This window comes from Pseudomonas allii (genome assembly GCF_055380095.1).
The window spans coordinates 4614415-4845100 of sequence record NZ_AP039450.1 but is presented as its reverse complement, the minus strand read 5'-3'; the positions used below and the strand labels follow the sequence as shown (position 1 = coordinate 4845100).

At 61.6% G+C, this 230686-nt stretch carries 200 protein-coding genes, 1 pseudogene and 1 riboswitch (2 of these 202 running past the window's edge); of the genes and pseudogenes, 128 read left to right on the top strand and 73 right to left on the bottom strand.

Annotated elements, in window-relative coordinates; genetic code table 11:
- The 7 genes from ACZ445_RS22065 to ACZ445_RS22035 form a co-directional block, all read left to right on the top strand.
- Positions 1-424 carry the 3' portion of a tRNA-uridine aminocarboxypropyltransferase gene (locus tag ACZ445_RS22065; RefSeq protein ID WP_464704293.1) on the top strand. Its footprint begins 167 nt before the window's first position, so only the last 424 of its 591 coding nucleotides appear in the window; the start codon falls outside the window, past its left edge; it ends in the stop codon at positions 422-424.
- Positions 425-495: 71 nt separating this feature from the next.
- Positions 496-6408 carry an NEL-type E3 ubiquitin ligase domain-containing protein gene (locus ACZ445_RS22060; RefSeq protein WP_464707561.1) on the top strand — a complete coding sequence of 1971 codons (5913 nt, stop codon included), beginning with the start codon at positions 496-498 and terminating at the stop codon, positions 6406-6408.
- A gap of 108 nt (positions 6409-6516) precedes the next feature.
- Positions 6517-7419 (top strand): cysteine synthase CysM, encoded by a 903-nt coding sequence (cysM, locus tag ACZ445_RS22055; protein ID WP_058425337.1) that lies wholly within the window; start codon positions 6517-6519, stop codon positions 7417-7419.
- A complete protein-coding gene (rlmD, locus tag ACZ445_RS22050) occupies positions 7419-8771 on the top strand; it encodes a 23S rRNA (uracil(1939)-C(5))-methyltransferase RlmD (RefSeq protein WP_464707560.1) in 1353 nt (450 codons plus the stop codon). Before cysM ends, rlmD begins: the two co-directional genes overlap by 1 nt.
- Positions 8772-8892: 121 nt before the next feature.
- Complete coding sequence (gene relA, locus ACZ445_RS22045) at positions 8893-11136, top strand: GTP diphosphokinase (RefSeq protein WP_058425335.1); 2244 nt, start codon at positions 8893-8895, stop codon at positions 11134-11136.
- A gap of 138 nt (positions 11137-11274) precedes the next feature.
- Complete coding sequence (gene mazG / locus ACZ445_RS22040) at positions 11275-12108, top strand: nucleoside triphosphate pyrophosphohydrolase (RefSeq protein ID WP_464707558.1); 834 nt, start codon at positions 11275-11277, stop codon at positions 12106-12108.
- A 25-nt stretch (positions 12109-12133) separates the two neighbouring features.
- Positions 12134-12679 (top strand): DUF2058 domain-containing protein, encoded by a 546-nt coding sequence (locus tag ACZ445_RS22035; protein WP_010208656.1) that lies wholly within the window; start codon positions 12134-12136, stop codon positions 12677-12679.
- A gap of 260 nt (positions 12680-12939) precedes the next feature.
- Here ACZ445_RS22035 and ACZ445_RS22030 read toward each other — a convergent pair whose 3' ends face one another.
- The 4 genes from ACZ445_RS22030 to purM all read right to left on the bottom strand — a co-directional run bounded on the left by ACZ445_RS22030 (position 12940) and on the right by purM (position 15937).
- Positions 12940-13128, bottom strand: coding sequence for a hypothetical protein (locus tag ACZ445_RS22030; protein WP_058424960.1), 189 nt, complete (start codon positions 13126-13128; stop codon positions 12940-12942).
- Positions 13129-13506: 378 nt separating this feature from the next.
- Positions 13507-14220, bottom strand: a complete 714-nt coding sequence (locus ACZ445_RS22025; protein WP_310864094.1) for a DUF3108 domain-containing protein — start codon at positions 14218-14220, stop codon at positions 13507-13509.
- A gap of 8 nt (positions 14221-14228) precedes the next feature.
- The gene (gene purN, locus ACZ445_RS22020; protein ID WP_464707556.1) at positions 14229-14879 is read right to left on the bottom strand and encodes a phosphoribosylglycinamide formyltransferase; all 651 of its coding nucleotides are present in this window, start codon (positions 14877-14879) and stop codon (positions 14229-14231) included.
- Positions 14879-15937 (bottom strand): phosphoribosylformylglycinamidine cyclo-ligase, encoded by a 1059-nt coding sequence (gene purM / locus ACZ445_RS22015; RefSeq protein ID WP_464704290.1) that lies wholly within the window; start codon positions 15935-15937, stop codon positions 14879-14881. The genes purN and purM overlap by 1 nt, the downstream gene beginning before the upstream one ends.
- A 355-nt stretch (positions 15938-16292) precedes the next feature.
- On the opposite strand from purM, the gene ACZ445_RS22010 reads away from it, so the two are divergent.
- From ACZ445_RS22010 to ACZ445_RS21925, 18 genes are all read left to right on the top strand, one after another.
- Positions 16293-17333, top strand: a complete 1041-nt coding sequence (locus tag ACZ445_RS22010; RefSeq protein WP_179029597.1) for a DUF2066 domain-containing protein — start codon at positions 16293-16295, stop codon at positions 17331-17333.
- A 32-nt stretch (positions 17334-17365) separates the two neighbouring features.
- Positions 17366-18439, top strand: a complete 1074-nt coding sequence (locus tag ACZ445_RS22005) for an AI-2E family transporter (protein ID WP_058424955.1) — start codon at positions 17366-17368, stop codon at positions 18437-18439.
- Positions 18440-18642: 203 nt separating this feature from the next.
- Positions 18643-19347: a DnaA regulatory inactivator Hda gene (hda, locus tag ACZ445_RS22000; RefSeq protein ID WP_058424954.1), complete on the top strand. Its 705-nt coding sequence runs from the start codon at positions 18643-18645 to the stop codon at positions 19345-19347.
- A 209-nt stretch (positions 19348-19556) separates the two neighbouring features.
- On the top strand, positions 19557-20186 hold the full coding sequence (locus ACZ445_RS21995; RefSeq protein ID WP_464707554.1) for a C40 family peptidase: 630 nt from the start codon (positions 19557-19559) through the stop codon (positions 20184-20186).
- Positions 20187-20330: 144 nt separating this feature from the next.
- Entirely contained in the window at positions 20331-20870 is a 540-nt protein-coding gene (locus ACZ445_RS21990) for a C40 family peptidase (RefSeq protein WP_025855819.1), read from the top strand.
- A gap of 177 nt (positions 20871-21047) precedes the next feature.
- A riboswitch (cobalamin riboswitch) is annotated at positions 21048-21294 on the top strand.
- 80 nt (positions 21295-21374) lie between these two features.
- Entirely contained in the window at positions 21375-21986 is a 612-nt protein-coding gene (cobO, locus tag ACZ445_RS21985; protein ID WP_010208674.1) for a cob(I)yrinic acid a,c-diamide adenosyltransferase, read from the top strand.
- Positions 21983-23290: a cobyrinate a,c-diamide synthase gene (locus tag ACZ445_RS21980; RefSeq protein WP_464693821.1), complete on the top strand. Its 1308-nt coding sequence runs from the start codon at positions 21983-21985 to the stop codon at positions 23288-23290. The genes cobO and ACZ445_RS21980 overlap by 4 nt, the downstream gene beginning before the upstream one ends.
- The gene (bluB, locus tag ACZ445_RS21975; protein WP_058424951.1) at positions 23287-23937 is read left to right on the top strand and encodes a 5,6-dimethylbenzimidazole synthase; all 651 of its coding nucleotides are present in this window, start codon (positions 23287-23289) and stop codon (positions 23935-23937) included. Before ACZ445_RS21980 ends, bluB begins: the two co-directional genes overlap by 4 nt.
- Positions 23934-24842: an adenosylcobinamide-phosphate synthase CbiB gene (cbiB, locus tag ACZ445_RS21970; protein WP_464707553.1), complete on the top strand. Its 909-nt coding sequence runs from the start codon at positions 23934-23936 to the stop codon at positions 24840-24842. The genes bluB and cbiB overlap by 4 nt, the downstream gene beginning before the upstream one ends.
- On the top strand, positions 24835-25824 hold the full coding sequence (cobD, locus tag ACZ445_RS21965; protein ID WP_058424949.1) for a threonine-phosphate decarboxylase CobD: 990 nt from the start codon (positions 24835-24837) through the stop codon (positions 25822-25824). Before cbiB ends, cobD begins: the two co-directional genes overlap by 8 nt.
- Positions 25821-27272: a cobyric acid synthase gene (locus ACZ445_RS21960; RefSeq protein ID WP_058424948.1), complete on the top strand. Its 1452-nt coding sequence runs from the start codon at positions 25821-25823 to the stop codon at positions 27270-27272. Before cobD ends, ACZ445_RS21960 begins: the two co-directional genes overlap by 4 nt.
- Positions 27273-27459: 187 nt before the next feature.
- Positions 27460-27981, top strand: coding sequence for a bifunctional adenosylcobinamide kinase/adenosylcobinamide-phosphate guanylyltransferase (cobU, locus tag ACZ445_RS21955; protein ID WP_058424947.1), 522 nt, complete (start codon positions 27460-27462; stop codon positions 27979-27981).
- Positions 27978-29033 (top strand): nicotinate-nucleotide--dimethylbenzimidazole phosphoribosyltransferase, encoded by a 1056-nt coding sequence (gene cobT / locus ACZ445_RS21950; protein WP_179028806.1) that lies wholly within the window; start codon positions 27978-27980, stop codon positions 29031-29033. Before cobU ends, cobT begins: the two co-directional genes overlap by 4 nt.
- A complete protein-coding gene (cobC, locus tag ACZ445_RS21945; protein WP_058424945.1) occupies positions 29030-29605 on the top strand; it encodes an alpha-ribazole phosphatase family protein in 576 nt (191 codons plus the stop codon). Before cobT ends, cobC begins: the two co-directional genes overlap by 4 nt.
- Before the next feature lie 2 nt (positions 29606-29607).
- Positions 29608-30336 carry an adenosylcobinamide-GDP ribazoletransferase gene (locus ACZ445_RS21940; protein ID WP_058424944.1) on the top strand — a complete coding sequence of 243 codons (729 nt, stop codon included), beginning with the start codon at positions 29608-29610 and terminating at the stop codon, positions 30334-30336.
- Between the two features lie 42 nt (positions 30337-30378).
- The gene (locus tag ACZ445_RS21935; protein WP_058424943.1) at positions 30379-30783 is read left to right on the top strand and encodes a MarR family winged helix-turn-helix transcriptional regulator; all 405 of its coding nucleotides are present in this window, start codon (positions 30379-30381) and stop codon (positions 30781-30783) included.
- A gap of 63 nt (positions 30784-30846) precedes the next feature.
- Entirely contained in the window at positions 30847-32046 is a 1200-nt protein-coding gene (locus tag ACZ445_RS21930; protein ID WP_179028815.1) for an MFS transporter, read from the top strand.
- 150 nt (positions 32047-32196) lie between these two features.
- Positions 32197-32748, top strand: coding sequence for a glutathione peroxidase (locus ACZ445_RS21925; RefSeq protein ID WP_464704285.1), 552 nt, complete (start codon positions 32197-32199; stop codon positions 32746-32748).
- A 65-nt stretch (positions 32749-32813) separates the two neighbouring features.
- Here the strand turns inward: ACZ445_RS21925 and ACZ445_RS21920 are convergent, their stop codons facing one another.
- The 4 genes from ACZ445_RS21920 to ACZ445_RS21905 form a co-directional block, all read right to left on the bottom strand.
- Positions 32814-34103, bottom strand: a complete 1290-nt coding sequence (locus ACZ445_RS21920; RefSeq protein WP_179028808.1) for an OmpP1/FadL family transporter — start codon at positions 34101-34103, stop codon at positions 32814-32816.
- Positions 34104-34249: 146 nt separating this feature from the next.
- Entirely contained in the window at positions 34250-34732 is a 483-nt protein-coding gene (locus tag ACZ445_RS21915) for a hypothetical protein (RefSeq protein WP_058424939.1), read from the bottom strand.
- 280 nt (positions 34733-35012) lie between these two features.
- Entirely contained in the window at positions 35013-35237 is a 225-nt protein-coding gene (locus ACZ445_RS21910; protein WP_005790139.1) for a hypothetical protein, read from the bottom strand.
- Between the two features lie 444 nt (positions 35238-35681).
- A complete protein-coding gene (locus ACZ445_RS21905; protein WP_058424938.1) occupies positions 35682-35987 on the bottom strand; it encodes a hypothetical protein in 306 nt (101 codons plus the stop codon).
- 457 nt (positions 35988-36444) lie between these two features.
- Here ACZ445_RS21905 and ACZ445_RS21900 point away from each other — a divergent pair, with 457 nt between their 5' ends.
- Together ACZ445_RS21900 and ACZ445_RS21895 are read left to right on the top strand one after the other, a co-directional pair.
- Positions 36445-36768 carry a sel1 repeat family protein gene (locus ACZ445_RS21900; protein ID WP_464707551.1) on the top strand — a complete coding sequence of 108 codons (324 nt, stop codon included), beginning with the start codon at positions 36445-36447 and terminating at the stop codon, positions 36766-36768.
- 175 nt (positions 36769-36943) lie between these two features.
- Positions 36944-38308 (top strand): DNA recombination protein RmuC, encoded by a 1365-nt coding sequence (locus ACZ445_RS21895; RefSeq protein WP_170856059.1) that lies wholly within the window; start codon positions 36944-36946, stop codon positions 38306-38308.
- A 24-nt stretch (positions 38309-38332) separates the two neighbouring features.
- Here ACZ445_RS21895 and ACZ445_RS21890 read toward each other — a convergent pair whose 3' ends face one another.
- The 3 genes from ACZ445_RS21890 to ACZ445_RS21880 all read right to left on the bottom strand — a co-directional run bounded on the left by ACZ445_RS21890 (position 38333) and on the right by ACZ445_RS21880 (position 42912).
- Entirely contained in the window at positions 38333-41803 is a 3471-nt protein-coding gene (locus ACZ445_RS21890; protein ID WP_464707549.1) for a hybrid sensor histidine kinase/response regulator, read from the bottom strand.
- Positions 41804-41920: 117 nt separating this feature from the next.
- Positions 41921-42304, bottom strand: a complete 384-nt coding sequence (locus ACZ445_RS21885) for a YbaN family protein (RefSeq protein WP_058424935.1) — start codon at positions 42302-42304, stop codon at positions 41921-41923.
- A 20-nt stretch (positions 42305-42324) separates the two neighbouring features.
- Positions 42325-42912 (bottom strand): UPF0149 family protein, encoded by a 588-nt coding sequence (locus tag ACZ445_RS21880; protein ID WP_058424934.1) that lies wholly within the window; start codon positions 42910-42912, stop codon positions 42325-42327.
- Positions 42913-43241: 329 nt separating this feature from the next.
- On the opposite strand from ACZ445_RS21880, the gene recQ reads away from it, so the two are divergent.
- On the top strand, positions 43242-45368 hold the full coding sequence (gene recQ, locus ACZ445_RS21875; protein WP_179028809.1) for a DNA helicase RecQ: 2127 nt from the start codon (positions 43242-43244) through the stop codon (positions 45366-45368).
- 121 nt (positions 45369-45489) lie between these two features.
- Positions 45490-45924, top strand: a complete 435-nt coding sequence (locus ACZ445_RS21870) for a MarR family transcriptional regulator (RefSeq protein WP_058424932.1) — start codon at positions 45490-45492, stop codon at positions 45922-45924.
- Positions 45925-46155: 231 nt separating this feature from the next.
- Here the strand turns inward: ACZ445_RS21870 and ACZ445_RS21865 are convergent, their stop codons facing one another.
- Entirely contained in the window at positions 46156-48345 is a 2190-nt protein-coding gene (locus ACZ445_RS21865; RefSeq protein ID WP_464704284.1) for a patatin-like phospholipase family protein, read from the bottom strand.
- An 84-nt stretch (positions 48346-48429) separates the two neighbouring features.
- Between ACZ445_RS21865 and ACZ445_RS21860 the strand changes: the two genes are divergently transcribed.
- On the top strand, positions 48430-48717 hold the full coding sequence (locus tag ACZ445_RS21860; protein WP_179028811.1) for an Rdx family protein: 288 nt from the start codon (positions 48430-48432) through the stop codon (positions 48715-48717).
- A gap of 41 nt (positions 48718-48758) precedes the next feature.
- On the opposite strand, the gene ACZ445_RS21855 is transcribed toward ACZ445_RS21860, so the two are convergent.
- The 3 genes from ACZ445_RS21855 to ACZ445_RS21845 form a co-directional block, all read right to left on the bottom strand.
- Complete coding sequence (locus ACZ445_RS21855; protein ID WP_179028812.1) at positions 48759-49040, bottom strand: hypothetical protein; 282 nt, start codon at positions 49038-49040, stop codon at positions 48759-48761.
- Between the two features lie 128 nt (positions 49041-49168).
- The gene (locus ACZ445_RS21850; protein ID WP_179028813.1) at positions 49169-50053 is read right to left on the bottom strand and encodes a DMT family transporter; all 885 of its coding nucleotides are present in this window, start codon (positions 50051-50053) and stop codon (positions 49169-49171) included.
- A gap of 99 nt (positions 50054-50152) precedes the next feature.
- Positions 50153-50902 carry an AraC family transcriptional regulator gene (locus ACZ445_RS21845; RefSeq protein WP_179028814.1) on the bottom strand — a complete coding sequence of 250 codons (750 nt, stop codon included), beginning with the start codon at positions 50900-50902 and terminating at the stop codon, positions 50153-50155.
- A 137-nt stretch (positions 50903-51039) separates the two neighbouring features.
- Here ACZ445_RS21845 and ACZ445_RS21840 point away from each other — a divergent pair, with 137 nt between their 5' ends.
- Complete coding sequence (locus tag ACZ445_RS21840) at positions 51040-51849, top strand: UDP-2,3-diacylglucosamine diphosphatase (RefSeq protein ID WP_058424926.1); 810 nt, start codon at positions 51040-51042, stop codon at positions 51847-51849.
- Positions 51850-51972: 123 nt separating this feature from the next.
- Here the strand turns inward: ACZ445_RS21840 and ACZ445_RS21835 are convergent, their stop codons facing one another.
- From ACZ445_RS21835 to phhA, 3 genes are all read right to left on the bottom strand, one after another.
- On the bottom strand, positions 51973-53166 hold the full coding sequence (locus ACZ445_RS21835) for an amino acid aminotransferase (RefSeq protein WP_310864089.1): 1194 nt from the start codon (positions 53164-53166) through the stop codon (positions 51973-51975).
- Complete coding sequence (locus ACZ445_RS21830) at positions 53166-53522, bottom strand: 4a-hydroxytetrahydrobiopterin dehydratase (protein ID WP_010208721.1); 357 nt, start codon at positions 53520-53522, stop codon at positions 53166-53168. Before ACZ445_RS21830 ends, ACZ445_RS21835 begins: the two co-directional genes overlap by 1 nt.
- A 97-nt stretch (positions 53523-53619) precedes the next feature.
- Positions 53620-54411: a phenylalanine 4-monooxygenase gene (gene phhA / locus ACZ445_RS21825; RefSeq protein WP_179030430.1), complete on the bottom strand. Its 792-nt coding sequence runs from the start codon at positions 54409-54411 to the stop codon at positions 53620-53622.
- 257 nt (positions 54412-54668) lie between these two features.
- On the opposite strand from phhA, the gene ACZ445_RS21820 reads away from it, so the two are divergent.
- From ACZ445_RS21820 to ACZ445_RS21570, 51 genes are all read left to right on the top strand, one after another.
- On the top strand, positions 54669-56231 hold the full coding sequence (locus ACZ445_RS21820; RefSeq protein WP_058424923.1) for a sigma-54-dependent transcriptional regulator: 1563 nt from the start codon (positions 54669-54671) through the stop codon (positions 56229-56231).
- A 247-nt stretch (positions 56232-56478) separates the two neighbouring features.
- Positions 56479-57219, top strand: a complete 741-nt coding sequence (locus tag ACZ445_RS21815) for a flagellar basal body rod protein FlgF (RefSeq protein WP_058424922.1) — start codon at positions 56479-56481, stop codon at positions 57217-57219.
- Between the two features lie 58 nt (positions 57220-57277).
- Entirely contained in the window at positions 57278-58063 is a 786-nt protein-coding gene (flgG, locus tag ACZ445_RS21810) for a flagellar basal-body rod protein FlgG (protein WP_025855853.1), read from the top strand.
- 53 nt (positions 58064-58116) lie between these two features.
- On the top strand, positions 58117-58812 hold the full coding sequence (gene flgH, locus ACZ445_RS21805; protein ID WP_016976553.1) for a flagellar basal body L-ring protein FlgH: 696 nt from the start codon (positions 58117-58119) through the stop codon (positions 58810-58812).
- Positions 58813-58839: 27 nt separating this feature from the next.
- Positions 58840-59928 carry a flagellar basal body P-ring protein FlgI gene (locus tag ACZ445_RS21800; protein WP_033901075.1) on the top strand — a complete coding sequence of 363 codons (1089 nt, stop codon included), beginning with the start codon at positions 58840-58842 and terminating at the stop codon, positions 59926-59928.
- Between the two features lie 4 nt (positions 59929-59932).
- Positions 59933-61204, top strand: coding sequence for a flagellar assembly peptidoglycan hydrolase FlgJ (gene flgJ, locus ACZ445_RS21795; RefSeq protein ID WP_058424921.1), 1272 nt, complete (start codon positions 59933-59935; stop codon positions 61202-61204).
- A 10-nt stretch (positions 61205-61214) separates the two neighbouring features.
- Positions 61215-63269 carry a flagellar hook-associated protein FlgK gene (gene flgK, locus ACZ445_RS21790; RefSeq protein ID WP_058424920.1) on the top strand — a complete coding sequence of 685 codons (2055 nt, stop codon included), beginning with the start codon at positions 61215-61217 and terminating at the stop codon, positions 63267-63269.
- A 14-nt stretch (positions 63270-63283) separates the two neighbouring features.
- Complete coding sequence (locus ACZ445_RS21785) at positions 63284-64885, top strand: flagellar hook-associated protein 3 (protein ID WP_464707548.1); 1602 nt, start codon at positions 63284-63286, stop codon at positions 64883-64885.
- A 276-nt stretch (positions 64886-65161) separates the two neighbouring features.
- Positions 65162-66091: a ketoacyl-ACP synthase III gene (locus ACZ445_RS21780; protein ID WP_058424918.1), complete on the top strand. Its 930-nt coding sequence runs from the start codon at positions 65162-65164 to the stop codon at positions 66089-66091.
- Between the two features lie 266 nt (positions 66092-66357).
- On the top strand, positions 66358-67773 hold the full coding sequence (locus ACZ445_RS21775; protein WP_058424962.1) for a flagellin N-terminal helical domain-containing protein: 1416 nt from the start codon (positions 66358-66360) through the stop codon (positions 67771-67773).
- A gap of 74 nt (positions 67774-67847) precedes the next feature.
- On the top strand, positions 67848-68198 hold the full coding sequence (locus ACZ445_RS21770) for a flagellar protein FlaG (RefSeq protein WP_058424917.1): 351 nt from the start codon (positions 67848-67850) through the stop codon (positions 68196-68198).
- Positions 68199-68279: 81 nt separating this feature from the next.
- A complete protein-coding gene (gene fliD / locus ACZ445_RS21765; RefSeq protein WP_464704282.1) occupies positions 68280-69680 on the top strand; it encodes a flagellar filament capping protein FliD in 1401 nt (466 codons plus the stop codon).
- 140 nt (positions 69681-69820) lie between these two features.
- Positions 69821-70225, top strand: coding sequence for a flagellar export chaperone FliS (gene fliS, locus ACZ445_RS21760; RefSeq protein WP_058424915.1), 405 nt, complete (start codon positions 69821-69823; stop codon positions 70223-70225).
- A gap of 26 nt (positions 70226-70251) precedes the next feature.
- On the top strand, positions 70252-70548 hold the full coding sequence (gene fliT / locus ACZ445_RS21755) for a flagellar protein FliT (RefSeq protein WP_058424914.1): 297 nt from the start codon (positions 70252-70254) through the stop codon (positions 70546-70548).
- 170 nt (positions 70549-70718) lie between these two features.
- On the top strand, positions 70719-72194 hold the full coding sequence (locus tag ACZ445_RS21750) for a sigma-54 dependent transcriptional regulator (RefSeq protein ID WP_058424913.1): 1476 nt from the start codon (positions 70719-70721) through the stop codon (positions 72192-72194).
- 110 nt (positions 72195-72304) lie between these two features.
- The gene (locus tag ACZ445_RS21745; RefSeq protein ID WP_310864086.1) at positions 72305-73516 is read left to right on the top strand and encodes a sensor histidine kinase; all 1212 of its coding nucleotides are present in this window, start codon (positions 72305-72307) and stop codon (positions 73514-73516) included.
- Positions 73517-73522: 6 nt separating this feature from the next.
- Positions 73523-74899 (top strand): sigma-54-dependent transcriptional regulator, encoded by a 1377-nt coding sequence (locus ACZ445_RS21740; protein ID WP_058424912.1) that lies wholly within the window; start codon positions 73523-73525, stop codon positions 74897-74899.
- Positions 74900-75031: 132 nt separating this feature from the next.
- A complete protein-coding gene (fliE, locus tag ACZ445_RS21735) occupies positions 75032-75361 on the top strand; it encodes a flagellar hook-basal body complex protein FliE (RefSeq protein WP_015885194.1) in 330 nt (109 codons plus the stop codon).
- Between the two features lie 16 nt (positions 75362-75377).
- Entirely contained in the window at positions 75378-77159 is a 1782-nt protein-coding gene (gene fliF, locus ACZ445_RS21730; protein ID WP_310864085.1) for a flagellar basal-body MS-ring/collar protein FliF, read from the top strand.
- Positions 77152-78171, top strand: a complete 1020-nt coding sequence (fliG, locus tag ACZ445_RS21725) for a flagellar motor switch protein FliG (RefSeq protein ID WP_010208743.1) — start codon at positions 77152-77154, stop codon at positions 78169-78171. The genes fliF and fliG overlap by 8 nt, the downstream gene beginning before the upstream one ends.
- Positions 78172-78181: 10 nt before the next feature.
- On the top strand, positions 78182-78946 hold the full coding sequence (gene fliH, locus ACZ445_RS21720; RefSeq protein WP_058424910.1) for a flagellar assembly protein FliH: 765 nt from the start codon (positions 78182-78184) through the stop codon (positions 78944-78946).
- On the top strand, positions 78936-80294 hold the full coding sequence (gene fliI / locus ACZ445_RS21715) for a flagellar protein export ATPase FliI (protein ID WP_122304794.1): 1359 nt from the start codon (positions 78936-78938) through the stop codon (positions 80292-80294). The genes fliH and fliI overlap by 11 nt, the downstream gene beginning before the upstream one ends.
- A 3-nt stretch (positions 80295-80297) precedes the next feature.
- Positions 80298-80747: a flagellar export protein FliJ gene (gene fliJ / locus ACZ445_RS21710; RefSeq protein ID WP_016975640.1), complete on the top strand. Its 450-nt coding sequence runs from the start codon at positions 80298-80300 to the stop codon at positions 80745-80747.
- 65 nt (positions 80748-80812) lie between these two features.
- A complete protein-coding gene (locus tag ACZ445_RS21705) occupies positions 80813-81115 on the top strand; it encodes an STAS domain-containing protein (RefSeq protein WP_058424909.1) in 303 nt (100 codons plus the stop codon).
- Entirely contained in the window at positions 81112-82830 is a 1719-nt protein-coding gene (locus ACZ445_RS21700) for an ATP-binding SpoIIE family protein phosphatase (protein ID WP_058424908.1), read from the top strand. The genes ACZ445_RS21705 and ACZ445_RS21700 overlap by 4 nt, the downstream gene beginning before the upstream one ends.
- 30 nt (positions 82831-82860) lie before the next feature.
- On the top strand, positions 82861-83205 hold the full coding sequence (locus ACZ445_RS21695; RefSeq protein ID WP_058424907.1) for an Hpt domain-containing protein: 345 nt from the start codon (positions 82861-82863) through the stop codon (positions 83203-83205).
- Positions 83206-84047: 842 nt separating this feature from the next.
- Entirely contained in the window at positions 84048-85388 is a 1341-nt protein-coding gene (locus tag ACZ445_RS21690) for a flagellar hook-length control protein FliK (protein ID WP_464707547.1), read from the top strand.
- A gap of 209 nt (positions 85389-85597) precedes the next feature.
- Positions 85598-86098: a flagellar basal body-associated protein FliL gene (gene fliL / locus ACZ445_RS21685; RefSeq protein WP_058427233.1), complete on the top strand. Its 501-nt coding sequence runs from the start codon at positions 85598-85600 to the stop codon at positions 86096-86098.
- Positions 86099-86107: 9 nt separating this feature from the next.
- Positions 86108-87076 (top strand): flagellar motor switch protein FliM, encoded by a 969-nt coding sequence (fliM, locus tag ACZ445_RS21680; RefSeq protein ID WP_027603859.1) that lies wholly within the window; start codon positions 86108-86110, stop codon positions 87074-87076.
- Positions 87077-87119: 43 nt separating this feature from the next.
- Entirely contained in the window at positions 87120-87587 is a 468-nt protein-coding gene (fliN, locus tag ACZ445_RS21675; RefSeq protein ID WP_179028671.1) for a flagellar motor switch protein FliN, read from the top strand.
- 1 nt (position 87588) lies between these two features.
- Positions 87589-88032 carry a flagellar biosynthetic protein FliO gene (fliO, locus tag ACZ445_RS21670; RefSeq protein WP_464707545.1) on the top strand — a complete coding sequence of 148 codons (444 nt, stop codon included), beginning with the start codon at positions 87589-87591 and terminating at the stop codon, positions 88030-88032.
- Complete coding sequence (gene fliP, locus ACZ445_RS21665) at positions 88032-88775, top strand: flagellar type III secretion system pore protein FliP (protein WP_016976565.1); 744 nt, start codon at positions 88032-88034, stop codon at positions 88773-88775. Before fliO ends, fliP begins: the two co-directional genes overlap by 1 nt.
- Before the next feature lie 4 nt (positions 88776-88779).
- Positions 88780-89049 (top strand): flagellar biosynthesis protein FliQ, encoded by a 270-nt coding sequence (gene fliQ / locus ACZ445_RS21660; protein ID WP_003175300.1) that lies wholly within the window; start codon positions 88780-88782, stop codon positions 89047-89049.
- A 4-nt stretch (positions 89050-89053) separates the two neighbouring features.
- The gene (fliR, locus tag ACZ445_RS21655) at positions 89054-89839 is read left to right on the top strand and encodes a flagellar biosynthetic protein FliR (RefSeq protein ID WP_058427230.1); all 786 of its coding nucleotides are present in this window, start codon (positions 89054-89056) and stop codon (positions 89837-89839) included.
- Positions 89840-89842: 3 nt separating this feature from the next.
- Positions 89843-90979 carry a flagellar biosynthesis protein FlhB gene (gene flhB / locus ACZ445_RS21650; RefSeq protein WP_058427229.1) on the top strand — a complete coding sequence of 379 codons (1137 nt, stop codon included), beginning with the start codon at positions 89843-89845 and terminating at the stop codon, positions 90977-90979.
- Between the two features lie 139 nt (positions 90980-91118).
- On the top strand, positions 91119-91331 hold the full coding sequence (locus ACZ445_RS21645; RefSeq protein WP_464704278.1) for a cold-shock protein: 213 nt from the start codon (positions 91119-91121) through the stop codon (positions 91329-91331).
- 18 nt (positions 91332-91349) lie between these two features.
- Entirely contained in the window at positions 91350-91556 is a 207-nt protein-coding gene (locus ACZ445_RS21640; protein WP_179028673.1) for a cold-shock protein, read from the top strand.
- 463 nt (positions 91557-92019) lie between these two features.
- Entirely contained in the window at positions 92020-94134 is a 2115-nt protein-coding gene (gene flhA / locus ACZ445_RS21635) for a flagellar biosynthesis protein FlhA (RefSeq protein WP_205347727.1), read from the top strand.
- Positions 94135-94146: 12 nt separating this feature from the next.
- Positions 94147-95463: a flagellar biosynthesis protein FlhF gene (flhF, locus tag ACZ445_RS21630; RefSeq protein ID WP_058427226.1), complete on the top strand. Its 1317-nt coding sequence runs from the start codon at positions 94147-94149 to the stop codon at positions 95461-95463.
- 106 nt (positions 95464-95569) lie between these two features.
- Positions 95570-96403: a flagellar synthesis regulator FleN gene (gene fleN / locus ACZ445_RS21625; RefSeq protein WP_003192912.1), complete on the top strand. Its 834-nt coding sequence runs from the start codon at positions 95570-95572 to the stop codon at positions 96401-96403.
- Complete coding sequence (fliA, locus tag ACZ445_RS21620; protein ID WP_016976604.1) at positions 96400-97140, top strand: RNA polymerase sigma factor FliA; 741 nt, start codon at positions 96400-96402, stop codon at positions 97138-97140. The genes fleN and fliA overlap by 4 nt, the downstream gene beginning before the upstream one ends.
- Positions 97141-97309: 169 nt before the next feature.
- Positions 97310-97684, top strand: a complete 375-nt coding sequence (locus ACZ445_RS21615) for a chemotaxis response regulator CheY (protein ID WP_015885173.1) — start codon at positions 97310-97312, stop codon at positions 97682-97684.
- An 18-nt stretch (positions 97685-97702) separates the two neighbouring features.
- The gene (locus ACZ445_RS21610; protein WP_058427225.1) at positions 97703-98491 is read left to right on the top strand and encodes a protein phosphatase CheZ; all 789 of its coding nucleotides are present in this window, start codon (positions 97703-97705) and stop codon (positions 98489-98491) included.
- A gap of 11 nt (positions 98492-98502) precedes the next feature.
- Positions 98503-100722 (top strand): chemotaxis protein CheA, encoded by a 2220-nt coding sequence (locus tag ACZ445_RS21605; RefSeq protein WP_058427224.1) that lies wholly within the window; start codon positions 98503-98505, stop codon positions 100720-100722.
- Positions 100723-100770: 48 nt separating this feature from the next.
- Positions 100771-101901, top strand: coding sequence for a protein-glutamate methylesterase/protein-glutamine glutaminase (locus tag ACZ445_RS21600; RefSeq protein ID WP_058427223.1), 1131 nt, complete (start codon positions 100771-100773; stop codon positions 101899-101901).
- Complete coding sequence (locus ACZ445_RS21595; protein ID WP_033900785.1) at positions 101901-102641, top strand: flagellar motor protein; 741 nt, start codon at positions 101901-101903, stop codon at positions 102639-102641. The genes ACZ445_RS21600 and ACZ445_RS21595 overlap by 1 nt, the downstream gene beginning before the upstream one ends.
- 196 nt (positions 102642-102837) lie before the next feature.
- A complete protein-coding gene (gene motD, locus ACZ445_RS21590) occupies positions 102838-103725 on the top strand; it encodes a flagellar motor protein MotD (protein WP_058427221.1) in 888 nt (295 codons plus the stop codon).
- Between the two features lie 51 nt (positions 103726-103776).
- The gene (locus ACZ445_RS21585; protein ID WP_058427220.1) at positions 103777-104565 is read left to right on the top strand and encodes a ParA family protein; all 789 of its coding nucleotides are present in this window, start codon (positions 103777-103779) and stop codon (positions 104563-104565) included.
- Positions 104565-105353, top strand: coding sequence for a CheW domain-containing protein (locus ACZ445_RS21580; protein WP_058427219.1), 789 nt, complete (start codon positions 104565-104567; stop codon positions 105351-105353). The genes ACZ445_RS21585 and ACZ445_RS21580 overlap by 1 nt, the downstream gene beginning before the upstream one ends.
- Before the next feature lie 53 nt (positions 105354-105406).
- Complete coding sequence (locus ACZ445_RS21575; protein ID WP_010564003.1) at positions 105407-105889, top strand: chemotaxis protein CheW; 483 nt, start codon at positions 105407-105409, stop codon at positions 105887-105889.
- Positions 105890-106282 carry a DUF2802 domain-containing protein gene (locus tag ACZ445_RS21570; RefSeq protein WP_058427218.1) on the top strand — a complete coding sequence of 131 codons (393 nt, stop codon included), beginning with the start codon at positions 105890-105892 and terminating at the stop codon, positions 106280-106282. It begins immediately after the preceding gene.
- Positions 106283-106647: 365 nt separating this feature from the next.
- Here ACZ445_RS21570 and ACZ445_RS21565 read toward each other — a convergent pair whose 3' ends face one another.
- On the bottom strand, positions 106648-107748 hold the full coding sequence (locus ACZ445_RS21565) for an IS5 family transposase (protein WP_464707263.1): 1101 nt from the start codon (positions 107746-107748) through the stop codon (positions 106648-106650).
- Positions 107749-108061: 313 nt separating this feature from the next.
- On the opposite strand from ACZ445_RS21565, the pseudogene ACZ445_RS21560 reads away from it, so the two are divergent.
- A pseudogene (locus ACZ445_RS21560) lies at positions 108062-109564 on the top strand (IS3 family transposase).
- Between the two features lie 183 nt (positions 109565-109747).
- A complete protein-coding gene (gene yegS / locus ACZ445_RS21555; protein ID WP_058424676.1) occupies positions 109748-110668 on the top strand; it encodes a lipid kinase YegS in 921 nt (306 codons plus the stop codon).
- On the opposite strand, the gene ACZ445_RS21550 is transcribed toward yegS, so the two are convergent.
- The 3 genes from ACZ445_RS21550 to ACZ445_RS21540 all read right to left on the bottom strand — a co-directional run bounded on the left by ACZ445_RS21550 (position 110627) and on the right by ACZ445_RS21540 (position 112995).
- Positions 110627-111286: a response regulator transcription factor gene (locus ACZ445_RS21550; protein ID WP_058424675.1), complete on the bottom strand. Its 660-nt coding sequence runs from the start codon at positions 111284-111286 to the stop codon at positions 110627-110629. The two genes, yegS and ACZ445_RS21550, sit on opposite strands and share 42 nt — an antisense overlap.
- Positions 111283-112176 carry a sensor histidine kinase gene (locus tag ACZ445_RS21545; protein WP_058424674.1) on the bottom strand — a complete coding sequence of 298 codons (894 nt, stop codon included), beginning with the start codon at positions 112174-112176 and terminating at the stop codon, positions 111283-111285. Before ACZ445_RS21545 ends, ACZ445_RS21550 begins: the two co-directional genes overlap by 4 nt.
- A gap of 369 nt (positions 112177-112545) precedes the next feature.
- Positions 112546-112995 (bottom strand): hypothetical protein, encoded by a 450-nt coding sequence (locus ACZ445_RS21540; protein WP_179029427.1) that lies wholly within the window; start codon positions 112993-112995, stop codon positions 112546-112548.
- A gap of 541 nt (positions 112996-113536) precedes the next feature.
- Between ACZ445_RS21540 and ACZ445_RS21535 the strand changes: the two genes are divergently transcribed.
- Together ACZ445_RS21535 and ACZ445_RS21530 are read left to right on the top strand one after the other, a co-directional pair.
- Positions 113537-114472 carry a chemotaxis protein CheV gene (locus ACZ445_RS21535; RefSeq protein ID WP_058424673.1) on the top strand — a complete coding sequence of 312 codons (936 nt, stop codon included), beginning with the start codon at positions 113537-113539 and terminating at the stop codon, positions 114470-114472.
- A gap of 39 nt (positions 114473-114511) precedes the next feature.
- Positions 114512-115318: an MOSC domain-containing protein gene (locus tag ACZ445_RS21530; protein ID WP_058424672.1), complete on the top strand. Its 807-nt coding sequence runs from the start codon at positions 114512-114514 to the stop codon at positions 115316-115318.
- A gap of 66 nt (positions 115319-115384) precedes the next feature.
- Here the strand turns inward: ACZ445_RS21530 and ppnP are convergent, their stop codons facing one another.
- The 8 genes from ppnP to ACZ445_RS21490 form a co-directional block, all read right to left on the bottom strand.
- Positions 115385-115669 (bottom strand): pyrimidine/purine nucleoside phosphorylase, encoded by a 285-nt coding sequence (gene ppnP, locus ACZ445_RS21525; RefSeq protein WP_058424671.1) that lies wholly within the window; start codon positions 115667-115669, stop codon positions 115385-115387.
- A 63-nt stretch (positions 115670-115732) separates the two neighbouring features.
- Positions 115733-116275, bottom strand: coding sequence for a 3'-5' exonuclease (locus ACZ445_RS21520; protein WP_058424670.1), 543 nt, complete (start codon positions 116273-116275; stop codon positions 115733-115735).
- A gap of 74 nt (positions 116276-116349) precedes the next feature.
- Positions 116350-118233 (bottom strand): acetyl-CoA carboxylase biotin carboxylase subunit, encoded by a 1884-nt coding sequence (locus tag ACZ445_RS21515; protein WP_058424669.1) that lies wholly within the window; start codon positions 118231-118233, stop codon positions 116350-116352.
- A gap of 93 nt (positions 118234-118326) precedes the next feature.
- Positions 118327-119088, bottom strand: coding sequence for an enoyl-CoA hydratase/isomerase family protein (locus tag ACZ445_RS21510; RefSeq protein WP_464707544.1), 762 nt, complete (start codon positions 119086-119088; stop codon positions 118327-118329).
- Positions 119085-120242, bottom strand: a complete 1158-nt coding sequence (gene atuD, locus ACZ445_RS21505; protein ID WP_058424667.1) for a citronellyl-CoA dehydrogenase — start codon at positions 120240-120242, stop codon at positions 119085-119087. Before atuD ends, ACZ445_RS21510 begins: the two co-directional genes overlap by 4 nt.
- 17 nt (positions 120243-120259) lie before the next feature.
- On the bottom strand, positions 120260-121876 hold the full coding sequence (gene atuC, locus ACZ445_RS21500; protein WP_058424666.1) for a geranyl-CoA carboxylase subunit beta: 1617 nt from the start codon (positions 121874-121876) through the stop codon (positions 120260-120262).
- Positions 121877-121879: 3 nt separating this feature from the next.
- The gene (locus tag ACZ445_RS21495) at positions 121880-122752 is read right to left on the bottom strand and encodes an SDR family oxidoreductase (protein WP_058424665.1); all 873 of its coding nucleotides are present in this window, start codon (positions 122750-122752) and stop codon (positions 121880-121882) included.
- A 13-nt stretch (positions 122753-122765) separates the two neighbouring features.
- Positions 122766-124544 carry an acyclic terpene utilization AtuA family protein gene (locus ACZ445_RS21490; protein WP_058424664.1) on the bottom strand — a complete coding sequence of 593 codons (1779 nt, stop codon included), beginning with the start codon at positions 124542-124544 and terminating at the stop codon, positions 122766-122768.
- A gap of 153 nt (positions 124545-124697) precedes the next feature.
- Here ACZ445_RS21490 and ACZ445_RS21485 point away from each other — a divergent pair, with 153 nt between their 5' ends.
- Together ACZ445_RS21485 and ACZ445_RS21480 are read left to right on the top strand one after the other, a co-directional pair.
- Positions 124698-125321: a TetR/AcrR family transcriptional regulator gene (locus tag ACZ445_RS21485; protein WP_058424663.1), complete on the top strand. Its 624-nt coding sequence runs from the start codon at positions 124698-124700 to the stop codon at positions 125319-125321.
- Between the two features lie 94 nt (positions 125322-125415).
- The gene (locus ACZ445_RS21480; RefSeq protein WP_464707543.1) at positions 125416-126204 is read left to right on the top strand and encodes a substrate-binding periplasmic protein; all 789 of its coding nucleotides are present in this window, start codon (positions 125416-125418) and stop codon (positions 126202-126204) included.
- Positions 126205-126330: 126 nt separating this feature from the next.
- Here the strand turns inward: ACZ445_RS21480 and ACZ445_RS21475 are convergent, their stop codons facing one another.
- The gene (locus tag ACZ445_RS21475) at positions 126331-126882 is read right to left on the bottom strand and encodes an RNA polymerase factor sigma-70 (protein WP_005789991.1); all 552 of its coding nucleotides are present in this window, start codon (positions 126880-126882) and stop codon (positions 126331-126333) included.
- A gap of 302 nt (positions 126883-127184) precedes the next feature.
- On the opposite strand from ACZ445_RS21475, the gene ACZ445_RS21470 reads away from it, so the two are divergent.
- A complete protein-coding gene (locus ACZ445_RS21470; RefSeq protein ID WP_058424661.1) occupies positions 127185-127937 on the top strand; it encodes a thioesterase II family protein in 753 nt (250 codons plus the stop codon).
- 53 nt (positions 127938-127990) lie between these two features.
- Positions 127991-140869 (top strand): non-ribosomal peptide synthetase, encoded by a 12879-nt coding sequence (locus ACZ445_RS21465; RefSeq protein WP_464707542.1) that lies wholly within the window; start codon positions 127991-127993, stop codon positions 140867-140869.
- Positions 140870-140993: 124 nt separating this feature from the next.
- On the opposite strand, the gene dsbG is transcribed toward ACZ445_RS21465, so the two are convergent.
- The 3 genes from dsbG to dsbD are packed head-to-tail and all read right to left on the bottom strand — an operon-like array spanning position 140994 to position 144303.
- Positions 140994-141755 (bottom strand): thiol:disulfide interchange protein DsbG, encoded by a 762-nt coding sequence (gene dsbG / locus ACZ445_RS21460; protein WP_179029220.1) that lies wholly within the window; start codon positions 141753-141755, stop codon positions 140994-140996.
- Positions 141731-142576, bottom strand: a complete 846-nt coding sequence (locus ACZ445_RS21455; protein ID WP_058424658.1) for a TlpA disulfide reductase family protein — start codon at positions 142574-142576, stop codon at positions 141731-141733. The genes dsbG and ACZ445_RS21455 overlap by 25 nt, the downstream gene beginning before the upstream one ends.
- Positions 142576-144303 carry a protein-disulfide reductase DsbD gene (gene dsbD / locus ACZ445_RS21450; protein WP_464707540.1) on the bottom strand — a complete coding sequence of 576 codons (1728 nt, stop codon included), beginning with the start codon at positions 144301-144303 and terminating at the stop codon, positions 142576-142578. Before dsbD ends, ACZ445_RS21455 begins: the two co-directional genes overlap by 1 nt.
- A gap of 161 nt (positions 144304-144464) precedes the next feature.
- Between dsbD and ACZ445_RS21445 the strand changes: the two genes are divergently transcribed.
- The 5 genes from ACZ445_RS21445 to ACZ445_RS21425 all read left to right on the top strand — a co-directional run bounded on the left by ACZ445_RS21445 (position 144465) and on the right by ACZ445_RS21425 (position 149318).
- Complete coding sequence (locus ACZ445_RS21445; protein WP_028617287.1) at positions 144465-145145, top strand: response regulator; 681 nt, start codon at positions 144465-144467, stop codon at positions 145143-145145.
- Positions 145142-146464, top strand: coding sequence for an ATP-binding protein (locus ACZ445_RS21440; RefSeq protein ID WP_464707539.1), 1323 nt, complete (start codon positions 145142-145144; stop codon positions 146462-146464). Before ACZ445_RS21445 ends, ACZ445_RS21440 begins: the two co-directional genes overlap by 4 nt.
- A gap of 124 nt (positions 146465-146588) precedes the next feature.
- Positions 146589-147356 carry an N-acetylmuramoyl-L-alanine amidase gene (locus ACZ445_RS21435; RefSeq protein ID WP_464707538.1) on the top strand — a complete coding sequence of 256 codons (768 nt, stop codon included), beginning with the start codon at positions 146589-146591 and terminating at the stop codon, positions 147354-147356.
- A gap of 263 nt (positions 147357-147619) precedes the next feature.
- A complete protein-coding gene (locus tag ACZ445_RS21430; RefSeq protein WP_464704266.1) occupies positions 147620-149014 on the top strand; it encodes a diaminobutyrate--2-oxoglutarate transaminase in 1395 nt (464 codons plus the stop codon).
- Positions 149015-149096: 82 nt separating this feature from the next.
- Positions 149097-149318: an MbtH family protein gene (locus ACZ445_RS21425; RefSeq protein ID WP_058424653.1), complete on the top strand. Its 222-nt coding sequence runs from the start codon at positions 149097-149099 to the stop codon at positions 149316-149318.
- 124 nt (positions 149319-149442) lie between these two features.
- Here ACZ445_RS21425 and ACZ445_RS21420 read toward each other — a convergent pair whose 3' ends face one another.
- The 8 genes from ACZ445_RS21420 to minC all read right to left on the bottom strand — a co-directional run bounded on the left by ACZ445_RS21420 (position 149443) and on the right by minC (position 157502).
- The gene (locus ACZ445_RS21420; protein WP_058424652.1) at positions 149443-151611 is read right to left on the bottom strand and encodes a mechanosensitive ion channel family protein; all 2169 of its coding nucleotides are present in this window, start codon (positions 151609-151611) and stop codon (positions 149443-149445) included.
- A gap of 52 nt (positions 151612-151663) precedes the next feature.
- A complete protein-coding gene (locus tag ACZ445_RS21415; protein WP_183133332.1) occupies positions 151664-151831 on the bottom strand; it encodes a hypothetical protein in 168 nt (55 codons plus the stop codon).
- A 221-nt stretch (positions 151832-152052) separates the two neighbouring features.
- Positions 152053-153201, bottom strand: a complete 1149-nt coding sequence (locus tag ACZ445_RS21410) for an integrase core domain-containing protein (protein WP_464707537.1) — start codon at positions 153199-153201, stop codon at positions 152053-152055.
- A gap of 109 nt (positions 153202-153310) precedes the next feature.
- Positions 153311-154600, bottom strand: a complete 1290-nt coding sequence (locus tag ACZ445_RS21405; protein WP_058424651.1) for a M18 family aminopeptidase — start codon at positions 154598-154600, stop codon at positions 153311-153313.
- Between the two features lie 195 nt (positions 154601-154795).
- Complete coding sequence (locus ACZ445_RS21400; protein WP_464707536.1) at positions 154796-155431, bottom strand: RluA family pseudouridine synthase; 636 nt, start codon at positions 155429-155431, stop codon at positions 154796-154798.
- Between the two features lie 96 nt (positions 155432-155527).
- Positions 155528-155782: a cell division topological specificity factor MinE gene (gene minE / locus ACZ445_RS21395; RefSeq protein WP_003175252.1), complete on the bottom strand. Its 255-nt coding sequence runs from the start codon at positions 155780-155782 to the stop codon at positions 155528-155530.
- Positions 155783-155785: 3 nt separating this feature from the next.
- Positions 155786-156598, bottom strand: coding sequence for a septum site-determining protein MinD (gene minD, locus ACZ445_RS21390; protein ID WP_003209098.1), 813 nt, complete (start codon positions 156596-156598; stop codon positions 155786-155788).
- 166 nt (positions 156599-156764) lie between these two features.
- A complete protein-coding gene (gene minC, locus ACZ445_RS21385; protein WP_058424650.1) occupies positions 156765-157502 on the bottom strand; it encodes a septum site-determining protein MinC in 738 nt (245 codons plus the stop codon).
- Between the two features lie 119 nt (positions 157503-157621).
- Here minC and ACZ445_RS21380 point away from each other — a divergent pair, with 119 nt between their 5' ends.
- Positions 157622-158557, top strand: a complete 936-nt coding sequence (locus tag ACZ445_RS21380) for a lipid A biosynthesis lauroyl acyltransferase (RefSeq protein ID WP_179029222.1) — start codon at positions 157622-157624, stop codon at positions 158555-158557.
- 149 nt (positions 158558-158706) lie between these two features.
- The gene (locus tag ACZ445_RS21375; protein WP_464707534.1) at positions 158707-159831 is read left to right on the top strand and encodes a patatin-like phospholipase family protein; all 1125 of its coding nucleotides are present in this window, start codon (positions 158707-158709) and stop codon (positions 159829-159831) included.
- Between the two features lie 114 nt (positions 159832-159945).
- Here ACZ445_RS21375 and ACZ445_RS21370 read toward each other — a convergent pair whose 3' ends face one another.
- The 8 genes from ACZ445_RS21370 to puuE form a co-directional block, all read right to left on the bottom strand.
- Positions 159946-160731: an outer membrane protein OmpK gene (locus ACZ445_RS21370; protein ID WP_464707533.1), complete on the bottom strand. Its 786-nt coding sequence runs from the start codon at positions 160729-160731 to the stop codon at positions 159946-159948.
- A gap of 23 nt (positions 160732-160754) precedes the next feature.
- Positions 160755-160922 carry a hypothetical protein gene (locus tag ACZ445_RS21365; RefSeq protein WP_156790787.1) on the bottom strand — a complete coding sequence of 56 codons (168 nt, stop codon included), beginning with the start codon at positions 160920-160922 and terminating at the stop codon, positions 160755-160757.
- Between the two features lie 245 nt (positions 160923-161167).
- Entirely contained in the window at positions 161168-162514 is a 1347-nt protein-coding gene (locus ACZ445_RS21360) for a nucleobase:cation symporter-2 family protein (RefSeq protein WP_179029224.1), read from the bottom strand.
- Positions 162515-162708: 194 nt separating this feature from the next.
- A complete protein-coding gene (locus ACZ445_RS21355) occupies positions 162709-163992 on the bottom strand; it encodes a urate hydroxylase PuuD (protein WP_179029874.1) in 1284 nt (427 codons plus the stop codon).
- A gap of 51 nt (positions 163993-164043) precedes the next feature.
- Positions 164044-164547, bottom strand: coding sequence for an ureidoglycolate lyase (locus ACZ445_RS21350; RefSeq protein ID WP_058424644.1), 504 nt, complete (start codon positions 164545-164547; stop codon positions 164044-164046).
- A 127-nt stretch (positions 164548-164674) separates the two neighbouring features.
- On the bottom strand, positions 164675-165670 hold the full coding sequence (alc, locus tag ACZ445_RS21345) for an allantoicase (protein ID WP_010208835.1): 996 nt from the start codon (positions 165668-165670) through the stop codon (positions 164675-164677).
- Between the two features lie 41 nt (positions 165671-165711).
- Positions 165712-166227: a 2-oxo-4-hydroxy-4-carboxy-5-ureidoimidazoline decarboxylase gene (gene uraD / locus ACZ445_RS21340; protein WP_058424642.1), complete on the bottom strand. Its 516-nt coding sequence runs from the start codon at positions 166225-166227 to the stop codon at positions 165712-165714.
- Positions 166224-167150: an allantoinase PuuE gene (gene puuE, locus ACZ445_RS21335; RefSeq protein ID WP_058424641.1), complete on the bottom strand. Its 927-nt coding sequence runs from the start codon at positions 167148-167150 to the stop codon at positions 166224-166226. Before puuE ends, uraD begins: the two co-directional genes overlap by 4 nt.
- Positions 167151-167495: 345 nt before the next feature.
- On the opposite strand from puuE, the gene uraH reads away from it, so the two are divergent.
- Together uraH and ACZ445_RS21325 are read left to right on the top strand one after the other, a co-directional pair.
- Positions 167496-167849 (top strand): hydroxyisourate hydrolase, encoded by a 354-nt coding sequence (uraH, locus tag ACZ445_RS21330; RefSeq protein ID WP_015885122.1) that lies wholly within the window; start codon positions 167496-167498, stop codon positions 167847-167849.
- Between the two features lie 165 nt (positions 167850-168014).
- Positions 168015-173234, top strand: a complete 5220-nt coding sequence (locus ACZ445_RS21325; RefSeq protein WP_464707532.1) for a dermonecrotic toxin domain-containing protein — start codon at positions 168015-168017, stop codon at positions 173232-173234.
- Here ACZ445_RS21325 and ACZ445_RS21320 read toward each other — a convergent pair.
- The 3 genes from ACZ445_RS21320 to ACZ445_RS21310 form a co-directional block, all read right to left on the bottom strand.
- Positions 173224-173850, bottom strand: coding sequence for a LysE family translocator (locus ACZ445_RS21320; RefSeq protein WP_058424639.1), 627 nt, complete (start codon positions 173848-173850; stop codon positions 173224-173226). The two genes, ACZ445_RS21325 and ACZ445_RS21320, sit on opposite strands and share 11 nt — an antisense overlap.
- A gap of 12 nt (positions 173851-173862) precedes the next feature.
- Entirely contained in the window at positions 173863-175209 is a 1347-nt protein-coding gene (locus tag ACZ445_RS21315; RefSeq protein ID WP_179030314.1) for a solute carrier family 23 protein, read from the bottom strand.
- Between the two features lie 244 nt (positions 175210-175453).
- Positions 175454-175888 carry a MarR family winged helix-turn-helix transcriptional regulator gene (locus ACZ445_RS21310; protein ID WP_179030406.1) on the bottom strand — a complete coding sequence of 145 codons (435 nt, stop codon included), beginning with the start codon at positions 175886-175888 and terminating at the stop codon, positions 175454-175456.
- Between the two features lie 81 nt (positions 175889-175969).
- On the opposite strand from ACZ445_RS21310, the gene ACZ445_RS21305 reads away from it, so the two are divergent.
- Both ACZ445_RS21305 and ACZ445_RS21300 read left to right on the top strand, forming a co-directional pair.
- Positions 175970-177136: an aminotransferase-like domain-containing protein gene (locus tag ACZ445_RS21305; RefSeq protein WP_464707531.1), complete on the top strand. Its 1167-nt coding sequence runs from the start codon at positions 175970-175972 to the stop codon at positions 177134-177136.
- A 10-nt stretch (positions 177137-177146) separates the two neighbouring features.
- Positions 177147-177749, top strand: coding sequence for a glutathione S-transferase family protein (locus ACZ445_RS21300; RefSeq protein ID WP_071492753.1), 603 nt, complete (start codon positions 177147-177149; stop codon positions 177747-177749).
- Positions 177750-177789: 40 nt separating this feature from the next.
- Here ACZ445_RS21300 and ACZ445_RS21295 read toward each other — a convergent pair whose 3' ends face one another.
- Positions 177790-178719 carry a LysR family transcriptional regulator gene (locus tag ACZ445_RS21295; RefSeq protein ID WP_464704261.1) on the bottom strand — a complete coding sequence of 310 codons (930 nt, stop codon included), beginning with the start codon at positions 178717-178719 and terminating at the stop codon, positions 177790-177792.
- 111 nt (positions 178720-178830) lie between these two features.
- On the opposite strand from ACZ445_RS21295, the gene ACZ445_RS21290 reads away from it, so the two are divergent.
- The 3 genes from ACZ445_RS21290 to ACZ445_RS21280 are packed head-to-tail and all read left to right on the top strand — an operon-like array spanning position 178831 to position 181755.
- Positions 178831-180123, top strand: coding sequence for a CitMHS family transporter (locus tag ACZ445_RS21290; protein ID WP_464707530.1), 1293 nt, complete (start codon positions 178831-178833; stop codon positions 180121-180123).
- A 1-nt stretch (position 180124) separates the two neighbouring features.
- Entirely contained in the window at positions 180125-181450 is a 1326-nt protein-coding gene (locus ACZ445_RS21285; RefSeq protein WP_058424632.1) for an acyclic terpene utilization AtuA family protein, read from the top strand.
- Positions 181447-181755, top strand: a complete 309-nt coding sequence (locus ACZ445_RS21280) for an AtuA-related protein (protein ID WP_058424631.1) — start codon at positions 181447-181449, stop codon at positions 181753-181755. Before ACZ445_RS21285 ends, ACZ445_RS21280 begins: the two co-directional genes overlap by 4 nt.
- Positions 181756-181872: 117 nt before the next feature.
- On the opposite strand, the gene ACZ445_RS21275 is transcribed toward ACZ445_RS21280, so the two are convergent.
- The 5 genes from ACZ445_RS21275 to ACZ445_RS21255 all read right to left on the bottom strand — a co-directional run bounded on the left by ACZ445_RS21275 (position 181873) and on the right by ACZ445_RS21255 (position 184656).
- Positions 181873-182244: a glutathione S-transferase N-terminal domain-containing protein gene (locus tag ACZ445_RS21275; RefSeq protein ID WP_058424630.1), complete on the bottom strand. Its 372-nt coding sequence runs from the start codon at positions 182242-182244 to the stop codon at positions 181873-181875.
- Between the two features lie 101 nt (positions 182245-182345).
- Positions 182346-182891, bottom strand: a complete 546-nt coding sequence (folE, locus tag ACZ445_RS21270; RefSeq protein ID WP_003442011.1) for a GTP cyclohydrolase I FolE — start codon at positions 182889-182891, stop codon at positions 182346-182348.
- Positions 182892-182969: 78 nt separating this feature from the next.
- A complete protein-coding gene (locus ACZ445_RS21265) occupies positions 182970-183527 on the bottom strand; it encodes a Smr/MutS family protein (RefSeq protein ID WP_058424628.1) in 558 nt (185 codons plus the stop codon).
- Between the two features lie 75 nt (positions 183528-183602).
- A complete protein-coding gene (locus ACZ445_RS21260) occupies positions 183603-183923 on the bottom strand; it encodes a hypothetical protein (protein WP_058424627.1) in 321 nt (106 codons plus the stop codon).
- A gap of 142 nt (positions 183924-184065) precedes the next feature.
- Positions 184066-184656, bottom strand: coding sequence for a cysteine hydrolase family protein (locus ACZ445_RS21255; RefSeq protein ID WP_025855010.1), 591 nt, complete (start codon positions 184654-184656; stop codon positions 184066-184068).
- A gap of 239 nt (positions 184657-184895) precedes the next feature.
- Between ACZ445_RS21255 and prmB the strand changes: the two genes are divergently transcribed.
- Positions 184896-185804, top strand: a complete 909-nt coding sequence (prmB, locus tag ACZ445_RS21250; protein WP_071490767.1) for a 50S ribosomal protein L3 N(5)-glutamine methyltransferase — start codon at positions 184896-184898, stop codon at positions 185802-185804.
- Between the two features lie 86 nt (positions 185805-185890).
- Here prmB and ACZ445_RS21245 read toward each other — a convergent pair whose 3' ends face one another.
- Together ACZ445_RS21245 and ACZ445_RS21240 are read right to left on the bottom strand one after the other, a co-directional pair.
- Positions 185891-186697 carry a hypothetical protein gene (locus ACZ445_RS21245; protein WP_058424625.1) on the bottom strand — a complete coding sequence of 269 codons (807 nt, stop codon included), beginning with the start codon at positions 186695-186697 and terminating at the stop codon, positions 185891-185893.
- Positions 186698-186796: 99 nt separating this feature from the next.
- The gene (locus ACZ445_RS21240) at positions 186797-187759 is read right to left on the bottom strand and encodes an alpha/beta hydrolase (RefSeq protein ID WP_310863991.1); all 963 of its coding nucleotides are present in this window, start codon (positions 187757-187759) and stop codon (positions 186797-186799) included.
- 143 nt (positions 187760-187902) lie between these two features.
- Between ACZ445_RS21240 and aroC the strand changes: the two genes are divergently transcribed.
- From aroC to ACZ445_RS21220, 4 genes are all read left to right on the top strand, one after another.
- Positions 187903-188994, top strand: coding sequence for a chorismate synthase (gene aroC / locus ACZ445_RS21235; RefSeq protein ID WP_179040850.1), 1092 nt, complete (start codon positions 187903-187905; stop codon positions 188992-188994).
- Between the two features lie 49 nt (positions 188995-189043).
- Positions 189044-190207, top strand: coding sequence for an MFS transporter (locus tag ACZ445_RS21230; RefSeq protein ID WP_058424622.1), 1164 nt, complete (start codon positions 189044-189046; stop codon positions 190205-190207).
- Positions 190204-190734, top strand: a complete 531-nt coding sequence (locus tag ACZ445_RS21225) for an acireductone dioxygenase (protein WP_464707528.1) — start codon at positions 190204-190206, stop codon at positions 190732-190734. The genes ACZ445_RS21230 and ACZ445_RS21225 overlap by 4 nt, the downstream gene beginning before the upstream one ends.
- Before the next feature lie 209 nt (positions 190735-190943).
- Complete coding sequence (locus ACZ445_RS21220) at positions 190944-191213, top strand: response regulator transcription factor (protein ID WP_058424620.1); 270 nt, start codon at positions 190944-190946, stop codon at positions 191211-191213.
- A gap of 57 nt (positions 191214-191270) precedes the next feature.
- On the opposite strand, the gene ACZ445_RS21215 is transcribed toward ACZ445_RS21220, so the two are convergent.
- Positions 191271-191549 (bottom strand): DUF3509 domain-containing protein, encoded by a 279-nt coding sequence (locus ACZ445_RS21215; protein ID WP_003172952.1) that lies wholly within the window; start codon positions 191547-191549, stop codon positions 191271-191273.
- Between the two features lie 352 nt (positions 191550-191901).
- On the opposite strand from ACZ445_RS21215, the gene ACZ445_RS21210 reads away from it, so the two are divergent.
- From ACZ445_RS21210 to ACZ445_RS21190, 5 genes are all read left to right on the top strand, one after another.
- Positions 191902-193728, top strand: a complete 1827-nt coding sequence (locus ACZ445_RS21210; protein WP_179028426.1) for a long-chain-acyl-CoA synthetase — start codon at positions 191902-191904, stop codon at positions 193726-193728.
- A 348-nt stretch (positions 193729-194076) separates the two neighbouring features.
- A complete protein-coding gene (locus ACZ445_RS21205; RefSeq protein WP_464707527.1) occupies positions 194077-194592 on the top strand; it encodes an ankyrin repeat domain-containing protein in 516 nt (171 codons plus the stop codon).
- A gap of 42 nt (positions 194593-194634) precedes the next feature.
- Complete coding sequence (locus ACZ445_RS21200) at positions 194635-195165, top strand: hypothetical protein (protein WP_071492765.1); 531 nt, start codon at positions 194635-194637, stop codon at positions 195163-195165.
- Positions 195166-195232: 67 nt separating this feature from the next.
- On the top strand, positions 195233-195424 hold the full coding sequence (locus tag ACZ445_RS21195) for a PLDc N-terminal domain-containing protein (protein ID WP_003172956.1): 192 nt from the start codon (positions 195233-195235) through the stop codon (positions 195422-195424).
- A gap of 289 nt (positions 195425-195713) precedes the next feature.
- Entirely contained in the window at positions 195714-197801 is a 2088-nt protein-coding gene (locus ACZ445_RS21190) for an LTA synthase family protein (protein ID WP_058424616.1), read from the top strand.
- 56 nt (positions 197802-197857) lie between these two features.
- Here the strand turns inward: ACZ445_RS21190 and ACZ445_RS21185 are convergent, their stop codons facing one another.
- Positions 197858-198010 carry a DUF3309 family protein gene (locus ACZ445_RS21185; protein WP_015885095.1) on the bottom strand — a complete coding sequence of 51 codons (153 nt, stop codon included), beginning with the start codon at positions 198008-198010 and terminating at the stop codon, positions 197858-197860.
- A gap of 328 nt (positions 198011-198338) precedes the next feature.
- On the opposite strand from ACZ445_RS21185, the gene ACZ445_RS21180 reads away from it, so the two are divergent.
- Both ACZ445_RS21180 and csrA read left to right on the top strand, forming a co-directional pair.
- Entirely contained in the window at positions 198339-199154 is an 816-nt protein-coding gene (locus ACZ445_RS21180; protein ID WP_058424615.1) for an SDR family oxidoreductase, read from the top strand.
- 129 nt (positions 199155-199283) lie between these two features.
- Entirely contained in the window at positions 199284-199487 is a 204-nt protein-coding gene (csrA, locus tag ACZ445_RS21175; protein WP_058424614.1) for a carbon storage regulator CsrA, read from the top strand.
- A 2-nt stretch (positions 199488-199489) separates the two neighbouring features.
- Here the strand turns inward: csrA and ACZ445_RS21170 are convergent, their stop codons facing one another.
- The 4 genes from ACZ445_RS21170 to ACZ445_RS21155 are packed head-to-tail and all read right to left on the bottom strand — an operon-like array spanning position 199490 to position 204494.
- A complete protein-coding gene (locus ACZ445_RS21170) occupies positions 199490-199717 on the bottom strand; it encodes a YheU family protein (RefSeq protein ID WP_003192759.1) in 228 nt (75 codons plus the stop codon).
- 59 nt (positions 199718-199776) lie between these two features.
- On the bottom strand, positions 199777-200961 hold the full coding sequence (locus tag ACZ445_RS21165) for an osmoprotectant NAGGN system M42 family peptidase (RefSeq protein ID WP_058424613.1): 1185 nt from the start codon (positions 200959-200961) through the stop codon (positions 199777-199779).
- A gap of 23 nt (positions 200962-200984) precedes the next feature.
- A complete protein-coding gene (ngg, locus tag ACZ445_RS21160; protein ID WP_464707526.1) occupies positions 200985-202718 on the bottom strand; it encodes an N-acetylglutaminylglutamine synthetase in 1734 nt (577 codons plus the stop codon).
- A 3-nt stretch (positions 202719-202721) separates the two neighbouring features.
- The gene (locus ACZ445_RS21155) at positions 202722-204494 is read right to left on the bottom strand and encodes an N-acetylglutaminylglutamine amidotransferase (RefSeq protein WP_464704257.1); all 1773 of its coding nucleotides are present in this window, start codon (positions 204492-204494) and stop codon (positions 202722-202724) included.
- A gap of 215 nt (positions 204495-204709) precedes the next feature.
- Between ACZ445_RS21155 and ACZ445_RS21150 the strand changes: the two genes are divergently transcribed.
- Positions 204710-209548, top strand: coding sequence for an NEL-type E3 ubiquitin ligase domain-containing protein (locus ACZ445_RS21150; protein ID WP_464707525.1), 4839 nt, complete (start codon positions 204710-204712; stop codon positions 209546-209548).
- Here the strand turns inward: ACZ445_RS21150 and mnmC are convergent, their stop codons facing one another.
- Entirely contained in the window at positions 209549-211531 is a 1983-nt protein-coding gene (mnmC, locus tag ACZ445_RS21145; RefSeq protein ID WP_464707524.1) for a bifunctional tRNA (5-methylaminomethyl-2-thiouridine)(34)-methyltransferase MnmC2/FAD-dependent 5-carboxymethylaminomethyl-2-thiouridine(34) oxidoreductase MnmC1, read from the bottom strand.
- 141 nt (positions 211532-211672) lie between these two features.
- Between mnmC and pap the strand changes: the two genes are divergently transcribed.
- The 3 genes from pap to ACZ445_RS21130 all read left to right on the top strand — a co-directional run bounded on the left by pap (position 211673) and on the right by ACZ445_RS21130 (position 215755).
- Positions 211673-213187 carry a polyphosphate:AMP phosphotransferase gene (pap, locus tag ACZ445_RS21140; RefSeq protein WP_179028369.1) on the top strand — a complete coding sequence of 505 codons (1515 nt, stop codon included), beginning with the start codon at positions 211673-211675 and terminating at the stop codon, positions 213185-213187.
- 343 nt (positions 213188-213530) lie between these two features.
- Complete coding sequence (locus ACZ445_RS21135; RefSeq protein ID WP_058424995.1) at positions 213531-214715, top strand: thiolase family protein; 1185 nt, start codon at positions 213531-213533, stop codon at positions 214713-214715.
- Between the two features lie 83 nt (positions 214716-214798).
- Entirely contained in the window at positions 214799-215755 is a 957-nt protein-coding gene (locus tag ACZ445_RS21130) for a DMT family transporter (RefSeq protein ID WP_464704254.1), read from the top strand.
- 1 nt (position 215756) lies between these two features.
- On the opposite strand, the gene ACZ445_RS21125 is transcribed toward ACZ445_RS21130, so the two are convergent.
- Entirely contained in the window at positions 215757-217139 is a 1383-nt protein-coding gene (locus ACZ445_RS21125) for a class II fumarate hydratase (protein WP_058424993.1), read from the bottom strand.
- Between the two features lie 182 nt (positions 217140-217321).
- On the opposite strand from ACZ445_RS21125, the gene ACZ445_RS21120 reads away from it, so the two are divergent.
- From ACZ445_RS21120 to ACZ445_RS21090, 7 genes are all read left to right on the top strand, one after another.
- A complete protein-coding gene (locus ACZ445_RS21120; protein ID WP_058424992.1) occupies positions 217322-217840 on the top strand; it encodes a DUF2059 domain-containing protein in 519 nt (172 codons plus the stop codon).
- A 6-nt stretch (positions 217841-217846) separates the two neighbouring features.
- Entirely contained in the window at positions 217847-218143 is a 297-nt protein-coding gene (locus ACZ445_RS21115; RefSeq protein WP_038847405.1) for a BolA family protein, read from the top strand.
- 118 nt (positions 218144-218261) lie between these two features.
- Entirely contained in the window at positions 218262-219203 is a 942-nt protein-coding gene (gene trhO / locus ACZ445_RS21110; RefSeq protein WP_033900937.1) for an oxygen-dependent tRNA uridine(34) hydroxylase TrhO, read from the top strand.
- Between the two features lie 36 nt (positions 219204-219239).
- Positions 219240-219842 carry a DsbA family protein gene (locus tag ACZ445_RS21105; RefSeq protein ID WP_310864019.1) on the top strand — a complete coding sequence of 201 codons (603 nt, stop codon included), beginning with the start codon at positions 219240-219242 and terminating at the stop codon, positions 219840-219842.
- Positions 219835-221637: an ABC transporter ATP-binding protein gene (locus tag ACZ445_RS21100; protein WP_058424989.1), complete on the top strand. Its 1803-nt coding sequence runs from the start codon at positions 219835-219837 to the stop codon at positions 221635-221637. Before ACZ445_RS21105 ends, ACZ445_RS21100 begins: the two co-directional genes overlap by 8 nt.
- A 71-nt stretch (positions 221638-221708) precedes the next feature.
- Complete coding sequence (locus ACZ445_RS21095; RefSeq protein ID WP_464707523.1) at positions 221709-224171, top strand: EAL domain-containing protein; 2463 nt, start codon at positions 221709-221711, stop codon at positions 224169-224171.
- A gap of 78 nt (positions 224172-224249) precedes the next feature.
- A complete protein-coding gene (locus ACZ445_RS21090; protein ID WP_205347492.1) occupies positions 224250-225017 on the top strand; it encodes a TenA family transcriptional regulator in 768 nt (255 codons plus the stop codon).
- Positions 225018-225232: 215 nt separating this feature from the next.
- Here the strand turns inward: ACZ445_RS21090 and ACZ445_RS21085 are convergent, their stop codons facing one another.
- The 4 genes from ACZ445_RS21085 to ACZ445_RS21070 all read right to left on the bottom strand — a co-directional run bounded on the left by ACZ445_RS21085 (position 225233) and on the right by ACZ445_RS21070 (position 229881).
- A complete protein-coding gene (locus ACZ445_RS21085; protein WP_058424986.1) occupies positions 225233-226159 on the bottom strand; it encodes a GGDEF domain-containing protein in 927 nt (308 codons plus the stop codon).
- A gap of 307 nt (positions 226160-226466) precedes the next feature.
- The gene (locus ACZ445_RS21080; protein ID WP_310864003.1) at positions 226467-227741 is read right to left on the bottom strand and encodes an MFS transporter; all 1275 of its coding nucleotides are present in this window, start codon (positions 227739-227741) and stop codon (positions 226467-226469) included.
- Between the two features lie 46 nt (positions 227742-227787).
- Positions 227788-228942: an acyl-CoA dehydrogenase family protein gene (locus tag ACZ445_RS21075; protein WP_058424984.1), complete on the bottom strand. Its 1155-nt coding sequence runs from the start codon at positions 228940-228942 to the stop codon at positions 227788-227790.
- Between the two features lie 69 nt (positions 228943-229011).
- Positions 229012-229881, bottom strand: a complete 870-nt coding sequence (locus tag ACZ445_RS21070; RefSeq protein WP_058424983.1) for an IclR family transcriptional regulator — start codon at positions 229879-229881, stop codon at positions 229012-229014.
- Positions 229882-230130: 249 nt separating this feature from the next.
- On the opposite strand from ACZ445_RS21070, the gene ACZ445_RS21065 reads away from it, so the two are divergent.
- Positions 230131-230686, top strand: the 5' portion of a protein-coding gene (locus ACZ445_RS21065) for an enoyl-CoA hydratase (RefSeq protein WP_464704251.1). Its footprint extends 230 nt past the window's final position; the window shows 556 of its 786 coding nt (coding positions 1-556); the start codon lies at positions 230131-230133; its stop codon lies off the right edge, out of view.

Sequence of the window (230686 nt, the reverse complement as noted above, 5' to 3'; positions counted from 1 at the left end):
GCAGTTGGTGGTGGGGGAGGTGTTCGAGGATCTGCCGACGTTGTTGAACCCACCCGGTTATCAGGCGCGGCTGTTGTTTCCGTCGGACGATGCACAACCCCTCCAAAGCTATGTGCCAGGCGAACAGCCGGTGTTGCTGGTAGTCCCCGACGGCACCTGGCGCAAGGCGCGCAAATTGTTGCATCTCAACCCATTGCTGGCAGCGCTGCCACGGGTGATTTTGGTGGGCGACGCCGTGTCACGCTATCGACTGCGCAAGGCTCCCGGGCCAGGTGCGTTGTCCACTGTCGAGGCGATTGCGCAGGCCCTACAGGTGTTGGAGGCCCCCACCTCCTTCGAGCCATTGCTGCGGCCGTTCGACGTGTTGATCGAGGGGCAGATCGCGGCGATGGGCGCAGCGGTATTCGAAAAGAATCATGGTTGAGTCAATGCGCTACATAGCTACCGGAGCCATCGACGGGTAGTGGATAGGCTGATCATTTCAAGGAGCGTGAAATGATTGAGCCGGTAGCGACACAGCAGCAGGCAGACCCATTGGCGGCGTTCATGATGGAGCAGCGAGCGGGGCTGCCCTTGGTCGCAGGCGACGAGTGGGCGACCCTGCAAACCGTGGACGCCCTGCAGGAAAAGTTCGCCGCGTTCATGCCCGGGCTGGATGACGATGGCCAGCGCGAATATGTGCGCCTGCAACGGGCGTTGATCGAGGCCCAGGTGGAGGTCGAACGAAACATTCGTCAATTCGTTACACAGTTTGAACGCCAAAGCCTGGAGCGTTTGCGAACGGGCCTCAACGACCTCACCGGTCAAGTCGTTGATCCCAAAACCCAGCACATCACCACCACCTACTCGTACGGCCCTCGCCGCCATCGGCGCGACCTGGCAGACCGTATCAATGAGCCCAGGGTCGTCCGGCTTTCGCTGTGGGACGCCGCCTGCATGAACTATGACGGCCTGACCGGGTGGGATTACCCCGGCCATGACGGCGTGGCAACGTCCAGCAGGCTCAGTATCGACCTCAGCCCCGAGGACTTCATCGCGTTGGTGCGCGCGCTCAATCTCGGTGGCCAACTCAGAACCCTGCTCGACGACAATCTGGACAAGACCAAGCCTTTGGGCCATGCGATTGTGAACCTGGGGCGCCTTGAGCTTGAGTTCGCCCTGATTGAAGCCCTGAAAGACTCGAACATCACTCGAATCGACCGGGAAAAATACCGGCATATCAAGCAAGCACTGGAGCACGACGAGGGGTGGGGGCACTGCGAGGAAATGCAGCTGTTCATCCCCGACGGCAAGGACAATATCGGTTGGGTGCCTCAATTTATCGGCAACACCGGGCAAACACTCAGCAGGCCCCCGGGGGACAGCCTGAACATCCCCCACCTGATATTTTCCGTTACCGGTTGCAAAGGCGCTTTCAGTTACTTTCCCCGTCGGCCGGGCGGGGGTGACCTGCGTCATTTCGACAGCCACCGGGAAGCCTGCCAGGAGTTTTATGTGGCCTTCAGTGCTTTCTACCGGCAGGGCAGGGTGGCGTGGTTATACGCGGTCATGTCACAGCCCGACAGCGAACGCTTGACCCGACTCAGGCAAGGCGCCGTCCGCGAAACCGGGCTCAGTCCTTTTGCCGAGGCATTGCAGGACCTGTTTCTCGAAGTGTTCGAGCCTCGTCTGGAGGACCGGACCGGCTATACCCGCAAGGTCGTGACCAAAGCACCGCCGGTCAGTTTGGGTGATCTCCATCTGGCGCGCATTCGCGCCAACCTGAAGGGCCTGGCCAACGAGACGCCTGGATTTCTGGCGACTCTTGCCGGTATCGCTCGCACCGTCATCGGTGAGGTGCTGGAGCTATTGCTGATGCCGGTACCCGGCCCGCTCAAGGGGTTGGCGCGTGTGCGGGTGATCGCGTTGTACGCTGCGCTCGGTGAAGGGTTGCTCAACGGACTTTCCAGTGTGCTCGAGGGGCATGCAGGTGAACTGGTGCTGGCTTTTTCCGATTTGGCCGACCTGCTGATCAGCGGGCGGCTGCATAGCCGCCTGGCGTTCAGTGTACGGCGGCGCCATCAAGCCTTGTATCAACGCCTCTCGCAAATGCCCGCCGCGAACATCAAGGACAGTAGGGGCCTGAGCAGCCCCCAGTTGCTTGAGCGCATGTTGCTGCCCTCCCAGGCGCCTGCGCATGAGCTGCAGGCTGTGCTGGAGACCAGCGGTACTTCAAGGGAACAGCTGGAACGTGTCTGGGCCGGTGAGCGGCCATCGGCCTCGTTGGTGGAGGCGGTGCATCGGTTCAACGTCGATCGGCTGATTGACTGGGTGGTCGGCTTGGCCGATTCCAACCGGCCAGTGCCCATGGGAGCTTTCGACGTCCTGGGCCCGTTGCTGACCCAGCTGCCGGCGTGGCCGGTGGATACGACATTGAGAATCGTGAATGCGCAGGGCCGGGAGTTACGTCGCTACAGTCAGGAATCGACCCGTCCTACGATGGTCGTGATCACGGTGATTGCCCTGGAAAACTATCAGTTTGGCTACTCGACACCGCAGCGCATCACCGCGCATCTGTCCCACGCGGTGGTGCAGCTTCTGCCGTCGAATTTTTCCGCCGGTGAGCAGGCGGTACGTCGGCAATTGGCGGCTCAGGCCCAGGCGTCGCGGTTCGATCTGTTCGAAGCCTTGACCCGGTTTGCCGACACCCATCGCGCGGCCGCTACCCGCGCGTCGGTGTCCGTGCGCAAGTGGTTGCCCGACAGCATTGGCCACGACTACCCGGTGCCCGAGGTGATCGAGGTGCTGCGCGCATTGCACCCCGACGTCAGCCTGCCGAGGTTGCTCGAGGTGCTGGATCAGCACCCGTTGTCGCTTGATCAGCAAACCCGCTTGATCGAGGGGCGGCAGCAACCCGAGCCGCTCTACGATGCATTCAAGGTTGCCGCGCAGATGGCGCGCGCCGAGGCCCTCATTGACCGGGTCTACCACCGACGCAGGTTTGACCAGCAGACTCAGGCGTGGGTCCAGGCGTTCGCCCGCAGTGTGTTGAGGGCTATCGGCAAACACCTGATCGTTGGCCCTCCAACCTACGTTCCCCAGGACTGCGACAGGCATGCCGTGTTGATCCTCGACCATGGAGACGGGGAGTTTTCGCCCTATGATCCGGGCAGCCAGAGTGCCGGCGTGCAGCAGGGCGGAGCCGATGCGTTTTTCCGAGTGCTGCTGAGCCAACTCTCCGATCACGATCGTGCCCGGTTCGGCGCCGATATGCCGGCGGCCATCAGCGGGTTTCGTCATCAAGTGGCCCAGGCGATGCTGCGCAATCGTGCACCGCAAGGCAGATTTTACCCGGTACTGCGCGAGATCACGCAGTACGCGAGTGATGTCGACACCAGGCGTATTGCATCCGAGCCCGATGCCTTGGGGTTGTACCTTCTGGAGTCGGACCGCTACCTGTACCTCGACAGTCAATATTTCAAAGTGACCCAGGCGGATCATGCACAACCTTGGCGTATCCGCCATCCCTCCCTGGACGACGCGTATGCGCCGGTATTGAGCCATAACGGTGCGGGCGCCTGGCGCCACGAATGGGAGAACCCGCTGACCTGGGACGGGCAGAAACCCTTTTACCGCCTGGGCCCCAGGTTTCGCGGATTGACCCCCGATGCCATCGACAAGGTCCAGCAGATCAGCGGCGTGACGCCGGACATACTGCGCAAGGTGCATGTGCGCAACGAACCGCCGCCGGTGCTTTTGGTGGAGACGTTCGAGCGCTTGAATATCTTTGATCGGGTCAAGCAAGGGCTGGAGACGGGGGCGGAGTTTATCGTCCAACTGCTCGATGAAGTAACGCCTGACAATGCCGATGCGTTGGTCGGTAAGGCGGGTCTTGCACGTGAAGATCAGGTTGCGGCCCTGGAGAGCAAGGTGCACATGGACAAACTGCAGATGCACGCGCAGTTTTTCGATGTGCTGCGCCGCAAGAACCAGCAGTCCGATGACCCTTTGGTACAGGTGATAGTGCGCCAGTTCCCTGGATTGACGACGGGGATTGCGCAGGACTGGGTGCAACATGCCTCTGCGTCGGAGCTGGAGCACCTCCGGGAGGGGCGTGTACCGCACACCCTGGCGCAAGAGGCGCGGTGGTGGGCTCGTTGGTTGCGGGTCTGTGGCGCCCTGGAAGGTGTACACATGTCGCCGTTGGCGAACGACGACAGCTCACGGTTGATGCTCCACGAACTGGCGGGTCTCAAGGGCTGGCCGATATCGCTGCGGGTTGAGCTCTGGGACGCCCACCGCGTAATCGACAGCGTCGGCCCCGATGATGCTGACCTTCGGCGGGTCTTGAAACCTAGCGTCGGACAGTACCTGGCCTATGGCCAACGGGCGGACGGTAGCTTGCAGGTGGTGGGGGTACGCGCGCCCTTCCTGGAGGCCTTGCTCAATGCACTGCCCCCGGCCAAACGCCAGGCGCTGGGTTACACCCATGCCGGCGCGCTGGAGGAATTGCGCGCGGAAATGGGAGCCCGGCTGGGGCAGGATTGGCCGGGGATCCAAGCGACACTCAACATACGGCCAATATCATGGAGGCTCGCGCCACCACGCCTGATCAATGGTCGCAAAGGCTATCCACTCAGTGGTGGAACCGAATTCGGGCCGACAGAGCGTGACCAGATCTCGCGCATGCGCGAGTTGTACCCCTCTAAAACGGATGCCGAGGTGTGGGCGATGCTCGCGGAGGCGGGTGACACAGTCGTTATGCGTGAAGAGATGATCACCTATCAAGTCAAAGAGCGTGATCAGCTGTACAGGGACCTGCAAGCGTGGCGGGATCAGGCGTCGAAAATCCAGCCGGATAGCTCCTCGGCCTACTCACGGGCCTTGGCGGTTGAGCGCATTCAGCGCTGCTGGGCCAAGGAAGGTTTCACTCAGGGAGTTGAAGAGGAACTGAATCTGGACAATCTGGATTTGGCAAGTTTACCCGCCCTGGGCGCGCATTTTTCTCATGTGACAGTGCTGAGTGCGAAGAACAATCGATTGACGGCGTTGCCGGAGCGCTTTCTTTTCAGCTTTCCGGCCCTGCGTATTCTCTATCTCGATGGTAACCGACTCACGCATCTGCCCAATCTGGACGTCCACTCTCACCTGGCGGTACTCAATCTGTCGAACAACCACTTGCGGTTCGACTATGTAGACGAAGAAGGACTGGCTGAGCTGACCCAGCTCAGAAGCCTCGATTTGTCGGGAAACCCGCTCGGCCGAGGGCGTAGGCTGAATCTGTATAGGTTGACGAGTCTACGAGTTCTGCAACTGCGTGGCTGCGAGTTGCGCCAGCCACCAAAGGGAGCCGTGACTCTGCGCACATTGCGAAGTTTTGACCTGAGCGACAACCAAATAATAGATTTGGATGACATGGACTTGTTCATTTATCCCGAAGTCCATCAGGCGATAAACCTGAGAGGCAATCCGCTTTCCCCGCACACACGACGGTTTTTACGCCAGGCGCATGAACGCTGGCGCCACTCCGAAGCACATTTTGGGCTATGGGAGTCGACTTCTATTGATCGGCAATCTATCAGGTGGTTGGCGCTGCTACCTGCAGAAGACGTCGCCACACACCAAGGCTATTGGTCCACGTTGCAAGAGCGACCTATGGCGGATAGTTTTTTTGAACTGCTGGCACGCATCTCCGAGTTCCCGGGGTTCAACGAACTCAAACACCGCGATATGAGAGAGACCATTACGAAACGAGTGTGGGGGTTGATTGAACACGCGCAGGATCTGGAGGGAAGGCAGATCATTTCCCTTGAGTCGTCTTATGCATCGCTGAACGGTGGGATTGATGGTTGGCTGTTGTGCCTGCATCGAGTTGAGTTGGAGATGCTTCCGTTACAGATACTCTATGAAGACACACAAACTGCCGGGGCTCGCTTGATACGCTACTACCGCGCGATGCACCGTCTTGACTTCATGGATCACCAGATTGCGTTGCGCTTTGAATCCCAGGGCATGATGGAGATTTACAAGCAGAATCTTCTTCATCGCATCGCGCTGGCACCGAGTCTTGACTTGCCACAAACGCTCCCTAGGGGTTTTGACACGGTTGTGGCGGATGCCAATTCGGTCAATGCCCTGCGTGCGGCAGTTTATCGTTCAGAGGCTTCAACTGACTGGCCTGAAGTGTTGTTGAGGGAGGCGCATTGGGTGCAATTCATTGAACGCAAATACGCCGCACAGCTTGCATTCAAGCTTCGCCGTTTCAGTGCACTCTCAGACTCGGCAGTCGAACAACTGGAGAGTGGCGTGATAATCGAAGGCCAATACGAGAAGCGTTATAAAGAACTGTCTCAAGCAATGGCATCGGCGAGAAACAATCGGATTCGGGCATTTACTTATGAGGAATGGACGGCGTTCGAGAACGGATAACTATCTGTGCTTATACCTTTAAGCAATAAGCACCACACTTTGCGTGATATGGCCCGCCAGCCTTTCCCGGTATGATGTGCGCCCCGCAGTCTGGATTGCGAATACGCCATGACCTTGCAGTACCCTACAATCGCCGATTGCGTCGGCAACACGCCCCTGGTCCGCTTGCAACGCATGGCGGGTGAAACCAGCAATACCCTGCTGCTCAAGCTCGAAGGGAACAACCCGGCCGGTTCCGTGAAGGACCGCCCGGCGCTGTCGATGATCACCCGCGCCGAGTTGCGCGGGCAGATCAAGCCCGGCGACACGCTGATCGAGGCCACCTCGGGTAACACCGGGATCGCCCTGGCCATGGCCGCCGCGATCAAGGGCTACAAGATGATCCTGATCATGCCCGACAACGGCAGCGCCGAGCGCAAGGCGGCGATGACCGCCTATGGCGCGCAGTTGGTGCTGGTCACCCAGGAAGAAGGTATGGAGGGCGCACGCGACCTGGCCGAGCGCATGGCTGCCGAAGGCCGTGGCCTGGTGCTGGACCAGTTCGCCAACGGGGACAACCCCGAGGCGCACTACACCAGCACCGGCCCGGAAATCTGGCGCCAGACCCAGGGCACCATTACCCACTTTGTCAGTTCCATGGGCACCACCGGCACCATCATGGGCAACTCGCGCTACCTCAAGGAGCAGAACCCGGCGATCCAGATCGTCGGCCTGCAACCGATGGAAGGCGCGGCCATCCCGGGTATCCGCCGTTGGCCCGAGGAGTATCTGCCGAAGATCTACAACGCCACGCGTGTGGACCGCATCATCGACATGGCCCAGCGTGAAGCCGAAGACACCACGCGCCGCCTGGCCCGTGAAGAAGGAATCTTCTGCGGCGTGTCTTCCGGTGGCGCGGTGGCGGGCATGTTGCGCCTGTCCAAAGAAGTGGAAAACGCGGTGATCGTCGCGATCATCTGTGACCGAGGCGACCGCTACCTGTCGACCGGCATCTTCGACGAACCCAACTGATGGCCAAGCACGAGAGAGGCCTGCGCTTCCAACCGACGGGCGGCAGCCGGGCCCCGCAGATTCCGGTGGGCAAGAAACAACGCCTGACCATCGAGCGCCTGGCCAATGATGGCCGTGGCATCGTGTTCTTCGAGGGCCGCACCTGGTTTGTGAACGGCGCGCTGGCCGGCGAAGAAGTCGAAGCGCGAGTGCTGGGTGCCCACGGCAAAATCGTCGAGGCGCGCACCGAGCGCGTCTTCAAGGCCAGCGAGCTGCGCCGCCCGGCGCCGTGTGCGCACGTTGGCCGTTGTGGCGGTTGCAGCGTGCAGCACTTGCCCCACGCCGAACAGCTTGCCCTGAAACAGCGCATGCTCGCCGAGCAACTGTCCCGCGTGGCCGGTGTCGAACCGCAAGAGTGGGCCGCGCCGTTGAGCGGGCCGGAATTCGGCTACCGTCGCCGCGCCCGCGTGGCGGTGCGTTGGGATGCCAAGGCGAAACACTTGGACGTCGGTTTTCGCGCCGTGGCCAGCCAGGACATCGTCGCCATCGATGGTTGCCCGGTGCTGGTACAGGCCTTGCAACCGATCATGCAGCGCCTGCCGAACATGCTGCGCCGCCTGAGCAAACCCCAGGCCCTGGGGCATGTGGAATTGTTCAGCGGTACATCCGTTGCGGTGTTGCTGCGGCATATGGCGCCGTTGTCCGAAGCGGACCTGCAGGTGTTGAACGAATTTTGCGCCTTCCATGAGGCCCAATTGTGGCTGCATGGCGAGGGCCAGCCGGAGCCGGTCGACACCGGTGCTGTGTTGGGTTTTCGACTGGAACAGTGGAATCTGGAGCTGGCTTACCGGCCGGGAGACTTTGTGCAGGTCAACGCCGGCGTCAATGCGGCGATGGTTGCCCAGGCCCTGGAATGGCTGGCGCCACAACCCGACGAACGGGTGCTGGACCTGTTTTGCGGCCTGGGCAATTTCGCCCTGCCACTGGCGCGCCAGGTGCGTGAAGTGGTGGCGGTGGAAGGTGTGCAGACCATGGTGGACCGGGCGGCCGTGAATGCCGTCAGCAACAATTTGCATAATGCGCAGTTTTTTCAGGCCGATTTGTCCCAGCCTTTGATTGACGCAGAATGGGCCAAACAGGGCTTTTCTGCGGTACTCTTGGACCCACCTCGTGACGGTGCCCTGGAGGTTGTGCGCAAGCTTGCGACCTTGGGCGCCAAGCGTCTGGTGTATGTGTCCTGCAACCCGGCCACGCTGGCGCGGGACACGGTTGAGTTGGTCAAGCAAGGCTACCGGCTAAAACGTGCCGGGATCCTCGACATGTTTCCGCAAACCGCGCATGTCGAGGCCATGGCGTTATTTGAAGCGGGCTAGGATGCCCGTTTAATCCGACTGGCCTGCGTTCTCCAGGGCCTGTGATCTGCCAGGGAGTCCGCAGTAAACGTCGGCGATGATTTTGGCGCATCGAAGGTGCGTCGTAGGGAAGGTAAGCAAGATGGTACAGGTGAGAGCACACCAGCCGATCAACACCGACGGCAGTATCAATCTCGAGGCATGGCTGGACCATGCCATCAGTGTCGACCCGGCACTGGACCGTGAAGCCTTGAAAGCAGCCTGCGAGTTCGCTCGTGAGTCCGAGCAGCAAGACAATGCGGCCAAGAACCTGTGGGCCGAAGGCACTTCCAGCTTTCGCACCGGGTTGGAGATCGCCGAGATCCTCGCCGATCTCAAGCTGGACCAGGATTCGTTGATCGCCGCCGTGCTCTATCGCGGCGTGCGTGAAGGGCATATCCCGTTGCCCACCGTCAACCAGCGTTTCGGCACGGTGGTGGCCAAGTTGATCGACGGCGTGCTGCGCATGGCCGCGATCAGCGCCAGCCTCAGCCCGCGCCAGTCCATGGTGCTGGGCACCCAGGGCCAGGTCGAGAACCTGCGCAAGATGCTGGTGGCGATGGTCGACGACGTGCGCGTCGCCCTGATCAAGCTGGCCGAGCGTACCTGCGCGATTCGTGCGGTGAAGACCGCCGACGACGAAAAACGCAACCGCGTCGCCCGTGAGGTCTTCGACATCTATGCGCCACTGGCGCACCGACTGGGCATCGGCCATATCAAGTGGGAGCTGGAGGACTTGTCCTTCCGCTACCTCGAACCCGATCAATACAAACAGATCGCCACGTTGCTGCATGAGCGGCGGCTCGACCGCGAGCGCTTTATCGCCGACGTGATGAACCAGCTCCGCTCGGAGCTGCAGGCCACCGGCGTCGAAGCCGACATCAGCGGCCGGGCCAAACACATCTATTCCATCTGGCGCAAAATGCAGCGCAAGGGCCTGGCCTTCAGCCAGATCTACGACGTGCGTGCGGTGCGCGTGCTGGTGCCGGAAATGCGCGACTGCTACACCGCGCTGGGCATCGTCCATACCCTGTGGCGGCACATTCCCAAGGAGTTCGACGACTACATCGCCAACCCCAAGGAAAACGGCTATCGCTCGTTGCACACGGCGGTGATCGGCCCCGAGGGCAAGGTGCTGGAAGTGCAGATCCGCACCCACGCCATGCACGAAGAGGCCGAGCTGGGCGTGTGCGCGCACTGGCGCTACAAGGGCACCGACGTCAAGGCCGGGTCCAACCAGTACGAAGAGAAAATCTCCTGGCTGCGCCAAGTGCTGGAATGGCACGAAGAGCTCGGCGACATCGGCGGCCTGGCCGAACAGCTGCGCGTGGATATCGAGCCGGACCGGGTCTATATCTTCACTCCGGACGGGCACGCCATCGACTTGCCCAAGGGCGCCACGCCGCTGGACTTCGCCTACCGCGTGCACACCGAGATCGGCCACAACTGCCGTGGCGCCAAGATCAACGGGCGCATCGTGCCGCTCAACTACAGCCTGCAGACCGGTGAGCAGGTCGAGATCATCACCAGCAAGCACGGCACGCCGAGCCGCGACTGGCTGAACCCGAACCTGGGCTACATCACCACGTCGCGGGCGCGGGCGAAGATCGTCCACTGGTTCAAATTGCAGGCGCGCGACCAGAACGTCGCTGCCGGTAAAACCTTGCTCGAGCGCGAATTGGCGCGCCTGGGCCTGCCCCAGGTGGACTTCGACAAGCTGGCCGAAAAGGCCAACATGAAGATTGCCGAAGACATGTTCGCCGCCCTCGGTGCCGGCGATTTGCGCCTGGCCCAACTGGTCAACCTGGCCCAGCAACTGGTCGAGCCGGAACGCGGCAGCGAACAGCTGGAACTGATCCCGCGCAAGGCCACCGGCTACAAGCCAGGCAAGCGTGGCGATATCCAGATCCAGGGCGTGGGCAACCTGATGACCCAAATTGCCGGCTGCTGCCAGCCGCTGCCGGGGGACGCCATCGTCGGCTATATCACCCAGGGCCGCGGCGTAAGCATTCACCGCCAGGATTGCGCCTCGGTGCTGCAACTGGGCGGGCGTGAGCCGGAGCGGATCATCCAGGTCAGTTGGGGTCCGGTGCCGGTGCTCACCTACCCGGTGGACATCGTCATCCGTGCCTACGACCGTTCCGGGTTGCTGCGTGACGTGTCGCAGGTGTTGCTCAATGAGCGGATCAACGTGCTGGCGGTCAATACCCGCTCGAACAAAGAGGACAACACCGCGCTGATGTCCCTGACCATCGAGATTCCGGGGTTGGACGCACTGGGACGGTTGCTGGGGCGGATTTCCCAGTTGCCGAATATCATCGAGACGCGGCGTAACCGTACCCCATGAGTATGTGGATGAATGCAGGCTAAATGTGGGAGGGGGCTTGCCCCCGATAGCAGAGTGTCAGGTACCAGGCTGTTGGTTGACCCACCCCAATCGGGGTGTAGCCCCCTCCCACATTTGATCTTCAGCGGAAAGAGACAAATGTATTTACTTGAAGACCTGCTGCACCTGATGAATCGCCTGCGGGACCCGCAATACGGGTGCCCGTGGGACATCAAGCAAACCTACGCCACCATCGTCCCGCACACATTGGAAGAGGCCTACGAAGTCGCCGACGCCATCGAGCGCGGCGATTTCGATCACCTGCAGGGTGAGCTGGGCGACCTGTTGTTCCAGGTGGTGTATTACAGCCAGTTGGCGCGGGAAGAAGGGCGCTTCGAATTCGCCGGGGTGATCGACAGCATCACGCGCAAGCTGATCCGTCGCCATCCCCATGTGTTCCCCACCGGCGACCTGTATGCACCGCTGGATATCCCGCAGTTGAGCGAAGAACAGGTCAAGGAGCGCTGGGAGCAGATCAAGGCCGAGGAGCGCGCGCAGAAGTCCGACGCGCCGGAGCAGCTTTCCCTGCTGGACGATGTACCCACCGCCTTGCCGTCCCTTTCCCGTGCCGCCAAGTTGCAAAAGCGCGCCAGCCAGGTCGGGTTCGACTGGCCGTCCGCGTTGCCGGTGGTGGATAACGTGCGCGAAGAGCTGGATGAAGTGCTCGAAGCCATGGCCGATAACGACCCGGCGGCCATTGCCGATGAGGTCGGGGACCTTCTGTTTGCAGCGGTCAACCTGGCCCGTCACCTCAAGGTCGACCCGGAAACCGCGTTGCGTGGCGCCAATGCCAAGTTCGAACGACGCTTCCGATTTATCGAACAGGCATTGCGCGATACCCGTCGTCCCATAGAAGATTGCACCCTCGAAGAGTTGGACGCCCTGTGGGGCGAAGCCAAACGTCAGGAAAAGAATGTGTCCAGCTGCGGTTGAGCAGTTGCCTAAGTGAGTAAGCACCATGAGCCTTTCCCTTCGCGACCAGTTGCTCAAAGCAGGTCTGGTCAACCAAAAGCAGGCCAAACAGGTCGGCAAAGAGAAACAGAAACAGCAGCGCCTGGTGCATAAAGGCCAGATCGAGGCAGACGATACCCAGGCCCGCCTGGCGGCCGAGGCGCAGGCCGAGAAGGTCAAGCGCGACCAGGAGCTGAACCGCCAGCAGCAGGAAAAAGCCGAGGCCAAGGCCCGCACGGCCCAGGTCAAGCAATTGATCGAGACCTCGCGCCTGCCCAAGCTGACCACCGAGGACTACTACAACTTCGTGGACGACAAGAAGGTCAAGCGCCTGTCGGTCAACACGCTGATGCGCAACAAGCTGAGCAACGGCTCCCTGGCGATCGTGCACCACGGTGGCGGTTATGAGGTGATCCCGCGTGAAGCGGCGCTGAAGATCCAGGAGCGCGCACCGGAGCGTATCGTGCAGCTCAACATCCTGACGGAAAGCCAGGTGCCGGATGAGGATGATCCGTACGCCGCCTACCAGATCCCGGATGACCTGATGTGGTAAGGCAGCAGCCTTAATTGTGGTGAGCAGGCCTGTTGTGGCGAGCGGGCTTGCCCCGCGTTGGGCTGCGTAGCGGCCCCAAAAAACGGGAGCGCTGCGCACTCCAACGCGGGGCAAGCCCGCTCGCCACAGGGTACTCATCGCCTGTTCTACCTAAAGACCCTGAAAACCAAACGCCGCATTCTCCCAGAAAGAATGCGGCGTTTTTAGTGGGGCGGCTTCGCCACCCAGCGCGGGGCAAGCCCGCTCACTACAAGGTAGCTTCAGGAGCTTTCTGACTGGCGTCTCATCTCAAGGGCTTCGAGCTCGCTCTTATAATTATGAGCGTCGCTCTCGTTGTGAAACATGCCGACCAGCAGGTCTTGCTGGTGTACATCCCAGATGTGAATCCCATGGCCCAGTGCTTCGTGGGACATATGTTCGTCGTCGCGTTCAGTTACTTTTACAGTCATCTGCTTGCTCCAATCTCTGGTGAATCTGCGGCAAGTCGTCGCAGGCCTTTGTTATATGATTTGTTAGCTTGCTAAGTAAACCGACTTTTCGCGCAACAAATCATTGCAGCAAACGCAACAGTGCTGCAGGCCGCGTAAACCGCGACATCGCGCCGCAGGGTCCTGAGTTTTATGACGAAAGTTTCATGTTCAAGTCAGGCATTGAACCCTTGTTGGCCCGGCTATCACCATCGGGGCAAGCCTCCTCCCACATTTTGATCGGTGAACACAACCCAGTGTGGGAGGGGGCTTGCCCCCGATAACGGTAGAGGTTTCAACACTGAATCCATGGGCGAAAAAAAGCCCCGCATTCGCGAGGCTCTCTGTTCCAGCTACCGATCAGCTACCTTTGACAGCCTTACCGTCAACGGTGCCGTCCTGCAGCATGATGTTGTATTCCTTGCCGTCGGTTTCCACCTGGCGCAGGGCAACCAGAATGCCGCCCTGGTCCTTGGCAAACCACATCTGGGTGATGCGCTTGCTCTGCGTCGGGTCACGCACGCGCTCGACCTTGATCGCGTCGATGGAGCCGACCTTGGTCTGGACTTTTTCCGGGCCGATTACGCGGAAGTCGTAGGTGTCGACGTCAGTGCCTTCAACCACGTTGTAGCTCATGCTCTTCTTGCCGGCAGCCACGTCGCGCTGCAGGGCCAACTGGTAGGTCGACTTGTCGAGCATGCCGCTTTGCAGCGGTACGTTGACCGGGTCTTTGTTTTCAAAGCCGGTGACTTTCTTGGCGGTCTGGTCGAAGTCCAGATTGATCTTCTTCGCCTTGCCCAGGCCACCGCGTTCGAAGGTGTAGCTCTTCGGTTGCAGGGTGTCCTTGTCAAACAGGATCACGCTGGTTTCGGTGAGGCTGGCAATCATCATGGAAGCCTTGAAATTCAAGGTCCAGGAGCCGTCGCCGTTCTTGGACAGGCTGCGTTCGGCCGAACCACTCATGGGCAACTGTTTCCAGTCGGCGGTGTAGCTGACGGAGAAAGGGTGAAGGTCTGCTGCTTGCACGGCTGGCAAGGCGAACAGCGCAAAAGCGAAGAGCAAGGCGCGACGCATAAAATCTCCTAGGTTCGAATCAAGTGGCCGCTGGCCGCGAGTAACTGACCGTCCAATAATGCACCCTGGTCACCAAGAATCAACCGCCCCTCGGCAAACCAGCGAACGGCCAGCGGGTAAATCCTGTGTTCCTGGGTGTGAACCCGTTGCGCAAGCGTCTGCGCCGAGTCGTCAGACTCTACCGGAACCACTGCCTGTACGACCAGAGGCCCGCCATCGAGTTCCTCGGTGACAAAATGCACGCTGCAGCCATGCTCGCTGTCGCCGGCCTCGAGCGCACGCTGGTGCGTGTGCATGCCTTTGTACTTGGGCAGCAGCGAAGGGTGGATATTCAACAGGCGCCCGGCGTAATGCCGCACGAAGTCAGCGCTGAGGATGCGCATGAAGCCGGCGAGTACCACGAGCTTGGGGTTGAAGGCGTCGATCAGTTCGATCAAGGCGCGGTCGAAGGCCTCGCGGCCCTCGAACGCCTTGTGATCCAGGGAACGGGTGTTGATACCCGCGTCCCTGGCGCGTTGCAGGCCGTAGGCGTCGCTGCGGTTGGAGATCACCGCAGCAATGCGCACCGGGTTGTCGCCGGTGCGCGTGCTGTCGATCAGGGCCTGCAAGTTACTGCCGGTGCCGGAGAGCAGCACCACGACATCACAGGTCTGAGACATTAATGAGCCTTGAGGTTCTTCAGCTCAACCTGAGCCGCGCCTTCGGCAGCGGTGGCGATCTGGCCGATGACCCAAGGCTGCTCGCCGGCTTCGCGCAGTACGTTCAGTGCGGTTTCAACATGCTCTTGAGCCACGCAGATGACCATGCCGACGCCGCAGTTCAGCACGCGGTGCATTTCGGTTTCGTCGACGTTGCCTTGCTCTTGCAGCCAGTCGAATACCGCAGGACGCTGCCAGCTGGCGACGTCAACGATGGCCTGGGCGCCTTTTGGCAGAACGCGCGGGATGTTGTCCAGCAGGCCGCCGCCAGTGATGTGGGCCATGGCCTTGACTGCGCCGGTGTCCTTGATCAGCTTGAGCAGTGGCTTGACGTAGATGCGGGTCGGGGCCATCAGCAGGTCGGTCAGCGGCTTGCCGTCGAGCTGGGTGTTCTCGATATCAGCGCCGGACACTTCGATGATCTTGCGGATCAGCGAGTAACCGTTGGAGTGCGGGCCGGAGGACGGCAGGGCCAGCAGGGCGTCACCGGCAGCGACTTTGGAGCCGTCGATGATCTCGGCTTTTTCCACGACGCCGACGCAGAAGCCGGCCAGGTCGTAGTCTTCACCTTCATACATGCCTGGCATTTCAGCGGTTTCACCGCCGACCAGGGAGCAACCCGACAGTTCGCAACCGGCGCCGATACCGGTGACCACTTGTGCCGCGGTGTCCACGTTCAGCTTGCCGGTGGCGTAGTAGTCAAGGAAGAACAACGGCTCGGCGCCGCACACCACCAGGTCGTTGACGCACATGGCAACCAGGTCGATGCCGATGGTGTCGTGCTTGTTCAGGTTCAGTGCCAGGCGCAGCTTGGTGCCCACGCCATCGGTGCCGGATACCAGGACAGGCTGCTTGTAGCCGGCCGGGATTTCGCAGAGGGCGCCAAAACCGCCCAGGCCGCCCATGACTTCGGGGCGCGCAGTGCGCTTGGCGACGCTCTTGATGCGTTCGACCAATGCTTCACCGGCGTCGATGTCTACACCGGCGTCCTTGTAGCTCAGGGAGGGTTGCTTGCTCATGATCCAGGCCTTTAGGGGGGATTTCTGGGTAACGACCGAGCGGGCAGGCGCTTTTGGTAAAGGGCCCTGCCGTTGACGGTCTGCGAAGGCGCGCGATTTTATCAGGCTTGAGGGGCAGCGGCCATCCTCGGGCCGACGGGCAGGGCCATATAGGTAAAAAAAGCCGGTTAAAAAAATGCTGATCGGCCCTGCCATGGCGCGTATTAAGGTATAGCCTTTAAACCGCTATCGTTATGACAGTACAAAAACTGCCAGGACCCTGTGAATGTTTTACCGGTCGCTGTGGTCACAGCCTTGCCAAGCCGAGTTCACGCGGTCTGTTCCAGCCGCTAAATTTGTCGTTCGGGAATCTTTCATGCGTTTGTTCAAGTGCTTCTTTGTAGGCTGTTTGTCGTTGGTCAGCCTGGCGAGTCATGCCGAAACCCTCAATGGCCTTTATCAAGTACTCGAGCCTGTCAGCAGCCAATCGCCGCAAGAGCGCGACCAGGCCACCCAGCGTGCCGTGCAGACCCTGGTGATCCGCTTGACCGGCGACGCCAAGGCCGCTGATGGCCCGGGCCTGGCGGCCGTTCGCAAGGATCCGCAACAAATCATCAGCCAGTACGGCTATGACGCCGGCCCGCCGGAAAGCCTGCAAGTGGATTTCGACCCGGTGAGCACCGATCGCGTGCTGCGTGAAGCGGGCTTGTCGATCTGGGGCAGCAATCGGCCGTCGATCCTTGGCTGGTGGCTGAACGACTCCACCGAAGGCAGCAGCCTGGTCGGCGATGGCCAGACCGTTGCCCAGGCGCTGCGCCGTGCGGCGCAACATCGTGGCCTGCCGCTGCGCCTGCCGCTGGGTGACCTGGATGAACAGGTGGTCGCCACCGCGCCGAACCTGGAAAGCGCCGACGCCACACCGTTGCGCGCTGCCTCCGAGCGTTACGGCGCCGACGCCTTGCTGGCGGTGCATGCGCGTCAGGAAGGCAGCCAATGGCAGGCCAAATGGCGTCTGTGGCTGGGCGACAAAAGTGAGCAAGGCACGGCCCAAGGGGCTGACACCGGCGCCGTGGCCGATGCGGTGATGCTGGCGGTCAGCCAGAAGCTGGCGCCGCGCTTTGCGGTCAAGCCCGGTGTGAGCACCGAACAATTGCTGGAAGTGCAGGGCATGACCCTTGAACGTTATGCGGCGCTGGGTCATCTGCTGGAGCCTTTCGGCGGTCAGCCGCAGTTAGTGGACGGCAACCGCATCGTGTACCGCGTCAATGGCAGCGCCGATCAGTTGCGTACTCAGTTGAGCCTGGCCAAGTTGCAGGAGGTTCCTGCGGGTGAGGCGCCGGTCCAGCAACCCGTGGCGGAGGGTGCGCAGCCGGTTGCTGCACCAGAACCTCAGGCGCAACTGCGTTTTCGTTGGTAGCAGTTTTCTTCTTTATATAGATGGAGTGGTTTATGGCGGATACGCGTCGTTGGGTGTGGCTTGGCGGGTTTGTCCTGCTGTGCGTTTTTGTGTTCCTGCTGCATTCGATCCTGACGCCGTTCCTGGTCGCGTTGCTGCTGGCTTACCTGTTCGATCCGGTGGTGGATCGCTTGGAGAAGGCCGGGTTGTCGCGGACCTGGGGCGTGGTGGCGGTGTTCGCCCTGTTTACCCTGATCATCACGGCGTTGGTGCTGGTCCTGGTGCCGATGCTGGCCAAGCAGTTGTTCCGCTTGTATGAGCTGGCGCCGCAGATGCTCGACTGGCTGCAGCACACGGCGATGCCATGGGCCCAGGCCAAGCTGGGGCTGGCGGATGGTTTCTGGAAGTTCGACAAGGTCAAGGCGGCCATCAGCGAGCATATGGGCCAGACCACTGACATCGTCGGGGTCATCCTCAGCCAGGCGACTGCGTCCAGCCTGGCGTTGATCGGCTGGCTGACCAACCTGGTGCTGATTCCGGTGGTGGCGTTCTACCTGCTGCGTGATTGGGACATCATGATGGCCAAGATCCGCAGCCTGCTGCCACGCAACCGTGAGGAGCGCATCGTCTCGCTGGCCGAAGAGTGCCATGAGGTGCTTGGCGCCTTCGTACGCGGGCAGTTGCTGGTGATGCTGGCCCTGGGGATCATCTACGCGGCCGGCCTGATGGCTATAGGCCTGGAGCTGGGCCTGTTGATCGGCCTGATTGCCGGCCTTGCCGCGATCGTGCCTTATATGGGCTTTGTGATTGGGATCGGCGCGGCGCTGGTCGCGGGCTTGTTCCAGTTTGGCGGTGACCTTTACCCGATGCTGGGGATCGTGGCCGTATTCATGGTCGGCCAGGCGTTGGAAGGCATGGTGCTTACACCGTTGTTGGTCGGGGATCGGATTGGCCTGCACCCGGTGGCGGTGATCTTTGCGATCCTGGCGGGCGGTGAGCTGTTTGGCTTCACTGGCATCCTGCTGGCGTTGCCAGTGGCGGCGGTGATCATGGTACTGGTGCGCCATGTGCACGATCTGTACAAGGATTCGGATGCGTATACGGGGGTTGAAGACCCCGATCTGTAACCGATTCTTCACAAACCCGGCTCAGGCCGGGTTTGTCATTTCTGGAGGCGGGCCGTCAAACAATCTGCACAAATCCAACAAGTTAACGCAAACCTTTGATTTTGCTTGGGGTCTGTTGCATTGTGCGCCCGGCGTCACGGGTATAAACTTTGCAAACTTTACACAGAGGCCACTAACGGTTCGTTTGGAGCCGTTCAGTCAGCATGAAACCGATTCAGCTGCCCTTGGGTGTGCGTCTGCGTGACGACGCCACCTTCATCAACTACTACCCAGGCGCCAATGCCGCTGCACTCGGCTATGTCGAGCGGCTCTGCGAAGCCGACGCCGGGTGGACCGAAAGCCTGATCTACCTGTGGGGCAAGCACGGCGTAGGGCGTACCCACCTGTTGCAGGCTGCGTGCCTGCGGTTCGAGCAGATGGGCGAACCGGCGGTGTACCTGCCGTTGGCTGAGTTGATGGACCGCGGTATCGGCATCTTCGACCATCTTGAGCAATACGAGTTGGTGTGCCTCGACGATCTGCAAGCGATCGCCGGCAAGGCGGATTGGGAAGAAGCGCTGTTTCACCTGTTTAACCGCTTGCGTGACAGCGGTCGGCGCCTGCTGATTGCCGCGTCGACTTCGCCCCGCGAGTTGCCGATCAAGCTGGCCGACCTCAAGTCGCGCATGACCCTGGCGCTGATCTTCCAGATGCGTCCGCTGTCCGACGAAGACAAATTGCGTGCCCTGCAACTGCGCGCATCCCGTCGCGGCCTTCACCTCACCGATGAAGTCGGGCACTTTATCCTTACTCGAGGTACCCGCAGCATGAGCGCATTGTTCGATTTGCTCGAACAGCTTGACCAGGCGTCCTTGCAGGCTCAACGAAAATTGACGATCCCATTTCTCAAAGAGACGCTAGGCTGGTAACTCGTTGAATTTACGCGGTTCGTCATTTTACGGGCGCCAGAAAACCTGCGCTTCAGCCCGTTTGGCTTCGCCTTCGAATCGATAAATGGAATTACGGCTTAGATGTCATAGTCCAATTGCGAAGTCACATAGATCACGATTGAATTTGCAAATCGATGTGATAGAAGGCATAGTCTCGACTTCTTTACATATCAGCCACGGTCGTGCCCATGCTAAATCGCTTCGCACCCCTCGTGCCCCTCGCACTCGTTACCCTGTTGTTTGGTTGCGCCTCCCACCCTCAGCAGGTGGCAGATCAGCAGAAACCACAGGTTCAAAATCAGGCAAAATTCGTTGCTGCACAATCTTCCTCTGTTTATGAGGAAGAAGTCGCAACGGAAAAGGAACTGGCCGACTTCGCCGGCAACAAGCCTTACCAGCTTCCAGTCCTGGCCGACAGCATCCTCGAACGCGGCATGTCCCTGATCGGTACCCGTTACCGTTTCGGTGGCACCTCTGAAGCCGGTTTCGACTGCAGCGGTTTCATCGGCTATCTGTTTCGCGAAGAAGCCGGCATGAACCTGCCGCGCTCCACCCGTGAAATGATCAACGTGAATGCACCGTTAGTCGCACGCAACAACCTCAAGCCTGGTGATCTGCTTTTCTTCAGTACGGCAGGCCGTGGTCGTGTCAGCCACGCCGGTATCTACCTGGGCGATAACCAGTTTATCCACTCCAGCAGCCGTCGCAGTGGCGGTGTCCGGGTCGATAACCTGGGTGACAGCTACTGGAGCAAAACCTTCATCGAAGCCAAGCGCGCACTCGCCATGGCCCCGACGACGGTTACCGCTAGCAAGTAAACTTAAAGTGATACTTGAAGTTTGACGTGTAAGCGCTAGAATCCCTGGACATTGTTGTAATCCGTTCGCGCGAGCTTTGCTTGCGCGTTCTGGTTTTCAGCGTTCGGCAGCGAAAGCCGCATCCAGACCAGGATTGTTCTGCACATGTCGACCTCGGCCCGCCTTATTCTCATTGTTTGCGCCGCGCTCCTCAGCGCCTGCGCAAGCCGCCCGCCGCCGCCCGCTCCCGTAGCGGTGAAGCCCAAGCCGGTGTTCAACTATTCCACCCAGAATTTCTCGCCCGCAGCCGAAGACGTACTCTTCCGTGCGCTGGGCCTGGTCGGCACGCCTTACCGTTGGGGCGGCAACACGCCGGACTCCGGGTTTGATTGCAGTGGCCTGATCGGGTTTGTCTTCCGCGATGCCGCTGGTATCTCCCTGCCGCGTACCACCCGTGAACTGATCGTGATGCGCGCCCAGGATGTCAGCGAGCAGAACCTGCAGACCGGCGACTTGCTGTTCTTCGCCACCGGTGGCGGTTCCCAGGTCAGCCACGCCGGGATCTACGTGGGTGAAGGCCGCTTTGTGCATGCGCCGCAAACCGGCGGCACCGTGAAGCTGGATACGTTGTCCAAGGCCTATTGGCAGAATGCCTACCTGAGCGCCAAGCGCGTGTTGCCGGGTAACCTGGCACGCAATCCTTAGCGCCAGACTCGAATCAAAATGTGGGAGGGAGCTTGCCCCCGATAGCAGTGTGTCAGCTAACGATCAATGGGCTGATCCACCGCCATCGGGGCAGCCCCCTCCCACAGTTGTTTTGTGGCAGCTTCAAGTACAGGTGAGGCAGTTGCTTTAATTGACGCTCCACCCCCAACCTACTACCCTTCGCCGCTTGTTCCAGGTGCTCTGTGACCCACGGGTCGATGGAGTGAAACAGGGAAGCCGGTGAGTGAGCGCACTTCTACACAGTGCCGCCGCGATTCCGGCGCTGCCCCCGCAACGGTAAATGAGTCAAGACGCTGCCTTTTGCCACTGTATCGCCTGCGATATGGGAAGGCGCAGCGTTGGCCTGCCTTCAAGCAGCACGCCACTCATGAGCCCGGAGACCGGCCTGCAACATCCAACAGCATCACGGTGGGCGATGCTTGGCTGTCTGTTTTTTCTTTTTCCCTGCCCGCCGTTTTTGTCCAGCCCCAACGGAGAGCTGCCATGACCGATTCCCCCGACCGCGACGAACGCCACCTGGCGCGCATGCTGCGCAAAAAAGCCGTGATCGACGAGCGCATCGCCAACTCCCCCAACGAATGCGGTCTGTTGCTGGTGCTGACCGGCAACGGCAAAGGCAAAAGCAGCTCCGCGTTCGGCATGTTGGCCCGAGCGATGGGCCACGGCATGCAGTGCGGCGTGGTGCAATTCATCAAGGGGCGTAACAGCACCGGTGAAGAATTGTTCTTCCGCCGCTTCCCCGAGCAGGTGCGTTTCCATGTGATGGGCGAAGGTTTCACCTGGGAAACCCAGGACCGCCAGCGTGACATCGCCGCCGCCGAAGCCGCCTGGGCGGTCTCCCGCGAATTGCTGCAAGACCCCTCTATCGGCCTGGTGGTGCTGGACGAGCTGAACATCGCGCTCAAGCACGGCTACCTTGACCTGGACCAGGTCCTCAGCGACCTGCAAGCCCGTCCGCCGATGCAACACGTGGTGGTCACCGGCCGTGGCGCCAAACCCGAGTTGATCGAAATGGGCGACACCGTCACCGAAATGGGCATGCTCAAGCACGCGTTCCAGGCCGGCATCAAGGCACAGAAGGGCGTCGAACTTTGAATCAGCCCCGTCATTGCCCAGCCGTGTTGATCGCCGCTCCGGCGTCCGGCCAGGGCAAAACCACCGTCACCGCCGCGCTTGCCCGTTTGCATCGCAACCTGGGGCGCAAGGTGCGCGTGTTCAAATGCGGCCCGGACTTCCTCGACCCCATGATTCACGAGCGCGCCAGCGGTGCGCCGGTGTATCAGTTGGATATGTGGATGGTGGGCGAGCAGGAAAGTCGTCGTTTGCTGTGGGAAGCGGCGGGGGAGGCGGACCTGATCCTGATCGAAGGCGTGATGGGCCTGTTCGACGGCACACCGTCCAGCGCCGACCTGGCACGACACTTCGGCGTGCCGGTGCTGGGGGTGATCGATGGCACAGCCATGGCGCAGACATTCGGTGCGTTGGCATTGGGCCTGGCGCGCTATCAGCCGGATCTGCCATTCGCCGGCGTACTGGCCAACCGGGTCGGCACCCTGCGTCATGCGCAACTGCTCGAAGGCAGCCTCACCGAGGGCCTGCGCTGGTATGGCGCGTTGTCACGCGAGACCGGTATCGAACTGCCTAGTCGCCACCTCGGCCTGGTGCAGGCCAGCGAGCTGAATGATCTCGACGTCCGCCTGGACGCCGCCGCCCAAGCCCTGGGCAGCAGTTGCGAAGTCGCCTTGCCGCCACCAGTGACGTTCGCTGCGCCGCAAGTGATCGAGGCTGAGCCCTTGCTCAAGGGCGTTCGCATTGCCGTGGCCCGCGATGAGGCCTTCGCTTTTACCTACGGCGCGAGTCTCGACCTGCTGCGCGCAATGGGCGCTGAGCTGGCGTTCTTCTCGCCGATTCACGATAGCCAGTTGCCCGATGCCGACAGCCTCTACCTGCCCGGCGGTTACCCGGAATTGCACCACCAGGCGCTGTCGGAAAACATCCCGATGCTCGAAGCCATTCGCGCTCACCACGCGGCCGGCAAACCCTTGCTCGCCGAATGTGGCGGCATGCTCTATCTGCTGGACTCGCTGACCGATGTCGACGGCACCCGCGCCGGACTGCTCGGCCTGTTGCAGGGCGACGCGGTGATGCAAAAGAAACTGGCGGCCCTGGCCCTGCAAAGCGTCGAATTGCCGGAAGGCACCCTGCGTGGCCATACCTATCACCATTCCCTGACCACCACTGAATGGCAGCCGATTGCCCGTGGCCTGAGCCCCAACGGCGGGCGCGGTGCCGAGGCGGTATACCGGCAGGGGCGGATGACGGCGTCCTACGTACATTTCTATTTCCCATCCAATCCCAAGGCGGTGGCCGCATTGTTTGCGCCCGATCCAGCTCTATGACTGACAACGCCTTTCCCGAGGCCGACCGCCAGGCTGTCTACCGTGCCATCGCCGAACGCCGCGACATGCGCCACTTCAGCGGCGGTACTGTCGCCCCCGAATTGCTCCACCGCCTGCTCCAGGCCGCACACCAGGCGCCCAGTGTCGGCCTGATGCAGCCCTGGCGCTTTATCCGCATCAGCGACCGTGCATTGCGTGGGCAGATTCAGCAACTGGTGGAAGAAGAACGCGTGCGCACCGCCGAAGCCCTGGGCGAGCGCTCCGATGAGTTCATGAAGCTCAAGGTCGAAGGCATTCACGACTGCGCCGAAGTGCTGGTGGCGGCGTTGATGGATGATCGCGAGCGGCACATCTTCGGGCGTCGCACCCTGCCGGAAATGGACATGGCGTCATTGTCCTGTGCTATCCAGAATTTGTGGCTGGCGGCGCGGGTCGAAGGCCTGGGCATGGGCTGGGTCTCGTTGTTCGAGCCCCAGGCGCTGGCCGATCTGCTGGGCTTGCCGCCCGGCGCGAAACCCCTGGCCGTGTTGTGCCTGGGGCCGGTGGCCGAGTTCTATCCGGCACCGATGTTGCAGCTCGAAGGCTGGACCGAACCACGGCCGTTGAGTGACATGTTGTATGAAAATGCCTGGGGAGTGAGTCAATGAGTGTGGCCTTGCTGTGTGTCGCTGCAGTCGCGCTGGATGCGCTGCTGGGCGAACCCAGGCGCTGGCATCCGCTGGTGGCGTTCGGCAATTTCGCCGGGCGCATCGAGCAGCGTTTCAATACCGGTGGCCGTGGCTGGCGCAGCCATGGCGTGACCGCGTGGTTTATCGCCGTGGTGCCGCTGACGCTGCTGGCCACGGCCTTATCGTGGGCGCCGTACATCGGCTGGGTGCTGGAGACCCTGGCGCTGTACTGTGCCCTCGGCATGCGCAGCCTTGGCGAGCATGTGATTCCGGTAGCCCAGGCCCTGCGCAGTGATGACCTGGAGGAAGCGCGCAAGCGTGTGAGCTATCTGGTCAGCCGTCAGACCAGCGAGCTGGACCGCACCGAAGTTGCCCGTGCCGCCACCGAATCGGTGCTGGAGAACGGCAGCGATGCGGTGTTCGCTGCGATTTTCTGGTTTATGGTGGCCGGCGTGCCGGGCGTGGTGCTTTACCGCCTGAGCAACACCCTCGACGCCATGTGGGGGTATCGCAACGAGCGCTTTGAGCGTTTCGGTTGGGCGGCGGCAAAAATCGACGACGTGCTGAATTACATTCCCGCACGCCTGGTGGCGTTGACCTACGCCGTGCTGGGCAAGACGCGCCTGGCGCTCAAATGCTGGCGCACCCAAGGCCCGACCTGGGACAGTCCCAATGCCGGTCCGGTGATGGCTGCCGGTGCTGGTGCCCTGGGTGTTGAGCTGGGCGGTGCGGCGATCTATCACGGTGAAGTGCACCATCGCCCGCAACTGGGCGAAGGCCCGGCGGCGGATGCCGATTCCATCGAACGGGGCTGGCAACTGGTGCAGCGCGGCGTATGGTTGTGGCTGCTGATCCTATGCGCGGGGGCGCAATTCTATGCTTGAGCACGGTGGCCGGCTGCGCAAGGCAGCGATTCAATACGGGATAGCCGAAGCCGACTGGCTCGACCTGTCCAGCGGTCTCGCGCCCTGGCCCTGGCCGATCCCCGAGATCCCCTTGCGCGCCTGGGCGCGCCTGCCGGAAACCGACGACGGCCTGGAGCAGGCCGCCAGCGAATACTACGGTGCTGCGCATCTGTTGCCAGTGCCGGGTTCCCAGGCGGCGATCCAGTTGCTGCCGCGGCTGCGTCGCGCGGGCAAGGTCGGCGTGCTGTCGCCGTGCTATGCCGAACACGCCGAAGCCTGGCGCCGCGCCGGTTATGTTGTGCGCGAAGTGCAGGAGCAGGAAGTCGACTTCTTCCTGGATGGCCTCGACGTGCTGGTGGTGGTCAACCCCAATAATCCGACCGGCCTGAGCCTGACCCCGCAACGACTGCTGGATTGGCACTCGCGGCTGGCCCAGCGCGGCGGCTGGTTAGTGGTGGACGAAGCCTTCATGGATGTGACCCCGCAACTGAGCCTGGCGGGCCAGGCGCATCAGGTCGGTTTGATCGTGCTGCGCTCGTTCGGCAAGTTCTTCGGCCTGGCCGGCGTGCGACTGGGCTTCGTGTTGGCCGAGCGCAAGTTACTCAAGTTACTCGCCGAGCAGCTCGGCCCCTGGGCGGTCAGCGGGCCGACGCGGGTGCTGGGCCAAGTGTGCCTGCGCGACACGGCCGGGCATGCACTGCAACGTGCGCGTTGCATCGAGGCGGGCCAGCGCTTGTTCGCGTTGCTGGAGCGCCACGGCTTTCCACCCCACGGCGGCTGCGCGCTGTTCCAATGGCTGATCACGCCCCATGCCGAACGCATGCACGAATTCATGGCCCAGCGCGGCATTCTGCTGCGCCTGTTCGTGCACGACGGCAGCCTGCGTTTCGGCCTGCCCGACACCGAGGCCGATTGGCAGCGCCTGGACGAAGCCCTGGTCGCCTATAAGGACGCAACATGAGTACGCTGATGGTGCAGGGCACCACCTCCGATGCCGGCAAGAGCACGCTGGTGACCGCATTGTGCCGCTGGCTGGTACGCCAGGGCGTGGCCGTGGTGCCGTTCAAGCCGCAGAACATGGCGCTCAACAGCGCCGTGACCGCCGAAGGTGGTGAGATCGGCCGCGCCCAGGCAGTGCAGGCCCAGGCCGCCAACCTGGCGCCCCATACCGACATGAACCCGGTGCTGCTCAAGCCCAACAGCGACACCGGCTCCCAAGTGATCATCCACGGCCGCGCCGTGACCACCATGAACGCAGTGGCCTATCACGACTACAAAGCCATCGCGATGCAAGCGGTGCTGGCCTCCCACGCGCGGTTGAGTCAGGCCTATCCCGTGGTCATGGTGGAAGGCGCTGGCTCACCGGCGGAAATCAACCTGCGCGCCAACGACATCGCCAACATGGGCTTCGCCGAGGCGGTGGATTGCCCGGTGTTGCTGATCGCCGATATCAATCGCGGCGGGGTATTCGCCCACCTGGTCGGCACCCTGGAGCTGCTGTCACCCACGGAACAGGCGCGGGTCAAAGGCTTCATCATCAACCGTTTTCGCGGCGACATCGCGCTGTTGCAGCCGGGCCTGGACTGGTTGGAAGCGCGCACCGGCAAACCGGTGGTGGGCGTGTTGCCCTACGTGATGGACCTGCACCTGGAAGCCGAGGACGGCATCGACCAACGCCAGATCGACAAGGCGGCCCAGGTGCTCAAGGTGGTGGTGCCGGTGTTGCCGCGCATCAGCAACCACACGGATTTCGACCCGCTGCGCCTGCACCCCCAGGTGGATTTGCAATTCATTGGTCCGGGCCAGCCGATCCCGGCCGCCGACCTGATTATCCTGCCCGGCTCAAAAAGTGTGCGCAGCGACCTGGCGTATCTGCGTGCCAACGGTTGGGGCACCGCCGTGGCGCGTCACTTGCGTTACGGCGGCAAAGTGCTCGGCATTTGCGGCGGCTTGCAGATGCTCGGCGAGCAAGTGCACGACCCGTTGGGACTGGAAGGGCCTGCCGGTTCCAGCGATGGCCTGGGGCTGCTTGCCTTCAGTACCACGCTGGAAGAAGAGAAGCAGCTGCGCAATGTGCGGGGACGCTTGTTGTTGGAGAATGCCGAGGTCAGCGGTTATGAGATCCATGCGGGCGTGACGTCTGGCGACGCTTTGTCGAACGCTGCCGTGTTGCTGGATGATGGCCGCAGCGATGGCGCGCAAAGTGCCGACGGGCAAATCCTAGGCACCTACTTGCATGGCTTGTTCGAAAGCCCGGCCGCGTGCAGCGCCTTGTTGCGCTGGGCCGGTTTGCAGGATGTGCAGGAAGTGGATTACCACGCCCTGCGCGAGCGCGATATCGAGCGCCTGGCGGACTTGGTGGAGAACCACTTGGATACTGAGTTGTTACGCAAACTATGTGGGATTTGACAGTGAGCGAATGCGCTGAGTATTCAACTGCTGCACTGCAACCCAAAGGTGGGAGGGGGCTTGCCCCCGATGGCGGTGTGTCAGTAGCCAATGGGATGACTGGCGCCACGCCATCGGGAGCAAGCTCCCTCCCACAGGGAGCCGTGCCAGCTTCGAGGGTCCCACTGGCCAAGCGAGGTGTTATGTCATGCTCCAACTGATCCTCGGCGGCGCCCGTTCCGGCAAAAGCCGCCTTGCCGAAAAGCTCGCCAGCGACAGCGGCTTGCCGGTCACGTACATCGCCACCAGCCAACCTTTGGATGGCGAGATGAACGCGCGCGTTGCCCTGCATCGCCAGCGTCGCCCCGACCATTGGGGCCTTATTGAAGAACCTGTCGAACTGGCGCGTGTACTGCGTGAAAACGCCGCAACCGAGCGCTGCCTGCTGGTGGATTGCCTGACCCTGTGGCTGACCAACTTGCTGATGCTTGAGGATGCGGATCGTCTGGCCGCCGAGCGCGATCAACTGCTGGAAACCCTGGCCGTGCTGCCGGGTGAAATCATTTTTGTCAGCAACGAGACCGGTCTGGGTGTCGTGCCGCTGGGCGAATTGACTCGCCGCTATGTGGATGAAGCCGGTTGGCTGCATCAAGCTTTGGCCGAGCGGTGTCAGCGTGTGGTCCTGACCGTCGCCGGCCTGCCCCTGACTTTGAAAGGTACTGCGTTATGACTGACACCTGGTGGCTCAACCCGTGTAAGGCGATCGACACTCAAGCGTACGAACACGCCCTGGCACGCCAACAGCAACTGACCAAACCGGCCGGCTCCCTCGGCCAGTTGGAAGCGCTGGCGGTGCAATTGGCCGGCTTGCAGGGCCAGGTCAAGCCGTCGGTGGACGCGCTGTGGATCGCCATTTTCGCCGGTGATCATGGCGTGGTTGCCGAAGGCGTTTCGGCGTTTCCCCAGGAAGTCACCGGGCAGATGCTGCACAATTTTGTCAGCGGTGGCGCGGCCATCAGCGTATTGGCGCGACAGTTGGACGCTCAGTTGGAAGTGGTCGACCTCGGCACGGTGAACCCGTCCCTGGACCTGCCCGGTGTGCGTCACCTGAACATCGGCGCGGGCACCGCCAATTTCGTCAACGGCCCGGCCATGACCCAGGCCCAGGGGCAACGTGCCCTGCAAGCCGGTCGCGACAGTGCGCGGCGTGCGTTGGCTGGCGGTGCACAGCTGTTTATCGGCGGCGAGATGGGCATCGGCAACACCACCGCCGCCAGTGCGCTGGCGTGTGCCTTGCTCGACTGCCAGGTCAGTGACCTGACGGGGCCGGGCACCGGCTTGAATGCCCAGGGCGTGAGCCACAAAGTGGCGGTGATCGAACGCGCACTGGCGGTGCATGCCGCTCAGCGCGGCGATGCCTTGCAGACCCTGTTCAATCTCGGCGGCTTTGAGATTGCCGCGCTGGTCGGTGCGTACCTGGCCTGTGCCCAGGAAGGCATCGTGGTGTTGGTGGATGGGTTCATCTGCACCGTTGCGGCACTGGTCGCCACGCGCCTGAACCCGGCATGCCGTGAGTGGCTGGTGTTCGGCCATCGCGGCGCCGAGCCTGGCCATCGTCATGTGCTGCAACACCTCGACGCGCAGCCACTGCTGGAACTGGGCCTGCGCCTGGGCGAAGGCAGTGGCGCGGCGCTGGCAGTGCCGTTGTTGCGCCTGGCGTGTGCGCTGCACGGGCAGATGGCAACCTTCGCCGAAGCCGCCGTGGCAGACCGTCCGGCATGACCTTGCACCTGGACCTGCTGCGCCATGGCGAAACCGAACTGGGCGGTGGCCTGCGCGGCAGCCTGGACGATGCACTCACTGCCAACGGCTGGGCGCAGATGCGCGAGGCCGTGGTGGCGCAGGGGCCGTGGGACCGCTTGATCAGCTCGCCGCTGCAACGCTGCGCGCGATTCGCCGAAGAATTGGGCGCCAGGCTCAAGTTGCCGGTGACGCTGGAGAAGGACCTGCAAGAGCTGCACTTCGGTGCCTGGGAAGGGCAGAGTGCAGCGGCCTTGATGGAGACCGACGCCCAAGGGCTGGGGTTGTTCTGGGCCGATCCCTACAGCTTCACACCGCCGGACGGGGAGCCAGTCAGCGCCTTTTCCGACCGGGTACTGGGTGCTGTCGCCCGTTTGCATCAGGCGTACACCGGTGAGCGGGTCTTGTTGATCAGTCACGGCGGCGTGATGCGCCTGTTACTGGCGCAGGCGCGTGGTTTGCCCCGGGAGCAGTTGTTGAATGTCGAAGTCGGTCATGGTGGGCTGTTCAGCCTCCAAGTCGCAGCTGACGGCTCGCTGAAGGAAGGGGTTTAGGCATGCTGCCGTTCTGGATCGCCCTGCAATTTCTCAGCAGCCTGCCGATTCGCCTGCCGGGCATGCCGCAGCCTCAGGAGCTGGGGCGTTCGCTGCTGTTTTATCCGGTCGTCGGCCTGTTGTTCGGCGTGCTGTTGTGGGCGCTGAACAGCGTATTGATGGGCGCGCCATTGCTGCTGCATGCCGCACTGTTGCTGACGGCTTGGGTATTGCTCAGTGGCGGCCTGCACCTGGACGGCCTGGCGGACAGCGCCGATGCCTGGCTGGGCGGCTTCGGTGACCGCGAGCGCACGCTCACCATCATGAAGGACCCGCGCAGCGGGCCGATTGCCGTGGTGACGCTTGGCTTGGTGCTGCTGCTCAAATTCACCGCGTTGGTGGCGTTGATCGAACAACACAACGGCGCCGCGCTGATCCTGGCCCCGCTGATCGGCCGCGCATCGATGCTGGCGTTGTTTCTCACCACGCGCTATGTGCGTGCCGGTGGACTGGGCCAGGCATTGTCGGATCATTTGCCGAGGATCGTCGGTCAGCAGGTACTGATCCTCAGTGGACTTGCCTGCATCCTGATCGGCGGCTTCAGCGGCGGGGTTGCGGTATTGCTCGCGGCGATCGGCTTTGTGGGGCTGCGCCAACTGATGGTCAATCGCCTGGGTGGCACCACGGGCGACACCGCTGGGGCACTGTTGGAGCTGCTGGAAGTCTTGGTGTTGGTCGGCCTGGCTCTGTAACACTTTCTTGCATTTCCTTAATCGCGGGTATATACACGTTCCATGCTTGCCTCCCAATGTTTGTGTACCAACCTGCGACGTGCCGCCCGTGGCGTCAGCAGGCATTACGACGGCGCTCTCGACGGCTTCGGGATCAACGTCGCCCAGTATTCTTTGCTGTGCAACCTGCAACGACTCGATCAGCCGAGCATTTCCAGCCTGGCGGAAGCCATGGGCCTGGATCGCAGCACTTTGGGCCGCAACCTGCGGGTGCTGGAAGGCGAAGGCCTGGTGCAACTGGTGGAAGGCGACGACCTGCGCAATCGCCTGGTGATGTTGACCCGGGAGGGTGAAGCGCGACTTGCCGCTGCATTACCCGCCTGGGAGGCGGCGCAACAGAAATTGATCGATCAACTGGGTGCGGAAAAACGCGAAACCTTGTTGGCCTTGCTGGATGAGCTCGCCTGAAAGGCAGTTTGTTCGAATACAAGCGGGTATATACCCGCGAGCGGAGAATAAGAAATGACCTCGATGTGGCGCACCAGTGGCTGGATTCTTGTGGGGAGTGCGCTGATCCTGGCGTTGTCGTTGGGCGTGCGTCACGGTTTCGGCCTGTTCCTGGCGCCGATGAGCAGCGAGTTTGGCTGGGGCCGTGAGACCTTCGCCTTTGCCATTGCCTTGCAGAACCTGATCTGGGGCCTGGCGCAGCCGTTCACCGGCGCCCTGGCCGACCGGTTTGGCGCGACGAAAGCGGTGTTTGTTGGCGGCATCCTGTACGCGGCAGGCCTGGTGTTGATGGGTATGTCGGATTCGGCGTGGTCGTTGTCCCTCAGTGCGGGCTTGCTGATCGGTATCGGCCTGTCCGGCACCTCGTTCTCGGTGATTCTGGGTGTAGTCGGGCGGGCCGTGGCGCCGGAAAAACGCAGCATGGCCATGGGCATCGCGAGTGCTGCCGGTTCGTTCGGTCAGTTCGCCATGGTGCCTGGCACTTTGGGGTTGATCAGCTGGCTGGGCTGGTCCGCGGCACTGCTGGCGCTCGGCCTGATGGTGGCGTTGATTCTGCCGCTGGTCGCCATGCTCAAGGACCGACCATTACCGGCGGTGGCGGGCCAGCAGACCTTGCGTGAAGCCTTGAAGGAAGCTTGTTCCCATTCCGGTTTCTGGTTGTTGGCGTTCGGCTTTTTTGTCTGCGGTTTCCAGGTGGTGTTTATCGGCGTGCACCTGCCGGCCTACCTGGTGGACCAGCACTTGCCGGCCACCGTCGGCACCACGGTGCTGGCACTGATTGGCCTGTTCAATATCTTCGGGACCTACACCGCCGGCTGGCTCGGCGGGCGCATGTCCAAGCCACGCCTGCTGACGGGCTTGTACCTGCTGCGTGCGGTGGTGATCGTGCTGTTCCTGTGGGCGCCGGTCACTGAGATCACGGCCTACCTGTTCGGTATGGCGATGGGCTTCCTGTGGCTGTCCACCGTGCCGCTGACCAACGGTACGGTGGCGACGTTGTTTGGTGTGCGAAACCTCTCCATGCTGGGTGGGATCGTGTTCCTGTTCCACCAGCTCGGTTCGTTCCTGGGCGGCTGGTTGGGCGGGGTGGTCTATGATCGAACCGGCAACTACGATTTGATCTGGCAGGTGGCGATTCTGTTGAGCCTGCTCGCCGCCGCCCTGAACTGGCCGGTGCGTGAGCGGCCGGTGGCGCGCTTGCAGGCGCAGATGGAGGCGGCATGAGTGTAGCGTTACGCGGTGTGATCCTCGTTGCGGGGCTGATCCTGGTGCTGCTGGCCTGGTGGGGTTGGCAACATGGCGGGCTGGCGTTGATGCAACTGGGTATGTCGATCTGTTAAGTTCGTGGTTTGAATACCTTCAAGGACACACGACATGCAGATGCGTTGGCTCGCTGTACCCGTCCTGATGGCCATTGGCAGTGCTGCCCTGGCCGCCAGTTGCCCGCCGCTGCTGGAAGGCCAGGTGCCCAAGCTGCGCGCCAAGGAATCCATCGACCTGTGCCAGCGCTTTGCCGGCAAGCCCCTGGTCATCGTCAACACCGCCAGCTTCTGCGGGTTCGCCCCACAGTTCAAAGGCCTTGAAGCGTTGTATCAACGCTACAAGGGCCAGGGGCTGGAAGTGATCGGCGTGCCGTCCGATGACTTCAAGCAGGAAGCCAAGACCGGCGAAGAAACCGCCAAGGTCTGCTACGTGAATTACGGCGTGACCTTCACCATGACCGAGCCACAGAAGGTCAAGGGGCCGGATGCGGTGCACCTGTTCAAGGTCCTGGCACAGCAGACCGATACGCCGCCGAAGTGGAATTTCTACAAGTACGTGGTGGATCGGCAGGGCAAGGTGATCGCCAATTTTTCCAGTTTGACCAAGCCGGACAATCCGGATTTGATCAAGGCGGTGGAACAGGCGATCGCCTCCAAACCTTGAGGGCCCGCCATTAAAAAGCCCCGCTTCCTTTGCAGGAGAGCGGGGCTTTTTTATACGGTGTCAGATCAGAACTTGTACGTTACGCCCAGGCCAAAACCGTTGGCGCTGTTTTCGTACTTAGCATTGTAGGACTGGCCCAATGCGTTGGCGCGAGCGACCTTGACTGGTTCTTCCTTGAGGTAGGAGTAAGCCACATCAACGGTCATGTTCGGCATTACATCGTAACCAAGGCCGAGACTGAAGATAGTCCGGTCACCGGTTGGGATGCGCGGCGAACGGTCCTTGTTGTTGGTCGGCGACTGGTCGAAGGTCAGGCCGGTACGCAGCACCACTTGCTTGGTGACGCGATACGAGGTACCCAAGGCATAGGCCCAAGTGTCGTGCCAGTTCTGGTCTTCTTTGATGGTGCCGACAATTTGCGGAGCCAAAGCACCGCTACCGGCTGCGGCCGATACACCTTCGTTGTTGACGGTAATGTCTTTCAGTCGGCTCCAACGGGTCCATGTAGCGCCTGCGTAGAGTTTCCACGCGTCGCTCATGTCTTGAGTAACCGAGAGGTCCCAGGATTCAGGCGTGTCGATCTTCAGCGACGCGTCGTAGCGGCCATTGTTCAGCAGCGCAGCCGGAACGTTGGTGCCTTTGGTCACTTCAGTATGGCCTTCGAGCTTGTATTTCACTTTCGAGTGGTAGGTCAGGCCCACGCGAGTTGTATCAGTGGCTTGAACCAGCAGGCCGGCATTGAAGCCGACGGCGGTGTCATCTCCCTTGATCTTGATGTTGTTGGAGCCGGTACCAGGGACTGGCAGGTTGATATCGGACTCGAGCGTACCAGCGATACGGTTGATAGTCGGGCCAAAACCAATGGAAACCCGATCGTTGAAGGCGTAGCTCACCGTAGGCTGGAAGGTGATGACCGTCACTTCGCTTTTGCTGCCAAAAGCTTTGCCTTGGAAGCCATTTTCGTAGTCTGTCACGAGGCCAAACGGAGCATAGACGCCGAAACCGACAGCCCATTGTTCGTTGAGTTTATTGGTGTAGAACCCAAAAGGAACGGCAGTGAAAGGCACCATATCGCCTTTGTTCGTGCCTGTGGAGCGGCCGCTGACATCCTTGATGTTGCTTGAGGCATCAATCGCTGCAACACCGCCAGTGACTTGCTGACCTTCAAGGCGAGCCATACCGGCAGGGTTACCATAAACGGTACTTGCATTTTCGGCAGAAGAAGAGCGGCCTGCGAAACCCGTTCCCATTCCTGCGACGTCTTGTTCGTTAAGGGCAAAGCCACTTGCGAACACGTGGGAAGAGGCCATGGCAACGGCGAGGCTAAGTGTGGTCTTGAGCATTACTTTTTTCATTATTAGAACTCCGTGGTGATCACCGCTGCGGAAAGTAACAATAAATTTAACATCGCGCTATAGGCTGTAATGCAGGAGATAGAGCGGTTTTGTAGGACAATCCGACCAAAATTCCGGTTTTTTGGCGAATCTTGCAAATTGCCCGGTCAGCAAACCACCTGATTCATGGGTGAAACACAGGTTTGCCAGGCTTGAGTGAAATCGCGCAGCCTTCCTTGTGGATGAAAAATTTCTTTCCAGATACGTGCCATGGCCAGCACATCACCGGGCGGGGGCAGTGCAGGGGTGTGTTGTTCCACCAAAAGCCAGGCGATGGCCGTGGCATAACGCAGGTTGACCGTCAGCTCAAGTTGCGGTGCGCTGAGGAACGCGTGCTGGCTGGCGAGGCCGCGTACCAGGCTGGCGCGCTCGGGGTCCAGCGCCAGGTAGCTGTCCCACAAGGCGCGGTGGCGCGGTTCGGTGATGCTGTACAGGCCATGCCCCCGCCGGTCGTGCAAGGCGGAACCGAGTTCCGACTGGCTGGCGGCAATGCCCAGCAGCAGGGACTCGGCCGTCGGGTTATGTCGGCCGAGGTACATCAACGTCGGCCTGATCACATAACGACACAATTCGCTGGCAGCGATACCCATACACGCCTCAATCCGTGAAAGTGGTCGACGAAGCCTGAGAAGGTGGGGGCTTGGCAGCAGTGGATCGGATCTCAGGCTCGCCGGAAGCGGATCATGCCGCTTGAGTTGAAGTGTAGTGTCATATTTACGATGTAAAGGACTGTTTTTAAAACATCTTCTTCATTTAGTTATAACGTTTATATCTATTTGAACTTAGTGCAATCGCTCAACCAGTAAATTCCGGGCAATAAAAAACCCTGCTGTTCAAGCAGGGTTTTTGTGTTTCAGCGACTCGGGTCGGTCAGGCGGTCAATGCCTGACGGGTACGCTCGATCACGGCCTGCAGCGGTTCTGCGCTGGAGTATTGATCGGGGTACAGGCGTTCGCTGTGACGAGCGATGCCGTGTTCGTTGACCAGGGTGAAGCTGAAGCAGCCTTTGCGCGCCGCCATGATCAGGCAGTTCATTGGTGCAAAAGCGTTGGTGAGGGTGCGAATGGCATCCTGAGTGTGGATTTGAGCGTTCATATTATGGGTGTTCCTACAAATGACACGGAATAAGATCCGTGCCGTATTAAAACGTTCCAGTGACGTTGATCACCATTGATCGAACGAAGAACCCGACTGGAACAAAGCAGCCAGTTTGAAGCGCTATTAAGTTAGGCGCGCTTGGGCTGGCAGGTAGGTACTTAGGAGGGCAGGCATCACAACAGGGGCAAAGGTTCTGGGCCCGGGGTGAAGATCCTGATCAATTTGCAGGTTGGTTCGGTCAGAGTATGGAAACTTCGCGGCACCCTTTGCTTGTTCAAAGGCAGTGTCGTCGCAAGTGATACCTGGAAACCATCGAGGTGGTCGATCCCGTGTTGTGCAGGGGAGTTGTTCGACCAGAATTGACTTTCAGCTTGGTACTAACGCCGCGGATAGTAACGGATTGAAACAGGTAAGGGAAGTGTGTTAGCTAAAAAACTTCGATCAACCGCCCAGCAGGCCCCGATAAACCAGTACCGTGGCTGCTGCTGCCAGCGAGCAACCCAGGCCATAGGCGGCGAGGGTCAAGCGCAAGGACTGGCCGGTCTCGACCACTTTCATCACATCACCCATATCGTTGATCCGGCCTTCGCCGAGCTCAATGCACAAGCTCACAGCCGTGAACGCCGCCGACAGCAGGATGGCGATGGCGAACAGTGCCCCATCCGGAGAGGGCAGCGCCGCATTGATTCCCAATGAAATGGCACAGATGGCCAGGAGCAACACTGCGAACAACAGAATTCCTTTCATCAACCCCTCCATCGTTGCGCTGTAGGTCGGGGAGTGTGGCGAGCCCGGCAAGATTTGAAAAGTCCCTGTTTTGCCCCGGCGGTAACATCTTTGCAGCAAGTTGCTTCAAAAAACGCCGGGGATATAACCGTCCGATGGGTACTTGTGCACATTAGTTGCGGGAGGTGTAACCGTGCTGTCAACTGCTCCACCGGGCCGCCATTTGCCTGCAATGGAAATTTAAGTCAATGAAAAATCGGGCTTTTTTTTATTGGTGAAAAAATCGTCAGTTTGACTGCGACCCCCACTCCATGGGGCTTTGCGCGAGTTAAAGGGAGGTTGTCCACTGAGTTATCCACAGCTTCTGTGGATTGTCCCGAGCGCTTGCTCTAGAACGGGCGTGCAGAGTTTTTTCAGCTTTACCTGTACGAAAAAAAGAGTAGAGTGGCGCGCCTTCCGATCTGTCCCACAGTGCTTTATGAAGTTTCGCTCAGTATCACCTTCTGTTACCTATACCCCTCAAACTGTTACCGCCCCAAAGCGTTTCTCGTTGAAAGTTGCCTTGTGGCTGCTCGACAGTCCGCGCCTGGGTCATAACACCAACGTCAAACACTTCGCCGGGCGCTTGCTCAAGCAGCCTGCCCGTGAAGGTGTAGTCGCCGCCCAAAGCCGCCTGGGCCAACTGATGTGCCGTGAATGCGGGAATGCCCGCGACCGTCGCATCGGCCACGATCTGTTGCGCCTGGCGGCTCGCGCCGGTGACCGTCGCGCCCAGCGTGAACTGGGCCAGGTCGAAGACTGAGCTGTCCTCAGGCCTTGGGCTCCGCTAACCTTGCTTTTTTTCGGTGATGGCAGACATGTCTATGGTTTTTGACTGGACCAGTATTGCCCTGGGCCTCGCAGGCGCTGCCGTGCCTTTATTGGCGGTGTGCTGGCAGCTTCAGCGGCGACTGACCGCCCGCATGACCGGCTGGGAACTGCTCGAAGAGCGCCTGGCCACTGCGCAACTGGCCCAGGAGGGCCTCGCCGCACAGTTGGATGCCAGCCGTGACGAGATCAGCGATCTGAGCCAGGCCAACGCCGCCAAGCAGGCTGACCTGGCCGCCCTGCGCCGCGAAGTCGAACTGCTGCAGATCGACCGTGACAATGCCCGCGACGCCGCCCACGCCTGGAACCTCGACCGCAGCGCCAAGGAGACCGAGCTGCGCCGCCTCGACGCCCTGTCAGCGGCCTTGCGCGCTGAACTGCGCGAACAACAGGACAGCCATCAACAGCGCCTAACCGACCTGCAAGGCTCGCGGGATGAGCTGCGCGCGCAGTTCGCCGAGCTGGCCGGCAAGATCTTCGATGAGCGCGAACAGCGCTTTGCCGAAACCAGCCAGGAGCGCCTGGGCCAATTGCTCGACCCGCTGAAGGAGCGCATTCAGTCTTTCGAAAAGCGCGTTGAAGAAAGCTATCAGAACGAGGCGCGCGAGCGTTTTTCCCTGGCTAAAGAGCTGGAGCGCCTACAGCAACTGAACCTGCGTCTGTCGGATGAAGCCACCAACCTGACCCGTGCGTTGAAGGGCCAGAAAACCCAAGGCAACTGGGGCGAGCTGATTCTTGAGCGGGTGCTGGAGCATGCGGGCCTGGAAAAAGGCCGTGAGTACCAGACCCAGGTCAGCCTCAAAGGCCCGGATGGCGAGCGCTTCCAGCCGGACGTGCTGATCATGTTGCCCGGTGACAAGCAGGTGGTGGTGGACTCCAAGGTCAGCCTCACCGCGTACCAACAATACGTGGCGGCGGATGATGAGGTCATCGGCCAGGCGGCCCTGAAACAGCACGTACTGTCGCTGCGCAATCACGTCAAAGGTCTGGCGAGCAAGGATTACAAACGTCTGGAAGGCCTGCATAGCCTGGATTTCGTGTTGCTGTTCGTGCCTATTGAAGCAGCGTTTTCCGCTGCGTTGCAGGCCGAGCCGAACCTGTTCCAGGAAGCCTTCGACCGGCATATCGTGATCGTCAGCCCAACCACGTTGCTGGCCACCCTGCGTGTGATCGACAGCCTGTGGAAGCAGGAGCGCCAGAGCCAGAACGCCCGGGAAATTGCCGAGCGCGCCGGTTGGCTCTACGACAAGTTTGTGTTGTTTATCCAGGACCTGGATGAAGTGGGTAACCGTTTACAGCAGTTGGATAAGGCTTACAGCGCAGCGCGTAACAAGCTGACAGATGGACGCGGGAATCTGGTCAGCCGGACTGAGCAACTGAGGTTGCTCGGTGCGCGGGCGAGTAAGAGTCTTCCTGCTGATTTGCTGGAACGGGCAATGACCGACTCAGATGGCGTGGCCCATCTGCCCGAGTAATTGTAGGCGCCGGCTTGCCGTCTCCTACAAAGGCAGGTGCCGGCTCAGCAACGCCCTCAAGGCGGCCGGTTTCACCGGCTTGGCCAGGTAATCCAACCCCGCCGCATGCACCTCGGCCACCATCTCCGGGCGACCGTCAGCACTGATCACCACGCCGGGAATCGGCTCCGCCAATTGCGCGCGCAGCCAACCCATCAGTTCAGTCCCGGTTTCGCCATGGTCCAGATGGTAGTCCACCAGCGCCAGTTGCGGACGCACGCCATCGGCCAGCAATGCCGCGCATTGCGCCTGGTCGGTGGCGGTCCAGACTTCGCAGCCCCAGCGCGTCAACAAGCTGCGCATGCCGATCAGGATGCTTTCTTCGTTATCCACGCACAGCACCTGCGCACCGCTCAGCGGCAGGCCGGTTTCCTGCGGCGTCTTGACCTGCGGGGTGGCCTGGTTGCGAGCCAGTGGCACACGCACGCTGAACACGCTGCCCTTGCCGGGCCATGAACGCACACTCAGGCGGTGGCCCAGCACGCGGCACAGGCCGTCGGCGATCGCCAGGCCCAGCCCCAGGCCTTTCTCGGCACGGGTCTGGTGGCTGTCCAGGCGCTTGAATTCCTCGAAGATCACCTTTTGTTTATCCAGCGGGATCCCCGGGCCACGGTCCCACACTTCCAGGCACAGCTCGCCTTTGCGTCGGCGTACGCCGAGCAGCACCGGGCCGTCGGCATAACGGAAAGCGTTGGTAAGAAAGTTCTGCAGAATCCGGCGGAGCAACTTGATGTCGCTGTCCACGCGCAAACGACTGCCGCGCAGGCGAAAGCGCAGACCTTGCTCCTGGGCCAGCGCCTTGAACTCGGCGCCCAAGGTGTCGAACAGTTCGTTAAGCACAAAAGGCTGGCGCTGCGGATTGATCTTGCCGTTTTCCAGGCGCGAAATATCCAGCAGGTCGCTGATCAGGTCTTCGGCGGAACGCAGTGAGCTGTCCAGATGCTGCACCAATTGCCGGGCTTCGCTGGAGAGGCCGTCCTGCTGGTGGGAGAGGGCCGCGGAGAACAGGCGTGCGGCATTCAGCGGTTGCATCAGATCATGGCTGACCGCCGCCAGGAACCGGGTCTTCGACTGGCTGGCGGATTCGGCCACGCCCTTGGCGTCGGTGAGCGCCACGTTCAACTGCGACAGTTCGTGGGTGCGCTCGGTCACCCGTTGTTCCAGGCCTTCGTTGGCCTCGGTGAGGGCCTGCTCGGCTTCACGGAACGCGGTGATGTCGGTGAAACTCATCACGAAGCCGCCGCCGGGCATCGGGTTGCCGATTAGCTCGATCACGCGACCATTGGGAAATAAACGTTCAGAGGTATGCGCACGACCCTGGCGCATCCAGTGCAGGCGGCGTGCCACATGCACTTCGGCCTCACCTGGCCCGCACAAGCCACGTTCGGCGTTGTAGCGGATGATGTCGGCAATCGGCCGGCCGACGCTGATCAGTCCGTCCGGGTAGTTGAACAGCTCCAGATAACGCCGGTTCCAGGCCACCAACTTGAGGGACTGGTCGACCACGCTGATGCCCTGGGTGATGTTCTCGATAGCGCCTTGCAGCAAGGCACGGTTGAACTGCAGCACTTCCGAGGCTTCGTCGGCGATGCGTACGACGTCCTCCAGCTGCATTTCCCGCCCTTCGATGGCGGCTTTCACCACTGCGCGGGTCGAGGACGCCCCGAGTACGCCGGCGAGCAAGCGCTCGGTGTGAGCTATCCAGTCGTTGTCGGCGTTCTGGTTGGGGTTGAAGCCTTTGCCCTGGCGATAGGCGAAGCGGATAAAACTCTGCTGGGCGCGCTCATCACCTACAAAGCGCGCCGCCAGGCTAAGCAAATCGCTGATCTGCACCGACAGCATCGAGCGGGCGCTGGCGCGTTGGCTGATTTCCTGGCCAATAAAACGTCCGGCTTGCCAGTGTTCGGAAACCCGCGTGCGCGACAGCATCGACACCCACACGAACAGCGTGAAGTTGCCCGCCAGCGAGAAAACGGTGCCCAGGGTCAATGACGTCACGGACAGACCCAGTGGGTGGGAATGCATCCACGTCAGTCCTGGGAAAATGCTGAGGGACCAGCCCAGGCTTTTCGCCGTTACCGGTAGGACCAGGGTGTAGAACCATAGGAAAGTGCCCGCTGCCAGCCCGGCGAATACGCCGCGTCGGTTGGCCTGTTTCCAATACAGCGCACCGAGCATCGCCGGTGCCAGTTGAGTCACGGCGGCAAAGGCGATCTGGCCGATGGTCGCCAGGCTCGCGGTGGAGCCCAGCAGGCGGTAGCTGACGTAGGCCAGCAACAGGATGATGACGATGCTGACTCGGCGTACCGACAGCATCCAGTGGCGGAACACTTCGAACGGGCGCTCGGCACTGGAGCGGCGTAGCAGCCACGGCAGTAGCATGTCGTTGGAGACCATGGTCGACAAGGCGATGCTCGCCACAATCACCATGCCGGTGGCCGCCGAGGCGCCGCCGATAAAGGCCAGCACCGCCAGCGCCGGGTGGGCTTCGGCCATGGGCAGGCTGATCACGTAGGAGTCTGGCAGCACCGAGCCCGGCAGCATCATCTTGCCGCCCAGGGCGATCGGTACTACAAACAGAGCGGCCAGGATCAGGTAGGCGGGGAACACCCATTTGGCCAGACGCAGGTCCTGAGGGTCGATATTTTCCACCACCGTGACATGAAACTGCCGCGGCAGGCAGATGATCGCCATCATTGCCACGCCGGTCTGCACCACCATCGACGGCCAGTTGACGGTCTCTTTCCAGTATTCCTCCAGCCTTGGCGCCAACATGGCCTGGCTGAACAGGTCGCCGAAACCGTCGTACAGGCCGTAGGTCACAAACGCGCCGACCGCCAGAAAGGCGAACAGCTTGACCAGGGATTCAAACGCGATCGCCAGCACCATGCCCCGGTGGTGCTCCGTCGCGTCGAGGTTGCGCGTACCAAACACGATGGTGAACAGTGCCAGTACCAGCGACACGATCAGCGCGGTGTCCTGGGCGCGGGTGCCGGTGGTGTCGGCCCCAGCGCCAATCAACAGGTTCACCCCGAGCACGATGCCTTTGAGCTGCAGGGCGATATAGGGCAATACGCCGACCAGGCAGATGAGTGCGACCACCACCGCCAGGGATTGGGATTTGCCGTAGCGCGCGGCAATGAAGTCGGCGATGGAGGTGATGTTTTCCTGCTTGCTGATCAGAATCATCTTCTGCAGCACCCAGGGTGCCAGCACCAGCAGCAGCACCGGTCCCAGGTAGATCGGTAAAAACGCCCACAGCTGTTCGGCGGCCTGGCCTACTGCGCCAAAGAAGGTCCAACTGGTGCAATAAACCGCCAGCGACAGGCTGTACACCCAGGCACGCATACGCGGCGGCAGTGGCGCACGGCGGCGGTCTCCGTAGAAGGCGATGGCAAACATAATGGCCATATAGGCCAGGGCAACGGCGGCGATCAGCCCGCTGGACAGCGACATGGTAACTCCGAGCGTAGGAACACCCGGGCATTCCAGGCCCGGTTGGACAGTCTCGCATGATGCTTGGGGTTAGTCAGTGTCGACCAAGGTCGTGTGGGATCGAATGTCGCAGGTCATTCAGCGCGGTGGCAGGGTTTTCTGGCGCAGGATGTAGATTGTCACCAGCACGGCGCTGGTCAGCATGAAGCCGCGCGCCCACGGCAGTGGCACTAAATAGCAGGACACGCTGATGCTCAGCCACATCAGGCCGATGGCGTAGACCTTGCCTTTGAGCGGGATGCCGTTGCCATCCAGGTAATCACGGATCCACGGGCCAAGGCGCGGGTGCTGCACCAACCAGTGATAGAAACGCGGGGAGCTTCGAGCGAAGCAGGCGGCTGCGAGCAGCAGGAAGGGCGTGGTCGGCAATACCGGTAGGAAAATGCCGATCACCCCCAGCGCTACGCTCAACCAACCAATGGCCAGCAGCAGGTAGCGCAGGAGCAGCGGACGGTTGCCCATGGGTGTCACGGGCAAGCGACTCAGTGGTGACGTGGCTTGAGGATCGCCGGCTTTTCGTCAGGGGCGTTGCACAGCAGGTACAGCGCGGTGAGGGCTTCCGGGATCTGCACGATCATGTCGTCCATCAGGTTGGCGTCGGCGGCAATGTCGGAGAACTCCGGCTGGTCGTCGAACAGACCCGAACCGACCATGATCGGCAGCAGCATTTCGCTGACTTCTTCCTCGGCGGTTTCGAACCAGGCGGCTTCACGCAGGAACACGCCTTCCATGAAACCAATGCACCAGCCGCGCAGGTCGGAGTCATCCGGCTCTTCGCCAAGGTCCAGTTCGCACGGCAGCTCGAACTCTTCGTCGGAGGCCAGTTGGCGACCGATGTGGGCCTTGAGGGCCAGCAGGGTGGCTTCGATTTCTTCGCGTTGGGCGGCGTCGGTGTAGTGCGGCTCTTCGGCGAACAGCGCGTCGATCCATTCACGGTCAGGCACGACCTCGGAGCAGATCGACAAGGCGGTCAGGTAGCCGTGGGCGGCCACGTAGTCCAGCGCCTCGTCATGCAGCTCATCGGCGTCGAGGAAGGCTTGCAGGCGGGTTAGTTGCTCAGCGAAGGACATTGAAGAGTTACCTTGGGAATAAACGATGCTGAATTCTAGGCTTTCTTGAGCGCCCAGGCCAGCGTGGGAGCGGGCTTGCTCGCGAAGAGGGCGATTTGGTGTGGCTGGCGGAATGAATTTCTCAGCGTTTCTGGAGGGTTGCCCGGTTTTTACTATTCGTCAGTGATGCCCTTTGCCAGGGATCGCTCGGGTATACTGCCGCGTTTTGTGATGCCCTTGCAGGCCAAGCGCCAGCCCGCGAAAACTTCGCTTACGGATTATTTCCCGTGAAAGCGTGTTTTTTCGGCCAGCCTGTACAGAGGGATTTCGGCACCATTTTGGAGTTTTACATGCTCGAGCAGGCTCAACGCGTCCTCAAGGACATCTTCGGCTACGACAGTTTTCGTGGCCGCCAGGGTGCGATCATTGAGCGCGTGGCCAGTGGCGGTGACGCACTGGTCCTGATGCCTACCGGTGGCGGCAAGTCATTGTGCTTCCAGGTGCCTGCGCTGTTGCGCAATGGCCTGGCGGTGGTGGTATCGCCGCTGATCGCGTTGATGGACGATCAGGTCGCCACCCTCGAAGAACTCGGGGTTGCAGCAGCGTCATTGAATTCCACCCTCAGTGCCGAGCAGCAGCGCGACCTGGCGGCGCGGATCAAGCGCGGTGAAGTGAAGATGCTCTACCTGGCGCCCGAGCGCCTGGTGCAGCCACGCATGCTGGCCTTTTTGCAGAGCCTGGAAATTGCCCTGTTCGCCATCGACGAAGCCCACTGCGTATCGCAATGGGGCCATGACTTCCGGCGTGAATACCTGCAGCTCGGCCAGTTGGCGGAGCTGTTTCCCGATGTGCCGCGCATTGCGTTGACCGCGACCGCCGACAAGCGCACCCGCGAAGAAATCGTCGAGCGCCTGCATCTGCAGAACGCCGAGCGCTTCCTCTCAAGCTTCGACCGACCGAATATCTTCTATCGCATCGTGCCCAAGGAACAGCCGCGCAAGCAGTTGCTGGCGTTCCTCTCCGAGCGGCGCAGCGATGCGGGCATCGTTTATTGCCTGTCGCGCAAGAAGGTCGATGAAGTCGCCGCGTTCCTTTGCGAGCAAGGCTACCCGGCGTTGCCGTACCACGCCGGCCTGCCCAACGAAACGCGTTCGGCGCACCAGAAGCGCTTCCTCAACGAGGAAGGCCTGATCATGGTGGCCACCATTGCGTTCGGCATGGGCATCGACAAATCCAACGTGCGCTTCGTGGCGCACATGGACTTACCCAAATCCCTCGAGGCGTACTACCAGGAAACCGGTCGCGCCGGCCGTGATGGCCTGCCGGCGGATGCCTGGATGGTCTACGGCCTGCAGGACGTGGTGATGCTCAAGCAGATGCTGCAGAACTCCGAAGGCGACGAGCGTCACAAGCGCCTGGAGCAGCACAAGCTCGACGCGATGCTCTCGCTGTGCGAGGAGACCCGCTGCCGCCGCCAGACCCTGCTGGCGTACTTCGATGAAGACATGCCTGAACCCTGCGGTCATTGCGATAACTGCGTCGACGGCGTGCAGACCTGGGATGCCACCGAGCCGGCACGCCAGGGCTTGTCCGCCATCTACCGCACCGGTCAGCGTTATGGCGTGGGCCATCTGGTGGATGTACTGCTGGGCAAGGACAACGAGAAAGTACGCAGCTTCGGCCATGAGAAACTTTCGGTCTATGGCGTCGGCAAGGCCCGCGCCGAAGGCGAGTGGCGCTCGCTGTTCCGGCAGATGGTTGCGCGCGGCCTGGTGGACATCGACATCGAAGGTTTTGGCGGCCTGCGCTTGAATGACAGTTGCCGGCCGTTGCTCAAGGGCGAGGTCAGCCTGGAGTTGCGCCGCGACCTCAAGCCGCAGACCACCGCCAAGACCAGCACCAGCCAGGCCAGCCAGTTGGTGCGCTTTGAGGAGCGCGAGCAGTGGGAAGCCTTGCGCACCTTGCGGCGCAAACTGGCACAGGAACACAGCGTGCCGCCGTACGTCATTTTCCCCGACTCGACGCTGTTGGAAATGTTACGCGAACAACCCACCACCATGGCCGAGATGGCGCGCGTCAGCGGCGTGGGTGCGCGCAAGTTGGAGCGTTACGGCCAGGCGTTCCTCGAAGTGCTCGGCGGCCAGGCCGAAGTGCCGAAGGAGGTCGCCGATATCCGCCACGAACTGATCAGCCTGGCACGCGCTGGCATGACCCCGATCCAGATCGCCGGTCAGCTGCAATGTTCGGAAAAAAACGTCTACACCTTGCTTGCCGAATCCATCGGCAAGCAGCAATTGTCGTTGGAGCAAGCCCTTGATTTGCCGGAGGATCTGCTCGGCGAAATCCAGGATGCGTTTCTCGACGGAGAAGGCGAATTGCCACCGGTCGCGGAGATAGCGCCGCTGTTCACCGGGCGTGTTCCAGAGGGGGTTTTGTACTGCGTGCGCGCGGCTTTGCAGTCCGAATTCGAAATTTAATGTGCCAATTACGACAATGTAACGAATCAGTACATAGCACCTCTTGCCTAGTGACATGGCTCATGCTTAGCTGACTAATAATTAGCCATACTTTATTTTCAGTCTAAATAATGAGTTTTTTATGTCGTTAACCGATCAACATCGTTTTGGCATGCAGCTGGCGCAAATGTCCCGGGGGTGGCGCGCCGAGCTGGACCGCCGTTTGGCGGGGCTTGGTTTATCCCAGGCGCGCTGGCTGGTTCTGCTGCACTTGGCTCGTTTTGAAGAAGCACCCACCCAGCGTGAGCTGGCGCAAAGCGTTGGTGTCGAAGGGCCGACACTGGCTCGCCTGCTGGACAGCCTCGAAGGCCAAGGCTTGGTGCAACGCCAGGCCGTGGTGGAGGACCGGCGTGCCAAGCGCATCGTGCTGTGTGATACCGCCCGGCCCTTGATCGAACAAATCGAAACCATCGCCACCGCCCTGCGCCACGAGCTGTTTGTGGGGGTGGACGAGGCCGACTTGAGCGTGTGCATGCGCGTGCATGGGCACATCCTGGCGAATCTGGAGAAATCCTGAGGAAATACCCGGCGCGCTGCTTGCTGTGGCATGCGGGCTTCGTCTGGTGAGCGGGCTGTTGTGGTGAGCGGGCTTGCCCCGCGCTGGGGCGCGAAGCGCCCCCAAAAACAGGCGACTAATTTCTCACGGAAAAAACGCGGTGACCGCAATGGGGCTGCTTCGCAGCCCAGCGCGGGGCAAGCCCGCTCACCACATCAAGCGCGTTTAGCCATCGGGTTCAGCGTAAGACGTTTAGAACGTCTGCCCCAGGTTCAGATACACCGCCTTCTGGTTGTCATCGTTGAACCCATAGCTGAAATTCAGCGGCCCCAACGGCGTATCGAACCCCAGGAAAATACTCGCCGCGTTGATATAGCCGCTGTCGAATTCATTGTCGTTGTTCCATGCCCGGCCGCGTTCCAGTGACGCACCCAGGTATAACGGGAAATCCAGCGGCAAGTATGAGCGAGGCGTGAGCCTGCGGTAATACACCGCCCGCATCAGGCTGATGTTCTGCCCCGAGATCGCATCCTGGCGGAAGCCCGATAGCTGTCGCGCCCCGCCCAGCAGGAAGCTGGAAATCACCACATCCGAATCATCCAGGGTGCGCCCGTAGCGTCCACCCAGCACCAGGGTGTCCGGGCCGTGGCTCATGGCTTTGTCGAGCTTGAACTCCCACTGGCGGTAGCGCTGGTCCGAGCCCAGGCCGGGTTCGAACTCGCGGTAGGCCAGGCCGATGTCTTCGCCGGTGTGGGGGAAGTACACGTTGTCCAGGGAATCGAAGGAGTACTTCAGTTCATAGAAGCCTTCGCTGAAACTCACACCGGGCAAATCCCGGTCGCCGATGCGCACATCCGCCTTGCCCCAGGCTTCGCCGACGCCGAAGCGGATCTCGCCGCTGTTGCCGATCTGCCGCCCGACGTTCAAGCCGAAACCGTAGCGCTCCAGGCGGTATTCGGAGATCGGGTCGTTGTCCAGGGTCAGCTCCACGTTCTGCGCCTGGGCCCTGATGTACGGTGCGACAAAGTAGCGCGAGCCGGTGTCCATCGGCTGGTAGAACTCGCTGTACAGCTCCTGGCGATCCCCGATCTGCACCCGCGTGAGCCATTCCGCACCGAGCCGGTTGATGCCATTCATGCGGTAGCTGGCGCCGAGGTTGAAGGCGCTGTCGCCGCGCATGTCATCCGACAGGTTCAGGCCCAGGCGCAGGTAGTCGGTGCCGCTGCGCTTGCCCCGCGCGCTGATCACCAGGGTGTTGTCCTGGCCTTTCTTGACCACGCGGTATTGCACCTGCTCGAAATAATCCAGGCCGTACAGGGTGCCCATGTCGGTTTGCAGGCGCCCCAGGTTGAGCGGTTCGCCCAGGGGCTGGCGGATGTAGTAGCGGATCACATCGTCGCTGACTTTCGAATCGTTCTCTACGCTGATCGCGGTGATCACCGGAGTGCGTTCGCCCGGTGTACGGGCGGCCACCAATTGCGGGTCGACCGGCTCGGCGGGGCGCAGGTGGGCCAGGCGTAGGTCAAGGGCACGTGTGGCGCGGTAGCCGGCGTCGATCATGTCCTTGGCACGGCCGAAGTCGGTCACACCATAGGCGGCGAGGGGGGGCTGGATCAGTACGTCCTTGGAGTGCAGGTCCTTGAGTTGTTCCTCGGAATTGCGCCGGGTCATCAGGGTGATGGACTGGTTGAGCACGTCCACCACCGTGGCCAGTTGCTTGCGCGAGCGCAGCGGGGTGCCGATGTCCACGACAATGGCGATGTCCACGCCCATCTCCCGCGCCACGTCCAACGGGATATTGTCGGTCATGCCGCCGTCCACCAGCAGCCGGCCGTCCAATTCCACCGGGGCGAATACCGCCGGGATCGACATACTGGCGCGGATCACCTGGGGCAGGTGGCCCTTGCGGAACACCACTTTCTCGCCGGTGGTGATATCGGTCGCCACCGCCCGAAAGGGGATGGGCAACTTGTCGAAGTTACGCGTGTTGCTGGTATGGGCAAACATGCTTTCCAGCAGCAGCGCCAGGTTCTGGCCCTGGATCACGCCCAGTGGCAGACCGAGGCTGCCGTCGTCGCGGAAGCTGAGTTTCTGCTTGACCAGGAAGTCCCGGTCATCCTGCTTGCGCCGGAACGGTACGTCTTCCCGGGGTGGTGCGTCGGACAAGGCCTGTTGCCAATCGATACTCAGCGCCAGCTTTTCCAGTTCATCGATCTTGTAGCCAGAGGCATACAACCCACCGATCACCGCGCCCATGCTGGTGCCGGCAATCGCGTCGATCTGGATGCCTTGTTCTTCCAGCGCCTTGAGCACGCCGATATGGGCCAGGCCTCGGGCGGCGCCGCCGGACAGCACCAGGCCGATTTTCGGACGGGGCGGTTCAACGGCGTCGGCAAGCAGAGGGAACAGGCACAGCAACAGGCAGGACAGCAGGCGGCGCATCAGGAATCTCGGGGCTGGGCGATAAAGGCCGGTATTATAGCCACTCGATCCGTCGAGCCCGTCATGCCAGGAGCCTTTCAAATTATGTCCACAAGCAAACCCGAGATCGTCATCACCTATTGCACCCAGTGCCAGTGGCTGCTGCGTGCCGCGTGGCTGGCGCAGGAACTGTTGAGTACGTTTGCCGATGACCTGGGCAAGGTCTCACTGGAGCCGGCCACCGGCGGCGCGTTTCGCATCACCTGTGATGGCGTGCAGATCTGGGAGCGCAAGGCGGACGGGGGCTTTCCCGAAGCCAAGGTGCTCAAGCAGCGCGTACGCGACCGGATCGACCCGCAGCGTGACCTGGGGCATAACGACCGTACACCGTGAAAGTCACCGCCATTGAAAGGCGGTGACCGGGGGATGCGGCACTACTTGGCAGCCATCTTGCTCTTGATAAAGCCCACGACCCACGTCAGCACCAGGCCCCCGACGCCCCCGCCAACGATATTGCTGCTGACCGCCGCCACGTCCAATGCTTCACCACCGGCCGTGCCGGTGAACAGTGCCAGGAGCTGGCCAAAGATCAGCCCGCCGACACCGCCCATAAAAGTATTGAGACCTGTACCCAGGCTTTGTTTGGTCATGCCGGCCAAATTGCCGCCGACGGCACCGCTGATGATCTGAACCAGCAAGCTAATGAGCATTTCCATTCTGAAACCCCTGCATAGCGTTAATGGAGTGACCACTCGCTAGCAGCAACTTCAACGGGCATGGCTGTCGTCGAGGAGTCTTTATCCGTTGAACGACGACGAACTGTTGCGGATGTTTAAAGTATAGATCAGGCCGTTGCAGCGGGCTGTTTGGCCTGGCTGGCGCTGCCCATCAACCCCGACAGCACAATGGCGACGATGATCAGCGCGCCACCCAGCAGCATGCGCAGCGTCGGCGTTTCGGCAAACAGCAGCCAGGCGGCGGTGATGCCGTAGACCGGCTCCATGGCGAACACCACCGAGGCGGTGCGTGCCTTGATCACCGCGAGGCTGGCGACAAACAGGCTGTGGGCCAGGCCTGTGCAGAACACGCCGAGCAAGCCGATCCACAGCCAGTCGATTGCCCGTACCTCGGTCAGCCCTGGTGCCGCCACCGGCAACAGGCAAACAGCGACCACCACGTTCTGGCACAACGCCGCCTGCACCGCCGGGATGCGGCCGGAGCTGGCGCGATTGTTCAGCGAAAGCAGCGAAAACAGCAGCCCCGAGGCGATCCCCCATAGCAACCCGCCGGTGGCTTCGCTGGCGAGGTTGAAATCTGGAGTGACCAGCACCAGCCCGACGCTGACCAGCGCCACCAGCACGATTTCGTTGGCACGGATCCGCTCGCGGAAAATCAACCCTTCGAGGATCACGGTAAACGCCGGGAACGCGGTGAAGCCCAGGGTCGCGACGGCCACACCGGCCACCTTGACGGCGATAAAGAAGGTCACCCAGTGCGCTGCCAGCAACACGCCGCTCACCAGCAGCCGGCGCCAGTCGCGCAGTTCCAGTGTCTTCCACGCCGTGTTGCTGGCGAACCGGGCAAATACCGCAAGAGCCACCACGGCAAACACCGCGCGACCAAACACGATGATGGCCGGCGAGGCGGCCGCGAGTTTGCCGAATACGCCGGTTAGGCCAAACATCAATGCGCCGATATGCAGGGCGCCGAGGGCTGAGCGGGGAGTCATTGCGATCCTTGAGACAAGCGGGTGGCAAGTGCGCAGTCTAGTGGGTCATCCGTGTGGACGTCTGTCGTGCGGCTCGCGTTTTTTATCGCAGGGCTCTTCCTACGCGTTGCGGCGCAATGCCCCCGGCGACGCGCCAAACTCACGCAGCATCGCGGCAGCAAAGGCGCTTTGCGAGGTGTAGCCGACGCGATCGGCGATTTCACCGATGGGTAGCGGCGTTTTGCGCAGCAGGTCCAAAGCCATCTGCAGGCGGCGGCTGCGGATGTAGTCCATCGGTGTTTGCCCGCATTCGGCGATAAAGCGTGCATGCAAGCGTGCCACCGACAGGTCGGCGATGCGCGCCAGGTCCGCCACCTGCAGCGGGTGCGCAAGGTGGCGCTCGATGTGCGCATTGAACGCCGCGTACGGCAGGCGCCGTCCCGGCAGGGGTTGGGCCTGGGGATGATTGAGGCTGGCCAATAACAGCACGGCGCCTTGCTGGACGATCAGCGGGTCATCCACCGGGCTGTGCGCCAGCCATTGCACCAACTGGCTCTGCCGCGTATCCAGCGCCAGCCGCGCCGGTTGGTCGAGCAGGCGGCGGCTGGCGTCGGCATGTTCGCCCAGCGATTGCAGCACCCAATGCTCGGTGGGCACATCCAGCACCAGGCAGCGGCTGCCATCACGGCTGCCGCACGCATGGTGGGCGGAGAAGGGCAGCACCATCACGCTGCTTTCGCGGACCTGGCTGCCACGCCCATCGACCTCCAGGTCCAGGTGCCCGGACAGGCCGAACACCAACTGTGCATGGTCATGGCTGTGGGCGAGGGGCGCTTCGAGGTAGTGGCGCAGGGTGAGGGCGGGTCCCATAGTGATCTCCGGGGCGGCAAGCCGGCAGTCTACAACGCTTTGCGCCCGGCAGGCGCTGTCATCAGACTGACGCACAGTTGTCATGGGCTATTAATCGCCAGGGCGCAAGCTCGCGAAAACACCGTCGAGGGATGCCCATGACCAGTGCCGAGTTCACCAAGCCCAGCCGCAAGCAACGGGTGCGTACCCTGTGGATTTCCGATGTGCACCTGGGCACGCGGGATTGCCAGGCTGAGCATCTGTCGCAATTTCTCAAGGGCTATCACGCCGACAAGGTCTACCTGGTCGGCGACATCATCGACGGCTGGAAACTGCGCGGCGGCATGTATTGGCCCCAGGCCCACACCAACGTGATCCGTCGCCTGCTGACTATGGCCAAGCGCGGTACCGAGGTCATCTATGTCACCGGTAACCACGACGAATTCCTGCGCCGTTATTCCAAACTGATCCTGGGCAATATCCAACTGGTGGACGAAGCCATTCACGTGACTGCCGATGGCCGCCATCTGTTGGTGATCCACGGCGACCAGTTCGACGTGATTACCCGCTATCACCGCTGGCTGGCGTTCCTCGGCGATTCGGCCTACGAATTCACCCTCACGCTCAACCGCTGGCTCAATCACTGGCGGGCGCGCTATGGCTATGGTTATTGGTCGCTGTCGGCGTACCTCAAGCACAAGGTCAAGACGGCGGTGAATTTCATCAGCGACTTCGAAGAAGCCATCGCCCACGAAGTGACCAAGCGCGAGTTGCATGGGGTGGTATGCGGGCATATTCACCATGCGGAGATCCGCAAGGTGGGCGAGGTGGATTACCTCAATTGCGGGGATTGGGTGGAGTCGTGCACGGCGTTGATCGAGCACTGGGATGGGAGTATCGAGTTGTATCGGTTGGCGGATGCGCAGGCAAAAGAGGCGCAGCTCAAGGCCGAGTTGGTCGCCGGCTGAAGTTGCACACAAGCCAAATGTGGGAGGGGGCTTGCCCCCGATAACAAAGTGTCAGACACCGCTGGGTTGACTGATGCACTGCTATCGGGGGCAAGCCCCCTCCCACATTTATTCCGGGTTTCGTCAGTGGGAAACGTCGGCGATGGCTTCGGCCAGCAGCGTCAACCGCGTGGCATCAATCCCTGCCACATTCGCCCGGCCAGAACTCACCATATACACACTGTGCTTCTCGCGCAGTTGTTTCACCTGCTCGGCACTCAAGCCGGTATAGGAAAACATCCCACGCTGCGCGCCGATATGCGCAAAACGCTCCGATAGACCGTGTGGCGCCAACGCCTCCACCAAGCCGGAGCGCAGGTGTGCGATCCGCGAACGCATGGCTTCAACCTCGTCGCTCCACTGCTTTTTCAGCTCGGCATCACCGAGGATCGTTGCCACCACCGCCGCACCATGGTCCGGCGGCGTCGACCACAGGTTGCGCGCTGTGTTCGCCAGTTGGCTGCGCACGTCCGTCAACTTCTCGGCATCCGCCGCGCAGACAATCAGCGCTCCGACACGGTCGCTGTACAAGCCGAAGTTTTTCGAGCAGGAGCTGGTGACCAGCACTTCCGGCAACTCGGCCGCAAATAGCCGCACCGCCCAGGCGTCCTGTTCCAGGCCATCGCCAAAGCCCTGGTAGGCGAAATCGATCAGCGGCAGCAACTGGCGCTCCCGCACGATCTGCAGCACCTGGCGCCAGTCATCCTGGGACAGGTCGAAACCGGTCGGGTTGTGGCAGCAGGCGTGCAGCAGCACGACATCGCCCTGGGGCACGTTGGATAAAGTGGCGAGCATTGCCGCCACGTCCAGGCGGTTGTCGGCACCCACGTAAGGGTAATGGCTGACCGGGATCCCGGCCTTGGCGAAGATGGTTTCGTGGATCGGCCAGGTCGGGTTGCTCAGCCATACGCCACGGCCCGGTAGGTTTTGCGCGATAAAATCGGCGCTCAAACGCAGGGCACCGGTGCCGCCTGGGGTCTGGGTGGCGCCGGCACGGCGGTCGCGCAGCAGCGGGGAGTCGGCGCCGAGCACCAGCTCGCTGATCAGCTTGCCAAATGCGGCATTGCCGTGGCCGCCGATGTAGGTCTTGGTGGTCTGTGTGTCCACCAGGCGCTGCTCGGCCAACTTCACCGAGTGCGGGATCGGCGTCAGCCCCTGGTCATCCTTGTAAACGCCCACGCCCAAGTCGAATTTGTTCGGGTTGGTGTCCTGGGCGTACAGGTCCATCAGCCCGAGGATCGGGTCGCCGGGCACGCGGCCAATGGCATCGAAGTGCATTACTTGCGGCCCTCGGCGTCCTTGGCCACTTCGTCGGTGCGTGCGGCCATGATGAAGTCGTTGCGATGCAGGCCCTTGATGGAGTGGCTCCACCAGGTCACGGTGACCTTGCCCCACTCGGTGAGCAGGCCAGGGTGATGGCCTTCGGCTTCGGAGATTTCACCCATGGCGTTGGTGAAGGCCAGGGCGAACTTGAAGTTCTTGAACAGGAAAACCTTTTCCAGTTGCATCACGCCGTCGCGGACTTCGATGTTCCAGTCGGGAATCTGCTTGAGCAGCACCGGCAACTCTTCATCGCTGACTTGTGGGGCATCGGCGCGGCAGGCTTCGCAGTGGGCTTGGTTCAAGGTGGTCATGGAGGTGTCCTGAATTCGAATGTTTGAAGGTCAGTGGCGTTACCCTAAAGCAACGCGGGGCCAGGGAACAGACTCACCTGGCCTCAATATGCAAGGCTCAAGCAGCTTTTGGCTTCGGTGGAAACTTCGGCGCGTGGAGACCCAACTGCATGCCGCGCTCGACCATGCCCATGATGTCTTCCTGTGCCACTTCAAACAGGCGCTTCAGATTGGGCAGCACGAAGTACAGCGGTTGCAGGATGTCGATGCGGTACGGCGTGCGCATGGCTTCCAGCGGGTCGAACACCTGGTGTTCGGGCTCGGACGACAGGCTGTACACCGTCTCTTTGGGCGACGACAGAATGCCGCCACCGTAGATGCGTCGACCTTCGGGGGTGTCCACCAGGCCGAATTCGATGGTCATCCAGTACAGGCGCGCCAGGTACACCCGTTGCTCCTTGGTGGCCGCCAGGCCGAGCTTGCCGTAGGTGTGGGTGAATTCGGCGAACCAGGGGTTGGTCAGCAGCGGGCAGTGGCCGAAGATCTCGTGGAAAATATCCGGCTCTTGCAGGTAGTCCAGTTCTTCGCGGGTGCGGATAAAGGTCGCCACTGGAAACTGCTTGCTGGCGAGCAATTCGAAAAAGGTCTGGAAGGGGATCAGCGCCGGCACGCGGGCGACTTGCCAGCCGGTAGTCTCGGCCAGCACCTGGTTGATTTCGCCCAGTTGCGGGATGCGATCGTGGGGCAGGCCGAGCTTGTCGATGCCGTCCAGGTATTCCTGGCAGGCGCGACCCTCGATCACTTTCAACTGGCGAGTGATCAGGGTGTTCCACACCGCGTGTTCTTCCGGCGGGTAGTGGATAAAACCTTGCGCGTCGGGCTCGCGGGCCACGTACTGCGTCTGCTTCATACGGCTCTCCTGCTAGGCATTCGTTCTTGTTATGTCCTGCGATGAGCCTATTGATAACCCGTGAGAGGCCAGATTCCATCTGTTTAAAACCGGCGGATGTAGGAAAACTTACCATTTTTCGTAAAGTATTCGTTACGCTTGTTAGGTTGACCGCTGCATTGGGCTGGGAAAGTCGCTGTCGCTGTCACATAATCTTGACGACTATCTGCGCCCAGCGACAAAAAGACGCGGCGCCTCCCCACTTTTCGGGCCTCTTCATGCGTATCAAAGTGCACTGCCAGAACCGCATCGGCATCCTGCGGGACATCCTCAACCTGCTGGTGGAATACGGCGTCAACGTCGCCAAGGGCGAGGTCGGCGGTGAGCATGGCAACGCCATTTACCTGTACTGCCCGAACCTGGTGAACATGCAGTTCCAGGCGCTGCGCCCGCAGTTCGAGGCAATTGCCGGGGTGTTCGGGGTGAAAAGGGTAGGGCTGATGCCCAGCGAGCGCCGGCATATGGAGCTCAATGCACTGCTGGGTGCCCTCGAGTTTCCGGTGTTGTCGATTGATATGGGCGGCTCCATCGTCGCCGCCAACCGCGCCGCGGCGCAGTTGCTCGGCGTGCGGGTGGATGAGGTGCCGGGCATTCCGTTGTCGCGCTACGCCGAGGACTTTGACTTGCCGGAGCTGGTGCGCGCGAGCAAGTCGCGGATCAACGGCCTGCGGGTCAAGGTCAAGGGCGACGTGTTCCTGGCGGACATCGCGCCGCTGCAATCCTCGGAGCATGACGACAGCGAAGCCATGGCCGGCGCTGTGCTGACCCTGCACCGCGCCGACCGCGTCGGTGAGCGCATCTACAACGTGCGCAAGCAGGAACTGCGTGGCTTTGACAGCATCTTCCAAAGCTCCAAAGTCATGGCCGCCGTGGTGCGCGAAGCCCGACGCATGGCACCGCTGGATGCGCCGCTATTAATAGAAGGCGAAACCGGCACTGGCAAGGAGCTGCTGGCGCGGGCCTGTCACCTGGCAAGCCCGCGTGGGCAATCACCGTTGATGGCGCTCAACTGCGCCGGCCTGCCTGAGTCGATGGCCGAGACCGAGTTGTTCGGCTACGGCCCTGGCGCTTTCGAGGGTGCGCGGGCCGAAGGCAAGCTGGGCCTGCTGGAACTGACGGCGGGCGGTACGTTGTTTCTCGACGGTGTAGGGGAAATGAGCGCGCGCTTGCAGGTGAAACTGCTGCGCTTTTTGCAGGACGGCTGCTTCCGTCGCGTCGGCAGCGATGAAGAGGTGTACCTGGATGTGCGGGTCATCTGTGCCACCCAAGTGGACTTGTCCGAGCTGTGCGCCCGTGGCGAATTCCGCCAGGACCTCTACCACCGCCTCAATGTGCTGTCCCTGCATATCCCACCATTGCGCGAATGCCTCGATGGCCTGGCACCCTTGGTCGAGCACTTTCTTGACCAGGCCAGCCGGCAGATCGGTTGCTCGCTGCCCAGGTTGGCGCCCGCCGCGATGGAGCGCCTGAGTCACTACCGCTGGCCAGGCAACGTGCGGCAGTTGGAAAACGTGCTGTTCCAGGCGGTGTCGTTGTGCGACGGCGGGACGGTCAAGGCTGAGCATATCCGGTTGCCGGATTATGGGGTGCGTCAGCCGCTTGGCGATTTTTCGCTGGAGGGTGGCCTGGAAGACATTGTCGGGCGGTTCGAGAAGGCGGTGCTGGAAGCCCTGTATGCCGAGCATCCCAGCAGTCGGCAGATGGGCAAGCGTTTGGGGGTGTCACACACCACCATCGCGAATAAGCTGCGCGACTACGAAATCCTCAAGACCGACAAATAACCCCATGTGGGAGGGGGCAAGCCCCCTCCCACATTTGATCTTTGTCGTTTTCAAGGACGGGGCTTGCCGCAGGCGGCAGTAGTCCGCCGTTTTTTCGACTCACGCTCAACCCTGAAATCACCCCACCTCACGGCAAACCCCCGCCCAGCCTGCACTTCTCCCTCTTTTCAAAAGTTGGTTCGCAAATTGCTTAAGCCTCATCAGTACAGCGGTGGGCGGCAAGCGTCCGTCAGAAAGAGGAAGAAGCGTGGACAAGTACCTTTATGTGGCAATGACCGGCGCCAGCCAGAATGCTCTGGCGCAGAAGGCCCATGCCAACAACCTGGCGAACATCTCCACCAATGGTTTCCAACGTGACCTGGAGCAGGCGCGTTCGATGCCGGTGTTCGGCGACAGCTTTCCGGCGCGGGCGTTTGCCATGACCGAGCGTCCGGCCACCGACTTCACCCCTGGCGCCATGATCGAGACCGGCCGCGACCTGGACGTGGCCGTCAACGGCGATGGCTGGATGGCCGTGCAGACCCCTGATGGCAGCGAAGCCTACGTGCGCAGCGCCAGCATGAACGTCGATGCGTTGGGCGTGCTGCGCGCCGGCAACGGCATGCCGATCATGGGCAACGGTGGCCCGATCGCCGTGCCGCCCCAGCAGAAAATCGAAGTGGGTGCCGACGGCACCATCAGCATCCGCGCCATGGGCGAAGGCCCGCGGGTGATGGCCGAAGTGGACCGCATCAAGCTGGTCCAGCCGGACCTGAAGAACATGAATAAAGGCCTCGACGGCACCATCCACACCAAGGATGGCCAGCCGGCCCAGGCCGACGCGAACGTCAAGCTGACCTCGGGCTTCCTGCAGGCGAGCAACGTCAATGCCGTGGAAGAGATGACTGCGGTGCTGGCGCTTTCCAAGCAGTTCGAGCTGCACATCAAGATGATGAACAGCGCTAAAGAAGACGATCAGGCCATGACGCGCGTCATGCAGATGAGCTGATCCAACACACTAATTTTGCGGCGCAGCGCCAACAAACAGGCGCACGAAGGAGAACAGCATGCTTCCGGCTCTATGGGTTGCCAAAACAGGTCTGTCCGCCCAGGACACCAACCTGACCACCATTTCCAACAACCTGGCCAACGTGTCGACCACGGGTTTCAAACGTGACCGTGCCGAGTTCCAGGACTTGCTCTATCAGATCAAGAAGCAGCCGGGCGCCCAGTCGACCCAGGACAGCGAACTGCCGTCGGGCCTGCAATTGGGTACCGGTGTGCAGATCGTCGGCACCCAGAAGAACTTCAGCGCCGGTAACCTGCAACAGACCGGCCAGCCGCTGGACATGGCCATCAACGGCCGCGGTTTCTTCCAGATCCTGCAACCGGACGGCACAACTTCCTACACCCGTGACGGTACTTTCCACCTGGACTCCAACGGCCAGATCGTGACCGCCAACGGTTTCGCCCTGGAGCCGGCCGTGATCGTTCCAGCCGACGCCAAGACCTTCACCGTCGGCAACGACGGCACCGTGTCGATCACCGTGGCCGGCAACCCCGCGTCGCAAGTGATCGGCAACCTGCAGACCGCTGACTTCATCAACCCGGCCGGCCTGCAAGCCATGGGTAACAACCTGTTCCTGGAAACCGCCTCCAGCGGCGCGCCGCAAATCGGCACCCCTGGCCTGAACGGTTTCGGCACCACGCTGCAAAGCACCCTGGAAACCTCCAACGTGAGCACGGTTGAGGAGATGGTCAACATGATCACCACCCAGCGCGCCTACGAGATGAACTCCAAGGTGATCTCCACCGCCGACCAGATGCTTTCGTTCGTAACGCAGAATCTGTAATCAAGTCTATAGGGCGCTCTTGAGGGCGCCTGCAACACCGTGAGGTAAGGGTCATGAATCGCTATGTTTCTGTTCTGGCATTGAGTGGGATTGCCGTGCTCGCGGGCTGTGTCGCCCCGACGCCAAAACCCAATGACCCGTACTACGCGCCGGTGTTGCCACGCACGCCGTTGCCGGCGGCCGCCAACAATGGCTCGATCTACCAGGCCGGTTTTGAACAGAACCTGTACAGCGACCGCAAGGCGTTCCGGGTCGGTGACATCATCACCATCACCCTGAACGAGAAGACTCAGGCCAGCAAGAACGCTAACTCCCAGGTGGGCAAGACCAGCAAGACCGGTATCGGCCTGACCTCGTTGTTTGGCGCAGTGCCTAACACCAACAACCCGTTGGGCAGTGGTGACTTGAGCCTGAGCGCCGGCTACAGCGGCGACCGTGCCACCAACGGCAAGAGCGCGGCGGGGCAGGGCAACAGCCTGACCGGTTCGATTACTGTGACGGTGGCCGACGTGTTGCCCAACGGCATCATCGCCATTCGCGGTGAAAAGTGGATGACCCTCAACACCGGCGACGAACTGGTACGCATTGCCGGCATGGTCCGCGCCGATGATATCTCCACCGACAACACCGTGCCGTCGACGCGGATTGCCGATGCGCGCATTACCTACTCGGGTACGGGTTCGTTTGCTGATGCGAGTCAGCCGGGCTGGTTCGACCGTTTCTTCCTTAGCCCGCTGTTCCCTTTCTAGGTGGCCACTTTGAACTTCAAACAGCTGATGGCGGCCGCACTCCTGCTTTCCTTGAGCGCTGTCGCCCAGGCCGAACGCCTGAAGGACATCGCCAGCATCTCCGGCGTGCGTTCCAACCAGTTGATCGGCTATGGCCTGGTGGTGGGGCTCAACGGTACGGGTGACCAGACCACCCAGACCCCGTTCACCCTGCAGACCTTCAACAACATGCTCTCGCAGTTCGGCATCAAAGTGCCGGCGGGCTCGGGCAACGTGCAGTTGAAGAACGTCGCGGCGGTGTCGATCAGCGCCGACCTGCCAGCGTTCTCCAAACCTGGCCAGGTGGTGGACATCACCGTGTCGTCCATCGGTAACTCGAAAAGCCTGCGCGGCGGCACCTTGCTGATGACGCCACTGAAAGGTATCGACGGCAACGTCTACGCCATCGCCCAGGGCAACCTGGTGGTGGGCGGGTTTGACGCCGAAGGTCGCGACGGTTCGAAGATTACCGTCAACGTGCCGTCGGCCGGGCGTATCCCGGGCGGCGCCACGGTTGAACGTACGGTGCCAAGTGGTTTCAACCAGGGCAACAGCCTGACCCTGAACCTCAACCGCTCCGACTTCACCACCGCCAAGCGCGTGGTCGACAAGATCAACGACATGCTCGGCCCAGGCGTGGCCCAGGCCATCGACGGCGGCTCGATCCGCGTGACGGCGCCGCTGGATCCGAGCCAGCGTGTCGACTATCTGTCGATCCTGGAAAACCTTGAAGTCGACCCGGGCCAGGCCGTGGCCAAAGTCATCATCAACTCGCGTACCGGTACGATCGTGATTGGTCAGAACGTCAAGGTCTCGCCGGCCGCCGTGACCCACGGCAGCCTGACCGTGACCATCACCGAAGACCCGATCGTCAGTCAGCCTGGCCCGTTGTCCAACGGTCAGACGGCGGTGGTGCCGCGTTCGCGGGTGAATGCCCAGCAAGAAGCCAAGCCGATGTTCAAGTTCGGCCCCGGTACCACCCTGGATGAGATTGTCCGTGCGGTGAACCAGGTGGGCGCAGCGCCCGGCGACTTGATGGCGATCCTCGAAGCATTGAAACAGGCCGGCGCCTTGCAAGCCGACCTGATCGTGATCTGAGGCCATGGCCATGGATATGCGCAAGAGCGGGATCAGCAGTACGGCGGACTCGGGGTCCTACTCCGACCTGAACCGGCTTAATCAGCTCAAGGTCGGTGCCGACAAGAACAGCGAAGGCAACATGCGCAAGGTCGCGCAGGAGTTCGAATCGCTGTTCCTGAGCGAGATGCTCAAGTCCATGCGTTCGGCCACCGAGGCGCTGGGTAAAGACAACCCGATGAACACGCCGGCGGCCAAGCAGTACCAGGAAATGTACGACCAGCAGCTGGCCGTCTCCATGTCCCGTGAAGGCGGGGGTATCGGCCTGGCCGACGTGCTGATGCGCCAGATGCAGAAAAACAAGCCGGTGGAGGCCCAGGCCGCTACCTTGCAAGGCCCGGCAGGCGCCGAGCCTGGGAAGAAGGTCGACGTGCCGACTGAAATCGCCGCCGGCACCCAGGCTGAAGGGCCGCTGGGCCGCTCCAATGGCCAGCGTCCGCTGTGGGCTTACCGTGTTGCTGAGCCTCAGGCCGGCGGCGCGGCGTCCCACAGCAATGACATGGAGTTGATGAATCAGCGCCGCATCGCCTTGCCGAGCAAGCTGACCGATCGCCTGCTGGCCGGCATCGTGCCGAACGCGCCCGTTGCTATCGATGCCAAAAGCGCGCCGCTGCGTAACAGCGTGGCCGACGACAATGTGGTCAACAGCACTGCGCGCACCTTCGCCGTGCCGAGCGGGCGCATGCAGGTCTACGGTCGCGCCGTGGCCCAGCCACCCTTGGCGCCGGCGAAGAAAGCCTTCAGTTCGCAGGATGAATTTGTCGCCACCATGTTGCCGATGGCCAAGGCGGCCGCCGCGCGCATCGGTGTCGATCCGAAGTACCTGGTGGCCCAGGCCGCCCTGGAAACCGGTTGGGGTAAATCGGTGATGCGCGCCGAAGACGGCAGCAGCAGCCACAACCTGTTCGGCATCAAGGCCGGCCAGAGTTGGCAGGGCGGCCAGGCCCGTGCGATCACCAGTGAGTTCCGCGATGGGGCGATGGTCAAGGAAACGGCGCAGTTCCGGTCCTACAACTCCTACCAGGACAGCTTCCATGACCTGGTGACATTGCTGCAAAGCAATGATCGCTATAAAGAAGTCATCAAATCGGCCGACAACCCGGAACAGTTTGTCCGCGAGTTGCAAAAAGCCGGTTACGCCACCGACCCGGCCTATGCCAGCAAGATTTCGCAGATCGCCAAAACGATGGACAGTTACCAGAATTACGCTGCCGCTGGCGCAACCACACATTTATAAGGTCTGAACCATGAGTTTGCTCAGTATCGGGATGTCAGGGCTCAACGCCTCTCAAGGATCGCTGTCGGTCTTGAGTAACAACATTGCCAACGCCAACACTCCGGGTTACTCGCGTCAGCAGACCACCCAGAATGCCAGCGCGGCGAACCAGTACGGCGGTGTGTACATCGGTAGCGGTACCACCCTGGCCGATGTGCGCCGGGTGTATAACGAGTTCCTCGACGCGGCGTACCAGAACAGCACCTCGCTCAACAGCGATGCCAAGGCGTACCTGGATCAGGTCAGCGCCGTCGACAAGACCCTGTCGGACAAGACCACCGGTATGTCGGCTGTGCTCAGTGAGTTCTTCTCGGCCGTGCAGACGGCCTCGGCCAACCCGAGCGATGTCTCGGCCCGCCAGGTGTTGATCACCAAGGCGCAGACGCTGAGCAATCGCTTCAACTCGATCTCTACGCAGTTGGGCCAGCAGAAAGAAACCATCAACAGCCAGTTGAGCTCGATGAGTGACCAGGTCAACAAGCTGACGTCGTCCATTGCCTCGCTCAACAAGCAGATCGCCCAGGTGCAGGGCTCGTCGAACACGGCCCCGGCCAACCTGCTGGACGCGCGTGCCGAAGCCGTGCGTTCGCTGAACGAATTGGTCGGCGTGACCGCCACCGAGAAGAATGGCATCTTCAGCGTCAGCACCGGTTCCGGCCAGTCGCTGGTACTGGGTGACCAGTCCAACACGATTTCCGCCGTGCCGAGCAAGAACGACACCAGCCAGTTCACCATCCAGCTCAACGTTGGCGGCGGTGAGTCGCTCGACCTGGGCAACGTGCTCAGCGGCGGTAGCATTGGCGGTCTGTTGCGCTATCGCACCGATGCCCTGATGCCTGCCATCAATGACCTGGGGCGCATTGCCATTGCCACCGCAGACACCATCAACAACCAGTTGGGCCAGGGCCTGGACCTCAATAGCCAGTTCGGCAGCTCGCTGTTCAAGGACATCAACAGCGCCGCCGCCATTGCTCAGCGCAGCCAGGCTTCGGGTGACAACAGCGCGGGTTCCGGCAACCTGAACGTGACGATCAAGGACAGCAGCAAGCTGACCAATTTCGATTACAAGGTCACCTTCAGCGACAGCGCCAACCCGAACAACGTCACCGTAGTGCGTTCCGATGGCAAGGCCATGGGGACCTTTGACGTCACCGCCACGCCACCGGCCGTGATCGATGGTTTCACCTTGGCGCTCGATGGCAAGGGACCGATGGCCACCGGAGACAGCTTCAAGGTCAGTCCGACCGCCAATGGTGCCAAGGACATTGGCACAGTGTTGACGGATCCGAACAAGATCGCCTTTGCTGCGCCGCTATCCGGGCAAGCCAGTAAAACCAACGAGGGCACCGGCACCTTCACGCCGCCGACCCTGACGGTGCCTCTGGACATCCAGGGCGGCGCCGCCACTGCCCAATTGCGCACCGGTATTGAACATTCGATGCCGGTGAAGATGGTGTTCGGCAAGCCGGCAGCCGATGGCACCCAGCCGTACACGCTCAATGATGCCCAGGGCAACCCGATCGGCACCGGCAGCATTGTTCCGGGGCAGGGCAACAAGGTCACGGTCAACGTGCCGATGCGCGATGCCAACGGTGCCTTGGTGGTGCCGGCCAAGAGTTTCAGTTTCGACACCACGGTGGGCGGTTCGCCGGCCAACGGCGACAGCACGACGTTCTCGTTCAATGCCTCCGGCAAGTCCGACAACCGCAACGCTCTTGACCTGCTCAGCTTGCAGACCAAGGCGACCATCGGCACGGCCGCCGATGGCACTGGCGGCACCAGTCTGGTGGGGGCCAACAGCAAGTTGGTGTCTACCGTCGGGGCCAAGGCTGCGGCTGCCGGTACCGACAGCACCGCGACGAACGCATTGCTGACCGCCAACAAAAACGCGCGCAACTCGGTGTCCCAGGTCAACCTGGACGAAGAGGCGGGCGACATGATCAAGTTCCAGCAGTACTACACGGCGTCGTCGCAGATCATCAAGGCTGCGCAAGAAACCTTCAGCACATTGATCAATAGTCTTTAAGGGAGCCTGGGACGATGCGTATTTCTACACAGCAGTATTTCGAGACCAGCTCCGCCAAGTATTCGGATAACTATTCGGGTGTGGTGAAGGCCCAGGACCAGGCCAGCTCCGGCGTGCGTGTACAGACCGCCGCGGATGATCCTGTGGCGGCGGCGCGGTTGTTGATGCTGCAGCAGCAGAAAGACATGGTGGCCCAGTCCACGGGCAACATCACCAGCCTGAAAAACTCGCTGACCAACGAAGAGAGTGTTTTAGGTGCGATCAGTGAAGCCATGCAGCGGGCCACGGAGCTGGCACTCAAGGCCGGTGGTGTCGGCAGTGATGCTGATCGTCGCTCGATTGCCAGTGAGGTCGGTGCGATTGAAGATCAGGTCCTGGGCCTGCTCAACAGCAAGGACTCGGCCGGCAACTACTTGTTTTCCGGCTCCAAGACCCAGACGCCGCCGTATGCGCGCAACAACGATGGCACCTACAGCTACCAGGGGGATGAAACCCCGCTGAGCCTGCAGATTTCCAATACGCTGAATGTCAGCGCGGGTGATACCGGCAAGACCATCCTTGAAGGCGCGGCCAACGCCGGTCGCACCCAGGCCCCCTGGGTTGCGCCCAACCCGCAGACCGTGCCGCCTACGGTCAATGACCACAAGGTGGCGCTTTCGGCCGGGCTGGTGACATCGAGCGGCGACTACACCAACAAATTCGCCGACGGCCAGCCTTACAAGCTGACCTTTACCAGCAGCACGCAATACAAGGTGTCCGACAAGAACGGCAACGACGTGACTTCCGAGATACCGGGCAATGGCACGTTCGACGCCACCAAGGACGGCAGCACCAGCGTTGCACTGCGGGGGGTGAAATTCGATATCACCATGAACCTCGGTGACGTGGCGCCGGGCGCCAACTCCGATGCGTTGGTCAAGGACCGTACCTTCAGCCTGGAGGCCAAGCCGGACACGTTCAGTGTTTCGCGTACGCCGAGCAATGCATCGAGCGCACAGCTGACCGGTGCGCAGGTCACCAACCAGGCGGACTATGCCAGCACGTTCCCGTCCAACAGTGGGGCGATCATCAAGTTCACCAGCGCGACGGCCTATGAGGTGTATGCCCAGCCCTATTCGAGCGCCAGCAAGGCGATCGCCACTGGCGATACCGGTGGCGGGACCACGGTGACGGCGGCCGGCGTGACGTTTGACGTGAGCAGCGGCCCGCCGCAGCCAGGCGACCAGTTCTCGGTGGGTGCCAATACCCAGAAGACCCAGAATGCGCTGGATACCCTGGGCCAGTTGCGCAAGGCGCTGGAGGCGCCGGCCGACGGCAACCCGGCAGCGACGGTCAAGCTCAAGGATGCCATGAATTCGAGCATCGCCAACCTGGCCAATTCGATGTCCCAGATCGTCAATGTGCGGGGTTCCGTCGGGGCGCGGCAGAATGCCTTGGAGATCCAGGCCAGTGAGAACTCAAGCATCAGCATCGCCACGACCAGCACGATGAGTGATCTGGCCAACATCGACATGGGTGAAGCGGCCATCAACCTGGCGCTGCAGCAAACCATGCTGCAAGCCTCCCAGCTGGCCTTCGTGAAAATCTCGCAGTTGAGCCTGTTCAACAAGATGTAAGTGGCTTCACGTCAAGCGGCCCGCCCTGGAAACACGGCGGGCCGTTGTCGTTTCTGGGGTTTAATTGTTTGAAGGTTTTGCATAAAGCACACACAATTGAGTGACCTGTGAGTCATAAAGCGCATCTTCACTGTATCGTGTGAAAAGGATAAGTCGTCACAGGGTCCTTGCGTGGCGGCTTTCAGCGAGATTTTTATGGGGTTATCCCCTTTATTGTCAGCACTCCGGGCGTAGTCTCAGGGGTGTTCTCCAGCTATTTAGTATTGGGAAGCCACAATGATTGGCATAAAAAGCATCGCCAGTTACGTGCCGGCAGACGGGATCGATAACTACGCCCAGGGTGCCAAATTCGCCAAGGATGAAGAATTCATCATTGGCAAGATCGGGTCGGCGTTCCTGCCGCGCAAGGAAGCCGCGCAGGAAACCTCCGATCTGTGTGTCGAGGCGGTCAACGCTTTGTTTGCCAACAACCCGGATTTGAAGCGCGAGTCGATCGACGCGCTGATCGTAGTCACCCAGAACGGCGATGAAGAAGGCCTGCCGCACACGGCTGCCATCGTCCAGGACAAGCTCGGCCTGCCGACCCACGTCGCCGCCTTCGATATTTCCCTGGGCTGCTCCGGCTACGTCTACGGCATCTACGCGATGAAAGGCTTCATGGAAGCCGCCGGCCTGAAGAATGGCCTGCTGGTCACCGCCGACCCGTATTCGAAGATCGTCGACCCGGAAGACCGCAACACCACCATGCTGTTCGGCGATGCCGCCACCGCCACCTGGATGGGCGAAGACGCGCCGTGGTTGCTCGGCAAGTCCAAGTTCGGCACTGACGGCTCCGGCGCCCCGCATCTGAAGGTCAGCGACGGTGTGTTCTTCATGAACGGTCGCCAGGTGTTCAACTTCGCCTTGCTCAAGGTGCCGGCGCATTTGCACGAGCTGCTCGATGAGTCAGACCTCAAGGCTGACGACATTGATGCGTTCTGCATCCACCAGGGCAGTGCGGCGATTGTCGACGCCGTGGCGCGTCGTTTTGAAGATGCGCCGGTGGACAAGTTCATCAAGGACATGGTCGAGACCGGCAACACCGTGTCGTCGAGCATCCCGCTGCTGCTGGAAAAGCATGTGATGGACGCCACCTGGAAACGCGTGGCCATCAGCGGGTTTGGTGTAGGCCTGTCGTGGGGCTCGGCGATTCTCTATCGCCCGTGACACCTTGAACCGGTAGCACAAAAAAACGCCGATACTCGAAAGAGCATCGGCGTTTTTTATTTGGCGCCAGAAAACCCAATGAAATCGGGCTTTTTTGCCTGCGTAAGCCCTTGAATTGCAAGGAGTGGCACGACGCCAGCAAAAAAATCGAAAAAAATCCTCAAGCAACCGGCTACCACGACGATAACTATTACGTAGGTTCTCAGGCCACACCCGGCGGTTGCCAGGGCCGGAAGCCGCAGTATCCATCCAACGAGGATTTCGTCATGGCTTTAACAGTAAACACCAACATTGCTTCGATCACTACTCAGGGCAACCTGAACAAAGCTGGCGGCGCCCTGGCCACTTCCATGCAGCGCCTGTCTTCCGGCCTGCGTATCAACAGCGCTAAAGACGACGCCGCCGGCCTGGGTATCGCCAGCCGTATGACCAGCCAGATCAACGGCCTGGGTCAAGCTGTAAAGAACGCCAACGATGGTATCTCCATCGCGCAGACCGCTGAAGGCGCAATGCAGGCTTCGACCGACATTCTGCAAAAAATGCGTACCCTGGCTCTGTCCTCGGCTACCGGCTCCCTGAGCTCCGACGACCGTAAGTCGAACAACGACGAATACCAGGCCCTGACTTCGGAACTGACCCGTATCGCCCAGACCACTACTTTCGGTGGCCAGAAGCTGCTGGACGGTTCGTACGGTACCAAGTCGATCCAGGTTGGCGCCAACGCTAACGAAACCATCAACCTGTCCTTGGATAACGTTGCTGCCAACAATATCGGTTCGCAGCAGGTGAAGAGCATCGGCATCACTCCAGGTGCTGGTGTAGCTGGCGGCGCAATCGCAGTGACCGGTAACGGCCAGACTAGCAGCGTCACTGTTGCTGCTGCTGCTTCCGCTAAAACCATCGCTGCCCAGCTGAACGGCGCCGTCGGTGGCCTGAGCGCTACCGCCAGCACTGAAGCTCAGTTCGTAGTCGGCGCCGGTGCTGCTACCGCTCCAGCTTCGTTCACCATGACCGTTGGCGGCCAAGCCACCACGTTCGTTGGCGTAAAAGACACTGCCAGCCTGGCTGACCAACTGAAGTCGAACTCCGCCAAACTGGGTATCAGCGTTAACTACGACGAGTCCAAAGGCACTCTGTCGGTTAAATCCGACACCGGTGAAAACCTGGCCTTCAGCGCTTCGACCGCTGCCGGCACCATCACTGTTGCCACCAAAGACGGTTCGGGCACCTACGGTACTGCTACCGCCCTGGCTGACGGCATCATCGCTACCGGTGCAGTGAACCTGGACTCCGCCAAGGGTTACTCCCTGGAAGGCGCTGGTGTGACCGGTGTCTTCGGTGCCGCTACTTCGGCTGCTTCGACCAAGACCTCCGTATCGCAAACCGACGTGACTGACGCCACCAAGGCCCAGAACGCTGTGTCCGTGATCGACCAGGCTATCGCTACCATCTCCAGCTCCCGTTCGGGCCTGGGTGCGGTACAGAACCGTCTGACCAGCACTGTGGACAACCTGTCCAACATCCAGAAAAACAGCACCGCTGCTCGTTCCACCATCCAGGACGTCGACTTCGCTTCCGAAGCCGCTGAACTGACCAAGCAGCAAACCCTGCAGTCGGCTTCCACTGCGATCCTGTCGCAGGCTAACCAACTGCCATCCGCTGTACTGAAGCTGCTTCAGTAATAGCGACGCGTGGTGAATGACGGAAGGGCGCGTTTACGTGCCCTTTCGTCTTTTCCAATCAGAGGAGATTGGGCATGGACATGAGTGTAAAACTGAACTTGTCTTATCCGCCGCTGGCCCCTCAAGGCACTCCGGCACCTGTGGTTGCGGATAAAGACAAGACTAAGGTTGAAGCGGCCGCGCCAACCGCGGGTACGTCCCAAAAGGACAGCCTGGAAAAAGCGGTCACTGATATTAAAGAATTCGTACAAGCGGCCCAGCGCAATCTGGACTTTTCCATTGACGATTCCACCCATAGGGTTGTGGTCAAGGTCATTGCCACCGACACCGGTGAAGTGATCCGACAGATTCCTTCGGAAACGGCCTTGAAACTGGCACAGAGTCTGGCCAGCGCCAGTCATGTGTTGTTTGACGACAAGGCGTGAACTGGCATGAAACTTGTTGCTGTCACAGCTTGAAGCGATAGTCGTCAAGATAACGGCAGCCACCGGAACAGGAGAAAGATGATGGCGGGTACAACGATTACCGGCGTGGGGTCGGGTTTCGACACTCAGGCGATTGTGAAATCCCTGGTGGATGCCGAGCGAGCGCCTAAACAGGGTCAGATCAACCTCCAGTCGCAAAAGGCAACCACCCAGCTGTCGTCCATCGGCAAGATCCAGGCAGCCCTGGACGCCTTCCGCGGTGCGCTGACCAGCATGGGCACCGATAACAGCTTCAGTGGCTTGACCGGTACGTCTTCGGACGAGAAGGTCGCCACCATGACGGCCAACCAGGGTGCGGCGAGCGGTAGCTTCTCGCTGGTCGTCAACCAGTTGGCGACGCCGTCGAAGCTGTCGACCAAGAGCTTCACTGGCGGCCAGTCGACGGTCGTGAACAGTGGCACCACCCCAACGACGCTGACGATCAGCCAGTCGGGCAAGAACTTCGACCTGAAGGTGCCGGCCGGCGCGACCCTGCAACAGGTGCGTGACTCGATCAACTCGCAGTTCGGCACCGCAGGCCTGAGTGCCAACATCCTCACCGACTCCAACGGTTCGCGTCTTATCCTGACCTCCACCAATGCTGGTGTTGGTTCCGATCTGACGATGTCGGGCAACTCGGGGATTGATACCGGTTACACAGTGGTCAGCGAGCCGAAGAACGCCAAGTACACCATTGACGGTATTGCTGCAGAGTCCAAGACCAACAGCATCACGGATGCAGTGAGTGGTGTAAGTATCAAGTTGCTCTCTGTGTCGCCCTTGACCACGCCTTCGGATACCGCGTCTACGGCTCGCAATGCTTTGACCATTTCCGTCAGCACCAGCACCACCGCCCTCAAGTCCGGGGTCAAGGGCTTCGTCGACACCTACAACGCCCTGCTCAAGGCGATGAACGCCGAGACCAAGGTGACCAAGGATGCCGCCGGTAACTCCGTCGCCGCCACCTTGACCGGCGACTCGACCATGCGCACCTTGCAGGCGGCGATCCGCAACGAGTTCAACGCCCTGTCCGGCAACGGCACCTTGAAGTCCCTGGCGCAATTCGGTGTGACGACTGACCGCGACACCGGTGCGCTGAGCATTGACGCCAAGCAGTGGGACAAGGCTGTGCTGACCAACGCCGCCGACATCAACAGTATCTTCAGCGGCAAGACCGGCCTGCTCGCGCGCCTGACGGCGGCGACCGATGGCTATGCCAAGGCCACCACCGGGATCCTGGCGACGCGTTCAACGTCGTTGTCCGACAGCCTTAAAGACCTCAACAAGCAGCAAGTTGCGTTGGATGAACGCCTCACCACCATGCAAGACTCCTTGACCCGCAAGTACACCGCCATGGATACGCTGGTGGCGCAACTGCGCCAGCAGAGCAGCAGTATCCTGGGTACGCTCAGCGCGCTGAGTAACGCCCAGAAAAGCAGCTGATTGATGGCTGATGAAAAAGCCCAGGTCCATTGACCTGGGCTTTGTTCTTCATGGTGCCGTCGGGTTAAAGTTTTTTGCGACCCAGTCGACATAATGATTATTGCAACCCTTCTCGCTGTTGCCTGTCACGAGGTAGAAACATGAATCCCATGAGAGCCCTTCGCCAATACCAGAAGGTCAATTCCCATGCCCAGATCTCCGAAGCCAGCCCGCACCGCCTGGTGCAAATGCTGATGGAGGGCGGGCTCGACCGCATGGCGCAGGCCAAAGGTGCGTTGGCGCGTGGTGATATCGCCGCGAAGGGCCTGATGTTGGGCAAGGCCGCCGACATCCTCATCGGGCTTCGTGATGGCCTGAGCGCGGAAAAAAGCGACAACAAGGAATACGTTCAGCAACTGGAAGGTCTGTACGTGTACATGACCAACCGTTTGATGGAAGCCAATCTGCACAACGACGCCGACATGATCGACGAAGTCGCCCGTTTGCTGATTACCGTGAAAGAAGGCTGGGATGCCATCGGCGCGCCACAAGGCGCTGCGCAATAAGGCCAAGCGGCCTTGAGGAACATGTCATGAGCCAAGCATTGCAACGCATTGATGAAACCCGTGAGGCGCTGATGGGCGCGCTGGCGGAGCGCAACTGGGACGCCATCGGCGAACTGGACCTGGGCTGTCGTCATGTCATCGACGAGGTGCTCAGCGAAGCGCCGGTAGACGAGGATGCGTTGCGTGAAAAGCTTGAGAGTCTGCTGGCGGTTTACCAGCAATTGCTCGAGGTGACGACGGGTGAGCGGCAGGCGATTTTCGAAGAGATGTCGCAGATCAACCAAGCGAAAAATGCGTCAAAGGTTTACCATCTGTTCGGTTGAATAGCCTCAGTTGGTCCGATGGGTGCGTCATATATTTGACTGTGCCAGCATTTTTGACTTAACTAGTGCTGTTTTCAGATTTCAGACGTCTAGTAGGGTACAAAGTCGTACAGGCGTCTCGATTGCCCTCACTCCGGGGCAGGAAGTTTTACTAGGGAAGTTGCTATTGCATGTGGCGTGAAACCAAAATTCTGCTGATTGATGACGATAGCGTCCGCCGCCGCGATTTAGCGGTGATTTTGAATTTTCTTGGCGAAGAAAATCTGCCCTGCGGTAGCCATGATTGGCAGCAGGCGGTCAGCTCATTGTCATCGAGCCGTGAAGTCATTTGTGTGCTGATCGGGACGGTAAACGCTCCTGGCGCTGTTTTGGGCTTGTTAAAGACACTGTCTACTTGGGATGAGTTCCTTCCCGTGTTGCTGATGGGCGATATTTCTTCTGTCGACCTGCCGGAAGACCAGCGCCGCCGCGTGCTTTCCACCCTGGAAATGCCGCCCAGCTACAGCAAATTGCTCGACTCCCTGCACCGTGCCCAGGTCTATCGCGAGATGTACGACCAGGCCCGCGAGCGCGGTCGCCATCGCGAACCCAACCTGTTCCGCAGCCTGGTTGGCACCAGCCGTGCCATCCAGCACGTGCGCCAGATGATGCAGCAGGTTGCCGATACCGACGCCAGCGTGTTGATCCTCGGCGAGTCGGGTACCGGCAAGGAAGTGGTCGCGCGCAACTTGCACTATCACTCCAAGCGCCGCGACGGGCCATTTGTGCCGGTCAACTGCGGTGCGATCCCGGCAGAGCTACTCGAAAGTGAATTGTTCGGCCACGAGAAGGGCGCCTTTACCGGGGCAATCACCAGCCGTGCCGGGCGTTTCGAGCTGGCCAACGGCGGCACCCTGTTCCTCGACGAAATTGGCGACATGCCGCTGCCGATGCAGGTCAAGCTGCTGCGCGTGTTGCAGGAGCGCACCTTCGAGCGTGTGGGCAGCAACAAGACCCAGAGCGTCGACGTGCGCATCATCGCGGCCACCCACAAGAACCTCGAGAGCATGATCGAGGTCGGCAGCTTCCGCGAAGACCTGTACTACCGCCTCAACGTATTCCCGATCGAGATGGCCCCGCTGCGCGAGCGCGTGGAAGACATCCCGCTGCTGATGAATGAACTGATCTCGCGCATGGAGCACGAAAAGCGCGGTTCGATCCGTTTCAATTCCGCCGCGATCATGTCCCTGTGCCGCCACGGCTGGCCGGGCAACGTCCGCGAGCTGGCCAACCTGGTGGAGCGCATGGCGATCATGCACCCCTACGGTGTGATCGGCGTGGTCGAGCTGCCGAAGAAATTCCGCTACGTCGACGACGAAGACGAGCAATTGGTCGACAGCCTGCGCAGCGATCTGGAAGAACGGGTGGCCATCAACGGCCATACCCCGGACTTCGGCTCCACTGCGATGCTGCCGCCCGAAGGCCTGGACTTGAAGGACTACCTCGGCAACCTGGAACAAGGCCTGATCCAGCAGGCCCTGGACGACGCCAACGGCATCGTCGCTCGTGCCGCCGAGCGCCTGCGCATCCGTCGAACCACCCTGGTGGAGAAGATGCGCAAGTACGGTATGAGCCGCAAAGAAGGTGACGAACAGGCGGATGATTGACGCCTAAAATACAAACCGCTGATTAATCAGCGGTTTTTTTTCGGCACGGGTATTGCTACAGCCCTCGCAACGTTCCGTTTAACTGACGGTCAGCCAAGCGAGAGAGCATGATGCCCCACGCCGCCCAACATTCTTCCAGCCCCGCCATCCCGGGGCTCGTTCCCTCTGTAGAACAGCAAAGCCGCCAGGGCCTGGAGCAGGCGTTTTCGCTGTTCAACCAGATGTCCAGCCAATTGACCGATTCCTACAGCCTGCTCGAGGCCCGTGTTTCGGAGCTCAAGGGCGAGTTGGCGGTGGTCAGTGCCCAGCGCATGGAAGAATTGGCCGAGAAGGAGCGCCTGGCCAACCGTCTGCAAAACCTGCTGTCGCTGTTGCCCGGGGGCGTGATCGTCATCGACGAAGAAGGCCGCGTGCGCGAAGCCAACCCGGCGGCCTGCGACATGCTTGGCCTGCCCCTGGAAGGCGAGCTGTGGCGTCACGTGATCACCCGCTGCTTTGCGCCGCGTGAAGACGACGGCCATGAAATCTCCCTCAAGGACGGCCGCCGTTTGTCCATTGCCACGCGCGCCCTGGACGCGGAGCCGGGCCAGCTTGTGCTACTCAACGACCTGACTGAAACCCGTCACCTGCAAGACCAGTTGGCGCGCCACGAGCGTTTGTCCTCGCTGGGGCGCATGGTCGCTTCTCTGGCGCATCAGATCCGCACGCCGTTGTCGGCGGCGTTGATCTACGCCAGTCATTTGACTGATGAACAACTGCCTGCGGCCACCCATCAGCGTTTTGCCGGGCGCCTCAAGGAGCGCCTGCACGAGTTGGAGCATCAGGTGCGCGACATGCTGGTGTTTGCCCGTGGTGAATTGCCGCTGACCGACCGCATCACGCCTACCGAGTTGATGCAGGCGCTGCAAGCGGCGGCTGCCACCCACATTCAAGACGTGCAAGTGCGTTGGCAGTGCGACAGCCATCTTGGCGAACTGCTGTGCAACCGTGACACCCTTGTCGGTTCGCTGCTCAACCTGATCGAAAACGCCACCCAGGCCAGCGGCCCTGGTGCGCGGCTCAAGGTGCACCTGTACAGCCGCGAGCAAACCCTGCGCCTGTGCATCAGCGACAGCGGCAGCGGTATCGAGCCTGCCGTATTGCAGCGCCTGGGCGAACCTTTTTTCACCACCAAGACGAACGGTACCGGGCTGGGCCTGACCGTGGTCAAGGCGGTGGCGCGTGCCCATCAGGGAGAATTGCAGCTGCATTCCCGTGTCGGGCGTGGCACCTGTGCATTGATGACCTTGCCGCTGTTTTCATGCGCGGCAAGCACGGAGTAAACGGTTATGGCTATCAAGGTTCTGTTGGTGGAAGACGATCGCGCGCTGCGTGAAGCATTGGCCGACACGCTGCTGTTGGCGGGCCATGACTACCGGGCGGTCGGTTCTGCCGAGGACGCCTTGGAGGCAGTGGAGCAAGAGTCCTTCAGCCTGGTGGTGAGCGACGTGAACATGCCGGGCATGGACGGCCACCAGTTGCTCGGTGTGCTGCGCGCGCGTCAGCCACAGTTGCCGGTGTTGCTGATGACCGCCCACGGCGCTGTGGAACGTGCGGTCGACGCGATGCGCCAGGGTGCGGCGGATTACCTGGTCAAACCGTTCGAACCCAAGGCCTTGATCGAACTGGTCGCGCGGCATGCCCTGGGCGTGATTCCGGCCAGCGACGGCGAAGGTCCGATTGCCTTCGAACCGGCCAGCGCACAATTGCTGGAGCTGGCTGCCCGCGTGGCGCGCAGTGATTCCACTGTGCTGATTTCCGGCGAGTCCGGCACCGGCAAGGAGGTGCTGGCCCGCTACATCCACCAGCAATCGACCCGCGCCAAGCAGCCGTTTATCGCCATCAACTGCGCCGCGATCCCCGACAACATGCTCGAAGCCACGCTGTTCGGCCACGAAAAAGGCTCGTTCACCGGCGCCATCGCGGCCCAGGCGGGCAAGTTCGAGCAGGCGGATGGCGGCACGATTTTGCTCGATGAAATTTCGGAAATGCCCCTGGGTCTGCAAGCCAAGTTGCTGCGGGTGCTGCAAGAGCGCGAAGTAGAGCGCGTCGGCGCACGCAAGCCGATCCAGCTGGATATCCGCGTGGTCGCCACTACCAACCGTGACCTGGCGGGCGAAGTGGCGGCGGGGCGCTTCCGTGAAGACCTGTTCTACCGTCTCTCGGTCTTTCCCCTGGCCTGGCGCCCGTTGCGCGAGCGCCCGGCGGACATCATTCCACTGGCCGAGCGCCTGCTGGGTAACCACGTCAAAAAAATGAAGCATGCCCAGGCGCGCCTGTCGGCCGAGGCCCAGGCCTGCCTGGTCGCCTATCCATGGCCGGGCAATGTGCGGGAGTTGGACAACGCCATCCAGCGTGCGTTGATCCTACAACAGGGCGGCCTGATCCAGCCCCAGGATTTCTGCCTGGCCATGGGCAGCGGGATTGCGCCGCTGCCGACCCTGGCGCCTGCGCCCGTGGTGGTCGAAGCCGAAACCGCCGGTGCCTTGGGCGACGACCTGCGTCGCCGCGAATTCCAGATGATCATCGACACCCTGCGCGCCGAGCGCGGCCGCCGCAAAGAGGCCGCCGAACGCCTGGGGATCAGCCCGCGCACCTTGCGCTACAAGCTGGCGCAGATGCGTGACGCCGGCATGGACGTCGAGGCATATCTGTTCGCCACATAATCGGTAACAAGGCGGACAAGGTTTGTCGCCTTTTCTTACGAGTTGAACCAGAGCTGGCACCCTTGTTGCTACTTCACCTAGTAATTGCGGCGTAGCGTCAAAAAATATGCGGGTTGTCGGAGAGAGAAGTTCATGAGCCAGGGTATTGAGTTCAATCGGTTGATGTTGGATATGCGCTCCATGCAAATGGATGCCATGGCTCAACCGAAATCCGTCGCGCCTGCGCCGGAATTGGGCCAAAGCAGCTTCGCCGACATGCTCGGCCAGGCCATCAACAAAGTCAGTGATACCCAGCAAGCCTCCAGCCAATTGGCCAACGCGTTCGAGATCGGCAAAAGCGGCGTGGACCTCACCGATGTGATGGTTGCCTCGCAAAAGGCCAGCGTGTCGTTCCAGGCGTTGACCCAGGTGCGTAACAAGCTGGTTCAGGCTTACCAAGACATCATGCAGATGCCGGTTTAAGGACGAGATTTAAGTCATGGCAGAAGCAGTCGTGGACAACGCACCCGCCAAGGCAGACGGCAAGCCGCCGCTGTTTGGCCTGTCGTTCCTGGAAAACCTTTCCGAAATGACCATGTTGCGTCAGGTGGGCCTGATGGTCGGCCTGGCCGCGAGCGTGGCGATTGGTTTTGCCGTGGTGCTGTGGTCGCAGCAACCAGATTACCGGCCGCTGTACGGCAGCCTGGCGGGCATGGATTCCAAGCAGATCATGGAAACCCTGGCCGCCGCCGACATCGCCTATACCGTGGAGCCCAACTCCGGGGCGCTGCTGGTCAAGGCCGACGATGTGGCCCGTGCGCGCATGAAACTCGCGGCGGCCGGCGTCACCCCGTCCGACGCCAATATCGGATTTGAAATCCTCGACAAGGACCAGGGCCTCGGCACCAGCCAGTTCATGGAAGCCACCCGCTACCGTCGTGGCCTGGAAGGCGAACTGGCACGCACCATCTCCAGCCTGAACAACGTCAAGGGCGCCCGCGTGCACCTGGCCATTCCGAAAAGCTCGGTGTTTGTGCGCGATGAGCGCAAGCCCAGCGCTTCGGTATTGGTGGAGCTGTTCTCTGGTCGCTCCCTGGAGCCAGGCCAGGTGCTGGCCATCGTCAACCTGGTCGCCACCAGCGTGCCTGAACTGAGCAAGTCGCAGATCACTGTGGTCGACCAGAAGGGCAACCTGCTGTCCGACCAGGCGGAAAACTCCGCGCTGACCCAGGCCGGCAAGCAGTTCGACTACAGTCGCCGCGTTGAAAGCATGCTGACACAGCGGGTACACAACATCCTGCAACCGGTGTTGGGCAACGACCGCTACAAGGCTGAAGTGTCCGCCGACGTGGACTTCAGCGCCGTCGAGTCGACCTCCGAGCAGTTCAACCCGGACCAGCCGGCGCTGCGCAGCGAGCAGTCCACCAGCGAACAACGCACCGCTGCCAATGGCCCGCCGCAAGGCGTACCGGGTGCCCTGAGCAACCAGCCACCGGCCCCGGCCTCGGCCCCGCAAACCACCGGCGGCGCGACGGCCAGCGCTGGCGCCATCCAGCCAGGCCAGCCACTGCTGGACGCCAATGGCCAGCAGATCATGGACCCGGCCACCGGCCAGCCGATGCTCGCGCCGTACCCGGCGGACAAGCGTAACCAGTCGACCAAGAACTTCGAACTCGACCGTTCCATCAGCCACACCAAGCAGCAACAAGGCCGCGTCAATCGCCTGTCGGTGTCGGTGGTGGTGGATGACCAGGTCAAGGTCAATGCCGCCGACGGCGCCGTTACCCGTGCCCCGTGGAGCGCCGATGAATTGGCACGCTTCACGCGCCTGGTGCAGGACGCTGTCGGTTTTGACGCCAGCCGCGGTGACAGCGTCAGCGTGATCAACATGCCGTTCTCCGCCGAGCGTGGCGAAGTGATCGCTGACCCTGCGTTCTACACGCAGCCGTGGTTCTGGGACATCGTCAAGCAAGTGCTGGGTGTGTTGTTCATCCTGGTGCTGGTGTTCGGCGTGCTGCGCCCGGTGCTCAACAACATCACCGGCAACGGCAAGAAACAACTGGCCGCCTTCGGTGGCAGCGACGTCGAGTTGGGTGGCATGGGCGGCCTGGACGGCGAACTGCCCAACGACCGCGTCAGTCTCGGCGGCCCGCAAAGTATCCTGTTGCCAAGCCCGAGCGAAGGCTATGACGCTCAGCTGAATGCAATCAAGAGTCTGGTGGCAGAAGACCCGGGCCGTGTGGCCCAGGTCGTGAAAGAGTGGATCAACGCAGATGAGTGATAATCGAGCCGCTGTTGCCAAGCTCACCAAGGTCGACAAAGCCGCAGTCCTGCTGCTGTCCCTCGGTGAAACCGACGCCGCCCAAGTGCTGCGCCACATGGGGCCCAAAGAGGTCCAGCGAGTGGGCGTGGCCATGGCGCAGATGCGCAACGTGCACCGCGAGCAAGTCGAGCAGGTGATGAGCGAGTTCGTCGAGATCGTCGGCGACCAGACCAGCCTGGGCGTCGGCTCCGACAGCTACATCCGCAAGATGCTCACCTCGGCCCTGGGCGAAGACAAGGCCAACGGCCTGATCGACCGCATCCTGCTGGGTGGCAATACCAGCGGCCTCGACAGCCTGAAATGGATGGAGCCGCGTGCCGTCGCCGACGTGATCCGCTACGAACACCCGCAGATCCAGGCGATCGTGGTGGCGTATCTCGACCCCGACCAGGCCGGTGAAGTGCTCGGTCACTTCGACCACAAAGTGCGCCTGGACATCATCCTGCGCGTGTCGTCGCTGAACACCGTGCAGCCGGCGGCGCTGAAAGAACTCAACACGATTCTGGAGAAGCAGTTCTCCGGCAACTCGAATGCCTCGCGCACCACCCTGGGGGGTATCAAGCGTGCGGCGGACATCATGAACTTCCTCGACAGCTCGGTCGAAGGCCAGTTGATGGACTCGATCCGCGAGATCGACGACACCCTGTCCGGCCAGATCGAAGACCTCATGTTCGTGTTCAACAACCTCTCCGATGTCGACGACCGTGGCATCCAGGCGTTGCTGCGCGAAGTGTCCTCGGACGTGCTGGTGCTGGCCCTCAAGGGCTCGGACGAGAACGTCAAAGAGAAGATCTTCAAGAACATGTCCAAGCGCGCCTCGGAACTGTTGCGCGACGACCTGGAAGCCAAGGGCCCGGTACGCGTCAGCGATGTGGAAACCGCGCAGAAAGAAATCCTCACCATTGCCCGCCGTATGGCCGAAGCCGGAGAAATCGTTCTCGGCGGGAAGGGCGGCGAAGAAATGATCTAAGGCGCTTCCCATGTCGAACAAAGATGAGGCGCCCAGCGATCTGATTCGCGCACGGGACGTCGGTGGGTTCGACATCTGGTCGTTGCCCAGCTTCGACCCGCATGTGCCGGAGCCCGAGCCGGAGCCGGTCGAAGAACCTCCGGTGGAGATGGAAGAAGTGCCGCTGGATGAAGTCCAGCCACTGACCCTGGAAGAACTGGAAGCCATTCGCCAGGAGGCCTACAACGAAGGCTTCGCGGCGGGTGAAAAAGACGGTTTTCGCAGCACCACCCTCAAGGTGCGCCAGGAGGCCGAAGAGGCGCTGAGCGTCAAGCTGGCCAGTCTGGAGCGTTTGATGGGCACGCTGTTCGACCCCATCGCCGAGCAGGATTCGCAGATCGAAAAAGCCATGGTCGGCCTGGTGCAGCACATCGCCCGCCAGGTGATCCAGCGCGAATTGGTGCTGGATTCCAGCCATATCGAAAGTGTGATGCGCGAAGCCCTCAAGCTGCTGCCCCTGGGCGTCGGTAACGTGCGGCTGTACATCAACCCGCAGGATTTCGAACAGGTCAAGGCCCTGCGCGAGCGCCATGAAGAAACCTGGCGAATCGTCGAAGACGCGGCGTTGCAGCCCGGCGGTTGCCGGGTCGAAACCGAACACAGCCGCATCGATGCCACGGTGGAGACCCGCATCAGCCAGATCATGGCCAAGCTCTTTGATCAGCTCCACGAACAGGCCCTGCACCCGGCCGAGCCTGATCTGAGCGTGGACCTGGACGCCGTCGATGCGCCTTGACCGCACCAGCTTCGCCAAGCGCCTGGGCGGTTACGCCGAGGCCACGGAGTTACCCGGCCAGCCGATCCTCGAAGGGCGCCTGCTGCGCATGGTCGGCCTGACCCTCGAAGCTGAAGGCCTGCGGGCTGCCATGGGCAGCCGCTGCATGGTGATCAACGACGACAGCTACCACCCGGTGCAGGTCGAAGCCGAAGTGATGGGCTTTTCCGGCAGCAAGATTTTCCTGATGCCCGTGGGCAGCCTGGCAGGCATTGCCCCCGGCGCCCGCGTGGTGCCCTTGGCCGACACCGGCCGTCTGCCGATGGGCATGGGCATGCTCGGCCGCGTACTCGATGGCGCCGGGCGCGCGCTGGACGGCAAGGGCGGCATGAAGGCCGAAGACTGGGTGCCGATGGACGGCCCCACCATCAACCCGCTCAATCGCAACCCCATCAGCGTGCCGCTGGACGTGGGCATTCGCAGCATCAACGGATTATTGACGGTCGGCCGTGGCCAACGTCTGGGCCTGTTCGCCGGTACCGGCGTGGGTAAGTCGGTGTTGCTGGGCATGATGACGCGCTTTACCGAGGCCGACATCATCGTGGTCGGGCTGATCGGCGAGCGGGGCCGCGAGGTGAAGGAATTCATCGAGCACAGCCTCGGTGAAGAAGGCCTCAAGCGCTCGGTGGTGGTTGCCTCTCCAGCCGACGATGCGCCGCTGATGCGGTTGCGCGCCGCCATGTACTGCACGCGCATCGCCGAATACTTCCGTGACAAGGGCAAGAACGTCCTGTTGCTGATGGATTCGCTCACGCGTTTCGCCCAGGCCCAGCGGGAAATCGCCCTGGCCATCGGCGAACCGCCGGCGACCAAGGGTTACCCGCCGTCGGTATTCGCCAAACTGCCCAAGTTGGTGGAGCGTGCCGGTAACGCCGAGGCCGGTGGTGGCTCGATCACCGCGTTCTACACCGTATTGTCCGAAGGCGATGACCAGCAGGACCCGATTGCCGACTCGGCGCGGGGCGTGCTCGACGGCCACATCGTGCTGTCACGGCGCCTGGCCGAAGAAGGGCACTACCCGGCCATCGACATCGAAGCGTCCATCAGTCGGGTGATGCCGGCGGTGGTCACGCCGGAACACATGGCCCGTGCGCAACAGTTCAAGCAGCTGTGGTCGCGCTACCAGCAGAGCCGCGATCTGATCAGCGTCGGCGCCTACGTGGCGGGCGGTGATCGCGACACCGACTTGGCGATTGCCCTGCAACCGCAATTGGTCACCTACTTGCGCCAGGGTCTCAACGACAAGATCAGCATGGGCGAAAGCGAAGCGCATCTGCAGTCGATCTTCGCCCCGGCGCCAGGCGGCTAAGCCATGGCCAACAGCCGCGCCGCGCGCCTGGCTCCGGTGGTGGACATGGCCGAAAAGGCCGAGAAAACCGCCGTGCAGCGCCTGGGTTACTTCCAGGGGCAAGTGCGCTTGGCGGAAAGCAAGCTGGGTGACCTGGAGCGCTTTCGCGGCGAGTACCAGCAGCAATGGATCGAACGCGGCAGCAAGGGCGTGTCCGGCCAATGGCTGATGGGTTACCAGGGCTTTCTCAACCAGTTGGAAACCGCCGTCGGTCAGCAGCGCCAAAGCCTGGCCTGGCACCAGAACAACCTCGATAAGGCGCGTGAGAGTTGGCAGGCTGCGTTTGCCCGGGTCGAAGGTTTGCGCAAGCTGGTGCAACGCTATATCGATGAAGCGCGGGCGCTTGAAGACAAGCGCGAGCAGAAGTTGCTGGATGAGCTTTCGCAGCGCATGCCGCGCAAAGACGTGTATTGAAAGTTGCCCACATCCCCGGCACCTGCTAAACCTTGTGTCATTGCCAATGACAAGGAAGCAGTCACATGTCAGTCGAGTCAGAAGTATCCCTGGATGGGAATAAGTTGACGATCGCGGTCAAGGGCCGGTTTGATTTCGGCAGCCATCAAGCGTTTCGTGACGCCTACGAGCGTTTCTACAAGGTGCCCACTACCTACGTCGTGGATTTGAAAGAGACGACCTACCTCGACAGCTCCGCCCTCGGCATGCTGTTGCTGCTGCGCGATCATGCCGGCGATGACGCCGATATCCGGGTGATCAACAGCAATTCGGATGTGCGCAAGATCCTCGGTATCTCCAACTTCGACAAACTGTTCGACATCAGTTGAGCGTCCTGGCCCCGGTCCTTGAGCCGCTGACAATCCTGATCGCCGAAGACAGCGCCGCCGACCTGCTGTTGCTGTCGACCATCATCCGGCGCCAGGGCCACCAGGTGCTCACGGCCACCAACGGTGCTGAAGCGGTCGCGGTGTTTACCCGTGAGCGCCCGCAGCTGGTGTTGATGGATGCGCTGATGCCGGTGATGGACGGCTTTGAGGCGGCGCGCCGGATCAAGCAATTGGCGGGTGAGGAGCTGGTGCCGCTGATTTTCCTCACGTCCCTGCGCGAGAGCGAGGCGCTGGCCCAGTGCCTGGATGCTGGCGGCGATGACTTCCTGCCCAAGCCCTATAACCAGCTGATTCTCGCGGCGAAGATCAATGCCATGGACCGCCTGCGTCGGTTGCAGGCGACGGTTTTGCAGCAGCGCGACCTGATTGCCAAGCATCACGACTACCTTCTGCACGAGCAACGGGTGGCCAAGGCAGTGTTCGACAAGGTTGCCCATTCCGGCTGTATCAACGCCGCGCCGAATATCCGCTACCTGCAATCGCCCTATGCGTTGTTCAACGGTGATTTGCTGTTGGCCGCCTACACCCCGTCCGGCGATATGCATGTGCTGCTCGGCGACTTCACCGGGCATGGCCTGCCGGCGGCGGTGGGGGCCATGCCCCTGGCAGAAGTGTTCTACGGCATGACCGCCAAGGGCTACGGCCTGGCACAGACCCTGCGCGAGATGAACGCCAAGCTCAAGCGTATTCTGCCGGTGGACATGTTCTGCTGCGCCACCCTGTTGTGCCTGAGCACCCAGCGACGGGTGGTGGAGGTGTGGAACGGCGGCATGCCCGAAGGCTATGTGCATGAAATCGCCACGGGTAAACGCACGCCACTGGAATCGCGGCATTTGCCGTTAGGGGTGCTGTCGGCTGAGGTCTTTGATGATCGCACTGAAGTCTGGCCCATGGCCCTGGGTGATCGGGTGTTCCTGTTGTCCGATGGGGTGCTGGATACCGCAGATGCCAACGACCAACTGTTCGGCGCCGAACGTTTACAGCAGGTGTTTGCCGCCAATCGCGAGCCTGATCGTTTATTTGAAGATATAGAACAGGCACTGGCGGCGTTTCGCGGTGAAGTGCGCGATGACGTGAGCATGGTGGAAATCACCTTGCAGCCTGGCCAGCAACTGCGTGCCTCCGGGCCGTTGTATGCGGACAGCGGGCAGTCGTGTCCGTTGGATTGGTCGGTGAGTTTCGAATTCCGTGCCGAAACGTTGAAGCGTTACAACCCATTGCCCTACCTGCTGCAACTGCTGCTGGAGATCCACGGCCTGCGCGAGCAGAGCGGGGCGCTGTACAGCGTGATGGCGGAGCTGTATTCCAATGCGCTGGAGCATGGCGTGCTGGGCCTGGATTCACGCCTCAAGCATGACGCCCGGGGGTTTGCCGAGTATTACCGTCTGCGTAATGAGCGCCTGGCACAACTCAACAGCGGCTATATACGGGTGCATGTGCAGGTGGTACCGGCGGAGGCGGGTGGCAGGATGACCCTGCGCGTCGAGGACAGCGGCCCCGGTTTCGATGTGGAACAGGTGCTGGCTCGGCCGTTGGATATCGACCGTCTGTCTGGCCGGGGCTTGAGCCTGGTGCGCCAATTGAGCAGCGATGTACGCTGGTCGGACGGCGGGCGCAGTGTCTGCGTGGAGTTTTCCTGGGAGGCTCTGGCATAATCCGCCGATTCTTGATCAAGGAGCGAGCAAGTGGTTGATCTACATCTGGATCCGGAGGTGTTGTCGGGTTTGCAGGAAGTCATGGAAGGCGAGTATCCCAAGCTGCTTGATACCTTTCTCGATGACTCCCAGAAACGCGTCGAAGCGCTGCGCAAGGCCAGGGATGATGCGAAGGCGTTGGGGCGGATCGCGCATAGTTTCAAGGGGAGCAGTGGAAACCTGGGGGCGGTGCGGTTGGCGCAGTTGTGTCAACGGTTGGAGGTTGAGTCGGTTGAGTCCAATGCGGATCTTGGCTCGTTGGTGGATCAGATTGATCATGAGTTTGCGTTGGTGAGGCCGCTGTATGAGTCGGAGCGGCAGCGGTTTCAGGTTTGATTGAGTACATATCCGTTTTTTATGTAACGGCGGCTTATGGTTCCGCCCTTACGGCGGGTCACTTTTGGAAAGGCCCAAAAGTAACCAAAAGGCCTTCGCCCCAACACTCGGCACCTCGCCTAGGCTCGGTGTTCCCTCACTCCGGCTTGAATCCGTGGGCCGCCGCAATGGGCCATCCATGGCCCAGTGCGGCTAACCCGGCGTCCTGCCGGGTTGCCCACGGATTCAAGCCTGCGTTCGGCCAGCGTGTTTGACGGGGCGATCCCAGATCAAAAGCAAGAGCGCGGCGGCCTTAGAGCCGACCGGATTGTATGGCCGGTACTCGGTCAAAGTGTGGGAGGGGGCTTGCCCCCGATGGCAGTGGGTCAGTCACTGATGAGTTGGCTGACACACCGCCATCGGGGGCAAGCCCCCTCCCACAGTTTGATCTTCATGTATCAGTTGAAGGGTGGTTTGCTCTGGCTCTGGCTCTTGATCTGCTTTTGATTTTGATCTTAGGCGCCCCGTCAAACACGCTGGCCGGAATTCGGCTGGGATTTGGGGGGTAAATCGGCAGGGATGCCGGTTTAGCCGCCCCGCGCCATGGATGGCGCGTGGCGGCGGCCCCCCAAATCACTGTCGAATTACGGGCACACCGAGCCTAAGCGAGGTGCCGAGTGTTGGGGCAAGAGCCTTTTGGTTACTTTTGGGCTCTTTTCAAAAGTGACCCGCCGTAAGGGCGGAACCATAAGCCGCCGTTACCCAAATAATGGATATACACACAAAACCCAAAACCTGGCCCAACTCTTGCTCTACCTCCAGATACTGCATCCTCGACCCCCATGCAGTGGAGACCTTTACCTATGCCAGTCGCCCCCAATTCGCTCCTTCAGGCTGCCCCCGCGGCCAAGCCTCAAGCGCCCTCTGCCAACCCACCGGCAGCGGCTGCGGACCCACGGGACAAGGGCCCTGGCTTCGCTCAAGTGTTTGCCAGCCAGGCGTCCAAACCTTCGGTCAAAACCGACGACAGCTCGGCAAAACCCACCGCAGGCAAGTCGTCCGATGCCAGCGCCAAGCCTGCAGCGGGCAGCGACAAGCCTGCCGCCAGCACGCCAGCCGTTGCCGATAGCGGCAATACCTTGCCTGCCACGCCGCCGGCCAAAACCGACGACAGCGCCAGCAAGGATGACGACGCGTCAGCCGACCCGACCCTGGTGCAGCAACCTCCGGCTGACCCGGTGGTCGACCCGGCATTGATTGCCACCGTCACCCAGGTCGCCGTGCCGGTGCCGGTTGAAACACCCGCACCCGTTACCACCGCCAAGGATGACAAGGCCCAGCCAGTGGTTGCGGCGCCGGTCGCCACGACCGAGGAGGCCAAGCCGGCCTTCGATCCTGAAGCAGACCCCCTGGATGCCATGCCAGCCGTACGCCTGGCGATGGAGCAGGGCGGTCACGTATCGGCCAGCAGCCAGGCGCAGGTAAAAACCGCTCCGGCACCGACTCAGGATCAACCCACCGCCGCACAGAATTTCGCCGCCGGCCTGGCCAATATGGTCGACCAGCAAGCCACCAAGGACAGCACCGACCAGGGCGGCGACAAGGCCTTCAGCGGGTTGATCGAAGACGGTCTCAAAGACCTGAAGAACGCCAGCAGCGACACCCGTGTCGATGACTTCGCCAACCGCCTCGCCGCGTTGACCCAGGCGGCCACGCCGAAAACCGCCAACGCCTTGCCACCGGTGACCAATGCGCCATTGGCCATGCACCAGAGTGGCTGGACCGACGAAATCGTCAACCGGGTGATGTACCTGTCCAGCGCCAACCTGAAGTCGGCGGAGATCCAGTTGCAACCCGCTGAGCTCGGTCGCCTGGATATCAAGGTCAACATGACCGCCGACCAACAGGCCCAGGTCAACTTCATGAGCGCCCACCCGGTGGTACGTGAAGCGCTGGAAAGCCAGTCCGGCCGCTTGCGGGAGATGTTTGCCCAGCAGGGCATGGGCCAGGTGGACGTCAACGTGTCGGACCAGTCCCGTGGCCAGGAACAGCAGCAACAACAGGCCCAGACCCGCGGCGTGGGCGGTAGCGGCGGGCGCGGTGGCGATAACGGCGACAGCGGCAACTCCATTGATGTGGCTGAAGCCGTGACGCCGGTAACATCTACCGTGATCGGCTCCAGTGCCGTCGACTACTACGCCTGATCCGGACGAAATGTGGGAGGGGGCTTGCCCCCGATGAGGGGGTGTCAGCTGAAACATGGGTGACTGATACACCGCTATCGGGGGCGAGCCCCCTCCCACATTTGATTTTTGGTGTCCTCTCTTCCCAAATGACCAGACAACTCTGGCATAACACTTGCTCTTGCCTTTCCGTAGATCTATGAATTCCCGAATAGTGACGGATTATTGGCATGGCGAAGAGCGACGACGCAGCAAAAGCACCCGCAGGCAAAGGCAAGCTCAAGCTTATCCTGTTGATAGTCCTGGGCTTGCTCCTGGCTATCGGCGCCTCGGTGGGTGGCACCTGGTACATCATGCACAGCAGTGCCAGCAAGCCGGCACCCGCCGCCGAAACCGCCACTAACGTCAAGCAACCGGCAATCTTCGAGCCGATGCTTCCGGCCTTTGTCGCCAACTTCAATCAGAACGGTCGTCAACGCTACCTGCAGGTGAGCATCACCTTGCTGGCGCGTAACGCTGCGGACCTGGACGCCCTCAAGGTGCACATGCCCGTGATCCGCAACAACCTCGTCATGCTGTTCTCCAGCCAGAGCTTCGACACACTCGCCACCCCGGTGGGCCAGGAAATGCTGCGCCAGAAGGTCACGGCCAGCGTGCAGGAAGTGGCCCAGAAGGAGCTCGGCAAAGTCGTGGTCGAGCAGGCGCTCTTCACTAACTTCGTATTGCAGTAGGATCACGACATGGCCGTGCAAGACCTGCTGTCCCAGGATGAAATCGATGCGCTGTTGCATGGCGTCGACGATGGTCTGGTACAGACCGAAATGGCTGCCGAGCCCGGCAGCGTCAAAAGTTATGACCTTACCAGCCAGGATCGTATCGTCCGCGGACGCATGCCGACCCTGGAGATGATCAACGAACGTTTCGCCCGTTACACCCGCATCAGCATGTTCAACATGCTGCGTCGTTCGGCGGACGTGGCGGTGGGCGGCGTGCAGGTGATGAAGTTCGGCGAATACGTGCACTCGCTGTACGTGCCCACCAGCCTCAACCTGGTCAAGATCAAGCCACTGCGCGGCACCGCGCTGTTCATCCTCGACGCCAAGCTGGTGTTCAAGCTGGTGGACAACTTCTTCGGCGGTGACGGCCGCCACGCCAAGATCGAAGGCCGGGAGTTCACCCCCACCGAGTTGCGGGTGGTGCGCATGGTGCTGGAGCAAGCCTTCATTGACTTGAAGGAAGCCTGGCAGGCGATCATGGAAGTCAACTTCGAATACATCAACTCCGAAGTGAACCCGGCCATGGCCAACATCGTCGGCCCCAGCGAAGCCATTGTGGTGTCGACCTTCCACATCGAACTCGATGGCGGTGGCGGCGACCTGCACGTGACCATGCCGTACTCGATGATCGAGCCGGTGCGCGAAATGCTCGACGCCGGTTTCCAATCCGACCTGGACGACCAGGACGAACGCTGGGTCAAGGCCCTGCGCGAAGATTTGCTGGATGTCGACGTGCCGCTGAGTGCCACCGTGGCCCGTCGCCAATTGCGCCTGCGCGATATTTTGCATATGCAGCCGGGGGACATTATCCCGGTCGAACTGCCGGATGAAATGATCATGCGCGCCAACGGCGTGCCGTCATTCAAGGTCAAGCTCGGTTCCCACAAGGGCAACCTGGCGCTGCAGGTGGTCGAGCCGATCAACCGCCGCTGATTCACCCCCTATTTATGAATGTTTGCTCCGCCGAGGACATGTAATGGCTACCGAACACGAAAACACTTCCGCCGAAGACCAGGCCCTGGCTGACGAATGGGCGGCAGCCCTGGAAGAGACCGGCGATGCTGGCCAGGACGATATCGATGCGCTGCTGGCCGCTGACGCCGCCACCGCACCGGCCGGCAACCGCCTGCCCATGGAAGAGTTCGGCAGCGTGCCGAAAAACAACGAGCCGGTGTCCCTCGATGGCCCGAACCTGGATGTGATCCTCGATATTCCGGTGTCGATTTCCATGGAAGTCGGCAGCACCGAAATCAACATCCGCAACCTGCTGCAACTCAACCAGGGTTCGGTGATCGAGCTTGACCGCCTGGCCGGCGAGCCGCTGGATGTGCTGGTCAACGGCACCCTGATCGCCCACGGCGAAGTGGTGGTGGTCAACGAAAAGTTCGGCATCCGCCTGACCGACGTGATCAGCCCGAGCGAACGCATCAAGAAGTTGCGCTGATATGAAGTATTCGATGGCGGGACTGTTTCTGGCGCTGCCATTGAGCGCCCTCGCGGCTGAGCCGGCCGCGCAAGCGACGGCGGTAGCCGCACCGGTGGTGAGCAGCGGCATCGGCGGGCAATTGACCCAGTTGGTGCTGGGCCTGTTGCTGGTGGTCGGGCTGATTTTCGTGCTGGCCTGGCTGATGCGCCGCGTGCAGCGCGTAGGTCCGGGCAACGGCCAGGTGATCGAGATGATCGGTTCGCGCGCCCTCGGCCCGCGGGATCGGCTGGTGCTGGTGCAGGTGGGTGAAGAGCAGATCCTGCTGGGTATCACCCCTGGCCGCATCGCCCCGTTGCACGTGCTCAAGACCCCGGTGAACGTGGATCAGAGCCAGTCCGCCACGCCAGAATTCGCCCAGCGCCTGATGGAGTTGCTGGGCAAGGATCAGAAGGATAAGAAGTAATGCGCGTTTTATTGACGCTCATGCTGTTGCTGGCCGCGCCATTGGCGTTCGGCGCCGATCCGTTGTCGATCCCGGCCATTACGCTGGGGACCAACGCGGCGGGCGCGCAGGAGTATTCGGTCAGCCTGCAGATCCTGCTGATCATGACCGCGCTGAGCTTTATCCCGGCGTTCGTCATGCTGATGACCAGCTTCACGCGGATCATCATCGTGTTCTCGATCCTGCGCCAGGCCCTGGGCCTGCAGCAGACGCCGTCGAACCAGATCCTCACCGGCATGGCCTTGTTCCTGACGCTGTTCATCATGGCGCCGGTGTTCGACAAGGTGAACCAGCAAGCCCTGCAGCCTTACCTGGCGGAGAAAATGACCGCCCAGGACGCGATCGACAAGGCCCAAGGCCCGATCAAGGATTTCATGCTGTCGCAGACCCGCTCCAGCGACCTTGAGCTGTTCATGCGCTTGTCCAAGCGCACCGACATCGCCACCCCGGACCAGGCGCCGTTGACCATCCTGGTGCCGGCGTTCGTCACGTCCGAGTTGAAGACCGCGTTCCAGATCGGCTTCATGATCTTTATCCCGTTCCTGATCATCGACCTGGTGGTGGCGAGCGTGCTGATGGCCATGGGGATGATGATGCTGTCGCCACTGATCATCTCGCTGCCGTTCAAGATCATGCTGTTTGTGCTGGTGGACGGCTGGGCGCTGATTATCGGCACCCTGGCCGGCAGTTTCGGCGGGGTATAGCGCGATGACGCCAGAAGTAGCCGTCGACCTGTTCCGTGAAGCGCTGTGGCTGACCACCATGATGGTCGCCGTGCTGGTGGTGCCGAGCCTGTTGGTGGGCCTGCTGGTGGCGATGTTCCAGGCGGCGACCCAGATCAACGAACAGACCTTGAGCTTCCTGCCGCGCCTGCTGGTGATGCTGGTCACCCTGATCGTCGCCGGCCCGTGGCTGGTGCAGACCTTCATGGAATACATCCTGCAGTTGTACGGCAGTATTCCGCAGTTGATCGGCTGACCCGATGCAGTCCTTGCTGGCGTTGACCGACACCCAGATCAGCACTTGGGTGGCGTCCTTCATCCTGCCGTTGTTCCGAGTGACGGCCATGCTCATGGCCATGCCGGTGTTCGGCACCACACTCGTACCGCGCCGCGTACGCCTGTACTTTGCGGTGGCGATTACCGTGGTGATCGTGCCCGGGTTGCCGCCGATGCCGCCAGTCAACGCCATCGACCTCAGTGCGCTGCTGTTGATTGCCGAGCAGATCCTGATCGGCGCGCTGATGGGATTTTCCCTCACGCTGTTTTTCCAGGCCTTTGTGATCGCCGGGCAAATCATCTCGATCCAGATGGGCATGGGCTTCGCCTCCATGGTCGACCCTACCAACGGTGTGTCGGCGGCGGTGATCGGGCAATTCCTGACCATGCTGGTGACCTTGCTGTTCCTGGCCATGAACGGCCATCTGGTGGCGTTCGAGGTGATGACCGAAAGCTTCACCACCTTGCCGGTGGGTTCGGGGCTGGTGGTCAATCACTTCTGGGAGATCGTCGGGCGGCTCGGCTGGGTGTTGGGCGCTTCGCTGTTGCTGGTGCTGCCGGCGATCACCGCGTTGCTGGTGGTGAACATCGCGTTTGGCGTGATGACCCGTGCGGCGCCGCAGCTGAACATTTTCTCGATTGGTTTCCCGTTGACCCTGGTGTTGGGCATGGGGATTTTCTGGATCGGCCTGGCCGACATTCTCAATCAGTATCAACCGCTGGCGACCGACGCCCTGCAGTTCTTACGTGATCTGGCACGGGCGCGCTGAGTCATGGCCGAGAGCGAGAGTGGTCAGGACAAAACAGAAGACCCCACGGAGAAACGTAAAAAGGACTCCAGGGAAAAGGGCGAGATTGCCCGCTCCAAGGAGCTCAATACCGTCGCCACCATGATGGCCGGCGCCGGCGCGTTGCTGATCTACGGCGGCGGCCTGGCGCTGGACCTGATGGAGTTGATGAAACACAACTTCGCTTTGCCTCGCGAGGTGCTGCTCAATCCTGATGCCATGGGCCAGTACCTGCTGCACTCGGGCAAGATCGCGATCCTGGCGGTGCAGCCGATCCTGATCACCTTGCTGCTTGCCGCACTGATCGGCCCGGTCGCCCTCGGCGGCTGGCTGTTCGCCGCCAGTAGCATGGCGCCCAAGTTCAGCCGCATGAACCCTGGCGCCGGGCTCAAGCGCATGTTCTCCACCAAGGCCCTGGTGGAGCTGCTCAAGGCGTTGGCCAAGTTCATCCTGATCCTGTTCGTGGCGTTGATGGTGTTGTCGTCCGACATCGACGACCTGCTGCGCATCGCCCATGAACCGCTGGAGTCGGCGATCATCCACAGCGTGCAGGTGGTGGGCTGGAGCGCACTGTGGATGGCGGCCGGGTTGATCATCATCGCGGCAGTGGATGCGCCGATCCAGCTGTGGGAAAGCCACAAGAAATTGCTGATGACCAAGCAGGAAGTGCGCGACGAGCACAAGGACCAAGAGGGGCGCCCCGAGGTCAAGCAGCGTATTCGCCAACTGCAGCGCGAGATGTCCCAGCGCAAGATGATGGCCTCGGTGCCCGACGCCGATGTGGTTATCACCAACCCGACCCACTACGCCGTGGCCCTCAAGTACGACCCGGAGAAAGGCGGCGCGCCGATGCTGCTGGCCAAGGGCAGCGACTTTACCGCCTTGAAGATCCGCGAAATTGCGGTGGCCAACGACATCCTGCTGCTGGAATCGCCGGAGCTGGCGCGGTCGATCTTCTATTCCACCGACCTCGACCAGGAAATCCCCGCCGGGCTGTACCTGGCCGTGGCCCAGGTGCTGGCGTATGTCTATCAGATTCGCCAGTACCGCGCGGGCAAGGGCAAGCGGCCCGATCCGCTCAAGGATCTGCCGATTCCGCCGGACCTGCGCCGCGATTCCTGACACCGGGTCGCCCTCCCTACCACTCGTCGATAACTGGCGTCTACCTGTCAAACTTCACAGTAGCCAGGCAGCGTTGCTCGCGGTTCTATTGCCCTAAGTACTGCGCGCAGGCTGTAAACGAGATGCAGGGAGAGTGGTTTTGAATCGGGTTATCAGAGGCATCGTCACATCCTATGACCAGGCAACTGGAAAGGGTTTGATTGTCGTGGGCGGCGAGGCCGTTCCGGTGGATCTCATTGGTTCGTGGGGCGTCCGGCTTGCAGTGGGTGTGCAGGTGGCGTTTCAGAAGATCCATCGACCTGACGGTGTCTTTGCGTGTGATGTCAGAGTCATCCAGCAAGTCCTCAAGTGAGATGTCAGGAGAACGGTCATGGCAACAGGCACGGTGAAGTGGTTTAACGCGGAAAAGGGGTTTGGGTTTATCAAGCCGGACGATGGCAGCCCCGACGTATTCGTTCATTATTCGAAAATTCAGAGCGACGGATACAAGACCCTTGGAGAAGAAAACAAGGTGGCGTTCGATGTGGAGCAGGGGGAAAAAGGCCCACAGGCGGTGAACGTACGAGTGGTGGTGTGAACGCTTCTGTCATTTTTCAAAAAAACATCGTAAACCTGTCAATTATGACAGTAGATCTTCTGGTTGTTCGTACGCTTAGATAAAGGGGTGTTGCTGCACAAGGGGTGCGGTGACGTGAATGATTAAAGGAGAGCCATCATGGCATCAGGAACCGTTAGTGTATCTGACACAAATCAACTCTATGCCGTTATCACCCCCGATGAAGGAGGGGGCGATCTGACTGTATATAAACAAACACTCATAGATGCTGGGCTGACGGATCTAAGACCGGGGGAGAGAGTGTACTTTGACGTTCATGACGGCCAAGTTACGCGTATCAGACGCGCTTAGGTAATAGAAATCTTCACCGGTATTCCTCTTAAGCAAAAGTTGGAAGGCTTCTTGCAATACCGCCTTCAGGACGCCCAACTGCGTCAAAACTTTGCTTCAAAGGACACGAGGAATACTGGTGGATCGCTCTCAAATGCTCGGCACGGCGCGCAGCACCCTGACTGACCTCTCGCGGGGCAATCTGGGTGTGCCGTTGTTGTTGCTGGTGATGCTGGCAATGATGATGTTGCCGATGCCGCCGTTCCTGCTCGACGTGTTCTTTACCTTCAACATTGCCCTGTCCGTCGTGGTGCTGCTGGTCTGCGTGTATGCCCTGCGGCCGCTGGATTTTGCGGTATTCCCGACCATCCTGCTGGTGGCCACCTTGCTGCGCCTGGCGCTGAACGTGGCGTCCACCCGCGTGGTGATGCTCCACGGTCAGGACGGCCATGCCGCCGCCGGTAAGGTGATCCAGGCCTTCGGCGAGGTGGTGATTGGCGGTAACTACGTGGTCGGTATCGTGGTGTTCGCGATCCTGATGATCATCAACTTCGTGGTGGTGACCAAGGGCGCCGGGCGGATTTCCGAGGTGAGCGCACGGTTTACCCTTGACGCCATGCCCGGCAAACAAATGGCCATCGACGCCGACCTCAACGCCGGCCTGATCGACCAGAACCAGGCCAAGACTCGCCGCTTGGAAGTGGCCCAGGAAGCCGAGTTCTACGGTTCCATGGACGGTGCCAGCAAATTCGTGCGCGGTGACGCCATTGCCGGCCTGCTGATCCTGTTCATCAACCTCATCGGCGGCATGGCCGTCGGTATCTTCCAGCACGGCATGACCTTCGGCGATGCGGGCAAGGTGTACGCCTTGCTGACCATCGGTGACGGTTTAGTGGCGCAATTGCCATCACTGTTGTTATCCACAGCAGCGGCGATCATGGTGACTCGTGCGTCGGGCTCCGAGGACATGGGCAAGCAGATCAGCCGGCAGATGTTTGCCTCGCCCAAGGCCCTGGCCGTGGCGGCGGGCATCATGGCGATCATGGGCATCGTGCCGGGCATGCCCCACGTATCGTTCCTGAGCATGGCGGCCATGGCGGCGGGTGCTGCCTACCTGTTCTGGAAAAAGCAGAATGCGGTCAAGGTCCAGGCCCAGCAGGAGATTGCACGCCAGCAGGAACTGCTGCCATCCCCGGCCCGCGCCCAGGAAACCAAGGAGCTGGGCTGGGATGACGTGACCCCGATCGACATGATCGGCCTGGAAGTGGGCTACCGCCTCATCCCGCTGGTGGACCGCAACCAGGGCGGCCAGCTGCTCGCGCGGATCAAGGGCGTGCGCAAGAAGCTGTCCCAGGACCTGGGCTTCCTGATGCCCACCGTGCATATCCGCGACAACCTGGACCTGGCGCCCAGCGCCTACCGCCTGACCCTGATGGGCGTGATCCTGGCCGAAGCCGAGATCTACCCGGACCGCGAACTCGCGATCAACCCGGGGCAGGTGTTCGGCAGTCTCAACGGCATTACCGCCAAAGATCCGGCTTTTGGCCTGGACGCGGTGTGGATCGAAATCAGCCAGCGCAGCCAGGCGCAGTCCCTGGGTTACACGGTGGTGGACGCCAGCACCGTGGTCGCCACCCACCTCAACCAGATCCTCTACAAGCACTCCCATGAGCTGATCGGCCACGAAGAAGTCCAGCAATTGATGGGGTTGCTTGGCAAAGCCTCGCCAAAACTCGCCGAAGAGCTGGTGCCGGGCATCCTGTCGCTGTCGCAGCTGCTCAAGGTGTTGCAGGCGCTGCTGGCCGAACAGGTGCCGGTACGCGACATTCGCAGCATTGCCGAGGCTATCGCCAACAATGCCGCCAAGAGTCAAGATACTGCCGCCCTGGTGGCCGCGGTGCGCGTCGGATTGTCGCGCGCAATCGTGCAAAGCATTGTAGGGCTTGACTCCGAGCTGCCTGTGATCACCTTGGAACCCAGGTTGGAACAAATATTGCTCAATAGTATTCAGAAGGCAGGACAAGGCCAGGAAGAGGGCGTTCTGCTGGAGCCAAGCATGGCTGAGAAGCTGCAGCGTTCGTTGATCGACGCCGCGCAGCGCCAGGAAATGCAAGGCCAACCGGTGATCCTGCTGGTGGCAGGCCCGGTCCGAGCGATGTTGTCGCGGTTTGGACGCCTGGCAGTACCGAATTTGCACGTTTTGGCTTATCAGGAAATTCCTGACAACAAGCAAGTGACTATCGTCGCGACAGTAGGGCCCAACGGCTGAGGGTAGTGGGTTATGCAAGTGAAGCGTTTTTTCGCCGCCGATATGCGTCAGGCCATGAAACTGGTTCGTGATGAGCTGGGCGCCGACGCCGCGATTATCGGAAACCGTCGTATTGCCGGCGGTGTCGAGCTGACGGCTGCCCTGGATTACACACCTTCGGCCCTGGCGCCGCGCGTACCGAACATGGAGCTCGAAGACGAGCTGCGCAAGACCGCTTCGCGCATTGTTTCGGCCCAGGCCGAACTGAGCATGCGTGGCGACAGCGATGCCAGCACCAATCGCCAGTTGTTCGCCGGCCTGCCGTTGACCGCTGCCGAGCCGCTGGTGGAGCCGACCTTCAAAGAGCCGCCGCGTCCTGCTGCGCCAGCCCCGGCAGCGGCGGTTGACCAGCGGGTGTTCGATTCAATGCGCTTTGAACTCAACGGTTTGCGTGAGCTGCTCGAAGTGCAGTTGGGCTCGCTGGCCTGGAACCAGTTGCAAGGCAGCAAGCCGCAACAGGCCAATCTGTGGCGACGCCTGCAACGCATCGGCCTGTCCGGCCCGTTGTCCCGCGACCTGCTGGCCCTGACCACCGAAATCGAAGAGCCTCGCCAGGCCTGGCGCATGTTGCTGGCCCATCTGGCGCGGATGATCGTCACCCCGGAGATCGAACCCCTGGAAGAGGGCGGTGTGATCGCCATGGTCGGCCCCGCCGGCATGGGCAAAACCACCACCCTGGCCAAGCTGGCGGCGCGTTACGTGCTCAAGTACGGCGCGCAGAATATCGCGCTGGTGAGCATGGACAGCTACCGTATCGGTGCCCAGGAACAGCTCAAGACCCTGGGCCGCATTCTCAATGTGTCGGTGACCCATGTCGACCCGGGCCAGTCCCTGGCCAATGCCCTCGACCCGCTGCTGCGCAAGCGCGTGGTGCTGATCGACACCGCCGGCCTGCAAGCCAGCGACCCGGCCTTGCGCATGCAGTTGGAAAGCCTGGCCGGGCGTGGCATCAAATCGAAAAATTACCTGGTGCTTGCAACCACCAGCCAGAAACAGGTTCTTACCGCTGCGTATCATAGTTACAAGCGCTGCGGCCTGGCCGGTTGCATCCTCACCAAGCTCGACGAAACCGCGAGCCTGGGCGAGGTGTTGAGCCTGGCCATCAGTCATGAGTTGCCGGTCGCCTACCTGACCGACGGGCCGCGGATTCCGGATGATCTGCATCTGCCGCGCCGTCATCAGTTGGTCAGCCGTGCAGTCAGCGTGCAAATGCAAGACGAGCCTAGCGAGGAAGCGATGGCCGATATGTTCGCCGACCTCTACCACAACCCGGCGAAGCGGGTAGGTTGAGGACGGTATGAACACCGTGAAATGTATCTACATCGATGGTCTGCAAGCGATTCACGCGGCCAAGCCATGTAGCCTGCGTCTAAGCAAGACAAGGTAAAGAAATAAAATGGGCAGCATGCATCCCGTACAGGTGATCGCGGTGACCGGCGGCAAAGGTGGCGTCGGGAAAACTAACGTGTCAGTGAATTTGTCCCTGGCCCTGGCAGAGCTTGGCCGTCGCGTCATGCTGCTGGATGCTGACCTGGGGTTGGCGAACGTCGACGTTCTGCTGGGGCTGACGCCCAAACATACCCTTGCCGATGTGATCGAGGGCCGCTGTGAGCTGCGCGATGTGCTGCTGCAGGGGCCTGGTGGCATCCGCATCGTCCCGGCCGCCTCCGGCACCCAGAGCATGGTGCACCTGAGTCCGGCGCAGCATGCCGGGCTGATCCAGGCGTTCAGTGACATCGGCGACAACCTCGACGTGCTGGTGATCGACACCGCCGCCGGGATCGGCGAGTCCGTGGTCAGCTTTGTGCGCGCTGCGCAGGAAGTGTTGCTGGTGGTCTGCGATGAACCCACCTCGATCACCGACGCCTACGCCCTGATCAAACTGCTTAACCGTGACTACGGCATGAACCGCTTCCGCGTGCTGGCCAACATGGCCCAGAGCCCGCAGGAAGGGCGCAACCTGTTCGCCAAGTTGACCAAGGTCACGGATCGTTTCCTCGATGTCGCCTTACAATACGTCGGCGCAGTTCCCTACGACGAGTGTGTGCGCAAGGCTGTGCAAAAGCAGCGTGCAGTCTACGAAGCATTCCCTCGTTCCAAGTGTGCACTGGCGTTCAAGGCTATTGCCCAGAAGGTCGATACCTGGCCGTTGCCCGCCAACCCCCGGGGGCATCTGGAGTTTTTCGTCGAGCGATTGGTGCACCAGACGAGCGCAGGACCCGTGCTATGACAGCGACCGGCTACAACGCGTATAAGAAATCTGCCCGTGACAGCCAGGGTGAATTGATCGAGCGCTACGCGCCCCTGGTCAAGCGCATTGCCTATCACCTGCTGGCACGCCTGCCCGCCAGCGTGCAGGTCGAAGACCTGATCCAGGCGGGTATGATCGGTCTGCTCGAAGTGTCGACCAAATACGACGCGAGCAAGGGGGCGAGTTTCGAGACGTATGCGGGCATCCGCATCCGTGGCGCGATGCTCGATGAAGTGCGCAAAGGTGACTGGGCGCCGCGTTCGGTACACCGCAACACACGCATGGTCAGTGACGCAATTCGCGCAATTGAAGCAAAAACCGGTCGCGACGCTAAAGATCACGAAGTTGCGGCCGAACTCCAATTGAGTCTCGACGATTACTACGGGATTTTGAACGATACCTTGGGCAGCCGCCTGTTCAGTTTCGACGACCTGTTGCAGGACGGCGAACATGAAGGGCTGCACGAGGACGGCGCGAGTGCTCATATGGAGCCATCGCGTGACCTGGAAGATGAGCGTTTCCAGGGAGCGTTGGCGGACGCGATTGCCAATTTGCCGGAGCGTGAGCGGCTGGTGTTGGCGCTGTACTACGACGAAGAGCTGAACCTCAAGGAAATCGGTGAGGTCCTGGGTGTCAGCGAATCGCGGGTCAGCCAGTTGCACAGCCAGTGCGCAGCCCGCTTGCGGGGGCGTTTGGGAGAGTGGCGAGCGCGCTGAACAGGCAGTGTGGGGACACTGCAGACGATACCGCGAGGGCAACCGGCCTTCGCGGGTTCGACCCGTGGTGCCCCCGGCAGTCCTTTTTGTGTAATGCCTGTTGATTGAAATGGCGCGTCCAGGTGCTGGGCGCGTTTAAGACTGCTTGGAGGTCGAATTGGACAAGAACATGAAAATCCTCATCGTTGATGACTTCTCAACGATGCGGCGGATCATAAAAAACCTGTTGCGTGACCTTGGGTTCACAAACACGGTCGAGGCGGATGACGGCATTACGGCCATTCCGATCCTCAACAGCGGGAGCATCGACTTTCTGGTAACAGACTGGAACATGCCGGGCATGACCGGTATCGACTTGCTGCGCCACGTGCGCGCTGACGAAAAGCTGCGCAGCCTGCCTGTGCTGATGGTCACCGCCGAAGCCAAGCGTGAGCAGATCATCGAAGCCGCCCAGGCCGGGGTCAACGGTTACGTGGTCAAGCCATTCACGGCATTGGCCTTGAAAGAGAAGATCGAAAAAATCTTCGAACGCATCCACGGCTAATGCCATCGCGGGGGAGCTATGGAGCATAAAGAAACGTCACAGGGAGACTTCGAGTCGACCCTGAAAAAGCATGCTCACCAGTTGGTCGACAGCCTTGAAAGAGGCCAGTTCGGCGACGCGGTGCAGTTAATCCATGAGCTCAACCAGACCCGTGACCGCGGCCTGTATCAGGAAGTGGGCAAGCTCACACGCGAGCTGCACAGTGCGATCGTCAATTTCCAGATTGACCCGCACATGCCCCAGGCCGAAGAAATCTCGCAAATCACCGATGCCACCGAACGCCTGTCCTATGTGGTCAGGCTGACTGAGGCGGCGGCCAACCGCACCATGGACCTGGTGGAAAACGCCACGCCCCTGGTCAACGGCATGGCCACTGAAGCCCAGGCCCTGAGCCACGACTGGGGCCGCTTCATGCGCCGGGAAGTGGGGGCCGAGGAGTTTCGCGAGTTGGCGCGTCGGGTCGACGGTTTTCTGTCACGCAGCGAGCAGGAAAACCGTACGGTTTCCAGCAACCTCAACGACATTCTGCTGGCCCAGGATTACCAGGACCTCACCGGTCAGGTGATCAAGCGTGTGACCCAGTTGGTCACCGAAGTGGAAAGCAACTTGCTCAAATTGGTGCTTATGGCAGGCCAGGTTGACCGTTTCGCCGGCATCGAACATGACCGCGAAGCGATCCTCTCGGAAAAAGATCCACAAAAACATCTCGCCAAGGGTGAAGGTCCGCAGATTCATGCCGATAAACGTGAAGACGTTGTATCGGGTCAAGATGATGTCGATGACCTGTTATCCAGTTTAGGCTTCTAAGGAGCACCCACATGAGCTTCGGCGCCGATGAAGAAATCCTTCAGGATTTCCTTGTAGAGGCCGGCGAAATTTTAGAGCAGTTGTCCGAGCAACTGGTCGAGCTGGAAAGCCGACCGGATGATGCGAACCTGCTCAATGCAATTTTTCGCGGTTTTCACACTGTAAAAGGGGGCGCCGGCTTCCTCCAGCTCCATGAGCTGGTGGAGTGCTGCCACATCGCCGAGAACGTGTTCGACATCCTGCGCAAGGGTGAGCGTCACGTTGATTCGGAGTTGATGGACGTGATTCTCGAAGCACTGGATGCGGTCAACGGCATGTTCAGCGAGGTGCGTGAGCGTGCCCCGATCACGGCGGCTACCCCGGAACTGCTGGCCGCCCTGGCGCGCTATGCGGAGCCTGCCGACACGTCGGCCGCACCGATGGTTGAAGCCGCACCGGAGCCTGTGGTTGAGGCCGAGCCGGATGTGACCGACAGCGAGTTCGAACAGCTGCTCAACTCCCTCAGTGCCGTCAAGGCCGAGGCGGAGGCACCGGCTGCGCCGGTCGCTGCACCGACCAGCGAAGACATCACCGACGCCGAGTTCGAATCGCTGCTCGACCAGTTGCATGGCAAAGGCCAGTTCGCGGCCGACGCCGTGGCACCTGCTGCTGCCGCTGCGGATGCACCGGCGGCCAGCGCCAGCACCGACATTACCGACGATGAATTCGAGGCATTGCTCGACCAACTGCATGGCAAGGGCACCTTCGCGGCCGACGCCTTGCCGGAAGTCGCCGCCACGGCTGCGGCACCGGCTGCTGCCAGCGCCGCTCCTGCGGGCGATGGGCTGATCTCCGATCACGAGTTCGAATCCCTGCTGGACGAGTTGCACGGCAAGGGCAAGTTCAGCGAAGTGGCCCCGGCCGCTGCGGTGGCGACCGCTGCGCCGGTCGCCGCCAAAGCCGCTGCACCAGCGCCGGCCGCCAAACCTGCACCGGCTGCCAAGCCAGCACCGGCCCCGGCCGCCGCACCTGCTCCGGCACGTGCTGCCGCCGCGCCGGCAGCCGAGAAGCCTGCCAGTGAAGCCGAAACCACCGTGCGGGTTGATACCGCGCGCCTGGACGACATCATGAACATGGTCGGCGAACTGGTACTGGTGCGTAACCGCCTGGTGCGCCTGGGCCTGAGCAGTGGCGATGAAGCCATGCAAAAGGCCGTGTCGAACCTCGACGTGGTCACCGCCGACCTGCAGACCGCCGTGATGAAAACGCGGATGCAGCCGATCAAGAAAGTCTTCGGCCGTTTCCCGCGCCTGGTTCGCGACCTGGCGCGTCAGCTGAAGAAAGAAATCAACCTGGAACTGGTGGGCGAAGAAACCGACCTCGACAAGAACCTGGTCGAGGCCCTGGCCGACCCGCTGGTCCACTTGGTGCGCAACGCCGTCGACCACGGCGTGGAAACCCCGGAAGAACGCGAAGCCTCGGGCAAGTCCCGTGGCGGCAAGGTGATCCTGGCGGCGGAGCAAGAGGGCGACCATATCCTGCTGTCGATCACTGACGACGGCAAAGGCATGGACCCGACCATATTGCGCAACATCGCGGTCAAGCGCGGCGTGATGGACAAGGACGCCGCCGACCGCCTGACCGACACCGAGTGCTACAACCTGATCTTCGCCCCGGGTTTCTCGACCAAGACCGAGATTTCCGACGTGTCCGGCCGTGGCGTCGGCATGGACGTGGTGAAGACCAAGATCAGCCAGCTCAACGGCTCGATCAACATCTACTCGACCAAGGGCCAGGGCTCCAAGATCGTCATCAAGGTGCCGTTGACCCTGGCGATCATGCCGACCCTGATGGTGATGCTGGGCAACCAGGCGTTCGCCTTCCCGCTGGTCAACGTCAACGAGATCTTCCACCTCGACCTGTCGCGCACCAACGTGGTGGACGGCCAGGAAGTGGTGATCGTGCGCGACAAGGCGTTGCCCCTGTTCTACCTCAAGCGCTGGCTGGTGGCCTCGGCTGCCCATGAAGAACAGCGCGAAGGCCATGTGGTGATTCTGTCCGTGGGCACCCAGCGCATCGGCTTTGTCGTCGATCAACTGGTTGGCCAGGAAGAAGTGGTCATCAAGCCTTTGGGCAAAATGCTGCAGGGAACCCCGGGCATGTCGGGTGCGACCATCACCGGTGACGGTCGGATCGCGCTGATTCTCGATGTTCCGAGCATGCTCAAGCGTTACGCCGCTCGGCGTATTTGATTCTGGTGGGGCAGGGCGGTAGTGCCCGCCCCGCCTAACGGAGTGTTTATGGCAGTCAAGGTCCTGGTGGTGGACGATTCGGGTTTCTTCCGCCGCCGCGTCTCGGAAATTCTTTCCGCCGATCCAACGATCCAGGTGGTCGGCACGGCCACCAACGGCAAAGAGGCGATTGATCAAGCCATTGCGTTGAAACCGGACGTGATCACCATGGACTACGAGATGCCGATGATGGATGGCATCACGGCAGTCCGGCACATCATGCAACGCTGCCCGACCCCGGTCCTGATGTTTTCCTCGCTGACGCACGAAGGCGCCCGGGTCACCCTGGATGCGCTGGACGCTGGCGCGGTGGACTTCCTGCCGAAGAATTTCGAAGACATCTCGCGCAACCCCGAGAAGGTCAAGCAGATGCTGTGCGAGAAGGTGCACAGCATTTCGCGCAGTAACCGTCGTAGCTTGTTCAGCACGCCTGCTCCAACCGCTGCGCCAGCACCGGCTCCCGCTGCACCGACGTCGTCGTTTGCGCGCCCGGCGCCTGCGCCAGTGGCACGGCCTGCAGTGGCACCCGCTCGCACGACGGCGCCTGCGGCGTCGCATTCGCCCGCACCCAAGCGCAAGGCCTACAAGCTGGTCGCCATCGGCACCTCCACGGGTGGCCCGGTTGCGCTGCAACGCGTATTGACCCAATTGCCGGCCAACTTCCCGGCGCCGATCGTGTTGATCCAGCACATGCCGGCGGCGTTCACCAAGGCGTTCGCCGAGCGCCTGGACAAGCTGTGCCGCATCAGCGTCAAGGAAGCCGAGGATGGTGACATCCTGCGCCCTGGCCTGGCGCTGCTGGCCCCCGGTGGCAAGCAGATGATGGTCGACGGCCGTGGCGCGATCAAAATCCTGCCGGGCGACGAACGCCTCAACTACAAGCCGTGCGTGGACATCACCTTCGGTTCGGCAGCCAAGTCCTACGGTGACAAAGTTCTGGCGGTGGTGCTCACCGGCATGGGCGCCGACGGCCGTGAAGGTGCGCGCCTGCTCAAGCAGGGCGGCAGTGCCATCTGGGCCCAGGACGAGGCCAGCTGCGTGATCTATGGCATGCCCATGGCCATCGTCAAGGCGGACCTGGCCGACGCCGTCTACAGCCTGGACGACATCGGCAAGCATCTGGTGGAGGCCTGCCTCTGATGGATGTACTGAGCCTGATCGGCATCATCATGGCGTTTGTCGCGATCATCGGCGGCAACTACCTCGAGGGCGGGCACCTCGGCGCCCTGGCCAACGGCCCGGCGGCGCTGATCGTGATCGGCGGCACCGTGGGCGCGGCGTTGTTGCAATCGCCCATGAGCTCGTTCAAGCGCGCCATGCAGATTCTGATATGGATCATTTTCCCGCCACGCGTGGACCTGCCCGGTGGCATCGACCGCGTGGTCAACTGGAGCCTCACCGCGCGCAAGGAAGGCCTGCTGGGCCTGGAAGGCGTGGCCGATGCCGAGCCCGACAGCTACGCGCGCAAAGGCTTGCAATTGCTGGTGGACGGTGCTGAACCGGAAGCGATCCGCAGCATCCTGGAAGTGGATTTCTACACCCAGGAAAGCCGCGACATCAACGCCGCCAAAGTCTACGAAAGCATGGGCGGCTACGCGCCGACCATCGGCATCATCGGTGCGGTGATGGGCCTGATCCACGTGATGGGCAACCTCGCCGACCCTTCGCAACTGGGCAGCGGGATTGCCGTGGCGTTTGTCGCGACCATCTACGGCGTGGCCAGTGCCAACCTGGTGCTGTTGCCGGTGGCGAGCAAACTCAAGTCGATTGCCATGCGCCAGTCGCGTTATCGCGAGATGCTGCTTGAAGGCATCCTGTCGATCGCCGAGGGCGAGAACCCGCGTTCCATCGAATTGAAGCTCCAGGGCTTCATGGATTGATGACCATGAGTATCTACTTGTGGCGAGCGAGCTTGCTCGCGTTGGGGCGCGAAGCGGCCCTGATCCAGGCACCGCGTTTTTTCAGAAAGATTGCGGTGCCTGGTTTTGGGGCTGCTCCGCAGCCCAACGCGAGCAAGCTCGCTCGCCACAATGAACCGGTTGGCAGTGAGTACTGTGTGCAGGGAGGTAATTGCCTGTGAGCCGTCGCCGTCGCGAGCCTGAAGAGCACGTCAACCACGAGCGGTGGCTGGTGTCCTATGCGGACTTCATCACCCTGCTGTTCGCGTTTTTCGTGGTGATGTACTCCATCTCGTCGATCAACGAAGGCAAGTACAAAGTCATTTCCCAGGCGCTGATCGGCGTGTTCAACGACGCCGACCGTGCGCTCAAGCCGATTCCGATTGGTGAAGAGCGGCCCAAGACCGTGACCCCGGCCAAGCCGCTGGTGAACGACAGCGATGAAACCGCTGCCGGCGTGGGCGGCACCAGCGACCCGCTGAAAAGCATCGCCGACGACATCAGCGCGGCGTTTGGCGACCTGATCAGCTCCAACCAGATGACGGTGCGCGGCAATGAGCTGTGGGTGGAGATCGAACTCAATTCCAGCCTGCTGTTCGCCAGTGCCGATGCGTTGCCCAGTGACCAGGCGTTCACCATCATCGACAAGGTGGCGGCGATCCTCAAGCCATTTGAAAACCCGATCCATGTCGAAGGTTTCACCGACAATTTCCCGATCAGCACTGCGCAGTACCCGACCAACTGGGAGCTGTCCTCGGCCCGCGCTTCAAGCATCGTGCGCATGCTGGCGATGCAGGGCGTGAACCCTGGTCGCCTGGCGTCCGTAGGCTACGGTGAGTTCCAGCCGGTGGCCAATAACGCCACGGCGGAAGGGCGCGCGCGTAACCGTCGGGTGGTGCTGGTGGTGTCGCGCAACCTGGATGTGCGCCGCAGCCTGACCGGCACCGGCACCGCCAATGCAACACCGGATGCGGCCTTGAAGCGGGCTGGCACACAAACTGCACCGGCCTCGGTAAAACCGCCGGTTCGACAGAGTGCCGTCAATTCTCCGTCGCCGGCTCAATAACCCTATGCAATGTCTCGGTCGCGCCTGTGCCTGCCGGGAGGAACCAACCGAATGAGAGTCTGGGCAGTTGCCAATCAAAAAGGTGGAGTCGGCAAGACCACCACCTCCATCGCCTTAGCCGGTTTGCTGGCCGAGGCGGGCAAGCGTGTGGTCGTGGTGGACCTGGACCCGCACGGCTCCATGACCAGCTATTTCGGCTACGACCCGGATGTGCTGGAACACAGCAACTACGACTTGTTCCTGCACAAGGGCAGTGTGCCGGCCGATCTGCCGGGGCAACTGCTGTTGCCCACCAGCAATGAAAGCATTTCCCTGCTGCCGTCCAGCACCGCCCTGGCGACCCTGGAGCGCCAGTCGCCGGGGCAGAGCGGCCTGGGCCTGGTGATCGCCAAGACCCTGGCGCAACTGTGGCAGGACTTCGACTACGCGATCATCGACAGCCCGCCTTTGCTTGGCGTGCTGATGGTCAACGCCTTGGCGGCCAGCCAGCAACTGGTGATCCCGGTGCAGACCGAACACCTGGCCGTCAAAGGCCTGGAGCGCATGGTCAGCACCCTGGCGATGATCAACCGTTCACGCAAACAGGCGCTGCCGTTCAGCATCGTGCCGACCCTGTTCGACCGCCGCACCCAGGCGTCCCTCGGCACCCTGCGCGTATTGCGCGATGCCTACCCGGACACCATCTGGAACGGCTATATCCCGGTGGACACACGCTTGCGTGACGCCAGCCGCGCCGGCCTGGCGCCGTCGCAGTTCGACGCGAAAAGCCGTGGCGTGCTGGCCTACCGCGCGTTGCTCAAACACCTGCTGTCACAGCAGCTTGTGGCGCAGGTGGCGTGATGAACCGTCCCGTCGAACTCAAGACCCGGCCGCAACTGGCGCTGGAATCCTACCTGGATGCCCTGCTGCAGGACGCGACCGAGGAAGCCCTGCCGGAACCGATCCTGGTACTGGAGCCTGCCGTTGTAGAACCGGAAAGCACGCTGGATGAATTCCAGCTGGCCGTCCTGGAAGAACAGGCCCGCGATGCGCAGATTGCGCCTGTCGTCGTGCCGATTGCTCCGGTGGTGATTGCCCCCGTGGTGGTCGAGCCGGTGGTGGAAGTGCACCTGCCGCCGAGCATCACGCCGCCGCCGGTCACCGGTGATGATCGCCCGAGCTGGGCCGCCGAGCCATTCGAATGTCTATTGTTCGACGTCGCTGGCTTGACCCTGGCGGTGCCGCTGGTGTGCCTTGGCTCGATCTATTCCCTGGAAGGCCAGGAACTGACGCCGCTGTTCGGGCAACCGGAGTGGTTCCTTGGCATCCTGCCGAGCCAGGCCGGCAACCTGAAGGTGCTGGATACCGCGCGTTGGGTCATGCCCGACCGCTACCGCGACGACTTCCGCCAGGGCTTGCAATACGTGATCTCGGTGCAGGGCTACGAGTGGGGGCTGGCGGTGCATCAAGTCAGCCGCTCGTTGCGCCTGGACCCCAACGAAATCAAATGGCGCAGCCACCGGGGCCAACGGCCTTGGCTGGCGGGCACCGTGATCGAACACATGTGCGCGTTGCTCGACGTCGCCGAACTGGCCGAGTTGATCGCCAGTGGCGCGGTCAAAACGATGCCGGTTACTAAACGCAGTTGATTGAACAATAAGGTCCACGCTGGTGCGTGGCCAATCTTGAAGGGGTCAGGGGTATGAATAAGTCAGCGTCCGCACAAGGTTTGGATGATCCGATCCTGCAATGGGTGACCTTCAAACTGGACAACGAGTCCTATGGCATTAACGTGATGCGCGTGCAGGAAGTGCTGCGCTACACCGAGATCGCGCCGGTACCGGGTGCGCCGAGCTACGTGCTGGGCATCATCAACCTGCGCGGCAACGTGGTGACGGTGATCGACACCCGCCAACGTTTCGGCCTGGTACCGACCGAGGTCAACGACAACACGCGTATCGTCATCATCGAAGCCGACAAGCAAGTGGTCGGGATCATGGTCGACAGCGTGGCCGAAGTGGTCTACCTGCGCCAATCGGAAGTGGAAACCGCGCCGAACGTGGGTAACGAAGAATCCGCCAAGTTCATCCAAGGCGTGTGCAACAAAAACGGCGAGCTGCTGATTCTGGTTGAGCTGGACAAGATGATGAGCGAAGAAGAGTGGTCGGAACTGGAGAGCATCTGATTGTTCCTTGAGGCCGCGGTGATTGTCCTGGCCCTGTTGTGGGCCGGGACCCTGGCATTCCTGTTGCGCTATGTGCGTCAGCAGCGCGAATTGTTGTTGCAGCAGGCTGAGCGTGATGCGGTGCGTGATCGGCGGGTGCTGGAATTGGTGAAGCGGGTTGATCACTTTCAGCAGAGTGCCGTGAAGGTCGGGGACGAGGTGCATGAGTTGCGCGCGATTCTTGCGCCGTTGCCGGATAAGCTGGCGCAGATTGAGCAGCGCGATCCTTCGAGTCTTTCGTTTGCGCAGGCGGCGAAGTTGGTGGGGATGGGGGCTACGGTGGATGAGCTGACTCAGTCGTGTGGGTTGACGCAGGCTGAGGCGCAGTTGATGAGTAAGTTGCATAAGAGTTGATCGAGTACATATCCGTTGCTTCGGTAACGGCTACTTATGGTTCCGCTCTTACAGCGGGTCACTTTTGGAAAAGAGCGCCAAAAGTAACCAAAAACGCTTCGCCCCAACACTCGGCACCTCGCCTAGGCTCGGTGTTCCCTCACTCCGGCCAGCGTGTTTGACGGGGCGATCCCAGATCAAAAGCAAGAGCGCGGCGGCCTTAGCAGGCCGTTGAAAAATTCAGTCCTATCTCCCCCAACCCGCCAAGCTTGAGATTTTTCAGCCTCTCAAGCCTGGCGTCGACCTTTATCCCGCCTCAATCAGCGGGTGTTTTGCCAATTCCAGCGCAAATATTTGCCTGTGGACGATTTCTGGGCGTACCTCGCCTAAACATGCGACCCACGCCACCAGCCCGACAAGCTCCCCAAACGGATCAAGTTGTACACCGAAAAGCCCAGCAGCAACTGGGCGCTGAGCTTTTCGCGGCCGATCAGCTTGGTCTTGCGCAGACCACCCACGGTCTTTAGCCAGCCAAATCCTTCCTCGATTCTTTTTCGTATTTTCATGCTGATGCCGTAACCCGGATGACGGGTCGTACGGCCATCGATTGCGCTCTTGATGGCCTTCCTCGAGACATGCGGCGTCACCTTCAAATCACGCACCATTTGGACAAAAAATTTCTGGTCGTAGCTTTTGTCCGCGCCCACGGTGCTGCCAGGTTTGGCCGTGCGTTCAAGCATCTTCAAGGCTGCACCCACTTCGGCGTGTCCATTGAACTCGGTGCATTCCACATCCACGATCAACCCGTTACGGTTTTCCATCAGAGTGTGGGCCATATGGGCCAGGCGACTGCCATCGGCCGGACTCTTGCGGGCCAGCCGCGCTTGGGGATCGGTAGTCGATTGGTGAGTCTTGTTGCCGCGTTTCTCACCCTTGAAATCGAGATAGTTGTTGCGAGGGCCGTCCTCTGGAGGCTCATCGCCCGGCTTCTCGCCATCGTCTTTTTTGACGAAGGACTTATGCGAAGCCCAGGCATCGATCAGTGTGCCATCCACACTGAAATGCTCATCGCTGGCGTACTGCGACCATTGGGCCAGCGACTTGATGCGCTGGAAGAACAGGCGCGCAATATCCTGGTTAAACAGGCGGTCACGGTTTTGACTGAAGGTCGAGTGATCCCACACCCGTTCGTCCATCGACAGGCCGACGAACCAGCGAAAAAGCAGATTAAAATCGATCTGCTCGACCAATTGCCGCTCGGAACGCACGGTGTAGATCACCTGCAGCAATGAAGCCCGCAGTAGCCGCTCTGGTGGAATCGAGGCGCGTCCCAGCGAGGAATACAAAACCTCGAAATCAGAGTCCATCGACACCAGGATCGCATCAACCAGCTCGCGCAGCGGGCGTAGCGGGTGATCCTTGGGGATACGCTGCTCCAGCGTCGTGTAGCTGAACAGGTCGTTTTGCTTGAGATCGGGTCCACGCATCGGCTCGGTCTTCCGCTGACATTGAGGAACATGACTGGGAGTTTGCCAGAATCTAATTCAGTCCGGCCTTTTTCAACGGCCTGTTAGAGCCGACCGGTTTGTATGGCCGGTACTCGGTCAAAGTGTGGGAGGGGGCTTGCCCCCGATAGCGGTGTGTCAGTCCACACCGGTTTCAACTGGCCCATCGCCATCGGGGGCAAGCCCCCTCCCACAGTTTGATCTTCATGTATCAGTTGAAGGGTGCCCCCGGTGTCAGGGTAGTTGTCGTGTCCCCCGCTTTTAAAAGCATTCCGGGGGCGGCAAGAGTATGGTCATGCCTTTCTATTCAGAAGAACGCAAAGCTGCGCTGTTGAAAATGATGCTTCCGCCCCTGAGCCTGTCAGCGTCGGAGGTCGCGCGCCGTGAAGGTTGTAGCGACATGTCTCTTCATTATTGGCGTAAGCAAGCTGCCGCCAGAGGAACGCAATTGTCCGATGCCAAGCAACCGGCTGAGAATTGGTCAGCCGAATCCAAGCTAGCGATCATCATAGAAACAGGTTCGCTGTCGGAGCTTGAAGTCGGTGAGTACTGCCGGCGAAAAGGTATTTTTCCAGAGCAGATAACCGATTGGCGCAACGCTTTTATTGCCAGCAGCACGAAACAATCAACGGCGAAAACCGCGACTTCTGGCCAGTCACGGGACGATAAGAATCGCATCCGTGAACTTGAGCGCGAGTTGCGCCGCAAGGATGCTGCGCTGGCTGAAACGGCGGCTTTGCTGGTGCTGCGAAAAAAGCTCAATGCCTACTGGGGGAGCGATGACGAGGACAACTGACCTTGTTGCCAGAACGGTATTTACTCGTTGGTTGGCTTAATGAAGCCATCCTGGCGGGCGCCCGTAGGGCGCCTGCTTGCCAGAAGAAATCTTGGCAGATGGACGTACGACGACGCTCAGACCGATACCGAGTAACGCGCTCAGCGAGCTTGAGCGTCAAGGCATCGTGACGCTGTGCAACAGCAAAGCTTATGCGCATCTCCCACCGAGCCAGATCGTGCCGCAATGGGCCGATGAGGGAAGATATGTGGCCTCTGAGGCGACTTTTTATCGTGTGTTGCATGCGGCTGGTCAGCAACATCACCGATCCCGAGCCAAGCGGCCGCATCGGCGGCACCGACCACTTATGCAGCGACTTCAGCCAATCAGGTGTGGTCATGGGACATCACCTACCTGCCGTCCCCGGTTCGTGGGAAGTTTTACTACCTCTATCTGATCGAAGATATCTACAGCCGAAAGGCCGTGGGTTGGGAAGTTTATGAAGCAGAGAGCGGTGAAAAGGCAGCAGCGTTGCTGCAACGAAGCGTGACTCAGGAGAAGTGCTGGCGCCAGCCGCTGGTGCTTCACTCGGACAACGGTGCGCCGATGAAATCGGTGACGTTACTGACCAAGATGTACGACTTGGGCATCACGCCGTCTCGCGGTAGACCACGGGTCAGCAACGATAACCCGTACTCGGAATCGCTGTTCAGGACGCTGAAATACTGCCCTCAGTGGCCGCAGGATGGGTTTGCCAGCCTGGATGATGCGCGTATCTGGGTGAGGGGTTTTATGAGCTGGTACAACACCACGCACCGCCATAGCCGGATCCGCTTCGTGACACCGGCTCAACGTCACGAAGGGAAAGACCGGGAGATCTTGGCTCGCCGAGATGCGTTATACGTGCAAGCCAGAAAGAAAAGACCGGAGCGATGGTCAGGCGAGACACGCAACTGGAACCCTATCGGGACGGTGTATCTGAACCCTGAAAGGGAGCTGATCGTGGTAACTAAGGTCGCGTAGTACGACGGTGGACGCGACAACTACCTTGAAAAACGCCGCCGCTGTAAGAGCGGAACCATAAACAGCCGTTACCGAAGAAACGGATATGTACTCAATCATCCGATTTTTTTCCCATCCAATGGCTTTTTTCTCCCCGCCCAAGGTCCACATACTCCAAGCACCTTTGAATCAGGAGATTCGCCAATGACCACCCCCAAAGCCCTGTTGATCCTCCACGGCAAGCAAGCCCTCAACGAGGACGTGCGTTCAGCCGTGCAGGCCCGGCGCGAGCAGGGTGGGGAGTTGGCCGTACGGGTCACGTGGGAGGGCGGCGACGCCCAGCGCCTGGTCAATGAAGCCCTTGCTGACGGCTACACCCACATCATCGCCGGTGGCGGCGACGGCACCCTGCGCGACGTGGCCGAAGCCATGGCCCAGGCCAACACCAACGCCAGCCTGGTGCTGATGCCCCTGGGCACCGCCAACGACTTCGCCAAGGCCGCCGGCGTGCCGTTGGAGCCTGACCAGGCGCTGGCGCTGCTGGACGTGCCACCCAGGGCCATCGACCTCGGCCAGGTCGGTGGGCAGATCTTCCTCAATATGGCCACCGGCGGTTTCGGCAGCCAGGTCACCGCCAACACCTCCGAAGACTTGAAAAAAGTCCTGGGCGGCGCCGCCTATCTGTTCACCGGTTTGACGCGATTCAGCGAGTTAAAGGCCGCCTATGCCGAGCTGGATGGCCCCGATTTCCATTGGAAAGGCGAGTTGCTCGCGCTGGGCATCGGCAACGGTCGCCAGGCAGGCGGTGGGCATGAGCTATGCCCAGGCGCCATGGCCGACGATGGCCTGCTGGACGTCAGCATCCTGCCGGCCCCTCAGGAAGTGGTCGGCACCTTGCGCGAGTTGATGAGCAACGGCTGGGGCCTGGACACCATGTTTGTCCGTGCGCGCCTGCCGTGGGTGAATATCAAGGTTGCGCAGGGCCTGTACATCAACCTGGATGGCGAGCCGCTGGAAGGCGATGACCTGCACTTCGAGGCCTTGCCCAAGGCCTTGCGCGTGCACCTGCCGGTAGATTCGCCGCTAGTCGTCCAGGCTGATGATCTGCTCGCGCACCGCGAATAGCACCAGGCCGGCCACGTCGAAAATCTGCAGGCGCTTCATGATTTGCGAGCGGTGGGCTTCCACGGTCTTGATGCTCAGGCCCAGGCCGTGGGCGATCTCACGGGTGGACTTGCCACGCACGATCAGGCGCAGGATCTCCAACTGCCGCGCCGTGAGGTTGTGGCTGTGGCCGGCGGGAGTGGTCGGCCCCTGGCTGCGCACCAGCGCCTGGTTGATCACGGTGTGGGCGATCGCCGGGCTGAGGTAGCGCTCGTTGTTGCGCAAGGCCAGCAGCGCATGTTCCAGCTCGTTGGCGGTGGTGTCCTTGAGCAGGTAGCCATGGGCGCCGGCCTCCAGCGCACACATGATCAGTTCCGGGTCGGTGTGCATCGACAGGATCAGCACTTTGCTCTTGGGATAGGCGCGCTTGAGTTGCTGCAAGGCGTCCAGGCCGCCGGTGTGCTTCATCGACAGGTCCAGCAGGACGATATCCGGCAGCAGCGCGCTGAACTGCTCCAGCAACTGCGCGCCATCGCTGGCTTCGCCGATCACCGTGTAGCCGGGAATATCCTGGACCAGCGCGCGTACGCCGGCCCGGATCAGTGCATGGTCATCCACTAGGAGTAATTTGCAGCTCACTCGAGAACCTTAGGGGAACTGGCCCGTTCGAGGGCGCGGGGCGCCCAGGGGAAAAGCGCTTCGATCCGTGTCCCGTTGCCGGGCTGGCTGCTGACGGACAACGTACCGCCAAGCTGATCTATACGCTCGGACATGCCGGCCATGCCCCGTTGGCCTTCCAGGCCGGGATTGATGGACGGTGAGAAACCCTGGCCGTCATCGCAGATGGTCAGCGACAGGCCTTCGGGCAAGCGTTGCAGGCGTACCAGCAGATTGCGCGCCTGGGCGTGGCGCAGCATGTTGGTCACCGCTTCCTGGGTGATGCGAAAGGCTGCCACCGCCATTTCTTCCGGGATTCCGGTCAGCCGTTGCTGGCATTCCAGGCTCCAGTGAATCGGGGTGTTTTCCAGGGTCTTGAGCAGGTGTGCACGCAGGCTGGCTTCCAGGCCCAGGCTGGCCAACTGGCGAGGGTTGAGGATGGCGGATACGTCACGCACCTTGGCCAGGGTTTCATTCAGGGTGTTGCACAGCACCGTGCACTGGGCTTGCAGGTCGTCGGGCAGGCGGCGCTTGAGCCATTCGCTTTGCAGCTTGGCCGCGGTGAGCAGTTGGCCGATATCGTCGTGCAGTTCACGGCTGAGGCGATGGCGTTCGTTTTCCTGTACCTGCAACAGGCGATCGGCCAGTTCCTGGGGCTGGAACTTGATGGACTTGCGTGAACGCCATTGTTGCAAGCCGACCACTAAGAGAGTGGCCAGGTTAAGCACAATCACCAGCAACGGCAGCGGTTCGGAGCTGGAATAGGTCCAGAGGCTCAGCAGCAGCGAGCCAAGGCACAGGGCGAGGATCAAACGGCGTGCATTGCTGCGGGACGCGGACCTTGCGAGGAGTGTCTTGAGGCTGGCGTACATAGCGGATGGAGCCAATGAGGGTGCGCTGCGGGAAGTCCGGTCACTGGGGCTGACGGGGCTCTGTTTGGGATGCGTTATCGAATCGTTTTTATGCATGATGAAGTTGAGTCACTTCGAGCGGGGCATAGTACCACCACTATTACCGTTGGTCGCCTGGTGCCGTGCCTCACCGGATTATTGACCGCGCAAATGCTCCGGGCGGTATTCCCAGAGTTCATCGAGTGGGGGAGTTATATTATTTCTGTTTGCTTGTATCGTTATTACCGTTAATGGCTAATTGATATCTTTGTCTGCGCTGTTCAAGTCCAACGAATTAATAGTGGTGTCGTTTTTAGATAACTTCGGGTTCGAATACGACTTGTTATCCACTCAAGAGGCGTGGTGCACACGCTGCTGCGGTTTATAAGTGAAATCCTTTTGCGGGATCTGCAGCGTGACGGTTGCAATCAATGTCGCCTGCTCACTCTCGTCCATACTCAGTTCGCCGGTGCGCACATCGATCAGTTCCAGTTGCCACGCAAGTAGCGTCAGGCATGCATGCAATGCATCCAGTGCCTGGTCATGCAGTTGCATCGGGCTTGCCGCATTGGCGATCAGGTATTGGATATGCCGGGAAAACTCGCTGATCACCTGCAGGGCCAGGCTGTCGGCCTTTTCGGCCAGTTTGGCCAGGCTGGACTTCATGCAGTCGATAGCGTCGCTGTCGTCGCGAATCAGGTGCAGGTGGCTCAAGCACTCTTCCGACTTGGCCAGCAGCGTTTCGGCTTCAAGCAGGAACTCGGGAAGTGTGGTTTGCCATTCATTTGCGCTGTTCATCATACAAGTCTCCACAACATAAGGTCGGGTGATGAGATGTCGCACTGGGTGAATGGCTTAAAAATAGCGCCGAAATATGACTGGGACCTGTAGGCGGCTTCTGAGTTTTCAGTAGGACGTTTATTAGAGTGACGGCAACGGCTGTGCGCTGCCCTCATGAGCGGGGTCAATTGCGTACCTTCGATTGCCGACATCTGTATGTCTGGAAGGCCCGTGGGCCGAGGGCTTGGGATGGCAAACAAAAGCCTGACTCCATTCATGCATTGAGAATGGCGTCACATTAATGGCTATTAGATATTGCGAATATCAGGTTGGGCCTGATTGTGTGTAGGGGAATCCCTTACATAGCGGAACCTTGCGTCGAATTGAATGTCGCGCAACGTCGCATTATTGCCATACGGAGAGGCCAACGCAGTAAAGCATGATGTCAGTGTGACATCAATGGATTTACGTGGCATTTTACGGGGGTCAAGGTCTGGCGTTCGCCGCCGATAACCCACCTTATGTGAACCGCACAAATTCCTCAGCGCATCAGGAGCTTTTAATGGCCGGCATTCTCGACACGGTAGATCAACGCACGCAACTGGTGGGTGAGAATCGCCTGGAGATCCTCATGTTCCGTCTGGCGGGGCGCCAATTGTTCGCCATCAACGTGTTCAAGGTGCAGGAAGTGCTGCAACTGCCCAAGTTGACCCTGATGCCCCAGCGCCATCCTTTCGTGTGCGGTGTGGTCAACCTGCGTGGCCAGACCCTGCCGGTGATCGACCTGTCCCAGGCCATCGGCATGCGCCCGCTGGTGCCTGGCCCCAACAGCACCATCATCGTCACTGAGTACAACCGTTCGGTGCAGGCCTTCCTGGTGGGCGGTGTGGACCGCATCGTCAACATGAACTGGGAGGCGATCCTGCCGCCACCGACCAGTGCCGGGCGCCAGCATTACCTCACCGCTATCAGCAAGGTCGACGACCAGTTGGTGGAAATCATCGACGTGGAAAAAGTCCTGGCCGAGATCGTGCCGTACAACGCCAAGGTTTCCCGCGAGAAACTCGAAGACCCGGTGCTGGAGCGTGCTCGTGGCCGCGAAGTGCTGCTGGTGGATGACTCCAACGTCGCCCTCTCGCAACTGCGCGACACCCTCGGCCAACTGGGTGTGAAGATGCATATCGCCAGTGACGGCCTCAAGGCGTTGAACATGCTCAAGGCCTGGGCCGACGCCGGCCATGTGATGACCGACAAGCTGCTGATGATTTTCACCGACGCCGAAATGCCCGAGATGGACGGCTACCGTCTCACCACCGAGATTCGCAACGACCCGCGTCTGCGCAGCCTTTACGTGGTGTTGCACACCTCGCTGTCAGGCAGCTTCAACGACTCGATGGTGAAGAAGGTCGGCTGCGACAATTTCCTGTCCAAATTCCAGCCCGACAAGCTGGTGGACGTGGTACGTCAGCGACTGATGCTGGACGAAGTGCCCGCATGACCTTAGGGTGATGGCTTTGCCCCTCAGGAATGCAGGCCCATGCTTCGTCTCAGCGCGTTGTACCGTTACCCCTTGAAGTCCGGCAAGGCCGAAATCCTGCAACAGGTCGGCCTGGATAAGCTCGGGGTGGATGGGGATCGACGCTGGATGCTGGTGGACGAAGCCAGCGGGCGCTTCCTCACGCAGCGCGCCGTGGCCAAGATGAGCCAACTGTCGGCACTGTGGAACCGCAACGGCGGGCTCACCTTGAGTTCGCCCGGTTACACGCCGCTGGATGTCGCACTGCCGGGCGGTAATGCCGAGTTGCGCGGTGTGACCATCTGGCGCGATACCCTGCGGGTGCCGGACGCAGGCGACGAGGCAGCGGCCTGGGTCAGTGACTTTATCGGCAAGCCGACGCGGCTGGTGCAGATCCCCCTCGAACGCGCCCGCACCACCGAGGCCGGTTATGGCAAGGACGATGACCAGGTCGCGTTTGCCGATGGCTACCCGCTGCTGGTGATTGGCCAGGCTTCGCTGGATGACCTTTCGCAACGCATCGGCCGGCCCATGGAAATGCTGCGTTTTCGACCCAATCTGGTGATCGAAGGCAGCACCGCCTTCGCCGAAGATGGCTGGAAGCGCCTGCGTATCGGTGATGTGGAGTTCCGTGCGGTCAAGCCCTGCTCGCGCTGCATCCTCACCACCATCGACCCGCAGACCGGCGAACGCAGCGCTGACCGTGAACCCTTCGCCACGCTGGAGAGTTATCGCAAGACTGAAAATGGCGCGATCTTCGGCCAGAACCTGGTCAACGATGGCGTCGGGCGCCTGGAAGTCGGCATGCCGGTGACCATTCTCGAATAGCTTTCCAAACCCATAAAAAATGCCCGTCTCGCAGGAGACGGGCATTTTTTTGCTTCCAGGAAACCCTTAGCCGCGGTATTCGCACAGGTAAGCGGTGTCCACGGCAACCTTGAGTTGGAACTTGCTGTTGGCCGGCACGTTGAACTGGCTGCCGGCGGCGAAGGTTTCCCAGTCGCTGGCGTCAGGCAGCTTGACGGTCAGGGCACCGGACACCACGTGCATGATTTCACGCTGGGCGGTGCCGAATTCGTATTCGCCGGGGGCCATGACGCCGATGGTCGCCGGACCTTCTGCGGTGCCGAAAGCGATCGACTTGACGGTGCCGTCGAAGTACTCGTTGACTTTGAACATGGGCGATTCCTCGGAAAAGGGTCTGGAAAGGTCGGCCAGTATGCCCAAGGCCAGGGAAACTGCCTAGACCGGCAAAATCAGTGGCAGCAGGCGCGCCGTGTTGCGCGCATCCTCCAGCGCCCGATGTTGCTGGCCGTGGAACTGCATCCCCGCCAATTGCAGGGCGCCGTTGAGCCCCAGTGGCTTGTCCAGGCGCCGGGCTTTGGCGAAGCGCTGCTTGAGGTTCACATGGGGCGTGGTGGCGAGGGCGCTGGTCAGGCCATGGCGTTGCCACTCCAGCTCCAGTTGCCTGCGATCGTAGTCACCCCAGCTGGCCCAGCCTTCCAGGCGCGCCTGGTGTTGGCCCAGCCAGCGCTCGAACAGCGGCCAAACTTCAGTGATTGGCACCGCGCCATCGATGTTCGCCTGGGTGATGTGGGTTAGCTGGCGGCAAAAAGGCGTCAGCAAGGGGCGGCGCAGCGGCCGCACAAAGCGCTGGAAGTGATCCAGCTCGCGGCCCTGGCGGTTGACCAGGCTTGCGCCGATCTCGATGACTTCCATCTCCGTCACGGGCCAGCCGCCTTCATCCGTTGTGGCTTCAAGGTCAATAATCAGCCAATGAGGCATCGCGCAGGTTCCCGTACTCTTCCCTTTCTGTTGGGGATAGAGCGTAGCCCGGCCTTGTAGTTCCGCCTAGGGGCCTAGATGATCTCGAGTAAAACCTGGCGATTGCGCACCTGGTCACCGGCGATCACCTGCACACCTTTGATCACACCGTCGATGCCGGCGGTCAGCGGATGCTCCATTTTCATGGCTTCGAGCACCAGCAGCAGTTGGCCCTTGGTGACGCTATCACCGACGCTGACCCGCACATCGACGATGGCGCCGTCCATCGGGGCCTTGACCGTGCCGCTGCTGGCATCGGCCTGGCGGCTGGCCACTTGCTGGGTGCGGTTAGTCACGCAAAGGCCCGGCATCCACAGTTGGTCGCTGTCGAGGTGATAGGCCATGCGCCGACGGATGCCGTTGAGCACCAGGGTGGCGTGGCGGCCGTCGGTGCTGAGCAGCAGGGGTTCGGTGCTGACCGTGTGGATTTCTCCATTGACCTCAAGCCGATAGGTGCAAGGGCTACTCGCGGTGTTGCGCCAGCCCGACAACCCGTGGGGATGTTGCTCGGCACTGTGGGTGTAGAACAGCGCAGCGGCCAGGGCCAGCTGTTCGCTCGATACAGGCTGGCGCGGGTTCTCGCTGAAGTGCTCGGCGATAAACCCGGTGCTGAAATCGCCGTGGATAAAGTCCGGGTGCTTGAGCAGGTCAGCCAGCAGTTGCTGATTGGTCGCGACGCCCAGCAACAGCGTGTCTTGCACCGCCCGCAGCAATTTACGCCGCGCCTCTTCGCGGGTGGCGCCGTGGGCGATGAGCTTGCCCAGCATCGGGTCGTAGAACGGGCTGATACGTTGACCCTGCACCACGCCATGGTCGATGCGCACGCCCGTCGCCGGTTCCCAGCGCAGCACCTCACCGGTTTGCGGCAGGAAGCCCTGGGCCGGGTCTTCGGCGTACAGGCGCACTTCCATGGCATGGCCGCTCAGGGTGACGTCCGCCTGGGTCAGTGGCAGCGGTTGCCCGGCGGCGATCTGCAGCTGCCAATCCACCAGGTCGAGGCCGGTGATCAGCTCGGTGACCGGGTGTTCGACCTGCAGGCGGGTGTTCATTTCCAGGAAGTAGAAGCGGCCGCTACGGTCGAGCAGGAACTCTACGGTGCCGGCGCCCACGTAATTCACCGCGCGCCCGGCCTTCAATGCGGCTTCGCCCATGGCCTGGCGCAACGCGGGCGTCATGATGGGGCAGGGGGCTTCTTCGATGACTTTCTGGTGGCGGCGCTGGATCGAGCAGTCGCGTTCGCCGAGGTAGATCAGCTGACCGTGGCTGTCGCCGAACAACTGGATCTCGACGTGGCGCGGCTCGATCAGCGCTTGTTCGAGGATCAGTTCGTCGCTGCCAAACGCATTTTTCGCTTCCGAACGGGCGGTATGCAGGTTGTCCAGCAGCGCTTGCGGCTGGTGCACCAGGCGCATGCCACGTCCGCCGCCACCGGCGCTGGCCTTGATCATCAACGGGTAGCCGATGCGCTCGGCTTCCTGTTGCAGGGTGGCGTCGTCCTGGGCGCTGCCTTGGTAGCCGGCAATGCACGGCACGCCGGCGTCGAGCATGGCGAGTTTGGACAGGCGTTTGCTGCCCATCAGTTCGATGGCCTCGACGCTGGGGCCGATGAAGGTCAGGCCAGCGTGTTGGCAGGCACGGGCGAAGTCGGGGTTTTCCGAGAGGAAGCCGTAGCCGGGGTGGATCGCATCGGCACCGGTGAGTCTGGCGGCGGCGAGGATCGCCTCGATATTGAGGTACGACTGTTGCACGGGGGCCGCGCCGATATGGACGGCTTCATCGGCCATCTGCACGTGCAGGGCCTGGGCGTCGGCGTCGCTGTAGACGGCGACGGTACGGTAGCCCAGGGCTTGGGCGGTGCGCTGGATGCGGCAGGCGATTTCGCCGCGGTTGGCGATCAGGATTTTGTTGAAGGCGGGCATGGGTTTATCCCTTGGCTGATGGGGTGTCTGATCGGGCCTCATCGGGGGCAAGCCCCCTCCCACACTGTGGGAGGGGGCTTGCCCCCGATGGCGTCATTTGCACCACCGAGGCTTTCGCTTCTGCACAAACGCCTGCGTCCCCTCAATCCCTTCCTCACTGCGCACCGCCTCGGCAAACCACTGCGCGCCACGGTCCAGCACCGCTTCCAGCGGCTCATCTACACTGGCCAGCAACAGCGCTTTAGTCCGCCCATTCGCCCCCGGCGCACAGCGCAGCACCTGCCCCAACACCTCATCCAACCGCTGCGCCAATGCCTGCGGGTCGCGCTCGGTAAGGTGCACCACCCCCAGCCGCTCAGCCTCAAGCCCGTCAAACCGTGCCGCTGTCAGCGCCAGCCGCCGCGCCTGGGTCAGCCCGATGCGCTTGACCACAAACGGTGCAATCTGCGCCGGCAGCAAGCCCAGGCTGGTCTCCGGCAGGCCGAATTGCGCCTGGTGATCGGCGATGGCGATATCGCTCACGCACGCCAACCCAAATCCACCGCCCAGCACCGCGCCTTGCAGCACCACGATCACCACTTGCGACAGCACTTGCACTTCCTGCAGCAAGGTGCCAAACGCGCGGTTCAGCGTCTGCAGTTGAGTGCCTGCCGTGACCAGGTCCTTCACATCCGCCCCGGCGCAGAAATGTCCGCCGGCGCCGCTGATCACTACCGCGCGCGTCTGGATATCCAACTGCGCCAACACCGCGCGCAGTTCATTGACCATCTCCAGGCTCATGGCATTGCGGCAGTCGGGCCGGTTGAGGGTGATGTGCAGCACGCCGTTATGGGGTTCTAGCAACAAGGTGTTCATGGCTTTTTCCCCGGCAGAGTGCCCATCAACTTGCAGATGATGCCCAGCATGATTTCGTCGGCGCCGCCGCCGATCGACACCAGCCGCACATCGCGATAGGCGCGGGCCACGGGGTTGTCCCACATGAAACCCATGCCGCCCCAGTATTGCAGGCAACTGTCGCTGACTTCGCGGCCCAGGCGCCCGGCCTTGAGCTTGGCCATCGACGCCAGGCGCGTCACGTCCTGGCCCTTGATGTACTGCTCGGTGGCCTGGTAGACCAGCGCGCGCAGGCATTCGATTTCGGTGGAGAGTTCGGCCAGGCGAAAGTGAATGACCTGGTTGTCGATCAGTGCCTTGCCAAAGGTCTGGCGCTCCTTGCAGTACTCGATGGTGCTGTCGATGCAATGCTCCAGGCCCTTGATCATATTGGCCGCGCCAAACAGGCGTTCTTCCTGGAATTGCAGCATCTGCATCATGAACCCCGCGCCTTCGTGGCCGATGCGGTTGCGTTGCGGCACGCGCACGCCGTCGAAGAACACCTGGGCGGTCTCGGAGCTGTGCATGCCGAGCTTTTCCAGGGGCGGGCTGACGCTGATGCCGGGGGTGTTCATCGGCACCATGATCAGCGACTTGTTGATGTGCGGCTTGTCATCGGAGGTGTTGGCCAGCAGGCAGATGAAGTCGGCGCTGGGCGAGTTGGTGATCCACATCTTGCTGCCGTTGATCACGTAGTCATCGCCGTCCTTGCGCGCATGGGTCTTCAACCCGGCCACGTCGGAACCGGCGCCGGTTTCCGAGACGCCGATGCAGCCGACCTGCTCGCCGCTGATGGCTGGGCGCAGGAATTCTTCACGCAATTCATCACTGCCGAAGCGGGCGAGGGCGGGGGTGCACATGTCGGTCTGCACGCCGATGGACATGGGGATGCCGCCGCAACGGACGGTGCCGAACTCTTCGGCGGCGACAATGGAATAGCTGTAGTCCAGGCCCATGCCGCCGAATTTCTCCGGCTTGGAAATGCCCAGCAGGCCGAGGTCGCCGGCCTTGCGGAAGATGTCGTGGATGGGAAAGCGCCCGGCCTTTTCCCATTCGTCCACATGGGGGTTGATCTCGCGGTCGACGAAGGCGCGGACGGTGCGGCGCAGTTCCTGGTGTTCCTGGGTGAAGATCATTTTTATTGTTCTCCTGATTAGAAACGCGCCACACCAAAGGTGTTGGGCTGCAATGGCCGCACCTCAGCCTCATGACAGATATCCAGCAGAAAACCGAGCAAGGTCCGTGTATCCCGAGGGTCAATCAACCCGTCATCCCACAGGTTCGCGCTGCCGTAGAGCGCGGTGGACTGGCTGTCGAGCTTCTGTGCAGTGACCTGTTCCAGCATGTCCAGCACCTTGGGATCCGGCACCAGGCCATCCTTCAATTGCTTGGCCTCAGTGACAATCCGCAGGACTTTGCCCGCCTGGGCACCGCCCATCACTGCCGTGCGGCTGTTGGGCCAGGCGAAGATAAAGCGCGGGTCCAGGCCACGACCGCACATCGCGTAGTTGCCCGCGCCATAGGAGCCGCCGACCACAATGGTCAGTTTAGGCACCCGCGCGTTGGCCACGGCCTGGATCATCTTCGCGCCGTGCTTGATCACGCCTTGTTGTTCCGACTCGGTGCCCACCATGAAGCCGGTGGTGTTGTGCAGGAACAGCAGCGGCGTGCGGCTCTGGTCGCACAGCTGGATAAATTGCGCGGCCTTGCTCGCACCCTTCGGTGTGATAGGGCCGTTGTTGCCGATCACGCCGACGGCGCGGCCCTGGAGGTGCATGTGGCCGCAGACGGTGTGGGCGTCGAACTCGCCCTTGAACTCGAGGAAGTGCGAGCCGTCGGCCAGGCGCGCGAGGATTTCGCGGACGTCGTAGGGCTTTTTCGGGTCGTCCGGGATCAGGCCCAGCAGCTCCTCGATGGGGTACAGCGGTTCTGCGTAGGCACGTTTCGGCGTCTGTGGCAGGCGATCATTCCAGGGCAACAGGCCGACAATTTCGCGTGCGATGCGCACGCCGTCCGCATCGTTTTCCGCCAGGTATTCGGCGGTGCCGGCGGTTTGTGCGTGCATCTCGGCGCCGCCCAGTGCTTCATCGGTCGCCACTTCGCCGGTCGCGGCCTTGAGCAACGGCGGACCGGCGAGGAACAGTTTGGCCCGGCCGCGCACCACCACCACGTAATCCGACAGCCCCGGCTGATAAGCGCCACCGGCCGTGGCCGAGCCATGCACCACGGTGATCTGCGGCAGGCCCATGGCCGACATGCGTGCCTGGTTGGCGAAGCTGCGCGCACCTTCGACGAAAATCTCGGCAGCATAGTTGAGGTTGGCGCCGCCGCTTTCGGCGAGGGTCACCACCGGCAGTTTGTTCTCCATAGCGATTTGTTGCAGGCGCAGGGATTTCTTCAGGCCGGTGGGGGAAATGGTGCCGCCCTTGATCGCGCTGTTATTGGCCACCACCAGCATGCGCACGCCGCTGACGTAGCCGATGCCGGCGATCAAGCCACCGCCGGCGGCGCTGCCGTCCTTGTCGTCGTGCAGCTTGTAGCCGGCCAGGCTGGCCAGTTCCAGGAACGGCGCACCAGGGTCCAGCAGCAGGTTGAGGCGCTCGCGTGGCAGCAGTTGGCCGCGCTTGTCGAACTTGGGCTTGGCGTCCTGCGCCTTGCTCAGCAGGGTGTCTTCCAGTTGGCGCAGTTGGGCGATGGCGGCCCGCATGGCTGCGCGGTTTTGCGCGAATTGGGTGCTGTGGGCGTCGATCAGGGATTCAATCACTGGCATGGTCTATTGCTCCGCCTTGAGCACATCCGGCAGGTAGGCGCGGTGGAAGCCATTGAAGGGCGCGCTCGGCGCCTGCGCCTTGTGCAACGGCCAGGCGCGGCTGCCCAGGCTGGCGGCGCCGTCGATGCGCAGTGTGCTGCCGCTGATAAAGGCAGCGGCGGGGCTGAGCAGGAACACGATGGCCGCGCTGACTTCCGATTCGGTGCCGATGCGCTTGAGCGGCACATGTTCGCGCAGCGTGGGAATCACCGCCTTGAACGCGCCTTCGTAGGTGTCCATGCCGCTGGAGGCGATCCAGCCCGGCGCCACGGCGTTGACCCGCACGCCGGCATAGCCCCACTCGAAGGCGGCGGTCTTGGTGAAGTTGTCCATGCCCGAACGCGCCGCCCCCGAGTGGCCCATGCCGGGCATGCCGCCCCACATGTCGGCGAGCATGTTGACGATGGCGCCGCCGTGCTTGCTCATGGATTGGTTGAACACTTCCCGCGCCATCAGGAAACCGCCGACCAGGTTGGTGCGCAGTACGGTTTCGAAGCCTTTCTGGTTGATTGCGGCCAGTGGCGAGGGGTACTGGCCGCCGGCATTGTTGACCAGGCCGTGGATCGGGCCGTGCGTACAAAGGATGTGTTTGACCAGCGCCTTGACCGCCTCTTCATCGCGGATGTCGCACACCTGCCAATCGGCGTTGCCACCGTCTTCGGCAATCTCTATCGCGACGTTCTGCAGCTTGTCCGCCTTGCGCCCCACCAGGATCACCTGGGCACCCAGCGCCGCCAGTTCATGGGCGGTGCAACGGCCAATGCCGCTGCCACCACCGGTGACTACCACGGTTTTCCCCTGGAACAGGTTGGCTTTGAAGATTGAGTCGAAGGCCACGGCAACGCTCCTGTTATGCGAGTTGATCGGCAATGTGTTGCGGCACGGCAATCGGGATCTCCAGCAGTTGCTGGGCGAAGGCTTTGCCTTGCGGGTCGATGCGCAGGCTGGCGATACCACCGCCGCCCAGGGCGTTTTCCAGCAGGAAGTTGAGGCTGTGGCTGCCGGGCAAATACCAGCGCTCGACGCGGCCGTGCACAGGGTCGAGCACGTGGCCCATCCAGTCGACGACCACTGGCGGGGTGAGTGCTTCGGCGATCCATGGCAGGTAGTCGGGATGGCGGGCGATCACGCCGATATTGCTGTGGTTGCCCTTGTCGCCGGAGCGAGCCACGGCCAGTTTCACCAATGGCACGCTAGCGTCGGCGCGGCCGTGGGGCTTGGGCGGGTCGATGGACGCATCGGGCAGGCGCGGGGTGTCGGCAGGTGGCAGTGCGCAGGGGTGCCGCTCGCCCTGGAAGTCGATGGCCACGTCACAGGCCGTTTTATCGATCAGGAACGAAAACAGTCGGATCAACGGGTACACCGTCGGCCGTCCGCCGACGATGCCGGTCAGGCCCGGCGCCATGCCGGTCGCGGCTTGGGCAATCTCGCGGGCGAACAGCACCAGTGCGTGTTTGTTGGGGTGACGCACCGCCAGTTTCACCACCACTTCGCGGCAGTCCTGGCGCCTGGCGTGGGCGCCGTAGGTGGCTTCGCTGCCGAGCAGTTCGATATTCACTTCGGTGTAAGGCGCCCAGCCGCGCTGGCGGAACAGCTCCGAGGTCTTGTTGATGATCGCCTGGCTGACCCGCTCGGCCTTGGCGACCGCATCGATGCCGGCGATCAGGCAACTGGCGGTGCAGCGGAAACCGTCCGGGTACGTGGCGCTGACCTTGTACTGGTCGGTAGGTGGCAAGCCCTTGGCGCCGTGCAGGCGTACCTGGTTGTTGCCTTGCTGCTGCAATTTGACCTGGCTGAAATCGCAGATCACATCGGGCAGCAGGTAGGCGTGTGGGTTGCCGATTTCATACAGCAGCTGTTCAGCGACGCTGAGTTCGCTGATCAGCCCGCCCGTGCCCTCGACCTTGTTGACGGTGAATTGGCCGTCGGCGCTGACTTCGACGATGGGAAAGCCGATGTGCTCGTAGTCCGGTACGTCGCGCCAATCGGTGAAGTTGCCGCCGGTGCACTGCGCGCCGCATTCGATGATATGCCCGGCCAGGGCGGCCTGTGCGAGGCGGTCGTAATCCTGCCAGGACCAGTCGAATTCATGCACCAGCGCCGCGCTGACGACTGCGCTGTCCACCACGCGGCCGGTGATGACGATATCCGCGCCCAGCTTCAGCGCCTGGGTAATGCCCGACGCGCCCAGGTAGGCATTGGCGGACACGCACAAAGGCGGTAGCGGCGCACCGTTGAACATGTCGGTGATGCCGTGCAGGTGTTTGAGCTGGGGTTGCAGGTCGTCGCCCAGCAGCACGGCGATTTTAAGGGGGATACCGGCCTTGTCGCAGGCGGCTTGCAGGGCGGCGGCGCAGGCCTGGGGGTTGATGCCACCGGCGTTGCTGATCACGCGAATGCCCTGGCGCTGGATATCCGCCAGCAGCGGCGTGAGCACGTCGACGAAATCCGTGGCGTAGCCGGCCTGGGGATCTTTCATCCGCGCACCGGCCAGGATCGACATCGTGACTTCCGCCAGGTAGTCGAACACCAGGTAATCCAGCTGGCCGCCCTGCACCAATTGGGCGGCGGCGGTGCAGGTGTCGCCCCAGAAGGCGCTGGCACAGCCGATACGAACCGTCTTGCTCATGAGAAATCCTTCCTCGAATGGCTGGGGTCGAGACTACCAAGCAAGCGCTTGGTTTGTAAACTGCGGATACAAGTTTCAGCCAAGCGCTTGCTTGGGTGGCCGCCACGGCCTAAATTGCGGGCCAAGACGTCCGTGGAAGTAGAGGAGAGAGGCATGGATGAGCACAAAGCCCTGCGGGTCATGCGCACCATGGTCGATGGCGGGCAATTGACCGACCCCGACAGCGCTCGGGGCAAGCTGCTGCAAACCGCGGCCCATCTGTTTCGCAACAAGGGCTTCGAACGTACCACCGTACGCGACCTGGCCAGTGCCGTGGGCATCCAGTCCGGCAGCATCTTTCATCACTTCAAGAGCAAGGACGAGATCCTGCGCGCAGTGATGGAAGAAACCATCCACTACAACACCGCGATGATGCGCGCTTCGCTGGAAGAGGCGAACAACGTGCGCGAACGCGTGCTGGCGCTGATCCGCTGCGAATTGCAGTCGATCATGGGCGGCAGCGGCGAGGCCATGGCGGTGCTGGTGTACGAGTGGCGTTCATTGTCAGCCGAGGGCCAGGCCCAGGTGCTGGCCCTGCGCGATGTGTACGAGGCGCTCTGGCTGCAGGTACTGGGGGAGGCCAAGGATGCTGGCTACATCCGTGGTGATGTATTCATCACCCGGCGTTTCCTCACCGGCGCGCTGTCCTGGACCACCACCTGGTTTCGCGCCGAGGGCAGCCTGACGCTGGAGCAGTTGGCCGAAGAGGCCCTGCTGATGGTTTTGAAGGCCGATTGAGGCGCAAGCTATTAATTTGCCGCTGGAAAGTTGTCTCGCCAGACAAAAACGCCTAGCTTATCGCCATTAGCGTTTTTGAACGGTGCGTGCCTTGATGTTTTCGCCATGGCGGCTGGCTGCAGGACTTACCTTTTGGGCTCTGGGCACCGCGTGGTGGATGCCGGCTTCGGCTGCGCAATTGGTCCGTATCGGCGCGGCACATTTCCCACCCTACACCGTGCGCCCGGAGCAGGGCGCCGACACCGGTTTGCTGCCGCAACTGGTCGAAGCCCTGAACGCCGCGCAAACCGATTACCAATTTGTCTTGGTGCCCACCTCCATCCCGCGACGTTTTCGCGATTTCGAGCAGGGCCGGGTGGATATGGCGATCTTCGAAAACCCCGCCTGGGGCTGGCAGGAGATAGCCCACACGTCGGTCGACATGGGCCTGGAAGATGCGGAAATCTTCGTCGCCCAGCGTGAGCCCGGTCGTGACCAAAGCTATTTCGCTGACCTGAGAGGTAAACGCCTGGCGGTGTTCAGCGGTTATCACTACGCCTTCGCCAACTTCAACCCCGACCCCAAGTACATGGCCGAGCACTTCAACGCCACGTTGACCTATTCCCATGACAGCAACCTGCTGATGGTCGCGCGCGGGCGTGCCGATATCGCCTTGGTGACGCGGTCGTACCTGAGTGATTTCATGGTGCGCAATGCGCAGATGGCGGGGCAGTTCCTGGTCTCGGAGCGCATCGACCAGGTCTATCACCACTACGCGTTGTTGCGCCCGAAAGCGCCGATCACGGGGGACGCGTTTGCCGCGTTGCTCAAGCGTTTGCGCGACGATGGCGAGATGCTGAAGATTTTCGAGCCGTACCGCATTGATGTGATGCCCGCGGACTGACAGGCATACCACCGAACCACATGTGGGAGGGGGCTTGCCCCCGATGGCATCTGTGCAGTCACAACACCGGTGATTGGCCCCATACAATCGGGGGCAAGCCCCCTCCAACCCTGAGTCTCAGGTGTGTCAAACCCTGCGCGCAAACGTATCGCTATGACTGCCCGACACCTTGCGGCAGTGCACCAGCGCATCACGGATCATGAAGTTCACCAGGGTCGGCGACACGCCCAGCTCCTTGGCGATGTCCTTTTGCGGCACGCCGTGCAGGCGGTACATCTCGAACGCATAGCGGGTGCGCTGGGGCAGCTCCGTCAGGGCGTCGGCGATGTTTTCCAGGGTGTTGAAATTGATGTGCGAGGTTTCTGGTGAAGCGCCGTGAATAACCACATTCAAGCCTTCCTCTTCCGTCCCGGAGTATTTGAGCTCCAGGGCCTGCTTGCGGTAGTGATCGATGGCCAGGTTGCGCACGATCTGGAACAGATAACTCAATTGCGCCTTGAACGATGACGTGATTGTCGGCGCCGATTGCAGCCGGAAGTAGGCATCCTGCACTACGTCCTCGGCGCGGGAGCGGCAGCCGGTAATGCGGGCCGCGATCTTCACCAGAATCAGCCGGTTATCGACGAATGCCTGGAGCAGCGGTGAGTCGCACCTGCCTGTGGATACTTGTTCCGTCATGGAAGTCACCTTGTCGCAAAAGAGGTTAGGGGAGGGCGTCCGTGCCGGGGCCTCCTACACATCGGGCAACAAATTATGCTTAATGATAATGATTGTCAAATGAGAAGGCGAACTAATCTTATGCTTTCTTGTTCGGTGTGAACCACGTCTCGCGCGTACCCGGCGACTAATTATTTGCCGGTGCCGTCCGTTCTTCTGGGTGACAGGTCCGTTCGTAAAACGGCCAAGGATCAGCACCCGTAGGAGGACGAGATGGGTTTCTATCGTGCATACAGCGTGTTTCAGTTTGGAGTCGTCACTCGATGAGTACGCCGACTCGACTGCGCCTGTTCTGCCTGCCCTATTCGGGCGCCAGCGCCATGGTGTATGCGCGTTGGCGCCGGGCGTTGCCTGAGTGGTTGCAGGTATGCCCGCTGGAATTGCCCGGCCGTGGCATGCGCATGAACGAGCCGTTGCAACGCGATATCAAGGCCCTGGCCGCGCAGCTCGCCGATGAAATCAGCCGCGACGTGAACGGTCCCTATGCCCTGTTCGGCCACAGCCTCGGCGGCCTGCTCGCCTTCGAATTGGCCCATGCCTTGAACGCCCGCGGTGTGCCCGCGCCGCTCGCCTTGTTCGCCTCCGGCACAGCCGGGCCAGCCCGTCGCGACGTCAGCGAATACGCCATCGAAAAGACCGACGAACAACTGATTGCGCGCCTGCGCGAACTGCAAGGCACCACCGAAGAAGCCCTGGCCAACCCCGAATTGATGCAACTGATGCTGCCGATCCTGCGCGCCGATTTCCTGCTGTGCGGCAGCTTCACCTACGGCGAGCGTGCGCCGCTGCGCATGCCGATCCATGTGTTCGGCGGCAAGCAGGACAGCGTGCGCGCCGACCAGTTGCTCGACTGGCAACTCGACGCCGCCAGCGGCTTTTCCCTGGATATGTTCGACGGTCACCACTTCTTCCTCGTGCAACACGAAAGCGCCGTGCTGCGTTGCGTGCGGCGCTACGCCGACGAACACCTGACCCGCTGGCGCAATGGCGCGGCGCGGCCACTCGCCGTCGGCTGAACACCCCCCCGAATTCTTGAATTTCCCGTAAGCCGATTTCAGGCAGGAACCCCATGATGGACGCCTTCGAACTTCCCCGCACCCTGGTCCAGTCCCTTCAACGTCGCGCCGCGCAGACCCCGGACCAGGTTGCCCTGCGCTTCCTCGCCGAATCCGCCGAGCACAGCGTTGTGCTCAGTTACCGCGACCTCGACCAGCGCGCCCGCACCATCGCCGCTGCGTTGCAGGCCAATGCCGAGCTGGGCGACCGCGCGGTGCTGTTGTTCCCCAGCGGCCCGGATTATGTCGCGGCGTTCTTTGGTTGCCTGTACGCGGGGGTCATCGCGGTGCCGGCGTATCCGCCAGAGTCCACCCGCCGCCATCACCAGGAGCGCCTGCTGTCGATCATCAGCGATGCCCAGCCGCGTCTGTTGCTGACCATCGCCAGTCTCGCCGACGGCTTGGCGCAGATCGACAACGCGCCGCCGGTCTTGAGCGTCGATACCTTGCAGAGCGCTGGCGACTGGACCGCCCCCGACCTGCATCCCGATGATATCGCTTTCCTGCAATACACCTCAGGCTCCACCGCGCTGCCCAAGGGCGTGCAAGTCAGCCATGGCAACCTGGTGGCCAACGAAGTGCTGATCCGGCGCGGTTTTGGCATCGACCTCAACCCCGACGACGTGATCGTCAGCTGGTTGCCGCTGTACCACGACATGGGCCTGATCGGCGGCCTGCTGCAACCGATCTTCAGTGGCGTACCGTGCGTGCTGATGTCGCCGGCCTACTTCCTTGGCCGGCCTTTGCGCTGGCTGGAAGCGATCAGCGAATACGGCGGCACCATCAGTGGCGGCCCGGACTTCGCCTACCGCCTGTGCAGTGAGCGGGTCAGCGACTCGGCCCTGGAACGCCTGGACCTGAGCCAGTGGCGCGTGGCTTATTCCGGCTCCGAACCGATCCGCCTCGACACCCTGGAGCGCTTCGCCGAGAAGTTCGCCGCCTGCGGTTTTACCCCGAACAGTTTCTTCGCCTCCTACGGCCTGGCCGAAGCAACCCTGTTTGTCGCCGGCGGCACTCGTGGCCATGGCATCCCCGCGCTGCGTGTCGACGAACAGGCCCTGGCCGCCAACCGCGCCGAGCCAGGGCAGGGCAGCGCGATCATGAGTTGCGGCACCAGCCAGCCCGAACATGCGGTGCTGATCGCTGACCCGCACAGCCTCGCCGAACTGCCCGACAACCACGTCGGCGAACTCTGGGCCAGCGGGCCGAGCATCGCCCATGGCTACTGGCGCAACCCCGAGGCCACCGCCAAGACCTTCGTGCAACACGCCGGCCGTACCTGGCTGCGCACCGGCGACCTGGGGTTTATCCGGGACGGCGAGGTGTACATCACCGGCCGCCTCAAGGACCTGCTGATCGTGCGTGGCCACAACCTGTACCCGCAGGACATCGAGCAGACCATCGAGCGCGAAGTGGAAGTGGTGCGCAAAGGCCGGGTCGCCGCGTTCGCGGTGAATGACCAGGGCCTGGAAGGCATCGGCATTGCCGCCGAAATCAGCCGTAGCGTGCAGAAGATCCTGCCGCCCGAAGCGCTGATCAAGGCGATCCGCCAGGCCGTCGCCGAGGCCTATCAAGAGGCGCCGAGCGTGGTGGTGTTGCTCAATCCCGGTGCCTTGCCGAAGACTTCCAGCGGCAAGGTGCAACGCGCGGCATGTGCGCTTCGTCACAGGGACGGCAGCCTCGACAGCTATGCGCAGTTCCCCGATCTGCAAGCGCAGGTGAGCACCGGAGCGCTGGAGTCCGACCTGCAAAACCAGATCGCCGCGATCTGGTGCGAACAGTTGCAGGTCGCGACCGTTGCGGCCAATGACCACTTCTTCCTGCTCGGCGGCAACTCCATCACTGCCACCCAAGTGGTCGCGCGCCTGCGTGAAACCCTCGGCCTGGAGTTGAGCCTGCGCCTGCTGTTCGAAGCGCCGACCCTGCAAGGCTTTGCCGCGACTGTCGCGCAATTGCAGCAGGATGGCGGCGTCGCCCAAGGTGTAATCCACAAGCTGTCCCGTCAGGAGGAACTGCCCCAATCCCTGGCACAGAACCGCCTGTGGATCACCTGGCAACTGGAGCCGCACAGCAGCGCCTACACCATCCCCGGTGCCCTGCGCCTGCGCGGCGAGTTGGACGAAGACGCGGTGCGCGCCAGCTTCCAGCAGTTGATCCAGCGCCACGAAGCCCTGCGTACGCGCTTCTATGAGCGCGACGGCCAGGCTTTCCAGCGTGTCGACGCCAAAGCGGATTTCGAACTGCAAGTCATCGACCTCAGCGACCTGCCCGTTGCCGAGCGCGAAGCCCGTGCGCAACAGATCCGCGAAGACGAAGCGCGCACCCAGTTCGACCTGGAAAAAGGCCCGCTGCTGTGGGTGACCCTGGTGCGTCTGGATGACGAAGATCACCAACTGCTGGTGACCCTGCACCACATCATCGCCGACGGCTGGTCGCTCAACATTTTGATCGACGAATTCTCGCGCCTCTACGCCGCCGCAGCCCAAGGCCAGACCCTGGAACTGCCGCCCCTGGTCCTGCAATACGCCGACTACGGCAGTTGGCAGCGCCAATGGCTGGCCGAAGGTGAAGGCCAGCGCCAACTGGCGTACTGGAAAGCGCAATTGGGTGAAGAGCATCCCACCCTCAGCCTGGCGACCGACCACCCGCGCTCGGTACACCACTGTCACAGTGCCTCACGCCACACCGTGCGGCTTGGCGCCAGCCTCAGCAAAGCGATTCGCCACGCCGCCCAGGCCAACGAGTCCACCCCATTCATGCTGCTGTTGGCGGCATTCCAAAGCCTGCTGCATCGCTACAGCGGCCAGCGCGATATCCGCATCGGCGTGCCCAACGCCAACCGCCCGCGCCAGGAAACCCAAGGCCTGGTCGGCTTCTTCATCAACACCCTCGTGTTGCGTGCCGAGCTAGATGGGCGCCTGCCGTTCAACGAGCTATTGGCCGCGACACGCCAAACGGCATTGGGCGCCCAAGCCCATCAGGACCTGCCCTTCGAGCAACTGTTGGAAGCTTTCCCGCAAGCCCGCGAACAGGGCCTGTTCCAGGTCATGTTCAATCACCAGCAACGCGACCTCAGCGCCTTGCGCCGCCTGCCGGGCATACTCGCCGACGAGCTGCCGTGGCATAGCCGCGAAGCCAAGTTCGACCTGCAATTGCACACCGAAGAAGACCGCAACGGGCGCCTGAGCCTGTCGTTCGACTACGCCGATGAACTGTTCGAAAACGCGACCATCCAGCGCCTGGCCGAGCACTACATCAACCTGCTGCATGCCGTCTGCGAACAGCCTCGGCAAGCCATCGGCGACCTCATGCTGATGCAGCACGACGAACAGGCGCCATACAGCGAAGCCCCTTGCGCGCCCGCCCAACAGTGGCTGCCCGATCTGCTCAACCAGCAGACCTCGGACAGCACCGCGCTGGTCTGGGACGGCGGCAGCCTGACCTTCGCCCAATTGCACACCCAGGCCAACCGCCTGGCCCACTACCTGCGCGACAAAGGCGTGGGTCCGGACGTGTGCGTGGCCATCGCCGCCGAGCGTTCGCCGCAACTGCTGATCGGCCTGCTGGCGATCATCAAGGCCGGTGGCGCCTACGTCCCCCTGGACCCGGACTACCCCGCCGAACGCCTGGCCTACATGCTCAAGGACAGCGGCGTCCACCTGCTGCTGACCCAGACTGCATTGCTGGAACGGGTGCCGAGCGCTGACGGCGTGTGCGTGATTGCAATGGACAGCCTGCACCTCGACAGCTGGCCCACCCAGCCGCCCGGCCTGCACCTGCACGGCGATAACCTCGCCTACGTGATCTACACCTCCGGTTCCACCGGTCAGCCCAAGGGCGTGGGCAATACCCATGGGGCGCTGGCCGAGCGCTTGCAGTGGATGCAGGCCACTTATCAACTCGACGCCAGCGATGTGCTGATGCAAAAGGCGCCGATCAGTTTTGACGTGTCGGTGTGGGAATGCTTCTGGCCGCTGATCACCGGTTGCCGCCTGGTGCTGGCCGGCCCCGGCGAGCATCGCGACCCGCACCGCATCGCGCAGTTAGTGCAGGAGCACGGCGTGACCACGCTGCACTTTGTGCCGCCGCTGTTGCAGCTGTTTATCGATGAACCGCTGGTGGCCGAATGCACCAGCCTGCGCCGCCTGTTCTCCGGTGGCGAAGCCTTGCCTGCCGAGCTGCGCAACCGCGTGCTGGCGCAGTTGCCGGCGGTGCAATTGCACAACCGCTATGGCCCGACCGAAACCGCAATCAACGTGACCCACTGGCACTGCCGTGCCGAGGATGGCGAGCGCTCGCCGATTGGCCGTCCGCTGGGCAATGTGATTTGCCGTGTGCTGGATGAGCAGCTCAACCCCGTGCCCGTTGGCGTGCCGGGTGAGCTGTGCATCGGCGGGATCGGCCTGGCGCGGGGTTACCTTGGTCGCCCTGGGTTGACCGCTGAGCGCTTTGTCGCCGACCACCAAGGTGCGCGCCTGTACCGCACCGGTGACCGTGCCCGGTGGAACGCTGACGGTGTGCTTGAGTACCTCGGCCGTCTCGATCAGCAGGTCAAGCTGCGCGGTTTCCGCGTGGAACCGGAAGAAATCGAAGCGCGCCTGCTCGCCCTGGATGGCATCGCCCAGGCCGTGGTGCTGGTGCGTGACGCCCAGTTGATCGGCTACTACACCGCCTATGCCGAACTGGACGAACAGCAGGTCAGGACCGCCCTGGATGCCGAACTGCCGGAGTACATGGTGCCCGCGCTGTTGATGCGCCTGGACGCCATGCCGTTGAGCCCCAGCGGCAAGTTGGACCGCCGCGCATTGCCGGAGCCGGTGTGGCAAACCCGTGAACACGTCGAACCCGAAACGCCGTTGCAACAGCAGATCGCTGCAATCTGGCGCGAGGTCCTCGGGCTGCCGACAATCGGCCTGCACGATGACTTCTTCGCCCTGGGCGGCCACTCGCTGCTCGCCACGCAAATCATCTCCCGCACCCGCCAGGCGTGTGACGTCGAGTTGCCGTTGCGCACCTTGTTCGAAGCCAGCGAGTTGGGCGCTTTTGCCGAACAGGTCGGGCTGATCCAGGCGTCGGGTCAACGCAACCAACAAACCGCCATCGCCAAGGTCGACCGCAGCCAGCCGGTGCCGTTGTCCTATTCCCAGCAGCGCATGTGGTTCCTCTGGCAGATGGAGCCGGACAGCCCGGCGTACAACGTCGGTGGCATGGCGCGCTTGCGTGGCGTGCTGGACGTGGGGCGTTTCGAGGCGGCGTTGCAAGCGCTGATCATGCGGCACGAAACCCTGCGCACCACCTTTCCGAGTATCGACGGCGTGGCTTATCAGAAGGTCTCGACGCAGACCGGCCTGCGTATGGACTGGCAGGACTTCTCCGCGCTGGCCGAACCCGAACGCCAGCAACGCTTGCAGCAACTGGCCGATCACGAGGCGCATACGCCGTTCAACCTGGAAACCGGGCCGTTGCTGCGCGCCTGTCTGGTCAAGGCTGGCGAGCGCGAACATTACCTGGTGCTGACCCTGCACCATATCGTCACCGAAGGCTGGGCCATGGACATCTTTGCCCGTGAACTCAGCGCGTTGTACGAAGCCTTTATCGACGAACGCCTGTCGCCGCTGGCGCCGTTGCCGGTGCAATATCTGGACTACAGCGTGTGGCAGCGCCAGTGGATGGAAGCGGGTGAACGTCAGCGCCAGTTGGATTACTGGACTCGGCAACTGGGCACCGAACATCCGCTGCTCGAACTGCCCGGCGACCGCCCACGCCCACCGGTACAAAGCCATCGGGGCGAGCTGTACCGCTTCGATTTGAGCGATGACCTGGCCGCCCGCGTGCGTGCCTTCAACGCCGAACACGGCCTGACCCTGTTCATGACCATGACCGCCACCCTGGCCGTGTTGCTCTACCGCTACAGCGGCCAGACCGACCTGCGCATCGGTGCGCCCGTGGCCAACCGTATTCGCCCGGAAAGCGAAGGGCTGATCGGCGCGTTCCTCAATACCCAGGTGCTGCGTTGCCAGCTCAACGGGCAGATGAACGTGGCTGAGCTGTTCGAACAGGTGCGCCACACCGTGATCGAAGGCCAGTCCCATCAGGACTTGCCCTTCGACCACTTGGTGGAAGCCCTGCAACCGCCGCGCAGCGCGGCCTACAACCCGCTGTTCCAGGTGATGTGCAACGTGCAGCGCTGGGAATTCCAGCAGAGCCGCCAACTGGCTGGCATGACCGTCGAGTACCTGGCCAACGATGCCCGCGCGACCAAGTTCGACCTCAACCTGGAAGTCACCGACCTCGACCATCGCCTGGGTTGCTGCCTGACCTACAGCACCGATTTGTTTGATGAGCCACGCATCGCCCGCATGGCCGAGCATTGGCGCAACCTGTTGGAAGCGTTGATCGCCAATCCCGAGCAGCGTCTGAGCGAATTGCCGTTGCTCAGTGCTACGGAACAGCGCGCGCTACAGGACAGCCTGGGCGTCGAAGCCGGTGAACATCGCCTTGATCAGTGCATTCACACGCTGTTCAGCCAGCAGGCGAAAGCCCGTGGCGATGCGCCCGCGCTGACCTTCGCCGGCGTTACCCTCAGCTACCGCGAACTGGACGCCCGCGCCAATCGCCTGGCCTGGATGCTGTGCGAGCGTGGCGTCGGCCCGCAGGTGCGGGTCGGCCTGGCGTTGCCGCGTTCGCTGGAAATGGTCATCGGCCTGCTGGCGATCCTCAAGGCCGGCGGCGCCTACGTGCCGCTGGACCCGGAATACCCGCTGGACCGCCTGCACTACATGATCGAAGACAGCGGCGTCGGCCTGCTGCTCAGCGATGCGGCGATGTTCGAAGCCCTTGGCGAATTGCCGGCGAGCGTGGCGTGCTGGTGCCTGGAAGATGATTTGCCGGTACTCGCCAACTACCCAGCCGATGAGCTGCCGTTTATCAGCCTGCCGCAACACCAGGCGTACTTGATCTACACCTCCGGCTCCACCGGCAAGCCCAAGGGCGTGGTGGTGGCCCACGGTGAAATTGCCATGCATTGCGCGGCGGTGATCGAGCGGTTTGGCATGCGCCCGGACGATTGCGAGCTGCACTTCTATTCGATCAACTTTGACGCCGCCACTGAGCGCCTGCTGGTGCCGTTGCTCAGCGGTGCGCAGGTGGTGTTGCGGGCCCAGGGCCAGTGGGATGCAGAAGAAATCTGCGGGCTGATCCGCACCCATCGCATCACTATCCTGGGCTTTACGCCGAGCTACGGCAGCCAGTTGGCGCAATGGCTGGCGACCCAGCAGCAGACATTGCCGGTGCGCATGTGCATCACCGGTGGCGAAGCGCTGACCGGCGAACACCTGCAGCGCATCCGCGCCGCGTTCCAGCCGCAGGTATTCTTCAACGCCTATGGCCCGACTGAAACCGTGGTGATGCCACTGGCCAGCCTCGCGCCCGAGCAGTTGGAGGAGGGCGCTGGCAGCGTGCCGATCGGCAGCATCATCGGTGAGCGCGTGGCATACATTCTCGATGCCGACCTGGCCCTGGTGCCGCAAGGGTCGACCGGCGAGTTGTACATCGGTGGCGCCGGCCTGGCCCAGGGATATCACCAGCGTCCGGGCATGACCGCCGAGCGCTTTGTCGCGGACCCGTTTGCGAGCAACGGTGGACGCCTGTACCGCACCGGCGACCTGGTGCGCCAACGCGCCGATGGCCTGGTGGAGTACCTGGGGCGGATCGACCATCAGGTGAAGGTTCGCGGTTTCCGTATCGAATTGGGCGAAATCGAAACCCGCCTGCTGGAGCACGAGTCCGTGCGTGAAGCAGTGGTACTGGCGCTGGATTCGCCGAGTGGCAAACAGCTGGTGGCTTACCTGGTCAGCGATGTCGAGCACCACGCATTGCGCGATGCGCTCAAGGCGCACCTCAAGGCGCAACTGCCGGACTACATGGTGCCCGCGCACCTGATCGTGCTTGACAGCATGCCGTTGACCGCCAACGGCAAACTCGACCGTCGTGCGTTACCGCAGCCGGATCCCGAGGCGAATCGCCAGACCTATGTTGCGCCACGCAACGAGCTTGAACAGACGTTGGCGGCGATCTGGTGCGCCGTGCTGAATGTGCAGCAAGTCGGCCTGGACGATAACTTCTTTGAACTGGGCGGTGATTCGATCCTGTCGATCCAGGTGGTCAGCCGTGCACGGCAGGCCGGGATTCATTTCAGCCCTCGCGACCTGTTCCAGCACCAGACCGTGCAAACCCTGGCCGCCGTGGCCACGCGCTCCGAGCTCATCTGCGCCGAGCAAGGCATGCTCACCGGTCGCTCGGGCCTTACGCCGATCCAGCACTGGTTCTTCGACACCGAGATCCCGAACCGTCAACACTGGAACCAGGCGCTGGTCCTCAAACCCTTGCAACTGCTGGACCCTCATCGCCTGGAGCAAGCGCTGCTGGCGGTGCTGGAACACCACGATGCGTTGCGCCTGAGCTTTTCCCTGCGCGATGCACAGTGGCACGCCGAGCATCTGGCCGTGCCGGAAGGTGGCGTGCTGATGCAGGCGCAAGTGCGTGATATGGCGCAGTGCACCGCGCTGTTCACCGACACCCAGCGCAGCCTCGACCTGCAACACGGCCCGCTGCTGCGCGCCTTGCTGGTGGACGGCCCCCAAGGGCAACAACGCCTGCTGATCGCGATCCATCACCTGGTGGTGGATGGCGTGTCCTGGCGCATCCTGCTCGAAGACCTGCAAACGGTCTACCGCCAACTGAGCGACGGCCGCTCCGTCAGCCTGCCGGCCAAGACCAGCGCGCTGCGTGACTGGTCTGCGCGTTTGCAGGCGTATGCCGGCAACGAATCCCTGCGCGAAGAATTGAGCCTCTGGCAGGCCCGATTGGCCGGACCGGAAGTGGGGTTGCCGGTGACTCGCCCGCACGGTTCACGGCGCAATCGCGATGCCGACACCGTCAGCGTGCGCCTGGATGCCGAGCACACCCGCCAGTTGCTGCAACAGGCCCCGAGCGCCTATCGCACCCAGGTCAACGACCTGTTGCTGACCGCCCTGGCCCGTGTGCTGTGCCGTTGGACTGGTCATGCTTCGGCACTGATCCAACTGGAAGGCCACGGCCGTGAAACCCTGTTCGATGATATCGACCTGACCCGCAGCGTCGGCTGGTTCACCAGCGCCTACCCGCTGCGCCTGACCCCGCACGCCGGGCAGGGCGATTCGATCAAGGCGATCAAGGAACAACTGCGCGGCGTGCCGCATAAGGGCCTGGGTTATGGCGTGTTGCGCTACCTGGCCGATGATCTGTGCAAACACAGCGTGGCTGCCTTGCCCGGCGCGCAGATCACCTTCAACTACCTGGGGCAGTTCGACCAGAGCTTCGGCGCCGATGCGCTGTTCCACCCGCTGGACGAGTCCGCCGGCCTGGCCCATGACCCGGACGCGCCGCTGCCCAACGAGTTGAGCGTCGACAGCCAGGTGTACGGCGGTGAACTGGTGCTGCGCTGGACCTTCAGCCGCCAACGCCATGATCAACGGAGCATCCGTGAACTGGCAGATGCCTATCTCGCTGAGCTGCAAAGCTTGGTCGCGCATTGCCTGCAGGACGACGCCGGTGGCCTCACGCCGTCCGACTTCCCGCTGGCGCACCTGACCCAGGCGCAGCTCGACAGCTTGCCGGTGCCCGCCAGCGTCATCGAAGACGTCTACCCGCTGACGCCGATGCAAGAAGGCCTGTTGCTGCATACCCTGCTGGAGCCGGGCACCGGCCTCTACTACATGCAGGACCGCTACCGCATCAACAGCGCCCTCGACCACGAGCGTTTCGCCCAGGCCTGGCAGGCGGTGATCGCTCGCCACGAAGCCCTGCGTGCGTCGTTCTGCTGGAACATCGGCGAAGACATGCTGCAAGTGATCCACACACCGGGCAGCACGCCGATTGAGTACCTGGACTGGAGCAACGACCCGGAAAGCGAACAGGAACCGCGCCTGCAAGCACTGCTCAAGCAGGAGCGCGAGGCCGGTTTCGATCTGCTCAACCAGGCGCCCTTCCACCTGCGGCTGATCCGCGTCGGCGCCGAGCGCTACTGGTTCATGATGAGCAACCACCACATCCTCATCGATGCGTGGTGCCGTTCGTTGCTGATGAATGACTTCTTCGAAATCTACATGGCCCTGGGCGAAGGCCGCGCCCCGCAACTGGCCACGCCGCCGCGTTATCGCGATTACATCGCCTGGCTGCAACGCCAGAACCTGAGCGAAGCACGCCAGTGGTGGCAGCGGAACCTGCAAGGCTTCGAGCGCACCACGCCAATCCCGAGTGACCGGCCGTTCCTGCGTGACCACGCGGGCCACGGTGGCATGCTGGTGGGCGACTGCTACACCCGCCTCGACGCTCGCGACGGTGCACAATTGCGTGAGCTGGCCCAGGCTCACCAACTGACGGTCAATACCTTCGCCCAGGCAGCGTGGGCGCTGGTATTGCGCCGTTTAAGTGGCGACCGTGACGTGCTGTTTGGCGTCACCGTGGCTGGGCGCCCGGTGGAAATGCCGGAGATGCAACGCACCGTTGGCCTGTTCATCAACAGCATCGCGCTGCGGGTGAAACTGCCCGAGGACGATCAGCGTTGCAGCGTGCGCCAGTGGTTGAGCGGCCTGCTCGACAGCAACATGCAACTGCGCGAGTACGAATACCTGCCGCTGGTGACCCTCCAGGAGCACAGCGAACTGCCCAAGGGCCAGCCGTTGTTCGACAGCCTGTTCGTGTTCGAAAACGCCCCGGTGGAAGTCGCGGTGCTGGACCGTGCGCAAAGCCTGAATGCCACCTCGGACTCCGGCCGCACCCACACCAACTTCCCGCTGACCGCCGTGTGCTATCCGGGTGATGACCTGGGGCTGCACCTGTCCTATGACCAGCGCTACTTCGACGAAACCACCGTGCAAGGCATGCTCGGTGAGTTCAAGCGCCTGCTGCTGGCGCTGGTGCAGGGGTTCCATGGCGACATGGCCGACTTGCCGCTGATCGGCGAACAGGAGCGCGAGTTCCTGGTGGACGGCTGCAATCAGAGCGAGCATGACTACCCGCTGGAGCGCAGCTATATCGAGTTGTTCGAAACCCAGGTGGCCGCACATCCGCAGCGCATCGCCGCCAGTTGCCTTGATCAGCAATGGAGCTATGAGGAACTGAACCGCCGCAGTAACGGCCTGGGTCATGCGCTGATTGCAGCCGGCGTGGGCCTCGATCAACCGGTGGCGTTGCTCGGCGAACGTAACCTTGACCTGCTAGGCATGATCATCGGCAGCTTCAAGGCCGGTGCCGGCTACCTGCCGCTCGACCCCGGCCTGCCGAGCCAGCGTCTGCGCAGCATCATCGACCTGAGCCGCACGCCGCTGCTGGTGTGCACCGAGGTGTGCCGCGAGCAGGCCATCGAGTTGCTGGACGGCTTCGATTGCCAATTGCTGGTGTGGGAAGAGATACCGGCACGTGGTGAAAACCCGGGAATCTACAGCGGCCCGGACAACCTCGCCTACGTGATCTACACCTCCGGCTCCACCGGCCTGCCCAAGGGTGTGATGGTGGAGCAGCGCGGCATGCTCAATAACCAGTTGAGCAAGGTGCCGTACCTGGCCTTGAGTGACGCGGATGTGATCGCGCAGACCGCTTCGCAGAGCTTCGATATTTCCGTGTGGCAGTTCCTCGCCGCACCGTTGTTCGGTGCGCGGGTGGACATCGTGCCGAACACTTTCGCGCATGATCCCCAGGGCCTGTTGGAACATGTGCAGGCCCAGGGCATCACCGTGCTGGAAAGCGTGCCGTCGCTGATCCAGGGCATGCTGGCCCAGGACCGTATCGGCCTGGACGGCCTGCGCTGGATGTTGCCGACCGGTGAAGCGATGCCACCGGAACTGGCGCATCAATGGTTGCAGCGTTATCCGCAGATCGGGCTGGTGAATGCCTACGGCCCGGCGGAATGCTCGGACGATGTGGCGTTTTATCGCGTCGACCTGGCCTCGACCCGAGGCACTTACCTGCCGATCGGCACGCCGACCGACAACAACCGTTTGTACCTGTTGGATGGTGCGCTGGAGCTGGTGCCCCAAGGTGCGGTAGGCGAGTTGTGCGTCGCCGGTACGGGCGTTGGTCGCGGTTATGTCAGTGACCCGCTGCGCACTGCGCCGGTGTTTGTGCCGAATCCGTTCGGTGCGCCGGGCGAGCGGCTTTACCGCACCGGCGACCTGGCGCGTCGCCGCAGTGATGGCGTGCTGGAGTACGTCGGGCGTGTCGACCACCAGGTGAAGATTCGCGGTTACCGCATCGAACTGGGTGAAATCGAAGCGCGCCTGCACGAACAACCGGAAGTGCGCGACGCAGCGGTGGGTGTGCAGGAGGGCGTCAACGGCAAGCACCTGGTCGGCTATCTGGTGGCGGCGGATGAGGCACTGAACCCAAGCGAACGCCTCGACCGCATCAAGCAACGCCTGCGCGGCGAGCTGCCGGAATACATGGTGCCGCTGCACTGGCTGTGGCTCGACCGCCTGCCGCTCAACGCCAACGGCAAACTCGACCGCAAGGCCCTGCCGGCGCTGGAGATCGGCCAGTTGCACAGCCAGGACTACCTGGCACCGCGCAATGAGCTGGAAACCACCTTGGCTGATATCTGGGCCGAAGTGCTGAAAGTCGAGCGGGTAGGGGTGCAGGACAACTTCTTCGAACTGGGCGGGCATTCGTTGCTGGCCACACAGATTGCCTCGCGGGTGCAGAAGACCTTGCAGCGGGATGTGCCGCTGCGGGCGATGTTCGAGTGCAGCACGGTGGCGGAGTTGGCTGAGTACATTGATGGGCTGGCGGTGAATGAGATCAGTGCCGAGAAGGTGGATCGGTTGAGTGATTTGATGGCGGAGTTGGAAGGACTTTAATCTTCGTTGTCTGTCAGGGCCTCATCGGGGGCAAGTCGAACCGTCGCACCGCCCCTCCCACATTTGGAACGCATTTCAAATGTGGGAGGGGGCTTGCCCCCGATGGCGTCAGTCAAGGCGCCGCCTATTTCGGCCCAAGAATCTTCACCAGCTTCTCCGGCGACGGCGCCCCTTGCTGCTGCTGCAACCCGCCCTTGTCATCCTGATAGAAAATCGCCGGCGTCGCCGACAACTCCAGCTCATCCATCAACTTCATGTTGCTATCAAGCTTGGCCTCGATATCCGCCGGAATCTTGGTCAACGCCTGCAACTTGCTGCCTTTACCGGCGGCCTCATGTTCTTCCAACGCTTTCTGCGGGTCTTTAGCGGCAAACAGCGCGGCGGATTTGCCTGGGCTGTCTTCGCGGATAATACCGACCATGATGTGGCGCAACTGCACCTTGCCGGCCTTCACCCATGGGCGGGCCTGTTCCCAGAACATGTTGCAGTACGGGCAGTTGGGGTCGCTGAACAGGTAGACGATGCGTGGCGCTTTAACGTCGCCGTCCTGGATCCAGCTGCTTTTTTCCATCTTGGCCCAGACTTCCTTGGCCATCGGTGCGTACACCAGTTTCTCCAGCGGCGCGCTGCTCAGGTCGTTGCCTTGGGCATCGTACAGGTTGCCGGCGATCACGCTTTTGCCGTCGGCGGTCAGGTACAGGGCCATGCCACGGTTCTGGTACTTGGCGGCGTAGCCAGTGAGGCCGCTGGGGGCGTCGAATTTGCCGAGGATCGTGGCGCCCTTGGCCTCGATCTGTTTGATTGGTGCAGGCCAGTCTTCGGCCTGGGCCAGGGTGGCCGCGAGTGTCAGCGGCAGCAGGGTCAGCAGGTGGCGGAGGCTTGGCATGTCGGTTTCCTTTCAGGGGCGGTGTCGAAGGGTTCCATGGCGCGGGCCAGGCTGGCCTGGGACAACTCGCCCAGGTGGCTGTTGATCAGGCGCCCATCGGCTCGGTAGAACAAGGTGGTCGGCAAGGCCATCGAGCCCACGGCCTGGCCGAGGCGGCCGCTGGCGTCGAACAGCACGTTGTCGAGGGTCAGGCCCTGGGTCGCAAGAAAGGTACTGACGCTCTGCATGCTTTCGGCCTGGTTGACGAACAGGAAGGTCACGTCAGGGCGTTGGTGTTGGGCACGCTCCAGCACCGGCATTTCGCGGCGGCACGGCGGGCACCAGGTGGCCCACAGGTTGATCACCAGCGGGCCGCCCTTGTAGTCGGCCAGTTGCACCACTTCGCCATTGGCATTGCGCAGGGTGATCTCCGGCAACTGCGAGCCCTTGTCGTACAGGCTCAGGGACAAGCTGGTCATGCCCCAGAACACCAGGCCGGTAATCACCCCGGCACTCAGCGGCTTGCGCAGGGCCGGGCGGCGCCAGCCATAAGCCAGTGCGCCAAGGACCAGGGCGATCACGCCCGGCCAGGCAAGGAAGCCGCCGTCGCGCAGGTCGACCATCTGCACCCAGTCGTTGCGGTAGTCGCTCCAGTACATCAGCACAAAGCTGACGCGGGCAGCGAGCATGCCCAGCAGGAACAGGCTGAACAGCACCGATTCCGGGTTTTCACCACCACGCTTGGCCACGCGCCAGCCCACCAGGGTGGCGAGAATCAGCGCGCTGATCAGCAGGATGTGATTCAGGGCGATGGCGAAGGTGCCGATGGTCAGGGTCAGCATCAGAGAGCGTCTCGGGTTTGCGTCCAGCGTTGCAGGAAAGCGGCGGCATCCACTTCGCCGGTGATGCGTTGGGCGCGGCGTTCTTCACCGTCCGGGCCGATCCACACGAAGCTCGGTGGGCCAGGCACTTTGTAGCGGCCGAGCAGCGCGCGGCTGGCGGCGTTGTCGGCGGTCACGTCCAGGCGCAGCAGGCGTACGTCTTTGAGTGCCTGCATGACTTCGGATTTGCCGAACACCTGTTTTTCCATGATCTTGCACGACACGCACCAGTCGGCGTAGTAGTCCACCAACACCCATTGGCCTTGGGCCTTGGCGCTGTCGAGCTGGCTTTGCAGCACGGCCGGGTCGTTGATGGTCATGAAGGCATCATGGGCGGACGCTGCGCCGGCGACCGGTGAACCGCTGTAGACCTTCAGCGGTTGCCACAGATCATCGCTGCCACCGGCCGCGCCCACCACCAGCACCGCGCCCCACAGGCCCAACACCAGGGAGCCTGCGCCAAACACTTTGGCGGCCAGGCCGTATTCGCGGGCCAGGGTCCAGCCGCAGTAGGCCATGATCAGCGCGAGTACGCCCCACAGGCCGATCCACAGGTTTTCGCCGACCACCGGGCGGATCATCAACACGGCGGTGCCGAGGAACAGGAAGCCGAAGATGCCCTTGAGCACGTTCATCCAGGTGCCCGGCTTGGGCAGGAAGCGGTTGCCCACGGTCACCAGCAGCAACAGCGGAATGCCGATGCCGATGCCCATGGCGAACAGGATCAGGCCACCGTGCAGCGCGTTGCCACTCTGGGCGATGTAGAGCAGGGCGCCGGCCAGGGGCGCGGTCATGCACGGGCCCACCAGCAGGCCGGACAGCGCGCCGAGAATCCCTGCGCCCACCAGGCTGCCGCCACTTTGCTGGCGGCTGACGTTGTCCAGGCGGTCGCGCAGGAACGCTGGCAGTTGCAGCTCGAAGAAGCCGAACATCGGCAGGGCAAGAACCACGAAGAGGGCGGCGAAGCTGCCGAGAATCCAAGGTGTTTGCAGCCAGGCGGCGAGGTTGCCACCCAAAAGCGCGGCCAATACGCCCAGCGCCGCATACACCAACGCCATGCACACCACGTAGCTGCTCGCCAAGGCAAAACCGCGACGCGGGCTGGCGCCACTGCCCACCACCAGGCCGGCGAGAATCGGCAGCATGGGCAACGAGCACGGGGCAAACGCCAGTAACAGGCCGAGGCCGAAGAATATCAACAGGCTCCAGCCCAGGCTGCGCTGTTGCAAACCGCTGGCCAGGCTCTGGTCCTGGGCTTGTGCGGTGGCGGCGACGGCGGGGTTGCCACCCAGGTCCACGGTGATCGATTGCGGCGGATAACACAGGCCCGCGTCGGCGCAGCCCTGCCAGCCCAGCTTGACCTGGCCGGTGGCGCCGGCCGGGATCTTCAGTTCCAGGCCCTGGCGATACACTTCCTGGTCGCCGAAGAACTCGTCGCTGTGGTCCTCGCCTTTGGGCAGCACGGGTTTTTCGGCCAGGCCGTCGAACTTCATACGCTGCTTGTACAGGTAATAGCCGTCGGCAATCTGCCAATACAACTGGGTCTCGCCACTTTCAAGACGTTCGGAGGTAAAGGTGAAGGCCTTGCCCACCGGGAGGAAATCGGGTTTGGTCTCAAACGGGTTGCCCGGCGCGGCCTGGGCCAGCCCCGCGAACAACACCAGCAGAAAGGTAAACAGATGCCGCATGGTCAAGCCTTAGTTCGATGCAAGTAGGCACACAATGTGTGGCGTTGATTAACCGATGATTAACCACGGCTATTCTAGATTGAGTGTGGGGTGTTTAGCGGCATAATCTGCGCTTAATCCGCTGCCCCTTTAATCTCCCCATCTTTCATGAAGGGTTCACCATGCACGTACTGGTCTGTGAAGACGACAAACTGATCGCCAGCGGCATTGTGGCCGGCCTCACCGCCCAGGGTTTCACCGTCGAACATGTGGCCACGGCGGGCGCTGCACGCGCGATGCTCAAGGCGGCGACGTTCGACATCATGGTGCTCGACCTTGGCTTGCCGGACGAAGATGGCCTCAAGTTGTTGCAGCAACAGCGCAGCCAGGGCCTGGAGATACCGGTACTGATCCTGACCGCGCGGGACTCGGTGACCAACCGCGTCGACGGCCTGCAAGCCGGCGCCGATGACTACCTGCTCAAACCCTTCGACCTGCGCGAACTCGCCGCGCGCCTGCAAACCCTGTTGCGACGGGTGGCGGGGCGCAGTGTCAATCTGATCGAGCATGGCCGCCTGGCCTACGACCCCAGCAGCCGCGAAACCTTCCTGGGCGGCGAGCCGGTTGACCTGTCGCGTCGCGAACAGGCGCTGTTGCAAGCCCTGCTGCACAACAAAGGCCGGGTACTCTCCAGCGAACAGCTCAAGGACAGCGTCTACGGCTTCAACGACGAGCTGGAAAGCAATGCGCTCAACGTGCATATCCACCACCTGCGGCGCAAATTGGGCAATGGCATTGTCGAGACCGTGCGCGGCCTCGGGTATCGCCTTGGCCCGGCCGATGGAGGCGAGGACGCATCGTGAAAAGCCTGCGTCTGCGCCTGACGTTCAAGCTGGGCGCCGCCTTTGTGCTGATCTGGGCCCTGGCGGCGGCCTGGATGCTCAACGACCTGCGCAACCAGATGATGTTCTCCCTCGACCAACGCCTGGTGGCGTCGGCGCGCATGGTGGCGGGGCTGACCGAACAGATGCCGGGCCTGGCCAGCGTCAGCGGCGGCGCGCATTTCAGCGCTGAACAATTGAATGTGCCCGGCGGCATGGCCTGCCAGGTCAGTTCCCTGCGCGGGGAAATCCTGGCGCGCAGCCACACCACGCCGGATGAGGGGTTGGAGTCGCGCAAGAGCGGGTTTCGCGACCAGGTCGTCGATGGCGTGGGCTGGCGCAGTTTCACCCTGTCCCGGGGTGACCTGCTGATCACCACGGCCGACCGGCAAGTGGAGCGCGAGGCGCTGAACCTGTCGATCCTGCTGGCGGCGTCGGTGCCGGTGGGCGTGGCGATGCTGGGCTGCCTGTGCCTATTGTGGCTGGGCATCGGCCAGAGCCTGCTGCCGCTCAACCGCATGCGTGACGCCTTGATGCGCCGCAGTGCCGACTCCCTTGAACCGTTGCAGATCCACCCGTTGCCCAGCGAACTCAAGCCGCTGCTCGACACCCAGAACCAGCTGTTGCAACGCATCGCCAAGACCATCGAGCGCGAGCGCCGCCTCACCGGTGACGCCGCCCACGAACTGCGCAGCCCGCTCACCGCGATCAAGACCCACCTGCAAGTGGCGCGCATGACCGAGGGCGCGGCCCGCAACCAGTCCCTGGCCCATGCCGAGGAGGGCGCCGACCGCCTGCATCGGACCCTGGAGCAATTGCTGTTGCTGGCCCGGGTGGAGGGCAACCTGTCGTTTGACGATGGCATGCACTCCAGTGCCGAAGAAGTAGCGCGCCTGGCGATCCAGGATGCCAATGCCGGTGACAACTCGCGCATCGACCTGATCCTGCCGGACAACCTCTCGGCCACCCCGGTGGATATGCCGGTGGGCCTCGCTGTCGCCGCCTTGCGCAACCTGCTGGACAACGCGTTGCGCCACACGCCGACGGATACCCGGGTGGAACTCAGCGTATTCACCGCCGCCGATAATGTGGTGTTGCGCGTGCGTGACCACGGCAAGCAGATTGCCGCCGAGGACCTGCAATACCTGACCCAACGCTTCTGGCGCAACGGCAACAGCGAAGGCTGTGGCCTGGGCCTGGCGATCGTGCAAGCGATCGTGCAACGCTGTTCCTGCTCGTTGAAATTCGACAGTCGGCCGGATGGTTTGCGCGTCGAACTGGGCATGCCGCTGCGCTGCTGATCACGTTTCTTTCAAGTGCCAAATAGTTACCGCCCTGCTGAAGTTCAAGCCTTCAGGATGGCGGTAATTTTTTTGCGCTTGAACGGGCTGAACGACTCGGCCTGTATTGAAAAGGACGGTTCTCATGTTGGTCATCGATACCAGTTTCCCTGCCAGAGGCTTCAACGAACGCAACGGCGAGCCCGTGCGGCAGGTGATCCTGCATTACACCGCAGTGCCTTTTGGTTCCTCTTTGCGCACCCTGACTCAGGACGGGGTGAGTGCCCACTACTTGCTGCCCGACCCTGATGAGCCTGACTACCGCGCGGCGGGTTATGAAGAGCTGCGTGTCTTCCGGCTGGTGGAGGAGGGCAAGCGTGCCTGGCACGCCGGGTTGAGTCATTGGGCGGGGCACGACAACCTCAACAGCCGCTCGATTGGCATCGAGATCGTCAACCTGGCGCGGGATGACGGTGGTGTGTTCAGCTTTCCTGCCTACTCGCAGGAACAGACCGACGTATTGATTGCGCTGGTTCGCGACATTCTTGGGCGGTACCCGCAGATCGGGCCCACCGACATCCTCGGGCATGCGGACGTGGCGTTCGGGCGCAAGAGCGATCCGGGGCCGCGGCTGCCGTGGCGGTGTCTGCATGAAGCAGGGGTGGGGGCCTGGTTTGATGAGGCGACGCGGGCGATGTATCAGCGCCGGTTTTGCCTGGGCCTGCCGCCGGAGGTCGAGGTGGAGCGGGCGTTTCAACGCTATGGCTATGCGCCGGCGAAGAATCGGCAAGGGTTTGAGCAGAGGACGCGGGCGTTTCAGATGCACTTTCGGGCGCGGGATTACTGCGGGTTTCTGGATGCGGAGACCTGCGCGATTTTGTATGCACTGAACGAAAAATACCGCGGTCTTTGATGCCGAACGCAGTTCCAATGTGGGAGGGGGCTTGCCCCCGATTGCGCTCTGTCAGTCCCGACACCAGTGACTGATCCATTGCTATCGGGGCAAGCCCCCTCCCATATTTGGTTTTGTATTCACTGGCGAGTGATCAAAGGCCCTAAATCCCCTCGACGCTGGTGCGTTTCCAGAACAGGAAATCCGTGCGCATGCCCCTTGGGGCCAGACGCCAGCGGATCGGCAGTTTGGTCACCATCTTCAGCGTATTGAGGGATCGAGAAATGTCAGTCGCTACCAGCCGTATCGAAGACGCCCAGGTGCATGAAACGCTTTACCAGTTCGACGAAACCCCGCTGCTGGCCCGACAGCGCCAGCAGGAATCCAATGCCCGCAGCTACCCGCGGCGCATTCCCCTGGCACTCAAGCGTGCCAAGGGGATTTACGTGGAAGACGTCGAAGGGCGCAGCTTCATCGACTGCCTGGCGGGCGCCGGCACCCTCGCGCTGGGGCATAACCACCCGGTGGTGATCGAGGCTATTCAACAGGTGCTGGCCGATGAACTGCCCCTGCACACGCTGGACCTGACCACCCCGGTCAAGGACCAGTTCGTGCAGGACCTGTTCGGTTTGTTGCCGCCTGCGCTGGCGCGGGAAGCGAAAATCCAGTTCTGCGGCCCCACCGGCACCGATGCGGTGGAAGCTGCGTTGAAGTTGGTACGCACCGCCACTGGGCGCAGCACCGTATTGTCATTTCAGGGCGGTTATCACGGCATGAGCCAGGGCGCCTTGAGCCTGATGGGCAGCCTGGGGCCGAAGAAACCCCTGGGCGCCTTGCTCGGCAATGGCGTGCAATTTCTGCCATACCCCTACGACTACCGTTGCCCGTTCGGCTTGGGTGGCGCGGAAGGCGTGCGGGTCAACCTGCATTATTTGGAAAACCTGCTGAATGACCCGGAGGCCGGTGTATTGCTGCCGGCGGCGGTGATTGTCGAAGTGGTGCAGGGCGAGGGCGGCGTGATTCCGGCTGACCTGGACTGGGTGCGCGGCCTGCGCCGTATCACCGAGCAGGCAGGCGTGGCGTTGATCGTCGATGAAATCCAGAGCGGTTTCGGTCGCACCGGCAAGATGTTTGCCTTCGAACACGCCGGAATCATCCCGGATGTGGTGGTGATGTCCAAGGCCATCGGCGGCAGCCTGCCGTTGGCGGTGGTGGTGTATCGCGACTGGCTCGACACCTGGCTGCCGGGCGCCCATGCCGGGACCTTCCGTGGCAATCAGATGGCCATGGCGGCGGGTTCGGCGGTGATGCGCTACCTCAAGGACCACGACCTGGCCGGCCACGCGGCGGGCATGGGCGAGCGCCTGGGTGAACACCTGCGCATCCTGCAACGCGACTTCCCGCACCTGGGGGATATTCGGGGCCGTGGGTTGATGCTCGGCGTGGAACTGGTCGACCCGAACGGCACGCCGGACATTCAAGGCCATCCGCCCGTGCATCGCCAATTGGCGCCGCTGGTGCAGCGTGAATGCCTCAAGCGCGGGCTGATCCTCGAACTGGGCGGCCGGCACGGCAGTGTGGTGCGTTTCCTGCCGCCGCTGGTGATCACCGCCAACGAAGTGGACCGGGTGGCGGATATCTTCGGTCGCGCGTTGGCGGCAGCGGTCGCTAGCCTCTAATTTTTTGCCAGCCTGGTACGTTTCTACAGATATCAGGGCTGCGCACGGTGCGCAGCCAGCCTTATAGCGATGGAGAACAGCAATGACCTCAGTATTTGACCGCGACGACATCCTGTTTCAGGTAGTGGTCAACCATGAAGAACAGTATTCCATCTGGCCCGACTACAAGGCCGTGCCGGAAGGCTGGCGCACCGTGGGCAAGAGCGGCCTGAAGAAAGAGTGCCTGGCCTATATCGAGGAGGTCTGGACCGACATGCGCCCGTTGAGCCTGCGCCAGAAGATGGACAGCGCTGCGATCGCGTAAACGCCACAGATCAAAAATGTGGGAGGGGGCTTGCCCCCGATGAGGGAGTGTCAGTCGACTAATGAGCGACTGATACACCGCCATCGGGGGCAAGCCCCCTCCCACATTTTGAGCTGTGTTGCTTTCAGGTATTTTTTTCTTTGTCTAATCCGCCCGAAGCCGCCGTCACCACCTGCACGCTCAAGCGCGGTGTCGCCAGATCCAGCCCCGCCTCATCCAGATGCCGCTTCAACGACAGGTTGAACGCCCGCGACACTTCCCACTGTTTGATCGGCGCCGTCTTGAACCGCGCCCGCAGGATCGCGCTGCCCGACTCGAAACTCTCCACCCCCTGAATCTCCAAAGGCGACCAGATGTTGCGGCGTTGCAGCGGGTCGTTGCGCATCTTCTGGCCGACATCGCGCATCAGCTTGATGGCGTCGTCGATTTCCATGTTGTAGGGGATCGCCACCCGGAAGATCGCGTAGCCGAACTCCCGCGAGTAGTTCTTGATGCTCTTGATCTCGCTGAACGGGATGGTGTGCACAATGCCGTCGATATCCCGCAGGCGCACGGTGCGGATGGTCAGGCCCTCCACCGTGCCCAGGTGGCCGCCCACATCCACGTAATCGTCGATGGCCAGGGAGTCCTCGATGATGATGAACAGGCCGGTGATCAAGTCCGCCACCAGCGACTGCGCGCCGAAACCAATGGCCAGGCCGATCACACCGGCACCGGCCAGCAGCGGCGTGACGTTCATGCCCATGTTCGCCAGGGCGACGATGGCAGCAATGATAAAGATGGTCACGAACAGCACGTTGCGAATCAACGGCATCATGGTCTGCGCCCGCGCGTTGGCCAGGCCTTTGCGCGAGCGGGTGAGGGCATGGTGGATCGCGGTGTCGCTGAGGATCCAGATCAACCAGGCGAACAGCAGGGTCCCGGCCAGGCCGAACAGCTTGACGCTGACTTCATGGCCATCGCCTTCGGTAAAGCGGATCAGCGACAGGCCCCACACCCGCAGGCCCAGTTCGATAAACACCAGCCACACGATCAGGTGAGCCAGGGTGTAGACGAAGCTTTTCAGGCGCTCGGAATACAGTGCATGGCGTTTGTGCCCGCGTTGCGGCTTGAGCGCGTGGCGACGGACCAGGCCGTTGATCACCATGCACAGCACCAGCAGCACCGTGCACAGCAGGGACTGGCGTAACGCTGTGCTGGTATCGCCGGCCGAGACGAAGGTGGCGAACAACGAGATACCCACCAGCAGCAAGGCCGGGATGTACCAGAAGGACCCGATGATTTCGATGGTGTCACTGAGGGCGCGGCGCGTCAGGCGACGCGACAGCGGCTGGTTGCGGATCAGGTGGGCGATGGGCCGGCGGAAACGCAGGATGAATACACCGGTCGACAGCGCCGCCATCACATTGGCGACTGTCGCGGCGGTGTGGGACAGGTGCTGGCCCAGCGCCTGGACCAGTCGCGGGTCGCTCAAGGCCTCGCCAAAAGCGGCAAAACTGCCGATCCACCACAACGGGCGGAACGCCTGGTGGCGCAGGATATACAACGCGCGATGACGGTGCGGGCCGTCGAGTACCGAAAACGCGATCACGCAGATGGCCGAGAAACAGGTGCCTACCACCAGTGCGTAGGCCAGCACCATCGCCAGGGATTTGCCCAGGGATGAGGGCAGGGCGTAGCTCAGGTACACCGTGATCACCAGGGCGATCATCCACGGGCCGAGTTTGCGCAGGGCGAAGCGCACCATGTCCCAGGTGCGTGGATGTTGCGGCAACTCTTCAGGCAGGCCGAAACGTTCGCGCACCCGATGGCTGAGCCAGATCAGCGCGTACGCCAGCAGGCTCCACACCGCGAGGATCAGGGCAAAACCGAAAATGATCGGCAGCCATTCATTGGCCGGCAGCATCAGTGCGTCGAGTTCTTCCTTGGCCAGGTCGACTTCGTTGGACCAGCGCCCCAGCGGGCTGTCGGCCCCGGAGAACTGTGCCTCCAGGTTGGCCAGGGTGCCGCCGATCAACCCCAGCACGCCTTCTTCGGCGGCCGGTTGGGCCTTTTGCGTGGCGGCGCGCAGCTTTTTCAGGTCGCTCAGCAACTGGGTGCGCTGCTGGTCGTTTTCCAGGGTCTTGATCACCTCGTCCAGCGACTGCCCCAGTGGCACTTCGGCCTGGGGTTGGGTCTTGTTGGTGGTGCCGAGCAGGCCGGGCAAACCCACGGCTTGGGCAGGCGTGAGCGGCAGCAAGGTGAGCAGGGCGATCAAGCAGTAGCAGGGCAGGGCAAACAGACGGGAAAGCACGAGGCGGTCAACCTTGGAAACGACGGGTTGAGCGAGTGTACGAGTGCAAGCGTCATTCGGCCAGTTTGGCGAGGATCTTGTACACCACGGTGCCCAGGATCAGCAGCATGCCGAGCCACATGCCTAAAACGCCGAGGGGCTTGTCGCGAAAGTTGAAACCCACGGCCAACATGATCATGCCGATCAGGATAGGAATAATCATGGCGTGGAAGGAGGACATGGAGATCATGGGAGGGGACGGCCTTGTCGGAGTGGGAATACTGACAAGTCTAGGTCGGATTGTGAGAAGTGCAGGTGATATAGATCAGGCGTACACAACACCAATGTGGGAGGGGGCTTGCCCCCGATTGCGGTGGATCAGCGTCAGGTGTAGTCACTGGCACACTGCTATCGGGGTGTAGAACCGTAGACATCGTTTACATCTGAAACCGGGGACATCGTTTACACATTTGAGGCTTGGACGCGGGTCATACCTCGTCCAAGCCTCCCCAAGGGATAATCACACAGGTACAAATCCCAGGCATCATCCTCAGCTTCTTTAAGCCCTATCCTTTCTCCGGATAGGGCCTCGCTGACAAATACCAACTTGCCGTTCCACTTGATCGATCCATCCTGCCTGACGCTTCGCACCCGCATTTCTGCCGGATACTCCACATCGGGCAAGCACCCTGGGTAAAGCCGAGTAGACGGCACGTACACATCTCCCGGACGTTTCATACCAAGCGCTTCATGAGGGCGTACGTAATTGAACTCATGCCGGAAGTGCTCCAGCAAAAGCTGCTGCTCCACCAAGTTGCTCCCTAGCGGTAGCTCAAGTTTCAGGCTGCGATGCATTCGTTCGTGTCGACCATTCTGGGCAGGTCTTCCCGGCATGGTTCGCTCGGGATAGATACCTAAACGGATCCACCAGACGGCCAGTGTGGATATCCTCGCCAGGCCAGGAGAGGCGAAAGGGACTCCGTTGTCAGAACGAATGACTTCCGGCATGCCGTAATCCTGAAAAAGCCGCTCAAAGGTTTGTTTTACAGGCTGGGTCATGATTTTAGGATGAGCCCTGCAAGCCAGAATCAAACGGGATGCATGGTCTGTAACCGTCAGCGGGAAGCACATCTGGGCGTTGAGCATCTTGAATTGCCCTTTGTAGTCCACGCACCAGGTTTTGTTGGGGTCATTGGCCTCTCGCATTTCAATATGCGAGGTACCGTGCCGACGCTTGAACCGCCGTTTGCTGACCAGCCCAAGTCGGTCAAGCCATTGGCCGGCTGTACTGGGAGACGGCCAATCGATAGAGGGATCTTCAATTCGCAATAGCTCAATGAGCTTCTTTGGCCCCCATTTATCGTGGGCTTCCTTCATGGCCACTACGCGAGCGAGGATCTTATCGTCGGTCTTGTTGGGGCTGTTGTGGGGTCGACGAGAAACCTCGGCTAACGACTTCAAATCGCCGTTATGCCGAGCAATCCATTTGTCTACGGTAGGTCGACTGACACCGAAGCGGCGGGCCAGTTGGCTTTTCGTGAAGTTACCCGAAAGCCAGTCAGCAACCAGCTTGATTCGTTGGTTCATGGGGGACTCTTGGTTCCAGGGCATGATCAGTTACCTCCTGATCATGCGTATTAACCTGTAAACCATGTCCCCGGTTAGAAATGTAAACGATGTCCCCGGTTTGTACCGGGGCAAGCCCCCTCCCACATTCAGATCAGGGCAGATCGTGGCTCGCGTAGAACGCCCCCAACACCTTCACCAGGTGCGCCAGGTCATGGCTGCCGCACAGTTCGCGGATCGAGTGCATGGCAAACGTCGGCAGGCCAATGTCCACGGTGCGCACGCCCAGATGGCTGGCGGTGATCGGGCCGATGGTAGAGCCGCAACCCATGTCGCTGCGCACCACGAAGCTCTGCACTGGTACTTCCTGGGCCATGCACAGGTGGCGGAAGAACCCGGCGGTTTCGCTGTTGGTGGCGTAGCGCTGGTTGCTGTTGACCTTGATCACCGGGCCGGCGTTGAGCTTGGGGCCGTGGTTGGCGTCGTGTTTCTCGGCGTAGTTAGGGTGCACGCCGTGGGCGTTGTCGGCCGACACCAATAGAGATTTCTGTATGGTGCGTACGAATTCATCACCTTCTGGCAGCAGGCGACGCAGGGTCTGCTCCAGCATCGGGCCATCGGCGCCGCATGCCGAGCAGGAACCGACTTCTTCGTGGTCGTTGCACACCAGCACGCAGGTTTCTTCGCTGTCGCTGGTGAGCAAGGCTTGCAGGCCGGCGTAGCACGACAGCAGGTTGTCCAGGCGTGCACCAGCGATGAAGTCGCCATTCAGGCCAATGACCGCAGCGCTTTGGGTGTCGTAGAAGCTCAACTCGTAGTCGAGCACCACGTCGGCGTTCAAACCATGCTCGCGCGCCAGTTGATCGGTGAGCACGGCGCGGAAGTCCACGCGCTCGTCACCGGCAAATTGCGCGAGGATCGGCGGCAGCTCGGTCTGGGCATTGATCGCCCAACCCTGGTTGGCTTCACGGTTCAGGTGAATGGCCAGGTTGGGGATGATGGCGATGGGTAGCTTGAAATCGATCAACTGGCTCTCGACCTTGCCGTCGCGGCGGAAGGTCACGCGGCCGGCCAGGGACAGGTCGCGGTCGAACCACGGCGCCAGCAGTGCGCCGCCGTAGACTTCCACGCCCAACTGCCAGAAGCCCTGGCGTTGTAGCTCAGGCTGCGGCTTGACCCGCAGGCACGGGCTGTCGGTGTGGGCGCCGACCAGGCGGATGCCACCCTGCAGCGGCGAATGACGGCCGAGCTTGAAGGCGATGATCGAAGAGTCGTTACGGGTCACGTAATAGCGCCCGTTGGTCTCGGTGGCCCAGGTCTCGCGCTCATCAAGACGCTGGTAACCGGCCGCTTCCAGGCGCTGGGCGAGGGCGGCAGTGGCATGAAAAGGAGTAGGGGAGGCCTTGAGGAAGTCGATCAGGCCTTGATTCAACGCTTCGCGCATAAATAGCTCCAGACAGCAATGCGCGGAGTTTACCGTATTGGCTCCACATTTGAAGTGAAGCTACCTCCTTGAGCACAACACAAAACCACTGTGGGAGCTGGCTTGCCTGCGATAGCGGTGTGTCAGTTCCACATTTTTTGTAGAAAGACCGCTATCGCAGGCAAGCCAGCTCCCACATTGACTGCATTTGCAGCATTAGAACGGTGCCGGGCACTCAAAGCGCAAACGCTCGCCGCTTTGCGGGTGGGTGAAGCTGAGCATGCTTGCGTGCAGGCACAGGCGCGGCCACGCGGCGAGGGCCTGTTCATGGGCGTATAGCCCGTCACCCAGCAACGGGTGGCCGATGGAAAGCATATGCACGCGCAACTGGTGCGAACGCCCGGTAATCGGTGTCAGCTCGACGCGGCACCAGTCCCCGCAACGTTCCAGCACCTTCCAGAAGGTCAGCGCATGCTTGCCGAATTCATGGTCGACCACATGGCGTGGTTTGGTCGGCGGGTCGTAGCGCAGCGGCAAATCGATGCTGCCACTGCCCAGTTCCGGTTGGCCCCAGGCCAGGGCGGTGTAGGCTTTTTCGGTTTCACGGTCGTGAAACTGGCGAGACAGCTCGCGGTGCGTGTCGGCATCCCGCGCCAGCAGAATGATGCCCGAGGTTTCCCAGTCCAAGCGATGGACGATACGGGCTTCGGGGTAGCCGTTTTCCTGCAGGCGAGTGATCAGGCAGTCCTTGTTGTCGTCGGCGCGGCCAGGCACCGAAAGCAGCAGGGTGGGCTTGTTCACCACCAGGACGGCGTCGTCCTGATACAGGATGTGGATGTTGGACAGCGGCATTAAACAGCCTCGTAACAAACGCCAACGGCGGCTCGCCCACCCGGTTCCCGAAAAGGGATCAAGGTGACCGAGCCGCCGTGGCGGCCGCCTGTTCGATCAACGATCAGGCAGGGTGATATTGAGTTCCAGAATCGAGCAGCTGCCGTCATTTTCCAGGGCGACATGCACGTCATCGTTGCCGATATTGACGTACTTGCGGATCACCTCGACCAGTTCCTTCTGCAAGGCTGGCAGGTAGTCCGGCGTGCTGCGTTGGCCGCGTTCGTGCGCCACGATGATCTGTAGACGCTCTTTCGCTACCGACGCGGTACTTGGCTTTTTGTTGGCGCGAAAGAAGTCGAGAAATTTCATTGTTTAGTTGCCTCCAAAGATACGCTCGAAGAATCCCTTCTTCTTGACATCGAGGAAGCGGTGTTCCACGGTCTTGCCCAACAAGCGATCGACGGCATCGCTGTACGCCTGGCCGGCGTCGCTCTGGTCATCAAGAATCACTGGCACACCCTGGTTGGAGGCTTTCAGGACCGCCTGGGATTCTGGAATCACGCCCAGCAGGGTCACTGCGAGGATTTCCTTCACGTCTTCAACGCCGAGCATCTCGCCGTTGCTGACGCGCTCAGGGTTGTAGCGGGTGAGCAGCAGGTGCTCCTTGATCGGGTCTTCGCCTTTCTCGGCGCGCTGGGATTTGCTGGCCAGCAGGCCGAGCATGCGATCCGAGTCACGTACCGAGGAGACTTCCGGGTTGGTCACCACGATGGCTTCATCGGCAAAATACATCGCCAGGTGAGCACCGGTCTCGATACCGGCCGGCGAGTCGCAGACCACGTATTCGAAGGTTTCCTTCAGCTCGGCCAGGACTTTGCCTACGCCTTCTTTGGTCAGCGCGTCTTTGTCGCGGGTCTGGCTGGCGGCCAGCACGTACAGGTTCTCAAGGCGTTTGTCCTTGATCAGGGCCTGTTGCAGGTTGGCTTCACCGTTGACCACGTTGACGAAGTCATACACCACGCGGCGTTCGCAGCCCATGATCAGGTCGAGGTTACGCAAGCCGACGTCGAAGTCGACGATAACTGTCTTGTGGCCGCGCAGAGCGAGGCCGGTACCGATAGCGGCGCTGGTGGTGGTCTTACCCACACCACCCTTGCCGGATGTAACCACGAGAATCTTGGCCAAGGTGTTTCACCCCTAAGGAAAAAGGACTTTTCAGTCCCTGAAAAACATCTCTTGGAACTCGCTGCAGGCGGACAGCCTTGTAGGAAAAAATAATTCCTACATAAGTAATGCCGGTTTCGCTGTGCTATCAGAGTCTAGAGATGCTTGGAAAATGCGGCAGTATCCGTTAAAGACGGATGATGTTCAACACATCGCCCGACAGGTTGACCTGCACCGAAGCCCCCCACAGCGGATCACGGCGCAAATCTTCCGAAACCTTGTACTGGCCTGCGATGGACACTAGTTCAGCGGTCAACTGCTGGCAAAAAATACGGGCCTTGGTATCACCCTTGATGCCGGCGAGGGCACGTCCGCGCATCGGGCCGTATACATGGATGTTGCCATCAGCGAGAAGTTCCGCCCCCGGGCTGACCGAGGAGACCACCACGAGGTCGCCACCCTGGGCGTAAATCTGCTGCCCGCCGCGTACGGGCGAGGTGATGATCTTTGTAGGCTTGATCGCAGGCTCGGGTGGTTTTTCCGGTTTTTTCTTCTCTTCGCCGACCAATGGTTCGAGCGGACGCTCGCGCGCGCCGGACGGTGGCAGTACTGGCAATTCAATGGCGATGGCCGCCGCGATATCTTCGATACGGCTAGCGCGAATCGCCAGGGTACGCAGGCCATGGGAACGGCACACGCGCATCAGGCCGGGCAAATCGATGTTGCCCTGGCCGGCGGGCAACTTGTCCAGGGCCAGCACCAGCGGGGCGTTGTTGAAGAAGTTCGGCGCCAGGGCGACCTTGGCCGCCAGCTGGCGGTCCAGGGCGTCGAGGTCGTTACGGGCGAGTTCCAGCACGGTGATGGCGAGCATGCTGCCTTTCAGCTGGAACACGGGATCTTGGTCTAGCGGTTCGGTTTGGCTCATGGTCGGCAAAAGCGGCTTGTCACGAAAAGTGTCGAGACTTATAACGAGAACACTCACCCGCCGCAAGCCGGGTCGAACCGTTGTAGAATGCGCGGCCCTTGTCTTTACCGGAATCTGTAATGGATCGCCCGCGTTTTCGAGCTGTATTTTTTCACCCGCGTTTCTGGCTGTTATGGCTGGGGCTCGGCCTTTTGTGGCTGGTCACCCAACTGCCGTACCGCGCGCTGCTGACCATCGGTCGCCTGCTGGGTGCGGGCATGTACCGCGTGGCCGGCGAACGCCGCCGCATCGCCGCACGCAACCTGGAACTGTGCTTCCCGGAAAAGTCCGCCAAAGAACGTAAACAGTTGCTCAAGGAAAACTTTGCCTCCACCGGCATCGCGTTCTTTGAAATGGCCATGAGCTGGTGGTGGTCGCGCCAGCGCCTGGCGCGCCTGGCCCACGTCGAAGGCCTGGAACACCTCAAGCAGGCCCAGTTGGATGGCAAGGGTGTGATCCTCATGGCCCTGCATTTCACCACCCTGGAAATCGGCGCCGCGCTGCTGGGGCAGAAGCACACCATCGATGGCATGTACCGCGAGCACGGCAACCCGCTGTTCGACTTTATCCAGCGCCGTGGCCGCGAACGTCACAACCTCGATTCCCTGGCCGTGGAGCGCGAAGACGTGCGCGGCATGCTCAAGCTGCTGCGCGCCGGTCGTGCCATCTGGTACGCACCGGACCAGGACTATGGCGCCAAGCAAAGTATCTTCGTGCCGTTGTTCGGCATCCAGGCCGCCACAGTGCCGGCTACCAGCAAGTTCGCCAAGCTGGGCAAGGCGCTGGTGGTGCCGTTCACCCAACAGCGCCTGGCCGATGGCAGCGGTTACCGCCTGGTGATCCATCCGCCGCTCACCGATTTTCCCGGCGAAAGCGATGAAGTCGACTGCCTGCGCATAAACCAATGGGTTGAAGCCTCGGTGCGTGAATGCCCCGAGCAATACCTGTGGACCCACCGCCGTTTCAAGAGCCGGCCGCCGGGTGAGCCCAAGCTGTACGAAAAACGCCGTCGATAACACCAATGCCCTTTTAGGAGCGAGCTTGCTCGCGAAAAAACGCAAGAACGCCGCATTTGTCCTGGATGAATGCGGCGCTTTCAGGTTCTTCGCGAGCAGGCTCGCTCCTACAAGGGATGCTCTGATTTTCTTTTAAATGGAGTGACGCAATGCGCCCAGCTGAACCGGTTACAGGCTTGATTCTTTCCGGCGGCGGGGCGCGAGCGGCGTATCAGGTGGGGGTATTGGCGGCGATTGCCGAGTTGCTGCCGCCGGGGGCGCCCAATCCTTTTCCGGTGATCGTCGGCACCTCGGCCGGCGCTATCAATGCAGTGAGCCTGGCCAGTGGCGCCACCGACTTCACCGCCGCGATCCAACGCCTTACCGCGTTCTGGCAGGGCTTTCGCAGCCATCTGGTGCTGCGCAGTGATTGGCCGGGAGTGATCCGCCAGGCGAGTCGCTTCTTTATCCACAGCCTGCTGGGTTTGGGCGCGCAAGTGCCGGTGGCACTGCTCAACAGCACGCCGCTCAAGGCGCTGCTCAAAGACAAACTGCATCTGGACGGCATCGACGAAGCGATCCGCAACAAACACTTGCATGCGGTGGCGGTCACGGCCTTCGGCTATGAGTCCGGCCAGGCGGTGACCTTCTATCAGGGCGGCGGCACCATCGATGCCTGGTTGCGCCACCGCCGTATCGGCCTGCCGACTCAACTGACGGTCGAACACCTGCTGGCCAGCTCGGCGATCCCCTTGTTGTTCGCGCCGGTCAAACTCGACCAGGAGTACTTCGGCGACGGTGCGGTGCGCCAATCAGCACCGATCAGCCCGGCGTTGCACCTGGGGGCCAGCCGCGTGCTGGTGGTGGGTGTCAGCGGCAACCCACGGGGTAATGAGCCGGCGGTGCAGCGCAGCTACACCGGCCAGGAACCGACCCTGGCGCAGATCGGTGGGCATATGCTCAACAGCACGTTCATTGACAGCCTGGAAGGCGATATCGAATTGCTCGAACGCTTGAACCAGTTCAGCCATGTCGCGCCTGGTGTGGCGGCAGTGGAGGTGCTGGTGATCGCACCCAGCCAGCCGATCGATGAGATCGCGGCGCGGCATCGCCAGGAACTGCCGGCGGCGTTGCGCTTGTTTCTGCGCGGGCCGGGGGCGACCAAGACGAGCGGGGCGGGGGTGTTGAGTTACTTGTTGTTCGAGGCGGGGTATTGCAGCGAGTTGATCGAGCTGGGGCGCAAAGATGCGCTGGCCAAACGTGAGGAAATCACTCGGTTCCTAGGCCTGGCATAGATCCAAATGTGGGAGGGGGCTTGCCCCCGATAGCAGTGGGTCAGTCACTGATGTACTGACTGACACACCGCTATCGGGAGCAAGCACCCTCCCACATTTGTCTTGCAGTGGCTTTTAGAAGTGATACTTGACCAGGAAACTCGCCGTGTCCTGGTTGGTCTTGAACGCGCCGGAATCTTCGATCCCATACTTGTTCTTCCAGTAGTCGTATTCAAAGCCCACGTACAACTGCTTGTCGCCCCAATGCAGCGCCTTGCCCAGGTCATATTTGACCTGTGGGTTGAAGTGCAGGTTGGCGTGGTAGGTGCCACGGGCGTTCTTGTCGTTATCCGTCACCCAGTCCATGAAACCGTCGATCAGCACGTCGGAGTTGCCCACGGGGATGGTGTAAGACCACACCGGGGTGATCTGCCAGACGCCGTCACCCGGGCGATTGCCTTCGGTCTGGCGCTGGTAGAAGTTCAACTGGAAGTAATCGAAACCGGGGATGTTCAAGTCAAAGCCAGGCCCGAGCAGGTACGACTCGTTGTCGCCTTCGCCGAACTCGTAGGTGAAGGCCAGCAATACATCTTTAATCGGGCCGAACGACAGGTCTTTATCAAAGATTTTGCCGAATGACAGGCGCGGGCTGATTTCGCCGTAATAGGTACTGGGCCCGACGTTGCCGTCTTCCGTGCCGTTGTAAAAGATGCGGTCGACGAACACAAAGTTGTCACCGTACTTCCACGCATCGGCATGTTCGAACGTGACGGTTTGCTGAATCTGCGGGTTGACGGTAAAGCTCTTGCCCCACAAGTAAGTCAGGCTGTTGTTCTGCCACTGCAACAGGTCACCGGCCACGGCTTGGCCACCGGCCAGCAGGGATCCCGCCAGCATCAGGCCTTTGAACATAGGTTTCATTCGGTTGCTCCCGAGTTAAAGTTTTATGGTTTTTCTTCTACGCAGGCGCTCTGGTGTGGCGCCTTTTGGTTCGCTGCAAAAATCGTCTGTTCGGTCAGCTTTAGTGCTTTTAGCAAGAGCTGCGCCAAGGTGTTTAAAAAGCCAAAAAATCCCCGTCGGCTGCATGAGATGCAGTCGAATTCAGAGGACATTTGCGCACTTTGGCTGCAGACAGGAGGCCGGGATAAGTTGGCCTTGCAGTCAGCTTTTACATTCGCTGTTTTTTTTGAGTCGATTCGAGCGGGCGCGGAGAATACTGGCTCCCAGGCCTGGGCTCAAGTGCGCCGTTACAGCGCGTGCGGGGCGAGAATGGGGCACGGCTTGTGGCCGGCCCCAGGAGAAGGGTGTGCATGTTGATGTTCCCTGTTTCGTTATTGTTTTTGTGCGAACGAAGGAATCAATGCGTAGGAGCAACGGCAGGTCGTTCAGAACCGCCGAGAATGTTGAACAGGATATTCAGCGACAACGCGCTGAGGGTGGCCATGGCGATACCGCTGTGGGTAATCGGGCTCATCCATAGCGGCAGCTGCGCGAAGAACTCCGGGCGAACCACCGGGATCAGGCCCATGCCGATGCTCACCGCCACCAGCAATTGGTTGCGCCGGTCGGCGATATCGGCTTCCTGCAGGATCTTGATCCCGGTCGCCGCCACCATGCCGAACATGGCAATTGCCGCACCGCCCAATACCGCCGGCGGGATCGACGCGACCAGGTACGCCGCCTTGGGCAACAGGCTGAGCACGATCAGAAACGCGCCGGCCATCATCGTCACCGAACGGCAGCGCACGCCGGTCATCTGCACCAGGCCGATGTTCTGCGCGAACGAAGAGTGGGTGAAGGTGTTGAAGAACCCGGCGAAGAATGACGCACCGGCATCACACAGCAGGCCGCGCCGCAGCATCTTCGGCGTGACGTCCTGCCCGGTGATCTTGCCCAGCGCGAGGAACATCCCGGTGGACTCGACAAAGATGATCACCACCACCAGGCACATCGACAGGATCGGCGCCAGCTCGAACCTGGGCATGCCGAAGTGCAACGGCGTCACCACCTGCACCCACGGCGCCTGGGCCAGGCCGCTGAGGTCGACCATGCCGATGGCACCGCACAAGGCGTAGCCCAGGCCCATGCCGATCAGCACCGAGATGTTCACCCAGAAGCCACGCATGAAGCGGTTGATCAGCAGGATGGTGGCCAGTACCAGCGCGGCAATCGCCAGGTAGACCGGTGAGCCGAAGGTCGCGGCGGCGCTGCCACCACCGGCCCAGTTCACCGCCACGGGAAACAGCGACAGGCCAATCGCGGTGATCACGGTGCCGGTCACCAACGGCGGGAAAAAACGCACGACCTTGGACATGAACGGTGCGATCAGCATGCCGAAGAACCCGGCAGCGATGGTCGCACCGAAGATGCCCTGCAGGCCGATACCGGGCATGCCGGCCATGGCGACCATGCTGCCGACGGCGGCGAAACTGGCGCCCATCATCACCGGCATGCGGATGCCCACCGGGCCGATGCCGAATGACTGCACCAAGGTGGCGATGCCGGCCACCAGCAGGTCGGCGTTGATCAGAAAGGCGATTTCTTCACGGCTGAGGCCTGCGGCCTGGCCAATGATCAAAGGCACGGCGACGGCGCCACCGTACATCAGCAAGACGTGTTGCAGGCCTACCAGAATCAGTTGCAAGAGGGGCAGCCGCACCAGGGCGGGTGCGGCGGGAATCTGCGGTTCGGCTAACTCGGTCATGCAACACCTCGGATCTTTTTTATTGTTGTGTTGTTCGGCATTCAATTGCCGGGTAGAGCTCAATCTTCAAAACACTGGAGACCCTTGTGGGAGGGGGCTTGCCCCCGATTGCAGTGGTTCAGTCACTGATGCGTTGAATGACACACTGCCATCGGGGGCAAGCCCCCTCCCACATTTGGATCTGCGCCAGCCTGTCAGTTGGTACGCGCCCCCTGGTTGATCCAGGTGCCAATCAAATCGCGCTCCTGCTGGGTCATCTGGGTGATGTTGCCCAGCGGCATGATCTGGCTCGCCACGGCCTGCGCCTGGATACGCGCCGCCTGCTGCTGGATCTGCGCCGGGGTGTCGAACATCACGCCAGCGGGTGCGGTGCTGAACAGCGGGCTGGTGGGCTTGGCCGAGTGGCATACGGCGCAGCGTTCCTGGATTACGCCGTGGACCTTGTCGAAATCAATCGTCGCCTGGGCCGGCGCAGGTTCAGCAACGGGTGCGGCAGGCGCTGCCGGTTTCAAGCCACCGCCCAGTGCGGTTTCCGGCAACGGTTGGTACTCGATGGCCGCTGGGGCCTTGGCCACTTCGGCCACCGGCTTGGGGCCGGTCACGTAGGCCAGGCTGATCATCGCCAGCGCACCCACCGGCAACGTCCACGCATACTTCTGGCTGTTATGCCGGGTGTTGAAGTAGTGACGCACCAACACCGCCGCCACCGCGATGCCCGCCAGGATCAGCCAGTTGTATTGGCTGCCGTAGGTGCTCGGGAAGTGGTTGCTGATCATGATGAACAGCACCGGCAAGGTGAAGTAGTTGTTGTGACGCGAACGCAGCAAACCTTTGGCGGGCAGTGCCGGGTCCGGCGTACGGTTTTCCGCGATCGCCGCCACCAGCGCGCGTTGTGCCGGCATGATGATGCGGAACACGTTGCCCACCATGATGGTGCCGATCACCGCACCCACGTGCAGGTACGCGCCACGCCCACTGAACACTTTGCTGAAGCCGTACGCGGCGGCAATCAACAGCACGAACAGGATGAAACCGAGCAGGGCAGGGCGCTTGCCCAGGGCCGAGTCGCAGAGGAAGGAGTAGATGAACCAGCCGGCGAACAGTGAGCCAATGCCCAGCAACACGCCTTGCGGGCCACTGAGGCTGCTGCCCGGGGCCAGCAGGTACAGGGTCGGGTTCCAGTAGAACACCACGCACAGCAGCGCGATGCCCGACATCCAGGTGAAATAGGCTTCCCATTTGAACCAGTGCAGGTTGTCCGGCATGGTCGGCGGGGCCAGTTTGTATTTTTCCAGGTGGTAGATACCGCCACCGTGGATCGCCCACAAGTCACCGGCCAGGCCGCTCTTGGGGTTGACGCGATTGAGGTTGTTTTCCAGCCAGACGAAGTAGAAAGAAGCGCCGATCCACGCGACGCCCGTGATCATGTGAACCCAGCGCACGCTCAGGTTCAGCCATTCCATCAAATGTGCTTCCACAGTCTTTACCTCTCGCCTGTCACCCTTGTTGTCGGGTGATCAGACCTTCTCTTATTGGTGGGGGGCGAGGATCAACCGCTCATCCTCTTTGAAAAAATGCTCATCGCAGTTATTGCCTGTGCCACTGCGATCAACCACCAGGAAGTCATCCCGCTTTTCGATCGTCAGCACCGGGTGGTGCCAGACGCCGCGATGGTAATTAATGCCCTGCCTGCCGTTGGTGACGAAGGCGCGGACCAAGCCCGATACAGGTGCATCGCCAAGGGGCGCGACCACGATCAGAAAGGGGTTGCCGAGCAGCGGGATGAAAGCCTGGCTGCCCAGCGGGTGTCGTTCCAGCATGCACACGGTCAGCGGCATGTCCTGCGCGTCGGCGCGGAAGATGCTGATGATCGCGTTGTCCTCCGGCGTTGCGGTTTCCACCGTTGCCAGTTTGTGAAAGCGCATGGTCGACCCGTTGTTGATCATGAAGTGATCGCTGCCATCGGTTTCGATAACGTCTCCGAAAGGGGCGAAGGCTTCTTTGGTCAGGGGTTCGATCATCAGTGTGCGCATGGCTGTCTTCTTATCCGAATTTTGTGTTGTTTGTTCTGCCGCCATCGCGGGCAAGCCCGCTCCCACATTTTGATTTGTGAATACAGTCAAATGTGGGAGCTGGCTTGCCTGCGATCGGGTTCACCGCTTACTTGGCTACTTTGCCCAATACACGCAGGCGGCTCACGCCACCGTCCGGGAACACGTTCAGGCGGATGTGGGTGATTGGCCCCAGCGCCTTGATCTGCTCGGCGAAGGTGTGTTCAGCGTGCATTTCCAGCTTCTGCGCCGGCAGCAGTTCGCGCCAGAACAGCGATTGGGTTTCGATCTGGCTGTCGGTACCGCCCTTGACGAACGCGCCCTGGATCGAGCAGGTGTCCGGGTAGTTGCCCTTGAAGTGCAGGGTGTCGACGATGATCTTCTCGATCTCGCCCGGGTGACCCAGCGCCACGATCACCCAGTCATTGCCTGGCGTGCGACGACGCGCGGTTTCCCAGCCGTCGCCCATGTTGATGCCACGGCCCGGGTTGAGGATGTTGCTCATGCGGCCGAAGTGTTCATCGGAGCAGGCCAGGGCACGGCCACCGTTGAGTGCCGCCGCCAGGTCAACCTGTTCGTTGTCGCCCACCGAGGACCAGTCACGGAACGGCACGCCGTACACGCGCAAACGGGCTACGCCGCCGTCCGGGTAGATGTTGAAACGCAGGTGGCTGAACGCCTGGTCGTTGTTGATCTCATGGTAGTGGTGGCTGTTGCCTTGCAACTCGACGGCGGACAGCACTTCGACCCACTGGGTGTTGTCATCCGGCTCGCCCGAAGCCAGGAAGCAGGCTTCCAGGGAGGCCGATGGCGGGAAGTTGCCGGTGAAGAATGAAGTGTCGATGTCCACGCCTTTGATGCTGCCTGGTACGCCAAGGCGGATCACGGCGCTGTCGTAGCCTTCGAAGCGCTTGCGGCGCGATTCCCAGCCGTCCATCCACTTGCCGTTGTCATCGAAAACGCCCTCCTTCCACACGGCCGGGGTCGGCTGGAACAGGCGGTTGGCGTCGGCGAACCAGTCATCGGTGACGGAGATGATCTTGGTGCCCAGGCGGGCGTCGGCCAGGTTGACGAACTTCTCGAAAGGTACGGCGTAAGCTTTCATTCTTCTTGTCTGCCTTAGATAAAGTGGCTGGGGATGGTCGTTTAGAGGGTCAGTAAACGGAACAACGCGATCTTGTTGATCTCGTCCAGCGCGCACTTGAACTCGGTGTCCACCGAATTGTGGATGCGCGTTTCGAACGCGGCGAGGATCTGGTGCCGGTTGCTGCCTTTTACCGCCATGATGAAGGGAAACTTGAACTTGGCCTTGTAGGCGTCGTTCAGCTCGGTGAAGCGCGAGAACTCTTCGGCCGTGCATTGGTGAATCCCCGCGCCAGCTTGCTCATCGGTGCTGGCTTGGGTCAGTTGGCCCTGGACGGCGGCTTTGCCGGCCAGGTCCGGGTGAGCGTTGATCAGCGCCAGTTGGCGGGCATGATCAGCGCTCAACAGGATGTCGCTCATGCGCTGGTGCAGGGTCTCGATCTGGTCGATCGATGCGTCCTGGCCCAGGTCGAAGGCCTTTTCGGCCACCCATGGCGAGTGTTCATAGATATCGGCGAAGGCAGCGACAAACGCATCGCGGCTCAGGGTCGAGGGTTTCAGGCTCTGGAACGCAGTCATTTGGCCGCTCCCGTGTAGGGGTGGGTTTCCTGCCAGTGGCGGGCAATGTCGACGCGGCGAGTGAACCACACCTGCTCGTGGCCTTTGACGTACTCGATAAAACGCTTCAACGACGCCAGGCGCGCCGGACGGCCGATCAGGCGGCAGTGCAGGCCGATGGAAAGCATCTTCGGTGCCTCGGCCCCTTCGGCGTAGAGCACGTCGAACGCGTCTTTGAGGTACTCGAAAAAGTCATCGCCCTTGTTGAAACCCTGCACCTGGGTGAAGCGCATGTCATTGGTGTCCAGGGTGTAGGGGATCACCAGGTGCGGCTTGCCGGTGGGGTTGTTGGGTTCCCAGTAGGGCAGGTCGTCGTCGTAGGTGTCGCAGTCATAGAGGAAGCCGCCTTCCTCCATGACCAGCCGCCGGGTGTTGGGGCCGGTGCGCCCGGTGTACCAGCCCAGTGGGCGTTCGCCGGTGAGTTCGGTGAGGATGCGGATGGCTTCGAGCATGTGCTCGCGCTCCTGGGCCTCGTCCATATATTGGTAGTCGATCCAGCGGTAGCCGTGGCTGCAGATCTCATGGCCGGCGTCGACCATGGCGCGGATCACATCCGGATGGCGCTGGGCGGCCATGGCCACGGCGAAGATGGTCAGCGGGATGTCGAATTCCTTGAATAGCTTGAGGATGCGCCACACGCCGGCACGGCTGCCGTATTCGTACAGCGACTCCATGCTCATGTTGCGCGCGCCTTGCAGCGGCTGGGCCGAGACCATTTCCGAAAGGAACGCTTCGGATTCTTTGTCGCCGTGCAGGATATTGCGCTCGCCGCCTTCTTCGTAATTGAGTACGAAAGACAGCGCAATGCGCGCCTTGCCCGGCCAGTGGGGGTGAGGAGGGTTACTGCCGTAACCGATCAGGTCGCGTGGGTAGTCAGCGCTCACTGCAGTCTTCCTTCTTGTTCGTCGTAGTAGCGATGAGTGATTGTATACAACTTATCGCGCACTTTGTAAGCCTACATTTCTGCATTTTTTCGGCGTAGCGCTAGACCAGAGGTGTAGCAAGAAACTTGCCTGGTTGGTCAGCTAATGGACAAAAGGTCTTTTAAAAGCAAGGATAACGCGCAGATTGCCCTGTTGAGCCATGGCAGTAGGCTGATCTGGGAGTTTGTGATTTTTATTGTGTACAATTTTTTTAAAAAGTGTCTTAATCGATCATCGCCGTCTTTTTCGATGCCCTGAAAAAGTGCGGATCACTTTTCTACTCACCACAGGAGGCGCGTAGACGCCATGGGACGCTTGACCACACACGTACTGGATGCCGCACACGGTTGCCCCGGCAGCGCAATCAAGGTTGAGCTGTACCGCGTCGAAGGCGCGCAGCTGGAACTGGTGGCCACCGCGCAGACCAACAGCGACGGCCGCTGCGACGCACCCTTGCTGCAGGGTGACGACTACCGCAGCGGCGTGTACCAATTGCAATTCAGCGCCGGCGACTACTATCGCGCCCGTGGCGTGCAACTACCGGAACCGGCCTTCCTCGATGTGGTGGTACTGCGCTTCGGTATCAGCGCCGAGCAGGATCACTACCATGTCCCGCTACTGATTTCGCCCTACAGCTACTCCACCTATCGCGGTAGCTGAGCGTCACCTCGCTTCACACCCCCAAAGCTCTTCGTTGGTTTCGCCCGCGCACACTGCGGGCTTTTTTTCGCCGGGCGTTTGTCCATGCGTCCGTTCAATTATGTGACGCACACCTTAGAGGGATGAGGCCTAGGCTCGGCGTCTTTCGTACAAGAAGACGCCGTCATGAACTCCGACCCTCTCAACCCCGTAGTCTCGGCATCAGAAACCGCCCCCGCTGAGCCCTTTGATCTCGATAGCCCCATTCAGGCCAGCGAGGCCCGTGATCAAGCCGTTCGCCGCTCGCTGACGCACCGCCTCAACGCAACCGCCCAACCCAGCCGACTGATCAACCAATGGCGCGGCGTGAACACGCGCTGTATCGAATCCTCAAAGGCGCTCAAGCGCCTGATAGGCAGGGCGCCGCGGGTGTTGCGGGTGATTCGTTTCGCGCTGCAGGAAGCCTTTGGCCTGGACCCGGACAACCTGCTGTTCACCGAGCCGCTGCCGCCACGTCCGGCGCAGAAAGTCGACAGTCTGACCGAGCGTGCGCTGGGGTTGTTCAGCGATCCGTCCTTGCCGATCAACCTTAACCAGTACACCGCGCTGAGCCTCAAGGACGACCCTGCGCGCAAACTGCCTTTTACCGCCCTGCAGGCGCTGGAAAGGGTCAGGGGCCTGGGTTTGATGGCTCGGCTCGACAACCAGGTGCGTGAATACTGGCAGTATTTGGCGTACGGCTCGTGGTTGACGCGCCAGGCGCGTTGGGTGCAATTGCGCAAGCGTTTGTTCATCGACGCGGGCTTCCTGGCGCACCAGCTGGATGAACTGTCGGATGCGGGTTGGGCGTTGGTGCAACAGGCGGTGGACGCGCCTTCCGACGAGGCACGCCAGCGTGCGGGTGGCGATTGGGCTGGCGTGCGCGTCAGCACAGTGCTGTGGCCCGGCACGTTTCAGACGGTGCTGGCCATTCCCGGTGCCCTGCACTTGTACCGTGAGGGCGCGGCGCAGCAGGCGCCCCACGTGATCTATCTGCCAGGGATGGCCCGCGCATTCTATGAGTTCAGCGCTTGGGAACAGGTGCAATGCGGCTTGACGAGCCTGCTGAACGGCGCGTTGTTCAGCGTCCTGTGGCAGTGCCTGCCGCTGCGCCGTCGCCACGAAGCCTGTCGCGGCGAGACGCAGTTGGCGCGTGGCGCTGCGCTGACCGGCGATGCCTTGCAGCACAGTGCAATCGCCGTGCTTGATGCGCAATGGGACAACGAGCTGGCGTGTGCGTTGTCGATCAATCACGCGACGGTAGCGGCGCCGCCTTCACTGGAGCGTGACACGGCGCGCTTCCTGCGGTTTATCGAAAAAGGCCGGGACCGACTGGCGATCGCGGAGCGCCTGGGCACTTCCCTGGGGGCGTTGTTGGGCTGGGACGCAACGCGGCGTGCGGGCGAAATCTTCCTCGGCCAACTACCGCTCGGCTTGGCCTGGCGCCACCGCGAACAGCAGGTGGAACGCTACGAAAAGCGCCTCATGACGCTGCTCGACCTACAGGACCCGAGCCGGGAGAGCACGGCCTATGAAGCGCTGGTCGCGCTCAATGGACAATGGCAGGCACAGGCCGATGCGGTGCAGGCCTTGTCGCAAGGGCCGGATGAACGCCTGCTGAGCCCGGCATTCTGGCTGGAACACCCAGACGACACGCGCAACCGCACCACCTTGTTGTTGATCGCCCAGCGCGAGGCGTTGTTGCATGAGGTGCAACGGCTGCAGCATTTGAAACTGATGGCCGAGGCGCCCTTGCAGCGCCTGGTCGAAGTGTTGAACAAGCCCCTGGCCAGCGACCGCAAGGGCAGCGACACGTGTGTGTTGCGGGTGCTGTTGGGCGGCGAGGGGATGCTGGGGGCGTTCGTGGTGACGACAAAACAGGCCCTCGCCACCCCGGAACGGACGCAGCCGGTGCTGCTGTGTGTGGCCGGACGCTTTGGCGGGCTGGCCGCATTCGACAGCCTGGAGACGCTATCCGAGCGCCTGCGGGCCAGCCTGGGCAGCCGCGACGGATCGCCTCTTTGGCAGTGCGTGGGGCGTGATCGGCGCCAGGCGTTGAAGGCAGCGCCGACCTTCACGTTGATGTACGAAGTGCTTGAGGAACATGTGCTGCATCATGGGCTCACTGAACTGATCAACCACTACACCCGGCTCGACCAGGAGGTGGACCAGGGCTCGCGGCTTTTCAGTGAAGTCCGCGACCCGGCGCTGATCCGGATGTTGTTGGCCGCCGAGATGCGCGAGCACGTGCTGGTGCCGGCGCATGACGCCTTGATCGAGGCCATGGCCAACCTGGAGCTGCTGCGGTTCGCCGCCGCGCAGGCGAAAAAACTGCCGGCATGGCTGGGCCAGGCGCAGGCCGATCAGCGCAATGCCTACCGACGATTACAGCTGCATTACCTGAGCAGTGCCCAGGCATTCGAAGCCAAGCTCTGGCGTGAATTACCGGAGCTGGAAGCTTTCGCGCGCAAGCGGCTGATCGCTCAGTTGACGCTGGATGGGTTGTACCCGGAGGTGGACATCGATCAGCCTTTGCTCGATATGCCCGATGACGTCAGCGCCCACTTCTGCGGGTGGACCAGCCAGTGCGGGGTGGGCGAGCGGGATGTGAAGAAAGTCGTCAGCCCGCAGCGCACCACGTTCAGCTTGCTGCAATTGGCCCTGCACAATCTGGATGCCCAGGCGCCCTGGACCGAATGGCGCTTGAACCGTGCGCGCTACCTGGCGCCGCAGTGGCAGCAGCGCTTGAATAGCCGTTACTTGATCAAGACCCTGTCAGCCCTGGATATCGGCGGGCGCTATGACACGTTGATCCAGCAAGTGTTTTATCCACCCGCTTCCGTGCCCCCGCCGTTGCCTGGTGGACTGATTGACCGGGTGCTACGCCAGCAGGCGCGGATGCATGTGTTTTCGGCGGCACGGCAGGGCCTGAGTGCAAAGGCCCAGAGTATGTTCAACAGCATGATGGCCGCGCAGGAGGTGGCCGATCTGAACCGCAACGGGCATCACCTGCGACTGCACTTCGTGCGCCTGTGCGGCCATACCCTGGAACACGACCGGCATATCGCCGGGGTGCTGGTGACCCACGACGAATCGGCAGGGTTGTGGCTGGTGTACTGGCCCGCCGCAGTGGATGGCCCGGCCATTGCCGAGTACATGAGCCGGGAGCAGGCTGTCGCCGCCTTGAACCAGGCTTGGGCGACCCCGGCCAATGTGAAAGCCCTGGCCCATCAGGTGGCACCGGGGTGGGAGACGCAGGCCATCGCCAGTTACCCCGTCGTCGGCAGCGGGGGGGCGATGGTGGCTACCGGTGGAGCCAGACTGGTGTTTGCTCCGGTGCGTGGGTTCTATGTGCTGGAAACGGTCGAGGCCATCGCCCGGTTCATTCGCTCGTTCAAGGTCAAGCACCGCGTTCCAGCGGTGGTCGTGGAAGATATCCAGACGCAGATTAACGAACAGATCGCCACCGCCCCGAACGCCTGGCTCGACTTCAGCACGACCACCGCCAGCCATGCGCTGGCCCTGCTGGCGCACGCGCGGATGTTCGACATCCAGCACCGTGCACAGGGGCGTGCCGTATCGGCCAGGACGTTGGAGGCCTACCGGCAAGAGCGCTTGGGCGAGCAACACGCGGCCACGCTGCGTGGGTTGCTGTCGTTCGTACCGGTGATCGGCCTTGGGGTCAGCCTTTACGAGATTCTGTTGGCGGCCAGGCGCTTTCATCACAGCCGCCAGCCCGGTGAGGCAGTGGACCTGGTGTTTGTCACGCTGCTGGGCTTTGTGGATGTGTTGACTGCGTTCATTCCCGGACCCAAGGGCGCGCGGATGACAGGCGTGGCCGCCGCACGCGCATCGATGCGCGGTGCCCTGGGCCGGCTGCATCGTCGTCATGGATTGGTCGGCGGCGGGCTGTCTGCGCTGAAACCGTCGGGATCGCTGCCCGCCAAGGCGCTGGAACGGTTTCGCAAGGACCTGTCGCCCAGTGTCGCCGTCGAGTTGCAGGGGCCGGGCAATCGGGGCACTTACGTCAAGGGTGGCGAACAATTTGTGCTCGACGATACCCATCAATACCCGGTCTATCGGCGCCAGGATGAACAGGTGCTGCGTCTCAAGCATCCGCAGGACGATGTGCAAAACGAGCTGATTCTGCACATCGAGGAGCCCGGGGAGTGGCTGCTTGGCGCCGATGCCCCGCCACCCCAGCCGCAGCCGGGGCCCAGTACCGAGATGTGGCGGCCGTGGGCCACAACCCCCAGCGCCCAGGAGTGGTCGCCGCCTTCTCATGCGATGCTGCAGGAACACGTGGGCCGTGCCGCCCATCTGCCCGGTGCAGGGCAAGGGTGGGCGTTCGATTCCCGAAGGGTGCTGACAGACCTGTTGCCCGAGCGCGGGATCTTCCGGCTGTCGGGCGGGGAGGGGGAGCGGGCCTTCGATGTGCTGCGCCAAGACGGGCGTTTGTTCCGGTTGCTGCCCGAGGGGACCAACTCTTCGTTCCAGAGCATTATCTTTCTCACCCGCAACCGGGCGCTGGCCCCTCAAGCGGCCACCGACATTCACTTCTGGTTGGGCGCCGGCTTCAGTGAGCAGCCGATTCCTGCGACGCTGGGCGCCGATGGCCTCTGGAAGGCGCGGCCGGTGCTGTTCCTGGAACCGCTGGAAAACACCATGGGCCGAGTGTTTCCCCGCATGAAGGAACTCAGCCGGCGCTTCGCCAGCGAGCGCTTGATCGAACTGGCCGACGCCGGTCGTGAGGTGACGGCCAGTCATCTGTTGACCATCCGCGCCACCCTGGATGACTGGCTCGCCCCCGGCGCCGTAGCCCACACCGATGACCTGTTGAAAATGTTGCGCCCCACCTATAGCCGGCGGCGCTTGGCTTTCTACATTGGCTATGAAGGCCGTTCACCGGGATTTACGCGCATGGACTTCACCCTGCCAGCGCCCCTTGATCCCACCTTGCGCGTGAGCACCCGCGAAAACGCCAGTGCCAGGGCCCAAGTGGTGCAGGCGGTGATTGCCCAGATGCTGGAACAACAGGGGTTTGTCATCCACTCGATCGAAAAACGCATGGGCGGGCAGTACTCGGTGGATTACTTCTGCACGCACCCCAAATCCAACGCCAAGTACTACGTGCTCACGCGCTGGGTGAAGGACAGCACCGTTAACCTGCGGTCCGCCACCAGCGTGCAACTGACTGACGAATGGTTCAGGCGGCGCAGTGTGGCGCGCACTTATTCGGAGCATATGCCCGAGATCAGTCAGGCATTGAATCAGAACCGCCTGGTCAAGATCATTGCCGGTATCCAGTGGACGGGGCGTTCCAACCCGACGGTGTTTTTCGTCAAGTTCGGCGGGGTCAGCTCTTGAGCAACGACAGCGCGCCTGCGCCACCGAACAGCCCGGCGCTGACGCGGTTGAACCAACTCTGGCCCTTGCCACTGCGCAGGTAGCGCGCAGCGCCGTGGGCACTCAAGCCGTAGGCCAGCTTGCACAGCAGGTCGAGCACGGTCCAGGTGGCGATCATGATCAGCAACTGCGCCAGGAACGGCTGCTGGCTGTTGAGAAACTGCGGCAGGAACGCGGCAAAGAACAGGATGTCCTTGGGGTTGCTGGCGCCCAGCACAAACGCGCGCCCGAACAAGGCGCGAAAGCGTGGGGTCGGCGCGGCCTGCGGGACCTCGGCTCCCTGGCTGGGTTGACGCGACTGCTGCCAACTCTGCCAGGCGAGGTAAAACAGGTACAACGCGCCGACGATCTTCAGCGCGCTGAACAGCTGTTCCGAGGCCAGCAGCAAGGCACCCAGGCCGAGCGCCGAAGCGCTGAGCAGGCAGATCGAGGCGCTTACGCCACCGAGGAAGGCGGGGTAGGCGCGGCGCAAGCCATAGTTGAGGCTGTTGCTGATCATCAACAACGACAGCGGCCCGGGGATCAGGATCACCACCAATGCCGCGCCACTGAACAACAACCAGGTTTCCAGACTCATGCCTTGCTCCTCTTATAGAAATATGAATTTCGCGATGAAAATCGCGCACAGCACCCACAGGCTGACGGAAATCTCGCGGTACTTGCCCGTACCAGCCTTGAGCGCCACGTAGGTGATAAACCCCAGGGCAATCCCATCGGCGACCGAGAACGTCAGCGGCATCATGATCGCGGTGACAATTGCCGGGATGCTGTCGGTGGCTTCATCCCAATTGATATGAGCCATGCTCGCCATCATCAGCATTGCCACGTAAATCAGCGCGCCCGCCGTGGCATAGGCTGGAATCATCCCGGCCAGCGGTGCGAAAAACATCGCCGCCACAAACAGCACGCCGACAGTGACGGCGGTCAACCCGGTACGGCCACCTGCGGCCACGCCCGCAGCGCTTTCGACATAGCTGGTCACCGGCGGTACACCGACCACGGCACCGAACACGCTGGAGGCACTGTCGGCCTTCAATGCACGGGACAGGTTGTCGATCTTGCCATCGGCATTGACTAGCCCGGCTCGTTGCGCGACGCCCATCAGTGTACCTGCGGTATCGAACATGTGTACAAAAAGAAAGGCAAATACCACGCTGATCATGCTGACATTGAATACACCCGCTACGTCCATCGCCATCCAGGTGGGCGCCAGGCTCGGCGGCGTGGAGATAAAGCCGTTGTAGTGCACCAGCCCCAGGCCCCAGCCGGCCAGTGTCACGGCGATGATGCTGATCAGGATCGCACCAAACACACGGTGGTAGCTGAGGATGGCGATCAGCAGGAAGCACACCGCCGCCAGCAATGGCGCCGGCTCGTGCAGTGAACCGAGCTTGATCAAGGTGGCCGGGCTTTCGACGATGATGCCGGCGGTCTTCAGGCCGATCACCCCGAGGAACAGGCCGACACCCGCGCCCATGGCGTGGCGCAGGCTCACGGGGATGCTGTTGAGCAGCCATTCACGTACCCGCGACAGAGTCAGGAACATGAACAGCACGCCGGAGATAAAGACGGCGCCGAGCGCGGTCTGCCAGGTGTAGCCCATGGTGCCGACCACGGTGTAGGTGAAAAACGCATTCAAACCCATGCCTGGCGCCAGGCCCACCGGCCAGTTGGCGTACAGGCCCATCAACAGGCAACCGAGTGCGGCGGCGATGCAGGTGGCGACGAACGCAGCACCGTGATCGATGCCCGCGTCGGCCATGATGTTGGGGTTGACGAAGATGATGTAGGCCATGGTGATGAAGGTGGTGAGGCCGGCGATCAGCTCGGTCTTCACTGTGGTGCCATGCAAGCGCAGTTTGAACAGGCGTTCCAGCCAGCCGTTCGGTGAGGGGGCAAGGTCCAGCGTCGAGGCTTCGGATTTGCGGCTATCCACAGCGAGTACTCCTCAAGCATTTTATTGTTATGGCCAGCGCCGAAGCGCTGAGAGGTACTGGCGGGTTTGTTGACCAATAGGTCAGGAACTCGCACGAAGCGAATTATGCTTTTGTATACAAATAAAGCAAATAATGTTTTCTATCTGCTGCACGAAAGAGATGAAAGGCAACCACACGATTGTGTGGTGAGCGGGCTTGCCCCGCGTTGGGGCGCGTAGCGGCCCCAGGAGAGTCACCACCGCATCAGGGTTGGTTGGCGAGCGCCTGATTCACCGCCAGCCACCCAACCACCGCGTCTTCGCCCGCGTCACTGAAGGCGCGTTGCAGCAACTTCACCTGCTCGCGGCGCAGTGACTGCTCGAAACGCAGGCCTTCCTCGGTCAACTCCAGCAGGCGTTTGCGCTTGTCCGTCTCGGACGCGACGCTGTTGACCAGGTGCATCTCCTGCAACTGGCGCAGCGGTATGTTCAGCGCCTGCTTGCTCACGCCGAGCAGTTCCAGCAGTTCCTTGACGCTCAACGCCGGGTAGCGCGCGATGAAAAACACGATGCGCTGATGCACCCGGCTCAGCCCGCGGCGTTCGAGCATTTCGTCGGCCTTGGCGGTAAACGCCTGGTAGCCGAAGAAGAACGCTTCCATGGCTTCCTGCTGGGCGGTGGGGTTTTTAAGGTCAAGCATATTGACGTATCCGTGCGAGTCGTCGTAATTTCGGTCAACCAGTTTGACGTATTTCCCACAGTCTTCGCTACCGGTGACCCCATGGCCTTCTCTGAACGTGTTACGCGCCTCAAAAGCTCCCTGATCCGTGAAATCCTCGCGGCAGCCCAGCGTCCGGAAGTGATGTCGTTCGCCGGAGGCCTGCCGGCCGAAGCCATGTTGCCTGCCTTGAACTGGGACGACATGCCGCTGAACATCGGCCAATACGGCATGAGCGAAGGCGAACCGCAGCTGCGCGAACTGCTCGCCGCCGAGGCGCGTGCCCTGGGTGTACCGTGCCAGGCCAGCCAGGTGCTGGTGGTCAGCGGTTCCCAACAAACCCTGGACCTGGCGGCCAAGCTGTACATCGACAAGGGCACCCAGATTCTGTTGGAAGGGCCTACCTACCTGGCCGCGTTGCAGATCTTCCAACTGTTCGGCGCCGACTGCCTCACCGTGCAACTGGAAGCCGACGGCCCGGACCTGGCCGCGTTGCGTGCCAATCTTGAGCGCCATCGCCCGGCCTTCATCTACTTGATCCCAACGTTCCAGAACCCCTCGGCCGTGCGCTACAGCGAGGCCAAGCGCGAAGCCGTCGCCGCCTTGCTCGACGAATTCGGCGTGACCCTGATCGAAGACGAACCCTACCGCGAACTGACCTTCGACGGCGGCAGCGCCAAACCCATCGTCGGGCGCCTGAAAAAAGCCAGCTGGATCTACACCGGCACCGTGTCCAAGACCCTGTTGCCGGGCCTGCGCGTGGGCTACCTGATCGCCAGCCCGGACCTGTTCCCGCACCTGCTCAAGCTCAAGCAATCGGCGGACCTGCACACCAACCGCGTCGGCCAATGGCAGGCCATGCAGTGGATCGGCACGGAGCACTACCAGCAGCACCTGGCGCAACTGCGCAGCTTTTATCGCGAGCGCCGCGATGCTTTCCAGTCGGCGCTGGAGCGTCACTTCGTCGAGTTGGCCGACTGGCAGGTGCCCCAGGGCGGTTTATTCTTCTGGCTGACCTTGAAACAGCCGCTCGACACCCGCACCTTGTTGGCTCAAGCGCTCGACCAGAACGTCGCGTTCATGCCCGGTGAACCGTTCTTTTCCGAGCCCGACCGACACCTGGGTTCGTTGCGGCTCAATTTCAGCCACATCGACCCGGCCCGTTTGGACGAAGGTCTCAAGCGCCTGGCCGCGGTGGTCCGTCAAGCACAGCACGCGCAAGTGGCATAAGGGGAGCCCCATGTACAAGGTTTATGGCGATTACAAGTCGGGCAACTGCTACAAGGTCAAATTGATGCTCAGCCTGCTGGGCATTCCCTACCAATGGATCGATGTGGACATCCTCAAGGGTGACACCCAGACCGCCGAGTTCCTGGCGAAGAACCCCAACGGCAAGATCCCCGTGCTGGAACTGGAAGACGGCACCTGCCTGTGGGAATCCAACGCGATCCTCAACTTCCTTGCCGATGGCAGCGAGTTCCTGCCCAGCGAACCGCGCCTGCGCACCCAGGTGTTGCAGTGGCAGTTCTTCGAGCAGTACAGCCATGAGCCGTACATTGCGGTGGCGCGGTTTATCCAGTTTTACCTGGGCCTGCCCGAGGACCGCCTGGAGGAATACAAGAAACTGCACAAAGGCGGTTACAAGGCGCTCAAGGTCATGGAACGCCAACTGCAACTGACGCCGTACCTGGTCGGCGAGCAGTTCTCCATCGCGGATGTGGCGTTGTATGCTTATACCCATGTGGCGAATGAGGGTGGTTTTGACTTGGACGCTTATCCGGCGGTGCAGGCGTGGTTGAAGAGGGTTGCCAGCCATCCCAAGCATGTAGCCATGCTCGGTTAAACCTGTGGGAGGGGGCTTGCCCTCGATTGTGGTGTATCAGTCAACTGATGTGTGACTGACACTCTGCTATCGGGGGCAAGCCCCCTCCCACATTCAGTTGTTCGTTCAGCAAGTCGAAACAACGCTGTGCAGCAGGGCTCAGGCCCATCCCGCTGCGACTGATCAACCCGATCTCGCGGTTCACCCCGGGATGATCGATGGGGATGCGTTTCAACCCCGCCAGGCTGTCCGCCGCCGATTCCGGCAGCACACTGATCCCCAGCCCCTGGCGCACCAGCGCCAATACCGTCGACATGTAGTTGGCCTCCATGCCCGCGTTCATCGTCAGGCGTGTCTCATCGAACAGTGCATCCACTTGCTCGCGCACGCTGCTGTCGCGGCCGGTGAGGATGATCGGCTGGTCCGCCAGTTGTTCCAGGGTCAGTTTGCGATGGCGGGTCAGCGGATGATCGACCGGTACAAACGCACACAAGCGATCATTCAGCACTGGCACGAATTCCAGGCCATGGCTGAGCCGAGCGCGCACACCTATGCCGAAATCCACCTCACCGGAACGCACCTGGGCATGAATGCGATGGGCGACCAGGTCATGCAGGCGCACTTCGATTCCGGCAAAACGCTCGCGAAACAGGCGCAGCACCGGCGGCAGGCTGCCGGCACAGACTGAGGGCAGGGCGGCGATGGTCACCACGCCTCGGCGCAACGCCGCCAGGTCGCGGGACCCGCTGACGATGTTGTCCAGGTCCAGCAGCAGTTTTTCCATCGGCCCGCGCGCCTCCTGGCCGGCGACGGTGATGCTGACGTGGCGCGGGCTGCGGTCGAGCAGCGCGACACCGAGCCAGTCTTCCAGTTGTTGCACCTGCACCGTCAGTGCAGAAGGCGACAGATGCAGCTCATTGGCCGCCTTGGTGAAACTGCCAGTACGGGCCACTGCAAGAAACGCCTGAATGTGTTGGATACTGTTCTTCATTTTGTTTTTCCGAACACTAGCGGGTGAATATTCCAATTTACAAAGACTAACCTGCTTCCAATACTCCAGGGAAAACAATAACCGGCCAAAAAGGCCGCTCTGGAGTAACCCATGCTCGCTACCCTGGGTTTCATCACCATCCTGTGCCTGCTCGCTGCCGTCATGAGCAAACGCCTCTCGCCGCTGGTGGCCCTGATCGCCTTGCCGATCATTGCCGCACTGCTCGGTGGGTTCGGCCTGCAAACCAGCGCCTTCATCATCACCGGTATCAAGAACGTCGCCCCTGTGGTCGGCATGTTCGTCTTTGCGATTCTGTTTTTCGGGATCATGACCGATGCCGGCATGCTCGACCCCATCATTGATCGCATCCTACGCACGGTAGGGACGCGTCCTACACGCATTGTTGTAGGCACCGCGACCCTGGCGCTGCTGGTGCACCTGGACGGCTCCGGCGCGGTGACCTTCCTGGTGACGGTGCCGGCGATGTTGCCGCTGTATACGCGGCTGGGCATCGACAAACGCATCCTCGCCTGTGTCTGCGCGATGGCGGCGGGGGTCAACTTCCTGCCGTGGACCGGGCCGGTGTTGCGTTCGTCCGCCGCCCTGCATGTGCCGGTGGCAGACCTGTTCCAGCCGCTGATCCCGGTGCAGATCGTCGGCCTGATCTTCGTCTTTGTCTGCGCCTGGTGGCTGGGCCGTCGCGAAGAAAAACGCCTGGGCCTCGGCGTCGGCTCCACGGTGGATGCGGTGCCGCAGCGGGTGCTCAGTGACGACGATATCAAGCTGCGTCGCCCGCGCCTGTTCTGGGTCAACCTGATCCTCACCGTGTTGGTGATGGTGGTGATGATTGCCGGCTGGGTCGACCCGGTGGTGATGTTCATGCTCGGCACCGTAGTGGCGTTGTGCATCAACTACCCGAACGTGGATGCCCAGCGTGCCCGCATCGATGCCCATGCCAAGACCGCCCTGACCATGGCCAGTATCCTCCTGGCCGCCGGGGTGTTCACCGGGATCATGCAAGGCACCGGCATGCTAAAGGCCATCGCCGAAGTGGCGGTGGCGCAGATTCCGGCGGGTCACGGCAAGTTGATCCCGGCGGTGGTGGGCTTCATTTCCATGCCGTTGAGCATGCTGTTCGACCCCGACTCCTACTATTTCGGCGTGATGCCAGTGATCGCCGAAGTCGGCAAGGCCCTGGGCGTCGACCCGCTGCAAGTGGCCCAGGCCTCGTTGCTGGGGGTGCACACCACCGGCTTCCCGGTCAGCCCGCTGACGCCCGCAACCTTCCTGTTGGTGGGCCTGTGCAAGATTGAATTGGCCGATCACCAGCGCTTCACCATTCCGTTTCTGTTTGCCGCGTCGGTGTTGATGACCCTGACTGCTTTGCTCCTGGGAGTGATTTGAGATGAAAACCTTGCGCATCGGTTCTGGTGCCGGCTATTCCGGTGACCGTATCGAACCTGCGGTCGAGTTGGCCGAACACGGCGACCTGGATTACCTGGTGTTCGAGTGCCTGGCTGAACGCACGATTGCCCTGGCGCAACAGGCGCGTATCAGCGATCCGCAGGGCGGTTACGACCCGCTGCTGAGTGAGCGCATGCAGCGCGTGCTGCCCTTTGTGGGCGTGAAACCCGGGCGCCGTCGCTTGCGGGTGGTCACCAATATGGGCGCGGCCAATCCAGTCTCGGCGGCGGCCGAAGTGCGGCGAATTGCTGTTGAGTTGGGCCTGGAGCTCAAGGTACTCGCTGTGGTGGGCGACGATGTGTTGACGATGTTGCAGCCTGATTTTTTGTTGGATAACGGCCAGACCGTAGGCGCCCTGGGGCAGCGGTTGATCTCGGCGAATGCCTACCTGGGCGTCGACGGCATTCTGCAGGCATTGCGCGCCGATGCCGACGTGGTGATCACCGGGCGCGTGGCAGACCCTTCGCTGTTCCTGGCGCCGCAGATGTTTGAGTTCGGCTGGGCGGCGGACGATTGGCAGCGGCTGGGGCGCGGCACCTTGGTGGGGCATTTGCTCGAATGTGCCGGGCAAGTCAGCGGCGGCTACTTTGCCGATCCGGGTTTCAAGGATGTAGATGACCTGGCGCGGCTGGGCTTTCCTTTGGCCGAGATTGATGCCGACGGTGAAGCCGTGATCACCAAGGTCACCGGCTCCGGTGGGCGGGTCAGCCGTGCCACCTGCACCGAGCAACTGATCTACGAAGTGCATGACCCGGCGGCCTATCTGACGCCGGATGTAACAGCCGATTTTTCCCAGGTGGGCTTTGTCGAGGAGGGCGCGGATCGCGTTCGTGCCCAAGGGGCTGGTGGTCGCTCGCGTCCCGAACGGTTGAAGGTGAGTGTTGGCTTTCTGGACGGATGGATCGGTGAAGGGCAGATGTCCTACGGTGGCCCTGGTGCTGTCGCTCGGGCACAGCTGGCGCGGGATGTCGTGCTCAAGCGCCTTGAGTTGATGGGGGTGAAGATGCAGGACGTGCGTGCCGAACTGATCGGCATGGACGCGCTGCACGGCCCGCGCAGCACGGTGGAGCCCTGGGAAGTGCGCCTGCGCGTGGCGGCTCGTTGTGAAGAGCGCAGCGAAGCGGTGCGCGTCGGCAACGAAGTGGAAACCCTTTACACCAACGGCCCGTCCGGTGGCGGCGGCGCGAGCAAGAGCGTGCGGCAGGTGGTGGCGGTGGCGTCGTTGCTGCTGCCGCGTGATGCGGTCAACCCGAGGATCGAAGCATGAAGCTGCACACACTGGCCCATTCCCGCACGGGGGATAAGGGCGACACGTCGAACATTTCGATCATTGCCTATCGTGCGCAAGATTACCCATTGCTCTGTGAGCAGCTGACGGCTGAGCGTGTGGCCGAGTTTTTTGCGGATCTACTGGAGCCAGGCGCCGCACCGGTGCGGCGCTATGAGCTGGCGAATGTGCAGGCACTGAACTTCGTGCTGCCAGGCATCCTGCGCGGCGGCGTCACCCGCTCGCTGGCGCTGGATGCCCATGGCAAGTGCCTGGGCTCAGCATTATTGGATCTCGACCTGTAAATACCGTAAATGTGGGAGGGGGCTTGCCCCCGATAGCAGAGTGTCAGTTACACATAAGTTGACTGATACACCACCATCGGGGGCAAGCCCACTCCCACATTGGTTATCCAGTGTCTGTCAGACCGCAGCGAAACGTTTGTCGAGGTAGTCGATGATCACCTTGGAGTCATACATCCAGGTGGTCTGGCCATTCTCTTCAATACGCAGGCACGGCACCTTGATCTTGCCGCCTTGCTCCAGCAGGGTCTGGCGGTCCTGCGCGTTGTTCTTCGCGTCCTTCAACGCCACCGGCACATTCAAGCGGTGCAGGGTGCGGCGGGTCTTCACGCAGAACGGGCAAGCGTGGAACTGATACAGGGTCAGTTCCTTGGCCGCTGCATTCACCTGTGCCTGCTGTTCGGCGGGTCGCTGTTTTTTGCGGGGACGGGTCAGGAAGTCGCCCGCGATGATGATCTGGCCGAGGCCGACTCGAAGTGCTTTGACCAACATGGTGTAAACCTCTTGCCCATAACTGAGGGGCGGCAGCTTACCTGAATTCTGCGGGCGAAAAAAAACCGGCGATGAACGCCGGTCTTTTCCTACGCAGCCCGTTATTTGATCAGGCTGAGGAATTCGCTGCGGGTCGCCGCGTTTTCGCGGAACTCACCCAGCATCACCGAAGTGATCATCGACGAATTCTGTTTCTCCACACCGCGCATCATCATGCACATGTGCTTGGCTTCAATCACCACGGCCACGCCCAGGGCACCGGTGACTTGCATCACCGCGTCAGCGATCTGGCGGCTGAGGTTTTCCTGGATCTGCAGGCGGCGCGCATACATGTCGACAATCCGCGCGACCTTCGACAGGCCCAGCACTTTGCCGCTCGGGATGTAGGCAACGTGCGCCTTGCCGATAAACGGCAGCAGGTGGTGTTCGCACAGCGAGTACAACTCGATGTCCTTGACCAGCACCATTTCGCTGTTGTCGGAGCTGAACAAGGCACCGTTGGTGACTTCTTCCAGTGTCTGCTCATAGCCGCGGCAGAGGTACTGCATCGCCTTGGCGGCACGCTTTGGCGTGTCGAGCAGGCCCTCGCGGGAAACGTCCTCGCCGAGTTGGCCGAGGATCGCGGTGTAATTCTGTTCCAGGGACATGAAACTACCTGTGGGATTTTCGCAAAGCGCAAGGTTACGGTGGCGGGCACATCGCTGCAAGCCTGACGATGGCACTTGTTACTCGTCGCGCCCTTCCATCATGGTCCGCTTGAGCATCACATACACCGCCCCCGCGCCGCCGTGACGAGCCTGGCACGAGGTAAAGCCGAGTACCTGGGCGTGCTGGCGCAGCCAGGTGTTGACATGGCTCTTGATCATCGGCCGCTTGCCGTCCAGCCGCACGGCCTTGCCGTGGGTGACGCGCACGCAGCGGATTTCGAACTTGGTGGCTTCGGCGAGGAAGGCCCACAGGGTCTCTCGGGCTTTTTCCACGGTCATGCCGTGCAGGTCGAGGCTGCCTTCGAACGGGATCTGGCCGATCTTGAGCTTGCGCATCTGGCTTTCCTGCACACCGTCGCGGGCCCACATCAGCTCGTCCTCGGGGCCGACGTCGATCACGAACTGGTCCGACAGGCCATCCACGGTGGTGGCATCGGTGCGCACGGTCGCGGCCTGGCGCAGCTTGGCGATCTGTGCGCGGTCGGCCTTGGGTTTGCCAGTGTCGGCGCGGTCGTGCTTGATCGGCTTGACGCCGCGCAGCTCGTTTTTGAACAGGGAAAAATCGTCGTCTTGCATGTCAGCCTCCGCGAAGGGCGGGCAGTTTACCTAAATCGCGGCGGCCGGGGCGCAGGAAACGCTATCCAAGCGCCATCAGTCGTGTTTTTTCATCAGGTGCGAAGCGATATTAAGCGACAACGGCTGGCGCATTTTCCGACGGCTGCGCCGCCACAACCATACGCCCAGCCACAGTACCAGCAGCCCGATCCCCAACAGGATAGCCGAGCCGCCAGGGCTGGCATTCAGCTCGCCAAGGGCCGGCGAGTGACCAGACAGACCGGCGCCACCAGCGCCGGCCAACAGTAGACCTACGATCGCCAGCAGCGCGGCGATGCCGGCCACCAGGCGCAGACGCCAGTTGCTCGGGCCCTTGGGGCGCAAGCGACGAGCATCAAAACCATCGGATATCTTCATTCCGACCTTTCCTCCAGGGTATCGGCCCTTCGACCGGACAATACACAGGTTGTTCCGGGACGAGGGGTAAATGCGCCAAATGAAAAGGCTTTGCGGATGAGCGGGGCAATAAACATTGCCGCACCGCTCATCAGACGGTCGATCAGATCAGATCTTTGGTCAACGCCAGGGTGGCGAAGTTGTCGGCCATGATGGCCATTTCGGTCTGCTGTACGTGCTCGGCGCTGAGGATGCCGCCTTTGTAAGGCAGGTCGCGGGTGGCGCAGGCGTCTTCCACCAGGGTGCAGCGAAAGCCCAGGTTCTTGGCGGCACGCACGGTGGTGCTGACGCTGGAGTGGCTCATGAAACCACAGACGATCAGGTCCAGGGAACCGAGGTCCTGCAGGTGTTTTTCCAGGCCGGTGCCGTGAAATGCGCTGGGCAACAGTTTGCCGATGATGGTTTCGTCGCCCTCAGGCTCGAGTCCCGGGATGAACTCACCCCGTTCGCCTTGAGGGTCGAACAAGCCGCCAACGGTGCCCAGGTGACGCACATGCACGATCGGGCGCCCGGCGTTGCGCGCTGCGGCGACCAGTTGCTTGATGTTACCAACGGCCGCGTCCATGCCTGAGAGGGCGAGCGGGCCGCTGAGGTATTCCTTCTGGGCGTCGATGATCACGAGGGTCGCATGGCTGAGGTTCGCTGCTGCGTAACCACGACCGCTGAGTTGAAACATCGTCTTTGGAACGGACATTCTGGGGCTCCTGTGAGGGGGGCTTTTGCGACATTGTCCACTGGCTGAGCGGTTCTGTGAATCGCTACCATCGTAAGGTACGCCGTTGTTGACGTGCAGCCATGTCAAGAGGTGGGCCTGTTTAACACAATGATGGCAATTTGGATGAAATCCGACGGGTGGGCGCGGGTTTTCGTACATCGTCGGTACAGGTGAAGGCTGTTAGAATCGTCAGTCGTTTTTTCCAGGAGCTTGTCCCCGTGATCACATCCCGCCTGCGCACTTTGCGCGACCATATTCGTTGGGCTGTCAGCCGTTTCCATGGGGAAGACCTGTTTTTCGGGCATGGCACCGACAATGCCTGGGACGAAGCCCGCCAATTAGTGCTCGGCGCCTTGAACCTGCCATGGGAAATTGCCGACAGTTATCTGGACTGCAATCTGGAGGAAGAGGAAGTCTCCCATGTGCAACGTTTGCTGCATCGGCGCATCCATGAGCGCGTACCCACCGCGTACCTATTGAATGAGGCGTGGTTCTGCGGCATGTCGTTCATCGTCGACGAGCGCGTGCTGATCCCGCGTTCGCCGATTGGCGAGCTGATCGAAAACCGCTTCGAACCCTGGCTGGCCCAGCCGCCCGCCCGCATCCTCGACCTGTGCACCGGCTCCGGCTGCATCGGTATTGCCTGCGCCTACGAGTTTCAGGACGCCGAAGTGGTGCTGGGCGACCTGTCCTTCGAAGCCTTGGAAGTGGCCAACCAGAATATCGAGCGCCATGGCGTCGATGAGCGCGTCTACACCGTGCAGGGTGACGGTTTCGACGGCCTTCCGGGCCAGCGTTTTGACCTGATCGTGTCGAACCCGCCGTATGTGGATGCCGAAGATTTCGCCGACATGCCGGATGAGTACCAACACGAACCGGAGCTGGGCCTGGCCTGTGGTGACGATGGCTTGAACCTGGTGCGGCGCATGCTGGCCGAAGCGGCGGACCACCTGACCGAGAAGGGCTTGCTGATCGTGGAGGTGGGCAACAGCCAGGTGCACGTCGAGGCGCTGTACCCGGAAGTGGACTTCGCCTGGCTGGACTTCCAGCGCGGTGGGCATGGGGTGTTCATGTTGACGGCTGAGCAATGCCGTCAACATCAGGCCGTCTTCGCCGCCCGCGTTTAACCCATCTTACTGAACGAATAGGGCCAATGTGGGAGGGGGCAAGCCTCCTCCCACATTCAGACCTTATTTCAAGGCATAGACTGATTTCAGCGGTGGGTAGCAATCCAGATCAACAACCCCGCCTGAAACACCGTAAACGCCACCAGGCAGGTGATGGTAAAGCGCAACCCGCTGTCCTCACGCTTGAACTTGGTGACCTTTTCCTCTTCCTTGCGCAGCTTCACTTCCTGCTCGGCCAGGTTCTGCTCGGCCTGTTGCAGCATCTGCGCGGCTTCGAGAATTTCCACGAACTGCACCTTCTCGGTGTTCCAACTGTCCAGCACATCACCGACCTTGCCCGGCTGCACGTTACCTTTGAGGTGTTGCACATCGGCGTAGGCCACATCAAAGCCCTGGATGCGCAGGAAGTGATCGCGGCGCAGGCGGGTGGCCTCGTTCAACGCATCTTTGTTGGCCAGGTCGACGCCGTCGACGCGGTAGTGTGACCACTTCTTCTTCGCCCATGCGGCGCCCTGGGCCACCAGAAAACGGCCGATACCCCGGTTGGCCGGTTCGATTTCCAGGCTGTTGCCCGGGCCGAAGTGCACACGGTGCTTGTCGTGGTCGACCCAGATATCCAAGTGGTTCTGCTCACGGCGCACGCGCTGCCCCGGCAGTTGGATGACCATGCGCAGCAGGCTGTGGTGTTTGTCATTGCGCTCGGCGTAGCCGAACTGCACGAACCGCAACGGTCGCACGCCGGTGGCGCGGTCGGTGGCCAGGGGCGCCAGGCGCAGCATCTTGAAATGCTCGGCCTGGACATCCGCCCACGGCAAGGGCGCCGCGTCGACGGCCTCGGTTTTTTCTGCCGGGGTGTCGGCGGTGGATTCCGGTGTTGCTTCAGTGGTTGTCATGCGGCGCGATCCTGTCCAAGCCCAGCAAGCCGACAGTCTTTTTGCTGTCGACCCAGGGCTTATCGGCCGTTTTTCCCAGGACTGGAGGCAAATTGTCGCTTAACGGGGTTGAAGTCCGTCGATAAAGCGCACGACGCGGCTGCCCAGCTCGGCGGCAAGGGGCAGTTGCGGATCGTTGTAGGAGGCCAATTGCTGCTTCACGTCGTTGGGCACGATGCGCATCACGTGGTTCATGCCTTCGATCACCGCCAGCTGTGCGTCGGGCTTGGCCTTTTTCAATTGCTGGGCGTCGCCCACACCCACCTGGATATCGTTTGTGCCCTGGATGATCAGCGCGGGCATGCGCAACTGGGCGAACGCGGCCGAAGGGTCGGCACGGAACAGGCTGATCAGATAAGGCTGTACGCTGGGGCGGAAAATCCCTTCCAGCGGGCCGGGTACATCGGCGTCCACCTGGCCGGCCTTGAGGTGATCGAGGATCTCGTTGCTGCGCAGCAACAGGGCAGGGGGCAGGTGATCGGCCAATTGCTGGCGGATCACCTGGTCCACCGGGCGCGCACTGCCGGACAACGAAATGACGCCGGCCGGGTCCAGTTGCGGCGCGGCGAGGGCCGCCACCAACGCCCCTTCGCTATGGCCCAGCACAATCAGCGGGCCAAAGCGTTGGTCGGTCTTGAGCAACTTGCCCCAGGCCACGGCATCGGCCACGTAGGCATCCAGGGTCAGGTTGCGTTCATCCGGCGTGGCCGCCAGGCTGGCCGCGACGCCGCGCTTGTCGTAGCGCACGCTGGCGATGTTGTGCCGCGCCAGCACCCAGGCGAGGCGCTTGAGGCTGTCGTTGCGCGCGCCGTCGGCACTGTTGCCGTTGCGGTCGGTGGGGCCGGAGCCAGGGATGATCAGTACAACCGGGACTGGCCTGTCGGATTTGGGCAACAAGAGTGAGCCAAACAGCTCGCCACTGCCGGTGTCCAGGCTGATGGGCCTTTGCAGCACGACAGGGGAGGCGGCGAAGCCAACACTGGAAAACAGGGTGAGGGTCAAAAGCAGAACTCGCAGCATCATCGCGCCATCATGAGGAAGGTGCCGGTTGGACCAAGGTCTACCGGTAAGGTTTCGAGGATGAACTACTCGGTTAGCCTGCGTATACTGGCCGCCTTAAGTTATTACGGTTGACTTGATTCAACTGATTTCACGGAGCGCCCTGCATGTCCGGCAATACCTTCGGCAAGCTGTTCACTGTCACCACCGCGGGCGAAAGCCATGGCCCGGCGTTGGTCGCCATTGTCGACGGCTGCCCGCCCGGCCTCGAGCTGTCCCTGGAAGACCTGCAGCGTGACCTCGACCGCCGCAAGCCCGGCACCAGCCGCCACACCACCCAGCGCCAGGAGCCCGACGAAGTCGAGATCCTCTCCGGCGTGTTCGAAGGCCGCACCACCGGCTGCTCCATCGGCCTGCTGATCCGCAACACCGACCAGAAGTCCAAGGACTACTCGGCGATCAAGGACCTGTTCCGCCCGGCCCACGCCGACTACACCTACCACCACAAATACGGCGAGCGCGACTACCGTGGCGGCGGCCGTAGTTCGGCTCGCGAAACCGCCATGCGTGTGGCCGCCGGTGCCATCGCCAAGAAATACCTGGCCACCCAGGGCATCGTGATCCGTGGCTACATGAGCCAACTGGGCCCGATTGAAATCCCGTTCAAGACCTGGGACAGCGTTGAAGACAATGCCTTCTTCAGCCCGGACCCGGACAAAGTGCCGGAACTGGAAGCCTATATGGACCAGTTGCGCCGCGACCAGGACTCTGTCGGCGCCAGGATCACCGTGGTGGCCGAAGGCGTGAAGCCGGGCCTGGGCGAACCGATCTTCGACCGCCTCGATGCGGAACTGGCCCATGCGCTGATGAGCATCAACGCGGTCAAGGGCGTTGAAATCGGCGCCGGTTTCGCCTGTGTGTCCCAGCGTGGCACCGAGCACCGCGACGAACTGACCCCGCAAGGTTTCCTCAGCAACAACGCGGGCGGCATCCTCGGCGGTATTTCCTCGGGCCAGCCGATTGTGGCGCACCTGGCGCTCAAGGCCACGTCGAGCATCACCACGCCGGGCCGTTCCATCGATGTGCACGGCAACCCGGTGGATGTGATCACCAAAGGCCGCCACGACCCGTGCGTCGGCATCCGCGCCACGCCGATCGCCGAAGCGATGATGGCCATCGTGTTGATGGACCACCTGTTGCGCAATCGCGGGCAAAACGCCGATGTGCGCGTGAGTACGCCGGTGCTGGGCCAGCTGTGACCTGTGGTCAGCGAGCTTGCTCGCGCTGGGCTGCGCAGCAGTCCCTGACATGACTCCCTCCCTCCCATACTGGCGCCTCTCCAGCTTCTACCTGTTCTACTTCGCCCTCCTGGGGGCGACCGCGCCGTTCCTGGCGCTGTACTTCGATCACCTGGGATTCTCCAGCGCGCGCATCGGCGAGCTGGTGGCCATCCCCATGCTGATGCGCTGCGTGGCGCCCAACCTGTGGGGCTGGCTGGGCGACTACACCGGCCGGCGCCTGGCCATCGTGCGATTTGGCGCGGTGTGCACCCTGGCGAGTTTTTCGCTGATCTTCGTCAGCCACACCTACGCCTGGCTGGCCCTGGTGATGGCGCTGCATGCGTTCTTCTGGCACGCGGTACTGCCGCAGTTCGAAGTCATCACCCTCGCGCACTTGCAAAAGCAGACGTCACGCTACAGCCAGATTCGCCTGTGGGGCTCCATCGGATTCATCCTCACCGTGGTGATCATGGGGCGCCTGTTCGACTGGTTGAGCCTGGATATCTACCCGGTGGTGGTCGTGGTGATCATGGCGGGGATTATCGGCGCCAGCCTGTGGGTGCCGAATGCGCAGCCCACGACCCAGGGTAATCGTCTGGCGGGCGACGGCTTCCTCAAGCAATTGCGCAGCCCCGGCGTGCTGGCGTTTTATGCCTGCGTGGCATTGATGCAACTGAGCCACGGTCCGTACTACACCTTCCTCACACTGCATCTGGAACACCTGGGTTACAGCCGGGGTGTGATCGGCATGCTGTGGGCCCTGGGGGTCGTGGCGGAAGTGTTGATGTTCCTGGGCATGAGCCGCATCCTCACGCGCTTTTCGGTGCGTCGGGTACTGCTGGCGAGTTTCCTGTTGGCGGCGCTGCGCTGGTTGCTGCTAGGGTCGTTTGCCGAGTATTTCTGGGTGCTGTTGCTGGCGCAGGTGATGCACGCCGCCACGTTCGGCAGCTTTCATGCGGCCTCGATTGCCTTTGTACAACGCAGTTTTGGTGACCGCCAACAAGGCCAGGGCCAGGCGCTTTACGCCGCCCTGGCCGGCACCGGCGGTGCGCTGGGTGCGCTGTATGCCGGCTACAGCTGGAACCTGTTGGGGCCGACCCTGACCTTCAGCATCGCGAGCGTCGCGGCCCTGGCCGCCGCCCTTATCATCGGTCTTCGATTGCACGAGCAGAACCAAGGAACCCTTCAATGAGCTATGTCGCCGTCTACTCCGTTGCTTCACCGGACACCCCGAACAAGGTCCTCACCCACTACGAGGATATTGTTGCGACCCTGGCCGAGCACGGCGTGCGTTTCGAGCGTTGGCAACCCGTCCCTATCGAGAAGGGGGCCACAGATGCGCAATTGATTGCGGCGTACAAGGCGCAGATTCAGGCCTCGGGCTACGCAGATGCGTGGGTGCTCAAGGTGACGGAGGATCATCTCCAGAAGGCCGAGGTGCGTGCGGGTTTTCTTGCCGAGCGCCGCTACAGCGAAGATGCCGTGCGGTTCATCATCGCCGGCCAGGGCCTGTTTTCCCTGCACATAGGCGCTTACGTATACGCTGTGCGTTGTGAGAAAAACGACCTGCTGGTGATCCCGGCCGGTATGCCGCACTGGATTGACATGGGGGAGAACCCGCACTTTGTCACGCTGCGCCTGTGCAGTAAGGCTGAAGAATGTATACCGGAGTTCACCGAGGACGATATTGCCCGTCGTTTTCCCGGCCTCGACGACTAATCCCCACCTATCAAAAACTACAACCCCTGAAGGTTGGAAGTTGCTGTGGGAAGAAACTTAAACTTCTGTAAGGCTCGGATGTTTATGCGCTGGCCTGCGCCTTAATACCATTCGTTATGTAACCCTCTGCGGCATCAATGTTTATGTCACCTGTCAATAGGAGGAATCCGAAGGTGGTGCGGCATGAGCCAGAAAAAGGAGAGGATCTAATGAGCGGCCCCAAGGAATCGTATCTACCGCCGTATTCGGTGCCTAATGCAATCAGGCGACGTTTGAACCTGGCGGGCAAGGCCCTGACGCCGGCGGAGTTGGAAATCCTGCGCTGGGCTTCGGAAGGCAAGACTGTCTGGGAGATCAGCCAGATACGCGCCACCTCCGAAGCAACCGTGAAGTTCCACCTGCGCAATATCTATTGCAAGCTGGAAGTGACGAATCGGGTACAGGCCGTCAACGAAGCCAGCCGCCAAGGGCTGTGTTGAAGCCAAAAAAAGGGCCGCGACGCTAGAGGCGTCGCGGCCCTTTTGAGTATCTGGAGCTTAAGCCGAGTGGTAGGTCGGCAGGGCAAAGCGGTTCTGACTTTGCAGCATCGAAATCTGCGGCAGCTCGCTGGCCTGTTCTGCCAGGTCGCGGCGAATGGCGCTGATAACCCATGTCAGCTGGTCGGCAGTGTGCAATTGCTGGTATGAGATCGAACGCTTGACCTGTTTACCCTCGCTGTTGCGCAGGGTCAGCAGGATGCCGCCGTCTGGACGAGGCTGGGTGGTGACATCGTAGTTGGAGAATACTGAAGCGAATTTATCTTGGATCAGGCTCATGTCTATCAGCTCCGTTGGCTCAAGTTGGCAAGCATGGAGAGATAGGTGCAGTGATTGTGCCAGCTAGTGATTTAAATAAATATCGTTATAAATCAATAACTTATAAAAATTATAAATTTTCGGATTCGTGCAATTTGCATGAATGGCCATCATGCATCCTGCATTTTGCGTTGCTTGGCAGGGTCGAGCAGGGAGGCCATTACTCATAAAGACTCCCTCTGCCTGGCTAAATTCCTTTTTTCAGCGCTCGCTTATCGGGATACAAAACTTTTCAAATCCTGCGTGTACAGCCGAAGAGGGCCTGACGTACTTTTCTGCAAGGTTTACGCACAATAAGAAAAAGGACGTTCCCATGAGCCACGCGCAAAACGACATGATCACCTGGGGCATGATGCTGCGGAAGGTGCCGGCCATTGTTCGCGCTTTGCCACGCGTGGTGCGCGGCATGCGGGCCGCCAATGTCACCGACCCCGCTCAACCCTGTGGCCTGGGCTGGCATTTTGAACAAGCCACCCTGCGTAACCCGCATGGCACGGCCTTGTTGTACGGCGACCGCGTACTCAACTACACCTCAGCCAACCAGCAGGCCAACCGCATAGCCCATCATCTGCAAGCCCAGGGCATCGGTAAGGGCGACGTGGTGGCGATCTTTATCGAAAACCGTCCCGAGTTGCTGCTGAGCGTGCTGGCCGTGGCCAAGCTGGGCGGCATCTGCGCGATGCTCAATACTGCGCAAACCCAGGCGGCGCTGCTGCACAGTCTCAACCTGGTGAACCCGGTGGCGATTGTGGCCGGTGCGGAACTGGTGGCTTCTTATGACGCGGTACGTGAGCAGGTGAGCATTCCTGTTGAACGGACCTGGTTTGTCGCGGACCAGCAGGCCAATGCGGTGCCCGACGGTTACTGTGACCTGATGGCGGCCATCGCCGGATGCCCGGTGGACAACCCGCCGAGTACCGCGCAGATTTTCTTCAACGACCCCTGCTTCTATATCTATACCTCCGGCACCACCGGGCTGCCCAAGGCCGGCATCATGAAGCACGGTCGCTGGACCAAGACCGCTGTCAGCTTCGGCAGCATTGCGCTGGACATGGGGCCGGAGGATGTTCTTTATTGCACCCTGCCGCTGTATCACGCCACCGGCCTCTGCGTGTGCTGGGGCTCGGCGATTGTCGGCGCGTCCGGGTTCGCTATCCGGCGCAAGTTCAGCGCCAGCCAGTTCTGGGAGGATGCGCGCAAATTCAAGGCGACCACCCTCGGTTATGTCGGTGAACTATGCCGCTATCTGCTCGATCAGCCAGTCACCGGAAACGACCGTGACCACCGCGTGACCAAGATGGTTGGCAATGGCCTGCGTCCTGGCGTGTGGGCACAGTTCAAGGCGCGCTACGGCGTGGAGCATGTCTGTGAACTGTATGCCGCCAGCGACGGTAATATCGGTTTCACCAACATATTGAATTTCGACAACACCGTCGGCTTTTGCCTGCAACACTGGGCGTTGGTGGACTACGCCCACGACAGCGGTGAGCCGATCCGTGACAGCGATGGTTTCATGCGCAAAGTGAAGACCGGCGGGCAGGGCTTGTTGCTGGCCAGGATCGATGAGAAGTCGCCCTATGACGGTTACACCGACCCGGAAAAAAACCGCAAGGTGATCCTCACGGATGTGTTCGAGAAGGGCGACCGCTACTTCAATACCGGCGACCTGGTGCGCAGCATCGGCTTCGGCCATGCACAGTTTGTCGACCGCCTGGGCGATACCTATCGCTGGAAGGGTGAAAACGTCTCCACCACGGAAGTGGAAAACATCCTGCTGCAACACCCGCAGATCGCTGAAGTCGTGGCCTATGGCGTGGAAATCGAAAACACCAATGGCCGCGCTGGCATGGTCGCCATCACCCCGAGCGAATCGCTGGCTGCCCTGGACATGCGCGAGTTGCTGCAGTTCGCTCATGGTCAGTTGCCGCACTACGCCGTGCCGTTGTTCCTGCGGATCAAGGTGAAGATGGAAACCACCGGCACCTTCAAATACCAGAAGGTGCGGCTCAAGGAGGAAGCCTTCGACCCGGACAAGGCCGGCAATGACCCGGTCTACGCCTGGCTGCCGGGGTCGGACAGTTATGTGCCGGTCACCGAGCAATTGCTGGCGCAGATCCAGGCTGGGCATTTCCGTTATTAAAGGTAGTCCTTTCAAGGCCTTGGATCGAACTGGCGATAAGTCCCCTGTGGCGAGCGGGCTTGCTCCGCGTTGGGCTGCGAAGCAGCCCCAAAACCAGCGCCCGAAGAGTGCCTGACTCACCGCATTCCTCCTTCCAGGGTCGCTGCGCAACCCAACGCGGGGCAAGCCCGCTCGCCACAGTTGCAGTGTTCAACCTTAATGGAAGGGTATCAGCCACCTTGAAAGGGCTGGTTATTAAAGCAGCGCTATTGATTCTGCCTATGGCCGCTTTTGACAAAAAAGTCATGACAGTTGGGAACTCCCTCGCGACACTGGGCGCCATATACAGCACCAGACAAGGAGCCCCACATGTCAGACCAAGCCAAACAAATGACCGAAGACGAAGCCGCCGAATTTGCCGAACAGGTCTTCGACGTTGCCCGTAAAGGCGACGCCGCCATGCTCGCTGCGCTGCTGGCCAAGGGCTTGCCGGCCAACTTTCGCAACCATAACGGCGACACCCTGCTGATGCTCGCGGCCTACCACGGCCACGCCGAGGCGGTAAAAGTGCTGCTGGAGTTCAAGGCCGATCCGCAGATCGCCAACGACAAGAACCAGCTGCCGATGGCTGGTGCAGCGTTCAAGGGCAACCTGGACGTGGTCAAGGCGCTGATTGAAGGGGGTGCGCCGGTGGATGCCGTGTCTTCCGACGGCCGTACGGCGTTGATGATGGCGGCGATGTTCAACCGCGTGGAAATGGTCGATTACCTGCTGGGGCAGGGCGCCAACCCCAAGGCCTCCGACGCCAATGGCGCCACCGCACTGGCTGCCGCGCAGACCATGGGCGCCGTTGATACGGCGGCGCAGTTGCAGAAACTGGTGTAGGCTACGCGCCCTCAAAAGCCAGCCCGCTACAGGATCATTTCCATGAAAACCGCCCTCGTCGAACTCATCAGCAAAATCAGCGCCGGCGTCATGGGCGAGGACGAGGTGGCGCGCATCGCCGATGAAGCGGCCCAGGCTTACGCCGACCCGGCCGCGTTTCTGGCGGCCAACCCGGATATCAACTACGACGACACCTTCCCCATCCCACTCGGTGAGTGGGTGGTGGTCGGCAGCCTGCCGGACACCGTACTGTTCCAGGCCGACACCTATGGTGACCTGTTCGCGCAGATCGTCGCGTCGTTCGGCCCCGGCGTGGCGTTCAACCTCAAGCCCAAGCAACTGGCCAAGACCGAAGACCTGACCGCGCTCAACCGCATCCAGATCCAGATGAGCGCCCTCAGCCCCGAGGATGGCGGCTATGTGCTGCTCAACTTCAGCCAACTGCTGGATGACGAAATCCAGGCGGTACTGGTCTACGGCAACGATCTTCCGCGCGTGCTGGAGCTGTGCGCCGAAGTCGGCATCAAGGGCGAACCGTCCCTGGAAGCGCTGAAAGTGGCCGTTCACGTCTGAAATAAAACGGAACCCCCGCCAGGGCTGACTATCCTACAAGGGCATGCCCTCACTTAGGAGCGACACCATGGGTTCCACTTTTAATGGCTTGATCGGGCTGATCATCCTCGCGCTGGATATCTGGGCGATCATCAACGTGTTCAAAAGCGGCGCAAGCACGGGCGCCAAGGTGTTGTGGATCCTGTTGATCCTGCTGCTGCCGGTGCTGGGCCTGATCATCTGGGCGATTGCCGGGCCGCGGGGTAATGTGCGGATCTGATCGCGCCGCCCACCAGGCAGCTGTCGAACCCAGACTCGGCAGCTGCCAGGCCATGGCTTTTCCCTTCATTTCATTTTGTGTTTCGAAATATTCGCTGCACAAAATTTTCACATCCCGTCCAAGACAATTCGCCGGCTTTATCTTCCTGCCAAGGCCCTATTTCAAGAGCCACTAAAGGCGGAGCGCCGGTGCACGTTCAGTAATTAATAGCCTTGCCGCCGTTGATCGGGCACCATTCGCGCCACTGCATTACTTCGTCACTTAAACTTCCAATGGGTCCTGAAACGACATGGCAAACCCGGACGCCCTGAGTCAGCAGCGAGCTTCTAATCGCCTGCTGCAACCGACCGTCAAATCCCATCTGGCGTACACGCTGCTCTGCGCACTGGTCATGATGGTGATGTTCTCCCTGCTGCGCCTGGCGCTGCTGGTGTACAACCGCGAAATGATCCTCGACACGCCGGCCTCGACCTTCCTCGAAGCGTTCGGCAATGGCACGCGCTTTGACATCCGCTTCGTGATGTACGCGTTGGTCCCGCTGCTGCTGGCGCTGTTCAGCGTCCGCGCCATGGCCGCGCGTGGGTTCTTCCGTCTATGGCTGACCGTCGCGTCCAGCATTGCCCTGTTCCTGGGCCTGATGGAAATGGACTTCTACCGCGAGTTCCACCAGCGCCTCAACGGCCTGGTCTTCCAGTATGTGAAGGAAGACCCCAAGACCGTGATGAGCATGCTCTGGTACGGTTTCCCGGTAGTGCGCTACCTGCTGGCCTGGGCCGTGGGTACGTTGATCCTGAGCATGGCGTTCAAAGGCGCCGACCGCGCCACACGTCCCCGTGGCCCGTTCAGCGGTGGCAGCATCGGCACCCGCCAGGTGGCGCCTTGGTACACGCGCATCGCGGTGTTCGTGGTCTGCCTGCTGATCGCCGTGGTCGCCATCCGTGGCACCCTGCGCCAAGGCCCTCCACTGCGTTGGGGTGATGTGTACACCACCGACTCCAACTTCGCCAACCAGTTGGGCCTCAATGGCACCTTGTCACTGATTGCGGCGGCCAAAGCCCGGTTCGGCGAAGACCGTTCAAACATCTGGAAGGCCACCCTCGACCAGCCGCTGGCTACCCAGACCGTGCGTGACATGCTGGTGCTGCCGCAAGAGAAGCTGGTGGATACCGACATCGCCGCCGTGCGCCGCGACTACATGCCGCCGGCCGAGAAGACGCTGCCGATCAAGAACGTGGTCGTGATCCTCATGGAGAGCTTCGCCGGTCACTCGGTCGGCGCATTGGGTCGTCCGGGCAACATCACGCCGTACTTCGACAAGCTGTCCAAGGAAGGCCTGCTGTTCGACCGCTTCTTCTCCAACGGCACCCATACCCACCAGGGCATGTTCGCCACCATGGCGTGCTTCCCGAACCTGCCGGGCTTCGAATACCTGATGCAGACCCCCGAAGGCAGCCACAAGCTGTCGGGCCTGCCGCAGTTGCTCAGCGCGCGCAAGTTTGACGACGTGTATGTGTACAACGGCGATTTCGCCTGGGACAACCAGTCGGGCTTCTTCAGCAACCAGGGCATGACCAACTTCATCGGTCGCAATGACTTCGTCGACCCGGTGTTCTCCGACCCGACGTGGGGCGTTTCCGACCAGGACATGTTCAACCGTGGCCTGGAAGAGCTCAAGGCGCGTGAAGGCGGCAAGCCGTTCTATGCGTTGCTGCAAACCCTGTCCAACCACACGCCGTATGCGCTGCCGACACCATTGCCGGTGGAGAAAGTCACCGATCGTGGCAGCCTCAACGAGCATTTGACCGCCATGCGCTACTCCGACTGGGCATTGGGCCAGTTCTTTGAGAAGGCCCGCAAGGAGCCGTACTTCAAGGAAACCCTGTTCGTGATCGTGGGTGACCATGGCTTCGGCAACGAGCAGCAGATCACCGAAATGGACCTGGGCCGTTTCAACGTGCCGATGCTGATGATCGCACCAGGCATGCAGGAAAAGTTTGGCGAGCGTGACCACACCGTAGGCACCCAGATCGACATCGTGCCGACTATCATGGGCCGCCTTGGTGGCGATACCCTGCACCAGTGCTGGGGCCGTGACCTGCTGAACCTGCCGGAAGGCGATAAAGGCTTTGGCGTGATCAAGCCATCGGGTAGCGATCAGACCGTGGCGTTGGTGACGGCAGACCGCATTCTGGTGTTGCCGAAGGAAATGCCACCGAAGTTGTGGGAATACGAACTGGGCGCGAACCCGACCGGTAAAGTGATCCCTGACTCGCCCGACGAGGCAGCCTTGAAGCAGAAACTTGAGTCGTTCCTGCAGACGGCTACAAAGAGTTTGTTGGATAACACCGCCGGTGTGGTCAACGGCAAGCCGGACTAATTAACCGGCCATAAAAAAAGAGGCCCTTTAAAGGGCCTCTTTTTTTTGCCTGGCGTTTATATACGACCAAGCAACAACAGCACCAGCAGCACCACCAGCACCACGCCGAGGATACCCGACGGGCCGTAACCCCAGTTGCGTGAGTGAGGGAATACTGGCAAACCGCCGACCAGCAGCAGGATCAGGATAATGATCAGAATGAGGCTCATGGTTTTTTTCCTTATTGGCCTTCTGCAAAGACCGGTTGTTTAACGATAGGCCCGAGTAATTAATACGGACGCCTTAACAACTCCGACTGTGGCCCTTCGTAGAAAATTCAGTATTTTTTTAAAGCATTTCGCAAACAGGCTTATTTCTTTTAATGCCGTCGCAACTAAAACCTATTAGTTGAAAAATATTGAACTTAGGCTATAAGCAAACATCCGACCCGGCCCACGGTTTGCCACGGGCATTCATCACTCTGATGGTGGATGGGGGCAGGAAAAACCTTCGCTACACTGCCGGTCACTTCTTCCGTGAACCACAAGGCAACTTCTTATGCAAAATCGCATGATGATCACTGGCGCCGGGTCCGGCCTGGGTCGTGAAATCGCTCTGCGCTGGGCCCGTGAGGGTTGGCAGTTGGCCTTGTCGGATGTCAGCGAGCCCGGCCTGCAAGAAACCCTGAGGCTGGTACGCGACGCCGGTGGTGATGGTTTTATCCAGCGCTGCGACGTGCGCGACTACAGCCAGCTCACTGCATTCGCCCAGGCCTGTGAGGTCAAGCTCGGCGGTATCGATGTGATCGTCAACAACGCGGGCGTGGCGTCAGGCGGCTTCTTTGCCGAGTTGTCCCTGGAGGACTGGGACTGGCAGATCGCAATCAACCTGATGGGCGTGGTCAAGGGCTGCAAGGCGTTCCTGCCGTTGCTGGAAAAGAGCAAGGGCCGCATCATCAACATCGCCTCCATGGCGGCACTGATGCAAGGGCCGGCCATGAGCAACTACAACGTAGCCAAGGCCGGTGTGGTGGCGTTGTCGGAGAGTCTGCTGGTGGAACTCAAGCAGCAGGAAATCGGTGTGCATGTGGTGTGCCCATCGTTCTTCCAGACCAACCTGCTGGATTCTTTCCGTGGGCCAACCCCCGCCATGAAGGCCCAGGTGGGCAAGCTGCTGGAAAGCTCGCCGATTTCGGCGGCGGATATCGCCGACTACATCTATCAGCGGGTCGCGGAAGGCGAGTTCATGATCCTGCCCCACGAACAGGGGCGCATGGCATGGGCGTTGAAGCAGAAGAACCCGCAGCTGCTGTATGACGAAATGACCAGCATGGCCGACAAAATGCGCGCCAAGGCCCAGGCTGCCAAGGGCTGATTCGCTAATGGTCTGTCAGGCATTTTACCTGTAGATGTAGGTAGCGCCTGATTTCACGGCAAGCCATTGATGCGCACCACAGCCTGCGCGCATGGTCGAGGTCCTTTCACTGTTAAAAGGACAACCGCCATGCTGGTCTTAAGCCGCGCCATAGGCGAAGTCATCTCCATCGGTGATGACATCGCCGTACACATCCTCGAGTTGAACGGTACCCAGGTGAAGTTCGGCGTTGAAGCGCCGGCCGGGGTGCATGTACATCGCGCGGAGGTGCATCAGAAAATCCGCGAGCGCCAGGGCGCCAGCCCCCATCCGGTGCCAGTGCCCAATCTCTGACGTCAGTCGAACAGATGCTTGGGCACGTCGTGCTTGAGCATCAACTGGCACTGCTCGCTTTCCGGATCGAACACGATCAGCGCCTGGCCCTTGGTCAGTGCCTGGCGCACGCGCAGCACGCGGGTTTCCAGAGGCGTGTCGTCGCCATTGTCGGTGCCGTCGCGGGTCACGAAGTCTTCGATCAGGCGCGTCAGCGTGTCGACTTCAAGTGCATCGTAGGGAATCAGCATACAAGCCTCGGGTGATGGATCCCGGCGATCCTACTGCGCCGGGACCGTAGTTGCCAGTCTCAGGCCTTGTTGCCCACCAGGCTGTCCACCGACGGCACTCGCGTGTCGCTCTCCATCTGCGTCTCGTGCTCGATCTGGTGACTGAACCGGTCCAGAGAACCCTGTGCCGGCTGTGCATCGCTGGCGAACACGGGCGGGCTGAGAATATAGGCACCCAATAGACGACTCAGCGCCGCCAGGCTATCGATATGCGTGCGCTCGTAGCCGTGGGTCGCATCGCACCCAAATGCCAGCAACGCGGTGCGGATATCGTGGCCGGCGGTGACAGCCGAGTGGGCGTCACTGAAGTAGTAGCGGAACAGGTCGCGGCGCACCGGCAACTCGTGGTCGGACGCCAGGCGCAGCAAATGCCGCGACAGGTGATAGTCATACGGCCCGCCGGAATCCTGCATCGCTACGCTCACCGCATGCTCGCTGGAGTGCTGGCCGGGGGCGACCGGGGCGATATCGATGCCGACGAACTCACTGACGTCCCAGGGCAGGGCGGCCGCTGCGCCACTGCCGGTTTCCTCGGTGATGGTGAACAGTGGATGGCAGTCGATCAGCAACGGCTCGCCACTGTCGATGATGGCCTTGAGTGCGGCCAGCAGCGCAGCGACGCCGGCTTTGTCGTCCAGGTGCCGGGCGCTGATGTGCCCGCTCTCGGTGAATTCCGGCAGTGGGTCGAAGGCGACATAGTCACCGATGCCAATCCCCAGGGAGTCGCAGTCGGCACGGGTTGCGCAGTAGGCGTCCAGACGCAGTTCGACATGGTCCCAGCTCACCGGCATTTCATCCACGGCGGTATTGAACGCGTGCCCGGAGGCCATCAACGGCAACACGCTGCCACGGATCACGCCGTTATCGGTAAACAGGCTGACGCGGCTGCCTTCGGCAAAGCGGCTCGACCAGCAACCCACCGGCGCCAGGCTCAGGCGGCCGTTGTCCTTGATGGCGCGCACGGCGGCGCCGATGGTGTCCAGGTGTGCCGATACCGCACGGTCGGGGCTGTTTTTCTGGCCTTTGAGGGTGGCGCGGATGGTGCCGCGCCGGGTCATTTCAAAGGGGATGCCCAGTTCTTCCAGGCGCTCGGCGACGTAGCGCACGATGGTGTCGGTAAACCCGGTGGGGCTGGGAATGGCGAGCATTTCCAGCAGCACTTTTTGCAGGTAGTTCAGATCCGGTTCGGGGATGGTTCGGCTCATAAAGACTCCTAAGGTCGGATCGTTCAGCTATGGGGAAACAGCAAATCCACAAACTTCTCTGCGGTCGGTTGCGGTTCATGATTGGCCAGGCCGGCCCGTTCGTTGGCTTCGATAAACACGTACTCGGGTTGGTCGGCGGCGGGCACCATCAGGTCCAGGCCCACCATGGGGATGTCCAGGGCGCGGGCGGCGCGCACGGCGGCGTCCACCAGCGTGGGGTGCAGGATGGCGGTGACGTCTTCCAGGCAGCCGCCGGTGTGCAGGTTGGCGGTGCGGCGCACGGCCAGGACCTGGCCACGGGGCAGGATGCTGCTGTAGTCATAACCAGCGGCTTTCAGCGTGCGTTCGGTTTCGCCATCCAGGGGGATTTTGCTTTCACCGTCGGTCGCCGCCTGGCGACGGCGGCTCTGGGCTTCGATCAGCGTGCCGATGGAATGATGACCATCACCGGTCACCTCCGCCGGGCGACGGATCGCAGCGGCCACCACCTCGAAGCCGATCACCAGGATGCGCAGGTCCAGGCCTTGGTGGAAACTCTCCAGCAACACACGGCTGTCGAATTGCCGCGCTGCCTCAATGGCTTGCTGCACCTCCTCGATACTCTGCAAATCCACTGCCACGCCCTGGCCTTGCTCGCCATCCAACGGCTTGACCACGATGCGCTGGTGCTCATCGAGGAACTCCAGGTTGTCATCCGCGCTGCCCGCCAGTTGCTGCGCGGGGAGTTTCAAACCGGCGGCCTTCAGCACCTTGTGCGTCAGGCTTTTGTCCTGGCACAAGGTCATGCTGATAGCGCTGGTCAGGTCGCTCAACGACTCACGGCAACGCACTCGGCGCCCGCCATGGCTCAATGTGAACAGGCCGGCGTCAGCGTCATCCACCTGCACATCGATACCGCGTCGGTGGGCCTCTTCGACAATGATTCGCGCATAGGGGTTGAACCCCGCCTGCGGGCCAGGCCCGAGGAACAACGGCTGGTTGATCCCATTCTTGCGTTTGATCGCGAAGGTGGTCAGCGCGCGGAAACCGAGCTTGGCGTAAAGGTTCTTGGCCTGGCGGTTATCGTGCAGCACCGACAGGTCCAGGTAGCTCAGGCCACGGCTCATGAAATGCTCCACCAAGTGACGCACCAGCACTTCGCCCACGCCCGGGCGCGTGCATTGCGGGTCGACCGCCAGGCACCACAGGCTGCAACCGTTTTCCGGGTCATGAAACGCTTTCTGGTGATTCAGCCCCATCACGCTGCCGATCACTGCGCCACTGTCTTCATCTTCTGCCAGCCAGTACACCGGGCCGCCTTGATGACGCGGCGTGAGGCGTTCGGCGTCGACCGGCAGCATGCCACGCCCCTGGTACAGCTGATTCACCGCCAGCCAATCGGCCTCGGTCTGCACCCGCCGAATGCGGAAGCCGCGAAACACCCGGGTAGCCGGCCGATAATCGCTGAACCACAGGCGCAGCGTGTCGGAGGGGTCGAGAAACAGCTGCTGGGGATCAATCCCCAGGATCTGCTGGGGCGCCGCCACATACAACGCGATATCACGCTCACCCGGTTGCTCATGGAGCAGCTCCTGGGCCAGGCTGGCTGGGTCGGGAAAGGTATGCCCGATCAGCAACCGGCCCCAGCCGCAATGCACGGCAATCGGCTCGGCGGCCAATGGGCTGCCGTCTTCTGCCAGGCGCGCCTGCAGGCGCTCGTAGGTCGGCGCCTGGCCCTTGATCAAGCGTTGGCTATAGGCCGCTGCAAGAGGTTTCATCAATCAGATTCCTTGTTCGCTGAGCCACAGGTTCAGCGCTGCCAGTTGCCACAGCTTGGAGCCACGCAACGGCGTCAATTGGCCCTGCGGGTCGGTCAACAAGCGGTCCAGCGCGGCGGGGTTGAACAGGCCGCGATCCTGGCTCGGGTCGAGCAGCAGTTCGCGTACCCAGTTCAAGGTATCGCCCTGCAAGTGCTTGAGGCCCGGCACCGGGAAGTAACCCTTCTTGCGGTCGATGACTTCGCTCGGAATGACCCGGCGCGCCGCTTCTTTCAGCACTTGCTTGCCGCCATCGGGCAACTTGAATTTACCTGGCACGCGGGCCGACAGCTCCACCAGGCGGTAGTCCAGGAACGGCGTGCGCGCTTCCAGGCCCCAGGCCATGGTCATGTTGTCGACGCGTTTGACCGGGTCGTCCACCAGCATCACCGTGCTGTCCAGGCGCAGGGCCTTGTCCACCGCCGCATCGGCGCCGGGCATGGCGAAATGTTCGCGCACGAAGTCGCCCGCCGCATCGTTGGCGGTCAGCCATTTGGGCGCGACAGTGGCGGCATAGTCGTCGTAGCTGCGGTCGAAAAATGCATCGCGATAGGCTGCATAGGGATCGGCCGCACCGTCCACCTGCGGGTACCAGTGGTAACCGGCGAACAGCTCATCGGCGCCCTGGCCGCTTTGCACCACCTTGCAATGCTTGGCCACTTCCCGCGACAGCAGGTAGAAGGCAATGCAGTCATGGCTGACCATCGGCTCGCTCATGGCGCGGAAGGCCGCCGGCAGTTGCTCGATGATCTCGCTTTCGGCGATGCGCAATTGATGGTGGCGCGTGCCGTAGTGCTTGGCGATCAGGTCCGAGTACTGGAACTCGTTGCCGGCCTCGCCACCGGCGTCTTCAAAGCCGATGGAGAAGGTCGACAAATCCTGTACGCCGACTTCACGCAGCAGGCCGACGAGCATGCTCGAATCGACACCACCGGAGAGCAGCACCCCCACATCCACCGCAGCGCGTTGGCGGATGGCCACGGCTTCGCGAGTGCTGTCGAGCACGCGGTCGGTCCAATCTTCCAGGCTCAGGTTTTTTTCGTCTTCGCGCGGGCCGTAGGGCAGGGTCCACCAGGTCTTTTGTTCAGTCTTGCCGCTGGCATCGATACGCATCCAGCTCGCTGGCGGCAGTTTTTCAATGCCCGCCAGCAAGGTGCGTGGCGCCGGCACCACGGCGTGGAAATTCAAATAATGGTTGAGCGCCACCGGATCAAGGATCGGGTTGATATCGCCGCCCTTGAGCAGCGCCGGCAAGGCCGAGGCAAAGCGCAGGCGCTGACCGGTGCGCGACAGGTACAACGGCTTCACGCCGAGGCGGTCGCGGGCGATGAACAGGCGCTGGGCATCGCGTTCCCAGATCGCGAAGGCAAACATGCCGTTGAGCTTGGGCAGCAGTGCCTCGCCCCAGGCGTGATAACCCTTGAGCAGCACCTCGGTGTCGCCGCCGGAATAGAAGGCGTAGCCCAGGGCTTCCAGCTCTTCTCGCAATTCCGGGAAGTTATAGATCGCGCCGTTGAACGCCAGGCTCAGGCCCAGGTGCGAATCGACCATCGGTTGGGCTGAACCGTCCGACAGGTCCATGATTTTCAGGCGCCGATGGCCCAGGGCTATCGGCCCCTGGGCATGAAAACCCCACGCGTCAGGGCCTCGCGGGGCCAAGTGATGGGTGATGCGTTCAATCGCTGCCAGGTCGGCAGGTTGGGCATCGAAACGTAATTCTCCAGCTAATCCGCACATAAATTCCTTACCGGTTTTTCCGTTGGGGAGCATAAAACTCAATACGCCCGACAGGGCGCGTACCCAGAAACTGACACGGGGCTATTCGTGGAGTTTTAGATCAATCGGTTATAAGCGGGGCAGGTCTGTCGCAAGGCGGTATACAAATACCCGGTTGTGACCCAGGCCAGGCTTATCGTTTGGCGTCATGTTCAGCTGGCTGAGGAGACATGCCGATGACGCAAAAACGCGATTTGAGAGAGGTCGCCGCAGGGGCGACTCAAGATGAACTGGACAGGGCGTTGCTCGATATGACTGCCGACCTGGACAAGGCGCAGGTTTTGCGCAAAACCTTGCCGCACTGGTTGGTTGAAGCCGACGCTTCGACACTCACGGCCCTTGAACAGGCGCATATCGACAGCAAGGTGATCCGTGAGAATGTCCGTTACCTGTTGAGCCGCCTGGAACCGCTGGATCAGTACTGCGCAGAGCGCTTGACCAACTTTCTGCGGGCCAAAGGGGTTGAGTCGCCGGATGTCAGGCAAGACCTCCTGGAGCTGCCCAGGCGCAAGCTCACTGGGGTGAGCCCGGACCTGGGCGGCGGCTTGCTCCAGACCGTAACCTATACCAAGCAAAGCCTGCTGCATGCGGCGATGCAGAACTTCTCCGAAGAGCGCGCCGAGCCGGGGGGCATGTCCGTTGCCGCCGTGGTGCGCTCTGCGGCCACCAAGCAGCCGATGCGCGGGCTGACGGTGCCCGAGTTTGTCGGCTATTGCCGGGAGCTGGACCTGGGGGCGCTCTATCAAACGCATATCGAAGAGGTCTTCGACCTGCCCGACCCGAAAAGCCAAGACGAAGTCAGCTCCTACAACCAGGCCGCCGTCACTATTGGCCAGGGCAAACTCATGGACATGCGCATGGATCTGCATATTGCCTTGTGCAAGGGGCATATCGAAGCCGCGACCTACGCGCGGTTGCTCAAGCTGATCGGGTTCGACCGTCCGGCCAGTGAGCTCAAGAGCAAGGTGCCGGGCAATGGCCTGATCAATTGGCAGGGCTTGAACATCGATGACACCTGCGTGTGGAGTGTATTGGTGTTTTCCGACAGCGCACCGGGCAGCCTGGATACCGGCCCCTTTATTGTCTACATGCCTAACGAGCCCGCCAGGCCCTGGTACGAGTACCCGACGCTGGAGGACTTCAAGGTGTACTTGTCCTTGAAGCTGCAAATCAAGAGCTACCGGACGTTTTTCGAAGGGTACCTGGATGAGTCCAACCGCCTGGATTTTTTCGAATCGTTCGACAGGACACGCAAGGTTGGCCAACTGCGCGCCTTACCCGTCACAACCAGCTTGACCGGGTTCTTCTTCCAGGCCTTTGTCGGCAAGATTCAATTGGATGCGCTGGTGCTGGCGGTGCCCAAGGCCCAGGTCGACCAGCAAGCCAGTGAAGAGCGTATGCAGCGCTATCTGGACCTGGGGCTGGACCTGCTGAATGTGGCGTCGTTGGTGGTGCCGGTGTTGGGTCAGTTGATGCTCGGGGTCGCCGTCGGACAGCTGTTGGGTGAAGTGTTCGAGGCCGTCGAGGACTGGCAGCACGATGAACATACCGAGGCACTTCGGCATCTGGTGAACGTGGCTGAAAACGTCGCCGGCATGGCCTTGTTTGTGGCAGGCGGGCGGGTAGTGGGGACGTTGAAGCGCACCCTGACCACTTCTACGGAGTTCTTCGAGAAGTTCGAAGCCGTCACCATTGCCGACCAGGGCCAGAAGCTCTGGCGGCCAAGGCTCAATGCCTATCGACAGCCTGAGCCGGTCGCACGCCAGACCGTGGCCAGTTCTCGAGGGGTGTACCAAGTCAACGGCCGCTCCTACATCCGCATGGGTGGAAACCACTATTCGGTTGCCTTCGATACCAGACTGCAGAAGTGGCGGGTCATCCATCCACAGCGTCCGCAGGCTTACCGCCCGCCGCTGGAGCACAACTTCCGTGGTGGCTGGCAGCATGTCTACGAGCGCCCCTTGCAATGGGAAGACCCCGTCTACAGCCTCAGGCGACTGGACCCAAGCCTTGACGAATTGCCCGCTGAGCCGTTGTCGAACCTGGCGACCCTCACCAGAACGACCCTGCCACACCTGCAGGCATTGGGCAGTGCCTGCGAGCCGTTACCCGAGCGTTTTCATGACGCAGTGCTGCGCTATAAGCAAAACGACAGGGTCCATGAACTGATGGAGTACCTGGAGCGTGGTGAACGTCCCGATGCGAGTACCGCACGCGCGCAATTGTTTGCATTGCCGCTGGTGCCAGGCTGGCCAAAGGGGCGTTTTTTCGAGGTGCTGGACGAGGAGGGCGAACTGCTGGAAAGGCATCCGGAAACAGCACCTTTCGATTATGAGGACCTGAGTATCCATATCACCCGCAAGGAGTTGAGGGAGGGGCGGGTCATGGACACCTTGCTGGAGCACTTGAGCGACGAGGAACGCAGCGACCTGTTGGGCAAGGGCGTGGCGGAAGACGACCTGCGCAGCACACTGGAGCGTCGTCTGCTGGACACGCTGCGCAGCCGGCATCAAGCCGTGTTCGATCATTTGTACACCTATTACGCCGGTGTTGCCCTGAACGAATTGGTGCCGTTGTGCGAGCGCTTCAAACAACTGCCGCCCCGTGTGGCGTGGGAGCTGTACTCACAGGCCACATTAAGGGAACGCCGGTATTTGCGCACCACTGGCCAGGTACCGCTGGTGCTTGCCCAGCGGGCACGCGAGGCGGTGGACCTGTTGGAGCAGGACCGCGCACTGATGGGCCTGTACTGGCCGGAGTTGGCGGGGGACGGCACCCGACGCGTGGCCGTCGGTATGCTGCAGCGAATGCCCGGCTGGCCCCGAGACCTGGCGCTGCAGGTGCGCAGGCAAACCCTGGGCGGGGAGGTGCTGGCCGAGGCGGGCGCGTCAACAGCCGCAACGCAGAGGACCCTGGTCAGTACGCCCAAGGGGTATCAGGCATTCGATCAAAACGGCAAGGCCCTGGGGCCGGTCGCGACAGGCGCGGACGGCTTGTACACGGCGCTTTTCGATAGCCTGCTGCCACGCCAGCGTATTGCATTGAAGCTCCAGGCCGAGAATGAGGCCGCCGACTTGCGGGGCCGCCTGCGTGCCACCACGGTGCATGAGCGTGACAGCGTCGCCCGTTACCTGTGGCCGGAACGCGGGCTGCTGGAAGAAGAACCGCTGATCTGTACCCAGTCGGCGCGGGGCGAGGCAGAGCATTTTCCGGCGGCGTTGGTGCGTAAGGTCAACAAGCTTTATCCCTTGTTCAGTCCGTCGCAGGTCAACGATTTCTTGCGCGATGCGGGCCATGATCACCTGTCGCGTGCCAAGGCCGTCCAGGCGCGCGAGCAGGAGTTTGAAGCGCTGCACACGGCACTCAAACGCTGGCGTGCCGAGAAGTCTGCCAGTATCGTGCAGGCCGACCCCCTGTGGGACTATCGATTGAGTCGCCACCAGGCGGCGAAGAGCATCGAAAAGTGCTGGCGACGGATGTCGACCCTACCCGATGAGCACGCCCGCCAGGTTCCTGGGCTGTTGCTCGATGATATGGTCATCGGCCCTCTGCCGACATTGCCCGCCCAGGTGCGCTTCGATCACGTCGAGCATTTGTCATTGCGCCGTTTGAACCTGACTGACGATGTGGCGTATTTCCTCAGCCACTTCAAGGGGCTGCGCACCCTTGAACTGGGCGAAAACCAGATGACCCGGCTACCTGAAGCCCTGTCGCACATGCCGGGCCTGGAGCGGTTGTACCTGACCAACAACAAACTCCAGCTCACCGAATACACCCGTGCCAAGCTGGCCGATCTGACGCGCCTGAAGGTGTTGAACCTGGCGGACAACCCGATGCTGGATCCGCCGGATATCAGCCGTATGTTTGCGCTGCGTAGCCTGGTGTTGCGCAATTGCCGGCTCAAGGAACTGCCCAAGGACCTGTGGCGCCTGCCTTATCTTGAACACATCGATTTGCGCGCCAATGACATCAGCGTGCTGCCGGAGTGGCTATTGCGCGTGCCGCGAAACTTTGCCCAGGGTGTCAACTTGCGGCACAACCCGTTATCGGTTCAAAGCCAACTGGCCTTGAAAAACTACCGTCAGGCGTTCGGTCCGGGGATGGGGTTCCTGGAAGACGACATTGCCCGTTTGAACGAGCAGAGCGCGCGGGAATTGTGGCTGGCGGACGAACGGCTGGCGGGCTATGCGGCGAAGAAACTCACGTGGACGGGGCTCAAGGACGATCGCCGGTCGGATGCCCTGTTCAAGCTGCTCGCGGAACTGGGCGGCACCAAAGACGCCGAGTTCGTGCGTGAGGATCTGCAGCGCCGAGTCTGGCGGGTGTTGGAGGCTGCCGCGATGAACCGCGAACTGCGTGAGGAAATATTCGAACGGGCCGCCACGCCGATCAATTGTGACGATGGCGCCGCCGTCAACTTCAGCAGCCTGGAAGTCCTGGTGGAAATCAGCGATGCCAAGGCCCTCATCCAGGGGCGTGCGCTGACGCCCAAGCCGCTGTTGAAACTGGGCCGTGGCCTGTTTCGCCTGGAGCAGTTGGAGGCGATTGCGCAGCGTCATAGCGGCCTGCATCCTGCCGCCGATCCATTGGAGGTCAGCCTGGCGTTCCGCACAGGCCTGGTCGGCGAATTCTATTTGCCCGGCCAGCCTCGACACATGCGCTATTCGCGGCTGGGGGAGGTCACCCAGTTGGCGCTGGATAATGCCAAGGCTGAAGTCACGCTGGCCGAGCTGTCCCCCGAGCTGATGACGTATCTCAAGAAGCTGCCGTTCTGGACCGACTACCTCAAGCGTGCCCATGCGGCTCGCTTCGAGGCCTTGAACACGCCCTATGACGAGCGCCTCAATGACATCTTCGAACAAAGCCTGGTACTGAGCGATGCCGATTACCGGGCTCGCATGCATGCCATCCTCAATGAACGGGAGCAGGCTGAAAGTGTGCTGATCGAGCGTTTGACCGAGGACGCCATCAGGACCGAAGGGCTGGGCCCCGTGTGTGAGGCCCCGGCCGGTTGATCATTCGGCCTTGCCGGTGGTGGTGCGGATCAGCGCCCGCACGGCGAAGCGGTTGGGATGGCAGGCGTCAGCCACGGCGCGTGGTACCGGCAGCGGCTCGTTGTCCAGCCCGGCGGCGAGTAGCTCCGCACTCAGCGGGGCGGTGATCAGCCCCCTTGAGCCGTGGCCGCTGTTGACATACAACCCGTCCAGCCAGGGGCAGGCGGCGTCTGGCACTTGCCGGGCGTCTTTGCGCAGGGCGGCGTAGGCCTGGTCGAACGCCTGGCGGTCAGCCAGTGGCCCGACGATCGGCAGGTAGTCCGGGCTGGTGCAGCGGAACGCGGCGCGGCCTTCCAGCGTCGCGGGCTCCAGGGTGTTGGCGCCCAGGCGTTGGGCCAGGTCCTCGGAGATGCCCATGAGCAGCTCTAGGTTCCCGGCATGTTCAGCGGCCGTGGGCGTAAGGTCATCGCTCTTGAAGTCGAAACTGGCGCCCAGGGTGTGCTCGCCCAGGCGTGGCGGGGCAACGTAACCTTCGGCGCACACCACCGTGGCCAGGGCCTGGCTGTCGGCGGTCTGCGGCAAACGGGTGATTTGCCCTCGAATGCGCTTGAGGGGCAGGTCGGCGAAGCGCTGGACTTCGGCGGCGCCGGCCAGGATCGCCACGCTGGCGCTGGCGAGCAGGCGCTCACCGTCCCAGGCTTGCCACTGGCCATCGACATGACGCAGGTCGAGCGCATCGTGGTGGGGCAGCAGGGTCACGCCCGGCTGGTGTGCTTGCCATTCGCACAATGCCGGTGGGTGCACCCAGCCGCCTTCGGGGAAAAACAGCCCACCGTGCGCCAGTGCGACACCGGCGCGGGCCTGGGCCTGGTCGCGGTCAAGCAGGTGCAGCAAGTCTGGTGCGAAGGCAGCGGCCAGTTGCGCCTGGCGCTGGGCTTCCTTGGCATCGAAGGCCAGTTGCAGCACACCGCAACCGTCCCAGTCGACGCCGCGATGCAGGTGCTCCAGCACCCGCCGGGTGTAGCCGAACCCGGCCACTATCAACTGCGACAGGGCCGTACCATGGGCCGACAGTTTCAGGTACAGCACGCCCTGGGGGTTGCCGGAGGCTTCCCGCGCCACGCCGGCATGGCGCTCCAGCAGGCTGACCTGCCAGCCCCTGGCCGCCAGGCTGGCCGCCGTGGCACAGCCCGCCAGACCGGCGCCGATCACCAGGGCGTGACGCTCGCCCGCAATGGCGGGCGTCCTGGCGAACCATGGCTTGGTTGCGGCGGGTGCCGGTGTGTCGCTCGGCCAACCGAGAAACTCTCCACGCAGGATCTCCCACTTGTGGCCAATACCCGGCGTACGTTTCATCTTGAACCCGGCGGCGTTGATCAGCCGCCGCACCCAGCCGGTGCTGGTAAACGTGCTGATGGTCGAGCCTGGCGCCGCCAGGCGTGCCAGCTCGGCAAACAACTCGGCGGTCCACATCTCCGGGTTTTTCGCCGGGGCGAAGCCGTCCAGGAACCAGGCGTCGATCTGCGCGTCCAGTTGCGGCAATTGCTCCAGGGCATCGCCGATCAGCAGGGTCAGGGTCACGCGGCCGTTATCCAGCACCAGGCGCTGAAAGCCCTGATGGATCGCGATGTATTGCGCCAGCAGTTGTTCGGCGAAGGGCTGCAGTTCGGGCCAGAGCAGCAGGGCGCGTTGCAGGTCGGTATGGCTCAGCGGATACTTTTCCACGCTGACGAAATGCAGGCGCGCACCCGCCACCGCGTGTTGCTCGAACAGTTGCCAGGCGCAGAGGAAATTCAACCCCGTGCCGAACCCGGTCTCGCCAATCACCAGCCGCCCACCCACGGGCAGCGCGGCGAAGCGCTCCTGCAAACGGTTCTGTTCGAGGAACACATAGCGGGTTTCTTCAAGGCCCGACTTATCGGAAAAATACACGTCGTCAAAGATTCGCGAGTGCGGGCGACCTTGGTCATCCCAGTCGAGCTGGGCGTGGGTGATGGGGTTCATGGGCGGCTCGGTAAAGACAAGGCCGCCATTCTAGCCGATCAACCAGCATTGAATTGACCCACGGCAAGCGCCGGTGGAATTTCCTGCCGCGTGTTGCTGCCCAATCCGCTAGTCTTGAGCCATCTTGAAACGGAGCTGCCCATGTTCGAATCCGCCGAAATCGGTCACGCCATCGACAAAGACACCTTTGAGGCCGAAGTGCCTGCATTGCGAGAAGCCTTGCTGGAGGTGCAGTACGAGTTGCAGCAGCAGAAGCGCTTCCCGGTGATTATCCTGATCAACGGTATCGAAGGCGCCGGCAAGGGCGAGACGGTCAAGCTGCTCAATGAATGGATGGACCCGCGCCTGATCGAAGTGCGCACCTTCGACCAGCAGACCGACGAAGAACTCGCGCGCCCGCCGGCCTGGCGCTATTGGCGCCAACTTCCCGCCAAGGGCCGCATGGGCATCTTCTTTGGCAACTGGTACAGCCAGATGCTGCAAAGCCGCGTGCATGGGCAGATCAAGGACGCCCGCCTGGACCAGGCCATCGCCGGCGCCGAGCGCCTGGAAAAGATGCTTTGCGATGAAGGCGCGCTGATCTTCAAGTTCTGGTTCCACCTCTCCAAGAAACAGATGAAGGCGCGGCTCAAGGCCCTGGCCGATGACCCCCTGCACAGCTGGCGCATCAGCCCGCTGGACTGGCAGCAATCCGAGACCTACGACAAGTTCGTGCACTTCGGTGAGCGTGTGTTGCGCCGCACCAGCCGCGACTATGCGCCGTGGCATGTGATCGAAGGCGTGGACAGCAACTACCGTAGCCTCACCGTGGGCAAACTCCTGCTCGAAGGCCTGCAGAATGCGCTCAAGCTGCCCAAGGGCAAGGCCAGCGGCATGAACCCGGCGCCCTTGATCGCCTCGGTGGACAAGAAGAGCCTGCTGGACAGCCTCGACCTGTCCCAGCGCCTGGACAAGGACGATTACGAAGAACAGCTGATCACCGAACAGGCGCGTTTCTCCGGCCTGATGCGCGACAAGCGCATGCGCAAGCACGCCTTGATCACGGTATTTGAAGGCAATGATGCGGCGGGCAAGGGCGGCGCGATCCGCCGGGTGGCAGCGGCGTTGGACCCGCGTCAGTACCACATCGTGCCGATTGCCGCGCCCAGCGAAGACGAACGCGCCCAGCCTTACTTGTGGCGGTTCTGGCAGAAGATCCCCGCGCGCGGCATGTTCACCGTGTTCGACCGCTCCTGGTATGGCCGGGTGCTGGTGGAGCGCATCGAAGGCTTCTGCACCCCTGCCGACTGGATGCGCGCCTATGGCGAGATCAATGACTTCGAAGAGCAACTGCGCGATGCCGGTGTGATCGTGGTCAAGTTCTGGCTGGCCATCGACAAAGACACGCAACTGGAGCGCTTCCAGGCCCGGGAAGACATCCCCTTCAAGCGCTTCAAGATCACCGAAGACGACTGGCGCAACCGCGACAAATGGGACGACTACCGCGCGGCGGTGGGCGATATGGTTGATCGCACCAGTACGGAGGTGTCGCCCTGGACATTGGTGGAGGCCAACGACAAGCGCTGGGCGCGGGTCAAGGTGTTGCGCACCATCAATCTGGCGCTGGAGGAGGCGTTCGCCAAGTCCGACAAGCACGACAAAAAGAAAAAGAAATAATGATGCAGCTCGTTGTGGCGAGCGGACTTGTTGTGGCGAGCAGGCCTGTTGTGGTGAGCGGACTTGTTGTGGTGAGCAGGCTTGCCCTGCGTTGGGCTGCGAAGCAGCCCTAAAACCTGCCAACTCAGTCGTGCCTGAAGAACCGCGGTGCCTGATTCGGGGCCGCTTCGCGCCCCAACGCAGGGCAAGCCTGCTCGCCACAACAAGCCGGTTCACCACAACACGCTTGCTTGCCACAGTGAACCGGGCCGCCATGGTTTTGTATCTATGGGGTGAATGATCGTCGCGGTGGCGCAGGGCGGGATCTATGCTCGATCCAACAACCACAAGATCGAGGTAGCCCATGCGTGAAGTAGTGATCGTCGACAGCGTGCGAACCGGCCTGGCCAAGTCCTTTCGCGGCAAGTTCAACCAGACCCGCCCGGATGACATGGCGGCCCATTGCGTCAACGCGCTGCTCACCCGCAACGGCATCGACCCGGCGACGGTGGAGGATTGCATCGTCGGCGCCGGCTCCAACGAGGGCGCCCAGGGCTACAACATCGGGCGCAATGTGGCGGTGCTCTCGCAACTGGGCACTGGCGTGGCCGGCATGACCCTCAACCGTTTCTGCTCCTCGGGTTTGCAGGCGATTGCCATTGCGGCCAACCAGATTGCGTCGGGTTGCAGCGATATCATCGTCGCCGGCGGTGTCGAATCGATCAGCCTGACCATGAAAAGCGTCAACACCGACAACCTGATCAACCCGCTGCTCAAAGAGCAGGTGCCGGGTATCTATTTTCCCATGGGCCAGACCGCCGAGATCGTCGCGCGTCGCTACCACGTCAGCCGTGAAGAACAGGACCTGTACGCCCTGCAAAGCCAGCAACGCACCGCCCAGGCTCAGGCCGACGGCCTGTTCAACGATGAAATCGTGCCGATGGCGGTCAAGTACAAGGTCGAGGACAAGAACACGGGTGAAGTGCAGATCCTTGCCGGTGTGGTCGACCGTGACGACTGCAACCGCCCGGACACCACCCTGGCGAGTCTGCAAGGTTTGAAGCCGGTGTTTGCCGAGGATGGTTCGGTGACGGCGGGCAACTCGTCGCAGCTCTCCGACGGCGCCTCGATGACCCTGGTGATGAGCCTGGAGAAAGCCCTGGCACTGGGGCTCAAGCCCAAGGCGTTTTTCCGTGGGTTCACCGTGGCCGGTTGCGAGCCGGACGAGATGGGCATCGGCCCGGTGTTCTCGGTGCCCAAGTTGCTCCAGGCCAAGGGCTTGCAGGTGGCGGATATCGACCTGTGGGAGCTGAACGAGGCGTTCGCCTCACAGTGCCTGTATGCGCGCAATCGCCTGGAAATCGACAATGCCAAGTACAACGTCAACGGCGGCTCGATCTCCATCGGGCATCCATTCGGCATGACCGGCTCGCGGCAGGTAGGGCACCTGGTGCGTGAGTTGCAGCGACGCAACCTGCGTTACGGCATCGTCACCATGTGCGTGGGCGGCGGCATGGGGGCCACCGGGTTGTTCGAAGCGGTGCGCTGATCGGCAAGTTAAGTGTTCGCTACACAAAGTGCATCGGGTGCCCCTAGAATGCGGCTCAACTTCCTCTGGCTTCTGGGGTACTCATGCACATCTCTTCCGGCCGCTGGGTCTATGGTTTTCTCCTGACCCTGCTGACCGCGTTTCTGTGGGGCATTCTGCCGATCAAACTCAAGCAGGTGCTGCAGGTGATGGACCCGATCACCGTCACCTGGTTTCGCCTGATCGTGGCCGGCAGTTGCCTGTTCGTCTACCTGGCGCTGACCAAACGCTTGCCCAGCCGCAAGGTGCTCGGCCCCCGGGGTGGCTGGCTGGTGGCGATGGCGGTGTGCGGGCTGGTGGGCAACTACGTGCTGTACCTAGTGGGCCTGAAATTGCTCAGCCCCGGCACCGCACAATTGGTGGTGCAGATGGGGCCGATCTTTTTGATGGTCGCCAGTGTGTTCGTCTTCAAGGAGCGCTTCAGCCTGGGGCAGGGGGTGGGGCTGGTGGTGTTGATCATTGGTTTTGGCCTGTTCTTCAACCAGCGCCTGGAAGAACTGCTGACCTCGCTCGGCGCCTACACCGCCGGCGTGCTGACCATCCTGCTCGCCACCACGATCTGGGTGTTCTACGCCCTCGGCCAGAAGCAATTGCTGACGGTGTGGAATTCGTTGCAGGTGATGATGGTGATTTACCTGTCCTGCGCCGTGCTGCTCACGCCCTGGGCACATCCCCTGGAGGCATTGGACCTGAGCCCGCTGCAAGGCTGGCTATTGCTGGGGTGCTGCATGAATACCCTGGTGGCCTACGGCGCCTTTGCCGAAGCGCTGGCCCATTGGGAGGCCTCGCGGGTCAGTGCGACCCTGGCACTCACGCCGTTGGTGACCTTCGTGGCGGTGGCCTTGGCGGCCTGGCTGTGGCCCGAGTATGTGCAGGCCGAAGAGATCAACGCCCTGGGCTATGCCGGGGCGTTGGTGGTGGTAATGGGCTCGGCGACGGTGGCGTTGGCGCCGTCGCTGCTCGCCGGGCTCAAGGCCCGGCGGTTGCGCATGGCATCCTAGGCTAGGTGCCCAGCATGTCTTCGGGGCGAACCCACTGGTCGAACTCCGCATCGGTGAGGTAGCCCAGTTCCAGCGCGGCTTCCCGCAGCGTCATCCCTTCGGCATAGGCCTTCTTGGCGATCTCGGCGGACTTGTCGTAGCCGATGTGCGGGTTGAGCGCGGTGACCAGCATCAAGCCGCGCTCCAGGTGCTCGGCCATCTGCACCGGGTCGGGCTCCAGCCCGGCCACGCAGTGTTCCTGGAAGTTGTTGCAGCCGTCGGCCAGCAGTCGGATCGACTCCAGCAGGTTGTGGATGATCACCGGTTTGTACACATTCAACTGCAAGTGACCCTGGCTGGCGGCAATGCCGATGGTCACGTCATTGCCCAGCACCTGGCAGGCCAGCATCGACAGTGCTTCGCACTGGGTCGGGTTGACCTTGCCCGGCATGATCGAGCTGCCCGGTTCGTTGGCCGGCAATTTCACCTCGGCCAGCCCAGTGCGCGGGCCGGAGCCCAGCAGGCGCAGGTCATTGGCGATTTTCATCAGGGCCACGGCCAGGGTTTTCAGCGCACCGTGCAGCGTCACCAGCGGCTCATGGCCAGAGAGGGCGGCGAATTTGTTCGGCGCGGTGACGAACGGCAAGCCCGACAGCGCCGCCAGCTCCGAGGCAATCGCTTCGCCGAAGCCATGGGGCGCATTGAGCCCGGTGCCCACGGCGGTGCCGCCCTGGGCCAGCTCGCATGCGGCGGGCAGGGCGGCGCGGATCGCACGTTCGGCGTAGTCGAGTTGAGCGATGAATGCCGAAAGCTCCTGGCCGAAGGTGATCGGCGTGGCATCCATCATGTGGGTACGCCCGGTCTTCACCAGCTTCATATGTTTGGCGGCTTGCTCCGCCAGGCCGCCGGACAGGGTGGCAATCGCCGGCAGCAACCGTTGATGCACCGCCTGCACGGCGGCGATGCTCATGGCCGTGGGGAAGCAGTCATTGGAACTCTGGGAACGGTTGACGTGATCGTTGGGGTGCACCGGGCTCTTGCCGCCGCGCTTATTGCCCGCCAGTTCGTTGGCGCGGCCGGCGATCACTTCGTTGGCGTTCATGTTGCTCTGGGTGCCGCTGCCGGTCTGCCACACCACCAGGGGGAACTGGTCGTCGTGCTGGCCGGCGAGTACTTCGTCGGCGGCCTGTTCGATCAGGCGGGCGATGTCGGCGGGCAGGTCGCCATTGCGGTCGTTGACCCGTGCCGCCGCCTTCTTGACCAGGGCCAGGGCGTGCAATACCGCGAGGGGCATGCGCTGCTCGCCAATGGCGAAGTTCACCAGCGAACGTTGGGTCTGGGCGCCCCAGTAAGCGTCATCCGGGACGTGGACTTCTCCCAGGCTGTCGGTTTCGATACGGCTCATCGGGCACACTCCTTCAGGTTCGTTTGCGCAGTTTAGGCTCTGATGAGCCTTGGGGGTTCCCCTGAAAGACTTTTCATCGGGCAATACCTGTCCGACAAGGCCCGGGGTTGAGCCCCAAGGTTTTTTAGGCGCAGAATGGGCGCCCTTGGGGTCTTACCTCGCCTGCTAGAAAAGGAAACTCGATGACTCGTCTTCGTGCCATCTGTACCGCGGTTGCTCTGGTTTGCGCCAGCGGCCAGGTTCTTGCCGATACCGCCAGCCACAACGCCAGTGCCGAAGCCTTCCTTACCCTGGCCCATGCCGACAAGCTGGGTACCCCGGTGTACATGCAAGTGCAGCAAATGTTCGCCCAGCGTTTCGAACAGACCAAGGCGCCTGCCGCCAAGCAGTCCGTACTCGACAGCTACCAGGCCAAGGCCAATGCCGCCCTCGACCAGGCCATCGGCTGGCCGAAGCTGAAACCGGACATGGTCAAGCTCTACACCACCAACTTCAGCGAATCCGAGCTCAAGGACCTGGTTGCCTTCTACCAGTCGCCACTGGGCAAGAAAGTCCTGGAAAAAATGCCGCAACTGACCCAGCAATCGGCCCAGATGACCCAGGCCAAGCTGGAAAGCGCCGTGCCGGTGGTGAACAAGCTGTTGGAAGACATGACCAACGAGCTGACACCTAAAGCCGCCGCTCCGGCCAAGAAGAAGTAAGCAGGAATGACCATGCAACAGCGTATCGAAACGGCGCTTGCCGCCCTGGGCACCGACCACTTGAGCGTGCTGGATGAAAGCCACATGCACAGCCGTGGGTTGCAGACCCACTTCAAGGCCGTGCTGGTCAGCCCGCAGTTCGAGGGGCTCAACCGCGTCAAGCGCCACCAGAAGGTCTACGCCACCCTGGGTGACCTGATGAGCGAGTTTCATGCGCTGGCGCTGCATACCTACACGCCTGAAGAATGGGCGAAAATCGACGCAGCTCCGGCCTCGCCGACCTGCGCCGGCGGGCATGATTGATGATCGGGTGTCTCTGACACCGGGCATTTGTTAGAATCCGCAACGCGCCGCCTAGTCGGCGCGTTTTTTTTGCATCCGGTTCACCCCTTACGAGGGTAGCCACCTGGAGAGAACACCCATGACTCAACCGATTGTCGTGGCGGCACTGTATAAGTTCGTCACCCTCGAAGATTACGTCGCCCTGCGCGAGCCACTTCTGCAGGCGATGGTCGACAACGGCATCAAAGGCACCTTGCTGATCGCCGAAGAAGGCATCAACGGCACCGTTTCCGGCAGCCGCGAAGGCATTGATGGCCTGATGGCCTGGCTGAAGAACGACCCGCGGATGGTCGACATCGACCACAAAGAATCCTACTGCGACGACCAGCCGTTCTACCGCACCAAGGTCAAGCTCAAGAAAGAGATCGTGACCCTGGGCGTCGAAGGCGTCGACCCGAACAAAAAAGTCGGCACCTACGTCGACCCACAGGACTGGAACGCGCTGATCAGCGACCCGGAAGTGCTGTTGATCGACACCCGCAACGACTACGAAGTGTCGATCGGCACCTTTGAAGGCGCAATCGACCCGAAAACCACCAGTTTTCGTGAATTTCCCGACTACATCAAAGCCAACTTCGACCCTGCCAAGCACAAGAAGGTCGCGATGTTCTGTACCGGCGGCATTCGTTGCGAGAAGGCCTCGAGCTACATGCTCAGTGAGGGTTTCGATGAGGTCTACCACCTCAAGGGCGGCATCCTGAAGTACCTCGAAGAGGTGCCGCAGGCAGAAACCAAATGGCAGGGTGACTGCTTTGTTTTCGATAATCGCGTCACCGTGCGCCACGACCTGAGCGAAGGCGACTACGATCAATGTCATGCCTGCCGCACACCGGTGAGTGTTGAAGACCGCGCCTCCGAGCACTATGTCGCAGGCATCAGCTGCCCACACTGCTGGGATAAGCTGCCGGAGAAGACCCGCCGCAGTGCGATTGACCGCCAGAAGCAGATCGAGCTGGCCAAGGCCCGTAACATGCCGCACCCGATTGGTTTCAACTACAAGCAAACTCCTTCCGAGGCCTGAGCCATGTCCGCGCGCCTGCTCTATGTAATGGACCCGATGTGTTCCTGGTGCTGGGGCTTTGCCCCGGTGGCCGAGGCGTTGGTGGAGCAGGCCCGGGCGGCCGGCGTGGAGCTGCACCTGGTGGTGGGCGGCTTGCGCACCGGCAGTGGCGCGGCGCTGGAGCCGACCACCCGACGCTACATCCTGGAGCACTGGCAAGCAGTCACTGACGCCACCGGCCAGCCGTTCAAGCGTGACGGCGCACTGCCCGACGGTTTTGTGTATGACACCGAGCCGGCGTGCCGCGCCATCGTCACGGCGCGCAGCCTGGCGCCGGATTGCGCGTGGAAGCTGCTGGGGCTGATCCAGCGCGCGTTTTATGTCGAGGGTCGCGATGTGACCCTCGCCAGCGTGCTGGTGGAACTCGCCGAGCAGGCAGGCATCCCGCGCATCGAGTTTGCCGGCGAATTCGACCGGGCCGAGCAGCATGCCGCCACCGCTGCCGATTTTACCTGGGTGCAGGACCTGGGTATCGCCGGTTTCCCGACGCTGCTGGCCGAGCGCAATGGCCAGTTGGCGTTGCTGACCAACGGTTACCAGCCGCTGTCCGAGCTTTCGCCGCTATTGGGCCGATGGCTGGAGCGAGCCACCTGTGCATGAGCAACCTCAACGCACTGACCGCCTGACCTGGGCGGAAATTCGCCGCCTGGCCCTGCGCCACAAGAAATCCCTGTGGATCGCCAATGGCGTCGCCGTGCTGGCGACCCTGTGCAGCGTGCCCATCCCTCTGCTATTGCCGTTACTGGTAGATGAAGTGCTGCTGGGTCGTGGCGACGCCGCGCTCAAGGTGATGAACCACGCCTTGCCCCTGGGCTGGCAGAAGGCCGCCGGCTATATCGGCCTGATGTTGCTGGTGACGCTGTTCCTGCGCTGCGGCGCGCTGGTGTTCAACGTGGTACAGGCGCGGTTGTTTGCGCGGTTGGCCAAGGACATCGTGTACCGCATCCGCGTACGCCTGATTGAGCGGCTCAAGCGCATTTCCCTGGGCGAATACGAGAGCCTGGGCAGTGGCACGGTCACGACCCACCTGGTCACCGACCTGGATACGCTGGACAAGTTCGTTGGGGAAACCCTCAGCCGGTTCCTGGTGGCGATGCTTACGCTGGTAGGCACCTCCGCGATCCTGGTGTGGATGCATTGGCAACTGGCGCTGCTGATCCTGCTGTTCAACCCGCTGGTGATCTACGCCACGGTGCAGTTGGGCAAACGCGTCAAACACCTGAAGAAACTGGAGAACGACAGCACCTCGCGGTTTACCCAGGCTCTGACCGAAACCCTGGACGCCATCCAGGAAGTGCGCGCCGGCAACCGCCAGGGCTTCTTTCTCGGTCGCCTCGGCCAGCGGGCCCAGGAAGTGCGTGACTATGCAATCCACTCACAGTGGAAAACCGACGCATCGAGCCGCGCCAGCGGGTTGCTGTTCCAGTTCGGCATCGACATCTTCCGTGCGGCGGCCATGCTCACTGTGCTGTTTTCCGACCTGTCCATCGGCCAGATGCTCGCGGTGTTCAGTTACCTGTGGTTCATGATCGGCCCGGTGGAGCAACTGCTTAACCTGCAATACGCCTATTACGCGGCGGGCGGGGCGCTGACGCGGATCAACGAGCTGCTGGCGCGGGCCGATGAACCGCAATACGCGGGCGGTGAAGACCCGTTTACCGGGCGCGAAACCGTCGGCATCGAAGTACGTGGCCTGAATTTCGGCTATGGCGAAGACCTGGTCCTCGACCAGTTGAACCTGGCCATCGCGCCGGGGGAAAAGGTCGCAATCGTCGGCGCCAGCGGCGGTGGCAAAAGCACCCTGGTGCAACTGCTGCTGGGCCTGTACACGCCCCAGGCCGGGACTATCCGCTTTGGCGGTGCCACCCAGCAGGAAATCGGCCTGGAGACCATCCGCGAGCACGTCGCCGTGGTGCTGCAACATCCCGCACTGTTCAACGACACTGTGCGCGCCAACCTGACCATGGGCCGCGAGCGCAGTGACCAGGCCTGCTGGCAGGCACTGGAAATCGCCCAGTTGGAGGCGACCGTCAAGGCGTTGCCCATGGGCCTGGACAGTGTGGTGGGGCGTTCCGGGGTGCGGTTTTCCGGCGGCCAGCGTCAGCGCCTGGCGATTGCGCGCATGGTGTTGGCCGAACCGAAAGTGGTGATCCTCGACGAAGCGACTTCCGCCCTGGACGCCGCCACCGAGTACAACCTGCACCAGGCGCTGGCGCGCTTCCTCAGCGGCCGTACTACACTGATCATCGCCCACCGCCTGTCGGCGGTTAAGCAGGCAGATCGAGTCTTAGTGTTCGACGGTGGTCACATTGCAGAGGACGGCGACCATCAGCAACTGATTGCTGACGGTGGTTTGTACGCCAAACTCTATGGGCACCTGCAACAAGTACGTTGATTTAGCCTAGGCTGAGCTATCGGAAGCGGTGTTTCGCGTGCGTAACCAGCGGTGCATGTGCAAGGGGCTTCATGAAGCAAAAGCGGACTCTCGGAACGCCACGGTTGTTGGGCATTGTCTGGCCCTTTATCGCCGTGGTGCTGTTCCAGGCATTGTTGGGTTGCGTCAGCCTCTACGTGCTCTCGGCGGTGCGCGGTTATGTGGCTGGCGAAAGCCTGTGGTCCAAGGGCCAGAAAGATGCGATCTACTACCTGACGCTGTATGCCGACAACCGCGACGAAACCACCTACCTCAAATATCAGCAGGCAATCGCCGTGCCCCAGGGCGGGCATGAACTGCGTATTGCACTGGACCGTCCAACCCCTGATCTCGCTGCCGCGCGCTTGGGCATCCTCAAGGGCGGCAACCACCCGGATGACGTTTCCAGTCTGATCTGGCTGTACCTCAACTTCCGCCATTTCAGCTACCTGGAAAAAGCCATCGAGCTTTGGACCGTGGGCGATGGCTACCTGGTGCAACTGGATGACCTGGCGCGAGAGATGCACGGTGCAATCACCCGTGACCAGGTCAGCGCCAACGATGTGCGCCAATGGAAGGCACATATCACCGCCATCAACGAAGGTGTGACGCCCGCCGCCAAGGCGTTCAGCGATGCCCTGGGCGAAGGTTCGCGGATGATCCTGCGGCTGCTGGTGATCACCAACCTGGCCACGGCACTGGGCCTGATTGTGCTGGCGCTGTTGCGCACGCATAAACTGCTGGCCCAGCGCCATGCCTTCGCCGACGCCCTGCAGCAAGAGAAGGAGCGGGCGCAGATCACCCTGGAGTCGATTGGCGACGGGGTGATTACCACTGATGTCGATGGCGCCATCACCTACATGAACCCTGCGGCGGAGGCGCTGACCCACTGGAATTCTGCCCAGGCCCAGGGGCTGCCCCTGGCGGCGCTGTTCAACCTGCTGGATGACAATGCCCAGCCCGATGGCTTTACCTTGATCGAGCATATCGTCAAGGGCCAGCTTGGTGGCGGCAGCGAGCACTCGAAAACCATCCAGCGCCTGGATGGCAGCACGGTCTCGGTGACCCTGGTGGGCGCGCCGATCCGCAGCGCCGGCAAGGTGACCGGGGCGGTGCTGGTGTTGCACGACATGACTCAGGAGCGTCAATACATCGCCAACTTGTCCTGGCAGGCGACTCACGACGCCCTGACCGGCCTGGCCAACCGTCGTGAGTTCGAGTATCGCCTGGAACAGGTGCTCCACCCCACGGGCCCGCAGCAGGGCGGGCGGCATGCACTGATGTTCCTCGACCTCGACCAGTTCAAATTGGTCAATGACACCTGTGGCCATGCCGCAGGCGACGAGTTGTTGCGGCATATCTGCGCGCTGTTGCAATCGGACCTGCGCGAAGGCGATACCCTGGCGCGCCTGGGCGGCGATGAATTCGGCATCCTGCTGGAGAACTGCCCGGCGGCGGTGGCCGAAAAAATCGCCGAGAGCCTGCGCCACACCGTGCAAAGCCTGCACTTCGTATGGAAGGGCCGGCCGTTCATGACCACCGTCAGCATCGGCCTGGTGCACCTTGGGCACACCCCGACAACCCTGGAAACCTCACTGCGCGCCGCCGACATGGCGTGCTACATGGCCAAGGAAAAGGGCCGTAACCGTGTGCAGGTGTACCACGCCGACGATTCGGAACTGTCCGTGCGCTTCGGCGAAATGGCCTGGGTGCAGCGCCTGCACATGGCCCTGGAGGAGAACCGGTTCTGCCTCTACGCCCAGGAAATCTCGCCGCTGGGGAACACCGACGGCGGCAATGGGCATATCGAGATCCTGCTGCGCCTGCATGACGAAGCCGGCCGCATCATCCTGCCGGACAGCTTTATCCCCGCTGCTGAACGCTATGGCTTGATGACGTCCCTGGACCGCTGGGTGGTGGAGAATGTGTTCAAGATCATCAACCGCTGCATGCAGGAACGCCCGGGGCGCCCCATGGCCATGTGTGCGATCAATCTGTCAGGCATCACCATTGGTGATGATGACTTCCTTGGGTTTTTGCGTGAGAAGTTTCATACATACAATATTCCGCCGGGCATGATCTGTTTTGAAATTACAGAAACCAGTGCGATTGCAAACTTGGGCAGTGCGATCCGCTTTATCAATGAACTCAAAGCCTTAGGCTGTCATTTCTCGCTGGATGACTTTTGTGCCGGAATGTCCTCATTCGCTTATCTCAAACATTTACCTGTAGACTTCCTGAAGATCGATGGAAGTTTCGTAAAGGATATGCTGGACGACCCGATTAACCGCGCGATGGTCGAAGTGATCAACCACATCGGCCATGTCATGGGTAAGCGCACAATTGCTGAGTTTGTCGAGACACCGCACATCGAACAGGCGTTACTCGAAATTGGTGTGGATTACGCTCAGGGCTACCTGATTGAACGACCGCAATTGTTTACCTTTGATAGCTTGCAGTGTCGACCTGTGCGGCCGCAGCCTCTGTTATTCAAGGCGCCCGGCACATTCCGCTGAAAACTTTGCTGGTCTGTACAATCACACTTAAAAAGGAGCCTTACAGTGATCGACACATTCAACAGAACTGGCCCGCTTATGGAAGCCTCGAGTTACCCCGCCTGGGCTCAGAAATTGATCCTGGACTGTAGCGAGAGCAAGCGCCGAGTTGTCGAACACGAACTGTACCAGCGCATGCGCGACAACACGCTCAGCGCCAAGACCTTGCGCCACTACCTGATCGGTGGCTGGCCGGTGGTCGAACAGTTTGCCTTGTACATGGCACAGAACCTCACCAAGACCAAATTTGCCCGCCATCCTGGGGAGGACATGGCGCGCCGCTGGCTGATGCGCAATATTCGCGTGGAACTCAACCACGCCGATTACTGGGTCAATTGGGCCCGTGCCCACGGCGTGAGCCTTGACGAGTTGCAGGCCCAGGACGTGCCGCCGGAGTTGCACGCCCTCAGCCATTGGTGCTGGCACACCAGTTCTGCCGATTCGCTGATCGTGGCCATTGCCGCCACCAACTACGCGATCGAAGGCGCGACCGGTGAGTGGTCCGCCGTGGTGTGTTCCACCGGCGTCTACGCAGCGGCTTTCCCCGAGGAAGAACGCAAGCGTGCGATGAAGTGGCTGAAGATGCATGCCCAGTACGATGACGCCCACCCGTGGGAAGCGCTGGAGATCATCTGCACCCTGGCCGGAATGAGCCCGACCAAGGCATTGCAGGCAGAACTGCGCCAGGCCGTGTGCAAGAGCTACGACTACATGTACCTGTTCCTGGAAAGCTGCATGCGCCTGGAGAAAGAAAAAGCCCCAGCCTTGATGCGTGAGCGCCAGGCGCGGGTTGCCAGCGAGGCTTGATTTAACCATTGTGGCGAGCGGGCTTGCTGTGGCGAGGGAGCTTGCTCCCGTTGGGCCGCGAAGCGGCCCGCTTTTTATTCAAAAGCATGGGACTGCTGCGCAGTCCACCGCGGGTCAAGCCCGCTCGCCACAGCAAGCTCCCTCGCCACAGCATGCCCGATTACCCCAACAAGCCTGATTGCCACAGTAAGCCAGTTCGCTACAGCTGAAGGTATTTACCCCGCCATCGCCAAGCGGTTGCGGCCTTCGCGCTTGGCCACGTACAACGCGCTGTCGGCGCGGCGCAGCAGGCTTTCGGCAGATTCGGCGGCCAGCAAGGTCGAGCAACCCAGGCTCACCGTCAATTCGATCCGCGTTCCGTCCGCCCAGTAGTCCTGGGCCTGCGCTGCCTGGCGCAGGCGTTCGCCGACCATCGCCGCCGCATCGCGACCGGTGTTGGACAGCAGGACCAGAAACTCTTCCCCGCCATAGCGAAACACCATGTCCACGTTACGCAGCTGGCTCTTGATCGAGGCCGCCACAGTGCGCAGCACGTTGTCGCCGGCGGCATGGCCGTGGGTGTCGTTGATGGTCTTGAAGTGGTCGATGTCCAGCATCAGCAAGGACAGCGGGTTCAGGTGGCGGCGCGCCATGTCGATTTCCCGTTGCAGGGTCTGGTCCATGGCGATGCGGTTGCCGGTCTCGGTCAGTGGGTCACGCAGCGCGCTGCGGGTGGCGGCGCGGTAGAGCAGGGCGTTGCGCATCGGGTAGAGCAGGGTCGCCAGCAGCGATTCAAGTTGGCCGAGTTCTTCTTCCGCCAAGCGCTGGTTGCGCCGGAAGATCAGCTCGCCCAGGTGCTCGCCTTCATGGCTCAAGCTGTAGCTCATCGAGTGATGGCCGCGATGGCCGAACTCCAGGCGCAGGTCGCTGGCCTGGTGACGGTAGTGCAGGGCGTCCAGGGGCACCAGGCGTTGGATCTCACGGAAGAACAGCGCGAGAATGCGCTCCGGTTCCAGGCTGGTTTGCAGTTGCTGGCCCAGTTGCTGGCGAAGTTCTATAACGGTGGTGGGGCGGCGCGGCAGGAGGGCGGGTTGACCAAAGCCCAGGCGTTGCAATTTGGCACTGTCAAAGTCAATTGCATGGGTCTGGGTAGGTGTTTTCATAACCGTTCGGCCTCTAAGCGCTCAGCTGTCTTACAGGCTCGATGAGAGTGGCGAATGCCAAGCGTCTTACTGTTCCTTCAGTTCCGTAAAACATGAGTTACAGTCTAGACCGCTTTACCGTGGGTTATAACCCCTGGGCACTGCCGCACGTCTTGTCATCGCTTAACCTGCTTGGAGAGGGTTAGAGCGAGATTTATGCCACATTCGTTCAATTAAATAAAAAGCCTTACAAATCAAGCGACTGTTTTTATCGTTAAAAACAGTCGCCGAAGGATGACGCCAGTTATTTGGCAAGCGGGCGCCGCGCTTACTGTTTTTGCGGATCGAACTGTTTATCGCGAATAAACAACGCCGGGATGACGCCGCAGATGAAGTACGCGCCGCCCATTACCAGGAACCCCATGCCGATGGAGCCATGGGACGCCAGGAAACCGATGGCTGCCGGTGCCACTGCCGCACCAATACGCCCGATGTTGTAGGCCCCGCCCACCGCCGAGCCGCGAAACTTCGCTTCGAAGCTTTCGGTCATGTAGGTGGCGTTCACGCCGTAGGGAATCCCGTACAGGAAGCCGAATACAACCAGCATCCACAGGATGTTCTCCGGGCTCTGGAACAGCACAATCACCGGCAGGAAGACCGCCGTGCCCAGGGCGCCGACGGCGAATACGGTACGTCGTCCCAGGCGGTCTGCGGCGAGACCGGCGAGGATCTTGCCGAAGATCATCGCCGCGTAGGTGCCGACCATGTAGCTGGTCATCGACTTGAAGTTCATCCCCAGTTCGCTTTCCAGGTAGGAGGGCATCCAGTTATTCACACCGTAGTAGCCGAACTGCAGGAAGCCTGCGGTCAAGGCCCAGAGCAGGAACATGCGGCTGGCCTTCGGGTCGCTGAAGATCAGCTTGAACATGCCATCGGGCTTGTTCTTCAGGGCGTGCCGGGTGCCATTGGCTTTCTCCTGCGCGCGCTCGGCCCTTGCGGTCAACCAGGCCTGAGGTTCGGGCACCAGGCGTTGCATCAGCACGGCGAGGATCACCGGGATGATCGCCACGTAGAACAACCAGCGCCAGCCGTGCTCGGGCAGGATCCAGCCGGCCAGCAGCGTAGCGACGATGTAACCCACCGACCAGCCGGCCTGCAGGGTGCCAAGCACGGTGGTGCGGTAGCGGGTTGGCACGTATTCGGCCATCAACGTATTGCACGCCACGTACAGCGCGCCCAGGCCGAGGGAGGCGAAGAACCGCGTGCTCGCGAACTGCCAATAGCTGTGGGTCATGCCCAGGATCGCCGTGCCCACGGAGAACAGCACGATGCTCCACACCACGGTTTTGACCCGGCCGAAGCGGTCACAGGCCCAGCCCCCGTAGATGCCACCGATGGCCATGCCGGCCAGGGTGAAACTGCCCAGGCTGCCGGCCTCGACGCTGGTCAGGCCGAACTCGGCCTTGAGGCTGCTGAGGCTGTAGGACAGCAGCATCAAGTCTGCGCCATCGATCAACAGGCCGAGGAAGCAGAAGATGAACACGACAATCCACAGTTTGCTTTTTGCAGGCGACAACGCGCCCGCCGATGCGGCGACTTCCATAGCGATACCTTGTTGTAGTTGTTAGGGCATTGGGTATGGGTGGTGCTTAGCGTTGCGCCGCGCGAATCATGTTGCGGGCAATCACCAGTTGCTGGATCTGCGTAGTGCCTTCGTAGAGGCGGAACAGGCGCACATCCCGGTAGAAACGTTCGATGGCGTACTCGCTGATGTACCCGGCACCGCCATGGATCTGCACGCAGCGGTCAGCCACGCGACCGCACATCTCGGTGGCGAACATCTTCGAGCAGGAGGCTTCGGTGCCAATGTCCTGGCCTTCGTCACGCTTGCGGGCGGCATCGAGCACCATGCAGCGCGCCGCATAGATCTCGGCCTTGCTGTCGGCGAGCATGGCCTGGATCAATTGGAACTCGGCAATCGGTTGGCCGAACTGCTTGCGTTCGATCGCGTAGTTCAGCGCGTCACCCAGCATGCGCTCGGCGGCGCCGACGCTGACGGCGGCGATGTGCAGGCGGCCTTTGTCGAGGACCTTCATGGCGGTCTTGAAACCCACGCCTTCCACGCCACCGATCAACTGGCTGGCTGGCACGCGTACGTTGTCGAAGATCACGTCGCTTGTGTGCGCGCCGTGCTGGCCCATCTTGTGATCGCGCTTGCCCAGGGATAGGCCTGGCGTGTCACGTTCGATGATGAACGCGCTGATACCGCCCGAGCCGCGGATCGCCGGGTCGGTGCGCGCCATCACCGTGAAAATCCCGGCGTGGGGTGCGTTGGTGATAAAGCGCTTGGTGCCGTTGATCACGTAGTGGTCGCCATCGCGCACGGCGGTGGTTTTCAGCGAGGCAGCGTCGGAGCCGGAGTCGGGTTCGGTGAGGCAGAACGAACTAAGCAGTGCGCCGCTCGCCAGCAACGGCAGGTAGTGCTCCTTCTGCGCCTCGGTGCCGTCGAGCAGGATGCCGATGGAGCCGATGCCATTGTTGGTGCCGAAGTACGAGCGGAAGGCCGGGGAGGTGCGGCCCAGTTCAAAGGCGATGGTCACCTCTTCTTCCATGGTCAGGCCCAGGCCGCCGTAGGCTTCGGGGATGGTCAGGCCGAACAGGCCCATGTCCTGGAATTGGCTGACGATGTCCGCCGGGATTTCATCGGTCTCGGCGACTTCGTTTTCCCGTGGGATCAGCGCTTCATCGACGAACTGCGCAATGGCGTCTACCAGGATGTGCAGGGTTTGTGTGTCTCGGATCATGTGCAGCCCTCAGCGGCCCGTTCGGCGGGCCTGTTATCGTCAATCTGCCGAGGCCATGCACCGGTCCAGCTAGCGGGTGGCGGCCTCGATATTGTTCACCATGTGCTTGAGGCGGGGGCCGATGTCGTCTTCGAGTTTCTCCCGGGAGAGGTGGAAACTCGGTCCGCCACAGTTGAACGCCAGCAAGCCGTGTTGTGCGTGTCGCAGTGGTACGGCGATGGCGTTGACATCGCGGTGCCACTCACCGATCGACATGCAGTAGCCGAAATCGGTGTAGTCCCGGAAGGCACGTTCCAGCCCCTTGCGGATGTTCGGCCAGTCCTCCAGATGACGCTGGCGGATGTGGTCGAGAATGAACTCCCGCTCGTTTTCCGGCATCGCTGCCAGGCAGGCGCGGCCTGCTGAACTCAAGTGCAACGGCAACCGTGTGCCGACCTGGCGGCGCATGGTCATGTTGGCTTCGCCCTGGACCACGTCCAGGTACACCGCGTCGAGGCGGTCCCGGGTGGCCATCGCGACGGCCGCCTGGGCGTACTTGGCCATGGTCTCCATCAACGGGTGGGCCACGGCGCGGATCGACAGGTTCGACAACATGGCGTAACCGAAGGCCATCACGCCCACTTCCAACTGGTACCGGCCCGACTGCGGCAGGTGCCTGAGGTAACCCAAGCGGGTCAGGGTGTGGGTCATGCGGGTGATCGTCGGTTTCGGCAACCCGGTCTTGCGCGCCAGTTCCTGGTTGCCCAGCACGCTCTCGCTCGGCGTGAAACAGCGCAGCAGTTCCAGGCCACGGGCCAGGGCGGTGACGAACTGGCGGTCCTTGTCTTCCTCCTCGTGGTTGTGCATCGGGTCAATCAACAAATGCTCGAAGGCGTTGTTGCCTGCTGGGACTTCGTTGTTGTCCGAGTCCGGGTTTCGACGGCGCATGTTAAGCCTCATTTTTTTATAAAATCAACAAAACAAAATAGTATTCCGCACAGCGAAACTAAGCAACTTTTTGAGTTGTGATTATTTAATGCGATAAAACCCAGTAAAACAGCGAGTTAGTCGCTGTTTCAAAATGAGTTCGGGTTTTTACGTTTACACCTGCGGGGTCGATACTTATGATTATCGACAAATACGGAATGTTATTTCGCACAGCAAAACTAGCGTAATCCAACTAACAAGAACAGTGCAGCAGGAGTGAATGTGACCAACGCTAACCCACCCGTGGTGACCCTCGACGTCCAGGACAATGGCGTGGCCGTGGTGCGTATCCATCGTCCCGACGTCAAGAACGCCCTGAATGCCCTGGTACGTGAAGCGCTCGCCGAGCATTTCCGTGCACTGGCTCGCCGCCAGGATGTGCGCGCGATTGTGCTGACCGGGGGCGAACAGTTCTTCGTCGCTGGCGCGGATATCAAGGAGTTCGCCGCTGCCGGTGCGATCGATATGTACCGCCGCCACACCGAGTACCTGTGGGAAGCCATCAGCCGCTGCCCCAAGCCGGTGATCGCGGCCGTCAACGGTTTCGCCCTGGGCGGTGGCTGCGAGCTGGCGATGCATTGCGACCTGATCGTGGCCGGCGAGTCGGCGCGGTTTGCCCAGCCGGAGGTCAAGCTGGGCTTGATGCCGGGCGCGGGTGGCACCCAGCGGCTGGTGCGTGCGGTGGGTAAATTCCAGGCGATGCGCATTGCGCTTACCGGCTGCATGGTCAGCGCGAAGGAAGCCCTGGCCATGGGCATGCTCAGCGAGATGGTCAGCG

Excerpts from the sequence above, each read along its gene's own strand:
- ACZ445_RS22060 (WP_464707561.1), top strand. The coding sequence starts at position 496 with ATGATTGAGCCGGTAGCGACACAGCAGCAGGCAGACCCATTGGCGGCG.
- cysM (WP_058425337.1), top strand. The coding sequence starts at position 6,517 with ATGACCTTGCAGTACCCTACAATCGCCGATTGCGTCGGCAACACGCCC.
- rlmD (WP_464707560.1), top strand. The coding sequence starts at position 7,419 with ATGGCCAAGCACGAGAGAGGCCTGCGCTTCCAACCGACGGGCGGCAGC.
- relA (WP_058425335.1), top strand. The coding sequence starts at position 8,893 with ATGGTACAGGTGAGAGCACACCAGCCGATCAACACCGACGGCAGTATC.
- mazG (WP_464707558.1), top strand. The coding sequence starts at position 11,275 with ATGTATTTACTTGAAGACCTGCTGCACCTGATGAATCGCCTGCGGGAC.
- ACZ445_RS22035 (WP_010208656.1), top strand. The coding sequence starts at position 12,134 with ATGAGCCTTTCCCTTCGCGACCAGTTGCTCAAAGCAGGTCTGGTCAAC.
- ACZ445_RS22030 (WP_058424960.1), bottom strand. The coding sequence starts at position 13,128 with ATGACTGTAAAAGTAACTGAACGCGACGACGAACATATGTCCCACGAA.
- ACZ445_RS22025 (WP_310864094.1), bottom strand. The coding sequence starts at position 14,220 with ATGCGTCGCGCCTTGCTCTTCGCTTTTGCGCTGTTCGCCTTGCCAGCC.
- purN (WP_464707556.1), bottom strand. The coding sequence starts at position 14,879 with ATGTCTCAGACCTGTGATGTCGTGGTGCTGCTCTCCGGCACCGGCAGT.
- purM (WP_464704290.1), bottom strand. The coding sequence starts at position 15,937 with ATGAGCAAGCAACCCTCCCTGAGCTACAAGGACGCCGGTGTAGACATC.
- ACZ445_RS22010 (WP_179029597.1), top strand. The coding sequence starts at position 16,293 with ATGCGTTTGTTCAAGTGCTTCTTTGTAGGCTGTTTGTCGTTGGTCAGC.
- ACZ445_RS22005 (WP_058424955.1), top strand. The coding sequence starts at position 17,366 with ATGGCGGATACGCGTCGTTGGGTGTGGCTTGGCGGGTTTGTCCTGCTG.
- hda (WP_058424954.1), top strand. The coding sequence starts at position 18,643 with ATGAAACCGATTCAGCTGCCCTTGGGTGTGCGTCTGCGTGACGACGCC.
- ACZ445_RS21995 (WP_464707554.1), top strand. The coding sequence starts at position 19,557 with ATGCTAAATCGCTTCGCACCCCTCGTGCCCCTCGCACTCGTTACCCTG.
- ACZ445_RS21990 (WP_025855819.1), top strand. The coding sequence starts at position 20,331 with ATGTCGACCTCGGCCCGCCTTATTCTCATTGTTTGCGCCGCGCTCCTC.
- cobO (WP_010208674.1), top strand. The coding sequence starts at position 21,375 with ATGACCGATTCCCCCGACCGCGACGAACGCCACCTGGCGCGCATGCTG.
- bluB (WP_058424951.1), top strand. The coding sequence starts at position 23,287 with ATGACTGACAACGCCTTTCCCGAGGCCGACCGCCAGGCTGTCTACCGT.
- cbiB (WP_464707553.1), top strand. The coding sequence starts at position 23,934 with ATGAGTGTGGCCTTGCTGTGTGTCGCTGCAGTCGCGCTGGATGCGCTG.
- cobD (WP_058424949.1), top strand. The coding sequence starts at position 24,835 with ATGCTTGAGCACGGTGGCCGGCTGCGCAAGGCAGCGATTCAATACGGG.
- ACZ445_RS21960 (WP_058424948.1), top strand. The coding sequence starts at position 25,821 with ATGAGTACGCTGATGGTGCAGGGCACCACCTCCGATGCCGGCAAGAGC.
- cobU (WP_058424947.1), top strand. The coding sequence starts at position 27,460 with ATGCTCCAACTGATCCTCGGCGGCGCCCGTTCCGGCAAAAGCCGCCTT.
- cobT (WP_179028806.1), top strand. The coding sequence starts at position 27,978 with ATGACTGACACCTGGTGGCTCAACCCGTGTAAGGCGATCGACACTCAA.
- cobC (WP_058424945.1), top strand. The coding sequence starts at position 29,030 with ATGACCTTGCACCTGGACCTGCTGCGCCATGGCGAAACCGAACTGGGC.
- ACZ445_RS21940 (WP_058424944.1), top strand. The coding sequence starts at position 29,608 with ATGCTGCCGTTCTGGATCGCCCTGCAATTTCTCAGCAGCCTGCCGATT.
- ACZ445_RS21935 (WP_058424943.1), top strand. The coding sequence starts at position 30,379 with ATGCTTGCCTCCCAATGTTTGTGTACCAACCTGCGACGTGCCGCCCGT.
- ACZ445_RS21930 (WP_179028815.1), top strand. The coding sequence starts at position 30,847 with ATGTGGCGCACCAGTGGCTGGATTCTTGTGGGGAGTGCGCTGATCCTG.
- ACZ445_RS21925 (WP_464704285.1), top strand. The coding sequence starts at position 32,197 with ATGCAGATGCGTTGGCTCGCTGTACCCGTCCTGATGGCCATTGGCAGT.
- ACZ445_RS21920 (WP_179028808.1), bottom strand. The coding sequence starts at position 34,103 with ATGAAAAAAGTAATGCTCAAGACCACACTTAGCCTCGCCGTTGCCATG.
- ACZ445_RS21915 (WP_058424939.1), bottom strand. The coding sequence starts at position 34,732 with ATGGGTATCGCTGCCAGCGAATTGTGTCGTTATGTGATCAGGCCGACG.
- ACZ445_RS21910 (WP_005790139.1), bottom strand. The coding sequence starts at position 35,237 with ATGAACGCTCAAATCCACACTCAGGATGCCATTCGCACCCTCACCAAC.
- ACZ445_RS21905 (WP_058424938.1), bottom strand. The coding sequence starts at position 35,987 with ATGAAAGGAATTCTGTTGTTCGCAGTGTTGCTCCTGGCCATCTGTGCC.
- ACZ445_RS21900 (WP_464707551.1), top strand. The coding sequence starts at position 36,445 with ATGAAGTTTCGCTCAGTATCACCTTCTGTTACCTATACCCCTCAAACT.
- ACZ445_RS21890 (WP_464707549.1), bottom strand. The coding sequence starts at position 41,803 with ATGTCGCTGTCCAGCGGGCTGATCGCCGCCGTTGCCCTGGCCTATATG.
- ACZ445_RS21885 (WP_058424935.1), bottom strand. The coding sequence starts at position 42,304 with ATGGGCAACCGTCCGCTGCTCCTGCGCTACCTGCTGCTGGCCATTGGT.
- ACZ445_RS21880 (WP_058424934.1), bottom strand. The coding sequence starts at position 42,912 with ATGTCCTTCGCTGAGCAACTAACCCGCCTGCAAGCCTTCCTCGACGCC.
- recQ (WP_179028809.1), top strand. The coding sequence starts at position 43,242 with ATGCTCGAGCAGGCTCAACGCGTCCTCAAGGACATCTTCGGCTACGAC.
- ACZ445_RS21870 (WP_058424932.1), top strand. The coding sequence starts at position 45,490 with ATGTCGTTAACCGATCAACATCGTTTTGGCATGCAGCTGGCGCAAATG.
- ACZ445_RS21865 (WP_464704284.1), bottom strand. The coding sequence starts at position 48,345 with ATGCGCCGCCTGCTGTCCTGCCTGTTGCTGTGCCTGTTCCCTCTGCTT.
- ACZ445_RS21860 (WP_179028811.1), top strand. The coding sequence starts at position 48,430 with ATGTCCACAAGCAAACCCGAGATCGTCATCACCTATTGCACCCAGTGC.
- ACZ445_RS21855 (WP_179028812.1), bottom strand. The coding sequence starts at position 49,040 with ATGGAAATGCTCATTAGCTTGCTGGTTCAGATCATCAGCGGTGCCGTC.
- ACZ445_RS21850 (WP_179028813.1), bottom strand. The coding sequence starts at position 50,053 with ATGACTCCCCGCTCAGCCCTCGGCGCCCTGCATATCGGCGCATTGATG.
- ACZ445_RS21845 (WP_179028814.1), bottom strand. The coding sequence starts at position 50,902 with ATGGGACCCGCCCTCACCCTGCGCCACTACCTCGAAGCGCCCCTCGCC.
- ACZ445_RS21840 (WP_058424926.1), top strand. The coding sequence starts at position 51,040 with ATGACCAGTGCCGAGTTCACCAAGCCCAGCCGCAAGCAACGGGTGCGT.
- ACZ445_RS21835 (WP_310864089.1), bottom strand. The coding sequence starts at position 53,166 with ATGCACTTCGATGCCATTGGCCGCGTGCCCGGCGACCCGATCCTCGGG.
- ACZ445_RS21830 (WP_010208721.1), bottom strand. The coding sequence starts at position 53,522 with ATGACCACCTTGAACCAAGCCCACTGCGAAGCCTGCCGCGCCGATGCC.
- phhA (WP_179030430.1), bottom strand. The coding sequence starts at position 54,411 with ATGAAGCAGACGCAGTACGTGGCCCGCGAGCCCGACGCGCAAGGTTTT.
- ACZ445_RS21820 (WP_058424923.1), top strand. The coding sequence starts at position 54,669 with ATGCGTATCAAAGTGCACTGCCAGAACCGCATCGGCATCCTGCGGGAC.
- flgG (WP_025855853.1), top strand. The coding sequence starts at position 57,278 with ATGCTTCCGGCTCTATGGGTTGCCAAAACAGGTCTGTCCGCCCAGGAC.
- flgH (WP_016976553.1), top strand. The coding sequence starts at position 58,117 with ATGAATCGCTATGTTTCTGTTCTGGCATTGAGTGGGATTGCCGTGCTC.
- ACZ445_RS21800 (WP_033901075.1), top strand. The coding sequence starts at position 58,840 with ATGGCGGCCGCACTCCTGCTTTCCTTGAGCGCTGTCGCCCAGGCCGAA.
- flgJ (WP_058424921.1), top strand. The coding sequence starts at position 59,933 with ATGGCCATGGATATGCGCAAGAGCGGGATCAGCAGTACGGCGGACTCG.
- flgK (WP_058424920.1), top strand. The coding sequence starts at position 61,215 with ATGAGTTTGCTCAGTATCGGGATGTCAGGGCTCAACGCCTCTCAAGGA.
- ACZ445_RS21785 (WP_464707548.1), top strand. The coding sequence starts at position 63,284 with ATGCGTATTTCTACACAGCAGTATTTCGAGACCAGCTCCGCCAAGTAT.
- ACZ445_RS21780 (WP_058424918.1), top strand. The coding sequence starts at position 65,162 with ATGATTGGCATAAAAAGCATCGCCAGTTACGTGCCGGCAGACGGGATC.
- ACZ445_RS21775 (WP_058424962.1), top strand. The coding sequence starts at position 66,358 with ATGGCTTTAACAGTAAACACCAACATTGCTTCGATCACTACTCAGGGC.
- ACZ445_RS21770 (WP_058424917.1), top strand. The coding sequence starts at position 67,848 with ATGGACATGAGTGTAAAACTGAACTTGTCTTATCCGCCGCTGGCCCCT.
- fliD (WP_464704282.1), top strand. The coding sequence starts at position 68,280 with ATGGCGGGTACAACGATTACCGGCGTGGGGTCGGGTTTCGACACTCAG.
- fliS (WP_058424915.1), top strand. The coding sequence starts at position 69,821 with ATGAATCCCATGAGAGCCCTTCGCCAATACCAGAAGGTCAATTCCCAT.
- fliT (WP_058424914.1), top strand. The coding sequence starts at position 70,252 with ATGAGCCAAGCATTGCAACGCATTGATGAAACCCGTGAGGCGCTGATG.
- ACZ445_RS21750 (WP_058424913.1), top strand. The coding sequence starts at position 70,719 with ATGTGGCGTGAAACCAAAATTCTGCTGATTGATGACGATAGCGTCCGC.
- ACZ445_RS21745 (WP_310864086.1), top strand. The coding sequence starts at position 72,305 with ATGCCCCACGCCGCCCAACATTCTTCCAGCCCCGCCATCCCGGGGCTC.
- ACZ445_RS21740 (WP_058424912.1), top strand. The coding sequence starts at position 73,523 with ATGGCTATCAAGGTTCTGTTGGTGGAAGACGATCGCGCGCTGCGTGAA.
- fliE (WP_015885194.1), top strand. The coding sequence starts at position 75,032 with ATGAGCCAGGGTATTGAGTTCAATCGGTTGATGTTGGATATGCGCTCC.
- fliF (WP_310864085.1), top strand. The coding sequence starts at position 75,378 with ATGGCAGAAGCAGTCGTGGACAACGCACCCGCCAAGGCAGACGGCAAG.
- fliG (WP_010208743.1), top strand. The coding sequence starts at position 77,152 with ATGAGTGATAATCGAGCCGCTGTTGCCAAGCTCACCAAGGTCGACAAA.
- fliH (WP_058424910.1), top strand. The coding sequence starts at position 78,182 with ATGTCGAACAAAGATGAGGCGCCCAGCGATCTGATTCGCGCACGGGAC.
- fliI (WP_122304794.1), top strand. The coding sequence starts at position 78,936 with ATGCGCCTTGACCGCACCAGCTTCGCCAAGCGCCTGGGCGGTTACGCC.
- fliJ (WP_016975640.1), top strand. The coding sequence starts at position 80,298 with ATGGCCAACAGCCGCGCCGCGCGCCTGGCTCCGGTGGTGGACATGGCC.
- ACZ445_RS21705 (WP_058424909.1), top strand. The coding sequence starts at position 80,813 with ATGTCAGTCGAGTCAGAAGTATCCCTGGATGGGAATAAGTTGACGATC.
- ACZ445_RS21690 (WP_464707547.1), top strand. The coding sequence starts at position 84,048 with ATGCCAGTCGCCCCCAATTCGCTCCTTCAGGCTGCCCCCGCGGCCAAG.
- fliL (WP_058427233.1), top strand. The coding sequence starts at position 85,598 with ATGGCGAAGAGCGACGACGCAGCAAAAGCACCCGCAGGCAAAGGCAAG.
- fliM (WP_027603859.1), top strand. The coding sequence starts at position 86,108 with ATGGCCGTGCAAGACCTGCTGTCCCAGGATGAAATCGATGCGCTGTTG.
- fliN (WP_179028671.1), top strand. The coding sequence starts at position 87,120 with ATGGCTACCGAACACGAAAACACTTCCGCCGAAGACCAGGCCCTGGCT.
- fliO (WP_464707545.1), top strand. The coding sequence starts at position 87,589 with ATGAAGTATTCGATGGCGGGACTGTTTCTGGCGCTGCCATTGAGCGCC.
- fliP (WP_016976565.1), top strand. The coding sequence starts at position 88,032 with ATGCGCGTTTTATTGACGCTCATGCTGTTGCTGGCCGCGCCATTGGCG.
- fliQ (WP_003175300.1), top strand. The coding sequence starts at position 88,780 with ATGACGCCAGAAGTAGCCGTCGACCTGTTCCGTGAAGCGCTGTGGCTG.
- fliR (WP_058427230.1), top strand. The coding sequence starts at position 89,054 with ATGCAGTCCTTGCTGGCGTTGACCGACACCCAGATCAGCACTTGGGTG.
- flhB (WP_058427229.1), top strand. The coding sequence starts at position 89,843 with ATGGCCGAGAGCGAGAGTGGTCAGGACAAAACAGAAGACCCCACGGAG.
- ACZ445_RS21640 (WP_179028673.1), top strand. The coding sequence starts at position 91,350 with ATGGCAACAGGCACGGTGAAGTGGTTTAACGCGGAAAAGGGGTTTGGG.
- flhA (WP_205347727.1), top strand. The coding sequence starts at position 92,020 with ATGCTCGGCACGGCGCGCAGCACCCTGACTGACCTCTCGCGGGGCAAT.
- flhF (WP_058427226.1), top strand. The coding sequence starts at position 94,147 with ATGCAAGTGAAGCGTTTTTTCGCCGCCGATATGCGTCAGGCCATGAAA.
- fleN (WP_003192912.1), top strand. The coding sequence starts at position 95,570 with ATGGGCAGCATGCATCCCGTACAGGTGATCGCGGTGACCGGCGGCAAA.
- fliA (WP_016976604.1), top strand. The coding sequence starts at position 96,400 with ATGACAGCGACCGGCTACAACGCGTATAAGAAATCTGCCCGTGACAGC.
- ACZ445_RS21615 (WP_015885173.1), top strand. The coding sequence starts at position 97,310 with ATGAAAATCCTCATCGTTGATGACTTCTCAACGATGCGGCGGATCATA.
- ACZ445_RS21610 (WP_058427225.1), top strand. The coding sequence starts at position 97,703 with ATGGAGCATAAAGAAACGTCACAGGGAGACTTCGAGTCGACCCTGAAA.
- ACZ445_RS21605 (WP_058427224.1), top strand. The coding sequence starts at position 98,503 with ATGAGCTTCGGCGCCGATGAAGAAATCCTTCAGGATTTCCTTGTAGAG.
- ACZ445_RS21600 (WP_058427223.1), top strand. The coding sequence starts at position 100,771 with ATGGCAGTCAAGGTCCTGGTGGTGGACGATTCGGGTTTCTTCCGCCGC.
- ACZ445_RS21595 (WP_033900785.1), top strand. The coding sequence starts at position 101,901 with ATGGATGTACTGAGCCTGATCGGCATCATCATGGCGTTTGTCGCGATC.
- ACZ445_RS21585 (WP_058427220.1), top strand. The coding sequence starts at position 103,777 with ATGAGAGTCTGGGCAGTTGCCAATCAAAAAGGTGGAGTCGGCAAGACC.
- ACZ445_RS21580 (WP_058427219.1), top strand. The coding sequence starts at position 104,565 with ATGAACCGTCCCGTCGAACTCAAGACCCGGCCGCAACTGGCGCTGGAA.
- ACZ445_RS21575 (WP_010564003.1), top strand. The coding sequence starts at position 105,407 with ATGAATAAGTCAGCGTCCGCACAAGGTTTGGATGATCCGATCCTGCAA.
- ACZ445_RS21565 (WP_464707263.1), bottom strand. The coding sequence starts at position 107,748 with ATGCGTGGACCCGATCTCAAGCAAAACGACCTGTTCAGCTACACGACG.
- yegS (WP_058424676.1), top strand. The coding sequence starts at position 109,748 with ATGACCACCCCCAAAGCCCTGTTGATCCTCCACGGCAAGCAAGCCCTC.
- ACZ445_RS21545 (WP_058424674.1), bottom strand. The coding sequence starts at position 112,176 with ATGTACGCCAGCCTCAAGACACTCCTCGCAAGGTCCGCGTCCCGCAGC.
- ACZ445_RS21540 (WP_179029427.1), bottom strand. The coding sequence starts at position 112,995 with ATGATGAACAGCGCAAATGAATGGCAAACCACACTTCCCGAGTTCCTG.
- ACZ445_RS21535 (WP_058424673.1), top strand. The coding sequence starts at position 113,537 with ATGGCCGGCATTCTCGACACGGTAGATCAACGCACGCAACTGGTGGGT.
- ACZ445_RS21530 (WP_058424672.1), top strand. The coding sequence starts at position 114,512 with ATGCTTCGTCTCAGCGCGTTGTACCGTTACCCCTTGAAGTCCGGCAAG.
- ppnP (WP_058424671.1), bottom strand. The coding sequence starts at position 115,669 with ATGTTCAAAGTCAACGAGTACTTCGACGGCACCGTCAAGTCGATCGCT.
- ACZ445_RS21520 (WP_058424670.1), bottom strand. The coding sequence starts at position 116,275 with ATGCCTCATTGGCTGATTATTGACCTTGAAGCCACAACGGATGAAGGC.
- ACZ445_RS21515 (WP_058424669.1), bottom strand. The coding sequence starts at position 118,233 with ATGCCCGCCTTCAACAAAATCCTGATCGCCAACCGCGGCGAAATCGCC.
- ACZ445_RS21510 (WP_464707544.1), bottom strand. The coding sequence starts at position 119,088 with ATGAACACCTTGTTGCTAGAACCCCATAACGGCGTGCTGCACATCACC.
- atuD (WP_058424667.1), bottom strand. The coding sequence starts at position 120,242 with ATGATCTTCACCCAGGAACACCAGGAACTGCGCCGCACCGTCCGCGCC.
- atuC (WP_058424666.1), bottom strand. The coding sequence starts at position 121,876 with ATGCCAGTGATTGAATCCCTGATCGACGCCCACAGCACCCAATTCGCG.
- ACZ445_RS21490 (WP_058424664.1), bottom strand. The coding sequence starts at position 124,544 with ATGAGCAAGACGGTTCGTATCGGCTGTGCCAGCGCCTTCTGGGGCGAC.
- ACZ445_RS21485 (WP_058424663.1), top strand. The coding sequence starts at position 124,698 with ATGGATGAGCACAAAGCCCTGCGGGTCATGCGCACCATGGTCGATGGC.
- ACZ445_RS21480 (WP_464707543.1), top strand. The coding sequence starts at position 125,416 with ATGTTTTCGCCATGGCGGCTGGCTGCAGGACTTACCTTTTGGGCTCTG.
- ACZ445_RS21475 (WP_005789991.1), bottom strand. The coding sequence starts at position 126,882 with ATGACGGAACAAGTATCCACAGGCAGGTGCGACTCACCGCTGCTCCAG.
- ACZ445_RS21470 (WP_058424661.1), top strand. The coding sequence starts at position 127,185 with ATGAGTACGCCGACTCGACTGCGCCTGTTCTGCCTGCCCTATTCGGGC.
- ACZ445_RS21465 (WP_464707542.1), top strand. The coding sequence starts at position 127,991 with ATGATGGACGCCTTCGAACTTCCCCGCACCCTGGTCCAGTCCCTTCAA.
- dsbG (WP_179029220.1), bottom strand. The coding sequence starts at position 141,755 with ATGCCAAGCCTCCGCCACCTGCTGACCCTGCTGCCGCTGACACTCGCG.
- ACZ445_RS21455 (WP_058424658.1), bottom strand. The coding sequence starts at position 142,576 with ATGCTGACCCTGACCATCGGCACCTTCGCCATCGCCCTGAATCACATC.
- dsbD (WP_464707540.1), bottom strand. The coding sequence starts at position 144,303 with ATGCGGCATCTGTTTACCTTTCTGCTGGTGTTGTTCGCGGGGCTGGCC.
- ACZ445_RS21445 (WP_028617287.1), top strand. The coding sequence starts at position 144,465 with ATGCACGTACTGGTCTGTGAAGACGACAAACTGATCGCCAGCGGCATT.
- ACZ445_RS21435 (WP_464707538.1), top strand. The coding sequence starts at position 146,589 with ATGTTGGTCATCGATACCAGTTTCCCTGCCAGAGGCTTCAACGAACGC.
- ACZ445_RS21430 (WP_464704266.1), top strand. The coding sequence starts at position 147,620 with ATGTCAGTCGCTACCAGCCGTATCGAAGACGCCCAGGTGCATGAAACG.
- ACZ445_RS21425 (WP_058424653.1), top strand. The coding sequence starts at position 149,097 with ATGACCTCAGTATTTGACCGCGACGACATCCTGTTTCAGGTAGTGGTC.
- ACZ445_RS21415 (WP_183133332.1), bottom strand. The coding sequence starts at position 151,831 with ATGTCCTCCTTCCACGCCATGATTATTCCTATCCTGATCGGCATGATC.
- ACZ445_RS21410 (WP_464707537.1), bottom strand. The coding sequence starts at position 153,201 with ATGCCCTGGAACCAAGAGTCCCCCATGAACCAACGAATCAAGCTGGTT.
- ACZ445_RS21405 (WP_058424651.1), bottom strand. The coding sequence starts at position 154,600 with ATGCGCGAAGCGTTGAATCAAGGCCTGATCGACTTCCTCAAGGCCTCC.
- ACZ445_RS21400 (WP_464707536.1), bottom strand. The coding sequence starts at position 155,431 with ATGCCGCTGTCCAACATCCACATCCTGTATCAGGACGACGCCGTCCTG.
- minE (WP_003175252.1), bottom strand. The coding sequence starts at position 155,782 with ATGAAATTTCTCGACTTCTTTCGCGCCAACAAAAAGCCAAGTACCGCG.
- minC (WP_058424650.1), bottom strand. The coding sequence starts at position 157,502 with ATGAGCCAAACCGAACCGCTAGACCAAGATCCCGTGTTCCAGCTGAAA.
- ACZ445_RS21380 (WP_179029222.1), top strand. The coding sequence starts at position 157,622 with ATGGATCGCCCGCGTTTTCGAGCTGTATTTTTTCACCCGCGTTTCTGG.
- ACZ445_RS21375 (WP_464707534.1), top strand. The coding sequence starts at position 158,707 with ATGCGCCCAGCTGAACCGGTTACAGGCTTGATTCTTTCCGGCGGCGGG.
- ACZ445_RS21370 (WP_464707533.1), bottom strand. The coding sequence starts at position 160,731 with ATGAAACCTATGTTCAAAGGCCTGATGCTGGCGGGATCCCTGCTGGCC.
- ACZ445_RS21365 (WP_156790787.1), bottom strand. The coding sequence starts at position 160,922 with ATGTCCTCTGAATTCGACTGCATCTCATGCAGCCGACGGGGATTTTTT.
- ACZ445_RS21360 (WP_179029224.1), bottom strand. The coding sequence starts at position 162,514 with ATGACCGAGTTAGCCGAACCGCAGATTCCCGCCGCACCCGCCCTGGTG.
- ACZ445_RS21350 (WP_058424644.1), bottom strand. The coding sequence starts at position 164,547 with ATGCGCACACTGATGATCGAACCCCTGACCAAAGAAGCCTTCGCCCCT.
- alc (WP_010208835.1), bottom strand. The coding sequence starts at position 165,670 with ATGAAAGCTTACGCCGTACCTTTCGAGAAGTTCGTCAACCTGGCCGAC.
- uraD (WP_058424642.1), bottom strand. The coding sequence starts at position 166,227 with ATGACTGCGTTCCAGAGCCTGAAACCCTCGACCCTGAGCCGCGATGCG.
- uraH (WP_015885122.1), top strand. The coding sequence starts at position 167,496 with ATGGGACGCTTGACCACACACGTACTGGATGCCGCACACGGTTGCCCC.
- ACZ445_RS21325 (WP_464707532.1), top strand. The coding sequence starts at position 168,015 with ATGAACTCCGACCCTCTCAACCCCGTAGTCTCGGCATCAGAAACCGCC.
- ACZ445_RS21320 (WP_058424639.1), bottom strand. The coding sequence starts at position 173,850 with ATGAGTCTGGAAACCTGGTTGTTGTTCAGTGGCGCGGCATTGGTGGTG.
- ACZ445_RS21310 (WP_179030406.1), bottom strand. The coding sequence starts at position 175,888 with ATGCTTGACCTTAAAAACCCCACCGCCCAGCAGGAAGCCATGGAAGCG.
- ACZ445_RS21305 (WP_464707531.1), top strand. The coding sequence starts at position 175,970 with ATGGCCTTCTCTGAACGTGTTACGCGCCTCAAAAGCTCCCTGATCCGT.
- ACZ445_RS21300 (WP_071492753.1), top strand. The coding sequence starts at position 177,147 with ATGTACAAGGTTTATGGCGATTACAAGTCGGGCAACTGCTACAAGGTC.
- ACZ445_RS21295 (WP_464704261.1), bottom strand. The coding sequence starts at position 178,719 with ATGAAGAACAGTATCCAACACATTCAGGCGTTTCTTGCAGTGGCCCGT.
- ACZ445_RS21290 (WP_464707530.1), top strand. The coding sequence starts at position 178,831 with ATGCTCGCTACCCTGGGTTTCATCACCATCCTGTGCCTGCTCGCTGCC.
- ACZ445_RS21285 (WP_058424632.1), top strand. The coding sequence starts at position 180,125 with ATGAAAACCTTGCGCATCGGTTCTGGTGCCGGCTATTCCGGTGACCGT.
- ACZ445_RS21280 (WP_058424631.1), top strand. The coding sequence starts at position 181,447 with ATGAAGCTGCACACACTGGCCCATTCCCGCACGGGGGATAAGGGCGAC.
- ACZ445_RS21275 (WP_058424630.1), bottom strand. The coding sequence starts at position 182,244 with ATGTTGGTCAAAGCACTTCGAGTCGGCCTCGGCCAGATCATCATCGCG.
- folE (WP_003442011.1), bottom strand. The coding sequence starts at position 182,891 with ATGTCCCTGGAACAGAATTACACCGCGATCCTCGGCCAACTCGGCGAG.
- ACZ445_RS21265 (WP_058424628.1), bottom strand. The coding sequence starts at position 183,527 with ATGCAAGACGACGATTTTTCCCTGTTCAAAAACGAGCTGCGCGGCGTC.
- ACZ445_RS21260 (WP_058424627.1), bottom strand. The coding sequence starts at position 183,923 with ATGAAGATATCCGATGGTTTTGATGCTCGTCGCTTGCGCCCCAAGGGC.
- ACZ445_RS21255 (WP_025855010.1), bottom strand. The coding sequence starts at position 184,656 with ATGTCCGTTCCAAAGACGATGTTTCAACTCAGCGGTCGTGGTTACGCA.
- ACZ445_RS21245 (WP_058424625.1), bottom strand. The coding sequence starts at position 186,697 with ATGACAACCACTGAAGCAACACCGGAATCCACCGCCGACACCCCGGCA.
- ACZ445_RS21240 (WP_310863991.1), bottom strand. The coding sequence starts at position 187,759 with ATGATGCTGCGAGTTCTGCTTTTGACCCTCACCCTGTTTTCCAGTGTT.
- aroC (WP_179040850.1), top strand. The coding sequence starts at position 187,903 with ATGTCCGGCAATACCTTCGGCAAGCTGTTCACTGTCACCACCGCGGGC.
- ACZ445_RS21230 (WP_058424622.1), top strand. The coding sequence starts at position 189,044 with ATGACTCCCTCCCTCCCATACTGGCGCCTCTCCAGCTTCTACCTGTTC.
- ACZ445_RS21225 (WP_464707528.1), top strand. The coding sequence starts at position 190,204 with ATGAGCTATGTCGCCGTCTACTCCGTTGCTTCACCGGACACCCCGAAC.
- ACZ445_RS21220 (WP_058424620.1), top strand. The coding sequence starts at position 190,944 with ATGAGCGGCCCCAAGGAATCGTATCTACCGCCGTATTCGGTGCCTAAT.
- ACZ445_RS21215 (WP_003172952.1), bottom strand. The coding sequence starts at position 191,549 with ATGAGCCTGATCCAAGATAAATTCGCTTCAGTATTCTCCAACTACGAT.
- ACZ445_RS21210 (WP_179028426.1), top strand. The coding sequence starts at position 191,902 with ATGAGCCACGCGCAAAACGACATGATCACCTGGGGCATGATGCTGCGG.
- ACZ445_RS21205 (WP_464707527.1), top strand. The coding sequence starts at position 194,077 with ATGTCAGACCAAGCCAAACAAATGACCGAAGACGAAGCCGCCGAATTT.
- ACZ445_RS21200 (WP_071492765.1), top strand. The coding sequence starts at position 194,635 with ATGAAAACCGCCCTCGTCGAACTCATCAGCAAAATCAGCGCCGGCGTC.
- ACZ445_RS21195 (WP_003172956.1), top strand. The coding sequence starts at position 195,233 with ATGGGTTCCACTTTTAATGGCTTGATCGGGCTGATCATCCTCGCGCTG.
- ACZ445_RS21190 (WP_058424616.1), top strand. The coding sequence starts at position 195,714 with ATGGCAAACCCGGACGCCCTGAGTCAGCAGCGAGCTTCTAATCGCCTG.
- ACZ445_RS21185 (WP_015885095.1), bottom strand. The coding sequence starts at position 198,010 with ATGAGCCTCATTCTGATCATTATCCTGATCCTGCTGCTGGTCGGCGGT.
- ACZ445_RS21180 (WP_058424615.1), top strand. The coding sequence starts at position 198,339 with ATGCAAAATCGCATGATGATCACTGGCGCCGGGTCCGGCCTGGGTCGT.
- csrA (WP_058424614.1), top strand. The coding sequence starts at position 199,284 with ATGCTGGTCTTAAGCCGCGCCATAGGCGAAGTCATCTCCATCGGTGAT.
- ACZ445_RS21170 (WP_003192759.1), bottom strand. The coding sequence starts at position 199,717 with ATGCTGATTCCCTACGATGCACTTGAAGTCGACACGCTGACGCGCCTG.
- ACZ445_RS21165 (WP_058424613.1), bottom strand. The coding sequence starts at position 200,961 with ATGAGCCGAACCATCCCCGAACCGGATCTGAACTACCTGCAAAAAGTG.
- ngg (WP_464707526.1), bottom strand. The coding sequence starts at position 202,718 with ATGAAACCTCTTGCAGCGGCCTATAGCCAACGCTTGATCAAGGGCCAG.
- ACZ445_RS21155 (WP_464704257.1), bottom strand. The coding sequence starts at position 204,494 with ATGTGCGGATTAGCTGGAGAATTACGTTTCGATGCCCAACCTGCCGAC.
- ACZ445_RS21150 (WP_464707525.1), top strand. The coding sequence starts at position 204,710 with ATGACGCAAAAACGCGATTTGAGAGAGGTCGCCGCAGGGGCGACTCAA.
- mnmC (WP_464707524.1), bottom strand. The coding sequence starts at position 211,531 with ATGAACCCCATCACCCACGCCCAGCTCGACTGGGATGACCAAGGTCGC.
- pap (WP_179028369.1), top strand. The coding sequence starts at position 211,673 with ATGTTCGAATCCGCCGAAATCGGTCACGCCATCGACAAAGACACCTTT.
- ACZ445_RS21135 (WP_058424995.1), top strand. The coding sequence starts at position 213,531 with ATGCGTGAAGTAGTGATCGTCGACAGCGTGCGAACCGGCCTGGCCAAG.
- ACZ445_RS21130 (WP_464704254.1), top strand. The coding sequence starts at position 214,799 with ATGCACATCTCTTCCGGCCGCTGGGTCTATGGTTTTCTCCTGACCCTG.
- ACZ445_RS21125 (WP_058424993.1), bottom strand. The coding sequence starts at position 217,139 with ATGAGCCGTATCGAAACCGACAGCCTGGGAGAAGTCCACGTCCCGGAT.
- ACZ445_RS21120 (WP_058424992.1), top strand. The coding sequence starts at position 217,322 with ATGACTCGTCTTCGTGCCATCTGTACCGCGGTTGCTCTGGTTTGCGCC.
- ACZ445_RS21115 (WP_038847405.1), top strand. The coding sequence starts at position 217,847 with ATGACCATGCAACAGCGTATCGAAACGGCGCTTGCCGCCCTGGGCACC.
- trhO (WP_033900937.1), top strand. The coding sequence starts at position 218,262 with ATGACTCAACCGATTGTCGTGGCGGCACTGTATAAGTTCGTCACCCTC.
- ACZ445_RS21105 (WP_310864019.1), top strand. The coding sequence starts at position 219,240 with ATGTGTTCCTGGTGCTGGGGCTTTGCCCCGGTGGCCGAGGCGTTGGTG.
- ACZ445_RS21095 (WP_464707523.1), top strand. The coding sequence starts at position 221,709 with ATGAAGCAAAAGCGGACTCTCGGAACGCCACGGTTGTTGGGCATTGTC.
- ACZ445_RS21090 (WP_205347492.1), top strand. The coding sequence starts at position 224,250 with ATGGAAGCCTCGAGTTACCCCGCCTGGGCTCAGAAATTGATCCTGGAC.
- ACZ445_RS21085 (WP_058424986.1), bottom strand. The coding sequence starts at position 226,159 with ATGAAAACACCTACCCAGACCCATGCAATTGACTTTGACAGTGCCAAA.
- ACZ445_RS21080 (WP_310864003.1), bottom strand. The coding sequence starts at position 227,741 with ATGGAAGTCGCCGCATCGGCGGGCGCGTTGTCGCCTGCAAAAAGCAAA.
- ACZ445_RS21075 (WP_058424984.1), bottom strand. The coding sequence starts at position 228,942 with ATGATCCGAGACACACAAACCCTGCACATCCTGGTAGACGCCATTGCG.
- ACZ445_RS21070 (WP_058424983.1), bottom strand. The coding sequence starts at position 229,881 with ATGAGGCTTAACATGCGCCGTCGAAACCCGGACTCGGACAACAACGAA.